The sequence below is a fragment of the Pseudomonas sp. KnCO4 genome (genome assembly GCF_045344305.1).
GTDB lineage: Bacteria > Pseudomonadota > Gammaproteobacteria > Pseudomonadales > Pseudomonadaceae > Aquipseudomonas > Aquipseudomonas anuradhapurensis.
Genome location: NZ_CP174199.1, coordinates 4,296,796 through 4,520,694, shown reverse-complemented (window position 1 = coordinate 4,520,694; position 223,899 = coordinate 4,296,796). Strand labels below are relative to the sequence as shown.

Sequence of the window (223,899 nt, the reverse complement as noted above, 5' to 3'; positions counted from 1 at the left end):
CTCAAGGCTGGATGGTTCAGGCCTTGAAGGTCTTGCCTTCGAACTGTTCGGCAACGAAGGCCCAGTTGACCAGGTTCCAGAACGCCTCGACGTACTTCGGACGCAGGTTGCGGTAGTCGATGTAGTAGGCGTGTTCCCAGACGTCGCAGGTCAGCAGCGGGGTGTCGCCGCTGGTCAGCGGGCAGCCGGCGCCGATGGTGCTGGCCAGGGCCAGGGAACCGTCAGCCTTCTTCACCAGCCAGCCCCAGCCGGAACCGAAGGTGCCAACCGAAGTCTTGGTGAACTCTTCCTTGAACTTGTCGAAGGAACCGAAAGCGGCGTTGATGGCGTCAGCCAGGGCACCGGTCGGCTGGCCACCGCCGTTTGGCGACAGGCAGTTCCAGTAGAAGGTGTGGTTCCAGACTTGAGCGGCGTTGTTGAAGATGCCGCCCGAAGAGCTCTTGACGATCTCTTCCAGGGTCTTGCCTTCGAATTCGGTGCCTGGGACCAGGTTGTTCAGGTTCACGACATAGGTGTTGTGGTGCTTGTCGTGGTGATACTCCAGGGTTTCCTTGGAGATGTGCGGCTGCAGGGCATCGTGGGCGTACGGCAGCGGCGGCAATTCAAAAGCCATGGTGGATCTCCTGATTCAGGTCTGTTTGCGGTTTGCGCAAGGCCGATCACGGGCGGCCCGATCAGCGTCAGCGAGATTGTACTCTTTGCGACGCAAGGGCTGGATCATAGCACCGGGCCCGGCGCATAACCACGCAACAAAGATAGGGAATAGAGGTTCCAGAGCGGTTGGCGGGTGGCGATCAGTGGTGGTCGTTTCCAGGCAGGCGAATGTGCCAATGCCCCTGTAGGAGCGGCCTTGCGTGGCCCCAGGGCCGCAGCGCGGCCCGTCTAAGAGAGGTGATGAAACCCTGTGGTCAGTTGAAGACCAGTTGCGCCGCCACCGCGAACATCATGACCGCGACCATCAGGTCGAGCATGCGCCAGGTCGCTGGCCGTGCCAGCCACGGCGCCAGCCAGGCCGCGCCGATCGCCAGGGTCGAGAACCACACCAGCGAGGCGCTGGCAGCCCCGGCCACGTAGGCCCCGGGCGCGGTCTGCTGGGCCCCCAGCGAGCCGATCAGCAACACCGTGTCGAGGTACACGTGCGGGTTCAGCAGGGTCACTGCCAGGGCGCTGAGCAGCACCGCGCGGCGTGACCGCGCGCCCTGGCCTTGCTGGTGCTGCAGGCTCTGCCTGGAACAGGCGCTGCGCAACGCCTTGGCGCCGTACCAGATCAGGAATACCGCGCCACCCCAGCGGGCAACCGCCAGCAAGGTCGGGTTGTGCGCCAGCACGGTGGCCAGGCCGAACACCCCGGCCGCCACCAGGATGGCATCACACAGGATGCACAGCGCCGCCACCGGCAGGTGATGCTCGCGGCGCAGGCTCTGGGCGAGGACGAAGGCGTTCTGGGCGCCGATGGCCATGATCAGGCCGAAGGCCACCAGCATGCCGTTGAGATAGCTTTGCCACATGGCCCGCTCTCCATGAATGTCGAGAAAAGATGCTGGCTATTGTGGGGAAACGGGTTGTATAAGAAAAACAAATAGCGCTGATCCGTCATTAGGAAAATCGATGTTCGACTACAAACTGCTGGCCGCCCTCGCGGCGGTGATCGAACAGGGTGGTTTCGAGCGCGCAGCGCAGGTGCTGGGCCTGTCGCAGTCGGCCATATCGCAGCGCATCAAGCTGCTCGAGGCTCGGGTCGGGCAACCGGTGCTGGTGCGGGCCACGCCGCCGAGCCCGACCGAGGTCGGCCGTCAGTTGCTCAACCATGTGCAACAGGTACGCCTGCTCGAGCGCGACCTGCAACGCCAGGTGCCGGCGCTGGACGAGGAGGGCATGCCGGAGCGCCTGCGCATCGCCCTCAACGCCGACAGCCTGGCCACCTGGTGGGCCGCAGCGGTGGGCAACTTTTGTGCGCAGCACAAGCTGCTGACCGACCTCGTCGTGGAGGACCAGGAAGTCGGCCTCAAACGCATGCGCGCTGGTGAGGTGGCGGCCTGCCTGTGCAGTAGCGAGCGGCCGGTGGCCGGCGCACGTAGCCTGCCGCTGGGGGCCATGCGTTACCGGGCGCTGGCCAGCCCCGGGTTCATGGCGCAGCATTTCCCGCAGGGTTTTGCTGCCAGCCGCCTGCCCCGTACCCCGGCGATCGTCTACGGCCCGGACGATTTCCTGCAGCATCGCTACCTGGCCTCGCTGGGTATCGAGGACGGTTTCCTGCACCACCTGTGCCCGTCCTCGGAAGGCTTCCTGCGCATGACCGAAGCCGGACTGGGTTGGGGCCTGGTACCCGAACTGCAAGCCCGTGAGCAGCTGGCCAGCGGCCGGTTGGTGGAAATTTGCCGCGATACGCCCATCGATGTGCCGTTGTACTGGCATCATTGGCGCAACGGCGGGCAACTGCTGACGCAACTGACCGAACACCTGCGGCACTGCGCAAGGCACTGGCTGGTGCCCTTGTAGCCACGGCTGGCGTCAGTTGCATCTGAAATCTGGCAAGACGGAGTGTTACATGCGAATTCTGGTCACCGGCGCGAGCGGCTTCATTGGCGGGCGCTTTGCGCGCTTTGCCCTTGAGCAGGGCCTGGACGTGCGGGTCAGCGGCCGCCGCGCAGAGGGGGTCGAGCACCTGGTCAAGCGCGGCGCCCAGTTCATTCCCGGCGACCTCGGCGATGCCGAGCTGGCCCGCCGCCTGTGCCAGGGCGTCGAGGCCGTGGTGCACTGTGCCGGCGCGGTGGGTAGCTGGGGGCGCTACCAGGATTTCTATCAAGGCAACGTGGTGGTCACCGAGAACGTCGTCGAGGGCTGCTTGAAGGAACATGTACGGCGCCTGGTGCACTTGTCGTCGCCATCTATCTATTTCACTGGCCGCTCGTGCCTGGATATCCGTGAAGACCAGGTGCCCCGTCGCTTCCACGACCATTACGGGCAGACCAAGTACCTGGCCGAGCAGAAGGTGTTCGGCGCCCAGGAGTTCGGCCTCGAGGTGTTGGCATTGCGTCCTCGTTTCGTCACCGGGGCTGGCGACGCCAGTATCTTCCCGCGGTTGCTGCAGATGCAGCGCAAGGGCCGCATGGCGATCATCGGCAACGGCCTGAACAAAGTGGATTTCACCAGCGTGCACAACCTCAACGAGGCGCTGCTCAGCGCCCTGTTCGCTGACCACCGGGCGCTGGGCCAGGCCTACAACATCAGCAATGGCCAGCCATTGCCGCTGTGGGACGTGGTCAACTATGTGATGCGCAAGATGCAACTGCCACAGGTCACTCGCTACCGGTCCTACGGCCTGGCCTACAGCCTGGCCGCGCTGAACGAGGCGGCCTGCCTGCTGTGGCCGGGGCGCCCGCAACCGACCCTGTCGCGCCTGGGGATGCAGGTGATGAGCCGCGATTTCACCCTGGATATCAGCCGCGCCCGGCAGTACCTGGACTACCAGCCCAAGGTCAGCCTGTGGACGGCGCTGGACGAATTCTGTGCCTGGTGGCAGCACCAGCCGCCAGGGCAATGAAACCGCTGGGCAGAATGACGATGATCAACGCGCCGCGCTGGCGGTTTATACTCGTGCCTCTTGCGACTACCGCGGTTGAATGTATCCATGCGTAACCATGCTCACGATGACTACGATGACGTGCCTAGCCTGCGCGCCGGCACCCATGACGACGACGAACTGATGCCGGCGCACGTGGTGCGCAGCCGTCAGAAAGCTGCCCGCGGGGCCAGTACGGCGCCGCTGTGGGCATTGCTCGGAGCCTCGTTCATCGCCTTGGCGGGCCTCGGCTGGTGGAGCTTCCAGCAGATTTCCCTGATGGAGCAGCAGCTGGTGGCGACCCAGGAGAGCTTTGCCCGCATCAGCGAAGAAGCGGCCGGGCGCCTGCAGGCCATCAGCGGCAAGGTGGCGGCCAGCGAGTCAGGTGCCATGACCAACAGCGAGGCGCTGAAGCTGCAGCTGCGCCAGTTGCAGCAGGGGATGGCCGGGCAGACCGGTGACCTGGGCAAGCGCCTGGAGCAGGTACTGGCGGATACCCGTGAACAGCAAAAGGCCGTGACCGAGTTGCAAGGCCAGCTGCAGGCGCAATTGAAGCAGGTGAACGGCGAGCTGGCCGCATTGCGTTCGGGCCAGGTCGATGGTGGCAAGCTGGATGCCCAGCTCAAGGGCCTGAACGAGCAGGTTGCGGCACTGAAGGCCGCGCAGGCCGACGGCGGCAAGCTTGATGGCCAGCTCAAGAGCCTGAGCAGCGAGGTGGCGGCGCTGAAGAAGCAAGGTAACCCGAGCGCGGCTATCCAGGACCTGGAGCAGGACATCCTGGTGCTCAAGAGCCAGATCGACAATCGCCCGGCTGCGGCGGCCTCCGCTGGGGCGTCGGTGCAGGAATTCGATGCCTTCCGGGCGCAGACGACCCGCAACCTGAATACCTTGCAGAGCCAGGTGCAGAACCTGCAGCAGCAGATCAACGCCCGGCCGTGACATTGTAGGGGAGGGCTTTGCCCTCCTATCGCGACACAAGGCCGCTCCTACAGGAAATTGCGTTCCCTTGTAGGGGCGGCCTTGGCGCTCCCGGTTACAACCGCGGATAGTCGATATACCCCACCGGCCCCTTGCCATAGAAGGTCTCCGGCCGCGCCTCGTTCAGCGGTGCATCTGCCGCCAGCCGCGCCGGCAGGTCGGGGTTGGCGATGAACGGTACGCCAAACGCCACCGCATCCGCCTTGCCACTGGCCAGGGCCGCATTGGCACTGGCCTTGTCGAACCGCTCGTTGACGATGTACGGGCCGCCGAACGCTTGCTTGATCAACGGGCCGATGCTGTCATCGGCTTCCCGTTCCCGTGAGCAGATGAAGGCAATGCCCCGCTTGCCCAGCTCCCGGGCCACGTAGGTAAAGGTTTCGGCGCGGTCGGCATCGCCCATGTCATGGGCATCGGCACGTGGCGCCAGGTGCACGCCAACACGGCTCGCCCCCCACACCTCGATGGCCGCATCGGTTACCTCCAGCAGCAGGCGCGCACGGTTTTCCAGCGAGCCGCCGTAACGGTCGGTGCGCTGGTTGGTGCTGCTTTGCAGGAACTGGTCGAGCAGGTAACCGTTGGCGCCATGGATCTCCACGCCATCGAAGCCGGCGGCCTTGGCATTCTCGGCGCCGCTGCGGTAGGCCTCGACGATATCGGCGATTTCTTCGGTTTCCAGCGCGCGCGGGGTGGGGTAGTCACTCAGCGGGCGTACCAGGCTCACATGGCCCTTGGGCTGGATTGCGCTGGGGGCAACCGGCAGTTCGCCATTCAGGTAGCTGGGGTGGGAAATGCGGCCAACGTGCCACAGTTGCAGGAAGATGCGCCCGCCCGCAGCATGCACGGCCTTGGTCACATTGTTCCAGCCACGTACCTGCTCGTCGTTCCAGATGCCCGGGGTATCCGGGTAGCCGACGCCCATGGGGCTGACCGAGGTCGCCTCGCTGAGGATCAGCCCGGCACTGGCGCGCTGTACGTAGTATTCGGCCATCAGTGCATTGGGCACGCGGCCTTCGTCGGCACGGCAGCGGGTGAGCGGGGCCATGATGATGCGGTTGGGCAACTGCAGGTCGCCCAGGGTGATCGGATCGAAAAGCGTGGTCATGACGGTTACCTGCCTGTTCAGAGTGCTTGGCGCAATTGTTCGAGAAACGCCTGGATGGTGGTTTCGTTGCGTTTGAAGAAGTGCCACTGGCCGATCTTCTGGCTACTGACCAACCCGGCGCGTTGCAGCGTGGCCAGGTGGGCGGAGACGGTCGATTGCGACAAGCCGCAGCGTTGGTCGATCTGCCCGGCGCAGACCCCGTTCTCGGTGCTGTGGTACTGGTCCGGGAACTGCGTTGCCGGGTCTTTCAGCCAACCGAGGATTTCTCGCCTGACCGGGTGGGCCAGCGCCTTTATGATTTCGTCGAGATCGAGAGGCATGGGTGGAGGCTCGTGGTAGCGGTATATCGCGATAGGGCGAAATGTAGATCGTGAAATGCCGATATACAAATACCAAGAGATTCTGAGCTGAGTTCGAATCGCTATATCGCGTTATAACGATATGGATTCGGACGGTGCTAGACTGCGCCCATGAACTACCTCGCACACCTGCACCTGGGCGGCCCGGCGCCGCAACAACTGCTTGGCAGCCTGTATGGCGATTTCGTCAAAGGCTCGCTGCAAGGGCGCTTTCCGCCAACGCTGGAGGCGGCCATCCGGCTGCATCGGCGTATCGACAGCTATACCGACCAGCATCCGCTGGTACTGGCCGCACTGGCCCGCTTTCCACGCGAGCGGCGGCGCTTTGCCGGTATCGTTGTGGATGTGTTCTTCGATCATTGCCTGGCCCGGCATTGGCGGGATTATGCCGAGCAGCCGCTGGAGCAGTTCACTGGCGAATTCTATCGGGTGCTGCTGGCGGAGCCGGAGCTTCCCGGGCGCCTGGCGCGCATCGCGCCGTTCATGGCGGCCGATGACTGGCTGGGCGCATACGGTGATTTCGCCACGCTGGAACAGGTGTTCAACGGCATTGCCCGAAGGCTGTCGCGGCCACAGGGGATGGTCGGGGTGATGGATGAGCTGGAGCGGCTGTATGAGCCGCTGATGGCGGATTTTCGCGAGTTCTATCCACAGTTGCAGGCATTCGCGGCCGTGGGGCGGATGTCAGACAGCTAGGCCTGGGCTGGCCTCTTCGCGGGCAAGCAGGCGAAGAGGCCGGCCAGGCACAAACTCAGGCAGCCCGCGCCTGCCGCCGAGTCACCCGTTCACCTTCTTCAGCGCCGAACAACGCCAGCTGGATCGCCTGCTGCGCCTGCAACGCCAGCACTGCGCGTTCCTTGCCGACGCTGCCGATCGGCTGCAACAGCTGGATGCTCACCTCACCCCGCGGCTGGGCGAACAGGCGCAGCAGGTGCGACACCAGGTCATCCTCGCCGATGAAGGGCGCAAGCGGGTCGATCTGGCCGTTGCGCAAGTACTGGATGGCCACCGGTTGTACTGCCACCCCACGGTCGATGGCGCCCGCCAGCAGGCGGCCATGGAAGGTGCGCAGGGTACGCCCACTGGTGGTAGTGCCTTCGGGGAAGATCAGCAGCGGGCGGGCCAGGCCCAGTTGCCCGGCAATCTGTTCGCGCAGGCGCTGGCTGTCACCGCCACCCCGGCGGATGAACAGCGTGCCGGCCTTTTCCGCCAGCCAGCCGGCCACCGGCCAGTGGCGCACTTCGGCCTTGGACAGGAACGACAACGGCAGCAGCATGCCGAGCAAGGGGATGTCGGTCCAGGACACGTGGTTGCTGACCCACAGCATTGGCCGTTGCGGTAGCTCACCGCTCACGCGCACGTCGAACGGCAGCGCCGCGACCAGGCGTTTCATGAACAGGCAAGTCCAGCGCTGGCGGCGCGCTATCGATGGCTTGAAGCCCAGGCGTTCGCCCAGGGTGATCGCACTGGCCAGCAGCATGCCCAGCAGCAGTACCAGCAGCAGTCGTGTCAGGCGGGCCATTACCCGCAGCTTCGGCATCAGACCGCGGCCTTGAAGTGGCGAGCATAGCGCGGGCACAGCTCGTCGCGCTTGAGCAGGATGAACACGTCGGCCACCTGGAAGTCTTCGTCCCAGCACGGCTCGCCGCAAATCTTCGCGCCCAGGCGCATGTAGGCCTTGAGCAGGGGCGGCATTTCGGCAATGACGTTGTTCGGCAAAGCCAGCTTGGGCAGCGGGTTTTTCGGTTCGGCGCGCAGGTGCTCGGTGCACAGGTAGCGGTCGCGCAGGCGCTGCATCACCGCATGGGCCTGGATTCCGCCATCCTGCATGGGGATGCTGGCGCAGCCCATCAGGTAGCTGTAGCGGCCTTCATTGAGGACTTCCGCCAGTTCGCTCCAGAGTACGGCGATGGTGCCACCATTGCGGTAATCGGGCGCCACGCAGGTGCGCCCCAGCTCCAGGATCGGCCCCTGCAATTGCAACAGGCCATGCAGGCTGAATTCTTCTTCGCTGTAGAAGCGGCCCAGGCTGCTGGCGGCCTGGTGGTCGAGCAGGCGCGTGGTGGCAACCAGTTCGCCGGTACTCAGGTCACGTACGCCAATGTGCTGGCAGTGCTCGTCGTAGTCATCCATGTCCAGGCCGTACTCGGCACCTTTGAGGCGGGCCTGGAATTCGGCGCTGAACACCTTGTAGCGCAGGGCCTGGGCCTCTTGCAGGGCCGCGGCGCCAACCAGGCGTTCGGCTTGCAGACGGCGTTCGGTGCTGTTGTCGCCAGCGTGAGCGATCCGAGTCATTACGAGTCTCCATGAGCCAGCCATGAAAGGTTGCGGCCGGTCGGCTTTGTTGTGCAAAGTCAGCCTAGGTAGACGCGGTGTCACCCCTGTGAAGCTTTGGTGATGCTTGCGTGACATCCCACGGCGTTACTTGAAAGCCCCCAGCAAGGAGCCGCCCCATGGCCTGGTTGCAACGACTCAACGACCCGCTTCGCCAAGCGCCGGCGGGCACCCTTGGTGAAACCTACGCCGCGCTGCTCGAGCGCCTTGGCCCGGTTGCCCCGTTCGAACTGGCAGTACTCGGCGGGCGGGCGATGGCCACGCCGGGGCTGGCGTTCCTGGTCGGCTACCAGGCCGCGTTGCGTGTGCTGTGGCCCAGTGCGCCAGCCAGCCTTGGTGCCCTGTGCGCCAGTGAGCGGCGTAGCGTGCGGCCGGCGGACATGCGCACGCGCCTGGACAGCTTGCGCTTGACCGGCAGCAAGGATTTCGTCACTGCCGGCCTGGAGGCGGAGTGGCTGCTGGTGGCGGCGCGCAGCGAGGCGACGGGCGCGCCAGCGCAGTTGAAGCTGGCGGTGGTCTACCCCGGCGAACCAGGGGTAACGCTGGAAGCGTTGCCGACCCTGCCGTTGATGCCAGAGGTGGGCCATGGGCGGCTGCTGCTGGAACACGCGGCGTGCGAGCTGCTGGCGGGGGATGGCTGGGATGCCTATGTAAAACCGTTCCGTTCGCTGGAGGACTTGTATGTGCTCACGGCGCTGACGGCCTGGCTGTATGGCGTGGGCCAGGCGTGTGCCTGGCCGCAGGCCCTGCGCCTGCAGCTGCTCGGGCTGCTGGCCGGGTGTGCCGAGGGCAGCCGGCAATGTGCCGATACTGTCGGTTGCCATTTGTTGCTGGGTGGGTTGTTTGCCCAGTTCCAGGCGCTACGGGGGCAAATCGATGCGGCGTTGGCCGCCGGGCCGGCGCATTGGGCAGAGAGCTGGCGGCGCGATCAGGGCGTGATGGCACTGGCGGCGGCCGCGCGGGAGAAGCGCTTGAACAAGGCGTGGGCGGCTGCGGGATTGTCATGAATGCCGGTTAGGCTTGTGTGATTGCATGAATCCTGGGGCCGCACAGTGGCCCCCTCAAAAGGCAATCCCGATGAAGGCATTGTTCGTCATTCTGGCGCTGGTTACGGGGTGTGCCTGGGCCGAGGACTGGCCCCAACCCGACTGGCCGATCGATGACTCCAGCCTCGACTGGCAGGCTGTCGACGCCTATGCCTTCCCCACCCGCACCACCCCGGAACGCGGCGGCATTCGCACTGACGCCCTGCTGATCATCCGCGACGGCCGTATCGTTCATGAACGCTACACGGCACCCACTCGCGCAACCACTGCCCACCTGACCTGGTCGATCAGCAAAAGCGTGCTGGCCACGGTACTGGGCGTGGCCCAGGGCCAGGGGCGCTTCCAGCTGCAAGACCCGGTCAGCCGGTTTTATCCACCCATGCGCAGCCACCCTGGCGTGCGCATGGTCGACCTGCTGCACTGGGCCAGCGGCCTGGAGTGGCAGGAAGACTACGAATACGCCCCGCTGAAATCTTCGGTGGTGGCCATGCTCTATACCCGCGGCCACGGGGACATGGCGGCGTACACGGCGGCGCGGGGCATGGCAGCCGAACCAGGCCGGCGCTTTCTCTATTCCAGTGGCGACAGCAACCTGCTGGCCGCCGCGCTGCGCGGCATGCTCGGCGCCGACCAGTACCCGGAGTACCCCTGGCACGCGCTGTTCACCCCGTTGGGCATCACCAGCGCAGTATGGGAACGTGACCGGGCCGGCACCTATGTCGGCTCTTCCTACCTGTACCTCACGGCGCGCGACCTGGCACGCATTGGCCTGTTGCTGCAGCGCGACGGGCGCTGGCAAGGGCGGCAACTGCTGCCAGAGGCCTGGGTGGCGTTCAACCGCACGCCGTTTGCCCATGCCGACAGCGTAGCCGGCGAGGCCAACCCCGGCGGCCACTGGTGGCTCAACCAGCCGTTGGCCGGGGCGGCACGGCCCTGGCCGCATGCGCCCGCAGACACCTATGCCGCGCTTGGTCACTGGGGCCAGGCGCTATACGTGCTGCCCAGGCAAAAGCTGGTGATCGTGCGCTATGCCGACGACCGCGACGGCAGCTACCGGCACGATGAACTGCTCAGGCGGGTGCTGGCGGTGCTGGCCGGGGAGGGCGCATGAAGCGGGTAGTGCTGCTGGTATTGCTGGGCCTGTCGTACTGGGCCTGGCACGAGCGCCAGGCCCTGGCAGACTTCCCCGGCATCCTTGCGGCGTACTCGGCCAAGGAGTATTGCTCGTGCCGCTTCGTCATGGGGTTCGAGCCGGGCTACTGCCAAGGCTATGTGAAACAGTGGCTGGCGCTGAGCCTGCTGGAGGAAGACAGCCAGCAGCGGCTGGTGACCGCCGAAGGCCTGGGGCAGCGCCACCAGGCCGCCTGGCAAAGCCCGCGCGAGGGCTGCCGCTTGCTGCCGTGAAGGCGGGCGGGTAAGGTTGGCGGCCTGGTTTCACGAGATCCGTCATGTTCAAGCTGCCCCGTCTGCTACCCGCCTTGTTGCTGGCTTTGTGCCTACCTGCCCACGCCAACTGGCACCTCGATGGCGAGTCGTCGCGCCTGTCGTTCATAACCGGCAAGAACGGTGACGCTGCCGAAGTGCATCGTTTTCTGGTACTGCATGGCACCGTCGACCGCAAGGGTGCGGCCGGGCTCAGCATCGAGATGGATTCGGTAAGCAGCGGCATTCCCCAACGTGACGAACGCATGCGTGAGGACCTGTTCGAGGTCGAGCGTTTCGCCGAAGCCAAGGTGCAGGCTCAACTGGACCTGCGGCCGATAAACGACCTGGCCAATGGTGCCCAGGTCGAGCTGCGCCTGCCGTTGACCGTGACCTTGCACGGCCAGTCCCACAGTTATAACGCCCTGCTGTTGGCCACCCGCCTGGACGAGCGACGCTTCCAGGTGGTGACCCTCGAACCGCTGGTGCTGCGCGCCGAGGATTTCGGCCTGCTGCCCGGGCTGCAACGCCTGCGCAAGTTCGCTGGGCTCAAGTCCATCAACCCGTCGGTACCGGTGAGTGCGGTGCTGATCTTCACTGCCCGCTGACATGGCCGGGCCAGTCTTCCCCTGGCGGGATGGCAACCACTTCGAACTGCTGATCGACGGGCCCGAGTTCTTTCCGCGCATGCTCCTGGCGATCATGCGCGCCGAATTCCAGATCGACCTGGAACTGTACCTGGTCGAGGCCGGCGAGTGCGCCGATGCGGTGGTCGAAGCGCTTGAGCGGGCGGCGCTTCGCGGCGTGCGGGTACGCTGCCTGTTCGACGACTATGGCTCGTTGGCCTTCACCAGTACATTGCGCCAGCGCCTGCTGGATGCCGGCGTGTACCTGCGCTGGTACAACCGCCTGCGCTGGAAGCGCGGCCTGCGCAACCTGTACCGCGATCACCGCAAGCTGCTGCTGGTGGACCAGCGCTGGGCAGTGGTGGGTGGCACCGGTGTCACCGATGAGTTCTGGACGCCGGGCGAGGCGACCAGTGAATGGCACGAGGTGATGGTGCAGATGCAGGGCCCGGTGGTGAACGACTGGCAGTTGCTGTTCGACCGCCAGTGGCACGCCAACAATCGCCGCACCGCCTGGCGCCCTGCCGAGGGCTTCGGCCTGCCGCGCCTGCCCAGGCTACCGGCGCAGGGGCAGGGCATGGGGCGGGTGGCCTATGCCGACGCCCGCCAGCACCAGGACATCCTGCATTCGCTGGTACGCGCAATCAACAGCGGCAAGCGCCGGGTGTGGCTGGCCACGCCCTACTTCCTGCCGACCTGGAGCGTGCGCCGCTCGCTACGCCGGGCTGCCGGCAAGGGCGTCGATGTGCGCTTGCTGCTGACCGGCCCGCGTACCGACCACCCTTCGGTGCGTTATGCAGGGCACCGCTATTATCCCCGGCTGCTGCGCGCCGGGGTGCGCATCTACGAATACCAGCCGTGTTTCCTGCACTTGAAAATGGTGCTGATCGACGATTGGGTGAGTATCGGTTCGTGCAACTTCGACCACTGGAACCTGCGCTTCAACCTCGAAGCCAACATCGAGGCCCTCGACCCGCCGTTGACAGCTGCCGTGCAAGCCAGCTTCGAGCGTGACTTCGCCTTGAGCGAGGTGGTCGACCTGGGCCACTGGCATGCCCGGCCGCTATGGCGCCGGGTGAAGCAACGGCTGTGGGGCTGGCTGGACCGCCTGGTGGTCAACTTGCTCGACCGCCGCGACTGATACCGGCTATCGTGCAGTGACTGTCTCTAGGCGATCGAAGGAGTGGGTGCGATGACGGCGAAGAAGATTCTCATGTTGGTCGGCGACTTCGTTGAAGATTACGAGGTCATGGTGCCGTTCCAGGCCTTGAGCATGGTGGGGCATACGGTGCATGCAGTTTGCCCGGAAAAGGTCGCGGGGCAGACCGTGCGCACGGCCATTCATGACTTCGAGGGTGACCAGACCTACAGCGAAAAGCCCGGGCACAACTTTGCCCTGAACTACGATTTCGTGCGGGTGCGGGCCGAGGGTTATGACGCGCTGCTGATTCCCGGTGGGCGTGCGCCGGAGTACCTGCGCCTGGATGAGCGGGTGCTGGAGCTGGTGCGGGCATTCGACCAGGCTGGCAAACCGATTGCGGCGGTGTGCCACGGGGCCCAGCTGCTGGCGGCGGCCGGCGTGCTGGAAGGGCGTGAATGCAGCGCTTATCCGGCGTGTGCGCCGGAGGTGCGGCTGGCCGGCGGCACCTTCATCGATATTGCCGTGGACCAGGCGCATGTCGACCGCAACCTGGTGACCGCACCCGCCTGGCCGGCGCACCCGGCGTGGCTGGCGGCGTTCCTCAAGGTGCTCGGTACCCGCATCGCCTGACCGGGCCCGGTTTCCTGGCACCTGCCAGGCAGTGCTCTGGTAGGAGCGGCCTTGTGTCGCGATGGGGTGCGTAGCAGCCCCAGATGCTCGGCCTGGGGCTGCTGCGCAGCCCATCGCGACGCAAGGCCGCTCCTACACACACACATGCACACCGTTCTCAGGCCATTGCTGTTGGCCCCGTGCCCCCTCAACCGACCTGCTCAACCCAGTCGTTGAGGTTGTAGTAGTTGGTCACCCGGGCAATCTTGCCGCAGTGGATATAGAAAAACGCCCCCGCCGGCAGCACGTAGGTCTGCCCGTTGGCCGGCGGCAGGCCTTCGTCATCGGCCAGGTATTCGCCATGCACGGTGAACTCCGCCGCTGCCCGGCTGCCATCTGCGTTCTGCATCACCACGATGTCGGCCAGGCGTTCGCGGTAGCAGCGGTTCATCTTGTCCATGAACGCGGCAAACCGTGCCTTGCCCATCTGCCGCTCACCCTGATTGATGTCGTGGATCACGTCCTCGCTGAGCAGGGCGAGGAAGGCTGGCATGTCGCCGGCGTTGAAAGCCGCGTAGTACGCATTTACCAGTTCGGTAGCGGTCATGGAACAATACCTGTCGTAGAGGGAAAAGGCGGGTCGTGGCTTCGGATGATAGGGTTTCCCCTCAAGCCCGGCTTAGCCGAGCGCGTCATCCACATCGACAAAACGACCGCCAAGCATGGAAATACGCCTGTTGCACGGCGCCGCTATCGCGCCTTACATCGATGACCTCGCTCGCCTGCGCCTGACCGTGTTTCGCGAGTTTCCCTACCTTTACGACGGCACCCCGGAGTACGAGGCCGACTACCTGGCCACCTATGCCCGCTCCGGGCGCAGCCTGGTGGTGCTGGCGCTGGACGACGGCAAGGTGGTGGGCGCCTCCACCGGCCTGCCGCTGGTGGATGTCGGCGCCGAATTCCAGCAGCCATTCCTGGCCCAGGGGCGCGACCCGGCCAGCGTCTACTACTTCGGTGAATCGGTGGTGCTGCCGGAGTACCGTGGCAGGGGCCTGGGCGTGCGCTTTTTCATCGAGCGCGAGTCCTATGCGCACAAACTGGCCGAGTTCGATTACTGCGCGTTCTGCGCGGTGGAGCGGCCCGGCGTGCACCCGCGGCGGCCTGCAGACTACAAACCCTTGCATGGCTTCTGGCGTAATCGTGGCTTCCTGCACGACCCATCGCTGCGCACCCGCTACGCCTGGCGTGACCTGGACGAAGCGGAAAGCTCCGACAAACTGATGTCGTTCTGGCTCAAGGAACTGCCGATATGATCCGCCTGGCGGCTTGCCAGTATGCGATCGAGCTGCATGAAACCTGGGAGGCCTACGCCGCGCACCTGCAAGGCCTGTGCGCCGAGGCTGCGGCGGCGGGGGCGCGCCTGCTGCTGTTGCCGGAGTACGCCGGGCTGGTGCTCAGCGGGCAATTGCCGGCCGAGCAGCGTGGCGACCTGAAGGCCTCGATTGCCGGCATCCAGCCGCTGGTCGCGCCGTGGCTGGCGCTGTGCGAAGGCATTGCCCGGCGCTGGGGGATCTATCTGCAGCCCGGCAGCCTGCCGGTGCAGGACGGCGACGGGCAGTACCGCAACCGTGCCTGGCTATTCGGCCCCGACGGCGTGCTGGGCTTCCAGGACAAATTGCTGATGACCCGTTTCGAACGCGAGCAGTGGGGCATCGCCGCGGGCCAGGGGCTGCAGGTGTTCGACACCGAACTGGGGCGCCTGGGGATCCTGATCTGCTACGACAATGAATTCCCGATGCTGGCCCGGCACCTGGCCGAGCAAGGCGCCGACCTGATCCTGGCGCCGAGCTGTACCGACACCGAGGCGGGCTATCACCGGGTGCGCATTGGCGCGCAGGCGCGGGCACTGGAGAACCAGATTGCGGTATTGCAGAGCCCCACGGTCGGGCTGGCCGCCTGGTCACCGGCGCTGGACGAGAATATCGGGCGGGCAGGCTTGTTCGTGCCACCGGATCATGGCATGCCGGGGGACGGCGTGATGGCATTGAGTGAGCAACTGAGCCCGGTGCATAGCCAGTGGCTGCTGTGCGAGGTGGACCTGGAGGAAGTGCGGCGGGTGAGGCGGGAAGGGCAGGTGTTTACCCGCAGGGACTGGCCGGAGCAGTTTGACAGAATCCTGTGAAAACAGTGGCGGCCGCTTCGCGGGCTGGCCCGCTCCCACCGGTACAGCGCAAGCCTGAGGGCTACGCGTTACCTGTGGGAGCGGGCCAGCCCGCGAAGAAGCCGCCGCAGTTACATCAGGCTTACTTCACTTCGACTGCCAGGCTCTGGGCAATCTTGCTCTGCCACAGGGCAGGGCCAGTGATGTGCACCGACTCACCGTTGCTGTCCACGGCGACGGTCACCGGCATGTCCTTGACCTCGAACTCGTAGATCGCTTCCATGCCCAGCTCGGCGAAGGCCAGGACCTTCGACTTGCGGATGGCCTGGGCCACCAGGTAGGCGGCGCCGCCAACGGCCATCAGGTACACGGCCTTGTTGTCCTTGATCGCTTCGATGGCGGCAGGGCCGCGCTCGGACTTGCCGATCATGCCCAGCAGGCCAGTCTGCTCGAGGATCTGGCGGGTGAACTTGTCCATGCGGGTGGCGGTGGTCGGGCCGGCTGGGCCTACCACTTCGTCACCTACCGGGTCGACCGGGCCGACGTAGTAGATGAAGCGGCCTTTCAGGTCCACCGGCAGCTCTTCGCCACGGTTGAGCATCTCGACCATGCGCTTGTGCGCGGCATCGCGGCCGGTGAGCATCTTGCCGTTGAGCAGGATGGTCTCGCCCGGCTTCCAGCTGGCGACTTCTTCCGGGGTGATGGCGTCGAGGTTGACGCGACGGGCGCTTGGGCCGGCTTCCCAGACGATTTCCGGGTAGGCGTCCAGCGACGGCGCTTCCAGCTCGGCCGGGCCGGAACCATCGAGCACAAAGTGGGCGTGGCGGGTGGCAGCGCAGTTGGGGATCATGCACACCGGCAGCGAAGCGGCGTGGGTCGGGTAATCCATGATCTTGACGTCAAGCACGGTGGTCAGGCCACCCAGGCCCTGGGCGCCGATGCCCAGCTGGTTGACCTTCTCGAACAGCTCCAGACGGATTTCTTCCAGACGGTTCTGCGGGCCACGGGCTTTCAGCTCGTGGATGTCGATGGACTCCATCAACACTTCCTTGGCCATCACTGCAGCCTTCTCGGCGGTACCGCCGATGCCGATGCCGAGCATGCCCGGCGGGCACCAGCCAGCGCCCATGGTCGGCACGGTCTTGAGCACCCAGTCGACGATCGAGTCGGACGGGTTGAGCATGGCCATCTTCGACTTGTTCTCCGAGCCGCCGCCCTTGGCTGCGACATCGACCTCGACCTTGTCGCCGGGGACGATGGAGTAGTGGATCACTGCCGGAGTGTTGTCCTTGGTGTTCTTGCGGGCACCGGCCGGGTCGGCCAGGATCGATGCGCGCAGCACGTTTTCAGGCAGGTTGTAGGCGCGACGCACACCTTCGTTGATCATGTCGTCGACGCTCATGGTGGCGCCGTCCCAGCGCACGTCCATGCCCACGCGGATGAACACGGTGACGATACCGGTGTCCTGGCAGATCGGGCGGTGGCCGGTGGCGCACATGCGCGAGTTGATCAGGATCTGGGCGATGGAATCGCGCGCGGCAGGCGATTCTTCACGCAGATAGGCCTCGTGCATGGCCTGGATGAAATCGACGGGGTGGTAGTACGAAATGAATTGCAGGGCGTCGGCGACGCTCTGAATCAGGTCGTCTTGCTTGATCACGGTCATGCAGCGCGCTCCTCTTAAAGACGGGAACATTCATAGAGACGCTCGACGGTGCCGACCAGCATGTCGAAACGCCTTGCAAAGGCGCGCCGGCGGCATGGCCGACGCAAAAAGGCGCGGCAGTATAGCGCGGCTGTGGCGGCGAAACACCTGGACAGCCGCTAGACCTTGGTAAGTGAGGGGATCCAAGGTGTTTTCTGCGTTTTTCTACCAACCTTGGACCATTGGCGATGTAACGAGGCGAGGTGATCTGATTGAAAAGGGACGGCCACGTATGGCGTGGTCGTCCCTTCCACAAGGGGCACAAACTCAACTGTCTGTCATGCAACGGAGCAAGAAGCCTTGGCGCGGTGAGCCAGTTTCCAAGTCGCTGCCCACGATGACAGTTTTGCCGTCCTCTTCGAGGCTGGAACTCATGGCCAAATCGATACTGTCACCCAAAGCTATCCGCCCCCAACCTTGATGCTCGCCGAATGTGGTATCAGGTGCCCCATCGAGTGTAAAGCGCCCCACCACCACATCTGCTTCGTCACCCCCTAACGTCGAGCCGATGGCGATGATCTTCCCCGTTAAAGTACAAACATGCCCTCCCGACCACTGTCCGTCGTCATCGCCAAAACGGGTGATACTCTCTTTGAAACCCGATAGTTTTTCGCCGGTGGGGGTGAACGCTGTGATGAACCCTTCGTCCGTACTCACGGAACCGATGCAAACGAAGTTGCCGTTGTTGTCCAATCGCGCCAGGTCAGAAAACAACAAGTTACTTGTCAGTTCAGTTAGCAAATAGCCTCCTTTACCGAACGTTTGCGCCTCCTGGCCATCGTCTTTCAAGCAAGCGATGTAGGGGCCGGAGAGGCCATTGATAGTGGTATTGCCGGTAAGATAAATTCTGCCATCAACGATCAATCTCACACGGCCTGAGCTTGCGGTAGACTCCGGTGGTTTCAGAAACTTATAGCCCGTCCCATTGAAACCCTCGTCATATTCGCCATTGACGTCGAGTTTCATGATGACGCTATGTGACCACGGGTATTGATAGTCGAGGAAAATTCCTCCTTCACCTGGCGTACTGCTGGTGACTACTTCGTTGGCTGACCGGAGCGCTGTAGAGGGTAGCTGCTTTTCCGGTAACTCAATGATTTTATTACCGTTTTCTCCAAAACTGAGGTCAGGTTTACCATCCAGGCCGAAGCGCGCCAGTGCGGGCAGGTTGCTCAACGTCGCCTCGTCATAATAACTCCCTGTGATAATAATGTGCTGGTCATAAATATGGACGTTACCGGCTGTAGAATTAAAACCCGCCTTGAAACGCCCAATGGTCACACCTCCGTCGCCAAACCCGGTATCCAGATTACCCGCGTTATCGACGCGTAATACCACATAGCCCCAGCCATCATCAATTGTGGCTTGGCCCACAGCTATTCGACCTTCACCGCTTCTTATCGAAGCATTGATTGAAAGAAGGCGTTTATCGGGGCGGGAAACTCCTTGCTGGCCATAAGAGGGATCCAGTAATGTTGAATGCTTCATGCGTGCGTGCTCCTCTGTTCAGAAGCTAAATCATCGCTCTGGATCATTGCTTGTAAACTGTCAGTAATGCCAGTTGACTTGTAAGTCATTGAAAAAGCCGCCAGGGACGTTGCCATTCGTGCAGCACATGAGCGCTTGGCTTAAAGTGTGCGCCTACCCCGGAGATCTGTGACCATGCCCGAACTTTGTGTGGGCGAGCACCGCTGGACGGTGCCCACCGGCAGTAACCTGCTCGATGCCCTGAACGATGCAGGCTTGAATGTACCCTACAGCTGCCGCGCAGGCAGTTGCCATGCGTGCCTGGTGCATTGCCTGGCCGGGCAACCGCTGGATGCCCGGCCCGAGGCCCTGGCGCTGGACAAGCAGGCCCAGGGTTGGCGCCTGGCGTGCCAGTGCCAGGTGGTCGAGGACCTGCGTGTGGCGCTGTTCGACCCGCAGCACGATGGCGTAGCGGCCGAGGTCTGTGCGCTGGATTGGTACGGCGATGTGTTGCGCTTGCGCTTGCGGCCCGAGCGGGCGTTGCGTTACCAGGCCGGGCAGCATGTAGTGCTATGGCATGCTGCGGTCGCGCGGCCCTATTCGCTGGCCAGCCTGCCGGGTGAGGACGATTTTCTTGAGTTCCATATCGACTGCCGGCGCCCTGGTGCCTTTTGTGACCAGGCGCGCGGCTTGCAGCTGGGTGATGTGTTGCGCCTGGGAGAATTCCGGGGCGGCGCCTTGCACTACGACCCGGACTGGCAGGACCGGCCGCTGTGGTTGCTGGCGGCGGGCACCGGGCTGGCGCCGTTGTGGGGCATCCTGCGCGAAGCGTTGCGGCAGGGGCATCGGGGCGAGATCCGGCTGCTGCATGTGGCGCGGGAGCGGTCAGGGCACTATTTGGCGGAGCCGCTGCTGAAGTTGCCAGGGGTTGAGGTCGAGCTGGTGCTGGCGGAGCAACTGGAGGATGTTCTGGCCGGCTTGCGGCCATCATCGCGGCAGACGCTGGCGCTGTTGTGCGGGGCGCCGGCGAGTGTCGAGCGGTTTGCCCGGCGGCTGTTCATTGCCGGGGTGCCGCGGGGGCAGGTGTTTGCTGATGTGTTCGTCGAGCATGCCTGAGGCATTTTTGTGGATTATGCCGGCCCTTTCGCGGGCACGCCCGCTCCCACAGGTACAGCGCTAGCCTCAAGCTTGGCGCGCATCCTGTGGGAGCGGGCGTGCCCCGCGAAAGGGCCGCAAAGCGGCCCCTTGCAGCGGATCAACCGACCAGCGGATCACCCACGTGCAGGATCTTCATGCCGTTGGTGCCACCGATGGTGTGGTAGCTGTCACCCTTGGTCAGGATCACCCAGTCACCTTGTTCCACCAGGCCACGCTTGAGCAGTTCGTCGACCGCCGCCTGGCTCACCTTGTCGGCCGGCAGCGAAGCCGGGTCGAAGGCGATCGGGTACACGCCGCGGAACATCGAGGCGCGAGCCTGGGTGGCGCGGTGCGGCGACAGGGCGAAGATCGGTACGTGCGAACGCAGGCGCGACATGATCAGCGGGGTGTAGCCACTCTCGGTCAGGGCGATGATCGCCTTCACGCCCGGGAAGTGGTTGGCGGTGTACATGGCCGCCAGGGCGATGCTTTCGTCGCAGCGCTCGAAGGTGGTGTGCAGGCGGTGGCTGGACTTCTGGCTGGTCGGGTGCTTTTCGGCACCCAGGCAGATGCGGGCCATGGCCTGGACGGCTTCGATCGGGTAGGCACCGGCGGCACTTTCCGCCGACAGCATGACCGCGTCGGTGTTGTCCAGCACGGCGTTGGCCACGTCGGACACTTCGGCTCGGGTCGGCATTGGGTTCTGGATCATCGACTCCATCATCTGGGTCGCCACGATCACCGCCTTGTTGTTGCGGCGGGCGTGCTGGATGATCTTTTTCTGGATGGCGATCAGCTCGGCGTCGCCGATTTCTACGCCCAGGTCACCACGGGCAACCATCACGGCGTCGGAGGCAGCGATCAGCTTGTCGAGGGTGTCGTCGTCGGCAACGGCTTCGGCGCGTTCGATCTTGGCTACCAGCCAGGCGCTGCCGCCGGCCTCGTCACGCAGCTTGCGCGCATATTCCATGTCGCTGGCATCACGCGGGAAGGACACGGCCAGGTAGTCCAGGTCCATTTCCGCGGCCAGCTTGATGTCGGCCTTGTCTTTTTCGGTCAGGGCCGGTGCGGTGAGGCCGCCACCTTTACGGTTGATACCCTTGTGGTCCGACAGCGGGCCGCCGATGATCACTACGCAGTGCAGGGCGTCTGCGGTGGCCGTTTCGACGCGCATGACCACGCGGCCATCGTCGAGCAGCAGTTCGTCGCCGACGCCGCAGTCCTTGACCAGGTCGGGGTAGTCGATACCAACGATGTCCTGGTTGCCTTCGGTCAGCGGGTGGGCGGTGGAGAAGGTGAACTTGTCACCGATCTTCAATTCGATGCGCTTGTTGGCAAACTTGGCGATGCGGATCTTCGGACCCTGCAGGTCACCCAGCAGCGCGACATGGCGGCCATTCTTGGCGGCGATGTCACGGATCAGGCGGGCGCGGGCCTTGTGCTCGTCCGGGGTGCCGTGGGAGAAGTTCAGGCGTGCCACGTCCAGGCCGGCGAGGATCAGCTGTTCGATCACTTCCGGCGAATTGCTGGCGGGGCCAAGGGTGGCGACGATTTTGGTACGGCGGATGGTCATGCACAGACTCCTATAGTGAAGCGCAGCGAAAGGCTACTCCTGAATCTCGCTGTAGTCATTGTTCCGTTGCACTACCTGCGACTTCCTGGGTAGGGCAGCTGCAAGCTGACAGCAACAGGTTACAAGTTGGGGCGTGGGCCCAATGCGTGCTGATTTTGCTGGCGCTGAAGAAAACCCGGCCGCAGCCGATATACTGGCCATCAAAGGAGATCCCCATGCGCGCCCTGATCGTTTTTGCCCTGGCTGCCAGCGCCGTCGGCTGCACCCGCTGGTCGATGGACCATCACCTGAACAACGCCTACCGCGCCTATGACCGTGGCGACTGCCAGCGGGTCATGCTCGAGTTGTCGCAAGTCGACCGCACCAGCCGTGCGCGGCCGTTCATCCACCCCGAGGTGTCGCTGCTGCGTGGCCAGTGCCTGGAGCGCCAGGCGCTGTACGTGGACGCTGCGCAGACCTACCAGTACCTGATCCAGCAGTATCCGGGCAACGAGTATGCCTATCGCGCCCAGGCGCGCCTGCAGACCCTGGAAAAACTCGGCCACCTGCGCGGCGAAGCGGCTGTAGCCAGCCCGGTGCAGAGCGCACCTTGGCGTTAACACCAAGGTGTGATTTATTTCACGGGATTTGCTGCGTGCGCTGCGCTAATCTGTAAATCAGCTGTTACAACAACCGCCAGTTCATCGTATTCCTGGCCCCTGGGTACGGACTGCACTGCGATCATGTTCAACAAGCGCTACATAGAACGACACCAGCTGCCCTGTGTTCTCAAGGTGTTCAACCGCTTTACCGGCCAGCTCATCGGCCAGTTGGGTAACGCCTCCGAAGACGGGCTGATGCTGATCAGCCAACTGCCGGTGCTGGTAGGGCCCGACTACGAATTGCAATTGCGCTTGCCGTTGGTCGGCGGCGGGCATCAGTTCGTCAACCTGACTGCCAGTTGCCTGTGGTGCCGCGAAGATCAGACGCCCGGCCATTACGATTCCGGTTTCATGCTGCTGCAAACGCCCCGCGAGTACGATGAATTCGTCGCTTCGTTGCGCGACTATTTCAGTTTTCTTCCCGCCGACGCTTCGGTCTGAGGCTGCGTTAGAATCGGTCGACCTCGATACAGGACGACCCCGTGACCTCCAGCATTTTCTGGCACGACTACGAAACCACCGGCATCAACCCGCGCTGCGACCGGCCGTTGCAGGTGGCCGGCGTGCGCACCGACTTCGACCTCAATGAAATCGACGAGCCGATCAGCCTTTATTGCCGGCCCTCCGACGATATCCTGCCGCACCCGGCTGCCTGCCTGGTAACCGGCATCACCCCGCAGCAGCTGGCTGAACAAGGGCTATGCGAAGCCGAGTTCATGACCCGGGTGCATGAACAACTGGCCCTGCCAGGCACCTGTGGTGCTGGCTACAACACCCTGCGCTTCGACGACGAAGTGACCCGCTACAGCCTGTACCGCAACTTCTTCGACCCCTATGGCCGTGAATGGCAGGGCGGCAACAGCCGCTGGGACCTCATCGACATCGTGCGCACGGCGTACGCCTTGCGCCCTGACGGGATCGAATGGCCGCAGCAGGACGGGCGTGTCAGCCTGCGCCTGGAACTGCTGAGCAAGGCCAATGGCATCGACCATGGGCATGCCCACGAAGCACTTTCCGACGTGCGGGCCACCATTGCCCTGGCCCGTCTGATACGGCAGAAACAGCCGAAGTTGTATGAATGGATGTTCCAGTTGCGCAGCAAGCATAAAGTCATGGAACAGGTCCGTTTGCTGCAACCGCTGGTACATATATCCGGGCGCTTTTCGGCGGCCCGCAACTACCTGGGTGTCGTTTTGCCACTGGCGTGGCACCCGCGTAATCGCAATGCGCTGGTTGTCTGCGACTTGCATCAGGAAACCCTACCTTTAATACGGGAAAGTGCTGAAGTTCTACGCCAGCGCTTGTATACCCGCCATGAACAACTGGCCGAGGGTGAACTCCCCGTGCCGTTGAAACTGGTGCAGATCAACCGCTGCCCGGTACTCGCGCCACTTTCCGTACTGCGCCCGGCCGATCAACAACGGCTGGGCCTGGACTTGACCGCGCTACAAATGCGCGGCGAACAACTGGCCCAGCAACAGTTGCAATGGCAAGACAAACTGCAACACATCTACGGCGAGGAAGACTTCGCCGCGAACGACGACCCGGAACAACAGTTGTATGACGGTTTTCTTGGCGACCGTGACCGCCGCTTATGCGAGCAAGTTCGTGCGCTGGAGCCGGCGCAGTTGGGCCATGGCCACTGGATGTTCGACGACCCGCGCTTGCCGGAATTGTTGTTCCGCTACCGGGCGCGCAACTTCCCCGACACCTTGAGCAGTGAAGAGCGGCAACGCTGGTTCAGCTTCTGCCAGCAGCGCCTTAGTGACCCTAAATGGGGCGCGCCGAATACCCTGGGCGACTTCGAGCAGGCGCGCCAGCAGGCCTGGGCGGGCGCTGACGAGGCGGGGCGACGTGTGCTGGAGGCCTGGCGTGAGCACGCCCGGCAGTTGCAGGCCAGGTTTGCCATTGGCTGAGTGCCAGGGAAAACGCAGGCAAACAAAAACGCCGGCAGGGTGCCGGCGTTGTTGCTGCGATAAGCAACAGGCGTAGATGGACAATCAGTCCAGCAGGGTCGCCCAGCTTTCAACCACATCGCCACCCCATTTGGCTTTCCACTCTTTCAGGGTCTTGTGGTTGCCGCCTTTGGTTTCAATCACTTCATTGTTGTGTGGGTTCTTGTATTGCTTGACCTTGCGCGCACGCTTGGTGGCGGTAGTCTTGACGGCACCGCGAGGCGCTTTGCTCAGTTTCGAATCGGGGTCGAGCAGGGCAATCACGTCGCGCAGCGACTTGGAGTATTCGCCCATCAGGTTGCGCAGTTTGCCTTCGAACTCCAGTTCTTTCTTCAGCTTGTCATCCTGCGACAGATTGGCCAGGCGAGCTTGAAGTTCCTTGATGGCTTCTTCGGTGGCGCGGTATTCGTTGATCAGGGACATGGAGTGTTCCTTAATGCGTGTTCAGAAATGTGTGGGCCAATAATAGACAGGCGATCCGCTCAAGTAAATATATTATTGGGCGGTTAACTGTTAATTAAGCTGTGACAACATTTCTCTAGGTGAACAAAAATTTACATTTAACCCCTGCATTTGTCCTGTCTGTCAGATGCTCTGCACAGCGCGCAGGGTAAGGCTCACAATCCCGGGCGGCTGCGATCAATACTGCGTTTTTGCTGGCGGGCCGCTAGAATGGGCGCCTTTGCGAAGTTCTGGAGTCTCATTCATGCGCACCTATCGTCTGGTGATCGCCTGCCCCGACCGTGTTGGCATCGTGGCGAAAGTCAGTAATTTCCTGGCCTTGTACAATGGCTGGATCAACGAAGCCAGCCATCACTCCGATGAGCAGAGTGGCTGGTTCTTCATGCGTCATGAAATTCGCGCCGAATCGCTGCCGTTCGGTATCGAAGCCTTCCGCGAAGCGTTTGCGCCGATCGCCGAAGAGTTCTCCATGACCTGGCGGATTACCGACTCGGCGCAGAAAAAGCGCGTGGTGCTGATGGCCAGCCGCGAATCGCACTGCCTGGCCGACCTGCTGCACCGCTGGCACACCGATGAACTGGACTGCGAGATCCCCTGTGTAATCTCCAACCATAACGACCTGCGCAGCATGGTCGAGTGGCATGGCATTCCGTTTTTCCATGTACCGGTCGACCCCAAGGACAAGGCCCCGGCATTCGCCGAAGTGTCGCGCCTGGTGCAGGAGCACGCTGCCGATGTGGTGGTGCTGGCTCGCTACATGCAGATCCTGCCGCCGCAACTGTGCCAGGACTATGCCGAGAAGGTGATCAACATCCACCACAGCTTCCTGCCGTCGTTCGTCGGCGCCAAGCCTTACCACCAGGCTGCGCTGCGCGGCGTCAAGCTGATCGGCGCGACCTGCCACTACGTCACCGAGGAGCTCGATGCCGGCCCGATCATCGAGCAGGACGTGGTGCGCGTCAGCCATGCCGACAGCATTGATGACATGGTTCGCTTTGGCCGTGACGTGGAAAAGATGGTGTTGGCCCGTGGCCTGCGCTATCACCTGGAAGACCGCGTGCTGGTGCATGGCAACAAGACCGTGGTATTCGACTGAGACAACTGGGTTGTCGGGATATCGTTGGGGCTGCTTTGCAGCCCATCGCGACACAAAGCCGCTCCTACAAAGGATTCGCGACACAAGGCCGCTCCAACAAGGGATTCGCGACGCAATGGCGGAACGCGATTTCTGGTAGGAGCGGCCTTGTGTCGCGATGGGGCGCAACGCGCCCCCGGCAATCCTGAAGGGAACATCAATGACCAAGCAGCGCAACCAACCCACCGCCGCCCCCCCACCAACCCTCGGCGAAGGCTGCCTGGCCCGCTATGACCCAGAAGCCCTGGCCGACACCGACGGCACCGAGTTCCCCGGCGCCGCCGAACTCTGGCAGCAGCTCAACCAAGCTGACGCCGCCGCCAGCGCTCCAGCAACGGCCGCGCCAGCAGAAACACGAATACCGGCCCACCCGCCAACAGGTAGAAGTAGTAGGTAACCGCCCGCCATATCACGATCGCCGCCGCCGCGGTCGAGCTGCCCACCAAGGGTGTCAGCAGGCTCGCCGAGGTCAGCTCGGCGGCACCGGCACCGCCCGGCAGCAGGCTGAACTGGCCAGCGCTGAGCGACAGCATCTGCACCAGGAAGCTGGGTATCCACGCCAGGTTCACCCCCAGCCCCTGCAACACCAGGTACAACACGCTGTAGCGCAACCCCCAGTGCACGCAGGTAAGGGTGAAAACCAGGATCAGCGTGCGTTTCGGCAGGCGCCAGGTTTGCGCCAGGGCAGCGATGAAGTGCAGCAGTTTGCGCGCCCAGCGGCGTTTGCGCCGCGGGCTCATGCCCAGGCGGCGCAACAGGCGGCCATTCAGGCGCATCACCGTGCGCCGGTAACGCAACAGCCCAAGCACCCCGGCCAGGGCCGTACACAAGAGCAACGCGCTGCCCAGTAGCATGCCTTGCTGGCTACGCCCCAGGCTGTGGAACAAGGCGTAGCCGGCAATCGCCAGCATGGCGCAGAAAAAGAATACCAGGTCGTTCAACTGGTCCATGGCGAACACCGCGCCGCTGCGCGCCGGGCCGATACGGTCGCGGGCCAGCAGGGCCATCAGGGCCAACGGACCGCCGCTGCCGCCGGGGGTGGTGCAGATGGCGAACTCGGTGGCCATCACCACGCCCAGGCTGCGCAGGCGCCCGAGCTTGGCACCTTGCTGGCCGAGCAGCAGGCGCAGGCGAAGGGTATTGATCACCCAGCACAGCAGGATCATGCCAAACAGGGTCAGCAGCAAGCTCGGATCGAAGCGTTGCAGCCTTGGCAGCAGCCCGCTGCCACCGAGCAAGGCCGGCACCAGCACCGCGCCGAGCAGGGCCAGGCCCAGCCATGCCAGGCGGTTCATGCGCCAACCTTGCGGTCCAGCCAGGCCGACTTGGTCAGAGGTTCGCGGCCCTGGGCCAGGAGGTCGCGCAAGGTGTTCAACCAATAGTCGCGGGAGCTGCGATGACGCATGTCCACCGGGTGCAGGCCCAGGCGCAGGGTTTCGGCCCCGCGCCAACGCCGGCATTGCCAGTCGCAGACCAACCGTGACAGGCCGCGGCGCCAGGCGCTGCGGGCGCTCCACACCAGGCCCGGGGCTTCGATTGCAGTGAACTCCGGCAAGCGATACAGGTGCTGCGGCGTGCTGGTGTAGCGCAACGGCAGTTGACGCAACGCCTGGCGGGTACCTTCGCTCATCAGCCAGGCGGGTGCGACGAACCCGGCCACTGGCCAGCCCTGCCGGCCGAACAGGTCCAGGCCATGCTGCAGTCGCTGCAGTGCCTGCTGCTGGTCGAGGGCATGGAACTCGCCTTCATGGGTATAGATACGGCGCATGAAGTACTCACCGGGCGTACGCGGGGGAGGGCCGTCATCGGCATGGTAATAGCCGTGCAGGGCCAGCTCGTCGCCCTGTGCCAGGCGTCGTTCGAGCAGACGGCAGAAGGCGGGCGAACGCAGCAGTGGGTTGCGCTGGTGAAAGTCCGGTACCACCAGCCAGGTCATGGGCACGCCGCCGATGGCGTCGACTGCCTGGACGAAAGGTTGGTAGTCCGGCCAGGTCTCGGGGGCCACATCGTGCAACACCAGCATCAGGCTGCGCGCACCCGGCAACGGCTCAAGCATGGGCGCGTGCCTGCGGCTGGTGGCCGAGCACGGCCTGGTAGTGCTGCAGCAGGCCGGCAACCACGTTGTCCCAGGAATAATGCTGCTCGACATGGCGGCGGGCCTGTGCCCCCAGTTTGCGTACGCCGGCCTCGAACGCCTCGCGCACGGCGTCCGCCATGGCCTGGCCATCGTTCGGTCGGCACAGGCGCCCGCAGTGTTCGTTGACGATCTCGCCGAATGCACCGGCGCGCACGGCCACCACCGGGGTGGCGCTGGCCATGGCTTCGAGAATGACCAGGCCGAAGGTCTCCTGGTCGCCGGCATGCACCAGCAGGTCAGCGCTGGCCATCAGCCTGGCGACTTCCGGGGCAGGGCAGAAGTGGTCGATCACGCTGACGTTCTGCGGCACGTTGGCCGGCATGTTCGAGCCCACCAGCAACAGGTGGTAGGGCCGGCCAAGGTGCTGCATGCAGTCGAGCAGTACTGGCAGGTTCTTTTCCCGCGAGCCGCGGCCGGCATAGATCAGCAGCCGGCTGGTGTCGGCAATGCCCAGTTCGGCACGCAGCTGTGGGTCTCGCCGGCTGGGGTGGAAGGTGCCCAGGTCGACGCCCAGGCGCTGCACGTGCACGTCCCGCACGCCCAGGCGGCGGAGTTTGTCGGCCATGACCTGGCTGGGCGCCAGGACCCGGTCGAAATTGCCATACAACCTGCTGACGTAAGCTTCGACATTGGGCGTGAACCAGTTGCCCATGCGGTTGCTCACCAGCAACGGCAAGTCGGAATGGTAGAAGCCGATCACCGGCACATCCAACTGGCGCCTTGCTTCCAGCGCAGCCCAGGCGGTCAGGTACGGGTCGCCGACTTCGATCAGGTCAGGTTTGAGCTTGCGCAGTACGTTGCACCAGGGGGCCAGGCGTACCGGGAAGCGGTAGCCGTTGCCGAACGGCAGCGGCGGTGCAGGCACCTGGTAGATGCCATCGGCGTGTTGTGCGCTGGCGCCGGGTATCAGCAGGCTGTGGCGCACGCCATGGATGGCGTCGAGGCGGTGGTGTTTGGCATCAAGATAGGTACGTACGCCGCCGCTGGCGGGGGCGTAGAACATGGTGATGTCGGCGATGTGCACGATCAGCATCCCTCCGGGATCGTCTTCGGGTCTGTCATCCGGCGGTAAAGGGCCGGCGATGACGCGCCTTAAAGTTGACCTTTCAGAAGGATAGTTTGTTCGATCGGGGTTGGGCGGGGGTAAAGCGGGGGAGCGCTGTCGGCTCCTTCACGGGCGTGCCCGCGAAGAAGCCGACGCGTTCCTGGATCAGATGCGGAAGCTGCCCACCAGCTGCTTCAGGCGGCTGGCCTGCTGCTCCAGGTCGGAGCAGGCGCGCAGGGTGGCCTGCAGGTTCTCCACGCCCTCCTGGTTGAGCATGTTGATTTCGTTGATGTCCATGTTGATCGCCTCGACCACGGCGGTCTGCTCTTCGGTGGCGGTGGCCACCGACTGGTTCATCCCGTCGATTTCGCCGATGCGCACGGTAACGCTGTCCAGGCGTTCGCCGGCCTGGTTGGCGATCTGCATGCTGTCCTGGCTGTGGCGCTGGCTCTGGTCCATGGTCTCGACCGACTCGCGGGCGCCGACCTGCAGCTCTTCGATCATGGTCTGCACCTGCTGCGCCGATTCCTGGGTGCGGTGGGCCAGGTTGCGTACCTCATCGGCGACCACGGCAAAGCCGCGCCCGGCCTCACCGGCACGGGCCGCTTCGATGGCCGCGTTGAGGGCCAGCAGGTTGGTCTGCTGGGAAATGCTGGTGATCACTTCGAGGATCTGGCCGATGTTGACGGTCTTGCTGTTCAGCGTCTCGATGTGGGCGCTGGAGGTGACGATCAGGTCGGACAGGCGGTTCATCGCGGCAATGTTGCGCTCGACCACCTGTTGCCCTTCTTCGGCCAGCAGGCGCGCCGAGCTGGCGTGCTGCGAAGCCTGGGCGGCGTTGCCGGCAATTTCCTGGGCCGCGGCGCCCAGTTCGTTGATGGCCGCGGCCACGCTGTTGGTGCGGTTGGCCTGCTCGTCGGAGTTGGTCATGGACGAGTTGGAGGCGCTGATCACCCGCAGCGCCACTTCGTTGACCTGCTCGGTGGCCGACGATACTTCGCGGATCGAACTGTGGATACGCTCGACGAAACGGTTGAAGGCGCTGCCCAGGATGCCGAATTCGTCGTGGTTGTGGATACGCAGGCGCTTGGTCAGGTCGCCTTCACCTTCGGCGATGTCCTCCATGGCGCGGGTCATGGTGTGCAGCGGCTGCATCAGCACACGGATCAGCAGGCCGAGCAGGCCGATGATGATCACCACCGCCACCAGCGTGGCGATCACTGCCGAGGTGCGGAAGGTGCTGAGCATCGAGAAGGCCTTGTCCTTGTCTACCGACAGGCCGATGTACCAGTTGGCCGACGGCAGCCCGGTGATCGGGGTGAAGGTCAGCAGGCGGGTCTGGCCATCGCTCTGCACTTCGGTCAGCTCACCGGTCAGTTTCGGCGTGTGTTGCGGGAACAGGTCCGACAGCGACTTCATCACCAGGTCTTTGTCCGGGTGCACCAGGATCTTGCCCTGGTCGTTGACCAGGAAGGCGTAGCCCATGCCGCCGAAGTTCAGCGAGTTGATGATCTGCACCAGGCCGTCGAGGGCCAGGTCGCCACCGACCACCCCGACATTGCCGGCGATTTTGCTGATGATGCCGATGACCATCTTGTTGGTGGCCATGTCGATATACGGCTCGGTCAGGATGGTGCCGGCGGCATTCATGCCGTCTTTGTACCAAGGGCGGGTGCGCGGGTCATAACCGTCCGGCATCTTCGTATCGGGGCGCACGCTGAAGCCGCCATCGACCTTGCCCGCGTAGACCGTGAGGAAGCTGGAAATCAGGGCGTTCTGACCCAGCAGGGTGTCGGAGCTGGCCGGTTCCTGGGCAATGTTCTGTGCCAGGTTTTCCACCAGCTTGATACGGCCGTCGAACAGGTTGCGGATATTGGTCGAAGTGGAATCGCCCATTTCAGCCAGGTAGTTTTCCAGGTCTGCGCGGATCGCATTACGCTGGAGGTAATCGTTGTAGAGCGTGAAAAGGCTGAAGGCGAGGATCACGATCAGTGATGCGGCCAAAAGGATCTTGTGGCTGAAACGAAGGCTTTTGTTCATGGCGTAATCGGTTCCGCTAAGGTGTTGTATCAGGCGTTTGCACGCGTGGCGTCGCAGCCGTGCAAGATCCCGAAAAGTCCCTTTTCGGTTGTCCCTCTCTATTAAGGCGAATATCACCCACTGGTATCGGCCGAACTAAGGCAAAGCTTGAGAAGAGGATTAAAGAGATGTCGGAAATTTCGACCATCGTTGTAGGCGCTGACCCGGATGGCCAACCAGTCGGGCAGGCGATGAGGCTGGCCAACCGCCATGGCCTGGTAGCGGGCGCTACAGGCACTGGCAAGACTGTCACCCTGCAGCACCTGGCGGAGGCGTTCAGTGATGCGGGGGTGGCGGTGTTCGCCGCCGATGTCAAAGGCGACCTGTGCGGCCTCGGCGCTGCCGGCGCGCCGCAGGGCAAGGTGGCCGAACGCATCGCCGGTATGCCCTGGCTGGGGCACCGGGCGCAGGCCTACCCGGTAAGCCTGTGGGACATCGCCGGGCAGTCCGGGCACCCGCTACGCACCACCCTCAGCGAGATGGGGCCGCTGCTGCTGGGCAATTTGCTGGAGCTGACCGACAGCCAGCAGGCGGCGCTGTATGCCGCGTTCAAGGTGGCCGACCGTGAAGGCCTGTTGCTGCTGGACCTCAAGGACCTGAAAGCGCTGCTGGCGCACCTGAAGGACAACCCGCAACTGCTCGGTGAAGACAGTGCACTGATGACCACGGCTTCCACCCAGGCCCTGTTGCGCAGGCTGGCTACCCTGGAACAGCAGGGGGCCGAGGCGCTGTTCGGTGAGCCGGCATTGCAGCTCGAGGACTTGCTGCGAGCAGACCCGGATGGCCGTGGGCGCATCCACTTGCTGGACGCCAGCCGCCTGGTGCACGAGGCGCCCAAGGTGTATGCGACCTTCCTGTTGTGGCTGCTGGCCGAGCTGTTCGAGCAGTTGCCGGAGCGCGGCGATGCCGACAAGCCGGTACTGGCGCTGTTCTTCGATGAAGCGCACCTGCTGTTCAACGATACGCCCAAGGCCTTGCAGGACCGTCTGGAGCAGGTGGTACGGCTGATCCGCTCCAAGGGGGTTGGGGTGTACTTCGTCACCCAGTCGCCAGGGGACTTGCCGGATGCAGTGCTGGCGCAGTTGGGCTTGCGTATCCAGCATGGCTTGCGGGCATTCACCGCCAAGGAGCAGAAATCGTTGCGAGCGGTGGCAGATGGCTTCCGCCCCAATCCGGCGTTCGACACCTTGGCGGTGCTGACCGAGCTGGGCATTGGCGAGGCGTTGGTGGGGACGCTGGAAGAAAAGGGCACGCCGGCGATGGTGCAGCGCGTGTTGATTGCACCGCCGCAGTCGCGTATCGGGCCGCTGAGCGCCGTCGAGCGTAGTGCGCTGGTTGCGGCTTCCCCGTTGGCCGGGCGTTATGACAAGCCGGTGGACCGTGAATCGGCGTATGAAATGCTCAGCCAGCGCAAGGGCGAGCCGGTTGAGCCGGCACCACAGCCCCAGGCGGACGAGGAAAGTTTTGCCGACAAGGCCGGCGAGTTTCTGCAGAGTGCGGCCGGGCAGGCGATCAAGTCGGCGGTGCGTCAGGCGGCCAACCAGTTGGGGCGGCAGCTGGTGCGGGGGCTGATGGGGTCGTTGCTGGGGGGCAAGAAAAGGTAGGTTGCCTGTACCGGGGCCTTGGCGGCCTGCGCTGTACCTGTAGGAGCGGCCTTGTGTCGCGAATGGGCTGCGCAGCAGCCCCATCGATTGCAAACCAATCGGTTGAACCAGACGTTTCCCGCTCACCATCCTGGGGCTGCTGCGCAGCCCATTCGCGACACAAGGCCGCTCCTACAACAGGTGTGCGTGCTGGCGGATATGAAAAAGGCGCCCTCATCTCAGGCGCCTTTTTCATTGCGGGTTGTCACTCAGCCAATGGCTTTGGACGCCAGCCAGAACAGGCCAGCCGCCAGGCCCATCGACGCCGGCAGGGTCAGGACCCAGGCCAGCAGGATGGTCTTCACGGTGCCGCCTTGCAGGCCGCTCTTGTTGGCGACCATGGTGCCAGCCACGCCGGACGACAGCACGTGAGTGGTCGATACCGGCAGGGCGAACACGTTGGCCATGCCGATGGCGCAAGCCGCAGTAATCTGCGCCGACATGCCCTGGGCATAGGTCATGCCCTGCTTGCCGATCTTCTCGCCAACGGTCAGCACCACGCGCTTCCAGCCAACCATGGTGCCCAGGCCCAGTGCCAGGGCGACGGCCACGATTACCCAGAACGGTGCGTATTCGGTGGTGGCGGTCAGGTCCTTGCGTAGTTTTTCCAGGTCGGCCTTTTCACGGGCCTCCAGGCCTGGCAGCTTGCCGACCTTTTTCGCGGTGTCGTCCAGGCACAGCAGGTAGCGGCGCACTTCAACGCGTTTTTCAGCATCGAGGCTGTGGTAATCGGTTACGCCCTGCAGCGAAGACTGCAGCGCGGCGATGGTCGGCTCGGTCTGTTGCGGGTTGCAGCTGAACTGCTCCGGCAGGTCGCTGGCATTGGCCTTGCCCAGCGCCAGGAACTCGCCCAGGGTGGCGGCATTGCGCTGGTAGAACTGGCTCATGTGCAGGGTGGCGTCGCGGGTACGCTCGATCTGGTAGGTGGTGCTGTTCAGGTCGAGGACGAATTTGGCCGGGACGATACCGATCAGAACCAGCATGATCAGGCCGATGCCTTTCTGGCCATCGTTGGAGCCGTGCACGAAGCTCACGCCCATGGCCGAAACCACCAGTACCAGGCGGTTCCAGAACGGCGGGTGCTTCTTGTCGTCGAGCTTGCGGCGCTGCTCGGGAGTCTTGTGCATCTTCGACAGCGGGCGCCACCACTTCAGGCCGATCAGCACCAGGGCTGCAACGGCGAAGCCGGCCATTGGCGAGACCACCAGCGACATGGCGATGTCGATTGCCTTTTGCCAGTTGACGCCATCACCAAGCGGGATGTCGTTGATCAGCGCGTTGGCCAGGCCGACGCCAAGGATGGAGCCGATCAGCGTGTGTGAACTGGAGGCCGGGATGCCGAAGTACCAGGTGCCCAGGTTCCAGGTGATGGCCGCAGCCAGCAACGAGAAAACCATGGCCAGGCCGTGTCCGGTGTTCACGTTGATCAGCAGCTCTACCGGCAGCAGGTGGACGATGGCATAGGCCACCCCGACACCGCCGAGCAGAACGCCAAGGAAGTTGAACACGCCGGAGAAGAACACGGCGAGGTGCGGCGGCATGGCTTTGGTATAGATGACGGTGGCTACCGCGTTGGCGGTGTCATGAAAGCCATTGATGAACTCGAAGGCGAGTACGAAGGTCAGGGCGAGCAGCAAGCTCACCAGTACCCAGGCATCCAGTCCGCTGAATAATTCGATCATGAAGGTTGTCTGGCGGTCATAGGGGGGCGGGATTATGCCAGAAAACCGCGGCAATCGATGCACCTGCTACAGACCGATGGCAGCCTTCCGGCGGTGAACTGAATCTGCGCGGGGGGCCGGGTGCCCAGGGATATCTCGGCCAAAACGCTTGAAATAGGGCAAAAAACGGCAAAAACATGAGGAAATAGCCGCTTTTGGATCATTCAAACGGCTGTATGAAATTTGTGTGATTCCATTTCACTCATCGGCTTGGCGGTAAAGATCGAGCGTGCCCGGGCTGGCCGGGCGACGACCCGCTGCTGGCGAGGCCGTGCTCAGGGATTATCGCTGCGCAGTTCCTTTTCCATGCGTTCCAGTTCCTGGCTGAAGGCCTGGTCACGCACGCTGGCACGTTTGCGCCAAGGTTTGCGTTCCGGATCCGGTTGTGCGGCGTAAGTCGTGACTTCACCACCGTAGACGTCCTTGTAACGTTCAGCCTGGCGCTCGAGTTCTGCGCGCAGTTCATCTTTCGTCACATGCAGTACCTGATATTAAGTTTGATGACTGTTTGTCATGCGCAGTGCAGTGTGCGCATGCCTGCTGGCCACGCTTGCGTGATACAGCGGAAGGTTCATTGCCGCGGCAGCGCCATGGCCTGCGCAAGCGATTATAGCAATCGCCATTTCGCCGGACATCGTTATTTACCCAACCGTGACATATCTGACATTAACTAATGAACGCTACCCGACAATAGCCTGCACTCTTCGTACAAGTTCGAAAGGCAAGGCGGATAAAAGTTCGTTCCAGCACAGGCGTGCGAGGCTGGCGGGCATGCAATGAAAAACGGCCTCGCCTGGAAGGCGAGGCCGTTGCCTGGGACTTCTACGGTGGGTACCTGACCAGTCTCTCCAAAGAAGCCACAAGTGGCCTGAGAAAGGTATAAGCAAAAGTGTCAGCGGTCAATTGCGATTATCGGCCGTTTGTTCGATAATCGCACGAGCTGGCGATTTTTTGAGGTATGCAATGAGCGACGAAACCCTGGCCAACGATTCCGTCAATCCAGAGTCGGCCACTCCAGAGCAGGCACGATCTGTCTCGACAGCCCTGGCTCCGCCGATCGTGGCTTCCCCGGCCAAGCGCATCCAGGCCTTTACCGGTGACCCGGACTTCATGACCTCCCTGGCCCGTGGCCTGGCTGTGATCCAGGCCTTCCAGGAGCGCAAGCGCCACCTGACCATCGCCCAGATCAGCCACCGCACCGAAATTCCCCGGGCTGCGGTGCGCCGTTGCCTGCATACGCTGATCAAGCTGGGTTATGCCACCACCGACGGGCGTACCTATTCGCTGTTACCCAAGGTGTTGACGCTGGGGCATGCATACCTGTCATCGACGCCGCTGGCGATTTCTGCCCAGCCTTATCTGGACCGCATCAGCGACCAATTGCACGAGGCGGCCAACATGGCCACCCTCGAAGGTGACGATATTCTTTATATAGCCCGCTCAGCCACGGTGGAGCGGCTGATTTCGGTCGATCTGTCGGTGGGTGGGCGCTTGCCGGCCTACTGCACCTCGATGGGGCGCATCCTGCTGGCGGCGATGGACGATACCAGCCTGCGCGAGTACCTCGAGCGCGCCGACCTGAAGGCGCGCACCAGCCGTACCTTGCACGACCCTGAGTCGCTGTTCGCTTGTATCCAGCAGGTACGCGCCCAGGGCTGGTGCGTGGTCGACCAGGAGCTGGAGCAGGGCCTGCGCTCGATAGCGGTACCGGTGTATGACGCTTCGGGGCAAGTGTTGGCGGCGTTGAACGTGAGCACGCATGTGGGGCGGGTGACGCGCAGCGAGCTGGAGCAGCGCTTCCTGCCGATTCTGCTGGCGGCCAGCCGCGACCTTTGCCACCAATTGTTTGGTTGAGCCCGCTGCGGGCGCTTTGCGCCCGGCCCGCCGGCAAGTCGGGCTCCGACAGGTCAGTGCCAGCCCGGTATCGCGCGACAACCTGTGGGAGCCGCGCGATTGCGACGCAAAACGGCCGCTTTCAAATTTAGAACAGGCAAAACCCTTTCCTGTGCGATAAACGCACAGTGTCGTTCGCGGCGAATTGCTTCACCTCCGCCCGCTGATTAATGTCTCTCGCAGCGGTCGGCCGTGCTGACCGAACAAGAAAAATACAAGAGGCACTTAGCAATGAATACTGTCCCTTCGCTGGCGCGGCCGCACCCGCGCGCAGTCCCGTTGTATCCAGGCTGACGCAAGCCGCTTTCTCGCATTGATTGCCTTCTGTGCCGGTTTACCGTGTGCAGTGGCGTGGCTGTGCCCTCATTCTGGATAACAATAATGAACCAAGTGCAATCCAACGTCGGCAAAAGCCTCGACGTCCAGTCGTTCATCAACCAGCAGCCGCTGTCCCGCTATCAATGGCGGGTGGTGCTGCTGTGCTTCCTGATCGTCTTCCTCGATGGCCTGGACACCGCGGCCATGGGCTTCATCGCCCCGGCCCTGTCGCAGGAATGGGGGATCGACCGGGCCAGCCTCGGCCCGGTCATGAGTGCCGCATTGATCGGCATGGTGTTCGGCGCCCTGGGCTCCGGCCCGCTGGCCGATCGGTTTGGCCGCAAGGGCGTACTGGTCGGGGCGGTGCTGGTGTTTGGCGGCTTCAGCCTGGCATCGGCCTACGCCACCAATGTCGACCAGTTGCTGGTGCTGCGTTTCCTCACCGGCCTGGGCCTTGGCGCAGGCATGCCCAACGCCACCACGCTGCTTTCCGAATACACGCCCGAGCGTCTCAAGTCGCTGCTGGTAACCAGCATGTTCTGCGGCTTCAACCTCGGCATGGCCGGTGGTGGCTTCATTTCCGCCAAGATGATCCCGGCCTACGGTTGGCATAGCCTGCTGGTGATCGGTGGTGTGCTGCCGTTGCTGCTGGCGCTGGTGCTCATGGCCTGGCTGCCGGAGTCGGCGCGGTTCCTGGTGGTGCGCAACCGCGGCACCGACAAGGTGCGCAAGACCTTGTCGCCGATCGCCCCGCAGGTGGTGGCCGAGGCGGGCAGCTTCAGCGTGCCGGAACAAAAGGCGGTGGCCGCACGCAACGTGTTTGCGGTGATCTTCTCCGGCACCTATGGCCTGGGCACGCTGCTGTTGTGGCTGACCTACTTCATGGGCCTGGTCATCGTCTATCTGCTGACCAGCTGGTTGCCGACGCTGATGCGCGACAGCGGCGCGAGCATGGAGCAGGCTGCTTTCATCGGCGCGCTGTTCCAGTTCGGTGGCGTGCTTAGCGCGGTCGGTGTGGGTTGGGCCATGGACCGCTTCAACCCGCACAAGGTGATCGGCATTTTCTATCTGCTGGCTGGGGTGTTCGCCTACGCCGTGGGGCAGAGCCTGGGCAACATCACCCTATTGGCTACCCTGGTGCTGGTTGCCGGCATGTGTGTGAACGGGGCGCAGTCGGCCATGCCGTCGCTGGCGGCGCGCTTCTACCCGACGCAGGGCCGGGCCACGGGGGTTTCGTGGATGCTGGGCATCGGCCGTTTCGGGGCGATTCTCGGGGCCTGGAGTGGCGCGACGCTGCTGGGCCTGGGCTGGAGTTTCGAGCAGGTGCTGACGGCACTGCTGGTACCGGCAGGGCTGGCGACCATTGGTGTGGTCGTGAAAGGGTTGGTGAGCCACGCTGACGCGACCTGATGTGACGGCCTTGTCGCCGGCAAACCGGCTCCCACACGAGTGCGCCGACCGCCGTACCTGTGGCAGTTGGCTTGCCGGCGATGGGGCCGCTACTGGTAACGAAAGGAGATAGGTAGGGATGCAATAATTGGTTCGATAATCGCACAAATAGTCGATTATCGGATTGTCAGCCCCCCGCGAGCCTCCTTAACCTGAGCTTACCGAAGCATCCTGACCAGGAGTCTCCAAATGGCCGCAATTCTCTCGCTTCACGAAGCCGTGAAGCAGTTCATCCAGGATGGCGATACCGTCGCCCTGGAAGGTTTCACCCACCTGATCCCGACTGCCGCAGGCCACGAAATCATCCGCCAGGGCAAGCGCGACCTGACCCTGGTGCGCATGACCCCCGACCTGATCTACGACCAGCTGATCGGTGCCGGTTGCGCCAGCAAGCTGATCTTCTCCTGGGGCGGCAACCCGGGTGTCGGCTCGCTGCACCGCCTGCGGGATGCCGTCGAAAAGCAATGGCCGCACGCTATCGAGATCGAAGAGCATAGCCATGCCGACCTGGCCAACGCCTACGTTGCGGGGGCCTCGGGCCTGCCATTCGCGGTGCTGCGTGCCTACGCCGGTTCCGACCTGCCGAAAGTCAACCCGCTGATCAAGAGCGTGACCTGCCCGTTCACCGGTGAAGTGCTGGCTGCGGTGCCGTCGGTGCGCCCGGACGTGACCGTGATCCACGCGCAGAAGGCGGACCGCAAGGGCAACGTGCTGCTGTGGGGGATTCTCGGTGTGCAGAAGGAGGCTGCCTTGGCCGCCAAGCGTTGCATCGTCACCGTCGAGGAAATCGTCGACGACCTGCAGGCACCGATGAACGCCTGCGTGCTACCGACCTGGGCCTTGAGCGCGGTGTGCCTGGTGCCGGGTGGCGCACACCCGTCCTACGCTCACGGCTACTACGAACGTGACAACCGTTTCTACCAGGCCTGGGACCCGATCGCGCGCAACCGCGAAACGTTCACCGCCTGGATCGACACCTACATCCGCGGCACTGCCGATTTCAACGAATTCAAGGCCAGGCTGGCCAGCACTGCGGAGGCCGCACAATGAGCTACTCCACTTCCGAAATGATGACCGTCGCCGCAGCCCGGCGCCTGCGCAATGGTGCAGTGTGCTTCGTTGGCATCGGCCTGCCGTCCAAGGCCGCCAACCTGGCGCGCCTGACCTCGTCGCCTGACGTGGTGCTGATCTACGAGTCCGGCCCGATCGGCGCCAAGCCAAGCGTGCTGCCGCTGTCGATCGGCGACGGCGAGCTGGCCGAGACCGCCGATACCGTGGTGCCGACCGGCGAGATCTTCCGCTACTGGCTGCAAGGCGGCCGCATCGATGTCGGTTTCTTGGGCGCCGCGCAGGTCGACCGCTTCGGCAACATCAATACCACCGTGGTCGGTGACTACCACACCCCGAAAACCCGCCTGCCGGGTGCCGGCGGCGCACCGGAGATCGCCGGTTCCGCCAAGCAGGTGCTGATCATCCTCAAGCAATCTCCGCGTGCCTTCGTCGACAAGCTGGATTTCATCACCTCGGTCGGCCACGGTGAAGGCGGCGACTCGCGCAAGCGTCTGGGCCTGCCAGGCGACGGCCCGGTCGGCATCATCACCGACCTGTGCATCATGGAGCCGGAAGCCGGCACCAACGAATTCGTGGTCACCGCCATCCACCCAGGTGTGAGCCGTGAGCAGATCATCGCTGCCACTGGCTGGGCGATCCGCTTTGCCGACGCTGTGCAGACCACCGCCGAACCCACCGAAGTCGAGCTGTCCGCCCTGCGCGACCTCGAAGCCCGTACCGCCGCGGCGCATGGCCAGGCGGCAGGAGAAGCCTGATGCGCGACGTATTCATCTGTGATGCCATTCGTACCCCTATCGGCCGCTTCGGTGGCGCGCTGGCTGGCGTGCGTGCCGATGACCTGGCCGCCGTGCCGCTGAAGGCGCTGATCGAGCGCAACCCGAGCGTGCAATGGGAACAGCTCGACGAAGTGTTCTTCGGCTGCGCCAACCAGGCCGGTGAAGACAACCGCAACGTGGCACGCATGGCCCTGTTGCTGGCCGGCCTGCCGCCGAGCATCCCCGGCGTCACCCTGAACCGCCTGTGCGCGTCGGGCATGGATGCCATCGGCACCGCCTTCCGCGCCATCGCCAGCGGTGAAATGGAGCTGGCGATTGCCGGCGGTGTCGAGTCGATGTCGCGTGCCCCGTTCGTCATGGGCAAGGCCGAGAGCGGCTACTCGCGCAACATGAAGCTTGAAGACACCACCATTGGCTGGCGTTTCGTCAACCCGCTGATGAAGAGCCAGTACGGTGTGGATTCGATGCCGGAAACCGCCGACAACGTGGCTGACGATTACCAGGTCTCGCGCGCCGACCAGGACGCCTTCGCCCTGCGCAGCCAGCACAAGGCTGCCGCTGCCCAGGCCGCCGGGTTCTTTGCCGAAGAGATCGTGCCGGTGCGTATCGCCCACAAGAAAGGCGAAACCGTCGTCGAGCATGATGAGCACCTGCGCCCGGAGACGACCCTGGAAGCCCTGGCCCGGCTCAAACCGGTCAACGGCCCGGACAAGACCGTCACCGCCGGCAACGCTTCGGGCGTGAATGACGGCGCTGCGGCGCTGATCCTGGCCTCGGCCGAAGCGGTGCAGAAGCACGGCCTGACCCCACGTGCCCGGGTCCTGGGCATGGCCAGCGCCGGGGTCGCGCCGCGGGTGATGGGCATTGGCCCGGTGCCCGCGGTGCGCAAGCTGACCGAGCGCCTGGGGCTGGCAGTGCAGGATTTCGATGTGATCGAGCTTAACGAAGCCTTTGCCAGCCAGGGTCTGGCAGTGCTGCGTGAACTGGGCGTGGCCGACGATGCGCCACAAGTGAACCCCAACGGTGGCGCGATCGCCCTGGGCCACCCGCTGGGCATGAGCGGTGCGCGCCTGGTGCTGACGGCGCTGCACCAGCTGGAGAAGAGCGGTGGGCGCAAAGGCCTGGCGACCATGTGTGTGGGCGTTGGGCAAGGGTTGGCGTTGGCCATCGAACGGTTTTGACCTGTACCGGCTTCTTCGCGGACATGCCCGCCCTCACAGGGGACCACGCCTCCTGCTGTGGGGGCGGGCCTGTTGGCGAGGAGGCCGAACCTTAGACACAAGGCCAAGGCGGAACGAGCGTGTTACCAGGTGTGTCTAGAATTACCTGCGACCCTCCAGGAGTGAACTCACCATGACTTCAACCTATTACACCGGCGAAGAACGCAGCAAACGCATCTTCGCTATCGTTGGTGCCTCGTCAGGCAACCTGGTGGAATGGTTCGACTTCTACGTCTACGCCTTCTGCGCCATCTACTTTGCCCCGGCTTTCTTTCCCTCCGACGACCCTACCGTGCAGTTGCTGAACACGGCGGGCGTGTTTGCCGCAGGCTTTCTGATGCGCCCCATTGGTGGCTGGATCTTCGGCCGCCTCGCTGACCGTCATGGGCGCAAGAATTCGCTGATGATCTCGGTGCTGATGATGTGCTTCGGCTCGCTGATGATCGCCTGCCTGCCCACCTATGCCAGCATCGGCACCTGGGCCCCGGCATTGCTGTTGCTGGCGCGCCTGATCCAGGGCCTGTCGGTAGGCGGCGAATATGGCACCACCGCCACCTACATGAGCGAAGTGGCCCTGCGCGGCCAGCGCGGTTTCTTCGCCTCGTTCCAGTACGTCACCCTGATCGGCGGCCAGTTGCTGGCGGTGCTGGTGGTGGTGATCCTGCAGCAGTTGCTCACCGAGGACGAGCTGCGCGCCTGGGGCTGGCGCATCCCGTTCGTGGTGGGTGCCATCGCCGCGCTGATCTCGCTGATGCTGCGTCGCTCGCTGCACGAGACCAGCAGCGCCGAAGTCCGTCAGAGCAAGGAGGCCGGCACCATCAAGGGCCTGTTCAGCAACCACGCGGCAGCCTTCATCACCGTGCTTGGCTATACCGCCGGTGGCTCGCTGATCTTCTACACCTTCACCACCTACATGCAGAAATACCTGGTCAACACCGCCGGCATGACGGCGAAGAACGCCAGCTACGTGATGACCGGTGCGCTGTTCCTGTTCATGGTGCTGCAGCCGTTCTTCGGCATGCTCTCCGACCGTATCGGCCGGCGCAATTCGATGCTGCTGTTCGGCGCCCTGGGCACATTGTTCACGGTGCCGCTGCTGATGGCGTTGAAAACCGTGACTAGCCCGTTCATGGCCTTCGTGCTGATTACCCTGGCGCTGTGTATCGTCAGTTTCTACACCTCGATCAGCGGCCTGGTGAAGGCCGAGATGTTCCCGCCGCAGGTGCGCGCGTTGGGTGTGGGCCTGGCCTATGCGGTGGCCAACGCGGCGTTCGGCGGTTCGGCCGAATACGTGGCCCTGGGCCTGAAGTCCCTGGGCATGGAAAACACTTTCTACTGGTACGTGACGGCGATGATGGCGATAGCCTTCCTGTTCAGCCTGCGCCTGCCGAGGCAGGCGGCGTACCTGCACCACGATGATTAAGGACGTGGCATGACCAACCAACTGTTCGACGCCTACTTCACCGCGCCGGCCATGCGCGAGATATTCTCCGACCGCGGCCGGCTGCAAGGCATGCTCGATTTCGAAGCGGCGCTGGCCCGTGCCGAGGCTGCGGCCGGGCTGGTCCCGCACAGCGCCGTCGCCGCCATCGAGGCGGCCTGCCACGCCGAACGCTATGACGTGCGCGCGCTGGCCGACGCGATTGCCAGCGCTGGCAACTCGGCCATCCCGCTGGTGAAGGCGTTGGGCAAGGTGATCGCCAGTGGCGTGCCCGAGGCCGAGCGCTACGTACACCTTGGTGCCACCAGCCAGGATGCGATGGATACCGGCCTGGTCCTGCAGCTGCGCGCAGCCCTCGAGCTGATCGAGGCCGATCTGGCCAGGCTGGCCGATACCCTGTCGCGCCAGGCCTTGCAGCACGCCGATACGCCGCTGGTGGGGCGCACCTGGCTGCAGCACGCCACCCCGGTGACCCTGGGTATGAAACTGGCGGGTGTGCTGGGCGCCTTGACCCGCCACCGACAACGCCTGCAGGAACTGCGCCCGCGCCTGCTGGTGCTGCAGTTCGGTGGCGCCTCGGGTAGCCTGGCAGCCCTCGGCAGCAAGGCAATGCCGGTGGCCGAAGCCTTGGCCGCTCAGCTCAAGCTGACCTTGCCCGAGCAACCCTGGCATACCCAGCGCGACCGCCTGGTGGAGTTCGCCTCGGTGCTGGGCCTGGTTGCCGGCAGCCTGGGCAAGTTTGGCCGCGATGTCAGCCTGCTGATGCAGACCGAGGCGGGGGAGCTGTTCGAGCCTTCCGCGCCAGGCAAGGGCGGTTCCTCGACCATGCCGCACAAGCGCAACCCGGTGGGTGCCGCTGTGCTGATCGGTGCCGCGACGCGCGTGCCGGGCCTGGTCTCGACGCTGTTTGCCGCCATGCCTCAGGAGCACGAGCGCAGCCTTGGCCTGTGGCATGCCGAGTGGGAAACCCTGCCGGATATCTGCTGCCTGGTCTCCGGTGCATTGCGCCAGGCCCAGGTGATTGCCGAGGGCATGCAAGTGGATGCCGCACGCATGCGCGCCAACCTCGACCTGACCCAGGGGCTGGTACTGGCCGAGGCCGTGAGCATCGTCCTCGCCCAGCGGGTAGGCCGCGACCGCGCCCACCACCTGCTGGAGCAATGCTGCCAGCGCGCCGTGGCCGAGCGGCGTCACTTGCGTGCGGTGCTGGGCGACGAACCACAGGTCAGTGCCGAACTGTCTGGCGAAGAACTCGATCGCCTGCTCGACCCTGCCCATTATTTGGGCCAGGCCCGCGTCTGGGTGGCCCGCGCCGTATCTGAACATCAACGTTTTACTGCCTGAAGGAGACCGCTGTGGCGCACTTGCAACTGGCCGATGGCGTTTTGAATTACCAGCTCGATGGCCCGGAAAACGCCCCGGTGCTGGTCCTGTCCAACTCGTTGGGCACCGACCTGGGCATGTGGGACACGCAGATCCCGCTGTGGAGCCAGCACCTGCGGGTGCTGCGCTATGACACCCGTGGCCACGGCGCATCGTTGGTCACGCAAGGCCCCTACACCATCGCACAGCTGGGCCGAGACGTATTGGCCCTGCTCGACGGCCTGGACATCGCCAAGGCGCACTTCGTCGGCCTGTCGATGGGCGGCCTGATCGGCCAGTGGCTGGGCATCCATGCCGGCCAGCGCCTGCGCAGCCTGACGCTGTGCAACACCGCCGCCAAGATTGCCAACGACGAGGTGTGGAACAGCCGGATCGACACCGTGCTCAAGGGTGGCCAGCAGGCCATGGTCGACCTGCGCGACGCCTCCATCGCCCGCTGGTTCACCCCGCGGTTTGCCCAGGCCCAACCAGCCCAGGCCCAGCGCATCTGCCAGATGCTCGCGCAGACCAGCCCGCAAGGGTATGCCAGCAACTGCGCGGCGGTGCGCGATGCCGACTACCGCGAGCAACTGGGCCGTATCCAGGTACCGACGCTGATCGTGGCCGGTACCGAAGATGTGGTGACCACGCCGGAACATGGCCGCTTCATGCAGGCCGCGATCAACGGTGCCGAGTACATCGACTTCCCGGCTGCGCACCTGTCCAATGTCGAGGTTGGCGAGCCGTTCAGCCGCCGCGTGCTCGACTTCCTGCTGGCTCATTGAGGATATCGGCATGGACGAGAAACAACGTTACGATGCCGGCATGCAGGTACGCCGGGCAGTGCTTGGCGATGCCCATGTGGACCGCAGCCTGGACAAGCTCAACGAGTTCAACGGCGAGTTCCAGGAAATGATCACCCGCCACGCCTGGGGTGACATCTGGACCCGCCCGGGCCTGCCGCGCCACACGCGCAGCCTGATCACCATCGCCATGCTGATCGGCATGAATCGCAACGACGAGTTGAAGCTGCACTTGCGTGCGGCAGCCAACAACGGCGTGACCCGCGATGAAATCAAGGAAGTGCTGATGCAGAGCGCGATCTATTGCGGCATTCCGGCGGCCAATGCCACCTTCCACCTGGCCGAGTCGGTGTGGGATGAGCTAGGGGTGGAATCACGCAGTTGACTCCGGCGCGGTTGAGCTGCGCCCCTGATATTGGGTACCTGTTCATCATCTGCGGCGCAGCTCAGGGATCTGTAGGAGCGGCCTTGCGTCGCGATGGGCCGCGAAGCGGCCCCGGCAGTATTGGCTGCGAAACTGGGATGCGGTTGCGAAGCTGAAATCCGGGGGCCGCTTCGCGGCCCATCGCGACGCAAGGCCGCTCCTACAACGGGCGCGCCACAACCGGGCCGGCGTTTCGCTCGACGGCCTGCTTCAGGGCCGGGCACAGGCCCAGCATGAACGCTGCTTCCGCCACCACGAACAGCGGCCCGATGATCAGGCCGCTGATGTCGTCGACAAATGCCGGTTTGCGGCCTTCGTAGTAGTGCCCGACGAACTGGATGATCCAGCCCACCACGAACGCCGCCAGACCACTGCCAAGCCAGAGTGCCGTGGACTGTACCGCCAGCACCTGGCCGACCCACAGGCAAAGCCCCAGCAACACGCCCATTACCAGCCCGAAGCGCAGGTCCAGGCGCAGGTAGAACCATACCGAAGCCGCCGCTGCCAGCAGTGCCGGGGAGAGCCACATGCCGGCCACGTCCCAGCCTGGGCGTGACAGCAGGATGGTAACTGCCAGTACGATCAAGGGAATGCCCACGAAGTGGGTGGCGATGTTGCGTGGGTCGCGATGGTAGCTGGCGTATTGGCTCAGGTGGTCGACGAGGTTCTTCATGTTGTGCCTCCCTGGTTTGCCGGATCGGGGTGAATTGCCGGCACCGGCCTGTTGTCACAAGGTTCGCTGGCAACCTCGTGGGAGCAGGGTTAGCCGCGAAGCGGCCGGTGCAGCAACCGATATAGCTCAGGATAGACTGCCGCCACTACCATCATCAGCCAGGCGAATGGCAGTGGCCCGCACTGCCGTATCCAGCCTGTTCAAAGCAGGTTCAGCGGGTAACTCACGATCAACCGGTTCTCATCGAACGCGTTGCTGCTGAAGTCCCGGCGCATGGTGGAGTTGCGCCACTTCAGCGACAGGTCCTTGAAACTGCCCGATTGCACCACATAGGCCAGTTCGGTCTCCCGTGCCCATTCCTTGCCGTCGTCCACGGCGCCTGCGCTGACGTTGTCACCCTTGATGTAGCGGTTCATCAGGGTCAGGCCGGGCACGCCGACGGTGGCGAAGTTGAAGTCGTAGCGTAGCTGCCAGGAGCGCTCCTTGGCATTGTCGAAGCTGGAGTTGTAACTGTCGTTGGCCAAGGTGCCGCCACTGGTGCCGTTGACCCGCATCCAGGCGTTGTCGCCGCTGACCTTCTGCAGGCCGACATAGAATGTGTGGCCCTGGTAGCGTGCCGAAAGCAGCGCCGAGGCGGTGCGGTTGTCCAGTTCGCCGGCGCGTTCGGCACCGTCTTCCTTGCCGGTGAAGTAGCCCAGGTTGGCGCCCAGGGTCCAGTCGCCCAGCGGCTGGCTGTGCACCAGGTTGAGGTACTGCTGGCGGTAGATGTCCTTGAGCTGCGCATCCCACAGGCCAATCATGGTGCGCTTGTCGTTGAAGGTGTACTCGCCACCGGCAAAGTTGAAGCGGTCGGAGGTGAACGCCGCCTTGCCGTTCAGCGACATGTCTTCCATGCTGGCGTCGTTGCGCGGGCTGTTGCCGCGGAACTGGCCGGCGTACAGGGTCAGGCCGGCGATTTCCTTCGAGGTCAGCTGGCCACCGCGGAAGGTCTGTGGCAACGAGCGGCCGTCGTCCGAGCGCAGGATCGGCAGTACCGGCATCCATTCGCCGACCTTCAGCTCGGTTTCGGACAGCCTGGCTTTCAGCGCCACGCCCAGGCGGCCGAAGTCATCGGCAGGGCGGCCATCGTCGTGCACTGGCAACAGGTGGGTGTTGGTGGTGCCTTTGCCGCCGTCGAGCTTGACCGAGTACAGGCCCAATACGTCCACGCCGAAACCGACGGTACCCTGGGTGAAACCGGAGCGGGCGTCGAGGATGAAGCTTTGCGTCCATTCCTCGGCCTTGGCCTGCGGGTGGGCCGGGTCGACGAAGTTGCGGTTGATATAGAAGTTGCGCAGGTTGAGGGTGGCCTTGGCGTCTTCCATGAAGCCACCCTCGGCGGCCAACAGCGGGAAGGCGCAGGACATGGCCAACAGGCCTGGCAGTAGCTGGCGTGCGGGTTGCAAAGTGCTCATCTGTCGTCGATCTCTTGTTTTTATGGGCGAGCCGCTGTGCTGCAGGATGCGGCCTGCAGGTGCGGGTCTGTGGGATGAACCGGGGCAACGTTGCGTGGCGAGGATGGTGCGGGGTGGGGCGGGGGGGAGGCAATTCGCCGCAAACGGAAGCGGGCGATAATCGAACGCAATGTTCCGGTTGGTTAATTGTTTTTCCTGTGCAGGCCTCTTCGCGGGCCCGCCCGCTCCCCCAGAATCACCACCGTTTCACAGGCTGTGGTAATCCTGTGGGAGCGGGCGAGCCCGCGAAGAGGCCTGAACAGGCAACAGAAACAAAAAGCCCACCGCGAGGGTGGGCTTGATGCTGTTGCTGTCTCAATCAGCCTTGCGGTGCTTGCACCGAGGCTTGCTGATTGGCCTGCCCGGACTGCTCGTACCAGCCACCGCCAAGCGCCTTGTACAGGTTGACCTCGCTGGTCAGCTGCGAAAGGCGGTCGCCGATCAGGGCCTGCTGGGCGCTGAACAGGTTGCGCTGCGCATCGAGGAAGGTCAGGTTGCTGTCGATACCGATACGGTAGCGGCGTTCGGCCAGGCGATAGTAATCCTGGTTCGCCTGCACCAGGTCGCGTTGCGCCTGCAGCTGCTCTTCGAAGGTCTTGCGCGCCGCCAGGCCATCGGAGACTTCCTGGAAGGCCGTCTGGATGGTTTTCTCGTACTTGGCGACGTTGATGTCCTTCTGGATCTTCGAGTAGTCCAGGCTGGCCTTCAGGCTGCCGGCGTTGAAGATCGGCAGGTTGATCTGCGGCTGGAACAGCCAGGTGCCTTGGCCACCCGAGAACAGGTGACCCATGTCCGGGCTCAGGCTGCCGGCATTGGCGGTCAGGCTGATGCTCGGGAAGAACGCTGCACGGGCGGCGCCGATGTTGGCGTTGGCGGCCTTGAGCAGGTGTTCGGCCTCCTGGATGTCCGGGCGCCGCTGGAGGATGTCCGACGGCAGGCCGGCCGGTACTTCGGCCAGCTGGTCGGCATTGAGCTCCAGTGGCTTGGGCAGGTCGGCGGGGATGCCGGTGCCCAGCAGCACGGTCAGGCTGTTGACGTCCTGGGCGACCAGGCGCTGGTACTGCGAGTACTTGACCCGGGCGCCTTCCACGGCAGTGCGGGCCTGGCTGACATCGAGTGCCGAGGCGACGCCGACTTCATTGCTGCGACGGGTGAGGTTGTAGCTTTCCTCGTAGGTCTTCAGCGTTTCTTCGGTCAGCTTGAACAGCGCCTGGTCGGCCTGCCAGGTGTAGTAGGCATTGGCCACGCTGGCCACCAGGCTGATCTGCGTGGAGCGCCGCGCCTGCTCGCTGGACAGGTAGGTTTCCAGGGCCTGCTCGGTCAGGCTGCGTACGCGGCCGAACAGGTCCAGCTCGTAGGCACTTACGCCGAGGGTGGCCGAGTACTGGCTGCTGATGCCGGCTTCACCGGTTTGCGACATGTTCGCCGGCACCCGTTGGCGGCTGCCACTGCCGTTGGCCGAAACCGCCGGGAACAGGTCGGCCCGCTGGATGCGGTACTGCGCGCGATAGGCGTCGATGTTCAGTGCCGCCACGCGCAGGTCGCGGTTGTTCACCAGCGCGGTCTGGATCAGCTGCTGCAGCGCCGGGTCGTGGAAGAACTGGCGCCAGCCCTGCTCGGCAGCGGCAACGTCCGCCGACTGGGTCGGCGAGTAGGCAGGGCCTTGCGGCCACTGCGCAGCCACCGGCGATTCCGGGGTCTGGTAGTCAGGGATCAGCGAGCAGCCGCCGAGAATGAAAGCGGTTACCGCCAGGGACAACAAAGACTTGGTCATTGCCCAGCCTCATAACGTGGAGTTTCAGGGGTGGCGTCCTGTTCCGGCTGTTTGCTGCCGAACAGCGACGACACTGCGACGAAGAACAGCGGTACCCAGAAGATAGCCAGTACGGTCGCACTGATCATGCCGCCGATCACACCGGTGCCGATGGCGTGCTGGCTGCCGGCGCCGGCGCCACTGGCGATGGTCAACGGTACCACGCCGAGGATGAACGCCAGCGAGGTCATGATGATCGGGCGCAGACGCATGCGGCATGCCTCGATCGCAGCGTCGTACAGGCTGCGGCCTTGTTCGTGCAATTCCTTGGCGAATTCGACGATCAGAATGGCGTTTTTCGCCGCCAGGCCGATGGTGGTCAACAGGCCGACCAGGAAGTACACGTCGTTGGACAACCCGCGCAGGCTGGTGGCGATCAGTGCACCGATGATGCCCAACGGCACGACCAGCACCACGGCGATCGGGATCGACCAGCTTTCATACAGGGCTGCCAGGCACAGGAACACGAACAGAACCGAAAGGGCGAACAGCGCCGGCATCTGCGAACCGGAGAGCTTTTCCTCGTAGGACATGCCGGTCCACGAGTAGCCGATACCGCTAGGCAGTTCGCCGGCGATGCGCTCGACTTCGGCCATGGCTTCACCGGTACTGTAGCCAGGTGCCGGTGCACCCAGGATTTCCATCGCTTCGACGCCGTTGTAACGCGACAGCTTGGGCGAGCCGTAGGTCCATTCACCCTTGGCGAAGGAGGAGAACGGCACCATTTCGCCGGCGCCATTGCGCACGTACCACTTCTGCAGGTCTTCCGGGCTCATCCGCGCGTTCGGTTCGCCCTGGATGTACACCTTCTTGACCCGGCCACGGTCGATGAAGTCGTTGACGTAGCTGGCACCCAGGGCAATCGACAGGGTGTTGTTGATGTCGGCGATGGTCACGCCCAGGGCGCTGGCACGTTCGTCATCAATGGTCAGCTGGTACTGCGGCTCGTCGTTCAGGCCGTTCGGGCGCACGGCGCTGAGGATCTTGCTCTGCGCGGCCTTGGCCAGGAACTGGTTGCGTGCTTCCATCAGCTTGGCATGGCCGACACCGCCACGGTCCTGCAGGAACACGTCGAAACCGGTGGCGTTACCCAGTTCCAGCACCGCAGGCGGGGCGAAGGCGAACACCATCGCATCGCGGAAGGTGAAGAAATGCTGCTGGGCACGTTGGGCCAGGGCGAACACGCTGTTTTCCTTGGAGCGTTCATCCCACGGCTTGAGCATGATGAATGCCATGCCCGAGCTCTGGCCGCGGCCAGCGAAGTTGAAGCCGTTGACGGTGAACACCGACGCCACGGTGTCGGCTTCGTCCTTCAGCAGGTACTCACGCATCTGGTCGACCACCACCTGGGTGCGTTCGGCACTGGAGCCAGCCGGGGTCTGTACCTGGGCGAACAGCACGCCCTGGTCTTCTTCCGGCAGGAACGCGGTAGGGATGCGGGCGAACAGCCAGATCATGCCGACCACGATCAGGGCGTAGGCCAGCAGGAACGGCGCCTTGTTGCGCAGGATGGTACCCACGCTGCGCTCGTAGCCGGTAACGCTGCGGTCGAAATTGCGGTTGAACCAGCCGAAGAAGCCGCGCTTGGCCACATGGTGCTCGCCCTTCTTCAGCGGCTTGAGCATGGTGGCGCACAGGGCCGGGGTGAAAATCAGCGCTACCAGCACCGACAGGCCCATGGCCGAGACGATGGTGATCGAGAACTGCCGGTAGATCACGCCGGTGGAACCGCCGAAGAACGCCATGGGCAGCAGTACTGCCGACAGCACCAGGGCGATACCCACCAGGGCACCTTGGATCTGCTGCATCGAGCGCTTGGTCGCTTCCTTGGGCGGCAAGCCTTCCTCGGACATCACCCGCTCGACGTTTTCCACCACGACGATGGCATCGTCGACCAGCAAGCCGATGGCCAGCACCATCGCGAACATGGTCAGCGTGTTGATGCTGAAGCCTGCTGCGGCAAGGATGCCGAAGGTACCCAGCAATACCACCGGGACGGTCATGGTGGTGATGATGGTGGCGCGGAAGTTCTGCAGGAACAGGTACATCACCAGGAACACCAGGACCACGGCTTCGATCAGGGTGTGGATCACGCCGCTGATCGACTCGGTGACCACCGGGGTGGTGTCATACGGGAATACCGCTTTCACCCCCGGCGGGAAGAACGGTTCCAGGTCGGCGATGGTCTTGCGCAGGGCCTTGGCGGTGTCCAGGGCGTTGGCACCGGTGGCCAGCTTTACCGCAAGGCCGGAGGCCGGCTTGCCGTTGAACTGGGCGCTGACCGCGTAGTTTTCGCCGCCCAGGCCAACCTGGGCGACATCACCCAGGCGCACCTGCGAGCCGTCGCTGTTGACTTTGAGCAGGATCTTCTCGAACTGCTCGGCAGTCTGCAGGCGGGTCTTGCCGATGATGGTGGCGTTCAGCTGGGTACCCGGCATGGCAGGCAGGCCGCCGAGCTGGCCGGAGGACACCTGCACGTTCTGCGCGGCCACTGCGGTCTTGACGTCGACCGGGGTCAGCTGGAACTTGTTCAGCTTGGCCGGATCGAGCCAGATACGCATGGCGTACTGCGCACCGAACACCTGGAAGTCACCCACACCCGCAGTACGCGAAATCGGGTCCTGCATGTTGGAGACGATGTAGTTGGCCAGGTCGTCCTTGGACATGCTGCCGTCTTCGGACACCAGGCCGATCACCAGCAGGAAGTTCTTCACTGCCTTGGTGACGCGGATACCTTGCTGCTGCACTTCCTGCGGCAGCAGCGGGGTGGCCAGGTTGAGCTTGTTCTGTACCTGCACCTGCGCGGTGTCGGGGTTGGTGCCCTGCTCGAAGGTAGCGGTAATGGTCATGCTGCCGTCGGAGTTGCTTTCCGACGACACATAACGTAGGTGGTCGATACCGTTGAGCTGCTGCTCGATCACCTGTACCACGGTGTCCTGCACGGTTTGCGCCGAGGCGCCCGGGTAGGTCACGGCGATGGCGATGGCCGGCGGCGCGATGCTGGGGTACTGGTTGATCGGCAGCTTCAGGATCGACAAGGCGCCGACCAGCATGATCACCAAGGCGATCACCCAGGCGAAGATCGGGCGATCGATAAAGAACTTCGACATGGTTTACTCCGCTTTGGCGTCTGCTTTCGCCGCGTTGGCCTGATCGGGGCCTGCGGGTTTCTTGACGTTGGTGGCTTCGCTGACCTTGACCTCGACGCCCGGGCGTACGTACTGCAGCCCTTCGGTGATCAGGCGGTCACCGGGGTTCAGGCCTTCCTCGATCAGCCAGTCGCTGCCCAGGGTACGGTTGGCCTTGAGCTGGCGCAGTTCGACCTTGTTCTGCTGGTTGACCACCAGCGCGGTCGGCGCGCCTTTCAGGTCGCGGGTCACGCCCTGTTGCGGCGCCAGGATGGCGTTGGCATTGACCCCGGCCTTGAGCCGCGCATGCACGAACATGCCAGGCAGCAGGGTGTGGTCAGGGTTGGGGAACAGCGCACGCAGGGTGACCGAGCCGGTGGTCTCGTCGACCGCCACTTCGGAGAATTCCAGGCGGCCTTCCTGCTTGAACAGGCTGCCGTCTTCCAGCACCAGCTGCACCGAGGCGGCGTTGTCACCGGCCTTTTGCAACTGGCCGCTTTCCAGGTCACGGCGCAGCTTGAGCAGCTCGGCGGTGGACTGGGTGACGTCGACGTAGATCGGGTCGAGTTGCTGGATGGTCGCCATGGCGTTGGCCTGGCCATTGCTTACCAGCGCACCCTCGGTGACCGCGGAGCGGCCGATACGGCCACTGATCGGTGCCAGCACCTTGGTGTAGCGCAGGTCGATCTGCGCGCTCTTCAGCGAAGCCTCGGCCTGCAATCGTTTGGCATTGGCATCGTCGTATTCCTGTTTGGACACCGCCTGTTCGTCGATCAGCTGCTTGTAGCGTTCGGCCAGCGAGCGGGTGGCCTGCAGGTTGGCCTGGGCATTGGCCAGGTTGGCTTCGTACACGGCAGGGTCGATCTGGTACAGCTGCTGGCCTTCCTTGACTTCGCTGCCTTCCTTGAACAGGCGCTTGAGAATGATGCCATTGACCTGCGGGCGCACTTCGGCGACGCGGTAGGCACTGGTGCGCCCCGGCAGTTCCGAGGTCAGGGTGAAAGCTTGGGGCTGGATGGTCACGACGCCGACCAGAGGAGCCTGCGCCACAGGCGCTGCTTCTTCTTTCTTGCAGCCACTGAGCAGGGATGCCAGGGCGACGGCGGAAACCAGAGCGGTAACGGCTGGCTTGAATTGCATGAGGATCCTCGGGTCGCTGGAGCAGGGAGACGCTCAAGAGTAATGGAAGAATCTTGATCTGGAAAAATTGCTATCCGGTGGATAAATAGCTTGCTAAGGAATATACTTACATTCATGGTTGTTTGTAAATACCGCTGGGTTGTACTTGGGTACTGCCACAGCTCCTGATTAGCTCATCCGCGAGGCGCCCTGCAGAGGTGCTCCGGAGCCTTTCCCGTGCGCACCAAGCGTCCGGGCCAGACGAGGTTGGTACTGCCATGGTCCGTCGAACCAAAGAAGAAGCCCAGGAAACCCGCGCGCAGATCATCGAGGCGGCGGAAAGGGCCTTCTACAAGCGCGGGGTTGCGCGAACCACCCTGGCCGATATCGCCGAACAGGCGGGTGTGACGCGCGGGGCCATCTACTGGCACTTCAATAACAAGGCCGAGCTGGTGCAGGCCTTGCTCGACAGCGTGCACGAAACCCATGACCACCTGGCGCGAGCGAGCGAAAGCGAGGACGAAGTGGACCCGCTTGGCTGCATGCGCAAGCTGTTGCTGCAAGTGTTCAACGAGCTGGTGCTCGATGCCCGAACCCGGCGTATCAATGAAATCCTGCATCACAAGTGCGAGTTCACCGATGACATGTGTGAAATTCGCCAGCAGCGCCAGGCTGCGGTGCTGGATTGCCACCAGGGCATCACCCTGGCGTTGGCCAATGCCGTGCGCCGCGGGCAGTTGCCAGGCGAGCTGGATGTCGAGCGCGCGGCGGTGGCCATGTTTGCCTATGCCGATGGCCTGATCGGGCGCTGGCTGTTGCTGCCTGACAGTTTCGACCTGTTGCAAGATGTCGAAAAATGGGTCGACACCGGGCTGGATATGCTGCGCTTGAGCCCGGCGCTGCGCAAATGACACTTTGTTAAGGATTGTTAGGGAGTGTTTCCTGTTTGTATTAAGAGGGGATTAATGCGGCGGCCTTCAACGGCCGCGCAACTGCCGGTCTGGCAATGCCAATGCGGCAAACAGCCCCAGCACCGCCACCCCGGCACTCCCTATCAACAGCTGGCGGAACGTTTCCAGCAAGCGCGCCTGCGTCACCAGGTCCACCTCACCGGCCTTGAGGCTGCCCAGCAAGGGATTGCCCAGCGACTCGAACCCGCCTTGCTGCAGCAGGGCCAGCAACAGGCTGGACATGCATGCCACGCCCATGGCTCCGCCCAGCGAGCGGAACAGGTTGGTGGTGCTGGTGGCGACACCGATGTCCTGGCTGGCCACCGCGCTTTGCGTGCCCACCAGCGAGGTCGGAAACTGCAGCCCGCAGGCAATACCGGTCAGCAGCATGAACAGCGCGCTGAGCCCGCCCGCCTGTGGCGGGGTCAGGGCCATGGCCAAAATGGCCACTGGCATCAGCAGCGCACCGGCCAGGATCTGTGGCTTGTAGCGCCCGGTCCGGCTGGTCAGGCGGCCGCCAGAAAAGGCACCCACGGGCAGGCCCATCACCAGCGGTAGCAGATGCAGGGCAGCGCTGTCGGCGCCGGCGCCGGTGATGCCCTGGAAGCGCAACGGCATCAGCATGGTCAGCGAGATCGACTGGAAGCTGGCGAAGAAAATGACGCCCCAGCACAGCACTGCCACGCGGTTGCCGAACAGGCTGAGCGGTAGCAGCGGCTCCGGGTAGCGGCGCTCGTGGGCAATGAACAGCAGCAGGCCCAGCCCGGCACAGGCAAACAGGGCCAGTACGGCCGGGTCGGCCCAGGCGTGGCCTTGGCCGACCAAGGTGATGCCCAGCAACAGGCTGCCCAGGCCGAGGATCAATAGGACCGCGCCGAGATAGTCCACCTGCGCCTCGCGGCGTTGCGCCGGCATGCCGCCGAGCGCGCGGCGGATCGCCCACAGCGCGAGCAGCCCCAGGGGCAGGTTGATCCAGAACACCCAGCGCCACGACAAATACGCAGTCAGCCAGCCACCCAGCACCGGCCCGGCGACGCTCGCCACCGCGTACATGCTGCTGAAGTAGCCCTGGTAACGGCCACGCTCGCGCGGTGGTACGAAGTCACCGATGATCGCCTGGCTCACCGAAACCATGCCGCCCGCACCGATGCCCTGCAGCACCCGGGCCAGCACCAGTTGCGGCATGTCCTGGGCCAGGGCGCAGGCGATCGAGGCCAGGGTGAACAGGCTGATGCCGGTAAGGATCATCCGTCGTCGCCCATACAGGTCGCCCAGTTTGCCGTAGATCGGCACGGCCACGGTCATCGCCACCATATACCCGGAGATGACCCAGGCCAGCAGGCCGACATCGTTGAACTGTGCCGAGATCGCAGGCAGCGATACGGCGACGATGCTCTGGTCCAGTGCGCCGAGAAAGATCGCCAGCATCAGGGCGGTGAGCACGTTGCGCAGGGTGGTGGGGGGCAGGGCGGCGGTCACGAGAATACCTTGTCTGTGTGTGGCGGCCTGTTCGCGGATATCGTTGGGCCCGGGGCCAGCGCCGTATGGGTGGGCGCGGCTCTACGCGTGAAAAAGCCCTCGGATTGTAACCTGAGTTAGGTAGCTTCCTATGTACTATCTGCATCCCCTATGCAAGATCGGCATTGGCGCATTCATCCAGTGCTGCATGGCTGCGTGATATCGTTGGTATGCCACAAAGGCTGAAAACCGCGGCTTGCACCAGCTTGGTGCAACATTTTGCCGCAGCTGTTTGGTGCCTTTGTCTCCCACACCTTTTATTCCTCTGCCTGCATGTCGAGCATGACCGCCCAGATGGCGACGGTTGGAACAGGTCAGGTAGACCCGATTACAGGGGTCGGTAGTTACCGTTCGAATTTCAACTCATTTTGCGGAGTGATCATGCCCAAGGCTTCCCATCAAGATCTGCGTTTTGCCTTCCGCGAGCTGCTCGCTTCAGGTGCCTGTTACCACACTGCATCGGTGTTCGACCCGATGTCGGCACGCATTGCCGCAGACCTGGGCTTCGAGGTCGGCATTCTCGGCGGCTCCGTCGCTTCGTTGCAGGTACTGGCCGCGCCGGACTTCGCCCTGATCACCCTCAGCGAGTTCGTCGAGCAGGCCACCCGTATCGGCCGGGTGGCGCAACTGCCGGTGCTGGCTGATGCCGACCACGGCTACGGTAACGCGCTGAATGTCATGCGTACGGTCATCGAACTGGAGCGTGCCGGCGTGGCCGCACTGACCATCGAGGACACCCTGCTGCCAGCACAATTCGGGCGCAAGTCCACCGACCTGATATCGGTCGAAGAGGGCGTCGGCAAGATCCGTGCGGCACTGGAGGCACGGGTCGATTCCTCGTTGTCGATCATTGCCCGGACCAACGCTGGCGTGCTGCCCACCGAAGAGATCATCGTGCGTACCCAGAGCTACCAGAAGGCCGGTGCCGACGGTATCTGCATGGTCGGCGTGAAGGACTTCGAGCAGCTCGAGCAGATTGCCGAGCACCTGACGGTACCGTTGATGCTGGTCACCTATGGCAACCCGAACCTGCGCGACGACGAGCGCCTGGCGCGCCTTGGGGTACGCATCGTGGTCGATGGCCACGCCGCCTACTTTGCCGCGATCAAGGCTACCTACGACTGCCTGCGGCTGCAGCGCGGCCAGCAGAACAAGTCGGAAAACCTCAGCGCCACCGAGCTGTCGCACACCTACACCCAGCCTGAGGACTACATCCGCTGGGCCAAGGAGTACATGAGCGTCGAGGAGTGACAGCGCGACCTCTGTAGGGAGGGCGGCCTTGGGGCGCGAAAGGCTGTACGGCAGCCCCGGTATTTTTATGGTTTTGAACAAGATCCTGGGACCGCTTTGCGGTCCTTTCGCGACACGAGGCCGCTCCTACACCGGCGTCACAGGTCCCTGTCCCATTCCGGTTCGTCGCTGAACCGCTGCACCAGGAAGTCCAGCATGCTGCGCAAGGTCGCCGGCATGTGCTTGCGCGAGGTGTACACCGCATTCAGGTTCAGCTCGCGCGGCTTTGCCTCGGGCAGCAGGCGCACCAGCTCGCCCCGGCGCAAGGCCTCGGCGGCCTGATAGGTCGGCAGCATGGCGATGCCGGCGCCGGCCAGCGCCGCCTTTTGCAGGGTCATCGCCTCGTTGGCGCTGATATTCCCTGCCACGGGCACGGCGACCGGCTGCCCGGCCACCTCGAAATGCCACAAGCTGTGGCCGAAATAGGCATGAGTGAGGCAATTATGCCGGCTCAGGTCCTCGACCCGTTGCGGCGTACCGTGTTCGCGCAGGTAGGCTGGTGCCGCGCAGACTGCCGAGCGGCACACGCTCAGGCGCCGGGCGATCAGGTTGGGGTCCAGGTCGTTGCTGGTGCGGATCGCCAGGTCGATGCGTTCGTCCACCAGGTTGACCGTGCGATCGAGCATTTGCAGCTCCACCTTCACTCCCGGGTAGCGCCGAACGTAGGCCGCGACCGCATCCACCAGCTGGGCCTGGCCGAATGAGGTGCTTACGCTGATGCGCAGCGCGCCTCTGGGGGCGTCATCCGGTTGCTGCACCGCGGCTTGCAGGTCGCCAGCCAGTTCCAGCAGTTGCCGGCAACGGGGCAGGGTTTCCTGGCCGGCGGCGGTGAGGCTGAGCCTGCGCGTGGTGCGCTGCATCAACCGCGCGCCAACCCAGTCTTCCAGCTCCGCCAGGTAGCGCGACACCACTGGCCGGGAAAGCTGCAGATGATCCGCCGCCGCCGACTGGCTGCCGAGGTCGACGACGGTGACGAAAACACGCATGGCGTTGAGGCGGTCCATGATCTGCCCGATTTCAGAAACAAACTATGTGCGAGGATCGCATTTTTTGGCATGGATCGGGCAACTAAGCTGTTGGGCATTGTTCACCTGACGAGCGTTCCCAATGCCTCTTTCCACCACCTTGCGTGGCCTGCTACTGGCCTGCGTTACCCTGGCCGGCCCGGCGCTGGCTGCCGAGCCCTTGCAGCTGGAGGTCTACAACCCAGGCCATGCAGCGATCTTCCCGGTCAGCTCGGTGATCATCAGCGGCGAACATGACGCCGTGCTGGTCGATGCCCAGTTCGGCAAGGCCCAGGCCGAGCAGCTGGTGCAGCGTTTGCGGGCTGGCGGCAAGCACCTGACCAGCATCTACATCAGCCATGGTGACCCGGACTACTACTTTGGCCTGGATACCCTGACCCAGGCCTTCCCCGACGCCAAGGTACTGGCTTCGGCCGCCACGATTGCCCATATCCGCCAGACCATGGCGGCCAAGCTGGCCTACTGGGGGCCGCAGATGGGCGCGGACAAGCCGGCGCGGCTGGTGCTGCCGCAGGTGCTCGACGGCGACCGGCTGATGCTGGAGGGCCAGGCCCTCGAGGTGGTTGGCCTGGACGGCCCGCAGCCCGACCGCAGTTTCGTATGGATCCCGTCGATCAAGGCGGTGGTCGGTGGCGTGGTGGTGTCCGAGCACATCCATGTGTGGATGGCCGATACCGCATCGGCCAAATCGCAGGCAGACTGGCTCGCCACCCTGGCGCATATCGAAGCGCTGGCGCCGCGCACGGTCATTCCCGGGCACTACCTGGGGGACAGCAGCCGGTCGCTGCAGGCCGTGCAGTTTACGGCGAACTACATTGGTGATTTCGCTGCCGAGACCGCCAAGGCGAAAGATGCCGGGGCGTTGATCGAGGCGATGAAGCAACGTTACCCAGGCCTGGCCGATGAGAGTTCGCTGGTGTTGGGGGCCAAGGTCGCCAAGGGTGAGATGAAGTGGTAGTTCCTTACTGGATGGAGAGTATCCCATGAAGATCGCGATCATTGGTGCCACTGGCCGTGCTGGCAGCCAGTTGCTGGAAGAAGCCCTGCGCCGTGGCCACAGTGTGCTGGCCATCGCCCGTGACCCTTCGCGCTTGCAGGGGCGTGACGGGGTGACCGTCAAGGCGCTTGACGTCAAGGACAGCGCAGCCTTGCAAGCGGCGGTAGCCGGGATGGATGCCGTATTGAGCGCGGCGCACTTCGCGACCATCGAGCCGCACGCCATCATCGAGCCGGTCAAGCGGGCCGGGGTCCGGCGCCTGCTGGTGGTGGGCGGGGCCGGCAGCCTGTTGCTGCCCTCGGGGCACCGGGTGATCGACAGCCCGGACTTCCCGGAGGCGTACAAGGCCGAGGCGGCGGCCGGGGCGCATTTTCTGCAGGTGTTGCAACGGGAGCAGAACCTCGACTGGACCTTCCTGTCGCCGTCGGCGGAGTTCGTCGAGGGTGAGCGCAGCGGGCATTACACGCAGGGCAAGGACCACCTGCTGATCGGTGCCGACGGCAGGAGTTGGATCAGCTTTGCCGATTACGCGATAGCCATGCTCGACGAGCTGGAAAAGCCGCAGCATTCGCGGCAGCGCTTCACAGTCGGTTATTGAGCGGCCCCATGCACGGGTAAACCCGCGCATGGGCCGTCACAGAGCGGCCTGGCGTTCCAGCCAATTCAGCAGTTCCACCAACCCCGGTGGCAAGCCCTTGGCCTGGCTCACCAGGTAATACCCCTTGCCGGTCATTACCTTGAGCGCAAACGGCATGCACAGGCGCCCCCCGCGCAAGTCATCGCCGATCAGCGACCAGTCGCCAATGGCCACGCCGGTGCCCTGCGCGGCCGTGGCCATCGCCATGTCCAGGGTCTCGAAATGCTGTTTCGGCCCCTGACTGGCCAACGCCACCCCGGCCGCCTGCAACCACAGCCGCCAGTCGTGCTCATCCCGCGACGGGTGCAGCAGCATGTGCCGGGCCAGGTCTTCAACCTGCTGCAGCGGCAGCGGCCCGTGGCGCAGCGAGGGCGCACAGACCGGCGTCAGTTGCTCGTCGAACAGCTTGCGCACGCGCAGCCCGTGGTTCGGTGCATCGCCATAGACCACCGCCGCGTCGAAGCCCTCGCGACGCAAGTCCACCCCATGCTGCACCGTGGTGGTCAGTTCCACCGGTACATCCGGGCGTAGCGCCTGCCATTCCATCAGGCGCGGTAGCAGCCAGCGCATCACGCAGGTTGGCGCCTTGAGCTGCAAGGTGGCGCTGCGCCCACCCACCTCCCGCACCCCTTGTTCGATCAGCGCGAATACCTGCTGCACCCGTGGCAACCAGTCCTGGCCCTCGCGCGTCAGGCTCAGCCCGCGCGCCTGGCGCTGGAACAGGGCATAACCCAGGTGCTCCTCGAGGGCTGCAATCTGCCGGCTGACGGCACCTTGGGTAATGTGCAACTGCTGCCCGGCGCGGGTGAAATTGCAGTGCTGGGCGGTGACCAGAAAGGTGTGCAGCGCAGGCAGCGGCGGAAGGCGTTTCATTGTGCTCAGCCATGATCCCAGGACATGGCTAGTATGCGTTTTTTTGCATTGTGAGAGTAGCCGCAGGTTGGGTCCAATAACGCCCATAACCCAACAAGATTCACGGTGGACCCAATGGCAACCTGCGGCGAAGTTTTGGTCAAACTCCTTGAAGGCTATGGCGTGGACCATGTCTTCGGCATCCCTGGCGTACATACCGTGGAGCTGTACCGCGGCCTGGCGGGGTCGTCCATCCGCCATATCACCCCGCGCCATGAACAGGGTGCCGGGTTCATGGCTGACGGCTATGCGCGCACCCGTGGCAAGCCCGGGGTGTGCTTCATCATCACCGGCCCGGGCATGACCAACATCACTACCGCCATGGGCCAGGCCTATGCCGACTCGATTCCGATGCTGGTCATTTCCAGCGTGCAGTCCCGCAACCAACTGGGCGGTGGCCGCGGCAAGCTGCACGAGCTGCCGAACCAGGCGGCGCTGGTGGCGGGGGTAGCGGCGTTTTCCCACACCTTGATGAGTGCCGACGACCTGCCACAGGTGCTGGCGCGGGCCTTCGCCGTGTTCGACGGGGCCCGGCCGCGGCCGGTGCATATCGAGATCCCGCTCGATGTGCTGATCGAGCCGGCCGAGCACTTGCTGCCTGGGCGTCCAGTGCGTGGCAGCCGGGCCGGGGCAGCGCCGCAGGCGGTGGCACAGATGGCCGAGCGCCTGGCCAATGCACGGCGGCCACTGATCCTCGCCGGGGGCGGCGCGCTGGCTGCGGGTGCTGCGCTGGCGCGCCTGGCCGAACACTTGCAGGCCCCGGTGGCACTGACCATCAATGCCAAGGGCTTGCTGCCGTCCCGCCATCCGCTGCTGATCGGCTCGACCCAGTCACTGCCAGCCACGCGGGCACTGGTGGCCGAGGCTGATGTGGTATTGGCTATTGGCACCGAGCTGGCCGAAACCGATTACGACGTGACCTTCAAGGGTGGCTTCGCGATCCCGGGCAGCCTGCTGCGCATCGACATCGACCCGGACCAGACCGTGCGTAACTACCTGCCCGAGCTGGCGCTGGTGGCTGATGCCGAACTGGCGGCCGAGGCGTTGCTCGGCGCCTTGCAGGCGCAACCGCAGCCCGTGCGCGAAAGCACCTGGGGGGCTGCCCGCGTGGCCAACCTGCGCCAGGCGCTGGCGGCCGGTTGGGACCAGCCAACCTTGAGCCAGACGCGCCTGTTGCAAGCGATCCTCGAATGTTTGCCGAATGCCGTTCTGGTGGGCGATTCGACCCAACCGGTCTACACCGGCAACCTGACCTTGGACATGGACCAGCCCCGCCGCTGGTTCAATGCTTCGACCGGCTACGGCACCTTGGGTTATGCCTTGCCGGCGGCCATGGGCGCCTGGTTGGGCAGCGCCGAGCAGCTTGGCGAGCGTGCGCCTGCGGTGTGCCTGATCGGCGACGGTGGTTTGCAGTTCACCTTGCCAGAGTTGGCCAGCGCAGTGGAAGCGCAGGTTCCGCTGGTCGTCCTGCTGTGGAATAACCAGGGGTACGAGGAGATCAAGAAGTACATGGTCAACCGTGCCATCGAGCCGGTCGGGGTGGATATCCATACCCCGGATTTCCTTGGCGTGGCGCGGGCACTGGGGGCCGCGGCGGAACATGTGGCCGATGTGGCACAGCTGCAGGCGGCGCTGATGCTGGCGGTGGAGCGCAACGGGCCGACCCTGATCCAGGTCGACCAGAACCAGTGGCAGGCGGCCGTGTTGGCTTGAGCAAGCATTGTTGCCTGTATCGGCCTTTTAACGGTGAAACCGCACTCAGCCGGCCGTGGCTCGCAATCGCGCCACATCGCGAATCGGTGGCGCACCATACAGCCGGCTGTATTCCCGGCTGAATTGCGACGGGCTTTCATAGCCGACCCGATAGGCTGCCACCGCCGCCTCGAGCCCGTCGTTCAGCATCAACCGCCGCGCCTCCTGCAAGCGCAGCTGCTTCTGGTACTGCAACGGGCTCATCGAGGTCACGGCCTTGAACCGGTGATGCAAGGTCGAGGTACTGAGGTTGACCACCCGTGCCAGGTCCTCGATGCGCAACGGCAACTGGTAGTTCTGGTTGAGCCAGGTGATGGCCTGGCAAACCCGGTGGGTCTGGCTGTTGGCCAGGGCGATTTCATACAACCGGTAGCCCTGCGGGCCCCGCAACAGGCGATAGAGAATCTCTCGGCGAAACAGCGGCGCCAGCATGGCGATGTCGCGCGGCGTGTCCAGCAGGCGAATCAGTCGCAGCAGGGCGTCGAGCAAGGCGGCGTCGGTTCGTTCCACGTACAGGCCACGCCCCGAGGGCCGGTTGGGCACCAGCATCGGCCCGCTTTCGGCAATCAGCTGGCTGATCTCGGCTGGGTCCAGGTCCAGGCGCAGGCCCAGGCTGGGGTGCTCGGGGCTGGCATCGAGCCGCACGCCGCTCAGTGGCAAGGTCACTGAAACCACCATGTAGTGCAGCGGGTCGTAGGCGTACTGTTCATCGCCGAGGAACAGGCTCTTGCTGCCTTGGGCAAGGATGCACAGGGCGGGTTGCGCGAGGGTCGGCACCGAGCGGACATTCTCGGTATAGCGCACCAGGTACAGGTCATCGATGGCCGAGGCTGGGCCATGGGGCTCACCGGCGTGGCGGCTGATCAGCTCGGCCAGCTCCTGGCGTTGCAGTTCCAGGGTGGGGTCGATGGACGTGGCGATGGTCATGATGGCTTTCCTCTGCTGACCGACGCAGCATAGGTTTGGGCAATGGCCGGCGCTAGTCGAAAGCTGCACGCCGATTGCCTGATCCTGCCGCGCTGCAGGATCAGGCAATCGCCAGGCAGTATTGGCCTAACGCGTCGCGTGGGGCAGCGCCTAACCTTGGCAGCCTGGCTTTTCCGTCCGCCTGCTTCAAGGAGATTGTGCAATGACCCCGACACGACCGGTCACCCACCTTGCTTTCATCCGTGCCAGCAGCGGGCGCTCGGCAGAACTGGGCGCACGCCTGCGTGACCTGCTCGAACCCTCGCTGCGGGCACCGGGATGCCTGAATTTCACCGTCCAGCGGTCGCAGGCCGATAGCGACCTGTGGCTGCTCAGTGGTAGCTGGCAGGACCAGCAGGCAATGAGCGGGTACTTTGCTTCGCCGACGCTGGAGGTGTTTGGTGAGCTGGTGCAGGCTCAGGTAGTCAGCAGCCTGGACCTGCATACCTTTGATTGAGGTAATGCCTGTACCGGCCCTGTCGCCGGCACGCCGGCTGCCACAGGGGCATCACCGCACTGCAGAGCGGTGTACCGGTACGAGCTGGTTTGCCGGCGATGGGGCCGGTACAGCCGAATAAGGTAAAATGCCGGCCCTCGATCAACCAGGTGTACAGCGACAATGGCACGTAGAGAATTCCCGCATTTCGAAGCAGTTTCGGCGATGGTCCCGGTGGAAGGTGGCGGTTACAACGCTGCGATTGCGGTCAAGGCCCTGGGCATGGGCGGCGCGCCGCGCTTTCACAAGGTGCTCGAAGGCCAGGTGTTCAAGGGCGCCGTGGCCGCCGACGAGGCGGCCACGGCCGAGCTGCAACGCCTGCAGGGCGTCAGCGATGAAGGTGAACTGATCTGGTGATCAGGCCGGTGGCCGGGCCATCTTGAACAGGTTGCCCAGTTCGAAATAGTCCGCCGGGCCACCGCCACGCAGGATTGGTTCGGCGGCAGCGGTATCGTAGATGCCGTTGTTCAACAGGTGCTCGGCAATGTGCACCGCCACCACTTCACCGAGGATCAACCAGCTGGGCACCAGTTCCTGGTCGGCCCGCTTGAGCTGGACGATCTGGCTGACCTTGCACTCGAAGGCCACCGGCGTTTCGCCGACGCGCGGCACGCTGACGATGCGCGACGGCGTGGCGGTGAGGCCGCTCAGTTCGAATTCGTTGACCTCGGCGGCAACCGGCGCACAGCTCTGGTTCATTTGCGCGGCCAACGGGCGGGTGGCCAGGTTCCAGACGAATTCGCCGGTCTGCTCGATGTTATTCAGGCTGTCTTTGCGCCCGACGCTGCAGAAGCCGATGATCGGTGGAATGTAGTTGAAGGCGTTGAAGAAGCTATAGGGCGCCAAGTTCAGGCGGCCTTCGCGGTCCTGTGAAGAGATCCAGCCGATAGGGCGGGGGCCGACGATGGCGTTGAACGGGTCGTGGGGCAGGCCGTGGCCTTTGGCAGGTTCGTAGTAGTACATCTGTGCTGGGCTTGCAGGCCCTACCTCCTGGTGGACAAGACGCCTAGTGTGCCAAGCCTGTGTCCGCCTGCAAATGATCAAGCCCGGCCGAAGCCGGGCTGGTAGCGCGCAACAGTGGTTCAGCTGATGCGGTGGGCGTCGGTGCGGTCGAAGCCATCTTCGGCGAAGCGCTGGCCACCGGTGCGGTCGAAGCCATCTTCGGCGAAGCGCTGGCCACCGGTGCGGTCGAAGCCATCTTCGGCGAAGCGCTGGCCACCGGTGCGGTCGAAGCCATCTTCGGCGAAGCGCTGGCCACCGGTGCGATCGAAGCCATCTTCGGCGAAACGCTGGCTACCGGTGCGGTCGTAGCCATCTTCGGCGAAACGCTGGCTGCCGGTGCGGTCGTAGCCATCTTCGGCGAAGCGTTGGCTGCCAGTGCGGTCGAAACCATCTTCAGCGTAGGTAGCGGCTTGGCTCTGTACCGCTGTGAAGGTGTTGGCCTTGGTGCGGCTGTAGCCATCTTCAGCGAAAGCACCAGCAGTGAAAACCGAGAGGGCCAGGGTAAGGATCAGTTTGTTTTTCATGGTCGTTGCTCCAGTGGGTTTGAAGGTTGTTTGTTTCTATGGGTTTGATGCTACGCCTATTAATTAGATTAAAAAGCGCAAAAAATAGTGCTTAAGAATCTAGTTTTTCGATGTGTCTGTGTGCGTCTATCGCTGATCCGTAGCGTGGTGCCGCCCGGCATCCGCTATTTCATACAGGCACTCGATTACCAGCCGTTGCAGCTTGGAGGGGAGGGATTAATCGGATGTTAAAAATGAAAAATAAGTCATGAATGACCGATGAACGCATTTTTCATTTATCACCAACCGATTTTTCAGACGCCGCTCATCACCATCGCCGCATTTCATAAGGAGCGGCACAATAATGAACAAACTTCCGCAAATCACTTTGGCCTTCTGGGTCATGAAGATCTGCGCTACCACACTTGGGGAAACCGCGGGCGATTTGCTGTCGATGACGCTGAACATCGGCTATGCATTGAGCTCGCTGTTGCTGATCAGCGTGTTCCTGCTGACCTTGCTTGGCCAGCTGTATTCGCGCCGCTACCACCCATTGCTGTACTGGCTGGTTATCCTCTCCACCAGCACCGCCGGTACTACCATGTCCGACTTCATGGACCGCACGCTCGGCCTGGGCTATGCCGCGGGTTCGGCGCTGCTCATCGGTATTTTGCTGCTGACCTTCCTGGCCTGGCGCCTGAGTGGCAACCCACTGGACGTCACCCGCATCAAGAACCGTGCGGGCGAGCTGTTCTACTGGGTGGCGATACTGTTTTCCAACACCTTGGGCACTGCCTTGGGCGATTACCTGGCAGACGACTCGGGGCTTGGTTTTGCCGGCGGCGCCTTGCTGATCGGCAGCGCTATCGCCCTGGTGGTAGTGGCCCGCTACTGGACGCGCATCCCTGCTGTAGTGCTGTTCTGGGTGGCGTTCGTGCTGACTCGCCCGTTCGGTGCAACGCTGGGTGACTTCCTCACCAAATCGCACGCAAAGGGCGGCCTCGGCTTCGGCACGGTCGGTTCTTCGGCGGTGTTGGGCGGGGTGTTGCTGATACTGGTGCTGATGGCCACCTGGTTCCAGCGCCGTGAACCGCGTCCGGCATTGGAGATGTCCTGACCGATTGGGGCTAGGCTCTGTACGAAAAGCCTTGATACTTGTTCATGCTGCGTTGAAAACAGCCTCGGAATGCTCATGTACTCCAGTACACTCCGCTTCCTCGGCTGTTTTCGCCTTGCCTGACCTGCGTCTCAAGACTTTTCATACAGAGCCTAGAGCTGGGTATTGAATGAACCAATGAAAAGGGCGCCCCGAAAACGGTGCGCCCTTGTTCATTTCGGTACCCTCACACGGTTACTCGGTAGTAATCCGCGAGTGCTGCTTGGTGTCCTTCATGGTTGCGTATACCAGCAGCGAGCAGGCGATGCAGGCGGTGACATACCAGTAGAAGCCGCTTTCCATGCCAATGCTCTTGAACCACAGGGCCACGTACTCGGCAGTGCCGCCGAAGATCGACACGGTCAGGGCGTACGGCAGGCCCACGCCCAGGGCGCGGATTTCGGTAGGGAACAGCTCGGCCTTGACCACGGCGTTGATCGAGGTGTAGCCGCTGACGATGATCAGCGCGGCCATGATCAGGAAGAACGCGCCCCACCAGGTCTGGATGGTGTGCAGGGTGCTGAGGATCGGTACGGTGAACAGGGTACCGAGTACCCCGAAGGCGATCAGGATCGGACGACGGCCGATCTTGTCGGACAGGCCCCCGATTACCGGCTGCAGGCACATGAACAGGAACAGCGTGGCGGCCGAGATGGTGGTCGAGTCGCTGATGCTCATGCCCACGGTGTTGACCAGGTACTTCTGCATGTAGGTGGTGTAGGTGTAGAACGCCAGGGTGCCGCCCATGGTCAGGCCGACCACGGTCAGCAGTTCCTTGGGATGGCGCAGCAGGGTGCGCATCAGGCTTTCCTTGGCCTTTTCCTTCTTGGTGAAGGAGGCGGTTTCTTCCATGCCGCGACGCAGGTACAGGGCCACCACGGCGCACAGCGCACCGATCACGAAGGGTACGCGCCAGCCCCAGGCATACAGCTGCTCGGTGGTCAGGGTCTGTTGCAGGACGATCAGTACCGCCAGGGCAATCAGCTGGCCGGAGATCAGCGTCACATACTGGAAGCTGGAGAAGAAGCCACGGCGGTCCTTGCTGGCCATTTCGCTGAGGTAGGTGGCCGAAGTGCCGTATTCACCGCCCACCGACAGGCCCTGCATCAGACGGGCGATGACCAGCAGGATTGGCGCGGCGACACCGATGGTTTCGTAGCCCGGGGTCAGGGCGATGACCAGGGAGCCAGCACACATCAGCAGCACCGAGGCCATCAGCGCGGCCTTGCGGCCTTTGCGGTCGGCGTACAGGCCCATCAGCCAGCCACCGATCGGGCGCATGAGGAAGCCCACGGCGAAGATCGCAGCGGTGTTGAGCAGTTGTGCGGTGGCGTCGCCGGCCGGGAAGAAGGCTTTGGCGAAGTACAGCGAGAATGCTGCGTAGACGTACCAGTCGTACCATTCGACCATGTTGCCGATGGACCCGCTGAAGATCGACTTCAGGCGGCTGGCGGTGGTTTTTTCCGCGGCGGGCGCAGTGGCCGCCCCGGCGGGCAGGGTGGTGGCGTTATCCATCAGGGATACCTTCTCGTTGTTTTTGTGGAGCGCGCCGAGGCGCAGCTTGCACAGGCAATTGCAGAAGGTGTGCCAGATGGGGGCGGGGTGCTCCGGAACGGGGCGCTGTGCGCCCTTGGCGACCACCGCCGTGGCCACAGGGACCGCGTGAGGCCTGGGTTGTCAGCAGCACCTTGTGGGCCCGGGCGTGCCCGCCAAGGGCTGCAACGCAGCCTGCAAAAAAACGGCCTATGAGCGGTTTTTTGCTTACTTGCTAAACCTGATAGGCGGATTTCCGCTCATTCGCGCCCGATAAAGTCTTCGCGGACCAACCCGTGCCGCTGCATCTTCTCGTTGAGTGTACGCCGAGGCAGTTGCAAGGCTTCCATCACCGCCTTGATTTCACCCCCATGCTGGCGCAGCGCCGCGCGCAGGCATTGCGCCTCGAACGCCTCCATCTGCCCGCTCAGCGACTGCCCGGCCGGTGCCACCTCGAGGTCCGGCGAGCCCAGCCCCAGGGCGTGGCGTTCCGCCGCGTTGGCCAGTTCGCGCACGTTGCCCGGCCAATCATGCACCAGCAGCTGTGCCAGCTGGCTAGCCGACAGGGGCGGTGCCGCACGGCCGAGCTTTTCCGCGGCGGCGCGGGCAAAGTGCTCGAACAGCAGTGGAATATCCTCGCGCCGTTCACGCAGCGGCGCCAGGCGCAGCTCGGCCACGTTCAGGCGGTAGGCGAGGTCTTCACGAAAACGCCCGGCGCGGGCTTCTTCGAGCAGGTCGGGCTTGGTCGCGGCAATGATGCGCAGGTCGACGGCAATGCTCTGGTTGGCCCCCAGCCGCTCCAGCTTCTGTTCCTGGATCACCCGTAACAGCTTGGCCTGTTGTGCCAGTGGCATGCTCTCGATTTCGTCGAGGAACACCGTGCCACCATTGGCATATTCCAGCTTGCCGATGCGTTTGCCCTGGGCGCCGGTGAAGGCGCCGCTCTCATGGCCGAACAGCTCGGCCTCGAACAGCGATTCGGGGATCGCCGCGCAGTTGAGGGCGACGAACGGTTTGCCCGCGCGCGGGCCAAAATCGTGCAGGCAGCGGGCCACACGCTCCTTGCCGCTGCCGGTTTCGCCACGGATCAGCACATTCACTGGCAGGCTGGCCAGCTCCAGCACTTGCCGACGCAGCTGTTGCAGGCCGTGGGACATCCCAAGCAGCGTGCCTTCCAGGCGAGACTTGAGGTCGGCCTGCTGGTGCAGCTTGCGGTTTTCCAGCACCAGCTGGCGCTTTTCCAGGGCCCGGCGCAGGCTGCCCAGCAGGTGCTGCGGGGTAAAGGGTTTTTCCAGGAAGTCGTAGGCGCCGCTGCGCATGGCTTCCACCGCCATGGGCACGTCGCCGTGCCCGGTCAGGAGGATCACCGGCAGGTCGGGGTCATCCGTTTGCACACGTTCGAGCAGTTGCAGGCCATCCATGCCAGGCATGCGCACGTCGCTGATGATCACCCCGGGGAAATGCCGGGGCAGCTGGGCCAGGCATTCTTCGGCGCGGGCGAACAGCTGCACGCTGAAGCCGGACAGGCTCAGCCATTGCTCGACCGCCGTACGGATACTGGCTTCATCATCGACAACGATCACCGAATTCAACATACAGGCTCCAGGTCACGGGGCAGGGTAAGGCTGAGGCGCGCGCCGCCGGGCAGGTTTTCGGCCTGCAGCTGGCCACCGGCCTCGTGGACGATGCCATAGGAAATGGCCAGGCCCAGCCCCAGGCCTTCGCCGACCGGCTTGGTGGTGAAGAACGGGTCGAACACCTTGGCCAGGTTGGCCTGGTCAATGCCGCCTCCCGAATCCAGCACGCTCAGGCGCCATAGCTCGCCGTCGGGCTCGATGCGGATCTCCAGGCGTTTGTAGCGCTTGTCGGCCATGGCGTCGAGCGCATTGCGCAGCAGGTTGATCAGCACCTGCTCCAGGCGAATGGCATCACCGCGTACCCAGGCCGGGCGCGCCAGGTACAGCGCCACTTCCACCGCTTCGCTGCGTATGCGCGCTTCCAGCAGGTGCAGGGCCTGGTCGACCACGGTGGCCAGGTCGAGGCGCTCGCGCAGGCCGACCGGGCTGTTGCGGGCGAAGGTTTTCAGGTGGCCGGTGAGCGCAGCCATGCGCGTGAGCATCTGCTCCAATGGCTCCAGGGCCTGGCGCGCTTCGTCGCAGCGGCCCTGATCAAGCAGCAGGCGCAGGGTTTCCAGTTGCATGCGCTGGGTGGTCAGCGGCTGGTTGATCTCGTGGGCCATGGCCGCCGACATCTGCCCCAGCGCGGCCAGCTTGGCCGACTGTACCAGGCCCTCCTGGGCCGTACGCAGTTCGCGGGTGCGTTCCTCGACCTGGCGCTTGAGCTCTTCGCGGCTGCGCTGGCGCAGGCGGGCCAGGCGCAGGCGCTGGCTGAGGAACAGTGCGGCGAACACCAGGCTCAGCCACACGGCGGCGGCGGCCAGGGCCGCATTACGGCCGTCGGCCACGACCTGCGGCTTGCGCAGCAGGTGCAGGGTCCAGGCTTCACTGCCCAGCGGCAGGCTTTCCCACAGGTATTCGCCAGTGCCGGCCGGGCCGTGCACACGGCTGAGCGTGCTGTTTTCGGCAAAGCGGGTCAGCACTTCGTGCTGTAGCGGCACCAGCGGGTGCTTGTCGTATTGACGGGTTTCCGCCAGTTCGGCGCGGTCGGCGCCACTGAGCGGTTGCAGCTCGCGGTAGCGCCAGCCGTCCTGGTTGGCGATGAAGGTGATGCCGCGGGCGTCGCTGACCAGCAGGATGTCGCTGCCCTGGCGCCACTCGCGTTCCAGTTCGGGAAACTCCAGCTTCACCACCATCGCGCCGAGAAACTGGCCATGCTCGTCGTTCACGGCGCTGGCGAGGAAATAGCCTGGTACCCCGCTGGTTACCCCGACGGCATAGAAGCGGCCACTGCCTTGGCTGCGGGCCTGCTTGAAATAGGGCCGGAAGCCGTAGTTGGAGCCTACGTAGCTGCTGGGCAGGCGCCAGTTGCTGGCAGCGATGGCCAGGCCGTTGCGGTCGAGCAGCTCGAGGGTGGAGGAATTGGCTGCGCCGTTGATGCGCTCGAGCTTGCGGTTCAGGGCGTGTTGCAGCGGTTCGCTGACCGGGCCCTGCAGGGCGGCGATCAGCTCCGGGTCCAGCGCCAGCACGGCGGGCAAGGCGCGGTAACGGTCAATCAGGGTGTGCAGCGTGTTGGCGTACAGGCCCAGCTGCTGGCTGGCGCGCCGCGCATCGTCTGCCATGGCCTGGCGCTTGGCCTGGTGCATGGCCCAACCGGCGCTGAGGGCGGTGCCCAGCACGATAAGCAGGGTGATCAGCCCCAAACGCAGGGCGCGAAAGGAAAACGGCATGGGACGCGGATCCGGTTGATTGGGATATCGGGGCCGGCCTCTACGCGGGTGAAGCCGCTCCCACTGGAACTGCACAGCCTGTCAGTTTGCAGTGAACCCGTGGGAGCGTTTTACCCGCTGGAAGGCTGGCACAGGCAGCCTTCAGTTACAGCAGTTCAAAACTCTGCTGCTGTACCGCCTGGGAGTCCAGGCCCACCTGGACATTGAACTCGCCCGGTTCGGCCACCCGCTGCAGCTGGCCATTGTAGAACTTCAGGTCTTCCTCGCTGATGCGGAAGCTCAAGGTGCGCGACTCACCCGGCTTGAGCATGAGTTTCTGGAAGTTCTTCAGCTCCTTGACCGGCCGGCTCATCGACGCCGACACATCCTGCAGGTACAGCTGCACCACGGTCTCGCCGGCCACTTTGCCGGTGTTCTTCACCGTCACCTGGGCCTGCAGCGTGTCGCCACGCTTGAGGTCCTTGCTCGACAGCTTCAGGCCCGACAGCTCGAAGCTGCTGTAGCTCAGGCCGTAACCGAACGGATACAGCGGGCCGTTGGGTTCCTCGAAGTACTGCGAGGTGTAGTTGCCTGGTTTGCCCGGGGTGAAGGGGCGACCGATGCGGGTGTGGTTGTAGTACATCGGGATCTGCCCGACCGAGCGCGGGAAGGTGATGGCCAGCTTGCCGGACGGGTTGTAGTCGCCGAACAGCACGTCGGCAATCGCATTGCCACCTTCGGTACCGGCGAACCAGGTTTCGAGAATGGCATCGGCCTGCTCGCGCTCCCAGCTGATCGACAGCGGGCGGCCGTTCATCAGCACTAGCACCAGCGGCTTGCCGGTGGCCTTCAGGGCCTTGATCAGCTCACGCTGGCTGGCCGGGATTTCCAGGGTGGTGCGGCTCGACGACTCGTGGGACATGCCACGCGATTCGCCAACCACCGCCACCACCACATCGGCCTGCTTCGCCGCCTTCACCGCCTCGTCGATCAGCACCGCAGGCGGGCGCGGGTCGTCGACGATCTCGGGCGCATCGAAGTTGAGGAAGTTCAGGTAATCGAACATCGCCTTGTTGCCGGTGACGTTGGAACCCTTGGCGTAGACCAGTTTGGCCTTGCCCTCGACGGCGCGGTGCAGGCCTTCGCGTACGGTCACCGAATGCTTGGGTTGGCCGTCGGCTGCCCAGCTGCCCATCATGTCGATCGGCGCATCGGCCAGTGGGCCGACCAGGGCAATGGTGCCGGCCTTTTTCAGCGGCAGGGTCTGGTTGCGGTTTTCCAGCAATACCAGGCTGCGACGTGCCACGTCACGCGCGGCTTCGCGGTGCAGGCGATCGTTGCCGTAATAGTCCTTGAGGTCGCTTTCGGCCTTGCCGATACGCACGTACGGGTCCTTGAACAGGCCCATGTCGTACTTGGCGCCCAGCACTTCGCGCACCGCCTGGTCCAGTTCGCGCTGGGTCACTTCGCCGGACTTCAGCAAGCCTGGCAGCTCTTCGCCGTACAGGGTGTCGTTCATGCTCATGTCGATGCCGGCCTTGATCGCCAGCTTGGCGGCTTCGCGACCGTCGCGGGCGACGCCGTGGCGGATCAGTTCCTGGATGGCGCCGTGGTCGCTGATGGTCACGCCCTTGAAGCCCCACTCCTTGCGCAGCAGGTCATTCATCAGCCAGGTGTTGGAGGTGGCGGGTACACCGTTGATCGAGTTCAGCGCCACCATCACCCCGCCGGCCCCGGCGTCCAGCGCGGCGCGGTAGGGCGGCAGGTAATCGTTGTACATCTTCGGCAGGCTCATATCGACCGTGTTGTAGTCGCGCCCGCCTTCCACCGCGCCGTACAGGGCGAAGTGCTTGACGATGGCCATGATGCTGTCGGGGTTGGCCGGGCTGCTGCCCTGGAACGAGCGGACCATCACCTGGCCGATCTTCGAGGTCAGGTAGGTGTCTTCGCCAAAGCCTTCACTGGTGCGGCCCCAGCGCGGGTCGCGGGCGATGTCGACCATCGGTGCGAAGGTCATGTCCAGGGCGTCGGCCGCCGCTTCGATGGCGGCAGTACGACCGACCTTGGCCACGGCGTCCATGTCCCAGGTCGCGGCCATGCCCAGGCCGATCGGGAAAATCGTGCGTTCGCCATGCACGGTGTCGTAGGCGAAGAACATCGGGATCTTCAGCCGGCTGCGCATCGCCGCGTCCTGCATCGGGCGGTTCTCGGGTGCGGTGCGCGAGTTGAAGGTACCACCGATGCGGCCGGCGGCAATTTCCTCGCGGATCTTGTCCTTGGGCATCTCCGGGCCGATGCTGATCAGGCGCAGCTGGCCGATTTTCTCGGCTTCGGTCATCTGGCTGATCAGATGGTCGATGAACGCCTGCTTGTCCTGCAGGGGCGGAGCAGAGGGGGCGGCGAGGGCCGCCTGGCTGGCCAGGCCCATGGCCAGGCCCAGCAAAGACAGTTTCATCATCAATTCCATTTTGGGGGCCTCAGCCGTATCGACGGTGATACGCGCGCGGCCGAAGTTTTCAGGCGGCTATTGTTGTACGATTTGCGGGCTTTTCTTCCTGCGGCGGATTATGCCTGAATCTGTCGCCAGCGGACGAAGCCCCGAATGCCGGGAAAACAACTATAAGAACGCTAAAGAGACCGACGGCATGACCCCCCTCGACGAATACCACCAGCGCCAGGTTGCCGAAGCCATTGCCCGCGCCGAGCGGCGCACCGATGCCGAGCTGGTCACGGTGCTGGCCCGGCGTGCCGACGACTACGCCTACTGGCCGTTGTTCTGCGCTGCGCTGCTGGCACTGCTGGTGCCGGGCCTGTTGCACTGGCTGCTGGGCTGGCCCGGTGGGCGCGGCTTGCTGGTGGCCAATGTGTTGCTGTTTGTCGGCTTGTGCCTGCTGCTGCGCCAGCCGCGCCTGGCGGCCTGGCTGACCCCGCGGGTGCTGCGCCGCTGGCGCGCGTCGCGCCTGGCCCGGCAGCAGTTTCGCGAACAGAACCTGCAGCGTACGGCTGGCGCCACCGGGGTGCTGATCTTCGTCTGCGAGGCGGAGCGGCATGTCGAGATCCTGGTCGACCGCGGTATCGAGCACTGCCTGGATGCCAGGGCCCGCGCGGTCATCGTCGCCCGGCTGGCCGAGCAGGTGCGCCAGGGTCGGACTTTGCAGGGCTTTGTCGAGTGCATCGAGGCATGCGGCGAGCTGCTCAGCGAGCACGTGCCGCCTACCCATGCGCGTAACGAGTTGCCCAACCGCCTGGTGATCCTCGACTGATTGGCTGTTTGCCGGCCGACCGCGTCTTCTCTGCGGGGGCGGGCGCGCCGCGAAGCAGGGAACGCGGTGCAGGGCAGCGGCTCTGCCGCTATTCGCGGGCAAGCCCGCTCCCACAGGATCGGCGCCCCCCTGTAGAATGCGCAGATTGCGCCCTGCGCTTCCCGCTATCCGAGGCACCGCTTTTCTATGTCCGCCCGTTCTTCCGCCCCCGCCGCGCCGGATGCCCGCGCCCAGTTTCTCGACCTGCTGCACACCGCCCTGCAGGGCAATACCTTGGTCAAACTGGTGCTGGCGCGGCATGTCGGTACTGACCAGACTCTGCAACGGATCATTGCCAAGCCGCTGCAGGTCAAGGGCCAGGCGTGCCTGTCGCTGGTCTATCGCCACCAGACCCGCGACATCACCCGTAACCTGCCACTGGAGCAGGCCCAGGCGCTGGTCGCCGAACTGCTGCCGGACAGTTTCCGCAACGCCCACTTGTTCGACGGCGACGGCGAAGTGCAGCTGACCTTCAGCAAGAAGGGCAAGCCCATGCTCCAGCGCCACGGCGCCCAGGCACCACGCGAGGCGGCCGACAGCAGCGGCCATGACCGTGAGAAAAAACGCTACCTGGAGCTGTCGCGACCGTTCCTGCGCGATCTGGGCGTGACCGATGCGCAAGGCGCGCTGATCCCGTCCATGTCGCGCAAGTGGAAGCAGATCAACAAGTTCATCGAGGTGTTCGACCACGCCCTGGCCGGCGCCCCGGTGACGGCGCAGCAAGCATTGCGAGTGGCCGATTTCGGTTCGGGCAAGGGTTACCTGACCTTCGCCATGCACGATTACCTGCGCAACAGCCTGGGCCGCGACGCCGAGGTTACCGGCGTCGAACTGCGCCAGGACATGGTCGACCTGTGCAATGCCGCGGCTTCGCGCCTGGAACATCCGGGCCTGGTATTCCAGTGTGGTGATGTACGCAGCGTGGTGCCGGCGGCCATCGAAGTGATGATCGCCCTGCATGCCTGCGACATAGCCACCGACTACGCCATCCACACCGGCATCCGCTGCAACGCCGCGATCATCATGTGCTCACCGTGCTGCCACAAGCAGATCCGCCCGCAGCTGCACAGCCCAGGTTTGCTGCAACCGATGTTGCAGTATGGCCTGCACCTGGGCCAGCAGGCCGAAATGCTCACCGACAGCCTGCGCGCGCTGTACCTGGAAGCCTGTGGCTACGAAACCAAGGTGTTCGAGTTCATCTCGCTGGAGCACACCAACAAGAACAAGATGATTCTTGCGGTGAAACGGCGGCAGGTGGCGGACAACAGCGCATTACTGGAAAAGATCGCGCAGCTCAAGGCGTTCTATGGGGTGCAGGAGCATTGCCTGGAGACATTGTTGCGGGCGGACGGTTTGCTGCCCGGGGCATGATCCATCAGCGGTTCTTGTGAAACGCCGCACTGGTCGGCAAGGCGTTTTCCAGTACGCGCGCCAGTGCGTTCTGCAACGGATCGGCTTCGCTGACCACGCCGCCGAGCTGGCTGGCCTGGCGATACTCGCTGGGGGTGCAGTTGGTGAACTGCTTGAAGGCGCGGGCGAAGTAGGATGGGTCCTTGAAACCGGCCTCATAGCCGATGCTGGTGATGGGCATCTGGCTGTTGGCAAGCAGGTCCATGGCCAGGTTCATGCGCTTGCTCAGGATGTACTCGACAAAACCAAGCCCATTGACCTCCTTGAACAGCCGACTGAAGCGAGCCGTGGTCATGCCGCAGCGCTGGGCGAGGTCCTTCTGGTCGATGCATTCGCGAAAATGCTGGTCGATGTAGGGCATGACCTTGCCGAGCGCCTTGTGCTTGTGGTGTTCGTTGGTCAGGCGAATGCTGTCTGGCAGGGACGGCAGATGGTCGATCTGCTGCGCATTGCCTTGGCGGTTGGCGACACGACGGACTTCGCAAAGCTGTTTCAGCACATCCAGGTAACGATTCATCTCGCTGCCGGTCAGCGGCAGCACCAGGTACTCCCAGACGCGTGAACGCATGGCCCAGACCGCCAGCTCTTCGGAGTGCTGCACGGTGAACATGGTGATCGGCACGGAAGGGGAGTTGCGCTTCACTTCCAGCAGCAGGTTGAGGTTGAGCGTGTCGGGGCGATCGAAATGCATGCAGATCATGTCTGCCTGCTGGCGCTCGGCAGCCGTGACCGTTTTTGCCAGCTTGCAATCGCAGACATGGCTGAATTGCGCCATCAATGCTTCGGTGGATCGATCGCGGGTCAGATCGAACCACAGCAACAGCGGCTTTCTGCCCAAGTTAGACATCATGCTTAACCTGCTCCTGGCGGGTTTCCCTACGTGCTGAAGTATCGACAATAGACGATTGGCCTGCCGAACGATTGGTTATCAGGCTAGTTCAATTTTTTTTATTGAGTTCTATGTGTGGGTTAAGGCACTGATTCCAGACACTCTCCGCTAGATACCTGGGGTTTGCAGCGGGTTACCGTTTGTCGGCACTGGAGGAAATTGCCGATGCATGTCCGGAATCGTCAGCAAATGCATTTGTAAACGCGTCTCGCATAGCATTTTCCCGCTTGTTTTCACCGGCGTTGTGATGCTTTCAGGTGATGGCAAAAAGCCGCAAAAAAGTCCTAGCGAATCGCAAAAAACTCCTAACGACTATGCCCAGCCCCTGACTAGGATTCTCCACAGGTAGTGCAAACCGCCACTGCCCGGGAAGAACAACATTGTCCTTAGCGAGGTGAGCGAAAATGACTCTGCAAACAATCAAGGCTTCGGTCACGAAGTTTGTCAAAGACGAAGACGGCCTGACCGTTGTGGAATATGCAGTAGCCGGTGGGTTGATCGCCCTCGTTCTGGTGACGGCTTTCACCAACTTGGGTACCGCAGTAAAGACCAAGATCAACGCACTGATTACTGCCCTCGGCGGTACCCCTGCTCCTTGAATCAATTCTTCACCAGGCCCCAAGGGGGATGCAGCAATGTCAGCAGAGTCTCTGTCCGCCATTGTCGTGCTGCTAGGGCTGTTGGGCATTGCGGTGGTTGGCGATCTTCGCAGCCACCGCATTCCCAACCTGTTGATCTTGTTGGGGCTGGGGTTGGGGTTGGCAGGCCAGGTTCACGCGGCGGGATTTGCCGGGCTGGGTGATGGCGTGCTGGGCATGTCGCTAGGTTTTACCGTGTTTATTCCGATGTACGCGCTGGGGGGCATGGCCGCCGGCGACGTTAAGTTGATGGCCATGGTCGGTACCTTTCTTACACCACATGAAGCACTTTCGGCTGCACTTCTTAGCCTGATTGCGGGTGGTGTATGCGGGATGTCGATAGTGTTCATACGCGGACAGTTGAAACAGACTTTGCAACGCTATTGGTTGGTGTTGACGGCTCAGGCCTATTTTGCACCGACGGCCGATGAAGTTGCAGGCAAGCCTTTTCCTTATTCAGTCGCAATCCTGTCCGGAACCCTTGTCAGCCTTTTCTGGCAACCGCTTGGCCAATAGCCTGGGAGGCTAACGATGTATGCACTCAGAGACAGTGGTGCCTGCGCCTTCGCCAAGGAAGCAGTGCAAAGCCTGGCACCTCAGCCACGTACGGTTCGCGAGACTGGCCTGGCCGAAAGCTTTCTCGGTGATTTGCTGTGCAAGCACCTGCACGACGCCGGTACCCTGGACCTGTCGCGCCTGGTGGAGCGCCTGGCGCTGACCGGCGCGGTGGTAGAAGAAGTATTGGCCTTCCTGCGCAAGGAAGGCCGCGTCGAGGTGCTGGGCCAGGTCGGTGTGCAATCGGGAGGGCAGGCGCTGCGCTTCGGCCTGACCGAGCGCGGCCGCAGTACTGCCCGTGATGCACTGGCGCGCAGTGGTTACATCGGTGCGGCGCCTTTTCCGGTAAATGCCTACCGTGACCTGCTCAAGCTGCAGACCATCCACCATGGCTGCATCACTACCCAGGACATGCAAAGCGCCTTCGCGGGCGTGGTGCTTGCGGAGGGTATGCTCGATCAACTGGGGGTAGCGCTGAACTCCGGGCGCGCCATCATGATTTACGGCCCTGCTGGCACTGGCAAGACCTACATCAGCAGCCGCCTGATTCGCCTGTTCGGGGAAGCCATCTGGGTCCCCCGCGCCATCGAGATCAACGAATCGGTCATCGAGGTCTTCGACCCCCAGGTGCATCAGCCGCTGGAGGAGGACGGCCAACACAACAGCCTGCTGCTCAACGAAGGTATCGATCGGCGGCTGGTCCGCTGCAAGCGCCCGGTCGTCATCACCGGCGGCGAACTGGGCATGGAGCAACTGGATATCCGCTTCGACGCCGCGAGCCGCCAATACCAGGCTTCCCTGCAGCTCAAGGCCAGCAATGGCCTGTTCATCATCGACGACATGGGCCGCCAGCGCATGGCCCCGGCCGAGCTGCTCAATCGCTGGATCGTGCCGATGGAAGAAAAGCGCGACTTCCTCAACCTGGGGGGCGGGCGCCATTGCGAACTGCCGTTCGACCTGGTGCTGGTGTTCTCCACCAATCTCAATCCGCTGGAGTTGGCCGACGAGGCCTTTTTGCGGCGCATTGGCTACAAGCTGCAGTTCAGCTACCTGAAGGTCGATGAGTACGAGCGCATCTGGCGCCAGGAGTGCGAGCGCCTGGGCCTGGCTTACGAGCCGGCGCTGTTGCGCTACGCGCTGCAGGCCCTCTACGAGGCCGAGGGCGTGCCGCTGGTGCCGTGCCACCCGCGCGACCTGCTGAGCATGGCGCTCGACCGCCAGCGTTACCTGGGCGGCGAGGGGCCGTTGTCGGCGCAGGAACTGAAATGGGCCTGGCAAAACTACTTCGTCCAGATCGACTTCCTTGGATAAGGAGATGCACACATGAGTGCCCGCACGCTGATCCTGGTTGCCGTTTCCCTGACCCTGGGGCTTGGCGCCGCCTTGATGGCCAACAACTGGCTGAACGGGCGGCTCAAGGCCTCCCCGGATGACAACATGAAGAACGTGGTGATCGCCACGGTGGAGATCCCGTTCGGGCAGATGATCGAGGCCCAGCAGGTCACCTTGGTGCGCATGCCCAAGGATACCGTGCCCGACGATGCCTTCGACAGTACCGAGAAGGTGCAAGGCAAGATCGCCACCTTCGCCCTGCTGCGCGGCGATGTGCTGCGCAGCGCACGCGTCGCCGAGCACTTGGGCGGCAGTACCCTGGCGTCGCTGATTGCCCCGGAAAAACGGGCCATTTCGGTGCGTGTCGACGATGTGGTCGGGGTGGGCGGGTTCCTCCTGCCGGGTAACCGGGTCGACGTACTGGCGACCAGGCAGAGCGATGGCAGCAGTAACCAGGCCGAGTCCACGACCATTCTGCAAAACCTGCGGGTACTGGCCGTGGACCAGACGGCGGGGACCGACAAGACGCAACCGGTGGTGGTGCGTGCCGTGACCCTGGAAATGACGGCCAAAGAGGCAGAGGTGCTGGTCAAGGCGCAATCCGAAGGGAAACTGCAACTGGCCCTGCGTAACCCGCTGGACGCGCAGAAACCTGCTCCAGTCATTGCCGCCGCCGAGCCACCCAAGGCTGCGCCGCCAGTGATCAGAGCGCAACCGAAAGCGGTGGTGAACCGCGGCAGTGGCGGTGGCGCGGTCACCATCATTCGCGGGACAGAAGTCGAAATAGCGAAAACAAGGTTTTGAAGCAGTTGCGCGTGCAGTGGCTAACCTTCGGTGGGAACAAGATCACTTCGCAAGGAGTCGTGAATGAATACTTGGCAGAGAGTAGGGCTGTACCTGTTGTGCGGGCTGGGTATGCAGTTGCTGATCGCTGGCGCTACCCAGGCGGAAGGCTCTGGGTCTGAATTCAGCTCCCTGCCGGCGGCCAGTGGCAATGCAGTCCAGGTACCGATCTTCAAGTCGCGTACGATCAGCAGCCGTACCGCGGTCAGGAAGATCTCGGTCGGCAACCCGGAAATTGCCGACATCCTCATTACCAGCCCGACCCAGCTCTACCTGCTCGGGCGCTCGCTGGGCACTACCAATGTGCTGTTGTGGGACGCCAACAACCGCTTGATCGAAACCTTCGATGTGGAAGTGGTGCATGACCTTACCGGGCTCAAGACCAAACTGCACCAGCTGCTGCCAGCAGAGAACATCGAGGTGTTCAGCGCCCAGGGCGCGCTGGTGCTGCGCGGCCAGGTGAGCAGCGCTGCGGCCATGGACACGGCGATGAAGATTGCCAAGACCTATGCCGCACAAACCTCGAGCGTGGTGCAAGGCAAGGGCGAGGCTGCCGCAGCGGCACCGGCCCAGTCGCTGGAGGTGATCAACCTGCTCAGCGTCGGTGGTGGCCAGCAGGTGATGCTGGAGGTCAAGGTGGCCGAGATGCAGCGCAGCCTGATCAAGAACCTCAACGTGCGCTTCAATGCCCTTGGCTTTGGCGGCAACTGGAGCGGTGGTGGCTTCAACAATGGTCAGGGGCTGGGCCTGTCACCCAGTGGCGGCACGGTGCTTTCGCCCGGTTCGCTGATTGGGGGTGGCAAGGGCCTGTTCGCCCAGTTCCTGTCCGACGACTTTCTGTTCAACGTGGTACTGGAGGCGTCCAAGGACAATGGTTCTGCCAAGGTGCTGGCCGAACCCACCCTCACTACCCTGAGCGGCCAGCAGGCAGAGTTCATTTCCGGTGGCGAATTCCCGGTACCGATCACCGAGGACGATGGCATTACCATCGAGTACAAGGAATTCGGGGTCGGAGTGAAGTTCATGCCGGTGGTGCTCGATTCCGGCCGCATCAACCTCAACCTGAATGTCTCGGTGAGCGAGCTTTCCAACGCCAACTCGCTGGTGCTCGACACCGGCCTCGGCAGCATCCTGGGCGACAGTGTGGCCCAGTTGATTCCGTCGCTGACCAAGCGCAGCGCCGAGTCCACGGTCGAACTGGGCAATGGCCAGACCATCGCCATCGCCGGCCTGATCAGCGAAAACACCCGTGACTTCGTCAGCCGGTTCCCGGGGCTGGGGGATTTGCCGGTGCTCGGCCACCTGTTCCGCAGCCAGTCGTTCATCAACGGTGAAACCGAACTGGTGATCCTGGTGACACCGCACCTGGCCAAGCCCGTGGATGCCAAGGCGGTACGCCTGCCCACCGAGAAATTCGTCGAACCCAGTGACCTGGACTTCTACCTGCTTGGCAAGACCAAGGGCAGCGAGCCCGGTCGCGCGGTCCCCGTCAGCCTTGGGGTCAGCGGTGGCAATTTTGGCCATGATCTGAACTGATCGGAGAAACCAGCATGAGAACCGTGATCGTGTGTTGCGCGCTTGTATCGGGGTTGTCCGGTTGCATTACCTACGACCCAGGCCGGGTGGGCCCGCTGGGCTACAGCGTCTACCAGACCAACTACCAGCAGATTGCCGACAAGGAGGTTGCCGCCCACCCGGGCACCGAGCTGCCGGCCGCAGGCGTCGATGGCCCGTTGCTGGAGAAGGTGGTCAATGGCTATCGGGGCGCGACCGGCGAAGCGCAGCAGATTGGCCAGCCGATCCAGATCAAGTTCAGCAACGATTGAGGGCGTGATCATGACTCCTCGAGCTCAACGTGCGTTCACCGCCTGGCCAGGCCAGCAGCGGGGGGCAGTGACTGTCATTATCGTGATCGCCCTGGTCGCGATACTGATGATGGCGGCGTTGGTGCTCGATGGCGGCCATATGCTGTTGAACAAGACCCGCCTGCAGAATGCCGTGGATGCCGCCGCCCTGAGTGGCGCGAAGACCTTGAGCCAGGTGATGGGTGCAGGCAACGCCGCCAGTGCCACACGGGATGCCGCGCTGTTTACCCTGAACGAGAATGCCAAGGCAGCGGGCAACCAGGAACTGCTGACGGCCATCGGGGGCAACCTTGGGGCATTCGCCGTGGTGGAGCTGGCCGACAACGTCTATGGGCCGTTCTCCTTCCCCGGGCCAGCCAATGCCAGCTACGTGCGGGTCAAGGTCGCGAACTACTCGCTGGCGGGCTATTTCTGGAGCATTGCCCAGTCGATCGGTACCGGCACCGTCGGTGCCAAGAGCCTGACCGCGATCGCCACAGCCGGGCCGAGCCCGACCAGCCCCTGCAACCTTGCGCCACTGCTGGTGTGTGGCGACCCGGCAAAATACAACCCGGATGCCGGCATGTTCTGGGGCTACCGCTTCGGTGACCTGGAGGTGTTGAAGTCTGCCGCCAAGAACAGCGACCCGATTGGCCCCGGCAACTTCCAGCTGCTCGACTTTGGCGCGGGCGGCAAGGAGGTGGGCGAACTCATGGCCGGCGGCGGCTCGGTTTGCCGTAACGTCGGTGACAGCGTCGATACCAAGCCTGGCAACACCGTCGGCCCTTCCGTCCAGGGCCTGAATACGCGCTTCGGCGATTACACGGGGCCATACCGGGGCAGCGACTATCCGCCTGACCTGGTGACCACCTACAGCAATCCACTGATGACCTACAACGACGCTGTCGCACCAGGGCGGGTGGAGTACGGCGGCAAGCCTGTTGCTTCGAGCAATGGCAACCTCTCGGCCGGTGGCACCCAGTTGTTCGACTACAACGACTATGCCGCACGTGCTGCGGCGTGTGTTGCGGGTGGTGGAGCGGGGTGCGAGTCAAACGGGGTGTTCGAGCGCAGGATACTGCGCATCGTGGTGGGTGACTGCTCAGGCAAGAATGCAGGGGCGAGCTCGATTCCGGTGCTTGGTTTCGGCTGTTTCTACGTGCTCCAGCCAGCCCAGAGCGCAGGTGGGGATTCGCAGATCTTCGGCCAGTTCGTCAAGCAGTGCGATGGCGACAATGTTCCCGGGCCCACGCCGCAGGACGATGCAGGCCCGCAGATCATCCAGCTGTACAAGACCTTCATCAATGGCAGTGGCACACCGAGCATCGACTCCTAGGAGCGTGTCATGGAACTTCACCGGCTCAAGCGCGCGCGGCGCCAGCAAGGGGTGGCAATCGTCGAGTTCACGCTGACCCTGCCATTGCTGTTGCTGACTTTGCTGGTCTTTGGCGAATTCGGCCGCATGCTCTACCAGTACAACAGCTTGTTGCAGGGCAGCCGTGATGCTGCACGTTACGTCGCCAGCCGGGCCTGGAACGCGACCCTTGGCCAGGTCGAGGTAAGCCCCGACCTCGAGTGCATGACCAAATACGTGGCGGTGTTCGGCGCTCCTTCTGCGCCGCCCTGCAGCCTGACCGGGATGCCGGCCAACACCACCGTGCAGGTGGCCAAGGTGGCGGGTACCAGCGACCACGTGCAGGTGACCATCAGCTATGTGTTTTCCCCGCTGATCGCCAGCGGCATTCCGGCCTTTGTCGGCAACAGCGTGGCGCTGAACTTCCCGCTGGTCGCCACCACCGTGATGAGGGCACTGTGATGAAGCGCAGCATGCAGGGGGTGTATGTGGTGGAGTTCGCCTTCATCAGCGTGTTGCTGTTCACCCTGTTGTTCGGGGTGCTGGAAATGGGGCGGCTGTATTACACCGTGAATGTGCTGAACGAATCCGTGCGGCGCGGCGCACGCCTGGCGGCGGTATGCAATATCAGCGACCCGGTCGTGCTGCGCCGGGCGATCTTCAACAGCGCCGGTGACAGTGGCGTCAGCAGCCTGTTGGCCGACCTGGACACCGGTGACCTGACCCTGCGCTACCTGGACCAGAACGGCGCGCCGGTGGCCAGCCCCGGTGACCTGGTGAATGCCAGCGGATTTGCCGCTGTGCGCTATGTCCAGCTGACCCTGCAGAACTTCCAGTTCAGCCTGTTCATTCCAGGTTTCGGGGTACCCATCACCTTGCCCGTATTCAAGGCGACCCTGCCTCGCGAAAGCCTTGGCCGTCATCCCAGGGCGGACGTCGCACCGGAGATCACACCATGCTGAATCTGAGTGAAGCCTCTGTATCCGCTACTTCCAGCAAGTCCAGGAAGCGCCTGTTGATCAGCAGCTCGGACGCGTTGGCCTTGCGCCAGTTGCAGGAAATCTGCCAGCGCATTCCGGCACTCGAGGTCAATGTTCGGCAGGTGGGCAATGGTCATAACGACCCGCTGTTCGGCCTGGACCGGATGCCCGACTTCCTGCTGTTGCGCGTCGGCCAGCTGTGGCGCGAGGAACTGGCAGCCCTGTTGCAACGCCCGGCCCACGAACGCCCGCCGCTGTTGCTGTGTGGCCTGCTGGATGATCGGGAAGGCATGCGCCTGGCGATGCAGGCCGGTGCGCGCGATTTTCTGCCGGAGCCGATCGTGGCCACGGAGCTTATCGCTGCCTTGGGCCGTATGGTCACGGAGACCCAGACCAGCAGCGAGTCGACCGGCAAGCTGGTCGCGGTGATGAATGCCAAGGGTGGCTCAGGCGGCACGGTACTGGCCTGCAACCTGGCACATCAGTTGAGCCTCAAGGGCAACGCCCTGTTGCTTGACCTCGACCTGCAGTTCGGCAGCGTGTCGCATCACTTGGATGTTGCCCAGTCGCACAGCCAGCTGGATGTGCTGCAGCAGATAAAAGAAATGGATGGTGTCGCCCTGCGCGGCTTCTGCAGCCATTTCAGCCCCTCGCTGCATGTGCTTGGCAGCCGCGCCAATGAGCTGTGCCTGCCGCAGGATGTCCAGGCCGAACAGCTCGACAAACTGTTGCAGCTGGCACGCGCCAACTATGACTGGGTGGTGGCGGACCTGCCACGGCAGATCGACCACATCACCGCTTCGGTGCTGGAACAGGCTGACCGGGTTTACGTCGTCATGCAGCAAAGTGTCAATCACCTGCGTGACGCCAGCGCCCTGGCGCGCATCCTGCGGGATGACCTGGGCGTACGGGGCAACCAGCTCGAGGTGGTGGTCAACCGCTACGACAAGGCGGCCCCGGTCAGCCTCAAGGACATCGGCGAGGCGCTGCGCTGTACCAATATCGTGAAACTGCCCAACGACTTCAGCGTCATCAACCAGAGCCAGAACACCGGTGTGCCGTTGGCTTTGCAAGCGCCTCGGTCTGCGATCGCCCAGGCGCTGCGTGGCCTGGCCGAGGCGCTGGCTGGCGAAGCGGTGGCCGCTGACAACGGTTTGTTCAAGCGCGCCTTCAAGCGTGTCTTCCGGGGGTGAACCATGCTTAACGATTTCCGTAACCGTTTACGCAAACAGACTGGCACCCCGGAGGCAGCCTCGCCGCCCATGCCAAGTGGCGGCAGCAAGGATGCGGCGGAGGCGCTGATGGCCTGGGAGCAATCAGCCCCGGATGTGCTTTTCGAAACCAGAAGCCAGGTCACCCAGGTGGAAGCCGAATGGCGCGAGAAGACCTATCAGCAATTGCTGAAGGTCATGGACCTGTCCTTGCTCGACTCGCTCGGGCAGGCCGAGGCCGTGCGCCAGATCCGCGACATCTGCCAACGCCTGCTCGACGAGCATTCGGCGCCGGTGAGCTCTGCCAGCCGCCAGTTGATCATCAAGCAGATCACCGACGAAGTGCTCGGCCTCGGCCCTTTGGAGCCGCTGCTGGCCGACCACACGGTGTCCGACATCCTGGTGAATGGCCATGACTCGGTGTACGTCGAACGGTTCGGCAAGTTGCAGCGCACCGACGTGCGTTTCCGCGATGACCAGCACCTGCTCAACATCATCGATCGCATCGTCTCCAGCCTGGGGCGGCGTATCGACGAGTCTTCGCCGTTGGTCGATGCCCGGCTCAAGGACGGCTCGCGGGTCAATGCGATCATTCCGCCACTGGCCATCGATGGGCCCAGTATCTCGATCCGCCGCTTTGCCGTGGACCTGCTCAACACCGACAGCCTGATCCAGACCGGCGCGCTGACGCCAGCCATTGCCTTGCTGCTCAAGGCGATCGTGCGGGGGCGGTTGAACGTGCTGATTTCTGGCGGCACCGGCTGTGGCAAGACCACCATGCTCAATGTGCTGTCCAGTTTCATTCCGCACAACGAACGGATTGTCACCATCGAGGACTCCGCCGAGCTGCAGCTGCAGCAGCCGCACGTGGTGCGCCTGGAAACCCGGCCAGCGAACATCGAGGGGCGCGGCGAGGTCGGCCAGCGCGAGCTGGTGCGCAACAGCCTGCGGATGCGCCCCGACCGTATCGTGATCGGCGAGGTGCGTGGCGCCGAGGCGCTGGACATGCTGACGGCGATGAACACCGGCCACGACGGCTCACTGACCACCATCCACGCCAACACCGCGCGCGACGCCTTGGGCCGGATCGAGAACATGGTGCTGATGTCGGGCGCCACGTTCCCGATCAAGGCCATGCGCCAGCAGATCGCATCGGCGATCGATGTGGTGATCCAGCTGGAGCGGCAGGAAGACGGCAAGCGGCGCCTGGTCAGTGTGCAGGAAATCAACGGCATGGAAGGCGAAATCATCACCATGACCGAGATCTTCTCTTTCGTGCGCAACGGTGTAGGCGAGCAGGGCCAGGTCCTTGGCGACTTCCGCCCGAGTGGCATGGTGCCGGCGTTTCGCGATGCCCTGGCCAAGCGCGGCATCGAATTGCCGCTGTCGATGTTCCGGCCTGAATGGATGGAGGCTCGTCAGCCATGAACCAGATACCCGGCGAATACATCCTGGTGTTTCTCGGCATGGTGTTCATTGCCGTGTTCCTGCTCAGCCAGGGGCTGGTGGTCCCCGTGTTCGGCGAGGCGGGCAAGGTGCGCAAGCGTATCCGCGGGCGCCTGGTGATCCTGGAGCGGGCAAGCCATCTGCCGAACATGCAGACCGTGTTGCGGCAGAAATACCTGACACGCCTGTCGCCGCTGGAGGCGCGGCTCGAGCAACTGCCGTTCATGGCCACGCTGACGCAGATGATCGAGCAGGCCGGGCATGAGTACCGGGCCTATCGGGTCCTGTTGACCGGGCTCGTGCTGGCAGCGGCGAGCGGCATGCTGGTCTGGTTGTTCCTACCCTACTGGTGGCTGGCGCTGGCGGCTGCGTTCGTGGCGTTCTGGTTGCCATTGCTGAAGATCATCCGTGACCGTGGCAAGCGTTTCGCCAAGTTCGAGGAAGGTTTGCCGGATGCCCTGGAGGCCATGTGCCGGGCCTTGCGTGCCGGGCACCCGTTCAATGAAACCCTGCGCCTGGTAGCGGATGAGCACAAGGGGCCGGTGGCACAGGAATTCGGCCTGACCTTCGCCGACATCAACTACGGCAATGACGTGCGCCGGGCCATGCTCGGCCTGCTGGAGCGCATGCCCAGCATGACAGTGATGATGCTGGTGACCTCGATCCTGATTCATCGCGAGACCGGCGGCAACCTGACCGAAGTGCTGGAGCGCCTGAGCAACCTGATCCGTGGGCGTTTCCGCTTTCAGCGCAAGGTCAAGACCATGTCGGCCGAAGGGCGGATGTCGGCCTGGATATTGGTGGCCATACCCTTCCTGCTGGCGGCAGCGATCATTGTCACAAGCCCGGACTACCTGACGTTGCTGATCAAGGATCCTACCGGGCAGATGTTCGTCATGGGGGCTTTCGGCTCCATGTTGGTAGGGATCTTCTGGATTCGTCGAATTATCCGTATCCAGATCTAGGCAGTTCTCGCAGGGGGAGCGTCAGTCATGGACTATTTGCTCGGTTTGTTGAGTGGGGTGACGGACAGTGAGGCGTTGGCACGCCTGCTGATCGTCGGTGCGATCGGGGTGAGCACAGTCATCGCGGTCATTACCGTGACGCTGCTGGTGTTGGGCTTGCAGAGCCCGTTGCAGCGCCGCCTTGCCTTGATCAAGCGTGATCATTCCAGTGCTGCGACCGGGCGGGAGGCGCCCGGCAACCTGCAGCTGCTGCTGGAGCGGGTAGGGCGGCGCATTACGCCGTCTGCAGCCGGCAAAGTGTCGGCCACCCGAACCCTGTTGACCCATGCCGGCTACGGCTCGGCGTCGTCGCTACAAGTGTACTGGGCCGTGCGTCTGCTGTTGCCGCTGACGCTGTCGGGCGTGTCGCTGCTGATATTGCCCATGGTGCCGAACCTGTCCCCGCTGACCGGCCTGGGCGTGGTGGTCATGGGCGCTGCCGTTGGCTGGTTGCTACCGGCGATGTATGTGGACAAACGCCGCACCGCGCGCCAGGGGCGCTTGCGGGCGGCCTTTCCTGATGCCCTGGACTTGATGGTGGTGTGCGTGGAGTCGGGCCTGGCATTGCCCCAGGCTATCGAGCGGGTGGCCGAAGAAATGGCGGTCAGCCAGGCCGAACTGGCCGAGGAACTGGCCTTGGTCAATGCGCAGATCCGCGCGGGTATCTCCAGTACCGAAGCACTCAGGCAACTGGCGGATCGCACCGGCCTGGAGGACATTCAAGGCCTGGTCAGCCTGCTGGCGCAAAGTATCCGCTTTGGTACCAGTGTCGCGGCGACCTTGCGCATCTATGCCGAGGAGTTTCGCGACCGGCGCATGCAGGCCGCTGAAGAAATGGGCGCAAAAATCGGAACGAAGCTGGTTTTTCCGCTAATTTTCTGTCTGTGGCCAAGCTTTTTTCTGGTAGCCATCGGCCCGGTGATCATCGGGATAATAAAAACGTTCGGGAAGCCATGACATGAACAGGATCGGTTTGCTGTTGACCATGATAGCCGTGCTGTCGGGGTGCCAGAGCATGGGGCCGGAGCTGAACGGGGTGCGTTCGGTGTATTCGACTGGGAACTCGGTGCTTTACCAGGTGCAGACGCAGAGTAACTCGCCCGACCAGGCGATGCAGGTTGCGGCGATGGCCTACCAGGCGGGGGACCTTGACCAGGCACTGTACCAGTACCTGCGGGTACTCGAACTGGCCCCGGAACGCTATGAGGCGCTGGTGTGGGTGGGGCGCATTCACCGTGAGCGCGGCAATAACCAGCTTGCCGAGATGGCCTTCAACGAAGTGCTGGCCAAGGCACCTGACAACCCCGACGCGCTGACCGAACTGGGCCTGATGAACCTGTCCATGCGTAAATATGAGCAAGCCAAGGCACTGTTGTCCAAGGCCGTGGCGGTGGATCAGAAACGTTTCGTCAAGGACCCCGCTAACACCCAGACTGGGACGGCGGCGCTCAGGGTCGACAACAAGTCCCCGCTGAAGGCGTACAACGGCCTGGGCGTGCTTGCCGACCTGGGCGACAACTTCGCCGAGGCGCAGATGTACTACCGCCTGGCCGAGCTCATCGAGCCACGTTCCGCGTTCGTGCAGAACAGCCTGGGCTATTCCTACTACATGGCCGGGCAGTGGGGCGAAGCCGAACAGCACTACAAACGCGGGGTGAGCTACGACGGCACCTACAAGCCGCTGTGGCGCAACTATGGCTTGCTGCTGGCACGCATGGCGCGCTATGAGGAGGCCGTGTCTGCCTTCGAGCAGGTCGAAAAACGTGCCGAAGCCAGCAATGATGTCGGTTATGTCTGCCTGGTAGAAGGCAAGCTGGACATTGCCGAGCAGTTTTTCCGCAGTGCGATCGAACAGTCGCCCGGGCACTACCCCGTTGCCTGGGAAAACCTGAACAGGGTCCAGCAGGTACGGCAGATTCGCCAGTTGGGCGGCAATGCACCGGTGGCCGAGCCGGTTGCGGTGGGCCCAGCGGGCCCGGTGGTGCAGGTGACGACCGCGTCGGCGCCTTGATCGGGCGAGTGGTCAGCGGGTTGGCGGCAATGCTGTCGCCAATTCCGCGCTACCGAGTGGATGGGTACTCGCATCGAAGAAATACAATGCCGTTTCTGGCAAATCCCCCAACCGATCGACGAAATGCTGCTTCTGGTTGATCACCGAAGCCTCGCTCAACGGCCGTATTGCCACCGCCAGATGCTTCGGCCGAGCCTGCCGAATGGCTTCGAGCAGGTGCTGGTCAGTGCTGTCCAGGTGCTGCCCGAACAGGCATAGCCCCTGACTTTCCCGGGCCAGTTGGCCCAGGCACCAGCTCAGGTAGTCCGAGTTGCGGATGGCGCGCAGTTTCTCGTCGCTGCGGTCTTCGTTGACGAACAGCGGCACTTCGCCGGGGATGTTCACGGCAAAACCATCGAGCAGTTCGGCACTGTCGGCGCTGCGCTGGCGGGTGCTGCCGTCGGGCAGCTTGAGCAGGTGCAGGCCGCCGTGCAGGTGCAACAGCCGGGTACCTTCAGCGTGGGTGCGACGCACGTCGAAGAAGCCTTGCTCGTCGAACAGTTCGGCGAAGCCGTGTGGTGCGTGTTGCACGGCCCATGGCAGCAGCAGATCGTAGTTGCTGGTATAGACGCTGCGGTAGCTGCGCAGGGCCTGGTTGAGCGCTGCCAGGGTGGCGACCGGCATGCGTGGCCACGGCAGGTGCACGGTGCGAACGGCGTGGATCAGCGCTTCCTTGATTGAATAGTAGCGGTTCAGCGGCGCGGTGGAATTGATCGCCAGCGCGGCGTTGGCCCGTACGGTCGTGTTGAGGGTGCTGAGCACGGGCTCGAACAGTTCCGTGCCCAACGACTTGAACAGGGCCTGGTCGCTGACCGCCAGGCCTTTCTTGCGGCCGGCGCGCTGCGCTTCCTCGAACAGCGAGAAGTAGCCGAACGGCTTCCACAGTGCCCGGCTGAGGCCATTGCCGAGCAGCAGGGCGTCACAGGGATGGCGGGCGGCGAGTGCTGGCCAGGGAATCAGGGCGGCGTCGAGTGCGGGCATGCTGGGGTCCGTTGGGTGGAGCGGGAACGGGGGCGACTTTAGCACGCCAGGCAAGCTGTGTAGCTTGTACTGGTGCTTTCAACCTTGCGCAGCCTCCTGCACACGGCGATTGCGGTTACGCCACAGCCGATACGCGCGGATGCCCGCCCGCACCGAACCGAACAGCAGCTTGTCTTCCATCTGCCGTGCCATCCCCGAGCGCACCAGCATGCGCAGGAAAGTGCCGCGGGCGCGGGCGATGGCGAAGAGGATGCCCTGGGCGGCCAAGGTGTCACGCACTTCGCGCAGGGCGGCGATGCCGCTGACGTCGATGCTGGTGACGGCTTCGGCATCGAACAGCACGGCCTTGGGCTGCGCCTGGCTCTGCACGGCTTCAAGCAGGCGCATCTTGAAGTAGTCGGCGTTGAAGAACAGGATCGCGTCGTCGAAACGGTACACCACCAGGCCGGGCACGGTGCGGGCGTCCTTGTGCTTGCGAATGTCCACCTGGCCTTCGGTGCCCGGCAGCCAGCCCAGCACTGCGTCGGTAGGCTGGTAGATGCTGTACAGCAGGCGCAGGATCGCCAGGGTCACGGCAAACACGATGCCGGGCAGCACGCCCAGGCCCAGCACGCCGACCGTGGTCAGCAGGCACAGGCAGAATTCGAAGCGGCTCAGGCGGCGGATCTGCCCCAGCGACTTGATGTCGATCAGCCCCCAGCCGGCCATCAGCAGCACGGCACCCAGCGCGGCCTGCGGGATCCACGCCATCGGTGCGGTGAACAGCAGCAGGATCAGGGCGATGACCAACGCGGCGATAATACCCACCAGCTGGCTTTTGCCACCGACCATGTCGTTGACGGCGGTACGCGAGTCGGCGCCGCTGATGGCGAAGCCCTGGGACACTCCGGCGGCCAGGTTGCTGACGCCCAGGGCGACGAATTCGTGGTTGGCATTGATGGCGTAGCCGTGCCGGGCGGCAAAGCTGCGGGCGGTGAGCATGGCGCTGCAGAAACTGACGGTGGCGATACCCAGGGCGTCGCGCAGCAGGCTTTTCATTTCTGCCAGGTTACTGTGTGGCCAGGCCAGTTGCGGGATGCCGGCGGGTACCGGGCCAAGGATGGCGACACCGAAGCGGTCGAGGCCGAACAGGCCGACCAACAGCATGAACAGCGCCACCACCGTAAGTGCTGCGGGCAGACGCGGGTAGCGCCGTGGCAGCCATATCAGCAGGCCCAGTGCGCTCAGGCCGATGAATAGTGTCACCCAGTGGATTTCCCCCAGGCGCTGGAAGAAGTCGATCACGCTGAGAATGAACCCGTCGCCTTCGATCCTGAACCCCACCACCTTGGACAGTTGCCCGGCGATCAGGCTCAGGCCGATGCCGTTGAGGTAGCCGATCAGGATCGGTCGCGAGAAGAAGCTGGCGATGAACCCCGCCCGGGCCAGGCCGGCGGCGATCAGCATCACCCCGACCAGCAGGGTGACGATTACCGAGAGTTCGGCAATCCGCTGTGGGGCGCCCATGGCCAGTGGCGCCACCGCGCCAGCGATCATGGCGCAGGTGGCGGCATCCGGGCCGACCATCAACTGGCGCGAGCTGCCGATCAGGGCATAGACCATCATCGGCAGCACACAGGCGTACAGGCCGTACTGCGGCGGCAGGCCGACGATCTGCGCATAGGCGATGGCAATCGGGATCTGGATCGCCGCCACCGACAGGCCGGCCTGCAGGTCGGCGTGGAACCACTCGCGGCGGTAGTGCAGCAAGTTGGCAAGGCCCGGTAGCCAGCGGGAGAGAAACATGCGTCGTCCTTTCGAAATGTTTCACGGAACCATCTGCGCATTGAAGCGGATCAGCGGGCAAATGGCCATGGGCCAGGTCAACGTAGAGGGATCAGACACTTCGATCCGTCCAGGAACGCTACCGAGAGACGCTTCAGCTTACCAATCAGGTGTAAATATTTTAGCTATTTGTCTATTGAAAGAATGAAATATTAGCACTGAAAACCTTGCTTAGGCGGGCAAGAGGCCTATGGGGTTAGAGATTCGGCCATTTAAGTGCTAATATTCTGGCTGTTTTTTGCGGAAAGAAACGGAATATTAGCCATGGCCAAGAAGACAGCCCCACTCTTGCCGGCGACAAACAACCTTCTCATCGAATTCGGTGAGCGGCTGAAGCTTGCGCGCCTGCGTCGAAAGTTGACCGCCAAACAAGTCGCCGAACGAGCGGGCATGTCTCCAATGACTCTGCGCTCGCTAGAGGCTGGTGGGGCGGGCGTCACGATTGGCGCCTACCTGTCCGTCATGCAGGTTCTTGGATTGGCTGGCGATTTCGCAAAGCTGGCGGTTGCGGATGACCTTGGTCGACAACTTCAGGACGCTCGATTGATAAGGAACGGTGCGGTACCTAGCCGCCCAAGGGCTACCCAGAAAGCCGTTCGTAACCCTGCTCCGATAGCCGGTGTACCGCACAGTTCTTCTTCACCTAAGACAGAGAAAGCGGAAGCGAAGGGCGACAAGCCGACGGCTGAAGGCGCAAGGAAGCAGGTCCGTGACGAAAAAACGGAGTTATTCACCGATGCGGCGAGTACAGACAGTTTGGCCTCTTTGCTCCGCAAGCCGAAACGTGAAGGTAACGCACCGTCATGAGCATGATTGCCGTTTATGCCGACTGGGATGGACTGCCTGGCCCCCTACGCCTAGGCGTACTGCACAGTCGCAGGACCAGAGCGACCGAGCGATTCGAATTCGAATACGACGATATCGCGCTGGTAGATCCTCTTCTGGCTGGGCTTCAACTGGACCCTAGCATTCAACCCTTCGGGGGCCCGCAGTACCCCACACCACCCAGAGACAAGTTTGGGGTCTTCGATGACTCCAGTCCTGACCGTTGGGGACGCCTCTTGATGGATAGACGATTCGAGCGTGACAAGCGGGCAGGTCTGGTGCCCGTTGATGCACGACTCTACGAGTCGGATTATCTGCTCGGGGTGCACGATATGTATCGAGTGGGCGCGCTACGGTACCGGCTTGAAGATGCCGGCGACTTCCTCGATAACCGAATCAACGTCGCGGCTCCGCCTTTTACCGAAATCCGCGCTCTGGAACAGGCTAGTCGTGCGCTTGAACAGGACCCTGACAACGTCGCTGTCGATGGGCAGGACTGGCTGCGTATGCTCATCGCACCAGGCGGTTCGCTCGGTGGTGCCAGGCCCAAGGCAAGTGTCGCGGACGATGCGGGGCGCCTGTACATCGCCAAATTCCCAAGCACACGGGATACCTATGATGTAGGCGGATGGGAAATGGTGGTCAATGCCTTGGCCGACGGTTGCGGCCTTGACGTCGCTCCGGCGCAGGCTCGGAGGTTCGCCAGCGACCATCACTGCTTCATGGTACGCCGCTTCGATCGGACCGATGCCGGGCGTCGGCTGCATTTTGCTTCAGCGATGACCATGACTGGACACAACGACGGCGACGATGCTTCGACAGGGGTGAGCTATCTGGAACTCGCAGAGGTACTCATGAACCAAGGCTCGCAACCCAATGAGGACCTGAGAGAACTGTGGTCACGAATTGTCTTCAACATTCTGGTCTCCAATACTGACGACCACCTTCGTAACCACGGCTTCATTCTGGTGCCAGGCCGTGGCTGGAAGCTTTCCCAGGCCTATGACATGAATCCTGTCTCCCATGCAGATGGCCTGAAACTCAACATTACTGATGCGGATAACGCGCTCGATCTTGAGTTGGCTCGGGAGGTTGCCGGTTACTTCCGCCTGGACCTTCCGGAGGCAGACCAGATCATCGAGGACTTCCAAGGCATTGTAAGTCAATGGCGGACCCTGGCTCAGCGCCTAGGCCTGGCCGCACGGGAGCAGGACCGAATGGCAGATGCGTTCCGGCTTGCGCGATGACGTTCGACTGCTGAGGCATCGCGCACTATTCAAATGGCTTGCGCGGCTGTCGTTTGATGTTGGCGCAACGTCCGGTGATCGCTGGGTCGAGTCAGAAAATACCGTGCATCTTCAATGGTTCAGGATGCTCAGCGGACGATCGCGGGAAACCGTAGACAAAGGAAAGGTGGAGCGGGTAGAGGGAATCGAACCCTCAACTAAAGCTTGGGAAGCTTTCGTTTTGCCACTAAACTATACCCGCGTCTGCGCTGAGCTTTTTACCAGAACCCTCTACGAATTAGAAGCCCAAGTTATAAAAAAGCTTGTCGGCACCCCATAGCTGCGGGTATTGGCTACAGGGCGCCGAGGCGCTCAAATGGCAAATGCATGCTGCCCCTGTTGTACCGGCTGGTAGTGTTGGCGCGGTTCGCGCAGGGTCGGCTTGAGGAAGTTGAGCATGACGCTGCGGGTATCCTCGCAGGCGGCCTTGTGTTCCATATCCAGGAAATGCCCTGCGTCACGTATCACGCTGAACTGGCTCCTGCCCACATGCTTGCTGAACTGCCGGGCATCTTCGACGGTGGTGTACTCGTCGCGCTCGCCGTTGATGAACAGCACCGGGATGTCGATATTGCGCGCCCCCTTCAAGGCCCGTTCCAGGTCATGCTGCAGCACTTCGTTGATGTGGAAGTGCATCTGCGCGTACTCGTGGCTGTCCAGGCTGCTGACGTGCCGGTAGTTGAAACGCTTGAACAGCGACGGCAGGTACTTGCCGATGGTGTCGTTGACCAGGTTGCCGACCTGGTAGCGATCACAGGCCGCCAGGTACTGGCAGCCGCGCTCCAGGTAGTCGCGCATCGGTTCGTTGATCACCGGCGAGAACGAACTCACCACCGCTTTCTTGACCTGCCGCGGCTGGTGCGCCAGCGCCAGCAACGTACTTGCGCCGCCCCACGAGAACGACATCACGTGGTCCGCCTGGAAGTGCTCGATCAGCTCGAGAAGGATATGCGCTTCGGTCTCTTTGCTGATCAGGCGTTCGTGACGGTTGTGTGGCTTGGATTTGCCCGCGTAGGGCTGGTCGAACAGTACCACGTTGAACTGCGGGTGCAGGTTACGTACCGTTTGGGCGAACGAGGCGGTGGTGGCCAGCGAGCCGTTGATCAGGATGATCGTTTTTTCGGCTGCTTCCGCGCGATAGAACTCCGTGTAAACCCGATACTGACCTTGGATATCAAGTACAGCAATTTCTGGCCTCATCTCATCGACTCCTGGCGCAAAAAGGGTATTCGCGTCACCTAGGGTGCACGTTCTTTATGACAGGTAGGCATTTGCCTGAAGAGAAAGCGGGGCCCTGTGTCGATCCTTGGCACGTGTGTCGACGGGTATTGTTTTTGGCGGGCAATTTGCCGTGCCCCAAGGCATCGAGGCGTTGGGTGGCCGGCAAAAAGGTGTCTTCGACTGCGGGCGTGACTTGGTAGTCACATGCAGACTGACGATTTGGATTCAAGCAGCGGGTCGTGGATCCTGCAAGTGCCGTTCGGGGGAAAATGTGACTTTTCTCGCTGAGCGGTCGTATGGCGGTGCCGGCTGCTTCGGGGGCAACCTGCTTCCACACAAGGCCGAGGCCTGGATACTCCCGTTGGAACGGTTTCACCCGCGCAGAGGGGCCAGCTCAGGCAGACTACACCGTGGCTATTTCATCTGCTGTCAGCTCGCGAAACGCCCCTGGCGCCAATTCCGGGTCCAGTTGGATGGCGCCCATGCGCTCGCGGTGCAACCCCAGCACCTTGTTGTCGAAATGGCCGAACATGCGCTTGACCTGGTGATAACGCCCCTCGACGATCGCCAGCCGCGCCTGGCGCGGGCCCAGGATCTCCAGCTGGGCAGGTTGCGTGGTCAGATCCTCGAAGGCGAAGTAGAAGCCTTCGCGGAATTTGGCCACATAGTGCTCGCCAATCTCGCTCTCGGTTTCCACCAGGTAGTGCTTGGGCAACTTGGTCGCGGGCTGGGTAAGCCGCCGTGACCATTGGCCGTCGTTGGTCAGGATCATCAGGCCAGTTGTGTTGAAGTCCAGGCGCCCGGCTATGTGCAGGTCTTCACGCAGTGCAGCGGGTAGAAGATCGAGCACGGTGCGATGCTGCGGGTCCCGGGTGGCGCTGACGCAGCCAGCGGGCTTGTGCAGCATCAGGTAGCGCGCCGGCCGGCCTGTCTGCAGCAGCTGGTCGTCGAGTTCGACACGGCTGAATTCGCGTACTTCGGTCATGGGGTTGCTGGCCACCTGGCCGTCCACCCGCACGCGGCGTTGCGCCAACATCAGGCGGACTTGCTGGCGATTGTGGCTGGGCAGGTTGGCGAGGAAACGGTCGAGACGCATTGGGGCCCGTCAGTCGGCGGCAGAGGCGCGCAGTTGATCTTCAACCGCAGCGCAGCGCGGGCACAGGCAGGCTTGGTCGCGCAGCTCGGCAGGCAGGGCCTGAAGCACGGCCGGGTCGATGGTCACGCTATAGCACCAGCAGGCCTGGGTAGCGCGAGCCGGGTCGGCCAGGCTGCAGCGGTTGGGCGCGCCACAGGCGGGGCAGTGTCGGTTGTCAGGCATGGCTGCCGCTCAGCTGTATCAAATTGTTGCAGAAATGGCACTGCACCTCGGCGCCACGGTCTTATCACATGTCGATGATCGCATTTCGCGTCGACGCTCGCCAGCGCCGCTGTTCGGGCACTCCAGCGGTCCAGGAGGCCGCCATGTCCTATCGAATCCTGTTGATCGCCCTGCTGGGGCTGATGACTGCCGCCTGCGTCCCGTACTACGAGACCGGGGGCTACTATCGCTCGGATCACTACTACGCCGACCGTTACGTGTCGCCGGGGTATTACCGCTATGACCACTATTACGTGACGCCACAACCGCGCTATTACTACCAGCCAGCACCGCGCTACTACTACCGCCCGGCGCCAGCGCCATATTTCCGCTCGCCGCCGCCGCCGGTGATGAACCAATGGCATGGCAACCCACGCTATGACTATGGCAACCGCCAGCGCTACGACTACGGGCGCGACCGGGATCGGCATGACTATCGCGGCGACAGCCAGCGCTACCAGAATGACCGTTGGCATTCCGACAGACGGGGGGACGGTGACCGTCGTTGGGATGGACGGCGTGGGCAAGGGGGGAACTGGCAGCGGTAGGTGAATTGAGGCGGGGGGCGTCATGCGCCCCCCTCTCGAAGCTAATCCAGGTCTGCCAGCGGGTGGCGGCCTTCCCACACCTTGGCAAAATGCGCCTCGACCACCGCCGCCGGTACCTGTGCCACATCCGGCCAGTGCCAGCGCGGCTGGTTGTCCTTGTCCAGCAGGCGCGCGCGTACCCCTTCGCTGAATTCCGGGTGGCGACAGCAGTTCAGGCTCATGCCGTATTCCATCTGGAACACCTGCGCCAACGACAGGTGGCGTGCCCGACGAATCTGCTCCCACACCAGGTGTGCCGTCAGCGGGCAGCCGGCATGCAATTGTCGGCCGGCCTCGGCCAGCAGCGGGTCGTCGTGGTGCTTGAGCCCTTCCAGGGCCCGCCAGGCCGCGGCCGCATCGGCTACGTCGAGCAACTGGTCGATGACCTGCCGTCGTGGCAGCCACTGGGCTTCGGGCAGTTCGGCGCAGGCCCGGTGCTGTTCGGCCTTGAGCAGGCTGTTCAGTTGCAGCGCGGTCTGCTCCTGCCAGTTCAGCTGCAGCAGTTCCTCGATCAGCGCCTCCTGCTGGTATTCGCCCAGGAAGCGATCGGCCAGGCCCAGGTCAAGGGCGTCGTGGGCATTGATCGGCGCCCCCGTCAGGCCAAGGAACAAGCCCAGCTTGCCGGGCAAACGGGCAAGGAACCAGCTGGCGCCCACGTCCGGGTACAGGCCGATGCTGATTTCCGGCATGGCCAGCCGACTGCTGGGGGTGACGATACGCACATTGGCACCTTGCAGCAGGCCCATGCCGCCGCCCAGCACGTGCCCATGCCCCCAGCACAGCAGCGGCTTGGGGTAGGTGTGCAGGGCGAAGTCCAGGCGGTATTCGGCGGCAAAGAAGGTGGCGGCCAGCGGAGGTACGCTGCCGGGGTGGTCGCGGCAGGCATGCGCCAGCGCGCGCACATCGCCCCCTGCGCAGAATGCCTTGCTGCCGTTGCCGCGCAGTAGCACGCAGACGACCCCGGGGTCTCGGGCCCAGGCGTGCAACTGCTCGCCCAATACTTCGATCATCGGCAGGTTCAGGGCGTTGAGCGCCTTGGGCGCATCCAGGGTGGCGATGCCGATGCGGGCGCCATCGGCGCCGGTGAGTACCTCGCAATGAATGGCCATGGACTACCTCGCGCAAGTCATCGCACAAGTATGGCTTGCCTGGCCGATCATGCCGGTCGTCGGTCGGATCGTTTGACAAGCGCACAAGGCTTACCTAGTGTCGCGCCATTGTTTACGGAAGGCCCCATGACTGACGACGATCGCATCAAACTCGAACCCGGCTGGAAGGCCGCGTTGCGCGCCGAATTCGACCAGCCCTACATGCATCAGCTGCGCGAGTTCCTGCGTAGCGAATATGCCGCTGGCAAGGAGATCTACCCGCCAGGGCCGCTGATCTTCAATGCGCTCAATTCGACGCCGCTGGACCAGGTGAAGGTGGTGATCCTCGGCCAGGACCCGTATCACGGGCCGGGGCAGGCGCATGGCCTGTGTTTCTCGGTGCAACCGGGTGTGGCCACGCCACCGTCGCTGGTCAACATCTACAAGGAATTGCAGCGTGACCTGAATATCCCGATCCCCAACCATGGCTACCTGCAGAGCTGGGCCGAGCAGGGCGTGCTGCTGCTCAACACGACCATGACCGTGGAGCGTGCCAATGCAGCATCACATGCCAAGAAGGGCTGGGAATTGTTTACCGACCGGATCATCCAGGTGGTCAGCGAGCAATGCCCGAACGTGGTGTTCCTGCTGTGGGGCTCGCATGCGCAAAGCAAGCAGAAGCTGATCGACGGGACCAAGCACCTGGTGCTGAAGTCGGTGCATCCGTCGCCACTGTCGGCTTACCGCGGGTTCCTGGGCTGTGGGCATTTCAGCCGCACCAACAGCTTCCTCGAACAGCGCGGGCTGACCCCGATCAACTGGGCACTGCCGCCGCTGTGAGCAGCTGCAACAGCGCGGCGCCTTGTTCCGGGTGAACCTGCACCCACAGCGATCGCGCGCGGCACATGAGTGCCGTGCAGTCCCTGTGGCAGCGGGTTTGCCCGCGAAGCGTCCGGCGCAGTCACTGCGCCTTGGCATTCCACAGCCGGAACAGCGGCTCTGCCAGAAACAGCACCAGCAACAGCCGCATCACCTGCAGCGCCGTCACCAGCGGCACCGACAGTTGCAAGGTCTCGGCGGTCAGGCTCATCTCGGCAATTCCCCCGGGCATCATGCCCAAGGTCAGCGAGCGCAGGTCCAGCGCAGTCATCACGCTCAGCACCCAGGCGGCGCTGGCGGCGATCGCCATGCACAGCGCAGTGGCGACCAAGGTGCGCAGGAGGAAGGAAGGCGCGCGGCGGAAGAATGCCCGGTTGAAGTGACAGGCCAGGCCGCTGCCGATCAGCCACTGGCCGATCTGGCTGGCGCCGTGCGGCAGGGCGATCTGCAGGCTGCCCGCCAGGCTCAGCGTAGCCGCCACCAGCAATGGCCCGAACAACCATGGATTGGGTTGGCGCAAGCGCTGCCAGAGCAACGCAGCCGCCACTCCCAGCGGAGCGATAAGCGCCAGCCAGCCCCAGCTCACGCTGCCGGTGTGATTCAGCGGTACCCCGTCACCCAGCAGGAACTTGAACAGTGCCGGTACGCACAGCACCACCGCGAGCACGCGCAAGCTCTGCGCCGCGGCCACCTGGCTGAGCACCGCGCCATTGCGCGCGCCAAGGTTGACCATCTCCCCCGAACCGCCGGGCATGCTGGCGAAGAACGCCGTAGCGCGGTCCTCGCCGGTGCGCCGCAGCAGCCATACGCTGAGCACGCTGGACACGGTGGTGAACAGCGCGCCGAAGAAGATCAGCGCGAAATGGCTGGCCACTTGCTCGATCACCGCCGGGGTGAAGTGCAGGCCGATACCGATGCCGATGATCCATTGCCCGCATTTGCGCCCGTTGGGGATTTCCGGCAGTTGCCAGGGCGTCAGGCAGCGTACCAGGATGATCGCCAGCAGCGCGCCGACCATCCACGGCAATGGCCAGCCGACCTGGCTGGCGGCAAAACCACCAGCAAGGCCGACCAGCCCGGTCGCGACAAACAGCGGCAAGCCACGGTCAGGCATCGGCCATCGCCCGGCGTTGCAGGCTGCGTTTGCGCCAGCTGCGCAGCAGCGGCAAGGTCAGCATGCAAAGGGTCAGCACCCATACCGACATGCTGATCGTGCTAGACCAGAGGATGCCCAGCTCACCGTTGGAGATCGACAGCGCCCGGCGCAGGTTCTGCTCCATCAGCCCGCCAAGGATGAAGCCGAGCAGGATCGGCGACAGCGGGAAGTCCAGCTTGCGCAGGATGTAGCCCATGATGCCGATGCCGACCATCAGGAACAGGTCGAAGGTGGTGGCATGCACGGCGTACACACCGATCGCGGTGATGATGGCGATCACCGGCACCAGTGCCCAGTTCGGCACGGCGAGGATGCGGGTAAAGATGCGGATCATCGGAATGTTGAGGATCACCAGCATGATGTTGGCGATGAACAACGAGGCGATCAGGCCCCAGACGATGTCTGGCTGCTGTTCGAACAACAGCGGGCCGGGGGTGATGTTGTACAGGGTCAGTGCCCCGATCATCACCGCCGTGGTACCCGAGCCGGGTACGCCCAGCGTCAGCATCGGCACCAGGGCACCGCAGCAGGATGCGCCGATGGCGGTTTCCGGGGCGGCCAGGCCGCGGGCATCACCCTTGCCGAAATTGCCTTTTTCGCCCGCCAGGCGTTTCTCGGTCATGTAGGCAACGGCGCTGGCCAGGGTTGCACCGGCGCCTGGCAGCACGCCCATGACGAAGCCCAGCAGGCCGCAGCGGATGTTCACCACGAACACCGAGGCGGCTTCCTTGAGGTTGAACAGCATGCGCCCGGTGGCCTTGACCGCCTGGTGGCCGTGGTGGGTCTTTTCCAGCAGCAGGAGGATTTCGCTGATGGAGAACAAGCCCAGCACCAGCACCACGAACTGGATGCCGTCGGCCAGGTGCACGCTGTCCCCGGTGAACCGGTACACGCCACTGTTGGCGTCGATACCAACGGCCGACAGGAACAGGCCGATCAGTGCGGCGATGAAGGTTTTCAACGGCTTGTCACCGGCCATGCCGCCAAGGGCGACGATGGCAAAGACCATCAGCACGAAGTATTCCGCCGGGCCGAAGGCAATCGCCCATTTCGCCAGCAGCGGGGCGAACAGCACCATGCCGCAGGTGGCGATCAAGGCACCGATGAACGAACTCCAGGCCGACAGTGACAGCGCCACGCCAGCCAGGCCGTTGCGGGCCATCGGGTAACCATCGAGGGTGGTCATCACGGTCGAAGCTTCGCCCGGGATGTTCAACAGGATCGAGCTGATGCGGCCGCCGTACTCGCAGCCCAGGTACACCGCGGCCAGCAGGATCAGCGCCGATTCCGGCGGCAAGCCGAGGGCGAAGGCGATGGGGATCAGCAGGGCCACGCCGTTGATCGGGCCCAGGCCAGGCAGCAGGCCGACCACGGTGCCGATCAGCGTGCCGGTAAGGGCGGTGACCAGGTTGTAGGGGGACAGGGCGACGCCGAAGCCCTGGCCCAGGTAGCTCAAGGTATCCATGTGTCAGTTCTCCAGTACGCTCAGCAGGCCAAGGGGCAGGGGCACGTCCATCACCCGGTCGAACAGCCAGTAGAGGAACAGGCTCATGCCTGCCACCACGATGAAGCTGTGCAGCCAGCGACCGCCATACAGGCGGGCCATGGGCACGCCGATCAGGATGCTACTGAGGATGAAACCCAGGGCTTCGAAGGTGCTGGCGAACACGATCAGCAGGCCGACGCAGGCGCTGATCTTGGTCAGGGTCTCGCGGTCCAGTTCCGGCTCGTCGTCCTTGCGCACGATGGGCGTGGGGCGGAACACCAGGTACAACAGGCCCAGGCCCATCAGGCCGAGCATCAGCAGCGGATAGGCACGCGGGCCCACCGGCTCATAGGAAAACGCCGCCTGGTAGGGCCAGGCCATCACGGCCAGGGCGGCACATACCGCCAGCAGGACCAGGGCGAAGATGCGTTGCAGGATCATCAGGGAATCCTCTGGTTTTTCGGCAAGACGCAGATCCTTTGCAGGCGCGGCCTTGCGTCGCGAAGGGCGGCAAAGCGGCCCCGGGATTTCAGCATCGCTGCGCAAATTGCCGGGGCTGCCTTGCAGCCCTTTCGCGACACAAGGCCGCTCCTACAAAGAGCGAGCGGCGTTGGCGTTACTGGATCAGGCCGAACTCCCGGGCCAGGGTCTTGTAGTCAGCCACCTGCTTCTTCACGTAGCCGTCCAGCTCCTCGCCGGTCATGGCGAACGGGAACAGCTCGCGCTGGTCACGCAGCTTGGCGAAGTCTTCCGAGGCCAGCATCTTGTCGAACGACTGCTTCCACCAGGCGTAGTCTTCGTCGCTCACCTTTGGCCCCAGGTAGAAGCCGCGTACCACTGGCCAGACGATGTCGTAGCCCTGTTCCCGGGCGGTGGGGATGTCTTTCATCTCGGGCTCGTCCAGGCGGTTTTCCGAGAACACCGCGAGGATGCGCATGTTGCCGCTCTGAATGTGTGGCATGGAGTCGGAGATGTCGGTCGAGCCCACCTGGATGTGCCCGCCCAGCAGCGCCGTAGCGATTTCGCCACCGCCTTCGAGGGCCACGTAGCGCAGGTCACGCGGGTTGATGCCTGCCGCCTTGGCGATCAACGCGGTCTGCATCCAGTCCTGGCTGCCAACGGTACCGCCCGAGCCGATCACCACCTTGCTCGGGTCTTTTTTCAGCGCCGCTACCAGGTCATCGAGGGTCTTGTAGGGGGAGTCGCTCTTCACCGCGATGGCGCCGTAGCTGGTGCCGACGGCGGCCAGCCATTTCACCGCGTTTTCGTCAAAACGGCCGAACTTGCCCTGGGCCAGGTTCAGCAACGAGCCGCTGGACCAGGCCACCAGGGTCCCGGCATCGGCCGGCCGTTGGGCGACCACCGCGTTGTAGGCCACCGCGCCGACACCGCCTGGCATGTAGGTGACGCGCATCGGCTTGCTGAGGATCTTTTCCTGCACCAGGGCGCTTTGCACCAGCTTGCAGGTCAGGTCGAAGCCGCCACCGGGCGAGGCGGGGGCGATGCATTCAGGGCGTTTCGGTTCGCCCGCAAGGGCATTGCCGGCCAGCAGCAGGCAGCCGGTGGCGAGGACGAGGCGGCGCAGGGAAAAAGTCATCGTTCATCTCCGTAAGCGTTGTTGTTATCGGTTTTTACCGCTGTTGGGTTAGTGCGATCGGTTACCACAGCGCCACGCTGTAGCTCACCAGCAGCCTGACTTCATCGGCATCACGGGCGAAATTGGAGCGGAAGGTGGCGTTGCGCAGGCGTACGGCAACGTTTTTCAACGGGCCGCTTTGCACCACGTACTTCATTTCGGTATCGCGTTCCCATTCCTTGCCCTCGCCACCGGCGGCGCGGCTGACATTGTCGCCGCTGATGTAGCGGGTCATGAACGTCAGGCCGGGCACGCCGAGCGCGGCGAAGTTGTAGTCATAGCGCGCCTGCCAGGAACGCTCGTCGGCGTTGGCAAAGTCGTTGATCTGGACGAAGTTGACCAGGTACGGGTCGGCGCCATCGATGTAGGGGAAGGCACTGTCGCCGGACAGCTGCTGCCAGGCGGCGCTGACCTTGTGCCCGCCCAGGGCATAGCTGAGCATGCCGTTGATGGTGGTGTTGTCGATGTTGCCGGCCTTGGCAGCGCCAGCGTCGTCGCTCACGGCCAGGCGCAGGTCGGCGCCGAAGGTGCCCGGGCCCCACGGCTGGGTGGCGAGCAGGCCGATGAAGTGCTGGCGGTAGATGTCGTCCAGCTGGGCGAAGTGGTAGCTGCCGGTGATGCGATCGGTGAACTGGTAGTCGAGGCCGGCCAGGTCCAGGTTGTCGGCGCTGAACGAGCCGCCGAAGCGCCCGTTCTTGTTGTTCAGCGCCAGGTCTTCCCAGTTGGTGTCGTTGCGGTCCTTGGCCTTGTCCAGGCGGCCGCCGGTGAAGGTCAGGCCCTTGATCTCCTTCGAGGTGAGCAGGCCGCCTTCAAAGGTTTGCGGCAGGATGCGCCCGTCGTTGGGCTGCAGGGTCGGCAATTCCGGGATCAGGGTACCGATCTTGAGTTCGGTTTGTGACACCTTGACCTTGCCGGTCAGGCCCAGCTTGGAGTACTCGTCGGCGGCCTTGCCGTCATCGTGGGTCGGCAGCAGGCCGGTATCGGTGCGGTCGGGGCTGGAGTCGAGCTTGATGCCGAGCATGCCCAGTGCATCCAGGCCGAAGCCTACGGTGCCATCGGTATAGCCGGACTCGAAGTTGAGGATGAAGCCCTGGGCCCATTCGTCGCGCTTGGATTGCTGCGCGCTGGTGCCGTCGCGGAAGTCGCGGTTGAAGTACATGTTGCGGGTTTCGAAGGTGGCCGTGCTGTCTTCGAAGAAGGCGGCCTGGCTCATCGGGGCGACACCGGCAAGCGCAAGGGCGCTGGCGATGGCAGAAGGGCGTGCGGCAAAGGAACGGGTAGGCGCGAACGCCTGCGGCTGCAATGACAGCATCACTGATGGCTCCGATTATTGTTCTTATTCGTTGCACCTTGCTGGTGCTTTTTCGGCGCGAAGGGCGACCGTGGTGCGATGCTAGGTAATCAACCTTTCGCTAACCTTTCAGCGTGAAAGGTTTGTCGACGGGGGCTTCACAGGCCTGCCGACAGCGGTACACTCCGCGCCACCGCCCCACCCGAGCAGGGAGAATCCGATGCGTGTGCTGCTGGTCGAAGACCACCTGCAACTGGCCGAAAGCGTGGCCCAGGCCTTGAAGAGCCATGGCCTGACCGTGGACGTGCTGCATGATGGCGTGGCCGCCGACCTGGCCCTGGCCAGCGAGGAATACGCCGTGGCCGTGCTGGATGTCGGCTTGCCGCGCATGGACGGCTTCGAGGTGCTGGCGCGCCTGCGCGGGCGCGGCAAGACCTTGCCGGTGCTGATGCTGACGGCGCGCAGCGACGTCAAGGATCGCGTCCACGGCCTGAACCTTGGCGCAGACGACTACCTGGCCAAGCCGTTCGAACTCACCGAGCTGGAAGCCCGGGTCAAGGCCTTGTTGCGCCGCAGCGTGCTCGGTGGCGAGCGCCAGCAACGCTGTGGGCCGCTGGTATACGACCTGGACACCCGACGCTTTGCCCTGGGTAACGACAACCTCACCCTGACCTCGCGCGAACAGAGCGTGCTGGAAGCGTTGATCGCCCGCCCGGGCCGGGTAATGAGCAAGGAGCAACTGGCTGCCCAGGTGTTCGGCCTGGATGAAGAGGCCAGCCCTGACGCCATCGAGATCTATATCCACCGGCTGCGCAAGAAGCTCGACGGTCACCCGGTTGCCATCGTCACCTTCCGCGGCCTGGGCTACCTGCTCGAGCACCGCGATGCGTGACAACGGCAGCCTGCGCGGGCGCTTGCTCGGCAACCTGGCCTTGCTGCTGGTGGTGCTGATGCTGGCCAGCGGCCTGAGCGCCTACTGGAATGGCCGCGAAGCTGCCGACACGGCTTATGACCGCACCTTGCTGGCCTCTGCGCGGACCATTGCCGCAGGCCTGTCCCAGCGGGACGGTTCGCTCAGTGCGGACGTGCCGTACGTGGCCCTGGACACGTTCGCCTACGACAGTGCCGGGCGCATCTATTACCAGGTGCTGGACATCCAGCAGCGGCTGATCTCCGGCTACGAGAACCTGCCGCCACCGCCGCCGGGCACGCCGCGTACCGATGACTACCCGGCACTGGCGCGGTTCTACAACGCCAGTTACCTGGGCCAGGACGTGCGTGTGGTGAGCCTGTTGAAGGCGGTGAGCGAACCCAACATGAACGGCATGGCGGAAATCCGCGTGGCCGAGACCGAGGAAGCCCGGGTGCGCATGGCCCGTGGCTTGATGGCCGATACCCTGCTGCGCCTGGGCATGCTGGCGCTGGGTGCGCTGGTGCTGGTGTGGTTTGCCGTGAGTGCCGCGTTACGGCCACTGGAGCGCTTGCGTACGGCGGTGGAGGAGCGCCAGCCGGACGACCTGCGGGCTTTGCCGGTGGTGCAGGTGCAACATGAGCTGGGCCCGCTGGTACGGGCCTTGAACCACTTCACCGAGCGCTTGCGCGGCCAGTTCGAGCGCCAGGCGCAATTCATTGCCGACGCTGCCCACGAGTTGCGTACCCCGCTGGCTGCGCTCAAGGCCCGGGTCGAGCTGGGTTTGCGCTCGTCCGAGCCGCAGGAATGGCGGCAGACCTTGGAATCTGCCGCGCAGGGCACCGATCGCCTGACCCACCTGGCCAACCAGTTGCTGTCACTGGCGCGGGTCGAGAACGGCGCGCGGGCGATTGCCGAAGGCGGCGCACAGCGCCTCGACCTCAGCCAGCTGGCGCGCGAACTGGGCATGGCCATGGCTCCGCTGGCTCACAAACGCGGGGTGGCGCTGGCCCTGGAAGCCGAAGCACCCGTGTGGCTCAAGGGTGAACCGACGCTGCTCAACGAGCTGTTGAGCAACCTGGTGGACAACGCCCTGGCCCATACGCCAGCGGGCGGCAACGTGATCTTGCGGGTGCTGGCGCCCGCCGTGCTGGAGGTAGAGGACGACGGGCCGGGGATTCCCGAGGCCGAGCGTGAGCGGGTGTTCGAACGCTTCTATCGGTGTAGTGCGCAGGGCAGCGGGCTCGGGTTGGCCATTGTGGGCGAAATCTGCCGGGCGCACCTGGCCCAGGTGAGCCTGCATGATGGTGCCAAGGGCGGCTTGCGGGTGCGGGTGAGTTTCATCGCTGATTGATGGGTCGCCGGTACCGGCCCTTTCGCGGGCTTGGGCCGTGAAGAAGCCGGCACTGGCCGACGCCGGTCAGCGCAACATGCTCCGCGCGTCGATCAGTTCATCCACTTCCAGCTCGGTGCCGAACGGCAAGCCCAGGTGGCGGTAGGCGGGCAGCGCCGCCAATGGCCGATGGCGGCCGCGCTGGCTGATGCAGCGGGCGATCTGCACGATGTCGATATAGTCGATGCTGTCGGTCTGCCGGTCCAGGTCCTGCACCTGGCTCGGCAGGTTGACCAGTTGTTCCGGAAACTCCCATGCCTTGAGAATCTTGTCGCCCAGCACTGGCTGGATGTGCTCGATCACGTAATGCAGGCACACCGGGTCGGACAGCAGCTCGTTGTGCTCTTCGGCATAGATCAGTACCGGCAGCGCGCCAATCTGGTGAACCAGCCCGCCGAGGGTGGCCTGGTCGGGCTTGAGCTGGGTAAAGCGGCGGCAGATTTCGTAGCTGATGCCTGCCACATCCAGGCTGTTGGCCCAGATATCGCGTAGCTTTTGTTCAACCGCCGGCGCGCGGGCGTGAAAGATCTGCTCGATGACCAGGCCAATGGCCAGGTTGCAGCTGTAGTTGATACCCAGCCGCGTGATGGCGGTATGCAGATCGGTGACTTCGATCGCTGCGCGCAGCAGCGGGCTGTTGACGACCTTGATCAGGCGCGCCGAAAGCGCCGCATCGCGACCGATCACCTTGCTCAGGGCCGCTACGCTGATTTCGCTGTCTTCCGCTGCCTCGCGGATGCTCAGGGCAACCTCGGGCAGGGTCGGCAGGACCAGGTCATCCTTTTCGATGGCCTCGAGCAATTGTGCTTGAACCATCTCGGCCAGCTTGTTCATGGGCGTGTCTACCGCAGTGGTGGTGCGGCCCCGCCGCAAGAGCGGGGCAGGCTGGTCAGCGCTGGATTTCCCGGTCGCGGTCCAGTTCGTAGGGCAGGCTCAGTACCTGCAGGCGCGGGCCGCCGAGGCTGCCCAGGTGCAGGTTGTCGTCGGCCACCGCTTCGGCACTGAGTACCGCGAGCAGCTCGCAGCCGCTGCCGGTGCTGGCAGCCAGGACCACTTCACCGACCGACGAGCCATGGGTAGGCGAGAAAATTTCCTCACCCGGAGCCGGAATGGCCTGTTGGTCCAGGGCCAGGCGGTACTGGCGGCGCTTGAGCTTGCCCAGGTACTGCATGCGGGCGACGATTTCCTGCCCGGTGTAGCAGCCTTTCTTGAAGCTTACGCCGTCGACGGCCTGCAGGTTGATCATCTGCGGAATGAACAGCTCACGGGTCGGCCCCATGACCTGGCCGATGCCGGCACGCACCTGGCCCAACAGCCAGTCGTTGAGGCTGCCTTCCGGCAGGGCGGCGGCCAGGGCCTGGCGTACCTTGCCGGCGTCATCGGCGGGCGCCCACAACTCCACGCGGCCTGCCGAAACGGCGATCGCGATCAGGCCTGCATGCCGGACGGTGCTGCCGGCGGCTGCGGGCACGTCGAGCCCCAGCGCCTGCAGGGCCGTAGCGCCATCCTGCACACCGAAACGTGCCCATGCGGCGCTTTCATCGGCCAGTGTGGCCTTGGAGAACACGGCGTATTTCTTCAGATCGGCCAGCTGTGCCTCGAGCAGTTCGCTGGCCATGGCCAGCAGGTAGCCGTTGCCTTCGGGCAGGATGCGGAAGCTTGACTGCATGCGCCCCTTGACCATGCAGCGGGCACCGAGGCTGGCGTGTTCCTGGCTGAGGTAGTTGATGTTGCAGGTCAGCTGGCCCTGCAGGAACTTGCCTGCATCGGAGCCGCGGACGGCGAGGATGCCCTCGTGGGACAGGGGGCAGAAGAAAGCGGAATCGGCCATGGGTCATCGCGGTGGCTTAAAGACTGGCGGCCATCATAGAACGCCGGTAACAAAATAGGTAGGTGACTAGACCAACGCCCGGTGTCGCTTCGCTCGCCTGGCTGTATACTGGCGGGCCATTCGAGGAGGGCCCCATGGTCGAACAAACTGAACTCAACCGGCTTTTCTGGCACAGCCGCCGCGGCATGCTGGAACTGGACGTCCTGCTGGTACCTTTCACCCAGGAAGTCTACCCCACGCTCAACCAGGCTGACCGCGAACTCTACGTGCGACTGCTGAGCTGCGAAGATCAGGACATGTTCGGCTGGTTCATGGAGCGCACCGAGTCCGAAGACCCGGAGCTGCAGCGTATGGTCCGCATCATCCTGGACCGTGTCCAGCCCAAGTGAGTGCTTCGAGTGCCGCTGGCAAGGCTCGCGCCTGCTGCTGACGGCCTACCTGGTGTGCCAGGTGCTGGCGTGGCTCGCCATAGCGGCGAGCCCGCTGTCCGGCTGGCAGGCCCTTGCCGTTGCCGCCGTCTGTATCGCCCACGCTGGCTGGGCCATCCCCCGACGTATTCTGCTGACCCATGAGCATGCCGTGACTGGCCTGCGCCGTGATGCGCGCGGCTGGCACGTGTTCAGTCGTGCCCTCGGCTGGCAGCCGGTGCGCTTGTGCCGCGACAGCGTGGCGTTGCCGGCGCTGGTGGTGTTGCGTTTCGAGCGGGCGGGGCGATGGGTGGGGGAGAGCCAGTGTGTGCCGCGGGATGCGCTGGGGGCCGATGAGCACCGGCGCTTGCGGGTGCGGTTGAAGTTCAGCCGGCGCAGGTGGGCAGGGGTGAGCCGGGCATAAAGCCATACCGAGTTGGCTTCTGCGCGGGCTTGCCCGCTCCCACAGGTACTGCGCAAGGCTGCAAGGCAGCGGGATCTCTGTGGGAGCGGGCGCGCCCGCGAGGGCCGCGACGCCGATTCAAATCGGGCTGAGGATGGTGTCCCTGGCCTCGGCCAGCATTCCCGGGTAATCCAGCGTGTAATGCAGCCCACGGCTTTCCTTGCGCTGCATGGCCGAGCGGATCATCAGCTCGGCCACCTGCGCCAGGTTGCGCAGCTCGATCAGGTCGCGGCTGACCTTGTAGTTGCTGTAGAACTCATCGATTTCGTCCAGCAACAGACGAATGCGGTGCTGGGCCCGCTGCAGGCGCTTGCTGGTGCGCACGATACCAACGTAGTCCCACATGAAGCGCCGCAGTTCATCCCAGTTGTGCGCGATGATCACGTCTTCGTCCGAATCGGTGACCTGGCTGGCGTCCCAGCCGGGCAGGGCCTTGGGCATGGCCACTTCATCCAGGCAGGCCTGGATGTCAGCTGCGGCAGCGCGGCCATAGACGAAGCATTCCAGCAGCGAATTGCTGGCCATGCGGTTGGCGCCATGCAGGCCGGTAAAGCTGGTTTCGCCGATGGCATACAGCCCTGGCACATCGGTGTGGCCGCGGTCGTCCACCATCACCCCGCCACAGGTGTAGTGCGCCGCCGGTACCACCGGGATCGGCTGGCGGGTGATGTCGATGCCAAACGCCAGGCAGCGCTCATGGACGGTGGGGAAGTGGCTCTTGATGAACTCGGCCGGCTTGTGGGTGATGTCCAGGTAGACGCAATCCACACCCAGGCGCTTCATCTCATGGTCGATGGCGCGGGCCACGATGTCACGCGGGGCCAGCTCTTCGCGTGGGTCGAAGCGTGGCATGAAGCGCTCGCCATTGGGCAGGCGCAGCAGGGCGCCTTCACCACGCAGGGCTTCGGTGATCAGGAAGCTCTTGGCTTGCGGGTGGTACAGGCAGGTCGGGTGGAACTGGTTGAATTCCAGGTTCGCCACCCGGCAACCGGCGCGCCACGCCATGGCGATGCCATCGCCGCAGGCACCATCGGGGTTGCTGGTATACAGGTAGACCTTGGCTGCGCCGCCGGTGGCCAGCACGGTGAAGCGCGCGCCGAAGGTGTCCACTTCGCCAGTGTTGCGGTCAAGCACGTAGGCACCCAGGCAGCGTTCGCCAGGCAAACCCAGGCGCCGTTCGGTGATCAGGTCGACCGCCACGCGCTGCTCCAGCAACTGAATGTTCGGGCGCAGGCGGGCCTGGGCCAGCAGCGTGGTGAAGATGGCGGCACCGGTGGCGTCGGCAGCATGGATTATGCGCCGGTGGCTGTGGCCGCCTTCGCGGGTCAGGTGGAACTCGAAGCCACCATCGTCGACGCTGTAGTGCTCGTCACGGGTAAACGGCACGCCTTGCTCGATCAGCCATTCGATGGCTTCCCGGCTGTGCTCGACGGTAAAGCGCACCGCCTCTTCATGGCACAGGCCACCGCCCGCGTTGAGGGTATCCTCGACATGTGACTGCACGGTATCGCTATTGTCCAGCACCGCTGCGACACCACCCTGGGCCCAGAAGGTCGAGCCATTGGCCAGGTCGCCCTTGCTGAGCACGGCGACGCGCAGGTGGCTGGGCAGGTTCAGTGCCAGGCTGAGACCGGCGGCACCGCTGCCGATCACCAGGACATCATGTTGGAATTGTTGGCTCATGTCGGGACACTAGTATTCTTCGGAAGGGGCGCGGCACAATAGTCACGCGCCGATGGCATTGTGAAACTATCGTTAAGGCTGGCCGGGTTGCCTTTATAGCAGCCCAGGCTGGCCAATTTCCATGCCGTTTGCCTGGTCGCGACAACCTTTGTGGGAACTTTCCGATAACGCAGGAAATCCTATGAAGGCTGCCCGTACGCCACAATTTACCGCGGCGACGCAGGGCGGCAGGCCTGTCCAGGCTGTCCCTGCGTACTCGAAACCTGATTATCGACGTAGCCGGCCGTGACCGTGCAGCGTCTTTCGTGCAAGCCGACCAAGGGCTGCAGGAAACTTGCTTGGAGGGGAGAACTTTTGCGCAAAGCCCGAGTCTATGGTTGCAAGCCTGATCGATGGCTGCTGCAACGCTCCTTCGAGTTCACTGAGGAGTGTTCATGCTAACCCAGGAAGAGGATCAGCAGCTTGTCGAGCGTGTGCAACGCGGCGACAGGCGAGCGTTCGATCTGTTGGTGCTGAAGTATCAGCACAAGATTCTCGGGTTGATCGTGCGGTTCGTTCACGATACCCACGAGGCCCAGGATGTAGCACAGGAAGCCTTCATCAAGGCCTACCGTGCGCTTGGCAATTTCCGCGGCGATAGCGCGTTCTATACGTGGCTTTACCGCATCGCCATCAACACGGCGAAGAACTACCTGGTGTCCCGTGGAAGACGGCCACCAGACAGCGATGTGAGCTCCGAGGATGCGGAGTTTTACGACGGCGATCATGGTCTCAAGGATCTCGAGTCCCCAGAGCGCTCGTTGTTGCGGGATGAAATCGAAGGCACTGTCCATCGCACCATCCAGCAACTGCCGGAAGACCTGCGCACGGCCCTGACGCTGCGTGAGTTCGATGGACTGAGTTACGAAGACATTGCCAGTGTCATGCAATGTCCGGTGGGTACCGTGCGCTCTCGAATCTTCCGCGCTCGGGAGGCCATAGACAAAGCCCTGCAACCTTTGCTGCAGGAAACCTGAGACAGCGGCGACAGCCAAGAGAGGAACCGCCATGAGTCGTGAAGCTTTGCAGGAATCGCTGTCCGCGGTAATGGATAACGAAGCGGACGAGCTTGAACTGCGTCGGGTATTGAATGCCGTCGACGATACTGAAACCCGTGCCACCTGGTCGCGCTACCAGGTCGCCCGTGCAGCCATGCACAAGGAGCTGCTGCTGCCGAACCTGGATATTGCGGCGGCGGTTTCTGCGGCACTGGCTGACGAAGCCGTGCCGGCCAAGGTCAAGAAGGGCCCGTGGCGCAGCATTGGCCGCCTGGCGGTGGCTGCCTCGGTTACCGTCGCGGTGCTGGCCGGTGTGCGCATGTACAACCAGGACGAGATCACTGGCGCCGAGCTCGCAGCCCAGCAACCTGCCCAGCAAGGCGTGACCGTGCCACAAGCACAGGGCCCGGCCGTTTTGGCAGGCTATAGTGAGAGCAGTGAGCAACCGACCGGGCCGATGGCCAACGGCGTGCTGCAGAACCAGGCCGGCTGGGATCAGCGTCTGCCGGGCTATCTGCGCCAGCATGCCCAGGAATCCGCGCTCAAGGGCACTGAAACCGCATTGCCGTATGCCCGCGCCGCAAGCCTGGAAAACCGTTAAGTAAGGAGGATCATGCGCGCGCTACCTCTCCTGTCGCTGCTGATTGGCAGCTGCATGACGGTGCCAGCATTGGCGGCCAACTCATCGCCCGAGGCGGGCGAGTGGTTGAACAAGCTGGCACGGGCCGAGCAAGAGCAGAGCTATCAAGGCTCTTTTGTCTACGAACGTAACGGCAGCTTCTCCTCCCACGAGATCTGGCACAAGGTTGAGAATGGCAAGGTCAGCGAGCGGCTCCTGCAGCTCGATGGCGCGGCCCAGGAAATCGTGCGCGTGGATGGCAAGGTAGCGTGCGTCAGCGGGGCTTTGGCCAACGGTGTGACGCCACCTGCGGACGCTGCCCAGCGTGTGCTTGATCCACTGAAACTGATGGGTTGGTACGATTTGAGCGTGGCGGGCAAGTCGCGGGTCGCCGGGCGCGATGCCGTGATCGTGACGCTCAACCCGCGTGACCAGCACCGCTATGCCTTCGAAATGCATCTGGACCGCGCCACCGGGCTGCCGCTGCGCTCGTTGATGATCAACGACAAGGGGCAGTTGCTCGAACGCTTCCAGATGACCCGTCTCGATACTGCCGTGCCCAGCGATGAAGAACTGCGTGCGAGTGCTGCCTGCAAGCCCGTGCAGCGTGTTGCTGCCGCCGCCAATGACAAGGTTGCCGGCTGGCGTTCGGACTGGTTGCCGCCAGGGTTCGAGCTGGTCAACAGTTCGGTGCGCCGTGATCCGAAGCAAGGTGGTGTGGTCAGCAGCCTGATGTATGACGATGGCCTGGCGCGTTTCTCGGTGTTTCTGGAACCGGTAAGCGATGATGGCGGAACCGACATGCGCACCCAGCTTGGCCCGACCTCGGCAGTATCGCGGCGCCTGAACACGCCCAAGGGCAAGGTGATGGTGACCGTGGTCGGCGAAATTCCGCTGGGTACTGCAGAGCGCGTGGCGCTGTCCATGCGCCCTCAGGACGCCCAGGCGCGCCAGTGATTGCGCGCCTTGCCGGGCAGGCATGTCGGCTGTGCCAAGGCGAGCGGACAGGCGCCTGAAATGAAATTAAAGCATTGTCATTTGCAATCCTTCGGCAAATTTTCTATAGGTCAGGCTTCTTGGAGCCTGGCCTTTCCTGCTTTGGGCAGGGCCTTTCTAAACTACCGCTCGTTGTGACGGGAGCCGTATGTCAATACCACGCTTGAAATCCTACCTATCGATGTTCGCCGCCGTGCTGATGCTCGGCCAGGTGCTCACCGCCCAGGCCGAGGAAGCCCTGCCGGACTTCACTACCCTGGTCGAACAGGCCTCGCCAGCCGTGGTCAACATCAGCACCAAGCAGAAACTGCCGGACCGCCGCATGGCCGCCGGAGAAATGCCTGACCTGGAAGGCCTGCCGCCGATGTTCCGCGAGTTCTTCGAGCGCAACATGCCGCAGCAGCCACGCTCGCCGCGCGGTGACCGCCAGCGCGAGGCGCAGTCGCTGGGTTCGGGCTTCATCATTTCCAGCGATGGCTACGTGCTGACCAACAACCACGTGGTGGCCGATGCCGACGAGATCATCGTCCGCCTGTCGGACCGCAGCGAGCTGCAGGCCAAGCTGGTCGGCACCGACCCACGCACTGATGTGGCCCTGCTCAAGGTCGACGGCAAGAACCTGCCGACGGTGAAACTGGGTGACTCCGAGAAGCTGAAGGTGGGCGAATGGGTGCTGGCCATCGGTTCGCCGTTCGGCTTCGACCATTCGGTGACCAAAGGTATCGTCAGTGCCAAGGGCCGTACCCTGCCCAACGATACCTATGTGCCGTTCATCCAGACCGACGTGGCCATCAACCCGGGTAACTCTGGCGGCCCGCTGTTCAACATGAATGGCGAGGTGGTGGGCATCAACTCGCAGATCTTCACCCGTTCCGGTGGGTTCATGGGCTTGTCGTTCGCCATCCCGATCGACGTGGCGATCGATGTCTCCAACCAGCTGAAGAAAGACGGCAAGGTCAGCCGTGGCTGGCTGGGTGTGGTGATCCAGGAGGTCAACAAGGACCTGGCTGAGTCGTTCGGCCTGGACAAGCCGGCCGGCGCCCTGGTAGCCCAGGTGCTGGAAAACGGCCCGGCCGCCAAGGGCGGCCTGCAGGTCGGTGACGTGATCCTGAGCATGAACGGCCAGCCGATCATCATGTCGGCAGACCTGCCGCACCTGGTGGGCAGCCTCAAGGATGGCGAGAAGGCCAAGCTGGAAATCATCCGCAACGGCAAGCGCCAGACCCTCGACATCAGTGTCGGTGCGTTGCCCGACGATGATGACGAGATCGCTACCGGTGCCGAAGGCAGTGCCGAGCGCAGCAGCAACCGCCTGGGGGTATCGGTGGCCGACCTGACTGCCGAGCAGAAAAAGTCGCTTGAGCTCAAGGGTGGCGTGGTGATCAAGGAAGTCCAGGATGGCCCGGCGGCAATGATCGGCCTGCGTCCAGGTGACATCATCAGCCACCTGAACAACCAGGCCATCGGCTCGGCCAAGGAATTCACCGAAATCGCCAAGGAACTGCCGAAGAACCGTTCGGTGTCGATGCGTGTGCTGCGCCAGGGCCGCGCGAGCTTCATTACCTTCAAGCTGTCAGAATAAGCCAGCTCAGCTGACACAGAAAATCCGGCGCATTGAGCGCCGGATTTTTTTGTACGGACAGTCAGTTCTGTATCGCTGTGACCGTACCGATAACACCGATTGCGGCAGTGGCATTGTAGCCCAGCAAAGTGTTGCGCCCGTGGTACAAGCACATCACGGCTTCTTGGTTGCCAATCAGCGCCGCTGCTGGGTGGTAATCGGGATCGATCGAACCGTCCAGCAGGTAACGCCTGTAGAGGTAGGTTTCGCCGATGCCAAAGGTAATCAACCTGCCATTAGCGTCGAGTGAAGCGCTGTACCAGGCGGTCGCTTCGCCATCGACCACGGGCTTGCCCTGATTGAATGCCGGATCGATTGTTCCTTGGGCAGTGAATTGCCAATGAAAGGCACGGCGCGGGAGTTTCTCGTCGGCCGGCAAGTGGCCAGCAACGGCCAACGAGCCATTTGGCCTGCGCAGCAATGTCGTGATCCGGGTGGCTTGCCCCAGCGCTTGAAACGCAATGATGCCATCCTCGCCGAAAGCTCCATCGAGCACACCGTCATTGTCATAGCGCGCTATGAACCCCTCGCTGGAGCCAGTGGGTAAAACATGTGACCCGCTGACGAAGAAGCCGTCTTCCAGCTGCACCAGTGCCCCGATCTCGACCGGGCCTTCGTCGCGCGCGACCTGGATCTCGATGAACCTACCGTGAGGAAAGCCTGGCTCGCCGTTCAGGTCCATGCGGTAGACGCGGGGTTTTGGTGAGGGCATGCCGGAATCGCCGGATAGATTGAGCGCCGCCAGGAAGTGTGAGCCGCTTGCCGTCAGTCGTCCGCTTCCGTTTACCATGGCAGCGTCTTCCGGTAGCTCCAGTGCGAACGGCGGGTTCAAGGGCGAGCCGTCCTGGTCTAGCAACAGCAGCATCGGCTTGGGCGCGGGGGGATTCGAGACGCTAGTGAACCCCAGCATGGCAATCGTTCCGTCGGATAAAACGGCCAAGGCTTCTGGTTTTGAGTGTTCACTTTGGTTGAACCTGTCGACGACTTTGCCTCCAACGCCAAATGCGGTATCCAGGTTGCCCATTGGCGTCAGGCGGGTGATGGCATAGTGCGATCTTCCGCTGTTGTCAGAGGCCTGGGCGCTGGCCAGGATGTTGTCTCCCTGCAGCACCATGGCAGTCAATTGCCGGCTGAGTGTCGGCCCGAAAAAATCGGGAAGTTCGGCATTGCCCTCCTGCCCAAACGATCTGTCGTAATCTCCTGCCTGCTTCCTCGTACTCATCATGGTCATTTCCTCGGGGTAGGACAGCCGAGGTTAGGCAGATGGAGTATTCCTGTGTACTGGCAGAAATATCAGGTGCCTGGGCGGAAAAATGCACAAGTTTCGGTTGCTTGTGCCGATCGGTCGGCCAGTGGGCGTGGCAGCACGTTCCGGCTTGAGGTACAATTCCCGGCTATTTTTCGGCGGGCGTCCGGCTCGCAGCCTTTTCGAGTGTTGACCCGTGAGTGATTTGAGTCATATCCGCAATTTCTCCATCATCGCCCACATCGACCATGGCAAGTCGACGCTGGCCGACCGTTTCATCCAGATGTGCGGTGGCCTGTCGGCACGCGAAATGGAAGCCCAGGTGCTCGATTCCATGGACCTGGAGCGCGAGCGCGGTATCACTATCAAAGCCCACAGCGTCACGCTCAACTACAAGGCGCAGGACGGCAAGGTCTACCAGCTGAACTTCATCGATACCCCCGGCCACGTCGACTTCACCTACGAAGTCTCGCGTTCGCTGGCGGCCTGTGAAGGTGCACTGCTGGTAGTTGACGCCGGCCAGGGCGTCGAGGCCCAGTCCGTGGCCAACTGCTACACCGCCATCGAGCAGGGCCTGGAAGTCATGCCGGTGCTGAACAAGATGGACCTGCCCCAGGCCGACCCGGACCGCGTCAAGGACGAAATCGAGAAGATCATCGGCATCGACGCCACCGATGCCGTGGCCTGCAGTGCCAAGAGTGGCATGGGCGTGGACGAGGTGCTCGAGCGCCTGGTGCAGACCATCCCTGCGCCGGAAGGCGATATCGAGGCGCCGCTGCAGGCGCTGATCATCGACTCCTGGTTCGACAACTACCTGGGCGTGGTCTCGCTGGTGCGCGTGCGTCATGGCCGCGTCAAGAAAGGCGACAAGATCCTGGTCAAGTCCACCGGCAAGGTGCACCTGGTCGACAGCGTCGGCGTATTCACCCCGAAACACACCCAGACCGCCGACCTGAAGGCCGGTGAAGTGGGCTTCATCATCGCCAGCATCAAGGACATCCACGGTGCCCCGGTAGGTGACACCCTGACCCTGTCCTCCACCCCTGAAGTGGAAGTGCTGCCAGGCTTCAAGAAGATTCAGCCGCAGGTCTATGCCGGGCTGTTCCCGGTCAGCTCCGACGACTTCGAGGACTTCCGCGATGCCTTGCAGAAGCTGACCCTGAACGACTCGTCACTGCAGTACATGCCGGAAAGCTCCGATGCCCTGGGCTTCGGCTTCCGTTGCGGCTTCCTCGGCATGCTGCACATGGAGATCATCCAGGAGCGCCTGGAGCGCGAATACGACCTGGACCTGATCACCACTGCGCCAAGCGTGATCTACGAGCTCGAGCTGAAAACCGGCGAAACCATCACCGTCGACAACCCGTCGAAGCTGCCGGACGTCTCGGCAGTCGCCGATTTCCGCGAGCCGATCGTCACCGCAACCATCCTGGTGCCGCAGGAGCACCTGGGCAACGTCATCACCCTGTGCATCGAGAAGCGTGGCGTGCAGCGCGACATGCAGTTCCTCGGCAGCCAGGTGCAGGTGCGCTACGACTTGCCGATGAACGAAGTGGTGCTGGACTTCTTCGACCGCCTCAAGTCCACCAGCCGCGGCTATGCTTCGCTGGACTATCATTTCGATCGCTACCAGTCGGCCAACCTGGTCAAGCTGGACGTACTGATCAACGGCGACAAGGTCGATGCGCTGGCCCTGATCGTGCACCGCGACAACGCGGCCTACAAAGGCCGTGCGTTGACCGAAAAGATGAAAGAACTGATCCCTCGGCAGATGTTCGACGTGGCGATCCAGGCAGCTATCGGCGGCCAGATCATTGCGCGTACAACCGTCAAGGCACTCAGAAAGAACGTACTGGCCAAGTGCTACGGTGGTGACGTCAGCCGTAAGAAGAAACTGCTGGAGAAGCAGAAGGCCGGTAAGAAACGCATGAAACAGGTGGGCAACGTGGAGATTCCACAGGAAGCCTTCCTCGCCGTGCTCAGGTTGGATAGCTAGGTCCTATGTCGCTAAATTTCCCGCTGTTGCTAGTCATCGCCGTCTTCGTCTGCGGTCTGCTGGGCTTGATCGACCTGCTGTTCCTGGCCCCGCGCCGGCGTGCGGCAATCGCCAACTACCAGGGCAGCGTCAGCCAGCCCGAAATGGCGGTGGTCGAGCGCCTGGGCAAGGAGCCATTGCTGGTCGAATACGGCAAGTCGTTCTTCCCGGTGCTGTTCATCGTGCTGGTGCTGCGTTCGTTCCTGGTCGAGCCGTTCCAGATTCCTTCCGGGTCGATGAAACCGACCCTGGAAGTGGGCGACTTCATCCTGGTGAACAAGTTCTCGTACGGCATCCGCCTGCCGGTGATCGACAAGAAGGTCATCGAGGTGGGCGACCCGCAACGCGGTGATGTGATGGTGTTCCGCTACCCAAGCGACCCGAACGTCAACTACATCAAGCGTGTGGTCGGCCTGCCGGGCGACCAGATCCGCTATACCAACGACAAGCGGTTGTTCGTCAACGGCCAGCCGATTGCCGAACAGCTGGTGGGCACCGAGCCGGGCACCCTGGGCAGCGCCGAGCTGTACAAGGAAAAGCTCGGCGAGGTCGAACACCTGATCCGCAAGGAAATGAGCCGTTACCGCATGCCGCCGGACCAGCAATGGACCGTGCCGGCGGGCCATTACTTCATGATGGGCGACAACCGCGACAACTCCAACGACAGCCGTTACTGGGATGACCCGAACATTCCCAAGGAACTGCACGGCATGGTTCCGGACCGGAACATCGTCGGCAAGGCTTTCGCAGTATGGATGAGCTGGCCAGAGCCCAAACTCAGCCACCTGCCCAACCTGTCGCGGGTCGGCCTGATCCATTGATACCCATCGGCGCTGGCCAGCAGGCAGCGCCGAATGCATTTCTGACATAGGCTGTGTTCTCAAGGATCGGGAGATTCGCCGTACATCGCGGCGGGCCACAGCCAAACAGTCTTTCAGGATGTTGATTTGAACAACGCGTTGAACAACGAACGGGTGGCTGCATGAGTGCTCCCCTTGCCCGTCTGGAGCGAAAGCTCGGTTATACCTTCAAGAACCAGGACCAGATGCTCCTGGCGCTGACGCATCGCAGCTACGCCGGGCGCAACAACGAGCGCCTGGAGTTCCTCGGTGACGCCATTCTCAACTTCGTCGCTGGCGAGGCGCTGTTCGAGCGCTTCCCGCAGGCCCGCGAAGGCCAGCTGTCGCGCTTGCGCGCACGCCTGGTCAAGGGCGAGACCCTGGCCCGCCTGGCCCGTGGTTTCGACCTGGGTGACCACCTGCGCCTGGGCTCTGGCGAGCTCAAGAGCGGTGGCTTCCGCCGCGAGTCGATCCTGGCCGATGCCCTGGAGGCGCTGATTGGCGCCATCTACCTGGACGCAGACATGGAAACGGCACGGGAACGCGTACTGGCCTGGCTGGCCGACGAGTTCGAAGGCCTGACCCTGGTCGATACCAACAAGGACCCGAAAACCCGCTTGCAGGAGTTTCTGCAGTCGCGCAGCTGCGAGCTGCCGCGCTACGAAGTGGTGGATATCCAGGGCGAACCGCACTGCCGCACCTTCTTCGTCGAATGCGAAGTGGTGCTGCTGAACAACAAGAGCCGTGGCCAGGGCGTCAGCCGGCGTATTGCCGAGCAAGTCGCCGCCGCATCTGCACTGATCGCCCTGGGCGTGGAGAATGGCAATGACTGATAGCAACCCGACCCGCTGCGGCTATGTGGCCATTGTCGGCCGCCCCAACGTCGGCAAGTCGACCCTGCTCAACCACATCCTGGGGCAGAAGCTGGCGATCACCTCGCGCAAGCCGCAGACCACCCGCCACAACATGCTCGGCATCAAGACCGAGGGTGATGTGCAGGCCATCTATGTCGACACGCCCGGCATGCACAAGGCCAACGACAAGGCCCTGAACCGCTACATGAACCGTAACGCTTCGGCGGCCCTGAAGGACGTCGACGTGGTGATTTTCGTGGTCGACCGCACCCGCTGGACCGACGAAGACCAGCTGGTGCTGGAGCGCGTGCAGTACGTCACTGGCCCGGTCATCCTGGCGGTCAACAAGACCGACCGCATGGACGAGAAGGCCGAGCTGATACCGCACCTGCAGTGGTTGCAGACGCAATTGCCGAATGCCGAGATCGTGCCGATTTCCGCACAGCAGGGGCACAACCTGGAATCCCTGGAAGCACTGATCGCCAAGCACCTGCCGGAGAACGAGCACTTCTTCCCGGAAGACCAGATCACCGACCGCAGCAGCCGCTTCCTGGCCGCCGAGCTGGTACGCGAGAAGATCATGCGCCAGCTCGGTGCGGAGCTGCCGTACCAGATCACCGTGGAAATCGAGGAATTCAAGCAGCAGGGCCATGTGCTGCACATCCATGCGCTGATCCTGGTCGAGCGTGACGGCCAGAAGAAGATCATCATTGGCGACAAGGGCGAGCGCATCAAGCGCATCGGCTCTGATGCGCGCAAGGACATGGAAGTGCTGTTCGACGCCAAGGTAATGCTCAACCTGTGGGTCAAGGTGAAGGGCGGCTGGTCCGATGACGAGCGTGCCCTGCGTTCGCTGGGCTACGGCGACCTCTAAGCCTCGCGCGGTTCCCTGTAGGAGCGGCCTTGTGTCGCGATGGGCTGCATAGCAGCCCCATAATCTATACAACAGTCGGCATCTTTGGGGCCGCTGCGCGCCCCATCGCGACACAAGGCCGCTCCTACCAGGGCCAGCGCAAGCTCCGCGGCGAGTGATCTTTCATGGAACAACCTGTCGGCCAGCCAGCCTACGTACTGCACAGCCGTGCCTACAAGGAAACCAGCGCGCTGGTGGACTTCTTCACCCCGCAGGGGCGCATGCGCGCCGTATTGCGCCGGGCGCGCGGCAAGGGCGGCAGCCTGGTGCGCCCGTTCGTGCCGCTGGAGCTGGAGTTGCGCGGGCGTGGTGAGCTGAAGAATGTCGGGCGAATGGACAGCGCCGGCATTGCCGCCTGGTTGCACGGCGATGCCTTGTTCAGCGGCTTGTACCTCAACGAGCTGCTGATGCGCCTGCTACCTGCCGAAGCGCCGTTCCCGGCCCTGTTCGAGCATTACACCCTGACCCTGCAGGCCCTGGGCGCCGGGCGCCCACTGGAGCCACTGCTGCGCGCCTTCGAATGGCGACTGCTGGACGAGCTCGGCTACGCATTTTCGCTGCAGCATGATGTCAATGACCAGCCAATCGCGGCCGCCGGCCTGTATCGCTTGCGCGTGGATGCCGGCCTGGAGCGGGTTGAACTGGCGCAACCCGGGTTGTTCCGCGGTATCGAGCTGTTGGCCCTGGCCGAAGCCGACTGGGATGCCCCCGGCGCCTTGCTGGCTGCCAAGCGCCTGATGCGCCAGGCGTTGGCGGTGCACCTGGGAACAAAACCGCTGGTCAGCCGGGAACTGTTTCGCAAGCGTTGATCACGACGTATGCTGTGGGGCTCAATCTTCAGGAGAGCCTTTCGTGACTCACAGCAACCGCATGCTTCTCGGCGTAAACATCGACCACGTGGCGACCCTGCGCCAGGCCCGGGGCACGCGTTACCCTGATCCGGTCAAGGCTGCTCTGGATGCCGAAGAAGCAGGCGCCGATGGCATCACCGTGCACCTGCGTGAAGACCGCCGGCATATCCAGGAGCGTGACGTGCTGCTGCTCAAGGATGTGTTGCAGACGCGCATGAACTTCGAGATGGGCGTCACCGAAGAAATGATGGCCTTTGCCGAGAAGATTCGCCCGGCGCATATCTGCCTGGTACCGGAAACCCGTCAGGAGCTGACCACTGAAGGTGGCCTGGACGTGGCGGGCCAGGAGGCACGGATCAAGGCGGCGGTGGAGCGCCTGGCGCGTACCGGTGCCGAAGTGTCGCTGTTCATCGATGCCGACGAACGCCAGATCGAGGCCTCGCGCCGAGTGGGGGCGCCAGCCATCGAACTGCACACCGGGCGTTACGCCGACGCCCAGACCCCGACCGAAGTGGCCGAAGAGCTCAAGCGTATTGTCGATGGCGTGGCGTTTGGCGTGGGCCAGGGGCTGATCGTCAATGCCGGCCACGGGCTGCATTACCACAATGTCGAGGCGGTGGCGGCGATCAAGGGTATCAATGAACTCAACATCGGCCATGCGCTGGTGGCGCATGCCCTGTTCGTTGGGTTCAAGGCCGCGGTTGCCGAGATGAAGGCGCTGATCGTGGCCGCTTCGCGCTGAGCCCCGGGCAGCCCGTAACGGCCTCTTCGTCGGCAAGCCGGCGCAGAGGCCAGCACGGCCAGCCGATCATTCGGCAGGAAACATCAGGATAAAGCGGGTAGGCCCCATGGGGCTGCTGCTGACCTCGACCCGCCCGCCATGCAGCTGCATGATCGACTTCACGATCGCCAGCCCCAGCCCTGTTCCGCCTTCCAGCCGCGAGCGCCCCGAGCCAACCCGATAAAACCGCTCGAACAGGTGCGGCAGGTGTGCTGCGGCAATGCCAGGCCCCTGGTTCTCCACCGCCAGCCGAACTTCCCTACCCAGCCGCTCGATGCGGATTGCCACGGGCGTGCCATCGGGGCAGTGACGAATGGCATTGCTCAACAGGTTCGACAATGCCCGTTGGAACATCAGCCGATCCGTCATCGCCGTGCCCCAGCCCTGCACGCGCAGTTCAACCTCTTTCAGCTCGGCGCTGAAGGCGAACAGTTCGACTACCCGCGCTGTTTCGTCGGCCAGGGCCATGGGCTTGAGCGCGACCTGGGCCTGGGGCTGGCTGACCTGGGCGAGAAACAGCATGTCGTTGATGATGCGGTTGAGCCGGGTCAGTTCTTCAACGCTGTCTTCCAGCACTTCGCGGTAATTGGCGTTGTCCCGTTCCCGCGCCAGGGTCACTTGCGCCTTGCCCATCAGGTTGCCTATCGGGGTGCGCAGTTCATGGGCCAGGTCGTCGGAAAACTGCGACAGCTGGCTCACGCCCTGGTCGAGACGGTCGAGCATCACGTTGATGCCGGCGGCCAGTTCTGCCAGTTCCAGCGGCAGACCGCTGGCAGGCAGGCGGTGCTGCAGGTCCTGGGCCGACACTTGCCCGGCAATTCGCCGAAACTGCCGCAACGGCTTCAGGCCACGCTGCATGAGCCACCAGGCACCCGCGCCGATCAGCAACAGCAGCAGCGGCAGCACGAACAGGGTGGAATGCAGGTAGGCTTGCAGCAGGGCGTTATCGTCGGCCCGGTTGAGCGTCATCATCACCTTGACCGGGGTGTCGTCGCGCAGGCGCATCAGGCGGGTCGCGGTGAGCAACTGGTTGCCGTTGCTGTCGCGCCAGGTGTGGAAGGCCAGGCGCGTGCCGGTACGCAGCTCGCCCATGCGCGATTCCAGGGCCGGGCCGAGGCTCAGCAGGTGCGGGTGGCGGCCCTCGATGGCCAGCACGCTGAGGCTGAGGTTGTCATGCCCCATCACCAGGTCGAGCAGCGGATGGGCGCGGGTGCCCAGGTCTTGGTTGCGCAGGTCGACGCGCAAATTGTGCTCGACCTGCAGCATCTTGCGCGTCAGGTCCTTGCGCGCGCGGCTGTCCAGCTCGTGATCCAGGGCGAACACGGCCAGGCAGGCCAGCAGCAACACCAGCGCGGCGCCCATCAGCGTCACGCCCAGGCCCAGGCGCAATGACAGGCTGGCGTTGTTCAAAAGCGTGCCTCGAGTACGTAGCCGACACCCCGCAGGGTGTGGATCAGCTTGTTGTCGAACGGGTCGTCGATCTTCGCTCGCAGGCGGCGAATGGAAACCTCGACCACGTTGGTGTCGCAATCGAAGTTCATGTCCCACACCAGTGAGATGATCTGGGTGCGCGAAAGCACCTCGCCTCTGGCGCATCAGCAGGTGCAGCAGGGCGAATTCCTTGGCGGTCAGGTCGATACGCTGCCCGGCGCGGTAGGCGCGGTGGCGGCCGGGGTCCAGCTCCAGGTCGGCGACGCGCAGGGTGCTGGGCTGCAGTTGCTGGTCGTTGCGCCGTAGCAGGCTGCGAATGCGCGCCAGCAGTTCCGGGAACTCGAAGGGTTTGAGCAGGTAATCGTCAGCGCCGAGGTCCAGGCCCTTGACCCGGTCTGCCAGGCGACCGTGGGCCGTTAGCATCATGATCCGTGTGGCCGATTCGGCACGCAGCCGCTGCAATACGGTCCAGCCATCGAGTTCGGGCAGGTTGACGTCGAGGATGACCAGGTCGTAAGGCTGCTGGCGGGCCAGGTGCAGGCCGTCAGTGCCGGTGTGGGCGCAGTCGACCACGTAGCCGTTTTCGCGCAGGCCCTGTTGCAGATAGTCGGCAGTACGCAGTTCGTCCTCGATGATCAGTAAGCGCATGGGAGGCTCGATTGGTTGAAAGGGGGCGATTCTCGACCCTGTAGTGACATCAGGGTCAAGGCGCAGGATGTTACGGCATGCTCAGGGAAACGCGGCGCAGATAACGGATTTGTAATGCGCGTGTTATCTGCCTGTCTGTTTCCGCCTCCTCGCCGACAAGCCAGTGCCTACAGGTGCTGCACAGGGCTTGAGGTTGACGCGATGGGGTGGGGGAAACTGGCTTGCCCGCGGAGCAGGCAACGCAAGCCACATTGCAAGACTGTAATCTCAGCCTCACCTTGCCGTTAGCTCCCCCTCGCTACGATGGCCCTGTCTGATCGGTTATCACGAGGCAACCACGATGAACCTGACCAAGTACCTACTGTTGGCCATCCTTGCCATGGGCAGTGCGACTGTCTACGCCGAAGGCGGTGCGGAACGCTCCATGCAGTTCTGGCAAGCGTTTCGCGAGGACCAGCAGCGCTTGCATGACAAGCAGCAGGCTGTTGTCGAGCGCGAGCGCAAAGAGCAGCAGGCCCGCGAGCTGGCCAAGGACTGAAGCAACGGCACCCGCGACGTGACAGCTCCCCGCCGCAGGGTATTCAGGCGCCAACCCGGCGCCTTTTTTATTTACGCGCCAGCAGGGTGGCGCGGCGAGGGGCTGGCAGCCCTTCGATGGTCTTGCCGTGGTCGCTCGGGTCGAGGAAGTCGCTGAGGGACTGATAGCGCATCCACTCGGTGCTGCGCTGTTCCTCGACACTGGTCACGCTGACATCGACGCAGCGTACATCGTTGAAGCCGGCCCGGCGCAACCAACGCTCCAGGGCCGGTACCGACGGCAGGAACCAGACGTTGCGCATCTGTGCGTAGCGGTCTTCCGGCACCAGCACCTGGTTCTCGTCGCCCTCGATCACCAAGGTTTCCAGCACCAGTTCTCCGCCCTTGACCAGGCAATCCTTGAGCGCCAGCAGGTGCTCGATGGGCGAGCGACGGTGGTAGAACACCCCCATCGAGAACACTGTGTCGAAGCCTTCGAGGTTGGCCGGCAGGTCTTCCAGGGCGAACGGCAGGTGCCAGGCGGGCAACTCCGGCAGGTATTGCTGGACGGCCTGGAACTGGCAGAAGAACAGCCAGTTGGGGTCGACGCCAATGACCATGTCGGCGCCGGCACCGAGCATGCGCCACTGGTAGTAGCCATTGCCGCAGCCCACGTCGAGCACGCGCTTGCCCTTGAGGTCCAGGTGCGGGCCGACCCGGGACCATTTCCAGTCGGAACGCCATTCGGTATCCACATGCACGCCGAACAGGTCGAACGGCCCCTTGCGCCAGGGCGACAGCCCCATCAGCGCCTGGCGCATCTGCGCGCGGGTCGCGTCGTCGCACTCGCAGTCCAGGCGCAGCCCATTGACCAGGTCGATTTCACTTGGCTGCAAGGTGGGCAAGGCATCGAGTGCACCGCGCCAGCGGTCGAGGTCACCGTGGCCCTTCTCCAGCTTGGCTTCCAGTTGTGCTTGCAGGCCTTGCGACCAGGAAGCCAGGGGCGTGCCCGCCAGGCGGCGGACGAGGGGGGACAGATCGATCATGGCAGGGCTATCAACGAGGCGAAGTTAAGGCATTGGAACCAGGGCACCACTTTCGAGAAGCCGGCGGCGCGCAGCCGTTGTTGATGGGCTTCGAGGGTATCGGGGCGCATCACGTTCTCAATGGCGCTGCGTTTCTGGGCGATTTCCAGTTCGCTGTAGCCGTTGGCGCGCTTGAAGTCCAGGTGCAGTTCATTGAGCAGGTGCTGCTCTTGCTCATCGGCGAAGCGCAGCTTCTCCGAAAGGATCAGCGCGCCGCCAGGCAGCAGCGCCTGGCGGATGCGGCCCAGCAACGCCAGGCGCTGGTCGGGGGCGATGAACTGCAGGGTGAAGTTCATCGCCACCACCGAGGCGGGTTCGAACGGCAGGGCCAGGATATCGGCCTCCAGCACTTGCACCGGCAGCAGCTCCTGGAACATCGAGTCCTGGGCGGTGAGGTACTGGCGGCAGCGTTCGACCATGGCCGCGGAATTGTCCACGGCAATCACCCGGCAGCCGTCGCTGCGCACATGGCGCCGTAATGACTGGGTGACCGCACCCAGCGACGCACCCAGGTCGTACAGCGCGGTGTGCGGCTGGGCGAAGCGCGCGGCTAGCACGCCGAGGTTCTCGACAATGGTCGGGTAGCCCGGTACCGAGCGCTTGATCATGTCCGGGAACACCCGCACCACGTCCTCGTTGAAGACGAAGTCAGGCACTTGCTCCAGGCGCTGGGCGAAAAGGCGGTCGGGTTGTTTGCTCACGGCGGGCTCGATACAGGGTGAAACGGAGGCGCATTTTAGCCAATGGCGGCAATTCTTGCTATGGCAGCGCTTCATCGGCGGCGCCGCTCTGCCGACGTCAGTGAACTTTCCCACAGCATCAGATTATCTCGGCTAATGAGTTCGCTTCAATAAGCTCCGACACTGGCAGGGTAACTTCAAATTGCAAGTTTTAAACGAGCGTAATGAGGATCTGATGAATATCGAAACTCGGATGGAACAACCTTCCATAGATGAAATGGACCTGGTTGCCAAAGTAAAAAAGTTGCCGGAGCGCTATTTCCAGTTTCTTGAAAGCAGAGCGGGTGCCGGCCAGCAAGTCGGCAGCCTGCTGACAGCGGAAAACCTGAAGGTCATAAAACGATACGCCAATACCGTGAACCTGTTGCCGCGCACCGTGGATCAGGTCAGGGAGGAAGCGGATTACGAGACGCTGGGCCTGGATGCCTCACTGGTGCATGCCCTTTACGAGGCGTTGCACAGGCATGTGGACGAGTGGGACAAGCTGGAACGCAGCATCAAGCAACTAGGGCCTGAAATCGAGCTGTTTGCCGAGAGCCTGGTGGAGCGTGGCCATGCCTTGCTGGAGAGTCTTGAACGCAGTGAAGTGTTTTTGGCATTGCGCGATCGCAAGGACGAGCAGGGCGACGATCCCTATGCGCTTGAACTCAGCCGCGACGAGCAAGCACAGATCGCCACTATCCTGACGCCCGGTATCAGCGGCCTGGTCAGGGAAATCGAAGCTACCCAACGCCGAATTGAAGATGTCGACAGGCGTGCCCACTGGTTCAACGCTGAAATCAAGCGCGAACTCAAGCCGCGCATGGGGCGGCTGTTGAAACACTTCTCGGATAAGATTTCCGATGATGTCGTGCTGGAAAAACGCAAGCAGATCGACCTGTGGGATGAACAGATCGACCAACTGCAAGGCGAATACGACGCGTATGTAGGCTATGCATTCACCGGCTTGGTGCTAGGCCCGATCGGACTGGTCATCACCGGTGGCGTGTTTGGCAGCAAGGCGGAAACAATCCGCGCCGAAAAGAATCAACTGATCGAAAAGCGCGACGAGCTGGCATGCCTTATCGGCAAGATGGTTCCTGCGCTGGAAGACTACGAGCGTGTCTCGACCCTGGTCAGGGACCTGCAATTCAGATGCAAGGACCTGTCTTCCGCGACCAGGCGTCTGGCAGACGTCTGGTTGTTCCTGGCGTCCTATGCCAGCAGTTCGGTGAACGAAGCCAAAGAGCTGAGCTCGATCCATCAGCTTGATACGTTTGTTCATGATTTTGCCGAAGTTATCAAGCCATGGGCCAAGATAGGCAATATCTGCCATAGGCTGTCGGAGCTGTTCGATGAACTGATTGAAGAGTATGGAGAAGCCTGATATGGATGTTGTCAATGCTGATGCGCTCACCCCAGATTTTATAAAAATGCAGAATTTGCAGGATGAGATATTCCAGCTGATAGAAACCTGGGATATGAAAGTGCTCGCAGGTGCGCGTGAACAACTTGGCCAGCTTCGTACATTGATGCTGACCGTCGAACGCTCTTTCAAGGAAGTCCTGATTGGCGCGATCGTATTATTGGAGGACCGTGACTTCCTCGCGAGCCAGCAAGGCGCCAATACCCATTACAAACTTTCCGGCGTACTGAGTCGCTTGTCCCAGCTTTATACGGAATTGACCAGGCAGAACCAGCGACTGGAGCTGTTCCCGTTGTCGTCGTTCGAGGAGGCACTCCCAGAGCTGCAACGCCGAGCCGCCAGCAAACAGCAACAGGCGGTGATATTCAGCCAGCGGCTGGCGGCGCTCCGGCAACAGAAGGCAGACATCGTGCAGGCAATCGAGGTGTTCGATAAACCCGCCCTTGCCTCTGTGCTGAAAGGCCAGATACCAAGCGAAGAGGAAATCGACCAGATCCTCGGTTTGATTTCGGACCCCAAGATCGACACCGGGCTGGTGAAGCTGGTGACGCAGAAACTTGGCAAGCACGCCGACGCGTTGCAGGGGGTAAAAACCTTCAGCGACCTCAGTGCAGCGCGTGTCAGGCTCGATACGAAAATCGAAGTCGCGCTCAGTGATCAACTGCAGGCGCAGCACCTGCACCAAGCTACCCAAATGGAACTGGAGGCCATGACCGCTTTGTGCGCTATATGCCCGCTACGCAATGAGTGGCTGGCGGAACTGCGCAAAGTCGAGCAGGAATGCCATGCTCAGACTTCCAGGCTCAGCGAGAGCATGGACCTGACGGTCGCGACGGTCGCGCTACAAGAGCTCTACGCGTATTTGAAAACGGTGCACATGGCCTACGATCGCAGTTGATTCTTCAGCGGACAATGACCTTGCAATCGAAGTTCTGTATCGGGGCGACATCTGCAGCCCACGGCTGCTGGTAGACCAATACCAGTTGGGCCTCCCCGGCGCTGTTGGCCTGGTAGCGCCAGGTGGAGACGCCGGCGCTGCCGACCACATCCTCTTCTTCAGGGGCGCTGTACACCTCCGGGCCGAGGCTGCGCAGCACGTTGGCAGCGGGGTTTTCGACCCGCCAGCGATAGCCGGTGGAGGGATTGCTGGGCAGGGTCAGGGTCAGGGTCTGGCCCACCTGCAGGTGCGTCGGGCATTCGCTTTCGGCGTCCAGTGCGACGGGCTGGGTGGTCTGCTGGGCACAGGCAGAAAGCACGGCGAAGCTCAGGGGAACGAGCAGACGGGGGGCGATCATGTTGGCTCCGGAGGCTGGTGATGGACTGAGGATAACCGATGATCGAGGAGATTTGTGTTGCTGGCAGCGGCCTCTTCGCGGTAAGACCCGCAAAGAGGCCGGGGCAGTTCAGAACAGCACTTTTGCCACGTCGGCGAAGCGCTTGGCGAAATGCACCGTGAGGCCTTCACGCAAGTAGTCCGGCAGCTCTTCGAAGTCACCCCGGTTAGGCTCCGGCAGGATCAGCTCGAAGATCTTCTGCCGCCGCGCCGCAATCACCTTCTCGCGCACCCCGCCAATTGGAAGCACTTGCCCGGTCAGCGTCAGCTCGCCGGTCATGGCCACGCCTTTCTTCGGTGCCTGGTCACGGGCCAGCGACAGCAAGGCACTGGCCATGGTGATGCCGGCACTCGGGCCATCCTTGGGGGTAGCCCCTTCAGGCACGTGCAGGTGGATGAACGCTTCGTTGAAGAAGCCCGGGTCACCGCCAAACTGCTTGAGGTTGGAACTGACGTAGCTATAAGCGATTTCGGCGGACTCCTTCATCACGTCACCCAGTTTGCCGGTCAGCTTGAAACCGCGGTTGAGCGTGTGAATACGGGTGGCTTCGATCGGCAGCGTGGCCCCCCCCATGCTGGTCCAGGCCAACCCGGTGATCACGCCTTTGCCAGCCAGCACCTGCTCGCTACGGAACACTGGCATGCCGAGCGCACCTTCCAGGTCCTTGGTACCGATCTTCAGCTTGGCCTCGGGGTTTTCCAGCAGCTTGACCACTGCCTTGCGCACTAGCTTGCCCAGTTGCTTCTCCAGCTGGCGTACACCGGCCTCGCGGGCATAGCCTTCGATGACCGCGCGCAGGGCGCTGTCGCTGATGGCGAGGCTGGTCTTGGCCACACCAGCCTTGTCCAGTTGCTTGGGCCACAGGTGGCGCTTGGCTATCGCCAGCTTCTCCTCGGTGATATAGCCGGACAGGCGAATCACCTCCATGCGGTCGAGCAACGGCCCCGGAATCGAGTCGAGGGTGTTGGCGGTGCACACGAACAGCACCTTGGACAGGTCCAGGCGCAGGTCGAGATAGTGGTCGAGGAAGTCGACGTTCTGCTCCGGGTCGAGGGTTTCCAGCAGTGCCGACGCCGGGTCGCCCTGGTAGCTCTGGCCCATCTTGTCGATTTCATCGAGCATGATCACCGGGTTCATCACTTCGACGTCTTTCAGCGCCTGTACCAGCTTGCCAGGTTGTGCACCGATATAGGTGCGGCGGTGGCCCTTGATCTCGGCTTCGTCGCGCATGCCGCCCACGCTGAAACGGTAGAACGGCCGGCCGAGCGATTCGGCGATGGACTTGCCGATACTGGTCTTGCCCACCCCGGGCGGGCCCACCAGCAGCACGATCGAGCCGCTGATCTCACCTTTCCAGGCCCCCACGGCAAGAAATTCGAGGATGCGCTCCTTGATGTCGTCGAGGCCGGCGTGGTGCTGGTCAAGGACCTTGCGCGCGTGCTTGAGGTCGAGCTTGTCCTTGCCGTATACGCCCCAGGGCAAGGCGGTGGCCCAGTCCAGATAGTTGCGGGTGACGGCGTATTCGGGCGAGCCGGTTTCGAGGATGGCCAACTTGCCCATTTCTTCATCGATGCGCCGGCGAGCCTGGTCCGGCAAGGTCTTGCCCTCCAGGCGCTGTTCGAACTGTTCGAGGTCGGCGCTACGGTCGTCCTTGGTCAGGCCCAGCTCCTGCTGGATGACCTTGAGTTGCTCCTTGAGGAAGAACTCGCGCTGGTGTTCGCCGATCTGCCGGTTGACCTCGGCCGAGATCTCGTTCTGCAGGCGCGCGACCTCGACTTCCTTGCGCAGCATCGGCAGGACCTTTTCCATGCGTTTGAGCATGGGCACGCAGTCGAGCACTTCCTGCAGCTGGCTGCCGGTGGCGGAGGTGAGCGCGGCGGCGAAGTCGGTAAGCGGCGACGGATCGTTGGGGCTGAAGCGGTTGAGGTAGTTCTTCAGCTCTTCGCTGTACAGCGGGTTGAGCGGCAGCAGCTCCTTGATCGCGTTGATCAGCGCCATGCCGTAGGCCTTGACCTCGTCGGTCGGCTCGGCGGGTTGGCGCGGGTATTCGACCTCGACCAGGTAGGGCGGGCGGTGGTGCTTGAGCCAGGTGCGGATGCGTACCCGGCTCAAGCCCTGGGCGACGAACTGCAGTTTGCCGTTCTCGCGGCTGGCATGGTGCACCTTCACCAGCGTGCCGTACTCCGGCAGGGCCGAGGTGTCGAAATGGCGGTGGTCTTCTGGCGGGGTGTCCATGAAGAACAGGGCCAGGCAATGGTCTGGCGACTTGGCCACCAGGTCGAGGGTTTCGGCCCAGGGCTCTTCATTGACGATGACCGGCAATACCTGGGCCGGGAAGAACGGGCGATTGTGGATCGGAATCACGTAGACCTTGTCCGGCAGCTGCTGGCCGGGCAGGGCGAGGGCGTGGCCGGTTTCGGCCTGGTGAGTGGTGTGTTCGACTTCGCTGTGTTCGTCGGGATGTTCCGGGAAATCCTGCTGGTCGCTCATGGGGCACCTGCGTAAATGACTATGGTGCTTAGATGGGGCGGGAAAGAAGGGGTTTCAAGCTTCAAGCGTCACGCTTGCCGGGGCAAGAAAAAAGCGGGACCGTGCAGGCCCCGCTTTCGTTCGTCGCTTGCCGCTTGGAAGCTTAGTCGGCGAGTTTGTAAGCGATGATGTAATCGCCCATGCGGGTGCCCAGCGAGCCATGCCCGCCAGCGGTCACCAGCACGTACTGCTTGCCATCCTTGCCGGTGTAGGTCATCGGCGTGGCCTGGCCACCCGCTGGCAGGCGGGCTTTCCACAGCTCCTTGCCGTTGTTCACGTCATAGGCGCGCAGGTACTGGTCGAGGGTACCGCTGAGGAAGCCGACGCCACCGGCGGTGACGATCGAGCCGCCCATGCTCGGCACGCCCACCGGCAGGCCGATCGGTACCGGGGTGCTGTCGCGGGTGGTGCCGTTCTTGTGCTTCCACACCACCTTGTTGGTGAACAGGTCGATCGCGGCGACATAGCCCCAGGCCGGAGCCTGGCACGGTACGCCCAACGGCGACATGAACGGGTGCATGATCACTGCGTAAGGGGCGCCGGTGTTCGGCTGCACGCCGCTGGTCTCGCTTTCGCGCTTGCTGCCTGCGGCCACTTGCTCACGCGGGACCATCTTCGACACGAAGGCCATGTAGTTGGGCGAGGTGAACAGCAGCTGGCGTACCGGGTCGACCGACACGCTGCCCCAGTTGAACACGCCGACGTTACCGGGATAGACCAGCGACCCTTGCTCGGACGGCGGGGTGTACTGGCCTTCGTAACGCAGCTCGCGGAACTGGATGCGGCACAGCATCTGGTCGAACGGCGTGGCGCCCCACATCGCCTGCTCGGTCAGCTCAGGGCCGAGCAGGTTGAGGTCGGAGCGGGCCTGGGTCGGCGAGGTGTGGTCGCCCTTGACCGCGCCCTGCGGGGTGGGGATTTCACGGATCGGCACGATCGGCGTACCGTCGCGACGGTCGAGCACGTACAGGCTGCCTTGTTTGGTCGGCACGATGATCGCCGGTTTCACGCCGTCATCGGTCTTCAGGTGAACCAGGGTCGGCTGGCTACCGACGTCCATGTCCCACAGGTCGTGATGGGTGAACTGGTAGTTCCAGCGAGCCTTGCCGGTGGCCAGGTCCAGGGCGACCACGCCGGCGCTGTACTTCTCGGCGCCCGGGGTGCGGTTGGCGCCCCACTGGTCCGGGGTCTGGTTGCCCAGCGGCAGGTAGATCATGCCGAGGTCTTCGTCGACGCTGGCAATCGACCACATGTTCGCCGAATTGCGGCTGTACAGCTTGCCGGGGGCCAGTGGTTGGGTGTCGTCCGGGTTGTTGCTGTCCCAGTTCCACACCAGGTGGCCATCATGCACATCGTAGGCGCGGATCACGCCGGACGGCTCGTTGGTCGACTCGTTGTCGGTGACGTGGCCACCGATGATTACCAGGTCGCGGGTGACTGCGGCCGGCGAAGTGGAGTAGTAACCGCCAGCGGTGAACGGGCCGATGCCGGTGGTCAGGTCGATCGCGCCCTGGTTGGCGAAGCCTTCACAGACCTTGCCGTTGTCGGCGTTGATGGCAATCAGGCGGGCGTCGGCGGTGGGCAGGTACAGGCGGCGTGGGCAGGCCTGGGCCACGGCCTGGCCGGCGTCGGAGATCTTCGGCGCCGGGCTGCCGTCGCGGCTGACATAGCGGTTTTCGTCATAGTACGAAACGCCACGGCAGGTCATGTGGGCAAAGCCCTTGAAGGTGCCGACCGGGCTCTTCACCTGCGGGTCGTAGCGCCAGATTTCCGCGCCGGTGTCCGGGTCCAGGGCCAGCAGGCGGCTGTGCGCGGTGCAGGCGTAGAGCATGCCGTTGACCTTCAGCGGGGTGTTCTGGTTGGTCAGCTCCACCGGGTCGTTTTCGGTTGGCAGGTCACCGGTGCGAATGCGCCAGGCCTCTTCCAGGCGGTAGGCGTTCTGCGGGGTGATCTGGCGCAGCGGCGAATAACGGTCGCCATGCTCGGTACGGCCATAGGCTTGCCATTCGCCGTCGGGCATCGCTGGTGCGGCGCTGGCCATTTCGCTGCTGTCGCGGCCCAGTTCGCCGAACACCTCACCCGGGTGGGTGAACTGGCTGGCCAGGGCGCAAGCGCCGGAAGCGACCACCGCAACGCTGAGCAGCGCGGTGTTGGCCTTGCTGGCCGGGCCGATCAGCGGGCGTCGTGCCCATGGCAGCAGCAGCACTACGCCGATGGCAAACCAGATGGCCAGACGCGGCACCAATTGCCACCAGTCCAGGCCCACTTCGAGCAGGGCCCACACGGTGCTGCCCAGCAGTACCAGGCCGTACAGACCCAGGGCGATGCGGCGCTGGGCCAGCAGCAGGATGCCCGCCAGGGCAAAGCCGATACCGGCGATCAGGTAGTACAGCGATCCGCCCAGCTGGCTCAGCTTGATGCCGCCGGCCAGCAGGGCCAGGCCCATCAGCAACAGCAGCGCGCCCATCAGGCGCGGTAGCCAGCGGCTTCCAGTGTTGGCACCTTCAGTGCTCATCTCAGGTTCTCCGTCAGGTCAAAAAAGGGGTTAGAAACTGCTCTGGATCTTCAGGCCGCCGACCAGTGCGTCATCGACCTGCGACACCCCGCCCGGGTGGCGGATGTACTGCAGGTTGGGGCGTACCGTGAGCCAGTCGGCCAGGTGGATGCCGTAGTACAGTTCGGCGCTGTACTCGGTGTCCTGTACCGGCAGGAAACCGGAGTTGTCGTAGTCATCGAGGCCGGCGGCCTGGTTGGCCAGGCGGGCGTTCTTGCGGTAGCCCGGGTTGACGTGCACGCGCGCGAGGGCGAAACCGATGTCGTCCTTGGCGCGGGCGTCGAAGGGCCCTTTGAATACCAGTCCAGCCTGCACATAGTTGTCGATGGCATTGGTCTTCTTGTCGTGAACCGTGGCATTGGCGAACAGGCTCAGGCCACGCGACTGGTCGGACGCCAGCGAAGTCACCTGCTGCTGCGCACCGAGCCACACGCCGTGCTTGCTCGAGCTGCTGCGGTAGGCGGCGCCGCTGAGCGCTGCCGGCTGGCCGTTGTTGTCCTTGAGAACATCCTGTGCCTTGGCATTACTGTAGTAGTAGCCGGCGCGATATTCCCCTTTAAGGCCATTGACCCGTGGGCTCCACACCAGTTCGATCGGCATCACCGCACCCTGGGTGCCGCTACCGCTGAGCTTGAAGCCGTTGCCCGATTCGAGGTTGGAGGGGTTCTGCTCGAACACCCCGACCTGGGCATAGAGGGCGTCGCTGAGGTTGTAGCGCACGCGCAGCGCCCACTGGCTGACCGGCCAGTTGTACCAGATGCCACCGACCCAGTTGCCCACCTGCGAACCGCAGAAGGCCAGGTTCTGGAAGTCGCAGGGGAAGCTGTTGAAGTCCTCGCCTTCGCCGAAACGGCCGAATTTAACGTCCAGCGCGCCGTCGAAGTATTTCTGCTTGATCCACATCTGGGTCAGCCGCCAGGTTTCGCCACGGCCCCAGACCTCCTGGGCCGAGGTGAAACCGCCGACGCGCGGGTCGTTGATGCGGTCGTTGCTGATGTTGTCGCCGTGGCGCTCGGTAATGGTCAGCTGGAATTCGCTGTCGTGCCAGCCAAGGATCTTCTCCAGGTCCAGGTGGCTGCCGAAGGTGAACTGGTCGCTATAGCGTGCGGTGCGATCGTGGTCGTAGCCGCCGTGCAGGTTGCTGCCCATCTCGCCGGTGTAGCCGAGGGTGAAGTCGTAGCCTTTGTCCAGCAGTTCGCTGCGGGTGCCGCCCCAATCGCCGAGCATCCATGGGGAGTCGCTGGCGAACATTTGACTGGCGCCGGCGGGGGTCGCCAGGGCGCTGAGGGCAAGGCCGATGTAACAGGTTTTGGGCAGTTGCAACATGAGATAGCGCTATCTTCTGATTATTGAATAAACGGCAAGCGCATCGAAGGGCAGGGGCCCTCGATGGAAATGGCGACAGGATTGGTTCAATGAAGCGTTTCAGCTTGCGGCGCGGAGGATATAGGGGAAGTTGCAAGAAAAAAAGACAAATTGTCGCAGTGGATTATTCTCCAACAGGTAACAATTAGCTGCTCAGGCGGCTGCTCTACAGCCAAACGCTGGCTTGCTGGCGATCGGGGCGCAACGCGCCCCCGCTATTTCAGAAGCTGGTACGCAGCCCGACTTCCACGCTACGCCCAGGTGCCGGTGCGATATCGCGCAGGATCGAGCTGGCATAGCGCACGGTCTGGTCGGTCAGGTTCTCGCCGCGTACGAACGCCAGCCACTGGCTCTGGCCAATGTCGAAGCGGTAACCGACGCTCGCCCCTAACGTGGTGTAGCCATCGGTGCTGGTTTCGTTGGCCGGCTTGCGGTGCTGCGCGGCAGCGTGCTGTACATCGACCCGCGCCTGCCAGCGATCCAGTTCCCAGACCAGGCCGCTGTTCAGGCGCAGCGGGGCGATGCGTGGCAGCGGCTCGCCACTGTCGAGGTTTTTCGCCCGTGTGTAGTCGCCCGACAGTTCCAGGGCGAAGCTGCCGTAACGGTTTTCTACCAGCTGCCAGCGGTCCTGGGCTTCGATGCCATAGAAGCGTGCGCGTACGCCCTGGTACTGGTATTCCGGGAAACCGTCGTGGTCATGATCGTGGTCGTGGCCATCCTCGTCATGATCGTGGTCATGCCCGCCCTCGCGCAGGTTACCGGTGCCGATCAGGCCGATATAGTTGCGGAAGTGGCTGTAGAACACCCCGACGCTACCCTTGTGGGTACCATTGTCGAAGCGCAGTGCCAGGTCTGTGGAGATGGCCTTTTCCTTGTTCAGGCCGGCATCGCCGACTTCAAAGGCACCGGTGGCCACGTGGGCGCCATTGGCATACAGCTCGTAGAAGGTCGGGGCACGCTCGGTGTAGCCAAGGCTGGCGGCCAGCGACCAGACCGGGTCGAGCTGGTACACCGCCCCTGAAGACAGGCTGAACGCGTTGAAGCTGCTGGCGCTGTCGGCCTCGGCGAAGTTTTCGTTGCCCTTGCCGTCCGGGTCCACGCGGGTATGTTCCAGGCGTGCACCCAGGCTCAGGTTCAGGCGCTCGGTCGCTTGCCACTGCTCCAGCATGAACAGCGCCAGGCTGTCGGTGTCGGTGTGCGGGACGAAGGCCTCCTCACCCAGGGCCGAGAACTGGTTGCGGCTGAGCTGTGCGCCGATCACGCCTTCCACTGGCCCGAGCGGCTGGTGACGGGCTTCGACGCGGGCCTCATAGCCCTTGTTCCTGAAGGTGGTATGAACTTCGCCTTGTTCAATTTCCCGGTGCTCGTAATCGGTGTAGCCGGCATCGACCTTGACTGAAGTAAACGGGCCGTCCAGGTCACGCAATTCAGAAGCGAAGGCGTAATGGTCCTGCTTCATGTCCAGGCGCACGCCGGGCTCGGCCACGGAGCCATAGTTGCTGTCGTAGCGGCTGTACGACAGGCCGGTGTAACCGTGTTGCCAATGGTAGGCCCCGCCCAGCGCACCGCCCTCCTGGCGACCGTCGCTGTTTTCCAGGCGGTGCTTGCTGCCCGGCTCGTCGGCGTCGCGGACCTTGGCACTGCGGGCATAACCAGGGATTCGCAGGTCGTTGAACTGGCGGCTGTTGGCATCCAGGTGCAGGGCGAAGGCACCGTTGCCAGTCTCCAGTTTGCCGGCGCTGCTGCGGGTGGTGTCGGCGCCGCCGTAACGCAGTTCACCGGCACCATGGATGCCGTCGATGGGAGCGTCCGGAATGCGATTGTCGAACGTGTTGACCACGCCGCCGATTGCGTTACCCCCGTAGAGCAGGGCGGCCGGACCGCGAACGATCTCGACCCGGTCGACGGTGACCGGGTCCAGCGGCACGGCATGGTCGTAGGACAGCGACGAAGCATCCAGGGCGCCGACGCCATTGCGCAGGATGCGAATGCGATCGCCATCCAGGCCACGGATGATCGGGCGGCTGGCGCCTGGGCCAAACCAGGTAGAGGCGACACCGGGCTGTTTGTTCAGGGTTTCGCCGAGGCTGCCGTGCTGCTGTTGCAGCAGGTCGTCGCCTTCCAGCACGGTAGTGGGAGTCGCCAGCTGGCGGTTACCCAGTGGATTGGCGGTGATGACCTGAGGTTCGAGTTCCACGGCCTGGCTGGGCGAGGCGGTCAGCCAGAGTGCGACGGCAAGGGGCGAGAGGCGAAGCGGTGTGTACAGCATGGGGATGGGGCGTTCCTTGGCAGGTGCTCATGTAATGTTACAACATAACATATTCATTCCAGCACAAAGTTTGCCTGCCTGGCCAGCGGTTTATCTGTTGATACGGCTGATCCCACCCACCGCTACACTCGTGTAAGGTGCGCATCTTTCCTACGGAGCACTGGCATGAGCACGGCCCAACACAACGCGCTGCACGGCAAGACCCTTGAGCAGATCCTCACTGAACTGGTGGCGCACTACCAATGGCAGGGCCTGGCCGAGCGCGTCGATGTGCGTTGTTTCAAGAGCAACCCGAGCATCAAGTCGAGCCTGACCTTCCTGCGCAAGACGCCATGGGCGCGGGAAAAGGTGGAGCAGCTGTACGTGAAACTGCAGCGCAACGCCTGAGATGCCCCGCCGTCCCTGGTTGACCGGCATCGCCGTGCTGGGCTGGTTCGGCCTGACCGTGCAGGTGTACCTGGTACTGCTGGCGCGTTGGCAGGAACAGGCCAGCCTGATTGGCGGCCTGATCAACGTATTCAGCTACTTTACCGTATTGACCAATACCCTGGCGGCGACGGTGCTGAGTTATGCGGCGTTTGGTCGGGACGGGGCTGGCAAGCGCTTCTTTCTCTCGCCGTCAGTAAGTTCGGCGGTGGCCACCAGCATCGTGCTGGTGGCGCTGGCCTACAGTGTGTTACTGCGCCATCTGTGGCAACCGCAGGGCTGGCAGTGGCTGGCGGACGAGTTGCTGCACGATGTCATGCCGGTGCTGTTTGCCTTGTACTGGTGGGTCGAAACGCCCAAGGGTACGCTGCGGCTATGGCACCTGCCGGCGTGGGCGCTGTACCCGATGGTGTATTTCGCCTATGCGCTATGGCGGGGCAGCGAGATTGGTGTGTATGCCTACCCATTCATCGACGTGGCAAGCCTGGGATACGCGCAAGTGTTGCGTAATGCCCTGGGGGTGCTGGCGGGATTCTGGGGGATCGGGCTGGTGCTGCTGGGGCTGGATAGGTGGGCTACGAGACGTTTACGTGTTCAATTGTAGGAGCGGCCTCGTGTCGCGATGGGGCGCATAGCGGCCCCTGTCTCCAACTTCGCCGTTGATGTTGCCGAGGGCCGCTTTGCGACCCCTTTCGCGACACACGGCCGCTCCTACGAGTCCGCAGTCCCATCGGCACGCCAGTAGGCTGCGGCTTTCAGCGCATTTTCCGGCAGCCCCTTTTCCAGCAACAGCGCCTTGGCCTGGCGGGTGAGGGCTTTTTCCAGTGCCACCCAGCCGTACAGGCGGCCTTGCGGCAAGCTCAGGTTCTGCACCAGGGCCAGCAGGTCTTCCTGGTGCCGACGTACCCAGATCACCTCCACCTGTGCCTTGCTCGGCAGCGGCTGGCGTTCCTGTTCGTCTTCGATCTGGATGATCGCCAGCACCTGGCGGCCTGGGGGTAATTCCTCCAACCGGCGGCCAATGGCCGGGATGGCGGTTTCGTCGCCGATCAGCACGTAGCTGTCGAAGATATCCGGTACTACCATCGACGCCCGCGGCCCGGCGATGTGCAGGGTTTGCCCAGGTGTGGCCTGTGCAGCCCAGGTGGAGGCAGGGCCATCGCCGTGCAATACGAAATCGATGTCCAGTTCGTTGGCCACCAGGTCGACGCGCCGTGGCGTGTACTCGCGCATGGTCGGCCGTGCGCCCCCGTCTTTGCCCAGGTTGCCGGTCTCGAGGGTCTGCTGCTGCTCGGGCGTTTCAGCGAATAACAGCTTGATATGGTCGTCGCTGCCCACACTGGTGAAACCTTGCAGCTCGGCCCCGCCCAAGGTGATGCGGCGCATGCGCGGGGTCAGCTCGGTGACCCGCACCACCTGCAGGCGGCGTTGGCGGATCTCATGGTTGACGCGGTGAATGGTGTCATTCATGGGGTGTCTCCCTGACGGGCTCGGTCGGCCCGGAAGCGATGGCCTTGGCGGCATGATTGAGCAGATCGCGGACCCGCTCGATTTCTTCCGGGGTCCAGCGGCCACTGTGCATGTGCAGTGCGTGGCGCAAGTTGCCGACCGCTTCATGGATTTCTGGCGGGCGGTCGTGGCCGCGCAGGGCCCGTTTGCTGACCTCGATGCGCATGCGCACGCCGTCCAGGGCGACGGCCTGTTCGGCCAGGGCGGTGCGGCCGGCATCGGTGATGACATAGAGGCGTTTGCTGCCCTGCGCCTGGCCGCTGATCAGTTCAGCCTCTTCGAGGAAATTCAGCGTGGGGTAGATAACCCCGGGGCTGGGGCTGTAGCTGCCGTCGAACAGGTTCTCGATCTGGCGGATCAGGTCGTAGCCATGGCCGGGTTGTTCGGCGAGCAAAGCCAGCATCAGCAGCTTGAGGTCGCCGGGGGCGAATACGCGTGGGCCGCGTTCGCCACGGCCAGGGCGCCGCTCGAAGGGGTCGTGGGGGGGATGTTCGCGCATGGGGACAAGTCTCCGTCGTTTGCGATATATCGTAAGATATTACTCAAGATATATCTAAAGACAAGTCCACAATTGCAGGTGATTATCATCTAGTTTTTTGATGGGTCCTCTATCGATTTACCGGCCTGCGCCGCCATCTGTGGCGGTTTGCACTCATTCGGATTGCCCGGTTGCAGGTAGGGCATGAGGATCGGGGCCATGCCCTTGAGCACTTGCACCGGTAGCGCCGAGGTGAAGGTGAAGGCTTCCGCCGAGCGCCCAGGTACGAACGCGGTCAAGGTGCCGAAGTGGTTGTCACCCAGGAAGAACACGAAGGTAGCGGTACGGTTCAACGAGCGTGAGCCGATCAGGCGGCCACCGGCGCCGAAGCTTTCGATGCGGTTGTCGCCGGTACCGGTCTTGCCGCCCATGACCAGTGGCGTGCCATCCTGCAGCTTGAAACTGCCGGAAATACGCCGCGCAGTGCCCGCATCCACCACTTGCGACATGGCGCCCTTGAGTGCACGTGCCACCTCGACCGGCAGAATCCGCACGCCGCGGTCCGGGTCGCTGACCAGTTTGGTCTCGTACGGCGTGTTGGCGGCGAAATGCAGGGTGTCGATGCGCAAGGTCGGCAGGCGCACGCCGTCGTTCTGGATGATCCCAACCAGTTCCGAGAGGGCGGCGGGGCGGTCGCCCGAGCTACCGATGGCGGTGGCCAGCGAGGGCACCAGGTGGTCGAATGGATAGCCCACACGCTTCCAACGCTGGTGAATGTCGAGGAACGCTTCGATCTCGACCATGGTACGAATGCGGCTGTCCCGCGCGCCCTGGTGGCGGCTCTTGAACAACCAGCCGTATACCTCCTGGCGTTCGAAGCGGCTGGCGTTGACCATTTCGCTCAAGGTCGAGCTGGGGTTCTTCAGCAGGTAACCGAGCAGCCACAGGTCCAGCGGGTGGACCTTGGCGATGTAGCCCTGGTCCGGCAGGTCGTACTTGCCGGGCCCGTAGGCGTCGTACATCTCCGACAGCCGGCCGTCGGTCAGTTTGCCCAGGGCAACCTTGTCACCCTTGAGGTGGGCGCGGACGAAGGCGTTGAAGGTTTCCTGCCCGGCCTCGGGGAACAGGTAGCGGTGCACCGCCGCCAGCCGTTGCGGGGTCACGCGCATGCTGTCAAGGAAGGTGTCCAGGCGCTGCTGCGAGGTCTTGCGCTGGTATTTCTTCCAGAAGCGCATCAGGTAGTTGGTGCCTTCCTTGTCGGCGAAGCGGGCCAGGTATTCCTGGCGGCGCGGGTCGCTGTCGTCCTTGAGCAACGGCAGGCGGTTGTACGGCTGCTGGTAGGTGACGTAGCGCACCAGGTCGCGCATCAGGCGGATGAACGGCAGGTTGATCGACTCTCGCAAGGCGTCCTTGAGGGTTGGGTTGCGGTTGTTGTCCTCCTTGCGGAAGTTGTTGAACACATGCATGCCGCCGCCGGTGAAGAAGGCCTCGCCGGTGTTGGCCGAATACTTGCGCTCCAGCGCGGCATCGAGCATGGCGTCAAGGCTCTGGTTCTTGCTGTTCTGCGCAAGCCATTCCAGCGACCATTGGGTGATGCGGTCGAGTTCGGCGACTTCGACTTTCTTCAGCTCGGCGGCAGGCTTGCCGGCATATTTGTCGTGCAGCTCGGCGATGATTTCCAGGTAGGTGGTGAGCACCCGCAGTTTGGCGGTGGAGCCCAGCTCCAGCTTGCTGCCTTCGTTGATGTCGAAGGGCTGGTCGGTGCTGTCGGTTTGCACGCGTACCCGCGAGCCATCGGCGGTGCGCTCGAACAAGGTAAAGCTGTAGCTCACCTGGTCGGTGGTCTTGGCCGTCAGCAAGCGCTCGCCGATCAGGCCCATTTGCGCAGCGAACGCCGGGTCGGCAAGGTTTTTCAGGTACTGGCTGACTTGCACCTGGAGGTCGGCCTGCAGGGTGCTGGTGGCCGACAGGTCGAGGCGGTCGAGGTCGTACAGCGGGCGGTTGAGCATCGCCGCCAGGCGGTTGCGCGCCAGGCTGATGCCCTTGTTGGTGACGATCGGCACGATGGTCGGTTGCGCCACCCAGTCGCGGTACACCGCCTTGCTGGCCAGCGCGGCGTTGGCCAGCGGCTGCTCGATGACCTTGTTGGCGGCCAGCACGCGAATGTGCGCATCGGTCAGCTCCGCCAGTTCGACCCGCCCCTTGGACAGGTAGTGCGAGGGGCGACGCTGGGCAATCATCAGTGACAGCACCTGGCGCAGGGCCAGGCCGCGCGTGGCCATGCTTTCGGGGTCGCTGGCGGTGGCGGTCAGGGCCTGGTTGACCTGGTCGAAATCGGCGCCGTACCAAACCCGCAGGCCTTCGGCCATGCCGTGCACCTCGCCATGCCCGGGCACGGCCGACAGCGGCACGCTGTTGAGGTAGTCACGCACGATACGCTGGCGTGCCTCGGTGGTGTCGGGGCCGCCCTGGTAGGCGCGCACGCTGGCAGAAATCATCTGGCGGATCTTTTCGGCGCCCGACACCGTCAGGCCATCCGGTGAATGCCGGTACTTTTCCAGCTGCGTGGCCAGGGTACTGCCGCCCGCAGACTGGCCGGGCAGGGCCAGGTACTTGGCCACCTGGCTGTAGGCCGCCTTGGCGAAGCGCGGCCAGTCCACGGCCGGGTTGTTGCGTGGGTCCTTGGTGTCGAGCAGGTCGCGGTTCTCGATGAACAACAGGCTGTTGACCATCACTGGCGGGATCGATGCGAAGTCCGGATACAGGTGTTGCGGGTACTTGTACTGGTACAGCATGTCGCCGCGGCAGTCGGTAATCGACAGCCCCGCCTGGATTTTCTCGATGTAGGGGGCAAACAGCCCATGCTCGACATAATTCATCAGCGCCGGCGAGAAGCGCACCTGCTCGCTGATCAGGTAGTCGCGCTTGAGCAGGCGCGGCAGGAATTCACCCAGGGCGCTGTAGCCCAGGCGTTTGTCGAACGGCCCCTCACCGGGGTAGATGATGGCATCGCTGGGGCCTGGCTGCAGCGAGTAGGTGAGGGTGGTGGCCAGCTTGCTGAATTCCCGCGATTGCAGGTTGGAGGTGCGGAACTCGTCATACGCAGCGAAGCCGATGGCCACCAGCGCCACCAGCAGGATGAGGATGATCAGCCGCCACCACAGCCGACGTTGACGGGGTGATTCGGGTTGTGGCGTCTCGGCCGGAGGTAGGTCGGGTGCTTCCGTTCTGGTTGGTTCCGATTGCCACAGTGCGCCCATAGTCTTCTATCCGGCCAAGTATTTTCGTCTTGCTTGTCTGAAGCTTAGACGTTGAGCGGGGCAGGTGAAAAATTTGTAGGGAGCCGAGAAAAGTGCCGCGGGGCTATGCGGCTTTGGTGTGGGTTTCTTCGTCCGGCGATGTTGCTATGGTGCCGCTGCGGTTTTCACGGCCGCTGCGTAGGCCCGGAAAACTCGCTGATTATTCCGCTATATACAGCGACAATCCCTGCAACGGTGTTCCTATACTGCTTGCCCCTTCGCCCAGCCGGACGCTCTATTCCGGCGCTCGGACCGGCCCACGAGGCCAGTTCGGCAAGCCGACGCCAGGTCTATCGGCCTGGCCGATGCTGCACGAAGGTCAAATCCAATAACAAAACGAGGTTGTATTGCTATGCCAGTCGGCAACCATCCTGCCCACGGCCAGGCCATTGAAGGCGGCCCGCTCAAGCGTGAACTGGGCGAACGACATATCCGCCTGATGGCGCTGGGCGCCTGTATCGGTGTCGGTCTTTTCCTCGGTTCGGCCAAGGCCATCGAAATGGCCGGCCCGGCCATCATGCTGTCCTACATCATCGGTGGCCTGGCCATCCTGGTGATCATGCGCGCCCTTGGCGAAATGGCCGTGCACAATCCTGTCGCTGGCTCGTTCAGCCGCTACGCCCAAGACTACCTCGGCCCGCTGGCGGGCTTCCTGACCGGCTGGAACTACTGGTTCCTGTGGCTGGTGACCTGTGTTGCGGAGATTACCGCGGTAGCCATCTACATGGGCATCTGGTTCCCCGACGTACCGCGCTGGATCTGGGCCCTGGCGGCACTGGGCAGCATGGGCGCGGTCAACCTGGTGGCGGTGAAGGCGTTCGGTGAGTTCGAGTTCTGGTTCGCCCTGATCAAGATCGTCACCATCATCGCCATGGTCCTTGGTGGCATTGGCATCATTGCCTTCGGCCTGGGCAATGACGGCGTAGCGGTGGGTATCTCCAACCTGTGGAGCAACGGCGGCTTCATGCCCAACGGCGTCACTGGCGTGCTGATGTCGCTGCAGATGGTAATGTTCGCCTACCTGGGCGTGGAAATGATCGGCTTGACCGCGGGTGAAGCACGCAACCCGCAGAAGACTATTCCGCACGCCATCGGCTCGGTGTTCTGGCGCATCCTGCTGTTCTACGTCGGTGCGCTGTTCGTGATCCTGTCGATCTACCCCTGGAACGAAATCGGCAGCCAGGGCAGCCCGTTCGTAATGACCTTCGAGCGCCTCGGTATCAAGACCGCCGCCGGCATCATCAACTTCGTGGTGATTACCGCCGCGCTGTCCTCGTGCAACGGCGGCATCTTCAGCACCGGGCGCATGCTCTACAGCCTGGCACAGAACGGCCAGGCCCCGGCAGCCTTCGCCCGCACCTCGAAGAACGGCGTGCCGCGCAATGCGCTGCTGCTGTCGATCGGCGCGCTGCTGCTGGGCGTGCTGGCCAACTATCTGGTGCCGGAGAAGGTCTTTGTCTGGGTCACTTCGATCGCCACCTTCGGCGCAATCTGGACCTGGGTGATGATCCTCCTCGCGCAACTGAAGTTCCGCGCCGGCCTCAGCAGCGCCGAACGCAAGGCACTGAAGTACCGCATGTGGCTGTGGCCGCTGAGCTCCTACCTGGCGCTGGCCTTCCTGGTGCTGGTGGTCGGCCTGATGGCGTACTTCGAAGATACCCGCGTGGCGCTGTATATCGGCCCGGCGTTCCTGGTCCTGCTGACGGTGCTGTATTACACGTTCCGCCTGGCTCCGCGTGACAAGCAAGCAGCAGCCACTGCTGCCTGACAACGACGTCCCGCTCACACGACAACGCCTGGCACGAGGGGTTGCCCGCGTGCCAGGCACGTTGGTCACCAGCTTGCCAGGCGACGTCAGCGTGCGTTGACTCGCTGCGTCAACTGGCATTTTTGTCAGTAGTGCGCCGTTCTGGCTTCATCTAAGTTGGCCTTCAGTCCAAACGTGAAGGCCTGAGCCATGGCTGCGTTTTTCAAGTACCTGCTGGTGGGCGTGTGCAACACCGCTATCCATGCAGCAGTGTTCATCAGCATGCTGGCGCTTGGCGGCGATCAGGCCGTGAGCAACCTGGTCGCCTTCACCGTGGCGCTGTCATTTTCGTTTCTGGCCAATGCCAGGTTCACCTTCCGGGTACCCCTGTCACTGTCGCGCTACCTGTGGTTCGTGGCAGGGATGGGCAGCCTCAGCGTGTCGTTGGGCTATCTCGGCGATCGTCTCGGCTGGCAGCCAATGGTTACGGTCATGCTGTTCTCTTTGCTCAGCCTGGTGCTGGGCTTCCTGTTCTCGCGATGGGTCTTCAGGGAAAAGCGCGGATGGATATTTCGCTGATCGTGCCGGTATTCAATGAAGAAAAGGCGATCAGGCCGTTCTATGACGCCGTTCGCCAGGCGCTGGCCAATGAAGCCGATCAGGTCGAACTGGTTTTCATCAATGATGGCAGCCAGGACGGGACCGAACGGCAGATTCGCCAACTGATCGCGGGTGACCCTGATGTTTCACTGATCGACTTGTCACGCAACTTCGGCAAGGAAGCCGCGCTGTTCGCCGGGCTGGATCAAGCCAATGGCGATGCCGTCATTCCAATCGACGTCGACTTGCAGGATCCGATCGAAGTCATTCCACAGCTGATCGAACAATGGCGGGCAGGCTTCGATGTGGTACTTGCCAAACGCCGTGACCGCTCGTGCGACAGCTACTTGAAGCGTTTTACCGCAGCGATTTTCCACTTCCTGCTGAACCGCATATCGCAGATTCGCATCGAGGAAAATGTCGGTGACTTTCGCTTGCTCGACCGTAAAGTCGTGGACGTGATCAGGTCGATGCCCGAGCAGCAACTATTCATGAAAGGCGTGTTGTCCTGGCCTGGGTTCAGCACCGCAGTGGTCGAGTACGAACGTTGTTCGCGAACGGAAGGGAAAAGCCGTTTCAATGGTTGGAAACTGTGGAATCTGGCGCTGGACGGGATTACCTCGTTCAGTACCGTGCCATTGCGACTGTGGACTTATGTCGGGGGGATGGTTGCATTGCTTGCGCTGGCTTCGGCGGCATACCAGGTGCTGGAAAACTGGCTGTTTGGCAGCCCCGTGCCGGGATACCCATCATCGATGACTGCCATTCTTTTCCTCGGCGGCGTACAACTGATCGGCATCGGCGTGTTGGGTGAGTACATCGGGCGCATCTACATGGAGTCCAAGCATCGGCCGCGCTACGTTATCCGCGCCGTGGCGGGTCGCCGTAGAACGCAACAGGAGCGGCCGGTATGCAAGGGGAATTGATATACCAAGCCTGCCGTTGCCGTGCGCCCGCGGCGCCATGAGTCTGCCTTCGCCGCTTCGGCGCGGCACACTCGATTGCATTACTGGCCGGTGCCAGGTTGGCGTCAGACCCCTTCACAGCAGAGCGTTGACCATGACCAAAACTACTCGCAGCAGCTGGCTGCTGGCGTGTCTGGGCGTCGTCAGCCTGGCATGCATCGCGCGTCTTTATCAGGTAACACAACCTGTACTGTGGTTGGACGAGGCCTATTCCGTGACCTTGGCGGCCATGCCGCTCGAACAGATCATCTGGCATACCGCCCGGGACGTGCATCCGCCGTTGTATTACCTCTTGCTGCATTACTGGATGCAGGCGTTCGGCGACAGTGTGCTGGCTGTCCGTGGGATGAGCGTGCTTTTCGGCTGCCTCAGTGTAATCGTCGCAATCCGAATGGCGTCTCTGCTGGCCGATCGCAAGGTTGCGCTGATTTCAGGCCTTTTACTGGCTCTGCTTCCGGTTGCGGTGCGTTACAGCCAGGAAGCACGCATGTACGCGCTCACCGGTTTCTTGCTGCTCGCCGCAACGCTGATGCTGATGCGTTGGGCCATGCGTCCGGACCGTCACCGCTTTCTGGTTGGGTATGGCTTGTTGGTGACGGCAGCCTTGTATAGCCACTATTTTTCGATATTCGCAGTGGCTTCGCACTGGTTGTATGTGCTGTCTTGCGCTCGCTCGCAGGGCCTGCAACTGATTCGCTCACGTGCATGGTGGCTGTGCAACGTGTCGATCGCCCTGGGTTTCCTGCCTTGGTTGCCGAGCCTCTGGGGGCAATTCGGGCACACCAATGCCTACTGGGTCGTCTGGATACCTGAGGTCACGTTGCAGACACTGCCCTCGACACTTTGGCTGTTTTTTGCATTGGGCGCGGGGCAGGACTTTGTGCGTGGGATGTTCTGGCTTGTTCCTCTGTTGATACTGGCCGCGTCACTTTTCGCTGTGACACGCGACCCCTATCCGATGAAACCTGCTGCATTGATCTTCGCCGTGAGTTACGTACCGCTGCTGTTGGTATGGCTGGGCTCGTTCAATGTCTCGGTATACGTGATTCGCTATTTGTCCTTCGCCGGTAATGGAATGCCGGTTCTGTTGGCCCTGACGATTGGGCGGCTACTTGCGCAGACACGTTTGTGGGTGCTGGCGCTTCTGGTCTGCTTGATCTGGCAAGGGGCAGGTTTGCATCGCCTGTACACCGAACAGAACAACCTCAACGGAACCCCGGACTGGCGTGGTATTCGGCTGGATGCAGTGCTCGAACAACTTCAGCGACAGTGGCAAGCCGGTGACGTCATTGTGGTGGGTAACTCGTTCTGGTACCTGACTGTCCATTACTACAACAAGACTGCAAGCGAGGTGCTCATTTTTGATGAAGGAAAGCGCGGCGACAACTCGGGGACGCACGCGTCCAGCTTTGGCTGGAAATCATTGTTCTATCCCCAATCAGAGCAGATCTTGGTTCCTGACTTGAGCAAGCTGGTTTCCAGTTCCGGGAGAATCTGGTGGATAGATGTCAAGACAGCCCAAGGGGCCGAGCAGCGCTTGCCTGACACGTGGGTGCTGAAAGAACAGTTCACGAGGGGCAAAGCCCGCGCCACATTGTTCGCCCAGGCTACCCCGCAGGCTGCGGTCTCGCCCATGTGCTGGCTTGCCAGCGATAAGGGCAATGCAACAAACGGCGCTCACGGTGTGTCGCGCAGCAATTTCTGCCGCCAGCCTTGCTGCTCCTGGGCCGGCGCTTCGACCAGGAACGAATAGCGTCCGGCCACCCGCACCGCCACCGCTACCCCATCGCGATACAACAGGCGGTTGCCAGTGACCGCCGGCACCTTCGCTCCCGGCAGCAACGACCCGATCAGGTTCAATGGGTCACTGGCACTCACTGCCACCAGCGCGCCGTCTCGCTCACGCCGCCGTACTTGCCGCAGCAGGCCCACCGCTTCCGGCAAGGCGAATTGTTCACCCGCCAGCCCGGCAATGAAGCGCCCGCCACGAATCTCGCCGCGCGCCTCCAGCTGGTGGTAGCAGCGCAGCAGCTCGCGCCACGGCGGCAGCACGTCACTTTCGCGCTCAAGCAGCCGCCAGCAGACCACGCCATAGCGTCTCAGCAGGGCCCGGGCGATGTGCTCCAGGCGCTGGCTGTCGTCCACCGCACCCCGGCGCAACAGGGCCCAGCGCCCGGCATGGGCCATGCTGCTGGCCAGCGGCGGGTGGCCACGTCGGCTGTTGCGGGAGGTACGTTTCGCCGCCGGGGTGATCAGGCTGCGCAGGCCGGCGAAACTGTCGGCCCCCACAAGGCCGGCGCCCACCAATTCTTGCAAGGCCGTTTCCAGTTCGCTGGGCAGCAGGTGGGCGTGGGTCAGTTCGTCGAAGAACAGCGCGCCCTGTGCCTGCAGCACCTCGTGCACGCGCTGTGCCCGCGGGCCGAGGCTGTCCAGCGCGGGCACCGGGGCAAGGCTGCGCCACACATGCAGGTGTTCGCGCGGTAGCAGCACCAGCGGTGTGCTGGACAAGGTACTGCTCGACACCGTGGTGGCCAGGCGGCTCCAGGCAAACTGCCCGCTGCGACAGGCATCGTCGAGCCAGTGCGGGCTGTAGTCCTTGATGCGTGCCGGCAGCAGCTCGGCTTCCCAGGCGCCGGCAGCACTCGGAAAGCCTTGCAACTGGCCCAGTACCTCGGCCACGGCTTGCGGCCCGCGCAGGCGCTGCTCAGCGGCCAGGTGCTGCCAGTCGAACAGGAAACGCATGAAGTCCTGCAGGCTGACCGGCTCGATTTCCCGGCGCAGGCGTTTGACCGTGTAGCGGTGGATGCGCGCCAGCAAGTGGCGCTCGCACCATTGCAGCTCGCTCGCGCCGGGGCTGAAATGCCCACGCAGTACATAGCCTTCGGCTTCCAGGCGGGCCAGCGCCTGTTCGATCGCCGCTAACGGCTTGCCCAGCGGTGCGGCTATCTGTGCCTGGGTCAGCGGGCCATGGCCACTGAGGCGGGCGCGCAGCAGCTCGACCAGCGCAGTATCCGCCTCGCCGGCCTGATCGAAGCCTGGCAAGACCGGCAGCGCAGGGTGCAGACGGGCGCCGGGGTACAGCACCTGAAACAGGCTCAAGCGCTCACGCGCCAGCCACAGCCCTTCCTCCACCAGGCACATCGCCCGCCCGGCGTCGGCCAACTGGCGCAGCAGCATGTCCCAGCAGGCATTGCCCTGTACTTCCGCCTGGCTGATGGCCCCCAGCCCCATCAACGCTTCATGCATTTCGTCGGCATTACCTGGCTGCGGCCAGGCTTCAGCAGCGACAGCAGCAATGGCATCGGCATCCAGCGCGCCCAGGTCGTCGCCGCTGTGCACGTCGTTCCAGCGCCGGTTGAGTACCGCCTGGGTGCGCCGTTCTTCCAGTGGCGCGTCATCCAGGAAGGCATACGGGCGGGCGTTGAGAATGGCGGCCGCCAGCGGTGAAGGGGCTGGCAGGTCACGGCACAGCAGGCGCACCGCACCGCTTTCCATGCGCCGCAGCAGCGCCAGCCAGCCTTCGCTGTCCATCGCTTCGTGCAGGCAGTCGTCCAGGGTTTGTTCGACCAGTGGGTGATCGGGAATCTGCCGCTCGCCGACGAGGTTTTCCAGGCAGGCGATCTGGTCGGGGAACACCGCCGCCACCAGGTCTTCGCTTTTTATCCGCTGCACCTGTGGCGCCACCTTGCGCCCGCCGATGAAGCGCGGCAAGGCCATGGCCACGCTGGCGTTCCAGCGCCAGCGCACGCCGAACAACGGCGCATCGAGCAACGCCTGGACGAGGATCGGCTCGGCGCTGCGGCTGTTCAGGTAACGCCATACCTCGTCCAGTTCGAAACTGTGGCTGGTGGACAGCGACAGCACGATGGCGTCCTCGCTGGCCGCTGCCTGCAACTCGAAATTGAAGGTGCGGCAGAAGCGCTTGCGCAGGGCCAGGCCCCAGGCGCGGTTGATGCGGCTGCCGTAGGGGGAATGGATGATCAGCTGGGTGCCGCCGGACTCATCGAAGAAGCGCTCCATCACCAGGGTTTCCTGCGAGGGCAGGGCGCCGAGCACTTCACGGGTGCGGGCCAGGTAGTCCAGCAATTGGCTGGCGCTGCCCTGGCCCAGTTCGAAGGTTTCCTGCAACCACGCCAGCACCTCGGCCAGGTTGCCGCCGGCCTGCGCCAGGTGCTGATCGATCTGCGCCTGTAGCCGCGCCACTGCGGCAGACAGCTCGTCGCTGCGCCCTGGCGCCTCGCCCAACCAGAACGGAATGGTCGGCGGCAGGCCATGTGCATCTTCCACCCGCACCCGGCCCGGTTCCACGCGCAGGATGCGATAGGAGGCGTTACCCAGCTGGAAGATATCGCCGGCGATGCTTTCCACGGCGAAGTCTTCGTTGACGCTGCCGATGTTCAGCGCCTGTGGCTCGAGCAACACGGCGTAGTCGGCATTGTCGGGGATGGTGCCGCCACTGGTCAGCGCGGTCAGCTGGCTACCACGACGGCCACGCAGGGTACCGCTGACTGCATCGCGATGCAGGTAGGCACTGCGCACGCCCTGGCGGCCGTTGTAGCCTTCGGCAAGCATGCGCAACAGGGCCTGGTAGTGTTGCAGGTCGAGTTCGGCATAGGGTGTGGCCTGGCGCAGGCAGTCGTACAGGGCCAGTTCATGCCACGCCTGGTTGCTGGCCTCGGCAACGATCTGCTGGGCCAGTACGTCCAGTGGCGCGCGGGGAATGTGCAATTCATCCAGCTCGCCGCGGCGGACGCAGTCGAGCAGGGCTACGCATTCGATCAGGTCGTCGCGCGAGGTCGGGAACAGGCGCCCCTTGGGCACGCCGTCGACCTGGTGGCCGGCGCGGCCAACCCGCTGCAGAAAGGCGGCGATCGAACCTGGCGAGGCTATCTGGCAGACCAGGTCGATATCGCCGATGTCGATGCCCAGCTCCAGTGACGCGGTGGCTACCAGCACCTGCAACTGGCCGTTTTTCAGGCGTTGCTCGGCATCCAGGCGCAGTTCCTTGGCCAGGCTGCCATGGTGCGCGGCCACCGCCTCCTTGCCCAGCCGATCACCGAGGTGGCGAGTGATGCGCTCGGCCAGGCGCCGGGTATTGACGAACACCAGGGTGGTACGGTGTGCCCTTGCCAACTCGGCCAGGCGGTCGTAGACCAGGCCCCAGACATCGGTGGCCATCACTGCGCCAAGCGGTACCGGTGGCACTTCGATGGCCAGGTCGCGCTGCCGTGCATGGCCGACGTCGACGATCGCGCAGGGGCGCCCGGTGCCGACCAGGAATTGCGCCACCCGCTCTACCGGGCGCTGTGTGGCCGACAGGCCGATTCGCCGCAGCGGCTGGTTGCACAGCGCCTGCAGGCGTTCCAGGGTCAATGCCAGGTGGGCGCCGCGCTTGTTGCCGGCCAGGGCATGGATTTCATCGACGATCACCGTGTGTACACTGGCCAGGCCTTCACGGCCCGAAGCCGAACCCATCAGCACATAGAGCGATTCGGGGGTGGTCACCAGGATGTGCGGTGCCAGCTTGCGCATGGCGGCGCGTTCCTTTTGTGGTGTGTCGCCGGTGCGCACGGCCGTGGTGATGCGTGGCGCGCTCAGGCCCTGTTCGGTCAACGCCTGGCTGATGCCTTCAAGCGGCGCCTGCAGGTTCAGGCGAATATCGTTGGACAGCGCCTTGAGCGGCGAAACATAGATCACCTGGGTTTGCGCAGGCAGCTCGCCCTGCTGCTCCAGGCCTTGGCGGAACAGTTCGTCGAGTACGGCCAGAAAGGCGCTGAGGGTCTTGCCCGAGCCGGTCGGTGCCGCCAGCAGCAGCGACTGGCCTGCGTGTACCAGCGGCCAGGCACTGGCCTGGGCGTCGGTTACCGTGGCGAAATGGCGACGGAACCAGGTACGCACGGCGGGGTGGAACAGCTCGAGCACCGGGTGCTGTTTGGCGGGCAGGTTCATGGGATGGTTATGGCGGGTGTGGGGCGGGTTGGCAAGGGGCCGTTCGTCTGGCTGGGCGTCTGTCACCTGTGCCGGCCCTTTCGCGGCTGCCGCAAGGGCTGGCCTTGTCAGGCCAATGAGCCCATGGGATCCTGCCCGGCTGTTGATTCAAGTGAGCCGAACCCATGCCCAACACTATCCGCATCGCCGCGGCCCTGCTGATCGACCCCCAGGGCCGTACCCTGCTGGTGCGCAAGCGTGGTACCCAGGCGTTCATGCAGCCCGGTGGCAAGATCGATGCTGGCGAAACCCCGGTCGAGGCGTTGGTGCGCGAGCTGGATGAGGAGCTCGGCCTGCGTGTCGACCCGGCCCAGGCAGTGCACCTGGGCCAATTCAGCGCCCCGGCCGCCAATGAGCCGGGCTTTCAGGTGCAGGCCGAACTGTTCCGTGTCGACTGCGTTGCAGCCGTGGCCCCGGCTGCGGAAATCGAGGAGGTGGTATGGCTGAGCGCCGAGCAGACGCCCGCCATGCACTTGGCACCCTTGACCCGCGACCTGATCCTGCCGTTGTACTACCAGGCGCTCAGCGCACCGCGCTGACCCCATCGAGGGTGGCGAACGAGGTGTCCTTGGCCGTCAACAGGAAGTCGCGCATGTACGGCGCATCCAGCATATCGGTGCGCACTGCGGCATAAAGCGTGGCGAACAGGCCTTTCTCGCCCAGGCGCTTGCCCTTGACGTAGCCGCGCGAGCTGTATTCATGCAGCGCCCAGTGTGGCATGCCGCACACACCACGGCCGCTGGCCACCAGTTGCATCATCATCACCGTCAGTTCCGAAGTGCGTACGGCGGCCGGCTCGATGTCGGCGGGCTCCAGGAAACGGGTAAAGATATCCAGGCGGTCACGTTCTACCGGGTAGGTGATCAATGTCTGGTCGAGCAGGTCCTGCGGCACGATGTAGGGCTTGCTGGCCAACGGGTGCTGGTTGGCCACCGCCAGCATCGCCTCGTAGGTGAACAGCGGCACGTAGGTGATGCCCGCCAGGTCCACCGGATCGGAGGTCACCACCAGGTCGAGGTCACCACGGGCCAAGGCTGGCAGCGGGGCAAAGGCAAAGCCGGAGGCGAGGTCCAGTTCCACTTCCGGCCAGGCATCCCGGAACTGGTCGATGGTCGGCATCAGCCACTGGAAGCAGCTGTGGCATTCGATGGCCATGTGCAGGCGCCCGGCGGTGCCACCGGCCAGGCGGGCGATGTCACGTTCGGCGCTGCGCAGCAGCGGCAGGGTGGCATCGGCCAGTTGCAGCAGGCGTAGCCCGGCGCTGGTGAAGCGAATCGGCTTGGTCTTGCGCACGAACAGCGGCATGCCCAGGCGCTCTTCCAGTTCCTTGAACTGGTGCGAAAGAGCGGACTGCGTCAGATGCAGGCGTTCGGCGGCCTCCACCAGGCTGTCGGCCTCGCGCAGGGCATGAAGGGTTTTCAGGTGGCGGATCTCCAGCACAGCGACTCCGGGGGTTCAATCTGGGGGAAACAGGGAATGAGTTGAGTTTCCCTCATGTTGCAACCGCTGTCGACTGGGCGTTTGGTCACACCGCCTGGCGGGCGTCATCAAACTGTAACCGGACTGTGGCAGCGCGCCCGAACAGAATTCATCAGAATCGCGCTCTACTGGGGATCTGCATTCTGGTGTTTCTTTCATGCGGGCATTTTGGCTTTTTGTTTTCTTCGTACTCAGCGTACCTGCGGGATTCGCCGAGCAGCGCTGTGACGCCCAGGCGCCGGTACAGCGCGCCGAACTGGGGGCGGTGAGCCTGGTCTACCAGAGCGTCGGCGCGCCGCGCGACCCGGTCCTGTTGCTGGTCATGGGCCTGGGCGGGCAGCTTATCCATTGGCCGGACGACGTGGTCGAGGCGCTATGCCGCCAGGGCTTTCGGGTGATTCGCTACGACAACCGCGATGTCGGCCTGTCGCGCTGGAACCAACTGCCACCGTCGGCCAACCTGACGGTCGAACTGCTGCGCTACAAGTTGGGGCTGCCGGTGGCTGCGCCCTATACCCTGACCGACATGGCGGGCGACGGCTTGCGCCTGATGGACGCGCTGGGGGTGCGCCAGTTCCATGTGCTGGGGGTGAGCATGGGCGGCATGATCGCCCAGCACCTGGCGGCCATGGCGCCAGGGCGTGTGCGCAGCCTGACGCTGGTCATGTCCAGTTCAGGGGCGGCGGGTTTGCCGGCGCCGGCCCCGGCGCTGGTGCAGCTATTGGCCCGGCGCAGCGCAGCGAACCGCGAGGTGGCCATCGAGCAACAGGCCGACCTGCTGGCCGCGCTGGGCAGCCCCGAGGTACCGGACGACCGTGCCGCCTTGCTGCAGCAGGCGGCGGTGGCCTACGACCGCGCGTTCAACCCTGACGGGGCCAAGCGCCAGATCATGGCGATACTGGCCGAGCCGAGCCGGGTCGAGTTGCTTGACCAGTTGCGGGTGCCGGCCCTGGTGGTGCATGGCACGGCCGACCCGTTGCTGCCGGTGATGCACGGCGTGCACCTGGCGGCGCATATCCAGGGCAGCCAGCTGCGCTTGATACCGGGGTTGGCGCATCGCTTCCAGGAGCCGTTCAAGGCGCCGCTGCTGGGGGCGGTGTTGCCGTACCTGGAGGCGCACCGGCAGGACATCACGCATATCGCCGGGCTGTGAACTTCCATCCCTCAAGGCTGTGCGATCCCTGTAGGAGCGGCCTTGTGTCGCGAAAGGGCCGCAAAGCGGCCCCGGCAATATTCGCGGCGAAGCTGAAACCGGGGGCCGCTACGCGCCCCCATCGCGACACAAGGCCGCTCCTACAAGGGCCGCGTCAGCCGACCTGCCTCGGTGCGCAGCACTACCACACCCGCACCGAGGGCGGCTTTGAAGAGCAGATCCACGTTGTCTTTCCAATTGCGGGTCGAGGTCAGCCGAGGCCGTATTTCTTTACCTTGTCGAACAGCGTGGTCTTGGCCATGCCCAGCTCCTGGCTGGCCTGGCTGAGGTTGCCGCCCGTACGTTGCAGCGCATCGCTGAGCAGGTTGCGCTCGAATGCTTCCACCGCCTCGGCAAAGCCCAAGCCCTGGCTGGCACCGCCGCTGGGGCCTTTCTTGAAAGCGGGCAGGCCAAGGGCGTAGCGTTCGGCCACGTTGCGCAACTCGCGCACGTTGCCCGGCCAGTCATGTGCCATCAAGCGTGACAGGGTCTGGCTGTCCAGCGTTGGTGTTTCACGGTCGAAGCGCAGGGCCGACTGCTGCAGGAAGTGTTCGAACAGTTGCAGGATGTCTTCGCGGCGCTCGCGCAACGGCGGCAATTCCAGGGTGACCACGTTCAGCCGGTAGTACAGGTCGCTGCGGAACTGGCCGCTCTGGCCCATGGCATCCAGGTCGGACTTGGTTGCAGCGATCACCCGGCAATCCACCGGAATGCTCTGGTTCGAGCCCAGCCGTTCCAGGGTGCGCTCCTGCAGTACGCGCAACAGCTTGATCTGCAGGTTGATCGGCATGCTTTCCACTTCGTCGAGGAACAGCGTGCCACCGTTGGCATGTTCGATCTTGCCGATGCGGCGTTTGCCAGCACCGGTGAAGGCATTGGCCTCATGGCCGAAAATCTCGCTTTCGAACAGGTTTTCCGGCAGGCCGCCACAGTTCAGGGCCACGAACGGCTGGCCGTGGCGGCGACTGAAGTCGTGCAGGCAACGGGCGACCAGCTCCTTGCCGGTACCGGTCTCGCCTTCGATCAGGACGTTGGCCGAGGTATCGGCCACGTTGGCAATCAGCTCACGCAACTGCTCCATCGCCGACGAGCGGCCAATGATGCGACCCTCCAGGCTGCTTTGCTCTGCCAGCTGGCGGCGCAGGGCGACCACTTCGCGCGATAACCCGCGCTGTTCCAGGGCGCGGCGCACCACGTCGACCAGGCGTTCGGGGGAGAACGGTTTCTCCATGAAGTCGTAGGCGCCATTGCGCATGGCGCCGACCGCCATGTCGATATCGCCATGGCCGGTGATCAGTACCACCGGCAGGCTGCGATCGCGGGCCTTGAGGCGGTTGAGCAGCTCCAGGCCATCGATGCCCGGCAGGCGGATATCACTGACGACGATGCCGGCGAAGTCGTCGCCGATGCGTTCCAGTGCCTGCTCGGCGCTGCCCACGCCTTCACAGGCGATGTCTTCCAGGGCCAGTGCCTGTTGGCAGCCGAGCAGCACATGCGGGTCGTCTTCGACGATCAGGACGGTAAGAGGCGCTTGGTTCATGGATGCTCTGCCGATTCGCTAGGGGGGGAGACCAGCGGCAGGGCCAGGACGAAGGCCGTGCCGCCGCTGGCGGGATGCTCGACGTTGAGGCTGCCCTTGGCGGCGGCGGCAAGGCTCGCCGACAGGGTCAGGCCCAGGCCCAGGCCGTGTTCGCCCGGTTTGGTGGTGAAGAAGGGTTCGAACAGGTGCTTGCGCGCCTCGCTGTCGATGCCGTGGCCATTGTCGCGCACCTGCAAACGGTACTTGTCACCCTGCAGTTCGCCTTCGAGCCACAGTTGCGGCAGTGGCTGCGCCGCCATGGCATCCAGGGCGTTGCCGATCAGGTTGACCAGGATCTGCTCCAGGCGGGTCTGGTCGATGGCCAGCTGCTGGTCATCGAATTGGCTGTGCACCTGCAGGTGGCAGGCACTGATGCGGTTGGCCAGCACCTGCAGGGTGGCCTCGACCGCCTTGGCCAGCGAGGCCTGGCCGCTGTCGTCGCCGCGCCGGGCGAACGAGCGCAGGCTGGCGGTAATGCGGCCCATGCGGTCGATCAGGTCGTTCATGGTGCGCAGGTTGGTGCTGGCGGTTTCCAGCGCCCCGCGTTCGAGAAAGCGCACGGTGTTGCCGGACAAGGTGCGCAGCGCCGCCAGTGGCTGGTTCAGTTCATGGGCAATGCTGGTGGACATCTGCCCGATGGCGGCCAGCTTGCCGGCCTGCACCAGCTCATCCTGGGCGTGGCGCAGGGTCTGCTCGGCATGCCGGCGCTCGCGAATCTGGCCCTTGAGGCGTTCGTTGCTGGCACGCAGGTCGGCAGTGCGCTCGGCAATCCGTCGCTCCAGCTGGCTGTTGGCTTCCTGCAGCGCCTCGCGGGCTGCCAGGCGCGTGGCGATCACCTTGCGCCGCTCGTTCCAGGCAATGCCCAGGATCGCCAGCAAGGCGAAGGCCACGCCCACCAGGATACCCTGCACCATGGACTCGCGGCGCAGGTCCTGCAGTGGCGTCAGCAGGGTGAAGTGCCAGGGCGTATCGGCCAGGCGCCGGGTCTGGGCCAGGTAGGTCATTTCGCGGGCCTTGCCCTGGGCGGTTTCGCTGTTGGCCGGGAAGGTCAGTTTTTCCACGCCGTCTGCCAGGATTTCCCGGGCCAGCGGCTGCAGCTCGTTCAGTGGCCACCAGTAGTATTGCAGGCTGCGCGCCAGGCGCTCCTTGATCTGTGGTGTCAGCGGGCGTACCGACTTCAGGCGCCGAGCCGGGTCGCTGGAAAGGATGATGATGCCGTTTTCATCGCTGACGAACGCCTCCAGGCGGGCCCGTTGCCAACGCTCCTCGAGGGTGTCCAGGCGCACCTTGATCACCGCCACGCCGATGATCTTGCCGTGCTCCTCAAGGCCATGGGCGAGGTAGTAGCCGGCCTCCCCGGTGGTGCTGCCGATGCCATAGAAGCGCCCGGGCTCGCCGCGCACGGCAGTCTGGAAGTAGGCGCGGAACGACAGGTCTTCGCCGAGGAACGAGTCGGCATCGCGCCAGTTGCTGGTGGCCTGCACCCGACCATTGGTATCGAGCACGAAAATGGCCCGGCTGCGGCTGCGCCGGTTCAGGCCTTCGAGGTATTCGTTGACGGTCTGACGCGAACCGCCATCAGGGTCGGTGAGCAGCTGCGAGACGCTGTCTTCCAGCTCAAGCAGGCTCGGCAGGTAGGTGTACTTGCTGATTTCGCTTTCCACCGTGCGCGCGTGCAGCTCCAGCTGGCGTTCGCCGTTTTCGCTGAGAATGCGGATGCCGTTGCTTTCGCTGACCAGGTAGCCAGCCAGCCCGAGCCCGACCATCAGCAGGATGATCAAGGGCGGCAGCAGCAATTGGCGGAGCAGGCGGGATTTCACGGCAGGCTTGGCAGGGAGAAGAAGCGAAGGATCGCATTTCATCACAGTGGCCTTGTCACGACCAGCGCTGCGGCCCGACAGGGCAGCAGCGCCGACCGGTTCAGTGAGGCAACATCAGTGTTGCAGGATCTTGCTGAGGAAGTGCTGGGTGCGCTCGTGGCGGGCGCCCGGGTTGCCGAAGAAGTCTTCCTTCTGGCAGTCCTCGATGATGTGGCCCTTGTCCATGAAGATCACGCGGTTGGCCACTTTGCGGGCGAAGCCCATTTCGTGGGTCACGCACATCATGGTCATGCCTTCATTGGCCAGCTCGACCATCACGTCCAGTACTTCGTTGACCATTTCCGGGTCCAGTGCCGAGGTTGGCTCGTCGAACAGCATGACGATCGGGTCCATCGACAGGGCGCGGGCGATCGCCACGCGCTGCTGCTGGCCGCCGGACAACTGGCCGGGGTGCTTCTTGGCGTGGGCACCGAGGCCGACGCGGTCGAGCAGGGCCAGGCCTTTCTTGGTCGCTTCCGCTTCGCTGCGGCCAAGCACCTTGCGCTGGGCGATGGTCAGGTTCTCGGTGATGGACAGGTGCGGGAACAGCTCGAAGTGCTGGAACACCATGCCAACGCGCGAGCGCAGCTTGGGCAGGTTGGTCTTGGGGTCGGCGATCGAAGTGCCATCGACCACGATGTCACCTTTCTGGAACGGCTCCAGGGCGTTGACGCATTTGATCAGGGTAGATTTGCCCGAGCCCGACGGGCCACAGACCACCACCACTTCACCCTTCTTGACCTCGGTGCTGCAATCGGTCAGTACCTGGAAGTCCCCGTACCACTTGTTGACGTTCTTGATGGAAATCATACGGCGATCCTTTTTTGCAGGCGCTTGACCAGCCACGAAGCGGAGAAGCTGATGAGGAAATACACGACACCGGCGAAGATCAGGAACTCATGGGAGCGCCCGATGATGTCGCCGTTGGAGCGTGCCGAGTTGAGGAAGTCCACCAGGCCCACGGTATACACCAGCGAGGTGTCCTGGAACAGGATGATGCTCTGCTGCAGCAGCAGCGGGGTCATCTTGCGGAAGGCCTGGGGCAGGATGATCAGGCGCATGGTCTGGCCGTAGGTCATGCCCAGCGCCTGGGCGGCGCCCATCTGGCCCTTGGAGATCGACTGCACACCGGCGCGGACGATTTCGCAGAAGTACGCGGCCTCGAACATCATGAACGCCACCACGCACGAGGTGAAGGCGCCGACCGGGGTGTCCTCGCCGGTGATCCAGCGCAGCACGAACGGTACCGCCAGGTAGAACCAGGTGATCACCAGCAGCAACGGGATCGAGCGGAAGTAGTTGACGTAGGCACCGGCCAGGTTCGACAGCAGCTTGCTCGACGACAGGCGCATCAGGGCCAGGATGGTACCCAGCACGATGCCGCCAACCACGCCCATGATCATCAACTGCAGGGTCATGACCATGCCTTCCCACAGGGCTGGCAGGGCCGGGATGATTTCGCTGAAATCCATGTCCATTTATTTGCCCCCTACGGAAATCAGGCCGGGCACCGAGACTTTCTTCTCGACCATGCGCATCAGCAGCATCAGGCCCATGTTCAGGGTGAAGTAGATCAGCGTGGCCAGGGTGAAGGCCTCGAACAGGTTGGCCGAGAACTCGGCGGTCTGCTTGGTCTGCGCCAGCAGCTCCATCAGGCCGATCAGGGACGCCACCGAGGAGTTCTTGAACACGTTCAGGAATTCCGAGGTCAGCGGCGGGATGATGATCCGGTAGGCTTGCGGCAGCAGCACGTTGGTGTAGATCTGCGACAGGCTGAAGCCCATGGCACGGGCAGCGGCTTCCTGGCCGCGGGGCAGCGCCTGGATACCGGTACGCACCTGCTCGCAGACACGCGCGGCGGTGAACAGGCCCAGGCAGATGACCACGCTGATCAAGGCCGAGGTGGTCGGGTTGAGGTCCTGCTTGAACCATTCCTGCAGGCCCTCGGGCAGCAGGTCGGGTACCAGGAAGTACCAGATGAACAGCTGCACCAGCAGCGGCACGTTGCGGAACAGCTCCACGTAGACGGTGGCGATGCCGGACACCAGACGGTTCGGCACGGTACGCATGACGCCGAGGACCGACCCCAGCAGCAAGGCGATGATCCAGGCGGAGATGGCGATGGCGATGGTCCAGCCCAGACCGGTGATGTACCAGTCCAGATAGGTCTCGCTGCCCACGCCGGTGGACTTGAAGAACACGCCCCAGTCCCAGTTGTAATTCATCGGGATTTCCCCTCAGACGGTTGTTTCACGGGCACCTTCCAACATCCGAGGGCACACCGCCCTCGGATGAAAGGTTAGACACTAACGGGTGGCCTGCCGGTTTAATTGGCGCTTTGCAGCGCAACAGGCCACGGGCTGGGGGTCAGGACTTCTTCTCGTCGGCGGCCTTGTCGGTCGGCTCGGCGATCAGTTTCTTCAGCTCCTCGCTCATCGGGAACTGCAGGTTCAGGCCCTTTGGCGGGATCGGCTGCTGGAACCACTTGTCGTAGCTCTTGTTGACTTCGCCCGACTTGAAGTAGGCGATGATGGCGTCATCCACCGCTTTCTTGAAGGCAGCGTCATCCTTGCGCACCATGCAGCCATAGATTTCGTACGACTGTGGGGTACCGGTGATGACCCAGTCCGACGGCTTGCGGGCCTTGGCCATTTCGCCGGCGAGCAGGGCGTCGTCCATCATGAAGGCCACGGCGCGGCCGCTTTCGAGCATGTTGAAGGCTTCACCGTGGTCCTTGGCGGAAATCACGTTCATCTTCATCTGCTTGTCGGCGTTCATCGCCTTGAGGATGCGCTCGGAAGTTGTACCGGCGGTGGTCACCACGTTCTTGCCAGCCAGGTCCGGGAAGTCCTTGTAGGCCGGTTGACCGTCCTTGACCTTGGTCAGCAGGCGGGTGCCGACTTCGAAGATACCGACCGTGAAGCCGACCTGCTGCTGGCGTTCGACGTTGTTGGTGGTGGAGCCGCACTCCAGGTCGACGGTGCCGTTCTGCACCAGCGGGATGCGGGTCTGGGAGGTGACGAGGTTGTAGCGGACCTTGATGTCCGTGCCCAGCTGCTTCTTCAGGGCATCGACGACAGCCAGCTGGATGTCATGCGAATAGCCGACGGGTTCGGGCTTGCCGGCCAGGTAGGAAAACGGAATGGAGGAGTCGCGGTGCCCCAGGGTGATGGTGCCCGAGTCCTTGATCTTCTTCAGGGTGCCGGTCAGCTCCTCGGCCATGGCTGGCGAAGCGATCACAGCGGCCGCGATGGCGGCGCCCAGCAATTGACGAACGATGCGCATCAAATTTTCCTCGACGTGTTTGTTTTTTTTATGGAGCCGTTGGCGGACTCTTCGTTCAACGAATACAGCAAGAAGCGAGTGCATTCGGCTACCAAGTGTAGAGCATGAGTCGTGCCAAGCCCTGACGGCGATCATAACGCCGCGAAATTACAGGGCTTCGGTGGTTCTTCAACATTTCTATGTAACTGAAAATTTCCGGGTTTCCGAATGAATGGATTGTTTTCGTTCGGAAACCCGAACAGATGGCCAAGCCCAGCCGCGCTGCGATAAATACCACCGTGGCCATGGCTGTGCATGATGTCCTGCGGCTTTTCCAGCCAGGAGTCACCGTCATGCCATCCGCCAATCTTTTCCCATCCGCGTCGATCGATCATCTGATTGCTCGTCAGCTGCCCACCTGGCTGAGCGAGGCCGAATCGCAACATATCGAGCCCTATCGAAAGGCATTGAATGCGCAGCAGCAGGTTGCCGACGAACTGCAGCATCTGTTGAGCCGCATACCGAGCGTCGAGGATTTTGGCGCGCCGTTGCTGGAAGCGGCCTTGGCCAAGGCAGGGCTTGCTCATGTCGAGCCACGGCAGGCATTCACCATGGTCACTGAAGAGTTCCCGCTGCCCTCGGCCGCGGAAAAGCTTCACCGTCCGACCATTACCTACACCACTCGCCAGTCGCTGCTTGCATCGGCGATGCACAACTTCGAAGCGCATGAGGCCGAACCCTGGCTATTGCGCAAGGCGCATCTGGCCGGCGCCAAAAGGGCGCGCCTGAGCATGACCTTCGAGCGTTTTGTCGGCCTGTGCCGCAGCCTGGATATCGGCGGGCGCTATCAGGCGCTACTCAAGAGTGTGCTGCAACCCAAGGCAGGCCGCGGTCAACCGCAAGATCAGGCACGCAAGGCAATCGACCAGCTGTTTCGGGACAGCCTGCGCACGCAGATGAAGACCGCATTGTATGAGGGGCGGCTCAAAGGTCAGCTGGATGAGCGCGACTTGCAGCGTTTGCTGCCCGTACTGGAACAACCGCCGCTACCCGCCTACCAGGGAGGCACGCTGACGCCGCGCCAGTTGTATCTGCTGGGCTGTTGCATGGTCGGGATCATCACCCTGGAATGGCGACCTGCAGCGGATGCGGCCGTCGACGAGGTGATCGCCTGGATACCTGGCGACCCCGAGAAAAGCCTGCGGCACTACGACTCCTGGGACGAGCTGTATGGCGATCTGGCGATACGCCTGAAAAGCAAGCCCTACTTGGCCTTCATCCGCCGCTTTGTCAAGGCCCGGGATCGACAGCGCTTCGAGGCGGCCCTGGCGCGAGCGCAGGCGCGTGCCGGTGCGAGCGAGCCGATGGAACTGGATGGGCGCAACCTGCCAGTTGAAGGCGAGGTGTTCAGCCACGCACAGGCTCAGGTGCAGGCCAGGATCTACGATGATGCCCGTTTCATCGCAGTGCCTACCGATGAAGAAGACCGCCTGAGCAGGCACAAGCGCTTGCAGGCGATGCAATCCGCAGGGCTGGAACTGCTGGGCTTGGCGGCGTTCGTCGTACCGCTACTGGGTGAGCTGTTGCTGGTGGTGAGTGCTGTGCAATTGCTCGACGAAGTGTACGAAGGCTACCAGGACTGGCGACTGGGAGATCGCCAGGGAGCATTGGACCATGTATTCAACGTTGCCCAGGGCGTGTTCCTGGCAGGTGCGACCGCGGCTGCGTTTCACGGCATCAAGCGCTTGTCATGGGTGGACGGGCTGGAGCCGAAGGTGCTGCCGGGAGGTGGGGTAAGGCTGAGGCGCAACCCCAATTATCTGCCGTCCGAAGACAATCCGCTGGTGCTGCTCCAGGGCTTGCCGGGCGGCCATTTCGACCAGCTGCTTTCGTCCAGGGCCCGTGTGCTGTTGGACGTGACCGGCCTGCATGCCGACCAGTTGCGGCGCTTGAACCTTGAGCGCGGCGCAGTGCCAGCCCGGTTGCTGGATATGCACGAGCGCCTGGAACTGCATGCAACCCAACCCGACCTGCGCGGCCAGGCGCTGGAGCAGGCGCTGCAGCAGACGCGTGAACCAACGGAGCCTGGGCAGGCGAAATTGATGGCGGCGTTCAGTGGCCTGACACCCAGGGGCGCACAGGAAATCATCGACCACAGCAGCTCGGCCGTGCAGCAGCAACTGCTTGCCGGAACGAAGGTACCGCTTGGGATGGCAGAGCGCGCGCGCTGGTATCTCCGTGACAGCCGGGTTGACCGGGCCTGCCTGGGGATCCGGCTGCCGACAATGCTCAATGCCGATGGCGAGCAACTGATACTGGGGCTGATCGAGCGCAAGGCGCCCTGGCCTGATTCGGTTCGCGTCGAATTGCGTGAGGGCAGTCGCCAAGGCCTGCTGCTGTTCGCCAGCCAGGGCGAGGCGGCAAGCGAGACAAGGGTGATTACCAAGCATGAGCAGGCCTATGCACTGGATGGCAATCCGACAGGCAACAACCCCGGCTCCTTGCTGCAGGTGGTGTTGCAGTGCCTGGAACCTGAGCAGAAGGTTGCTCTGGGTAACGCCGATCTGCAAGTGACGCAGCTACGGGATGCGCTGCTCGAAAGTGCAGCGAAGGAGCGCGAGCAAGCCGCCAGGCTGATCGGCCTCGTCCCGGAGGGCGCTGGCATACGGCCACCGCAGCGCTTTGCCGATGGGCGCCTGGCGTATCGCCTCAGCGGTGGAGGTGAAAGCAGTCGCCAGGCGATACGGCGAGGTATTCACCAGATTTTTCCGACCCTGAGCGAACTGCAGCTTGACGCCTACATCGATGCAGTGCGCCAGCGCGGTGAAAATTTGTGGGACCACTACCAGATGCTGCAACGCCAGCTCACCCAATTGCGCGACACGCTGCGCCAGTGGCAAACCGATTGGCAAACGCCGATCGACGCCATCCGCCGCCGCCGTGTCGCTGATACGCTGCGCCGTAGCTGGCGGCGCAAGTTGGTGGACGCCAATGACCAATATGAACTGACCATAGACGGCGAGCATATCGACGCGTTGCCCAGCCTGCCCGAAGGGGTCGACTACGTGCATGTGCGCAGGTTGGCGCTGCGCAACATGCAATTGCAACACATTGACGCATCGTTCCTCAGGCTTTTCCCCAATGTTGTCGATCTTGACCTCAGCGGCAACCGGCTGAGCCGCGTGCCGGAAGGTATCGAAGGGCTTACTCAGCTGAGAAGGGTTGACCTGGGCAACAACCAGATCAGCCTGGATGAGGCGGGAAGCCGTCGCCTGGCTAGGCTGCAACTGCTGGACACGTTGATCCTCAACTACAACCCGCTCAACGGCATGCCTGACCTCTCGGCCTTGCCGCATGTACGGGATGTGCGCCTGCGTGCCACCGGGCAAGCTGACATGGGCCAGATTCACCAGCGTGTCGCCTTGCGTGCGCACATCGATCTCCGTGATAACCGGATCAGCGAGCTGCAACGGGAAATGCGCGGTTTGCGTCTGCGCCTGCAAAGGCTCAACCTGCATGAAAACCCGCTGAGCGAGAGCAGCGCGCAATTCCTCGACGAGGCCCGTGGCGCCAGCGAGTCCTCGGCCAGGAGCGGTGCCGCCTATGCCCATGAGGTGGTGGACGCCGAAACGCGCGCCGAATGGGTGGCCAGCCGCAACGAAAGCGTGCGCGTGCGCCGCGAAGCCACCTGGGACCGTTTACAGGAAGAACCGGGTTCGGCAGGGTTGTTCCGTTTTCTTGCAGATTTCGCGGTCAGCGAGGATTTTGAAACCCATCCGCGTCATTATCGCCGGCGGGTCTGGCATATCCTCGACGCCTGCGAGCACAACGAAGCCTTGCGCGAGCAGCTGTTCCGCGAGGCAGACGCTCCCCGTAGTTGCGATGACCGCTTGCTGCTGATGCTCAACCAGATGGAAGTGGGCATCCTGGCTTACCAAGGGATCGAAGGCGTCCCTGTGGCGGTGCGGGAGGCCCGCTTCCTGCGCCTGGGGCGGCAATTGCACCGCCTGGACCTGCTGGACCAGATCGCTGCCCGCCATGTGCAACGCATGCGCGCGGAGGGGCTGGTCGAGGTCGACGAAATCGAAACGCGGCTCTACTACCGCTCACGCTTGGCTGCTGCCCTGGATCTGCCGGCCTCTGCCGACCAGATGCATTTCGCCTCGTTTGCCCACGTGAGCCACGCCGACCTGAGCCATGCGGAACTGGAGGTCCTGAGGGCCAACACACCAGTGGCCATGCTCGATGCGCTGGTAGAACGTCCCTACTGGCAGAACTACCTGCGGGAAACTTATCCAGAGCGTTTCCAGGCACTGGCAGCACCGTTCCATGAGCGCCTGGAAGCACTTGAGATGCAGGCTACAGCTGGTCAGGAAAGCGACTATGCCCGGCGTGCCCAGGCGTTGATGCGCGAGCATGAAGCAGACGAGCTGGCGCTGATGCGCAACCTGACTACCGAAGCTTGGGCGCGTCAACGGCAGCCTGGCCGCTGACGCGCCACGACGCACGCAGGGTCAGGCTGCCTGGACGCGAGCCTGCTTCTGCGCGCGCTGGTGCAGGTAATCCTTGAGCAATTGCTGTTCACTGGCGCTGGTGAACAGCCCCAGCTTGGTACGGCGCCAGAGGATATCGTCGGCGTCGCAGGCCCATTCCTGATCGCACAGGTATTCCACCTCGCGGCCGAACAGCCCGCCGCCGAGTGGCTGGCCCAGGTCTTCCGGCCCGTGCACGCCGTCGAGCAACTGCCATACGCGGTAGCCATAGGTGAGCGCCCAGCGTTTGGCAATGTCCACCGGCAACCAGCCGCAGCGCGCCAGTACGCCATCCACCAGGGCTTGTACGGTGGTCATGTTTTCGCCACCCGGCAGCGGCGCACTGGCCGTCCAGCTACCGCGCATCTGTGGGAAGTGCGGCTTGAGCTCGGCCATGGCCGATTCGGCCAGCTTGCGGTAGGTGGTCAGCTTGCCGCCGAACACCGACAGCAGCGGTGCCTGGCCTTCGCTGGCGGACAAGGCCAGGGTGTAGTCACGGGTCACCGCCGAAGGGTTGTCCGATTCGTCATTGCACAGCGGGCGCACCCCGGAGTAGGTGTGCACGATATCGTTGCGATCGAGCTGGTGGTTGAAGTGCTCGTTGACCACCTTCAGTAGGTAGTCGGTCTCTTGTTCGGTGATTGCCACCTTGGCCGGGTCGCCGCTGTATTCGCGGTCGGTGGTGCCGATCAGGGTGAAGCGCTCCAGGTATGGAATGCAGAACACGATTCGCTGGTCTTCGTTCTGCAGGATATAGGCGTGTTCGCCTTCGTACAGGCGCGGCACGATGATGTGGCTGCCCTGGATCAGGCGGATGCCGTAAGGGGCATCGAGCTTCAGGTCGTCCTTGATGAAGCTGGCGACCCATGGGCCGGCGGCGTTGACCAGGGCGCGGGCGCGGATGCTCTGCAGGCTGCCATCGGCATGTTGCAGTTGCACCTGCCACAGGCCGTCCACGCGTTCGGCGCGCAGGCAGCGGGTGCGGGTGTGGATATGCGCGCCGTGTTCGCGCGCAGCCATGGCGTTGAGCACTACCAGGCGGGCGTCGTCGACGGCGCAATCGGCATATTCGAAGCCGCGGGTGATGGCCGGCTTGAGCGGATAGCCCGGGCCGAAGCGCAGGCTGCGCGAGGCACCCAGGCGCTTGCGCTTGCCCAGGTGGTCGTAGAGGAACAGGCCGGCGCGGATCATCCAGGCTGGGCGCAGGTGAGGGCGGTGCGGTAGCACGAAGCGCATCGGCTTGACGATGTGCGGGGCTTTGGCCAGCAGTACTTCGCGCTCGGCCAGGGCTTCACGCACCAGGCGGAATTCGTAGTGTTCCAGGTAGCGCAGGCCGCCGTGGATCAATTTACTGCTGGCCGACGAGGTGTGCCGGGCCAGGTCGTCCTTTTCGCAGAGAAATACCTTGAGGCCGCGCCCGGCGGCGTCGGCAGCGATGCCCACGCCATTGATGCCGCCACCGATCACGGCGAGGTCATAGCAGTCGGCAAGGGGGAGCTGAGACGAAACGGGCTGGGACACGGGCAAGGCCTCCTGGGCGCTGTTCACATCGAATATGAACATTGATGTTCGTTTTCGAAAATACTAGCGCAATAGAAAGCCGGTCGCCAGTCAGTCTTTATAGAAAAAACTGATCAGATGACAACAAAGTGAACATTTACGAATATTGGGTGATCGGTTTGGGTTCTCTAGCGCCTGTGGGATCGAGCGCCGCCCGCGCGGCGCTCGATTTCACAGGCGGCATAAGGCTCACGGCATGCGCCCAGTGGCCTTCACACCACCTCGAGACGAATCTTGTACTGGTTCAGCAGTTGCGTGAGGGCAGGCGTCGGCGCCTGGTCGGTCACCAGGCAATCGACCAGGCTGATCGAACCCAGGCGTACCATGGCGTTGCGCCCGAACTTGCTGGAGTCGGCGGCGAGGATCACCTGGCGGGCATTGGCGATGATTGCCTGGGAGACCCGCACCTCCTGGTAGTCGAAGTCGAGCAGGCTGCCATCTTCGTCGATGCCGCTGATGCCCACCAGGGCAAAATCAACCTTGAACTGGTTGATGAAGTCGACACTGGCCTGGCCGACCACGCCACCGTCGCGACGTACCGTGCCCCCGGCCACCAGCACTTCGAAATCGTCCTTGGCGGCAAGGATGGCAGCGACATGCAGGTTGTTGGTGATGACTTTCAGGTGGTTGTGGTTGAGCAGCGCCCGGGCGATGGATTCGGTGGTGGTGCCGATGTTGATGAACAGCGAGGCATGGTCGGGGATCTGCCGGGCCACGGCTTCGGCGATGCGTTGCTTCTCGTCGCGCATCTGGTCGGCACGCATCGCGTAGGCGGTGTTCTCGATGCTCGAATCATAGGCCGCGCCGCCATGGTAACGGCGTAGCAGGTTGAGCTCGGCAAGCTGATTGATATCACGGCGGATAGTCTGCGGAGTAACGACGAACAGCTGCGCCATTTCTTCGATACTGACGTAACCACGCTCGCGCACCAGTTCGAGAATTTGTTGTTGGCGGGGGGGCAGATTCATGGGCGGTCCTTTGGGGCTGCCGGACAAATGCTGCAATGATGCCGTAGGACGCGAACTACGGCCAGTGGCCTATCGGGCTTGCTGGCGAGCCCAGCCGCCTGGCATCGACTTTCTGGCCTGCGCGGTTTTTGTAGGAGCGGCCTTGTGTCGCGACAGGGCCGCGAAGCGGCCCCGTCCTTTTCAGCTTCGCCGTCGATACTGCAGGGGCCGCTTTGCGGCCCTGTCGCGACACAAGGCCGCTCCTACACAGACCGCGTACGCGTCAGCATCTTGATGTGTAATCAAGCCTCGTGGTCTTCCCAGTCGCGAGTGCGCTCGACCGCCTTTTTCCAGCCGGCATACAGCTTCTCTTTGTGCACTTCATCCAGTTGCGGGCTGAACTCGCGTTCGATGATCGCCTTGTCGCGCAACTCGTCCAGGCCACTCCAGAAACCACACGCCAGGCCCGCCAGGTAGGCGGCGCCCAGCGCAGTGGTTTCGCGCATTTTCGGGCGTTCCACGCAAGTGCCAAGGATGTCCGCCTGGAACTGCATGAGGAAGTTGTTGGCCACCGCGCCACCGTCCACGCGCAGTTCGGAAAGGCGCTGGCCGCAGTCCTGCTGCATGGCATCAAGCACGTCGCGGGTCTGATAGGCGATCGACTCCAGCGCGGCGCGGATGATGTGGTCCACCTTCACGCCACGGGTCAGGCCGAACAGCGCGCCCCGCGCGTACGGGTCCCAGTACGGTGCGCCCAGGCCGGTGAAGGCTGGCACCAGATACACGCCGTTGCTGTCCTTGACCTTGCTGGCGAAGTACTCGGTATCCAGTGCGTCGTTGACGATTTTCAGCTCGTCACGCAGCCACTGCACGGTGGAACCACCGTTGAACACCGCGCCCTCCAGGGCATAGGCCACTTCGCCGCGCGGGCCGCAGGCGATGGTGGTGAGCAAGCCATGGGACGACTTCACTGCCTGGCTGCCGGTATTCATCAGCAGGAAACAGCCGGTGCCATAGGTATTCTTGGCCTGGCCCGGCTCCACGCACATCTGGCCAAACAGTGCCGATTGCTGGTCGCCGGCGATACCGGCAATCGCGATGCCGCTCTTGGTGTGGCCGTACACTTCGGAAGACGGGCGTACCTCGGGCAGCATCTGCCGCGGGATACCGAGGATCTCCAGCAGGCGGTCGTCCCATTGCAGGCTGTGGATGTTGAACATCAGCGTGCGCGAGGCGTTGGTGTAGTCGGTGACATGCACCTTGCCGCCCGAGAACTTCCAGATCAGCCAGGTATCGACGGTGCCGAACAGCAGCTCGCCGCGCTCGGCGCGTTCGCGGGCACCCTCGACATTGTCGAGGATCCATTTCAGCTTGGTGCCGGAGAAATACGGGTCGGTGACCAGGCCTGTGGTCTGGCGGATGTAGTCTTCATGGCCGTCGCGCTTGAGCTGGGCGCAGATCTCGGTGCTGCGGCGGCACTGCCAGACGATGGCGTTGTACACCGGGCGGCCGGTTTCCTTGTCCCATACGACAGTGGTTTCGCGCTGGTTGGTGATGCCCAGCGCAGCCACCTGGGCATGGCTGATGCCGGCCTGGGCCAGCGCCTCGACCATGGTCGCGCTTTGCGTGGCGAAGATTTCCATCGGGTCGTGTTCGACCCAGCCTGCCTGTGGGTAGTGCTGGGCGAACTCGCGTTGGGAGGTGCCCACAACGTTGGCATCACGGTCGAAAATGATGGCCCGCGAGCTGGTGGTACCCTGGTCCAGGGCGATGATGTAGTTCTTATCCTGGGTGTCTGTCATGGTCGTAGGCCTTGCGCAATTAGGGGTTCAGGGCGGGGCGTGATGCCGCCATCAATTGACTTGAGTATCGCCCTGGCGATTGTCGTTTGTCTCAGGGTTCACGGCGGCTGCCGTTGGCAGGTTGCGGGCGATCAGGCCACGGTAGGCCGCGGCACCCGCGCAGGCGCCAAGTACTGGGGCGAACACTGGAACCAGGAAATAAGGCATGTCCCGACCGCCAGTGAAGGCGATTTCGCCCCAACCGGCCAGGAAGGTCATGAGTTTTGGCCCGAAATCGCGCGCCGGGTTCATCGCAAAGCCGGTCAGCGGGCCCATGGCACTGCCGATCACGGCGATCAGCAGGCCGATCAGCAGCGGGGCCATGGCGCCACGTGGGAGGCCGTTGTTGTCGTCGGTCAGGGCCATGATCACGCTCATCAGGATGGCGGTGATGATCACTTCGACGAGGAACGCCTGGCCGATGGACAGCGACGGGTGCGGGTAGGTGGAGAACACTGCGGCCAGTTCGAGGCTGGCTTCGCTGCCGCGCAACATGGCGTGGGCCTGTTCGAAATCGAAGAACAGGTTGCTGTACAGGCTATAGACCAGCGCCGCGCCACAGAATGCGCCACACACCTGGGCCAGCATGTAGAAGGGCAGTTTGCGCTTGTCGAACCCGGCGAACAGGGTGAGGGCGATGCTCACTGCCGGGTTCAGGTGCGCGCCGGAAATGCCGGCGGTGAGGTAGATCGCCATGCTGACGCCTACGCCCCAGATGATACTGATTTCCCACAGGCCGAAGCTGGCACCCGCGACCTTGAGGGCGGCGACGCAGCCGGTACCGAAGAAGATGAGCAGGGCGGTGCCGAGGAATTCGGCCAGGCATTGGCTGGACAGCGTGGGATGGCGTAGAGCAGTCGTCATGTATGACCTCGTTTTTGTTTTGTTGTGAGGCGCTTGGCGCTCGACAGCAAAGCCTGGAATCGATCCCCATTGATCCCGGGCTGATGTAGGAAACGCACCTTAAAAGTGCATCATTTATTCAGAAACGAAAAAATATAGACAAGAAACGCTGATGTCAAAGGTCGAAAGTGAACGGTCAGTCACGATTTGAGCGCTCGTTTGCGGTGCGACTACCGTACTAGAGGGGCGCGTTGGCTCTGCGCTGGCTGCGATGCGGGAATTGCCCTAAAGTAGCCGCCGAGAGCCGTCTTGACCGGAGCCCCTGCATGACCCCCGCCCTAGACCTGTTGAAGAAACACCGCGCGGAACACCGTGTGCACAGCTACGAACATGACCCCAAGTCTGCGTCCTACGGCCTGGAAGCAGCGGAAAAGCTCGGGCTCGACCCGCAGCAGGTGTTCAAGACCTTGCTGGCGAGCAGCGAGAAGGGCGAGTTGCTGGTGGCGGTGGTGCCCGTGGTCGGCACGCTGGACCTCAAGGCCCTGGCCCATGCCGCCGGGGTGAAGAAGTGCGAGATGGCCGACCCGGCGGTGGCACAGCGTGCCACCGGGTACCTGGTGGGCGGCATCAGCCCGCTGGGGCAGAAGAAGCGCCTGCGCACCTTTATCGACGACTCGGCGCAGCAGTTCGCGACCATCCATGTCAGTGCTGGACGGCGTGGATTGGAGGTGGAATTGGCGGCGGCGGTATTGGCCGAACATACCCAGGGCAAGTTTGCCGGTATTGGTCGGGGCTGAACGTCCTGGGGCTGCTGCGCAGCCCATCGCGACGCAAGCCCGCTCCTGCAGCGTAAGCTGAGCGGACGCGATCGCCTGTAGCAGCGGCCTCGCGTCGCGATGGGCCGCAAGGCGGCCCCAAACGCTGTATCAGGTCGCTGAACTGTAGCGACGAACACCATTCTCCTGCTGTGGCAACTGCGCCGCCACACTGCCCGGCACCGGGAACAGCACCAGGTGGTCGGCTTTCACCGCGATCCCCACATCGTCACCGACCTGATGGTCACTGTGGCTGGGGAATATCGCTTCCAGTTGGCTGCCGGTGGGCAGTTGCAGGCGGTAGAGCGTCGATGCCCCGAGGAAACTCTTGCCGACGATATTGGCCTGCAGCGGGCTGCCCGGTGCATGCACGATGTCGTCAGGGCGCAGCAGAACATCCACCGAACTGCCTGGGGCCATGATGTAGGCACGGTTGCCGCGCAGCTCACCCAGTTCGGTGTTGACCGCCTCGTGGCTGCTCATCTGCCCACGGATGAAATACCCCTGGCCGATGAAGCTGGCGACGAACGGCGTCTGCGGCTCGTGGTAAAGGTTGTAGGGGGTATCCCATTGCTCCAGGCGGCCTTCCTTGAACACGCCGACCTGGTCGCTGACGGCAAAGGCTTCCTCCTGGTCATGGGTCACCAGGATGGCGCTGGTGCCACGGCTCTTGAGGATGTCGCGAACTTCATGGCTCAGGCGCCGGCGCAATTCCACATCGAGGTTGGAGAACGGCTCGTCGAGCAGTAGCAACTGTGGCTCGGGCGCCAACGCACGGGCCAGTGCGACCCGTTGTTGTTGCCCACCGGACAGTTCATGCGGATAGCGCCCGCCCAGGCCGCCCAGCTTGACCAGTTCGAGCATCTCTTCGATGACTTCGGCCTGGCGCGGGTGCTTGGCGATGCCGAAGGCAATGTTCTGCGCCACGGTCAGGTGCGGGAACAGCGCGTAGTCCTGGAACACCATGCCGATGCGGCGTTTTTCCGGGGCCAGGGTGAACCCGGCCCGCGAAATGACCTCGCCGGCCAGCTGGATCTCGCCTTCGTGCACCGGCTCGAAACCGGCGATCGCGCGCAGGGTGGTGGTCTTGCCACAACCGGAGGAACCCAGCAGGCAACCGATGTCGCCTGCATTGAGGTGCAGGTTGAGGTTCTGGACGATGCGCTGGTCGCCATAGCCGCAGGCGAGGTTGCGCAGGTTGAGCAGTAAGGGTTGACTCATGCGTGGTGGTAAGCCGGTTCGACAAGGAATTCGAGAAGGGCCTTCTGTGCATGCAGGCGGTTTTCAGCCTGGTCCCAGGCGACCGAACGTGGGTCGTCGAGCAGGTCATGGCTGATTTCCTCACCACGGTGGGCTGGCAGGCAGTGCATGAACAGGGCGTCTGGTGCCGCCAGGTCGAGCAGTTCGCGGGTGACCTGGTAAGGCGCGAAATGCGCCAGGCGCCGTGCAGTTTCCTCCTCCTGGCCCATCGAAGTCCAGACATCCGTGGTCACCAGGTGGGCGCCGCGCACGGCTTCCTTCGGGTCGCGGACGATTTGCACGCGGTCGCCGCCGATGGCCATGAAGCGTGGGTCCGGTTCGTAACCTTGCGGGCAGGCGATACGCAGCTGGAAGTCGAACTGCCTGGCTGCCTCGATATACGAGTTGCACATGTTGAAGCCGTCGCCGATCCAGGCCACGGTCTTGCCCTGGATCGACCCGCGCTGTTCGAGGAACGTCTGCATGTCGGCCAGCAGTTGGCACGGGTGCGATTCGTCGGACAGCGCATTGATCACCGGCACCCGCGAATTGGCGGCGAATTCGGTGAGGGTGCTGTGGGCATGGGTACGGATCATCACCACGTCGAGCATGCTCGACAGCACGATGGCGCTGTCGGCGATCGGCTCGCCCCGGCCCAGCTGGGTGTCACGTGGGGACAGGAAGATGGCCTGGCCGCCGAGCTGGATCATGCCGGCCTCGAACGACACCCGGGTACGCGTCGAGGATTTCTCGAAGATCATGCCCAATACGCGGTTCTTCAGGGGCTCGAACAGCACGCCTCGCTTGCGCAGGTCCTTCAGCTCGATGCCGCGGCGGATCACACCGAGCAATTCGTCGGTGGTGAAGTCCAGCAGGGAGAGAAAGTGCCTAGCGCTCATGATTGACTACCTTATCTGCAACGGTATGCAGGTCGACCGTATGGTTTTTTTTGACAACGGGAGTGACCTGCGGCGTAAGCCGCACGGAGGCGGACGAAATAGGGAAAGGCGCAATACTATAAGTAAATGTCGCCTGAAGCCAAGAGGGGAAACAGCTGCTCGGTGCCAAAGGGTGTTGCAAGGGGTGTATCGAGCGACCGGCAGTGCTGTTTTTTATTTGCTACAGAGGGTTGTACACGGCTTGCTGGCAAGTTGGCAAATGGCTGTCGCAAATCGTGTGCCTGATGTCGGTGGATTCATGCCGCGAAGTGCGCTGGTCGAGGGCTGCGCCCAGGCGCATAGTCGCGGTTGGTCCATTACAGCGAGGCAGAGGCGGCCATGACCAAGACCCTGCACCATCGAGCCTGTCACCTGTGCGAGGCGATTTGCGGGCTGAACATCGAAGTCAGCCACGAGCAAGGCGGACGGGCGCTGATCCATTCGATCAAGGGCGACCCGCAGGACCCGTTCAGCCGTGGCCATGTCTGCCCCAAGGCCGTTGCCCTGCAGGATATCCAGAACGACCCCGACCGCCTGCGCCAGCCGCACAAGCGGGTAGGTGACCGTTGGCAGGCCATTGGTTGGGATGAAGCCTTCGCCCTGGCCGCCGACCGCCTGTGGGCGATCCAGCAGGCCCATGGGCGCAATGCCGTTGCGGTCTACCAGGGCAACCCCAGCGTGCACAACTACGGTTTGATGACCCACAGCAATTACTTCCTCGGCTTGCTGAAAACCCGCAACCGCTTTTCTGCCACTTCGGTTGACCAGTTGCCGCAACACCTGGTCAGCCATCTGCTGTATGGCCATGGCCTGCTGTTGCCGATCCCGGACATCGACCACACCGGCTTCATGCTGATCCTCGGCGGCAACCCGCTGGCCTCGAATGGCAGCATCATGACGGTGCCGGACGTGGAAAAGCGCCTGAAGGCGCTACGGGCCCGGGGCGGGCGCCTGGTGGTGGTGGACCCGCGCCGCAGCGAAACAGCGGCAATCGCCGACCGCCACTTGTTCATCCGCCCTGGCACCGATGCGGCGCTGTTGTGCGGCTTGCTCAACACCCTGTTCGAAGAAGGCCTGGCGCGCGGCTCGCATTTGCCGGTCGCAGGCCTGCAGCAGGTGCGCGAAGCGATCGCGCCGTTCAATGCCGAGGCGATGAGTGCCCACTGTGGCATTGGCGCAGCAGACATTCGCCAGCTGGCGCGGGATTTCGCGGCGGCCGACAAAGCCGTGTGCTACGGCCGTATGGGCGTCTCGACCCAGGCGTTCGGCACCCTCTGCCATTGGCTGGTGCAACTGATCAACCTGGTGACTGGCAACCTCGACCGGGAAGGCGGCGCGTTGTGCACCGTACCTGCCGTCGACCTGGTGGCGACCACCTCCGGTGGCCATTTCAATGCCTGGCAAAGCCGCGTGTCGGGCTTGCCCGAATATGCGGGCGAGCTGCCTGTGGCGGCCCTGGCCGAAGAGATACTGACCCCCGGCGACGGGCAGGTACGGGCACTGGTGACGGTAGCCGGCAACCCGGTGCTGTCCACGCCTAACGGCCGCCAGCTGGACGCCGCGCTTGAAGGGCTGGAATTCATGCTCTGCATCGACTTGTACATCAACGAGACGACCCGCCATGCCGACCTGATCCTGCCCTCCACCTCGGCGCTGGAAAACGACCATTACGACACCACGTTCAATCTGCTGGCAGTGCGCAACGTGACCCGTTTCAACCGGGCGATCCTGGCCAAACCGCAGGGGGCGCTGCACGACTGGGAGATCTTCGTCGGCCTGGCCCAGGCGTTTGCCAGGCGCGCCGCGCTTGAATTGAAACCGACCCTGGCGCCGGCACAGATGATTGACCTGGCGTTGCGCAAGGGGCCCTATGGCGAAGCGACGCCCTGGCAGCTTTCGCTGGCAACGCTTGAGCAACACCCGCATGGCCTTGACCTCGGGCCGTTGCGTGCCAACCTCGCCGCGCGCCTGGCGACCCCCAGCAAGGCGGTCGAGGCCGCGCCGCCGGTGCTGCTGGATGACCTGCGTCGGCTGGCGCATCAGCCTGCACCAGCAGCGGGCGAACTGTTGCTCATCGGCCGCCGCCACGTGCGCAGCAACAACTCGTGGATGCACAACTTCCACCGCCTGGTAAAGGGCAAGCCGCGCCATCAGTTGCTGATGCACCCACAAGACCTGCAGCAGCGGCAACTGCAGGATGGCCAGCGCGTGCGCATACGTTCGCGCACCGGCACGCTGGAGGTCGAAGTGCAGGCGTGTGACGACATCATGCCGGGTGTAGTCAGCCTGCCCCATGGCTTTGGCCATGCGCGGCATGGTGTACAACTGCAGGTAGCCGGGGCGCAACCAGGCGTGAGTGCCAATGATCTTACCGACGAGCGCCTGCGTGACCCTGTTTCCGGCAATGCAGCGCTCAATGGCGTACCCGTGCAGATCGAGGCCGCGTAGGGAACGGTAAGGCCGAGCATGCTGCTCGGCTTTCCGTTACAATGCCTCACCGTGCCGACGATCGCGTCGGAAAGTTCAGCCGAGGTGCTACATGGATATCATCGAAACGATCAAAGAGCAGATTGCCAACAACACCATTCTGCTTTACATGAAAGGCTCGCCGAATGCCCCGCAGTGTGGCTTCTCTGCGCGTGCATCGCAGGCCGTGATGGGTTGTGGCGAGAAGTTCGCCTACGTCGACATCCTGCAGAACCCGGAAATTCGCGCCAACCTGCCAAAATATGCCAACTGGCCGACTTTCCCGCAGCTGTGGGTAGCTGGTGAGCTGGTAGGCGGTAGCGACATCATGCTGGAAATGTTCGAGAAGGGTGAGCTGCAGACCCTGATCAAGGAAGCGGCTGCCAAGGCCAAGGCTTCCGAAGCCTGATTTTCCGGCAAGCATGAAAAAACCCGCTGAGTGCGGGTTTTTTCATGCTTGCCGGATAGTTACTCTTCGCCCATCTGCGACTGCAGGTAGTTCTCGATACCGACCTTGTCGATGAGCCCCAGCTGGGTTTCCAGCCAGTCGATGTGTTCTTCCTCGGCTTCGAGGATGTCTTCGAGGATGTCCCGCGAGCCGAAGTCGCCAGCGGTTTCGCAGTGGGCGATGGCTGCCTTGAGGTCGACCAGGCCTTTCTGTTCGATCTTCAGGTCGCATTCGAGCATTTCTTTGGTGTGCTCGCCGATCAGCAGCTTGCCCAGGTCCTGCACGTTGGGGATGCCTTCGAGGAACAGAATACGCTTGATCAGTTTGTCAGCGTGCTTCATCTCATCGATGGATTCCTTGTACTCGTGCTTGCCGAGTTTATTCAGGCCCCAATCTTCGTACATGCGCGCGTGCAGGAAGTACTGGTTGATTGCGACCAGCTCGTTTCCGAGGATCTTGTTGAGATGCTGGATGACGCTTACGTCGCCTTTCATGTCGGGTTCCTGCCCTGTAGAAGTGTGCCAATACCCAGAAGTTTGAGCCCGATACCTAGGTGTGTCAAACCTAAGTTATTGAATAATAAATGAAAATTAATAGGAATAAGAATGTTTGTGAACCGCGTTGGAGCGCTAACTTATTGAATTTCGGGCATAAAAAAACCGGACGCATGGTCCGGTTCTTGGAATTCTGGCTTTCAGGCGGCGGTAAATTCCACCGGGTAGGGCAGGGCTGCCTGGCTGACCTGAAGCTCGGTCAGGGTCTCGCGGACCACCTGCTTGGCCACGCAGGCGCATTTGCCACACTGGCTGGCGACGTTGGTCGCGGCGCGCACTTCCTTGTAACTGCAGCATCCTTCATAGATCGCATCGCGGATCTGTCCGTCGGTAACGCCGACACAAAGACACACATACATAGAGGCTGACCATCGTTGCTAGGCTCGATGGGGTGGAGCTTAATGTTAATGAGAATGCTTGTCAAAGGACTTTCTGGAAGGGCCGTGCCTGAGCGACCGGCGGTTGCTTCGTCGTTGGAGTCGGCCTGTCGCCAGAAGCCGTGTATGATGGTTGGCCTTTGTTGGATGTCGGGCAGACTGTCTGGCCCGGCAAACGGTTTTTCACCCTCATCAGGAGATTACAATGAGCGTACTCGTTGGTAAGAAAGCCCCCGATTTCACCGTTCCAGCCGTGCTGGGCAATGGCGAGATCGTCGACAGCTTCAACCTGGCTTCGGCCATCAAGGGCAAGTACGGCCTGGTGTTCTTCTACCCGCTGGACTTCACCTTCGTCTGCCCGTCCGAGCTGATCGCCCTGGACAACCGCATCCCTGACTTCCAGGCCCGCAACGTTGAAGTGATCGGTGTGTCGATCGACTCGCACTTCACCCACAACGCCTGGCGTAACACCCCGGTCAACAACGGCGGTATCGGCCAGGTCAAGTACACCCTGGCTGCCGACATGACCCACGAAATCTGCAAGGCCTACGACGTCGAGTCCGAAGGCGGCGTGGCTTTCCGTGGCGCCTTCCTGATCGACACCAACGGTGTGGTGCGTTCGCAGATCGTCAACGACCTGCCACTGGGCCGTAACATGGACGAGCTGCTGCGCCTGGTCGACGCCCTGCAGTTCCACGAAGAGCACGGCGAAGTCTGCCCTGCCAACTGGAAGAAAGGCGACAAAGGCATGAACGCTTCGCCAGAAGGCGTTGCCGCCTACCTGAGCGAGAACGCTGGCAAGCTGTAATTGCCGCGCGCATGAAAAAACCGGCCCTGGTGGCCGGTTTTTTGTGTCTGGCTTCTACGAGCGCTTTACGCGCCTATCGCGACACAGGGCCGCTCCCAAGTTGGTGGACAGGTGTCCGACATCGTGGGCGCAGCTCAAACTCCTGTAGGAGCGGCCTTGCGTCGCGATGGGCCGCAAAGCGGCCCAGGATTTCAGATCAATCGTTGAAATCGCGCCAGCCGCCCATCTCTTTCCAGCGGTTGACGATGCCGCAGAACAGCTCGGCAGTCTTCTCGGTGTCGTAACGGGCCGAGTGCGCTTCCCGCCCGTCAAAGTCGATGTCGGCGCTCTGGCAGGCCCGTGCCAGTACGGTCTGGCCATAGGCCAGGCCCGCCAGGGTAGCGGTGTCGAAGCTGGAGAACGGGTGGAACGGGTTGCGCTTGAGATCGTTGCGCATCACCGCTGCATTGAGGAAGCCAAGGTCGAAGCTGCTGTTGTGGCCTACCAGAATCGCCCGCTTGCAGCCATTGGCCTTGAGCGCCTTGCGTACACCTCGGAAGATGTCGGTCAGCGCGCTTTCCTCACTCACCGCCATGCGCAGCGGGTGATCCAGCTTGATGCCGGTGAACTCCAGGGCGGCCGGCTCGATGTTGGCGCCTTCGAAGGGCTCAACCCGGTGGAAGTAGGTGTGCTCGGGAAACAGGAAACCCTTTTCGTCCATGCCGATGGTGACGGCGGCAATTTCCAGCAGGGCGTCGGTGGCGCTGTTGAAACCACCGGTTTCAACGTCCACCACGACTGGCAGGTAGCCACGGAAGCGTTCGGCCATCGGGTGACGCGAACCGCTGCTGCCCTGGGTGTCGAGGTCGTCTTCGTAGAGGTCTTCGCTCACGCGTTTTCCTCCAGCAGGCGCCAGCGCAGTTTTTCACCGGCGCGCAGCGGGACTACGGTCTGCTCGCCAAACGGCAGGCTGTCCGGGGCGGTCCATTCTTCGCGAACCAGGGTAATGGTGTCGGTGTTCGCCGGCAGGCCATAGAAGGCCGGGCCGTGCAGGCTGGCGAAGCCTTCCAGCTTGTCCAGCGCGTTACGCTGCTCGAACGCTTCGGCGTACATTTCGATGGCTGCGTAGGCGGTGTAGCACCCGGCGCAGCCGCAGGCAGCTTCCTTGGCGTGGCGGGCGTGCGGGGCCGAGTCGGTACCCAGGAAGAACTTCGGGTTGCCGCTGGTGGCGGCGTCCAGCAGTGCTACCTGGTGGGTGTTGCGCTTGAGGATCGGCAGGCAGTAGAAGTGCGGGCGAATGCCGCCGACCAGCATGTGGTTGCGGTTGTACAGCAAATGCTGGGCAGTGATGGTCGCGCCGACGTTGGCCGGGGCCTCGCTGACGAACTGGGCGGCATCGCTGGTGGTGATGTGCTCGAACACCACTTTCAACGTCGGGAAGCGCTCGACCACACGGCGCATGTGCTCATCGATGAACCGCTTCTCGCGGTCGAACACGTCGATCTCGCTGCGTGTCACTTCGCCGTGCACCAACAGTGGCATGCCGACTTCTGCCAGCGCCTCGATGGCCGGGAAGATATTGTCGATGCTGGTCACGCCCGAGTCGGAGTTGGTGGTGGCTCCGGCCGGGTACAGCTTGGCGGCATGCACGAAGCCGCTGGCCTTGGCCGCGCGGATGTCCTCGGGGCTGGTGCGGTCGGTGAGGTACAGCACCATCAGCGGCTCGAAGCGGCTGCCGGCTGGCCGGGCGGCGAGGATGCGCTCACGGTAGGCGCCGGCCTCGGCGGCATTGCGAACCGGTGGAACCAGGTTGGGCATGATGATGGCACGGGCGAAGGTACGCGCCACGTCGCCAACGGTGTGGGGCAGGACGGCACCATCGCGCAGATGGATGTGCCAGTCGTCGGGACGCAGGAGGGTCAGGCGATCGGACATTGGGGATTCCAGGCGGGTCGAACTCAAGCCCCAATGCTACCGGAAAACCCTGGGGGGAGCACGGCTATCAAGTTTTCCGCCTGGCGTCCGATAGCCTGCAGGTAAGCCGTCAGAATTTGTGGAGCCGCCCGTGCGCCAGCGTTACCTAGCCCTATTGACCCTGTTCGCCAGTCTGCCGGCCGGCGCCCTGACCTTCCAGACGCGCATGGAGAACATTGCCTGGAAGGTCGAGGGTGACCAGTTCGAATGCCGGCTGGTGCAGCCGATCGACGGCTTTGGCAGTGGTGAGTTCGTGCGCCGTGCGGGCGAACAGCCGGTGTTCCAGCTGCGTTCGGACAGCAACGCGCTGGGTGCCGGCACCGCGACCTTGCTGGCTGCCGCTGCGCCGTGGCAGCCCGGGCGCAGCGACATCAACCTGGGCAGCGTGCGCATGGCCCGCACTGGCCTGTTGTTCAGCTCGTCGCAGGGCCAGGCCAGCCGGCTGATCAATGGCCTGCTCGACGGCCGCAGCACCGTAGTGCGCAATTATGCCGGTGAGGCGGGCAGGCCGATGGAAGTGCGTGTGTTGCCGGTCAGCTTTGCCAAGGCCTACAGCGACTACCAGGCCTGTGCCGGCAAGTTGCTGCCGATGAACTATGACCAGGTGCGCCAGACCCAGGTAGGCTTCCCTGGCGGCGGTTTCGAGCTGGATCAGTCGGCCAAGGCGCGGCTGGATGTCATCCTCGACTACATGAAGGCCGACCCGACAGTGAACCATGTCGAGCTCAACGGCCACTCGGACAACAGCGGCAACCGCCTGACCAACCGCGATATGTCGCGCCGTCGCGCATTGGCCGTGGCTGACTACCTGAAGGCTCATGGCGTGCCGGAAGAGCAGATCGAGGTGCGTTTCCATGGCGAGCGCTACCCGCTGGCGAAGAACAACAGCGCAGCAAACCGGGCGCGCAATCGGCGGGTGAATATCGAGCTGGACCGGGTGGCGGTGGTTGAGAAGGCGGTCGAGAAACCGGTGGAAAAGCCGGCTGAACCGGCACCGCCATCCGTGACTCCGGGCACGGCACCAGCCAGCCCGGCCGCGGCGGGTCCAAAGGCACCCTGACATTTCCTGTCGCATATTCCGTCGCTCTTCCGACAGTTCCTGTCGCTTTGTCGTCAGAAGCTGTCGCCCCACTGTAAATTTACCTGCAAGGTCGTTAGAATCGACGCCTTTCCGTACAACCCCGTGGAGTGATGGCATGGCGGACGTAAAAAAGGTCGTACTGGCGTATTCCGGCGGCCTTGATACTTCGGTGATTCTCAAGTGGCTGCAGGATACCTACAACTGCGAAGTGGTGACCTTCACCGCTGACCTGGGGCAGGGCGAAGAGGTCGAGCCGGCCCGCGCCAAGGCCCAGGCAATGGGCGTTAAAGAGATCTACATCGACGACCTGCGCGAAGAGTTCGTGCGTGATTTCGTGTTCCCGATGTTCCGCGCCAACACCGTCTACGAAGGCGAGTACCTGCTGGGTACTTCCATCGCACGCCCGCTGATCGCCAAGCGCCTGATCGAAATCGCCAACGAAACCGGCGCTGACGCCATTTCCCACGGCGCCACCGGCAAGGGTAACGACCAGGTGCGTTTCGAGCTGGGTGCCTATGCCCTGAAACCAGGCGTCAAGGTCATCGCTCCCTGGCGTGAGTGGGACCTGCTGTCCCGCGAAAAGCTGATGGACTATGCCGAGAAGCATGGTATTCCGATCGAGCGTCACGGCAAGAAGAAGTCGCCGTACTCGATGGACGCCAACCTGCTGCACATCTCCTACGAAGGCGGTGTCCTGGAAGACACCTGGACCGAGCACGAAGAAGACATGTGGCGCTGGAGCGTCTCGCCCGAGAACGCCCCAGACCAGGCCACCTACATCGAGCTGACCTACCGCAACGGTGACATCGTTGCCATCGACGGCGTCGAGAAGACCCCGGCCACCGTGCTGGCCGACCTGAACCGTATCGGTGGTGCCAATGGCATCGGCCGTCTCGACATCGTCGAGAACCGTTACGTCGGCATGAAGTCGCGTGGTTGCTACGAAACCCCTGGCGGCACCATCATGCTCAAGGCTCACCGTGCCATTGAGTCGATCACCCTGGACCGCGAAGTCGCTCACCTCAAGGATGAGCTGATGCCGAAGTACGCCAGCCTGATCTACACCGGCTACTGGTGGAGCCCGGAGCGTCTGATGCTGCAACAGATGATCGACGCGTCGCAGGTCAACGTGAACGGTGTGGTGCGCCTGAAGCTGTACAAGGGCAATGTCACCGTGGTCGGCCGCAAGTCGGACGATTCGCTGTTCGACGCCAACATCGCCACCTTCGAGGAAGATGGCGGCGCCTACAACCAGGCGGACGCTGCCGGCTTCATCAAGCTCAACGCACTGCGTATGCGCATTGCCGCCAACAAGGGCCGTTCGCTGCTCTGATAGCTGGCGCATGTCATGGAAACCCCGGCCCGGCCGGGGTTTTTTTTGCCTGCTGCAACCTCCAGCGCTCATCCACCTCGGGGCGCGGCATCTTCCTCCAGCGGGCTGACCGACAATTGTGCGCACTGGCGCTTATCCAGGTTACAAAAGCGCCATGTCCTGGGTGTTTGCAGCGGTTGGGCCAATGCCAGCAGGAGTTGCTGTTCCATCAACTGACAAGCATCGGGCCCGGAAAACATGATCGTGACAGGTTCGCCATGTACGGCCTCGCTGGGCTTGTGGGGCGCGCTTGGCGTGCTCCTGCTACTTGGGGTGGGGGAGGTGTCGCTTGCCGTGTTATCCGCTGACGGGTTGTAGAACGACTTGTAATTGAAGTTGAGTGTCAGAAAAAACAATGCTGTCAGAAAGAACGGAAATCCCACCAGGAACCAGGTATAGAGATTCTGGCTGGCTTCGCTGAGAAACGGCAAGGTAGCAAGTGCGGAGGATTCGATGATGCCCGCGAAGATGGCAATGATCGTCAGCGGGGCGACAGGTTGTCTTTCGGGCATGAGGGCTGTCTCCGGCGTTTTCACCCATTGTTGCCTTACTGTGCCGCTTAACTGAACACTGGATTGTTTCCCCGGCGACGAATCATCGCTGTGCGCCGCGGCGGCGAGTTTTTTTCAATGGCGCGGGTTGGACTTATCAACGGGAAGAGTGGCCTTGAATGGGGGCGTTGAAAGATGGGGAATAGTATTACCTCCTTTTTCAGGAAGTTTGTTGTTACAGGCGTAGTAGTTGTGTGTAGGAAATTTCTGTAAGTCTTGTAGGTTTCATCTGTACATCTATTTCTTCGGCAAATCGTCGCGCCATCCCGCGTTCTGTCGGTTATCGTGGCGTGCCAAAGCAGAACAATGAATGGATATCGCATGAATAGAGTGCTTATCGTGGATGATCATCCGGTCATACGCCTGGCCGTGCGCATGCTGATGGAGCGGCATGGTTATGACGTCGTGGCAGAGGCCGACAACGGCGTGGCTGCGCTGCAGCTGACACGCCAGCACCTGCCGGATATCGTGGTGCTGGATATCGGCATCCCGAAGCTGGACGGCCTGGAGGTCATTGCCCGCATGACCACCTTCAGCCCCGGCAGCAAAGTGCTGGTACTGACGTCGCAGGCGCCTGGCAATTTCTCGATGCGTTGCATGCAGGCCGGGGCGGCAGGCTATGTGTGCAAGCAGCAGGAGCTTACCGAACTGCTGAGCGCCATCAAGGCCGTGTTGTCGGGCTACAGCTACTTCCCCAACCAGGCGCTGCATGCGTCACGTGGCAAGGGAGGAGGAAGTGAGGCGGACATGGTCAACCGCCTTTCGGCGCGCGAGATGACCGTGTTGCAACAGCTGGCGAGAGGGCGTTCGAACAAGGAGATTGCCGACAGCATGTTCCTCAGCAACAAGACGGTCAGTACCTACAAGTCACGCTTGTTGCTCAAGCTCAATGCGCGATCGCTGGTTGACCTGATCGAGCTGGCGCAACGTCACGGGCTGAACTGAGCGCCAGGGCGTAAAGCCTCCAGTCTGGAGGCTTTGCCAACGTTGCAGGCCTCGCGCCTACAGGTCGTAGTCGAAATCGGCCAGCTGTTTCTGCAGGCGCCGTTCTTCCAGCATGTTGTCAATGGTGCGGCGCTTGCTGAGGTTGGTCTTCGCGATTTCCACCGGGGGCTCCGCGTCATCCTCTGCGGCAACAAAATCATCTTCGATCGACAGGTCGTCTTTATCGCTACTCATGAGTCGCTCCAAGCCAAGGGGCCATTGGCCGTCCTTATAACCAGAAAGCAGGCGCTGGTAAAAAAGATTTTTTCAATCGCTACAGGTGGTTTTTGCCTATTGACTCAATCGTTTGAAGTCTTGTGCTTGTACTCGCACAAGTCTTCGATCCGGCAGCTACCGCACCGCGGCTTACGGGCCTGGCACACATAGCGCCCGTGCAGGATCAGCCAATGGTGGGCGTCGAGCAGGTAGTCCTTGGGGACGAACTTGATCAGTTTTTTTTCCACTTCCAGCACGGTCTTGCCCGGCGCGATGCCGGTGCGGTTGCTGACCCGGAAGATATGGGTGTCGACTGCCATGGTCGGTTGCCGGAAGGCGGTGTTCAGCACCACGTTGGCGGTCTTGCGGCCCACGCCGGGCAGCGCCTCCAGTGCTTCGCGGGTCTGCGGCACCTGGCCGCCATGGCGCTCGATCAACAATCGGCAGGTCTCGATGACGTTTTTTGCCTTGCTGTTATACAGACCGATGGTCTTGATGTACTCGCTCAGGCCTTCGACGCCCAGGGCATGGATGGCTTCGGGGGTATTGGCGACCGGGAACAGGCGGGCCGTGGCCTTGTTGACGCCCACGTCGGTGGCTTGCGCGGACAGGGTCACGGCGACCAGCAGTTCGAACGGGGTGGTGTAGGCCAGTTCGGTCTTCGGCTCGGGGTTGTCTTCGTGCAGCCTGCGAAAGATCTCCAGGCGTTTGGCGGCATTCATGAAATCAGGGCGTTCCTTGACGACGTGGGTGGGCAGGGCCCGTACGCAGGCGATTGTACAAGGCCCACAGCAGTCCGAGCAGTATCAGCGCGCCGGGGGCCAGGCTGGCCAGGTGCAGGCCGGCGATCTCGGCCAGCCATTGCCGGCTGGCGCCGAGCAACAGGCAGCTGGCAAGCAGTGCGGCCAGGTAGCCGACAAGCAGGCGCCAACGCCCTTGGGTTGGCAGCAGGTGGTCAGTGGCCAGGCATTGCAGGCACAGCAGCGCGGGATAGTGGCCGAGGGCGAGTGCCATGGGCAGCAGCCAGGCACGCAGCGCCAGTTGCATGCAACTGGCCAGCGCTGCCAGCAGCAGCAGGCTGGCCAGCGTCAACGCCCAGCTGGCGAGCCTGGGGCGCAGTGGCACCAGCAACAATTGGTGTAGGCCGCTCATCAGCACCGCGCACACGCCGATGGCAGCGCCTTCGCTGAGTGTTCGGGTAGCACCCAGCAGCGGCACCAGGCTTGTGCCAAGCAGATGGAACCTATTCATGCAGGGGGCCCTCCAGCAGCACGTTGCGCTGCTCGTCGAAGTACTCGAGCGCATCTTGCAGTGCGCTGATCACCGCTCGCGAGGTCACGGTGGCGCCGGCCAGCTGGTCGAAGTCGCCCTGGTCACGTTTCAGCGCCCAGTGGTCGCCGAGCTGTCGGTCGGCAAATTGCCCCAACCAGTTCACCTGTGGATCACCCAGGCGTGCCCCCAGCCCAGGGCTTTCCTGTTGTTCGATGACCTGACTGCCGATCAGCCGACCGTCTGTGGCAATGGCGACGCTCAGCACGATCGGGCCGGCATAGCCCTGGGCCCGGGTAACCAGAATGATCGCGGCCGGTTTCCCTGCCCGCGTCGCCCGGTAAGCGGCCACGATGCGACTGTTCGGCCGCTGTGCGGCCGGCCTGGGCAGCGGCTGTGCCAGTGGCTGGTTGTCGTAGCTGCCAGCAGGCAGCACCGCCAGCCGCTGGCGGCTTTGCAGCTGCTTCGCGGCCTCGGCGACGGCCGGGCGGGTCCAGTGCCGCCAGGCCAGCGTAGCCGACACAGCCAGTGCTGCAACGACCAGCAACAGCGTTGTATCGCGAGCCAGGCGATTCATCGGGCAACCTGCCGGCGCTGCGCTGCCAGGCGCTCGAGGCTCGGCGCCACGAGGTTCATCAGCAGGATGGCGAACGCCGTGCCATCCGGGTAGCTGCCCCAGGTGCGGATCAGGTAGATCAGCAAACCCGCACCCACGCCGAACAGCAGCCTGGCCCGCTCATGGCGGGGGCCGGACACCGGCTCGGTGGCAATGAAGAAGGCGGCCATCATGGTCGAGCCGGAAAACAGGTGCAGCAAGGGCGAGCCGTTGGAGTCCGAGCCCGATCCGTTCCAGCCCAGCAGGCTGAACAGCAGCAGGCCTGCCAGCAAGCCAGCCGGCGCGTGCCAGCTGATCACCTTGCGTTGCAGCAGGAACAGGCCGCCGAACAGGAACGCCAGGTTCACCCATTCGCTACCACGCCCGCCGATGCTGCCAAAGCCCGGGTGGCTGGCGAACAGTTCATCGATGGTCAGGCTGCGATTGTGGCGCAGGCCATCGAGCAGTGTCGGCCGGGCCCAGGCATCGACCTGGTCGCCGCCGGCGAAGACTTGTTGCAGGGTGTCAAGCAGACCGGGTGTTGGCCCGGGCCACTGGTTCATCTGCAAGGGGAAGCTCAGCAGCACGAAGGCATAACCGACCATGGCCGGGTTGAACAGGTTGCGCCCGACCCCGCCGAAGGCCTGCTTGCCGATACCGATGGCAACGCTGGCGGCGGTCACCGCTAGCCACCACGGCGCCAGGGAGGGCAGGGCGGCGGCCAGCAGTACACTGGTCACCAGCGCGCTGCCGTCATTCAGCGCGGTGCGCGGCGGCTGCCCGCGCACCAGCAGCAAGAGTGCTTCGCACAGCATGGCGGCGCTGCTGCACAGCAACAGGTTCAGCAGCAGCCCCCAGCCGTGCAGCCAGAACAACACCAGCAAGCCGGGTATGCAGGCCAGCAGCACCAGGCCCATGCTGGTGCGCAGCCGCGGGTCAGGCTTGGCGTTCATTGGCTGAACAACCCGTTGAAGCCGGAAAATGCCGTGGCCATCACCCCGGCGCCGAGCAATTCGATCGGCAGGCCGCGCAGAACGCCAGGGATGTCTGCGTGGCTGCAGCGCTGGCGCAGGTCGGCGAACAAGACCAGCGCCAGCCAGAAGCTGGCGCCGGTCAGTAGCCCTTGCAACAAGGTGGCGAACCCGTTGTCTTCGTCGCTTGCCTGTTGCACGGCCAACCCGAGCACCGCCGCGTTGCTCAGTAGCAGCGCGGGCAGTTGCGCCACTGGCCAGGCGGGTTGCCAGCGGGCCAGCAGCCACGGCACACCCCAGGCGAGCAGTGCCAGCCAGGGCAACAGCAGGAACAGCTCAAGGCCTTCGGCCAGCAGGGGCATCGCGAGCCTTGTGCCGACCACTCCCAGTGCGATGCACAGCGCGCAGGCGAGGCCATGCACATGCAAATGCAGCCTGGAGCCCAGCGGTGGTGACAAGCACAGGTGATTGACCAGCGCGGCACTGATCAGGACCAGAAGGTAATCGCTCATGACATGACGATAGCCGGGAATCGTGGCGATTGTCCGGGTTTGGAGCGAGTGGGGCCGCCTTGCGGCCCATCGCGACACAAGGCCGCTGCTACACGGAGACGTAATCTCCTGGAGGGGCGGCCCTGGGTCACGATGGGCTGCGCGGCAGCCCCCCGGCAAGCCCGGTTACTTGATGCGCTGGCCTGGCTTGGCGCCGCTGTCCGGGCTCAGCAGGTAGATCTCTTCACCGCCAGGGCCTGCCGCCATGACCATGCCCTCGGAGACGCCGAAGCGCATCTTCCGCGGCTTGAGGTTGGCCACCATCATGGTCAGGCGACCTTCCAGCTTGGACGGGTCAGGGTAGGCCGACTTGATGCCCGAGAACACGTTGCGGCGCTCGTCGCCGATGTCCAGGGTAAGTTGCAGCAGCTTGTCGGCACCCGGAACGGCTTCGGCCTTGACGATAAGGGCTACGCGCAGGTCGACGGCTGCGAAGGTATCGAATTCGATCTCCGCCGACAGTGGGTCCTTGGCCAGCTCGCCGTTGCCGACCGGGGCCTTGGCTTCGGCGGCCAACAGGTCTTCCTTGCTGGCGGCGACCATGGCTTCGACCTTGGCTGGCTCGATGCGGCTCATCAGCGCTTTGAACGGGTTCAGCTGGTGGTTTTCCAGGCGCGACTGGTGGTCGTTCCAGGTCAACGGGGCCACGTTGAGGAAGGCTTCGGCGTCGGCAGCCAGCACCGGCAGCACCGGCTTGAGGAAGATCACCAGCTGGCGGAACAGGTTGATGCCCTGGGCGCAGATGGCCTGCACTTCATCCTGCTTGCCTTCCTGTTTGGCCAGCGACCACGGCGCCTTGTCGGCGATCCAGGCGTTGGCACGGTCGGCCAGCGCCATGATCTCGCGCATGGCACGGCCGAAGTCGCGGCCTTCATAGGCGTCGGCGATCGACGGGGCGGCCGCCAGGAAGGCTTCGCTCAGCTCGGGTGCGGCATCGCCAGCGACCATCACGCCTGCATTGCCCTTGTGAATGAAACCGGCGCAGCGGCTGGCGATGTTGACCACCTTGCCGACCAGGTCGGAGTTTACCTTCTGCACGAAGTCTTCCAGGTTCAGGTCCAGGTCATCGACGCCACGGCCCAGTTTGGCTGCATAGTAGTAACGCAGGTATTCAGGCTGCAGGTGGTCGAGGTAAGTGCGGGCCTTGATGAAGGTGCCACGCGACTTGGACATCTTGGCGCCGTTCACGGTCAGGTAGCCGTGGACATTGACCGCAGTCGGCTTGCGGAAGCCGGCGCCTTCGAGCATGGCCGGCCAGAACAGGGCGTGGAAGTTGACGATGTCCTTGCCGATGAAGTGGTACAGCTCGGCCTTGGAGCCCTCGTTCCAGAAGGCATCGAAGTCCAGCTCCGGGCGGCGTGCGCAGAGGTTCTTGAAGCTGGCCATGTAGCCGATCGGTGCATCCAGCCATACGTAGAAGTACTTGCCTGGCTCGCCCGGAATCTCGAAGCCGAAATACGGCGCATCGCGGGAGATGTCCCACTCCTGCAGGCCCGAGTCCAGCCATTCAGCCAGCTTGTTGGCCACGGCGTCCTGCAGCGTGCCGCTGCGGGTCCACTGCTGCAGCATGGCCTGGAAGTCCGGCAGCTTGAAGAAGAAGTGCTGGGAATCACGCAGTACCGGGGTGGCGCCGGAGATGGCCGACTTGGGGTTCTTCAGTTCGGTGGGCGCATAGGTGGCGCCGCATTTTTCGCAGTTGTCGCCGTACTGGTCTTCGGCGGCGCACTTGGGGCAGGTGCCCTTGATGAACCGGTCGGCGAGGAACATGCCCTTTTCCGGGTCGAAGTACTGGGTTACCGAACGGGTGGCGATGTGCCCGGCTTCACGCAGGCGCGTGTAGATCAGGCTCGACAGCTCACGGTTCTCTTCACTGTGGGTGGAGTGGAAGTTGTCGAAGTCCACCAGGAAGTCGGCAAAGTCGCTGCTGTGCTCGGCCTGGACGTTGGCGATCAGCTGCTCCGGGGTGATGCCTTCCTTCTCGGCGCGCAGCATGATGGCCGAACCGTGGGCGTCGTCGGCGCAGACATAGATGCACTGGTTGCCGCGCAGCTTCTGGAAGCGGACCCACATGTCTGTCTGGATGTACTCGAGCATATGGCCAAGGTGGATCGATCCGTTGGCATAGGGCAAGGCGCTGGTGACGAGAATCTGACGTGGCTCGGACATGGTGGCTCGGCTACTTATCTGGCGACGGGGTAAAAATGAGGTTGATCGGCCACTATAAAGGGCTGGCGAAGATATTTCACCCCGCATGCACATCTGCTGACGATTGACGGGTTAGGATAGGCGCCTGTTTTACATTCAGTTTGCCAATGGGAGTCTCCATGAGTGCCGTCACCCGTGCCGCCGTCGAAGGCGTGCTTCGCCAGTACACCGACCCCTATCTGAACCAGGACCCGGTCAGCGCCGGCTGCGTGCGCGCCATCGATATCCAGGGCGGGCAGGTCAGCGTGCAGTTGCAGTTGGGCTATGCCGCAGGGCTGTTCAAGAATGGCTGGGCCCAGGTGCTGCAGACCGCCATCGGCAACCTCGAGGGTGTCAGCAGTGCCCAGGTGTCGATCGACTGCGTGGTCGCCGCACACAAGGCCCAGGCCCAGGTGCCGGCCATGGCCAACGTCAAGAACATCATTGCCGTGGCCTCGGGCAAGGGCGGGGTGGGCAAGTCGACCACCGCGGCCAACCTGGCCCTGGCGCTGGCCCGCGAAGGTGCGCGGGTGGGTATTCTCGATGCCGACATCTACGGCCCCAGCCAAGGCGTGATGTTCGGTATCGCCGAAGGCACCCGCCCGCAGATCCGTGACCAGAAGTGGTTCGTGCCGATCAAGGCGCATGGCGTGGAAGTGATGTCCATGGCGTTTCTCACCGACGACAACACGCCGATGGTCTGGCGCGGGCCGATGGTTTCCGGTGCGCTGCTGCAACTGGTGACCCAGACTGCCTGGGACGACCTGGATTACCTGGTGATCGACATGCCGCCGGGCACTGGTGACATCCAGCTGACCCTGGCGCAGAAGGTGCCGGTGGCAGGCTCGGTCATCGTCACTACGCCGCAGGACCTGGCCTTGCTGGATGCCAGGAAGGGCGTGGAGATGTTCCGCAAGGTCAACATCCCGGTACTGGGCGTGGTGGAAAACATGGCCGTGCACATCTGCTCGAACTGCGGCCATGCCGAGCACCTGTTCGGTGAAGGCGGTGGCGAAAAGCTGGCGAGCCAGTATGGTGTCGACCTGCTGGCCTCGTTGCCGCTGTCGATGCTGATCCGCGAGCAGGCCGACAATGGCAAGCCGACCGCCATCGCCGAACCGGAAAGCCAGATCGCCATGGTCTACCAGGAGCTGGCGCGCCAGGTAGGGGCGCGGATCGTGCTGCAGGAAGCCGCTGCACCGGCGATGCCGAGCATTACCATCAGCGAGGATTGATGTTGGCTTGAGCCTGGTGGGGCCTGGGAGAGCGCGCGCCGCCCGCTCTCCCAGGCGCTACGAGGCTCAACTCATCAGGCATAAAAAAACCCGCCGGAAGGCGGGTTTTTTTGAAAGCTAAAAAGCTCGATCGACTTAGGCGATCTGAACTTCTTCAGCCTGCATGCCTTTCTGGCCGCGGGTAGCGACGAAAGTAACAGCCTGGCCTTCTTTCAGGGTTTTGAAGCCGTCAGCTTGGATGGCTTTGAAGTGCACGAACAGGTCATCGCCCGACTGAGGGGTGATGAAGCCGTAGCCTTTCTCATCGTTGAACCACTTAACAACACCGGATTGACGGTTGGACATTTTTCTGTCTCCTTGGACAATTTGATAACGGTCAGGAAAAACCCTGCCCGGGACTGAGCGCAAAGAGAGCAGAAAATTCAGCGATGGGCCGATCAGGATCGTGCATCAAACTAGAGATTCTCGGTGTCACGTGCAGCACAGTGGCGTCACCTTACCCCACTTTCCGCAACCTGCCAATGGTCAGAAGGCGCTTTAGGCGAATTCGGATCGACGGCGGCGCAACCCCCCGCCCGGCGCGGGATGAGGCATGGAACTTTAACCTGGGCGCGGGGACCGGTAAGATGCGCGTCTGGTTTTTCCCCTCGCAACTCTTCTAGGACATCCCGCCATGAGCATCAAATCGGACAAGTGGATTCGCCGCATGGCGCAGGAACACGGCATGATCGAACCGTTCGTCGAGCGCCAGGTGCGCGGCGAGCAGGACAACCGGGTGATTTCCTTCGGCGTCTCCAGCTACGGCTACGACGTGCGCTGCGCCGACGAATTCAAGGTGTTCACCAACATCAACTCGGCCACCGTCGACCCGAAGAACTTCGATGCCGGTAGTTTCGTCGACATCAAGAGCGACGTCTGCATCATCCCGCCGAACTCCTTCGCCCTGGCGCGCACCGTCGAGTACTTCCGCATTCCGCGTGATGTGCTGACCATCTGCCTGGGCAAGAGCACCTACGCCCGTTGCGGCATCATCGTCAACGTCACCCCGCTCGAACCCGAGTGGGAAGGCCACGTGACGCTGGAGTTCTCCAACACCACCACGCTGCCGGCCAAGATCTACGCCAACGAAGGCGTGGCGCAGATGCTGTTCCTGCAGTCCGACGAAGAATGTGAAGTGTCGTACAAGGACCGCGGCGGCAAGTACCAGGGCCAGCGCGGCGTCACCCTGCCGCGTACCTGAGCCGACAAGCGCGGGGAATTACCCGCGCCTTTGGCACTCCAACGGGATAATGCCGGTGCGCATGATGCGCAACGGCCTTGTCAGGAGCAGCCAATGAAACTCCATCCCGCAATCAGTGCCAAGCTGGCAGTCCTGCAGCCCAACCATGTGGGGTTGTTGTCCTGGTCACTGCTGGCGCACCCGCTGCCGATGCAGGCCGGGGGCGTGCCCCACCAGCCTGATCCCGATACGCCACAGCCGCCGGAGCCGGGCGAAACACAACCCATGGAACCAGGCGAGCCGACCCTGCCTGACGAACCGCCTCCGGGGCCTGTCGCCTGAACGTCGCTAAAGCGCCCAGACGCGCCCTGCACCGGCCAGGTAGACGCGGCTGGTAGCCGTCGGCGCAATTTCCCAGCCCCCGGTGAACTCGCCGAACGCCGGCAGCAGGCTGACCTGGCCATCGACCAGGAAGCACGGCAGGCGCAAGCGCTGCCGCGCCTTGCCGCGCAGGACGAAGACCGGGTGGACATGGCCTGCCAGCACCGGGTGGGTCGGATGAGGTCGCGGTTCGTGCTGTAGCGCGAAGGGTTCCAGCAGCCACGGTTCGTCCATCACTTCGATGCCGAGCGAAGCGGGTGGATCGCCGGCGTTGTGGTCATGGTTGCCGCGTATCAGCACGATCTTCACCGTCCTGTGTTGCTCGCGCCAGGCCTGCAACCTGGCCAGCGTCGCTGGCGCTCGTGCGGCGCGCGCATGCAGGAAATCGCCGAGGACGATCAGTTGCTCGCAGTCATGCGCGGCCAACAACGCATCCAGGCGGGCCAGCGTCGCTGCGGTGGTGCCGCGCGGTACCGGCTGGTGCAGGGCACGATAGCTTGCTGCCTTGCCAATGTGCACGTCGGCCACCAGCAGGGCACGGCGTGCCGGCCAGTAGATGGCCTTGTCGGGAAGCAGCCAGAGCTGCTGGCCACAGTGTTCGATGGGCAGTAGACCGGTCATCCACCGGTACCCGCTGCACGTTCCAGTTCGGCGACCATCCGTGCAATCCGGTCCGCCAGTTTCTCGGTGCTCAGGGTTTCGCGCATGCCCTCCACCAGCAAGGCAAACGCCAACGGCCCCGGGCGCTTCAGCACCTGCAGGTCGAGCCGCAAACGCCCCATTTTCAGCAATTGCCGATGCAGGCGCTCGATTTCCAGTTCTTCATTCAACACTTCGTCTCGCGCCTGGCCCAGCAGCAAGTTGCCGGCGTCATGCTTGCGGAAAACCTCGTAGAACAGGCCACTGGAGGCCTGGATCTGGCGCAGGCTTTTCTGTGCCGCCGGATAACCGCCAAACACCAGCCCGGCAATCTGGGCGATCTCGCGAAAACGCCGCAGTGCCATTTCCCCTGCGTTGAGGCTGGCCAGCACATCGTCCAGCAGGTGCTCGGTAGCCAGTGCCTGTGGCAGGTGGCTCGCCCAATCCACGTTGCTGGGGCTGAGCAGTTCGAACCCATAGTCGTTGACAGCGATCGAGACCGACAGCGGCTGCACGCGGCTCACCCGCCAGGCAATCAGGTTGGCCAGGCCAAGGTTGGCCATGCGCCCGGCGAACGGGTACAGGAACAGATGCCAGCCCTGGCGGGATTTGAAGGTTTCGGCCAGCAATGTGGTGGTAGACGGCAGCGCCGACCATTGCGCCTGCAAGGCCAGCAGCGGGCGCGCCACGCGCATTTCCGGGCCCTCGAAACGCCCTTGTGCTGCTGCATCCAGCTGGCCGACCAGGGCATCGGCCAGTTCGCTGGAGAGCGGCATGCGGCCGCCGTTCCAGCGGGCAACCGCGGCCTTGCGGGCGCTGCTGCGGCGCACGTAGGCGGTCATGTTTTCCACGCGTACCAGTTCCAGCACGCGCCCGGCGAACAGCAAGGTATCGCCAGGCCGCAGGCGGGCGATGAAGGCTTCTTCGACGCTGCCCAGGGTTTTGCCCCCACCGCCCTTGCTCCAGTACTTGAGTTGCAGGCTGGCGTCGCTGACGATGGTGCCGATGCTCATGCGGTGGCGACGTGCCAGGCGTTCGCTGGCGACCCGGTAAATGCCGTCGGCCTGGCGCTCGACCCGCTGGTAGTCGGGGTAGGCACTGAGCGAGCTGCCGCCATGGCAGACGAAGTCCAGCGCCCATTGCCACTGGCTGTCGCGCAACTGGCGAAAGGCCCAGGTGCTGCGCACTTCGTCAAGCAACAGTTCGGCGTGGAAACCACTGCCCAGGGCCATGCTGACCAGGTGCTGCACCAGCACGTCCATGCACAGGCGTGGCGAATACCGCGCCTCGATGTGCCCGGCGGCCAGGGCCTGCCTGGCGGCAGCTGCCTCGACCAGCTCCAGGCTGTGGGTGGGCACCAACGTAACCCGCGAGCGCCGCCCTGGCGCGTGGCCGGAGCGCCCGGCCCGCTGCATCAGCCGGGCAATGCCCTTGGCCGAGCCGATCTGCAGTACGCGCTCCACTGGCAGAAAGTCCACGCCCAGGTCCAGGCTGGAGGTGCAGACCACCGCTTTCAGGCCGCCCTGCTTGAGGCTGCGCTCCACCCAGTCACGGGTCGCGCGGGCCAGTGAAGCGTGGTGCAGGGCGATCAACCCGGCCCAGTCGGGGCGTGCGTCGAGCAGCGCCTGGTACCACAGTTCGGCCTGTGCCCGGGTGTTGGTGAACACCAGGCAGCTGCTACTGGCGTCGATCTCCTGGCACACCTGCTCAAGCATCTTCAGGCCCATGTGCCCGGCCCAGGGGAAGCGCTCGATGGCTGCCGGCAGCAGGGTATCGACCAGCAGCGGCTTGTCTTGCCTGCCTTGCACCAGCAGGCCACCCTGCGGCAGCAACACATCCAGCGCGTGCTGAAGGTTGCCGAGGGTGGCGGACAGGCCCCAGGTGGGCAGGCCAGGGTGCCAGCGGCGCAGGCGGGCCAGGGCCAGTTGCAGTTGTACGCCGCGCTTGTTGCCCAGCAGTTCGTGCCATTCGTCCACCACCACCAGGCGCAGCGTGGCGAAATCGTCGCGGGCCTGTGCGCGGGTCAGCAGCAGGGTCAGGCTTTCAGGGGTGGTGACCAGCACACTGGGCAGGCGTCGCGCTTGGCGGGCACGTTCGGCACTGCCGGTATCGCCGCTGCGCACGCCCACGCTCCAAGGCAGGCCGAGCTCGTCCAGCGGCGCCTGCAAGGCGCGGGCGGTGTCAGCGGCCAGGGCACGCATCGGCGTAACCCACAGTACCTGCAACGGCGCAGCCTGTCGCCCCTGGGCTTCGGCCTTGAAGGCGCGCAGCGCGGCGAGCCATACCGCGTAGGTTTTGCCGGCGCCGGTACTGGCATGCAGCAGGCCGGATTCGCCGCGTGCCACGGCGGCCCAGACACGGCGCTGGAAGGCGAACGGCTTCCAGCCACGCTTGGCGAACCAGGCACTGGCGAGGTCGGTGGCGGCGGGCATCGGGCATGGCGTCCTTGGCGGGCTGTGTTTCTACAGACAACCCGCCAGATGCAATGGTTTTACCTGATCAGTTGGCCAGCAGGTAGCCGCTGCGGCATACCTGCTCACCGGCCACATGGGCGATGACCATGCCGGCGGTGGCCATGCGCCGTACACTGCGCGCATACAACAGGCCGGGCTGATCGTTGCGCACGGCAGTCACGCGGTCGCTGAGCGGGTCGATCACTTCGGCAATCAGCTGGCCAGCCTCGAGGGTTTGCCCTGGCTTGGCGTGGTACACCAGCAGCCCGCCCAACGGCGCGACCACAGGCTCGACCGCGGCCAGTGGGGTCGCGGGGCTGCGCAATGCGGGCAGGGCGGCATGGGCGCCTGCGATGACCCCGCTGTAGGTCAGGAAGTCGAGGATCGCCTGGCAGTCCTTGCTGGCCAGGTCATGGCTGACATCGGCCTGGCCGCGCAACTCGACAGTCACCGAGCAGCAGCCCAACGGAATCGGGAAGCGCTTGCCGAAGCGCTGCTGCAACTGCCACCAGACCAGGCTGAAGCACTCATCGAACGACTGCCCGCCCGAGTCGGTGGCCAGCAGGCTGGCCTGCGCGCCGAGATAGCGGGCCAGGGGCTCGATCTGCACCCAGGCGTCCGGGGTGGTGTACAGGTGCTCCACAGCTTCGAAATCGCAATGCAGGTCCAGCACCATGTCGGCATCGCAGGCCAGGCGCTGCAGGATCAGGCGCTGGGCTTGCAGCGGTGTGCGCGCAGGGTGCGCATCCAGGCCACGGCGCAGGTACTCGCGGATCAAGGCGAGATTATGCGCCGGGTCCTGGGTCAGGTGTTCTTCGATCTGGTCGCCGATGCTGTCCGACAGGTCGACGAAGTTGCGGTTGAAGTTCTCACCGCTTTGCAGTTCGAAACGCCCCAGCGGTGCGTCCAGCAGCACCTGTTCCAGGCCGACCGGGTTGGCCACGGGTACCAGGATGATCTCGCGCTGCAGGCGGCCTTGCTGTTCCAGTTCAGCCAGGCGGCGCTTGAGGTGCCAGGCCACCAGCATGCCCGGCAACTCGTCGGCATGCAGCGAGGCCTGGATATACACCTTGCCGCCACCGCGGGGGCCGAAGTGGAAGCTATGCAGCTGGCGGGTGATGCCCGGAACGGGGGACAGCAGGTCGTGGGTTGAATGGTGCATGGTCGTCCTGATGGCGTGGCGAAAACGGTCTGCGACACGGGTCGGCACACAGATAGAAGCATAGATTGCGTGACTGCGCCTCATCCGCTATCTGTTGGGTGAGCGCGCGGGCTGGTTCGCGGTGCGAATTGTCTCAAGCCAGCAGGGCCTGCAGGGTCGCCAGGTCGTCCGCCTCTTCGACCGGCTTGTCCAGCCGCCAGCGCAGCATCCGCGGGAAGCGCACGGCAATGCCGCTCTTGTGCCTCCGGGACAGGGCGATGCCCTCGAAACCCAACTCGAATACCAGCGTCGGTGTCACGCTGCGTACCGGGCCGAAGGTTTCGACCGTGGTCTTGCGGATGATGGCGTCGACCTTGCGCATCTCTTCGTCACTCAGCCCTGAATAGGCCTTGGCAAAAGGAACCAGCGCCCGCCCCGGGGTGCCGGCCGGCGCGTCCCACACGGCGAAGGTGTAGTCGCTGTACAGGCTGGCCCGCCGGCCATGGCCGCGCTGGGCATAGATCAGCACGGCATCTACGCTGAACGGGTCGATCTTCCACTTCCACCAGGTGCCCATGTCCTTGGTCCGCCCTACGCCATACAAGGCCTCGCGCTGCTTCAGCATCAAGCCTTCCACGCCCAGGCTGCGTGACTGTTCGCGCTGGCGGGCAAGGTCGGCCCAGTCCGGGCCTTCGAGCAGCGGCGAGAGCAGCACCGGGGCCAATGGCTGTGCCTCGAGCACCCGTTCCAGCTGCCGACGGCGCGCGTGCTGCGGCCGGCTGCGCCAGTCCTCGCCCTGCCATTCCAGCAGGTCGTAGGCCTGCAGGACCACCGGCGCATCGCTCAGCAGCTTCTTGCCCAAGGTCTTGCGGCCCAGGCGCTGCTGCAACAGGGCAAAAGGCTGTACCGCCAGCTGTTCCGCCGAGCTGCCCGGTTTCCATACCAGGATTTCGCCATCGAGCACGACCCCGTCGGGCAGGGTCTGCGCCAGGCTGTGCAGCTCGGGAAAGCGCTCGGTGACCAGTTCCTCGCCGCGCGACCAGACCCACAGCTGGCCGTCGCGTTTGACCACCTGGGCGCGGATACCGTCCCACTTCCATTCGATCTGCCAGTCGCTCGGTGGGCCGAGCACTGCATCAAACTGTTCGCTCGGCACTTGCAGAGGGTGGGCCAGAAAGAACGGGTAGGGCTGGCCGCCACGCTGGCCATGCTCATCGTCTGACGGCGGGGCGACCAGGGACTGGTAGCTGGCGGCGGTGGGGCGGTGGCTGGTGTCGGTGTAGCCGACCAGGCGCTGGGCCACGCGTTTGGCATCCAGCCCGGCCAGTTGCGCCAGGGCACGGGTGACCAGCAGCTTTGATACGCCAACGCGAAAGCTGCCAGTGATGAGCTTCAGGCACAGCATCAGGCTGGGGCGGTCCAGCTGGGCCCACAATGGCGCCAGGCGTTGCTGCAGCTGATCGACGGGCAGGCCGCGCAATGGCAGCAGATGGTGTTCGACCCAGTGGGCCAAGCCATCGTCGCTCGCGTGATGGCTTTCCGGCACCAGCAGGGAAATGGTTTCGGCCAGGTCGCCAACGGCCTGGTAGCTTTCCTCGAACAGCCAGTCCGGCAGCCCGGCCAACGCAGTGGCCAGTTCGCGCAGCACCCGGGTCGGCACCAGTTGGCGCGGCCGACCACCGGCCAGGAAGTACACGGCCCAGGCGGCATCCGCAGCTGGGGCGGTGCTGAAGTAGTCACGCAAGGCCTGCAGCTTGGCAACGCTGGAGGTGGTCGCATCCAGCCTCAGGTACAGGTCGGCGAACGCTTTCATGCGTTTGGCTCCGTGGCGACAGCGTCGTCTTCCTCGCCGTATTCGGTCGCGAAGGCGCGGGCATCGAGGCCTTGTTCGTTCAGGTAGCGCACCAGCACATTGACTGACCCGTGGGTGACCATCACCCGTTCCGCGCCGGTCTGGCCGATGGCCCAGAGCAACCCCGGCCAATCGGCATGGTCCGAGAGCACGAAGCCACGGTCCACCCCGCGCCGTCGGCGGGTGCCACGCAACAGCATCCAGCCACTGGCGAAGGCATCGCTGTAGTCGCCGAAACGGCGCATCCAGCTGCTGCCACTGGCCGAGGGTGGGGCCAGGACCAACGCCTGTCGCAGCAGCGGGTCGTTGCGCGGGATATCACCGGCGTAGCGGGTCTCTGGCAAGTACACGCCAGCTTCCCGATATACCCGGTTGAGCGGCTCGACGGCGCCATGCACGAGGATCGGGCCAATGCTGGCGTCCAGCCCGTGGAGGATCCGCTGGGCCTTGCCGAAGGCGTAGCAGAACAGCACGCTGGCTTTGCCCTGTGCACAGTTGGCGCGCCACCAGGCATTGATCCCGGAGAGAATTTCGCCTTGGCTGGGCCAGCGGTAGATGGGCAGGCCGAAGGTCGATTCGGTGATGAAGGTGTGGCAGGGCACCGGTTCGAATGGTGCGCAGGTGGCGTCCGGCTCCACCTTGTAGTCACCGGAGGCGACCCAGACCTCGCCCTGGTACTCCAGGCGCACCTGCGCCGAGCCCAGGACGTGCCCGGCCGGGTGCAGGCTCAGGCTAACGCCATGGTGCAGCAGGCGTTCGCCGTAGGGCAGGGTCTGCAAATTGATGTCCTGGCCGAGGCGGCTGCGCAGGATGCCGGCGCCAGGGCTGGCGGCCAGGTAATGGCGATTGCCGATGCGGGCGTGGTCGCCGTGGCCATGGGTGATCACAGCTCGGTCCACGGGCCGCCACGGGTCGATATAGAAATCACCGGGCGGGCAGTACAGGCCTTCGGGGCGGGCGATGACGAGGTCCATGGCTCTACGTCTGGGATAGGGCTTGCTAGCTCAGAGTGTCGAGGGCCGCGGCAAGTTCGATGTGTGAGGGCAACCCTCTCGAGGGCTGCCCGGACCGCGTCAGGAAATAGCGATCTTCCAGCCCGACTTTCTGGCGTCTTCGATACTGATCTTGGCAACGCGGGAGATGTTCAGGCGTTTGCCGTCATGCATCAGGTAGGGAGCGGTACGGAAGTGATCCCATACAGTGTCGGCGCTGCCTGGCCGCAGGTCCTCGGTGTCATAGGTGATTTCCAGCTTGGCTGGCGAAGTGACAGCAGGGGCGCTGGCATCTCCGTCGCTGAGCATGCGGTAGTCGGCGATGGCGGTACCTACCCAAAGTTGTGCATTGACGGTAGCGCCAGCTGGAACTTTGAGCGTATCCGGCCAGGAAATTTCAATTTTCAGGGTTTCTGTAGCCATGTTCATCATCCTCTTGATGGAAGTGTGCCGCAGCTGTCGGGGAACAGTGCGGCACCGAGGATGCTAGGTAGCTGGCCGGCTGCGGATCAGCAGGAAACGGTCCACTAGCGGCCAGGCACCAACGTCAGACGCTGATTGCCATACGCCCGCCCAAAGTTCTGCTGCTGCAGCGGCAGGCTCATGAAGCGCCCCTTGAACCAGGCATCCAGCCCGTCGCTGTAGTGTGTGCTGGCTGGGTTGCCGGACTGTCCACTGCTGGTCAGCACCTGCAACGGCTCGGCCTGGCCGAAGTCGACGATCATCCGTGCCGAGGCCGGCAGGCGGGTATCGAAGTCGCTGCCCCAGGCGTAGGGCGTCAAAGCCAGGGTGGTGAAATCACCACCGGCAGCCTGCGGCGAGCGGCTGATGGCATCGCCCAGGCCGTGGTAGGCCGGTGCCGGCCAGCGGTACTGGTGCAGCTTGCCCCACTGCCAGGCGCGGCGGTCGGCCCCCAGTTGCGTGGTGCCCGCGTCGATGGCGCCAGCCAGGCTGCGCGCCAGGATGGCCGGCTTGTCTTCTTTCTGCGGGGTGTTGCGGTCATCCCAGAACGGGCTGTCGTCGCGCCCCAGCAGGTGGTCGGCCTGCGCCGAGAACGACAACCGCGCATTGCTGACGAAGGCCTGCCAGGCCGGGCTGGATTCCGGCCCGAGGTCGTCGAGGAAGGTCTGTCGCGCCACTTCCTGGAGGAACAGTTGATACAGGGCGGCATCGGCCGACACCGGGCTCAGGCGGCCATCGAAGGCCTTGAGCCGGGCCAGCGCGTCGCGGGCCTTGTCACGCTGGGCGGCGGGCAGGGCGTCGATTGCCTGCTGCAGCGGCTGGGCCATGCCCGGGGCATCGAACACCTGCTTGAGCTTGTCGGCCAGCAGGGTGACCTGGTCGTTCTGCAGGGCCATCAGGCTGCGGCTGTCGTGGCGCCCATTGCCGGCCAGCTGAGCCAGGCGTTCGGCCCGCTCGGGGTAGTACCAGGTGCTGGACAGTTGCATGCCATAGCCGCGCGGCAGGCTGCGCTGGTTGGCGTGGCCGATCCAGCCGGCTGGCGGGTCCTGGTCGTAAGGGTGCAGCATCGGGTCGGCAAAGCCGTCCCAGTCGTAGCGGCCGTCCCAGCCCGGCGATGGCAGCAGCCCCTGGCCTTCGCGGCGGTTGGGGTAGCGACCGCTGACTTGCCAGCCGATGTGCTCGGGCTCGGCAAAGACGAAGTTGAGGGCGGCGGCAGTCACTTCACGGGTACTGTCGAAGGCGCGCTCCACGCTCTGGGCGCGGGTCAGGTCGAACAGCGCGTCGAGGCTGCGATCTTCCTTGAACTGCGGCAGGTTCAGCGCCAGGCCCAGGCTGGCATTGCCCGGTTGCGCCAGCAGGGTGCCGTGGCGAGTGTCGTACATCACTTCGCGCAGCGGGCGCTGGCCGCGGACGAAGAAGGTTTCGCTACGGGCGCGGGCCGGCAGCCATTTGCCGTCGGCCAGGTAGCTCACCTGGCTGCCCTGATGACGCAGTTGTTCCAGGTACAGGTCCTGGTTGTCGGCCATGACCGCGCTGCTGCTCCAGGCCAGCTTGCCGTTGTAACCGGCCAGCACGATGGGCAGGCCGGGCAATGACAGCCCGGCCACCTGGTACTTGCCGGTATGGATCTGCACCGGGCTCAGGGCCCAGGCGGCGCGGCTGTCGCTGGCCAGCAGGCTCTTGCCGCTGCGGCTGCGCTGTGGCGCCAGGGCCAGGTTGGCTGAACCGGGGCTGCCCAGCAGGTCAAGGTCGGCGAGCTTCTGGCTGGCGGCGGCCAGGGCTGGCAGGCCAGGCAACTGGCTGGCCAGGTTCAGGCCCTTGAGCTTGTCTACTTCTGCTTCGGCCAATGGCTCGTCCGGGGCGCCGGGCAACAGCCAGGCCAGCTTGTCGCTGCCGGCTTTCTGCGCCAGGACCAGGGCACTCAGTTCTTCCTGCAGGTTCACTGACTGGCTGAAGGCGTACAGGCTGAAGATCAGCGCCGAATCCTCGGGCTTCCAGTATTCGGGGCGATAACCACTGCTGGCCAGGCCGGCCGGCAGCCTGTCGCGATAGCGGAACAGGTAAGCGTTGACCCCGCGTGCATACACCTCGAAAAAGCGCTTGAGCCGTGGCGATGCTTCGGCGTACTGCTGGGCGGCGCTCTGCTTGAGGTTGGCGGCGCGCATCAGCCGGTCGATGTCCAGCGCGTCGCTGCCGGCCAGTTCGGCCAGGCGGCCCTGCGCCAGAAGGCGCATGGCCACCATCTGTTCGATACGGTCGCCGGCATGCACGTAGCCCAGGCTGAACAGGGCGTCGTGGAAGCTGCTGCTTTCGATCAGTGGCGCACCCATCGCATTGCGCCGTACCGAGACGTTCTGCGCCAGGCCCTTGAGCGGCTGCACGCCACTGGCCGGTGGCACGCTGCCCTGGTAGCCGCCCGTCTGGCAGCCGGCCAGCCCGAGCATGCCGAGCAGCGTGGCGGCGGTTACGAACCGCGGGCGGAAGGGGGGGAAGGCGGGGGCGGCCATGACAAGGGCTCCTGCAAGGCGTGGCGGTTTTGGAAAGGCGCTAAGGTAGTAAGCGCGCAGGCGCCATGCAAGGTCCTTGGGCGCTTTATTTGCCTGCGCCGGTACAAACCTTGAAGTGCATGGCCAAGGCATCGGAAAAATGCGTGCAATTGATGCGTGCATGGCCTTGATAGTCCCGGCTCACGGCAAAGGCCGAGCCCGGCATCAGGAGTACCTTGTGCTGCTCCAGGCGCTGCATGAACGGCTGCAGGTCGGCCAGCTCAGGGTGATAGACCCACAGGAACATACCGCCTTGCGGCGTTACGTCGAACTGCCAGCCACGCGCCCGCAACAATTGCTGGGTTTGCGCCTGCTGGCGGATCATGCGCTGTTGCAGGTCTTTCATGTGCCGGGCATAGGTGCCATCGGACAAGATGGTGTTGACGAAACGTTCGCAAAACGCCGGCACGGCAACGCAGGTCAGCAGTTTCAGGCGCGTCAGCGGTTCGATCAGCGCCGCCGAACAAGCGATATAGCCCACGCGCAGGGACGCGGACAGGCACTTGGAGAAACTGCCGATGTAGATGACCCGCTCGAGGTTGTCCAGTTCGGCGAGGGTCTGGCGCATGCCCGGGCTGAAGTCGCCATACACGTCGTCCTCGACCACGAAGAAGTCGTGCTCCGTCGCCAGGCGCAGGATGCCGAAGGCGATGTGCGGGCTGATGTTGCCGCCGGTCGGGTTATGGAAGTTGCTGTTGCAGAAGAACGCCTTGACCTTGTGCCTGGCCAGTTGGGCTTTCATGTCTTCCACGTCCGGCCCGTCCTGGGTACGCCGCACGCCAAGTACCTGGCCACCGGCCAGCTGGATCAGCTTGATCAGGTTGCCATTGCCGGGCTCGTCGACCAACACGTGATCGCCGGGCTTGATCAGCAACCGCGCGACCAGGTCCAGTGCCTGCGTGGCGCCCAGGGTGGTCAGCAACTGGCTGGGGCGGGCTTCGATCCGGGTCAGGCGCTGCAGGTGCATGCACAGTTGTCTGCGCATCGGCAGGTAGCCCTGGATGTCGCCATATTCCGCCAGTGAGCTCTGCTCCAGCCGCGCGGTGCGGCGTATCGCCTTGGCCAGCAGCTCGGTGTCCCGCCAGGCCGGTGGCAGCCAGCCGCTGCCGAGCTTGGTGTAGTGCCGGCCACTTTGCAGCAGCGTGAACAATGGGTCGTCGGCCATGCCTGCCGGGGGCTCGGCAGGGCCGGTATCTGATGTACCTGGCTGCCGGCTGCTACAGGCGACAAAGTAGCCGCGGCCTGGGATGGCGGTCAGCACACCTTCGCTGACCAGCCGGGCATAGCTGGAGACGACATCGTGATAACTGCAGTCAGCCGCCGCGGTCAGCTTGCGGATGGACGGCATGCGCTGGCCAGGCAGCCATTCGCCGGCTTCGAGGCGCTGTTTCAATTGGTCATGCAGGCTGTTCGGGCGCATGGCGGGTCCGCCGACTGTTAGAAAAAGCAGCCTAACAGTTAACCGGAAAGTGCGTCGACTGTTTGCGTTTCAGGGCGCGGCAGGTGCCACCATGTACCCGTCGGTGCCGTTGCAGGGTGCCGGATACGCGACTGTCCACCCACCTGAGCACATGCCATGTCGAGCACACTTCCGCGGCGCACTTACCTGTATTTCACGGCGCAATCGATCAACCTGACGACAGCGGTCATGTCGGTGACCATGGCTGCCACTGTCGGGGCGGCGCTGGCGCCTGCCAGCACCTGGTCCACTGTGCCTTACGGCTTTCAGTTCCTGTGCATGATGCTGGCCACCTACCCGGTCTCCAGGCTGATGGGCCGTATTGGCCGCAAGCGGGCATTCATGCTGGGCTCGATACCTTTGGCCGTGTCCGGCATTACCGGCTACCTGGCGGTGCAGCAACAGCACTTCGCGACCCTGGTGATCAGCCACTCGGCGTTGGGTATCTACATTGCGTTCGCCAACTTCAACCGCTTTGCCGCTACCGACAACCTGGCACAGAGCCTGAAGCCCAAAGCGCTTTCCCTGGTTGTGGCCGGCGGTGTGATGGCTGCCGTAGTTGGGCAAGCACTCACCGAGTGGCTTCGCGACGTTGGCGGCTACCCGCTGTTTTCGCTGTGTTACGCCGCTTTTGTCGGCCTGGCGGCGATGTCCTTGCTGATTGCCGCCTGCCTGCCCGGCGAGGCCACAGGGGCGATCCAGGAGCCAGCAAAAAAACCATCTGCTGCAACCAGCGAACCGCTCAGCCCGGTGCTGGTCGTGGCCATGGCCGTGGCCGCGCTGGGCTATGGGGTCATGAACTTGCTGATGATCCAGGCTTCCATGCATATGAAACACCTGCATGAGGATTTCTCCGACGTGCGCCTGGCGATTCAATGGCATGTGATTGCCATGTTCGCCCCGTCGTTCTTCACCGGCGCCATCATCCACAAGCTCGGGATCAGGGCCACCCTCTGCGCCGGCCTGGGCCTGTTGATCGGTTGCACGGCCATGAACCTGTGGTCACACAGTTACGCGATGATGACCTTGTCGTTGATAGCCCTTGGCCTTGGCTGGAACCTGACCTACGTGGGCGGCGGGGCGTTGCTGGCGCAAACGCTGCAGCACAGCCCGTCGGCCATGCGCATGCAAGGGAAGAACGACCTGGCCATCGCCCTGTTCGCCACCGTTGGCGCATTCACCCCGTCGCTGTTGCTGGGCTCGGTCGGCTGGAAGGGTACCAATGCCATCTGCATGGCACTGTGCATCGTGCTGCTTCTGGCCTGTGGCCATGCACTGCGCGGCCCGCTGGCGGGGCGCGCACGTGCTGTTCAGGTCAGGCGCCGTGGCACTTCTTGAACTTTTTCTGGCTACCGCACGGGCATGGGTCGTTACGGCCAACGTCCTTCAGGGCGTTGCGCACCGGCTCCTGGTGGCCGTGGTTGCAGTGCGGGCCGTGAACGTGGCCATGATCGTGGTGGTGATCATGGTCGTGGTTGCAGTCAGGGCCATGAACATGGGGTTGCTGGGACATTGCAAGGTTACTCCGGGTGGTAATCGCCGGGGATTATCTCACCACTGCGCGACAAGTGCAGGTCCCGATGCATGAGCAAGCCGGTCGCCAGTTCGCCCTGCAGGCTGTAGTGCAGCGGCTGATCGCTCTTGAGCAGCTTGGCCAGTGCTTTCAGGTGCTGCCACAGGTTGGTTCGCGCGGTGATCTTGAAGGTACGCCGGGCATGCCCGCCGACACTGCGCCACAGGCTGGTTTCGTCCTGCACCAGCAGCAGGTCGTTGAGGCGTATGGCATAGGACAGGTTGCGGATGAACAGGCGGCTGTCATTCGGGTTGACCACCTGCAGGTGCAATACGAATTCCTGTTCCAGCAACCTGGCCTTGACCGTCTCGACCTCGACCAGGTGCACCTCGGGTTCGCGCCAGTCATCGCCGCCCCAGCTGCTGCAGCCCGCCAGCAGGGCCAGGCAGGCGAGCAGCGGAGCGAGCAGCAGGCGGGCGGGGGCGATCATCTTCAGCTACCTACGTAGCTGGCGCAGCATTTCTTGAACTTCTGGCCGCTGGCGCAGGGGCAGGGATCGTTGCGCCCGGCCTTGAGCCCGACCGTCGGGTCGATGAAGTACCAGCGCCCGGCATGCTGGACGAAGGCCGAACGTTCGCGGTGCTGGTGATCGCCCTCCTGGTCGTGCCAGCGTGCGGTGAAGGTCACAAAGGCATGTTCAGGCTGGCCGCCCAGCACTTCTGCCGCTTCGACCTCCAGGCCGAGCCAGGTGCTCTGGGCACTCCAGGCGGCCATGGCGGCACGGTCCAGGCCGGCTTGCTGGGCCGGCAGGGTGGTGGCCACCAGGTAGTCGACCAGGCCCAGCACATAGGCACTGTAGCGCGAGCGCATCAGCGCCTGGGCATCCGGCGCCGGGGTGCCGGCATGGTAGTGCCCGCAGCAGGCGTCGAGCAGGTTGCCACTGCCGCAAGGGCAGACCGAGACACTCATCATCACCACCAGTACTTGCCAAAGTTTTCCGGGTTGGCCCAGAACTTGGCATTCAGCCAGTCCGGTACCTGCTTGTAGTCATGTAGATCATAGGTGAACAGGCTCAGGACCTGCTCGTCCCGGCAGAATTTCTCGCTGGCCGACAGGGCCAGGGCGAAGAAATCGGTGTCCTGCCAGCCACAGGCGGCCAGGTCGGCCAGCACTGCAACCCGGCTGGCATTGAGATTGCGCACTCCGCCGAGCAGTTCCAGGCCGGTGCGCTTGGGCAGATGCTCCAGGCAGTCCACCAGCAGTGCCAGGTCAAAGCGCTGCGCCGCCAGTTCAGCCGGCAGCGGGCCAGGGGCAGCTGTGGCGATGGTCACCTGCGGGTGCGCCTGGGCGAAGGCGTCCAGTGCCGGAAAGCGCGTGCCCACCAGCAGCAGGCGTTGCGGGGTGAAGCGCTCGAGCAGGGCGGCCAGGGCCTGCTGCGGGGTGCGCTGGGAAAAGCGGTCGTTCATTGCAAGTCCTCTTCAAGTCGTCCAAGACTAGCGGGCCACAGCGTGTGGGCAAAGAGGCATGTGACCGCGTCGTGGCTTATTGCTGGCAGGGATGGCATGCGCGGTCTTTACTCCGAGAGATCGGCCTTATGCCGATTCCCCCTAGGAGAAGCAGAGAAATGAGCATAGTACGCACAGCGATACCCCTGGTTCTGCTCACCAGTGTGTTGACTGGTTGTGCAGGTTTGCAAAAGACCGACTGGCCGAAATGTGCTGCCGTCGGGGGTGTAGGCGGCGCTGCCTTGGGCGCCATCGAGAGTTCCAGCTGGGCTGGCTGGGGTGCCTTGGTGGGCGGCAGCCTGGCGGCAGGCTACTGCTGGGTGCATGGCGATGGCGACGAGGACGGCGACGGCGTGCCGGACAGCCGTGACAAGTGCCCCGGCACGCCGCGCGGCGTGCAGGTGGATGCCAATGGTTGCCCGCCTGAGCCGGCACCGGTGGTCGAGGAAGTGGTGGTGCAGAAGGAAGAGGTCATCGTCATCCGCGATGTGCACTTCGAATTCGATTCTGCGCGCCTGACCGCCAGCGACAAGGAGCGCCTCAACACTGTTGCCACCCGGCTCAAGCAGGAAGCACCGTCCGCCCGTCTGAGCGTCAGCGGTCACACCGACAGCGTCGGCTCCGACCAATACAACCAGAAGCTGTCCGAGCGGCGTGCCCACGCGGTGACCGATTATCTGGTCCAGAGCGGTGTGCCGCGCAGCAGCTTCGTGTCGGTGGTCGGCGCCGGTGAAACCCAGCCGGTGGCAGACAACGCCACGGCCGAGGGGCGTGCCATGAACCGCCGTACCGAGATCAAGATCCAGCGCTAGAGCGCCTGCGCCCGTGCCTTGAGCGGTGGCACGGGCGTGTCTGGCGGCGACAGCCGCTCGTGGCCAGCGGCACTGTCGGTGGCATGCCTGCAGGCGACGGATGGCGCGGCCTCTCCATCAAACGGCGCTGGCGCCTGCCTTGGCATTGCAGTTAATGTGGTTCGCACGGCCCGCTCGATCGGGCGTCTCGACATAACAACAAACCATGGGAGCGGGATATGAAGTTCATCCTGGGCCTGGGCAAGGTCCTGACGGTCGCATTCTGGGGCGTGGTGTTTTTCAATCAGTTGATGCCGCAACCCTTGCCGTTCAATTTGCTGATCAATGCTGCGGGAATTGCCTTGCTGGGCCTGCACTTGCTCGAAGTGCTGTTCTTCAATGGCAGCCTGCGCGGGCGCAGCCATCGCTGGTTCGATCGGTTGCAGATCCTGTTGACGGGCATCTTCCATGTCATGTCCATCCCCCGTGCGCAGGAGGCGCCGCGAAATGCGTAATCTGATGTTGCTGGCCATGCTGGCCGTTCCGCTGGCACAGGCCGAGAGCCTGGAGGTGGCAGCAAACTCCATGCTGCGCCTGCCAAACAAGTCGGCCACTGTGCACCTTGCGCAGTTGCACGTGGCCGATGCCGCCACCCTGTTGTTGCCGGCCACGCTGGCGGAATTGAAGGTCGACCAGCTGCTGTTGGGGCGGGACGCGCGTATCGCCATTGCGCCGTCCGACAGCCCGTTGCTGATCGAGGCGCGCAGTGCACGGCTGGCCGAGGGCAGCGAATTCAGTGCGCCAGGCGCGGCGGGCACGTACCAGCGGGCCGCGCGCTCAGGGCGTAGCCTGGACCTCAAACTGGCTGAACTGGATGCCGAGCGGCTGGCGATCGATGCCCGTGGTGGCGCGGGTGCTCCCGGGTACGTGGGGCTCGATGGCGCCAACGGCCAGGCCGGCGGCTGCACCTGGGGCCAGGCCAGCCGTGGTGCCAATGGCGACGACGGCGGCAACGGCCATGATGGCGCACCGGGTGGGCGCATTCGCCTGAGCGTGCCGCAGGGCTTCCCGCAGGAGCGCATCGTGGTGCGCCTGGACGGCGGCGCAGCGGGCAAGGCCGGGGCGCCAGGCAAGGCCGGTAAGGGCGGGGCCAGCAAGGGCTGCCTGGTGTACAGCACCGAGGCCGGGGCCAATGGCCGCCCGGGGCAGCCGGGTCAGCCAGGGGCGGCGGGGGCAACCGGTGAATTGATCCTGCAACACCTGTAGAAGCCATACGGCACCCCCTGGTAGGAGCGGCCTTGTGTCGCGATGGGCTGCGCAGCAGCCCCACAAATCAATGCGAAAAGGCTGAAATCGGGGGCTGCTGCGCAGCCCATCGCGACACAAGGCCGCTCCTACAGGGGGCGCAGCCTGTCAGGCCATCAGGCGCGAACTGGCCACGGCAACCACCGCCAGGCCCAGCAGCAGGTTGATCCCCACCAGCCGCCGAATCCGCCCGAGTACCGCTGCACCCGCCGGCCAGTCCTCGGCCTTAACGGCTGCTTTCAGTTCCGGCAGCAGCAGCGCCTGGACGCGCATGAACAGGGCGAACATGGCGATGCCGCCACCTATCATCACCTGCACGTACTTGGGTGCGGTCTCGAAGCCGCTGAAGCGCATGTGCAACATGCCGATACCACTTATCGCCAAAATCGCCACGGCCAGCCAGACCCAGCCGAAGAAGCGTCGGAACACTTCCACCCACAAACGCAGGCGCGCAGGCCCTTCCAGGGCTGCAACCGTTGCCGGGCGCAGTACCAGCCAGGCGAAGAACATGCCGCCAACCCACACCAGGGCGGCCAAAACATGCAGTGTGTAGGGCAGGGCAAAGGCAAGCATCCGGATCTCCATGCGGCAGAAAGGGCGAGAGCGGGGTATGATAGCCGCCCCATGCGAAACACTGAAAATATATCCAGCCCACCGGGCGCCTGCAGACCATGATCAGCAACGAACTCAAAGCCACCATCCAGGGCGCCTATACGCGTTTTCTCGAAGCCAAGGGCCTCAAGCCGCGCTATGGCCAGCGTCTGATGATCGCCGAAGTGGCCAAGGTGCTCGGCGACATCGCCTGCGACGACGAAGGCCGTCGTGCCGGCGAACCGGCCGTGGTGGCGGTGGAGGCAGGCACCGGTACTGGCAAGACGGTGGCCTACAGCCTGGCCGCCATTCCGGCTGCCAAGGCCGCCGGCAAACGCCTGGTGATCGCCACGGCGACCGTGGCGTTGCAGGAGCAGATCGTGTTCAAGGACCTGCCCGACCTGATGCGCAGCAGCGGGCTCAACTTCAGCTTTGCCCTGGCCAAGGGCCGCGGCCGCTACCTGTGCCTGTCCAAGCTCGACATCCTGCTGCAGGAAGGGCACGCCCAGTCGGCCACCGCCCAGCTGTTCGAGGAAGAAGGCTTCCGCATCGAGGTCGACGAGCGCAGCCAGAAGCTGTTCAACAGCATGATCGAGAAGCTTGCCGGCAACCGCTGGGACGGCGACCGCGACAGCTGGCCGGAAGCCCTGGAAGACCAGGACTGGGCCCGCCTGACCACCGACCACAGCCAGTGCACCGGCCGCCATTGCCCGAATTTCCAGCAGTGCGTGTTCTACAAGGCGCGCGAAGGCATGGGCAAGGTCGATGTGATCGTCACCAACCATGACATGGTCCTGGCCGACCTGGCCCTGGGCGGCGGTGCGGTATTGCCCGACCCGCGCGATACCATGTACGTGTTCGACGAAGGCCATCACCTGCCGGACAAGGCCATTGGCCATTTCGCCCATTACTCGCGCCTGCGTTCCACCGCCGACTGGCTGGAGCAGACTGCCAAGAACCTGACCAAGCTGTTGGCCCAGCACCCGCTGCCCGGCGACCTGGGCAAGTACATCGAGCAGGTGCCCGAACTGGCGCGGGAGGTGCGCACCCAGCAGCAGTTCATGTTCACCCTGTGCGAGCAGGTTGCCGATTTCCGTCCCGGCGAAGACAACGAAGGCCGTGAGCGCCCACGCTACCGTTTCGAAGGCGGCGTGGTGCCCGAGCAGATTCGCGAAGTGGGCATCGAGCTGAAAAAGGGCTTCGCCCGCCTCAACGACCTGTTCACCCGGCTGGCCGACCTGCTCAAGGAGGGCATGGACGGCGAGGTCAACATCGGTATCGCCAGCCACCAGGCCGAGGAGTGGTACCCGCTGTTCGGCAGCCTGGTCACCCGTGCCCAGGGCAACTGGGAACTGTGGACGGCGTTTACCGCCGAAGACCCCGAAGACAGCCCGCCCATGGCCCGCTGGCTGACCTTGGCCGAAAGTGGCGCGCTGTTCGACATCGAGGTCAACGCCAGCCCCATCCTCGCCGCCGATATGCTTCGCCGCAGCCTGTGGAATGTCGCCCACGGCGCGCTAGTGACATCCGCGACGCTGACCGCATTGGGCAAGTTCGACCGCTTCCGCATGCGCTCGGGCCTGCCGCGTGATGCGGTCACCTGCGTGGTACCGAGCCCGTTCGTGCATGGCGATGCCGGTTTGCTGCGGGTCCCCGACCTCAAGGCCGACCCGCGCGATGCCACGGCGCACACCGCCGCGATCATCCGCGAGTTGCCCGGCATCGTCGAGGATGCCCGTGGTGCGCTGGTGCTGTTCTCTTCACGCAAGCAGATGCAGGATGTGTTCGACGGCCTGGACCGGGACTGGCGCAAACTGGTGCTGATCCAGGGCAACCTGTCCAAGCAGGAAACCCTGAACAAGCACAAGGCGCGGGTCGACGATGGCCAGCACAGCGTGCTGTTCGGCCTCGCCAGCTTTGCCGAGGGGGTCGATCTGCCGGGTGCCTACTGCGAACACGTGGTGATTGCCAAGATTCCCTTCGCCGTACCCGACGACCCGGTCGAAGCGGCATTGGCGGAGTGGATCGAGGCGCGCGGTGGCAACCCGTTCATGGAAATTGCCGTGCCCGATGCCTCGCTGCGGCTGATCCAGGCCTGTGGTCGCCTGCTGCGAACCGAACAGGATCGCGGCGTTATCACCTTGCTTGATCGGCGGCTGGTCACCCAGCGCTATGGCAAGGCTATTCTCAATGCGCTGCCGCCGTTCCGGCGGGAGATTGCCTGACTGCCGGAGTACTTGCTCCGGCGCGTTGTCCATTACTCAGTCGTGGGCCATGAAGGCCCTGAAGGAGAGCCTCAGCCTTATGGTCCGCCGCACCTTGCCCGCCGTTCTCGCCTTGTTGTTCAGCTCGCCCTTGCTGGCGGGGCAGCAGACGCTCTTCAGCTTCGTGCGCCCAGCCTCGGTGGTCAATGTGCTGACCGAGGATGCCGGCATGCCCCAATACAATGCGGAGCAGACGGCTGAAGGCGAAGTGTTGCGACGTGTGGTGTTCAACCCGGCGCAGCGGCCAACCCTGCGCCTGAGCCCGCAAAGCGGGGTATGGGACTGGTCGGCGGGGCAGTTCCTGACCTTGCGTCTGCAAAGCGCAATGGACTGGGCGCTGACCGTGGATGTCACGGTGCAGGGCAGCGATGGCAGCGCGCTGACCAGTCGCATCGACTTGCCGGCCGGCCCCGCCCAGACCGTGATGGTACCGCTGACGGCGCGCTCGCCGCTCAGCCAAGGCATGCGCGCTGGCCCACCGATGCCCTGGACCCATGAGGGCCAGCGCTTGTTGCTGGCCAGCAGCGCCGGTGCGGTAGACCTCAAGCAGGTGGCCTCGGTCAGCCTGAGCATCCCCAGTCCCAAGGTGGCACAGAGCTTGTTGATCGAGCGGGTTGGCATCCAGGATGACGACCAGGCTTACCAGGCGGCCTATCGTGAGCTGATCGATGCCTATGGCCAGTCCACGCGGGGCCATTGGCCAGAGAAAGTGGTTAACGACGAACAACTCAAGGCAGCCGATACGCGTGAGCAGCAACAGCTCAAGAGCTGGCTCGCAGAACGTGGCAAACAGCAACTGGATGCCTACGGGGGCTTGCTGGCCGGGCCGGCGTTCGAGGCCAAAGGCTTCTTCCGTACGGAAAAGCGCGATGGCCGCTGGTACCTGGTGACACCGGCGGGGCATCCGTTCTACTCGTTGGGGGTGAATGCCGTGGCCGCGGATGGCGGGCGCACCTACGTCACTGGCCGCGAGAGCATGTTCAAGGCCTTGCCGGGCGAAGGTGATGCACTGGCCGCCTTCTATGGCGAAGGCAACAACGACGACGGCAACGCCTCATCACAAGGGCGCCATTTCAAGCAGGGGCGCTGGTTCGACTTCTATGCCGCCAACCTGCAGCGCACCTATGGCAAACCCTGCCCGCCGGCAGCAGACGGGCAGCCGGCCAACTGCCCACCGCCAGCGCTGGATGCCGCCCGCTGGCAGGCGCACGCGCTTGACCGGCTGCAGGCCTGGGGGTTCAACACGCTCGGCAACTGGAGCGAGCCGGCCCTGGGCCAGGCCCGGCGCATGCCGTACACCTTGCCGCTGTCGATCGTGGGCGATTACGCCAGCATCAGCACCGGCATGGACTGGTGGGGCAGCATGCCCGACCCGTTCGACCCACGTTTTGCCATGGCCACCGAGCGCGCCGTGGCCATTGCCGCCCGCGATCACCGTGACGACCCCTGGCTGATCGGCTATTTCGCCGACAATGAACTGGCCTGGGCCGCCCCGGGCAGTGATCCCAAGGCACGCTACGGCCTGGCCTACGGCACGTTGCGCCTGACCACCGATGTGCCGGCCAAGCGCGCCTTCCTCAAGCAGTTGCGCGACAAGTACCGCAACCAGGAGGGGCTGTCCAAGGCCTGGGGCATCGAACTGAGCGCCTGGGAACTGATGGAGGATCCGGGCTTCGAAGCGCCGCTGCCCAACCCGGAGCACCCGGAAATCGAGCGTGACTACCAGTATTTCCAGCAGGTGTTTGCCGAAACCTACTTCAAGACGATTGCCGACTCGTTGAAGTGGCATGCGCCGAATCACCTGTTGCTGGGGGGGCGGTATGCGGTCAGCACGCCCGAGGCGGTCAAGGCCTGCGCCGAATTCTGCGATGTGCTCAGCTTCAACTTCTATACGCTCAAGCCGCAGGATGGCTACGACTTCGCCAGCCTGGCCGAGCTGGACAAGCCGGTGCTGGTATCCGAGTTCCAGTTCGGCTCGCGTGACCGTGGGCCGTTCTGGCCGGGGCCGCTGGAGCTGGCGCGGGAAGAGGAGCGTGGCCCGGCCTACGGCAATTTCCTCAAGGCGGCGCTGGCACAACCGATGATCGTCGGCGCGCACTGGTTCCAGTATCTCGATCAGCCGGCCAGCGGGCGGTTGCTCGATGGCGAGAACGGCCATCTCGGGCTGGTAGCGATCACCGACATGCCTTATCCAGGGTTTGTCGAGGCCGTGCGCAAGAGCAACCTGCAGGCCATGGGCCAGCTGCGCGCCGAGCTGGAAAAGCCTGCCCCATAACCCAAACAGGCCTGCGTAGGAGCGGCGTTGTGTCGCGAAAGGGCCGCAAGGCGGCCCCGGCAATCTCGGCACCACGCGACACCCATGGCTGCTGCGCAGCCCATCGCGACACCAGGCCGCTGCTCCTGGAGGGGACGTGGTGCGTCTGTGGCACCATTCGTCGCGACCACCCAGCCCAAGCCAGTTTGCAAAACGCCAAACTACTGAAACAATGCACACCATTTTTCGGAAATGGTCGTACGGAGAACAGCGGGTGCAGATCCAGGGTCACTATGAGCTGAAATTCGAAGCCGTGCGCGAGGCGTTCGCCGCGCTGTTCGATGATCCCCAGGAGCGTGGCGCCGCGCTGTGTATCCAGGTCGGTGGCGAAACCGTCGTCGACCTATGGGCCGGCAGTGCCGACAAGGATGGCCAGCAGGCCTGGCACAGCGACACCATCGCCAACCTGTTCTCCTGTACCAAGACCTTCACCGCGGTTACCGCCCTGCAGCTGGTCAGCGAGGGCAAGCTGGCCCTGGATGCTCCGGTGGCCAACTACTGGCCGGAGTTCGCCCAGGCCGGCAAACAGGCTATCACTCTGCGCCAGCTGCTCAGCCATCGTGCCGGCTTGCCGGCCATCCGCGAGTTGCTGCCGGCCGAAGCCCTGTATGACTGGCAGGCCATGGTCGCTGCCCTGGCCGCCGAGACGCCCTGGTGGGCACCTGGCACCGAGCACGGCTATGCCGCCATCACCTACGGCTGGCTGATCGGCGAGCTGATCCGCCGCGCCGATGGTCGTGGCCCTGGCGACTCGATCGTGGCCCGTACTGCACGCCCGCTGGGGCTGGATTTCCATGTCGGCCTGGCCGACGAAGAATTCTACCGTGTGGCGCATATCGCCCGTGGCAAAGGCAACCCCGGGGATGCCGCAGCGCAGCGCCTGCTGCAGGTGACCATGCGCGAGCCCGAGGCGCTTTCGACCCGTGCCTTTACCAATCCGCCAGCCATCCTGACCAGCACCAACAAGCCAGAGTGGCGGCGCATGCAGCAGCCGGCGGCCAACGGCCATGGCAACGCGCGTAGCCTGGCGGGCTTTTACGCCGAGCTGTTGGATGGCAGCCTGCTCGAATCCGAACTGCTCGATGAACTGACCCGTGAGCACAGCCTCGGCCAGGACCGTACCTTGCTCACCCAGACCCGTTTCGGCTTGGGTTGCATGCTCGACCAGCCCGAGGTGGCCAATGCCACCTTCGGCCTCGGCGCGCGCGCCTTCGGCCACCCCGGTGCCGGCGGTTCGGTCGGTTTTGCCGACCCGGAGTACGATGTCGCCTTCGGCTTCGTGGTCAATACCCTTGGCCCATACGTGCTCATGGACCCACGGGCCCAGAAGCTGGTGCGCGTGCTCGCAGGCTGCCTTTGATCGGGTAATGCGGGTATTGCCGCATCCCTTTGACTATCCTCAATGCCAATGCCTGAAGTGTGTGGGCAAAATCTCTTTCTATTTCATGGTGTATCGCTGATGTCTTCACATAAAACCTTAGCACTCGCCCTGTGCCTGACCGCCGTTACCGGCTGCGCCAGTCACCCCCAGGACGCCTCGAAGGACAGCGGCTCGAGCTGGTGGCCCTTCGGTTCGGACAAGGTTGCCGAGCAGGAAGTGAAGCAAGCCGTTACTGAAAACGTGGCCAAGGCCGACGCCAAGTCCGAGAGCGCCAGCCGTTGGTGGTGGCCATTCGGTGGTGAACAGAAGCAGGCCAAGGGGCCGGTGGTGCCCAAGATCGACGAGAAGGCCACCCAGGCCTGGCTGGACGAATACGAGCCCAAGCTGCGTGAAGCCATCAAGGGCAGCAAGCTGGAGCTTGAGCGCCGCGATAACGTGCTGGCCGTGACCCTCCCAGTGGACAGCTCGTACAACCCTGACCGCCCGAGCATGCTGTTGCCGATGTCCCTGGGCCCGATTACCCGCGTGGCCAAGACCGTCGAAGGCGATACCAAGACCGCCGTGCTGGTGCTCGGCCATGCTGACAGCAGCGGTGCCGCTGCGGCGAACCAGAAGCTCAGCCTGGAGCGCGCCGCTTCGGTGTCGGCCATCTTCCGCCTCAGCGGCCTGCAGCGTGACCGCCTGAACCTCAAGGGCATGGGCTCGGTCATGCCGCGCGCGGCCAATGACAGTGCCGAGGGCCGCGCCTTGAACCGTCGCGTGGAAATGCTGCTGACTCCGCAGAACACCATGGTTGCGCTGTTGGCGAAGTACCAGCAAGCCGCCCCGGCCCCGGCGCCAGCCTCGATGGTGGCGGTGCAGGACACCAAGGCCCCAGCCGCCAAGGCTGCCGACAGCAAGCCGGCGGCCAAGGCTGCGGCGAAGAAGCCTGCCGCCAAGGCCAAGGCCAAGGCGCCAGCCAAGACTGCGGCCAAGAAAAAAACCGCCCCGGCCAAGCCCGTGGCCAAGAAAGCTACCGCTGACAAGAAAGTAGCTGCCAACAGCCCTGCGAAGACCAACTGATCGTCAAGGAACGCAGCAATGACCCAATCCCTGGCTGATATGCGCCGCGACTACACCCGAGATGGCCTGGCCGAGACCCAGGCCCCGGGGGAGCCGTTCGCCCTGTTCCACCAGTGGTTCGCCGATGCGGTGAAAACCGAGCAGGTACCGGTGGAAGCCAATGCCATGACCCTGGCCACCGTCGATGCCGACGGACGCCCCCATTGCCGCGTTTTGCTGCTCAAGGGGCTCGATGAGCGTGGTTTCACCTTCTTCACCAACTACGACAGCGCCAAGGGCCAGCAACTGCTGGCCAACCCCTACGCCGCCATGACCTTCTTCTGGCCGGCGCTGGAGCGTCAGGTGCGCATCGAAGGGTGGGTGGAAAAGGTCACGGCCGAGGAATCGGATGCCTACTACCAGGTGCGTCCATTGGGCAGCCGCCTGGGGGCCTGGGCCTCGCCGCAGAGCCGGGTGATTGCCGGCCGTGAGGAGCTGGAAAGCCTGGTCAAGGCCACCGAGGCACGCTTCTCCGATACCCAGCCGCATTGCCCGGAGCACTGGGGCGGGTACCGGTTGCTGCCGGAGCGGGTCGAATTCTGGCAGGGCCGGGCCAGCCGCTTGCATGACCGGCTGAACTACCGCCTGGTCGATGGGCAATGGCTGCGGGAGCGCCTGGCGCCCTGACATGCCGGGGCCGCTTTGCGGCCCTTGCACGCCACAGGCCGGGGTCGCCCCCCTGCAACGGACGCATTTGAGCTGCGCCCTAGATGATGGACAGTCGTCCAATATCTGCGGCGCAGCTCAGTTCCCTGTAGGAGCGGCCTTGTGTTGCGATGGGCTGCGCAGCAGCCCCGACAATCGCCCAGACTACCCCGGATACCCCGCCGCCTCGCGCTCCAGCCACCCCGCCAACTGTTTGCGCCGCACCTTCTCCAGCCGCGCCTGTTCCAGCTTTTGCAACATGTACGCCCGCTTGCCAGGGTCCGCCCCGGCCAGCGACAGCGCCAGGTCACGGTCCATCCAGCGGCGCATGCGCACATACAACCACCCGTGGAAATACAGCCCCGCAACGGTGGCAACCACGACGATGAAGTAATCCATGGCTATCCTTGGTCTCACTTGAAATGGCCTGATACAGCCAGGCAGGCTGTACCTCGGCTGAATGAAAACAACTTTATTGCGTTTGTACCGTGACAGTCGTCAACGTGCAGCGTCTAATGAGCACCTGACTTATGGAGACTTTACCCATGCGTAAATCCGCTTTGCTGGTGGCGACCTTCACCACCATGTCGTTGTTGCTGGGTGGCTGTGCCTCGAGCCTGACCGGTGACAGCTACTCCCGTGATGAGGCCCGCCGCGTGCAGACCGTGCGCATGGGCACCATCGAATCCCTGCGCCCGGTCAAGATCGAGGGTACCAAGACCCCGATCGGCGGCGGCGCCGGTGCCATCGTCGGTGGCGTGGCCGGCAGTGCCGTGGGTGGCGGCCGGGGCAGCATCGTGGCTGCCGTGATTGGCGCCGTTGCCGGCGGTCTGGCCGGCTCCGCGGCCGAAGAAGGCCTGACCCGCACCCAGGGCGTGGAAATCACCGTGCGCGAGGACGATGGCAGCATGCGCGCCTATGTGCAGGCGGTGCAGGAGAACGAGATCTTCCGCGTTGGCGACCGCGTACGCATCATGACCGTCGACGGTACCAGCCGCGTCTCGCACTGATCGTAGCGCAACAAGAAAAACCCCGACATGGCTGCACGCCAGTCGGGGTTTTTTCATGCTGTGGTCAGCTCAACCGGCGCTGGGCTTGCGGCTGGCCATGGCGGTTACGGCGTAGCCGAGCACGGCGGCAAGGAACGAGCCGGTGAGAATACCCATGCGGTCCATTCCGGCGAACTCGCTGCTGCCTGGCACAAAGGCAAGTGAGCCAACGAACAGGCTCATGGTGAAGCCGATGCCACAGAGGATCGCCACGCCCAGCAATTGGCCCCAGCTGGCCCCCGCAGGCAAAGCGGCCAGGCGCAGTTTGACCGCGACCCAGGTCAAGCCAAAGACACCCACGGTCTTGCCCAGCAGCAGCCCGACGGCAATGCCCAGTGGCACTGGGTGGGTAAAACTGTCCACGCTCATGCCGGCCAGCGATACACCGGCATTGGCGAAGGCGAACAACGGCAGGATGGCGTAGGCGACCCACGGGTGCAGGGCGTGTTCCAAGGCGTGCGATGGCGAGCGTTCGCCATGGCCAGTGCGCAGCGGGATGCACAGCGCCAGGGCAACGCCAGCCAACGTGGCGTGCACGCCGCTCTTGAGCACGCAGACCCACAGCACCAGGCCCACGATCATGTAAGGCCCCAGCTTGACCACGCCAAGCCGGTTCATCGCCACCAGGACCACCAGGCAGGCGGCGGCCAGCAGCAGCGACACGCTCGACAGGGCGCCCGAATAGAACAGGGCAATGACGATGATCGCACCCAGGTCGTCGATGATCGCCAGGGTCATCAGGAACAGTTTCAGCGACACCGGCACGCGCTTGCCCAGCAGGGCCAGCACACCGAGGGCAAAGGCGATATCGGTGGCGGTGGGGATGGCCCAGCCAGCGACGGCGGCGGGGTTGTCGCGGTTGATGAACCAGTAGATCAATGCCGGTACCACCATGCCGCCCACGGCAGCGGTGGCAGGCAAGATCACCTGCGACGGTCTGGACAGGTGGCCGTCGACCACCTCGCGCTTGACCTCCAGGCCGATCAGCAGGAAGAACAGTGCCATCAGGCCGTCGTTGATCCATAACAGCAGTGGCTTGGCAATGTGCAGCGCGCCGACCTGTACGGCGACGGGCACGTCGAGCAGGCCGCCATACAGGTATGACAGCGGCGAATTGTTGATGACCAGCGCCAGTATGGCCGCTGCGATCAGCAACAGGCCGCTGGCGGCTTCCAGCTGCAGGAAACGGGTTAACAGGCTACGCACGGGCTTCAGGCTCTCCATGGGCAGTTTACGGGTGGAAATGGCGTACACCCTAGCCTGTGAAGATATGCTTTAAAACAAAAACTATATTCTTTTTTGTTATATGTTGTTGCTGGGCTGGGCTGGAGGAAGCCTAGATGCAGAATGGGAAATAGGGGGGTAAGGGACGTCTGATGTTTTCTCGGATTTTTCTTGCGCCTATAGGGCGGCTTTCGCGGTTCTGCCCGCGAAAGCGCCCTCACAGGCCATGAACCGTCAGAGGCCGAGCATATCCCGCGCCACCGCCTCGGCAATGCGGATACCGTCGACACCTGCCGACAGAATCCCGCCCGCGTACCCAGCCCCTTCACCCGCCGGGAACAGCCCCTTGAGGTTCAGGCTCTGGAAGTCCTCACCGCGGGTGATGCGCAATGGCGACGAGGTACGTGTCTCGATCCCGGTCAACACTGCATCGTGCAGG

At 63.6% G+C, this 223,899-nt stretch carries 205 protein-coding genes, 1 tRNA gene and 2 pseudogenes (1 of these 208 only partly in view); 102 read left to right on the top strand and 106 right to left on the bottom strand.

Annotation, left to right across the window (positions count from 1 at the left end):
- Window positions 1-16: 16 nt before the first annotated feature.
- Window positions 17-613: a superoxide dismutase gene (locus tag ACJA3S_RS20955; protein WP_003255187.1), complete on the bottom strand. Its 597-nt coding sequence runs from the start codon at window positions 611-613 to the stop codon at window positions 17-19.
- Window positions 614-908: 295 nt separating this feature from the next.
- The gene (locus ACJA3S_RS20950; RefSeq protein ID WP_170032329.1) at window positions 909-1,508 is read right to left on the bottom strand and encodes a LysE/ArgO family amino acid transporter; all 600 of its coding nucleotides are present in this window, start codon (window positions 1,506-1,508) and stop codon (window positions 909-911) included.
- Window positions 1,509-1,608: 100 nt separating this feature from the next.
- Between ACJA3S_RS20950 and ACJA3S_RS20945 the strand changes: the two genes are divergently transcribed.
- From ACJA3S_RS20945 to ACJA3S_RS20935, 3 genes are all read left to right on the top strand, one after another.
- Window positions 1,609-2,499 carry a LysR family transcriptional regulator ArgP gene (locus tag ACJA3S_RS20945; protein WP_170032326.1) on the top strand — a complete coding sequence of 297 codons (891 nt, stop codon included), beginning with the start codon at window positions 1,609-1,611 and terminating at the stop codon, window positions 2,497-2,499.
- 49 nt (window positions 2,500-2,548) lie between these two features.
- Window positions 2,549-3,544 (top strand): NAD-dependent epimerase/dehydratase family protein, encoded by a 996-nt coding sequence (locus ACJA3S_RS20940; RefSeq protein WP_406819860.1) that lies wholly within the window; start codon window positions 2,549-2,551, stop codon window positions 3,542-3,544.
- 87 nt (window positions 3,545-3,631) lie between these two features.
- Complete coding sequence (locus tag ACJA3S_RS20935; RefSeq protein WP_170032320.1) at window positions 3,632-4,501, top strand: ATPase; 870 nt, start codon at window positions 3,632-3,634, stop codon at window positions 4,499-4,501.
- 94 nt (window positions 4,502-4,595) lie between these two features.
- Here ACJA3S_RS20935 and ACJA3S_RS20930 read toward each other — a convergent pair whose 3' ends face one another.
- Window positions 4,596-5,645 carry an alkene reductase gene (locus ACJA3S_RS20930; protein WP_186685286.1) on the bottom strand — a complete coding sequence of 350 codons (1,050 nt, stop codon included), beginning with the start codon at window positions 5,643-5,645 and terminating at the stop codon, window positions 4,596-4,598.
- Window positions 5,646-5,662: 17 nt separating this feature from the next.
- Window positions 5,663-5,965, bottom strand: a complete 303-nt coding sequence (locus tag ACJA3S_RS20925) for a helix-turn-helix transcriptional regulator (protein ID WP_170032314.1) — start codon at window positions 5,963-5,965, stop codon at window positions 5,663-5,665.
- 150 nt (window positions 5,966-6,115) lie between these two features.
- Between ACJA3S_RS20925 and ACJA3S_RS20920 the strand changes: the two genes are divergently transcribed.
- Complete coding sequence (locus tag ACJA3S_RS20920; protein ID WP_406819859.1) at window positions 6,116-6,700, top strand: ACP phosphodiesterase; 585 nt, start codon at window positions 6,116-6,118, stop codon at window positions 6,698-6,700.
- A 55-nt stretch (window positions 6,701-6,755) separates the two neighbouring features.
- Here ACJA3S_RS20920 and ACJA3S_RS20915 read toward each other — a convergent pair whose 3' ends face one another.
- Both ACJA3S_RS20915 and olsB read right to left on the bottom strand, forming a co-directional pair.
- Window positions 6,756-7,544, bottom strand: a complete 789-nt coding sequence (locus tag ACJA3S_RS20915; protein WP_406819858.1) for a lysophospholipid acyltransferase family protein — start codon at window positions 7,542-7,544, stop codon at window positions 6,756-6,758.
- Window positions 7,544-8,299, bottom strand: a complete 756-nt coding sequence (olsB, locus tag ACJA3S_RS20910) for an L-ornithine N(alpha)-acyltransferase (protein ID WP_406819857.1) — start codon at window positions 8,297-8,299, stop codon at window positions 7,544-7,546. The genes ACJA3S_RS20915 and olsB overlap by 1 nt, the downstream gene beginning before the upstream one ends.
- A 158-nt stretch (window positions 8,300-8,457) precedes the next feature.
- Here olsB and ACJA3S_RS20905 point away from each other — a divergent pair, with 158 nt between their 5' ends.
- The 6 genes from ACJA3S_RS20905 (at window position 8,458) to ACJA3S_RS20880 (ending at window position 13,203) form a co-directional block, all read left to right on the top strand.
- Complete coding sequence (locus ACJA3S_RS20905) at window positions 8,458-9,345, top strand: acyl-CoA dehydrogenase (protein ID WP_406819856.1); 888 nt, start codon at window positions 8,458-8,460, stop codon at window positions 9,343-9,345.
- A gap of 70 nt (window positions 9,346-9,415) precedes the next feature.
- Window positions 9,416-10,495 carry a serine hydrolase domain-containing protein gene (locus ACJA3S_RS20900; protein WP_406819855.1) on the top strand — a complete coding sequence of 360 codons (1,080 nt, stop codon included), beginning with the start codon at window positions 9,416-9,418 and terminating at the stop codon, window positions 10,493-10,495.
- Window positions 10,492-10,788 (top strand): amidase, encoded by a 297-nt coding sequence (locus ACJA3S_RS20895; protein ID WP_406819854.1) that lies wholly within the window; start codon window positions 10,492-10,494, stop codon window positions 10,786-10,788. Before ACJA3S_RS20900 ends, ACJA3S_RS20895 begins: the two co-directional genes overlap by 4 nt.
- Window positions 10,789-10,832: 44 nt before the next feature.
- The gene (locus ACJA3S_RS20890; RefSeq protein WP_406819853.1) at window positions 10,833-11,414 is read left to right on the top strand and encodes a YceI family protein; all 582 of its coding nucleotides are present in this window, start codon (window positions 10,833-10,835) and stop codon (window positions 11,412-11,414) included.
- A 1-nt stretch (window position 11,415) separates the two neighbouring features.
- Window positions 11,416-12,573, top strand: coding sequence for a phospholipase D-like domain-containing protein (locus tag ACJA3S_RS20885; protein WP_406819852.1), 1,158 nt, complete (start codon window positions 11,416-11,418; stop codon window positions 12,571-12,573).
- Between the two features lie 51 nt (window positions 12,574-12,624).
- Window positions 12,625-13,203 (top strand): DJ-1/PfpI family protein, encoded by a 579-nt coding sequence (locus ACJA3S_RS20880; RefSeq protein ID WP_170032292.1) that lies wholly within the window; start codon window positions 12,625-12,627, stop codon window positions 13,201-13,203.
- A 187-nt stretch (window positions 13,204-13,390) separates the two neighbouring features.
- On the opposite strand, the gene ACJA3S_RS20875 is transcribed toward ACJA3S_RS20880, so the two are convergent.
- A complete protein-coding gene (locus tag ACJA3S_RS20875) occupies window positions 13,391-13,789 on the bottom strand; it encodes a nuclear transport factor 2 family protein (protein WP_170032290.1) in 399 nt (132 codons plus the stop codon).
- Between the two features lie 115 nt (window positions 13,790-13,904).
- Between ACJA3S_RS20875 and ACJA3S_RS20870 the strand changes: the two genes are divergently transcribed.
- The gene (locus ACJA3S_RS20870) at window positions 13,905-14,495 is read left to right on the top strand and encodes a GNAT family N-acetyltransferase (RefSeq protein WP_170032288.1); all 591 of its coding nucleotides are present in this window, start codon (window positions 13,905-13,907) and stop codon (window positions 14,493-14,495) included.
- Window positions 14,492-15,364, top strand: coding sequence for a carbon-nitrogen hydrolase family protein (locus tag ACJA3S_RS20865; RefSeq protein ID WP_406819851.1), 873 nt, complete (start codon window positions 14,492-14,494; stop codon window positions 15,362-15,364). Before ACJA3S_RS20870 ends, ACJA3S_RS20865 begins: the two co-directional genes overlap by 4 nt.
- A gap of 121 nt (window positions 15,365-15,485) precedes the next feature.
- Here the strand turns inward: ACJA3S_RS20865 and ACJA3S_RS20860 are convergent, their stop codons facing one another.
- The gene (locus ACJA3S_RS20860) at window positions 15,486-17,009 is read right to left on the bottom strand and encodes a fumarate hydratase (RefSeq protein ID WP_013974059.1); all 1,524 of its coding nucleotides are present in this window, start codon (window positions 17,007-17,009) and stop codon (window positions 15,486-15,488) included.
- A 306-nt stretch (window positions 17,010-17,315) separates the two neighbouring features.
- A complete protein-coding gene (locus ACJA3S_RS20855) occupies window positions 17,316-18,536 on the bottom strand; it encodes a hypothetical protein (RefSeq protein WP_406819850.1) in 1,221 nt (406 codons plus the stop codon).
- 174 nt (window positions 18,537-18,710) lie between these two features.
- Here ACJA3S_RS20855 and ACJA3S_RS20850 point away from each other — a divergent pair, with 174 nt between their 5' ends.
- Window positions 18,711-19,631, top strand: a complete 921-nt coding sequence (locus ACJA3S_RS20850; protein ID WP_406819848.1) for an iron-sulfur-binding ferredoxin reductase — start codon at window positions 18,711-18,713, stop codon at window positions 19,629-19,631.
- Between the two features lie 139 nt (window positions 19,632-19,770).
- Here ACJA3S_RS20850 and pyk read toward each other — a convergent pair whose 3' ends face one another.
- Window positions 19,771-21,225 carry a pyruvate kinase gene (gene pyk, locus ACJA3S_RS20845; protein WP_170032278.1) on the bottom strand — a complete coding sequence of 485 codons (1,455 nt, stop codon included), beginning with the start codon at window positions 21,223-21,225 and terminating at the stop codon, window positions 19,771-19,773.
- 215 nt (window positions 21,226-21,440) lie between these two features.
- Between pyk and ACJA3S_RS20840 the strand changes: the two genes are divergently transcribed.
- The 3 genes from ACJA3S_RS20840 (at window position 21,441) to sbcB (ending at window position 23,782) form a co-directional block, all read left to right on the top strand.
- Window positions 21,441-21,824, top strand: a complete 384-nt coding sequence (locus tag ACJA3S_RS20840; RefSeq protein ID WP_170032275.1) for a tol-pal system YbgF family protein — start codon at window positions 21,441-21,443, stop codon at window positions 21,822-21,824.
- Between the two features lie 123 nt (window positions 21,825-21,947).
- Window positions 21,948-22,307 (top strand): PilZ domain-containing protein, encoded by a 360-nt coding sequence (locus ACJA3S_RS20835; RefSeq protein ID WP_170032271.1) that lies wholly within the window; start codon window positions 21,948-21,950, stop codon window positions 22,305-22,307.
- Between the two features lie 41 nt (window positions 22,308-22,348).
- Window positions 22,349-23,782 carry an exodeoxyribonuclease I gene (sbcB, locus tag ACJA3S_RS20830; RefSeq protein WP_406819847.1) on the top strand — a complete coding sequence of 478 codons (1,434 nt, stop codon included), beginning with the start codon at window positions 22,349-22,351 and terminating at the stop codon, window positions 23,780-23,782.
- Between the two features lie 84 nt (window positions 23,783-23,866).
- On the opposite strand, the gene mvaT is transcribed toward sbcB, so the two are convergent.
- Window positions 23,867-24,244, bottom strand: a complete 378-nt coding sequence (mvaT, locus tag ACJA3S_RS20825; RefSeq protein WP_170032265.1) for a histone-like nucleoid-structuring protein MvaT — start codon at window positions 24,242-24,244, stop codon at window positions 23,867-23,869.
- Between the two features lie 283 nt (window positions 24,245-24,527).
- Between mvaT and purU the strand changes: the two genes are divergently transcribed.
- Window positions 24,528-25,379, top strand: a complete 852-nt coding sequence (gene purU, locus ACJA3S_RS20820; RefSeq protein ID WP_023662871.1) for a formyltetrahydrofolate deformylase — start codon at window positions 24,528-24,530, stop codon at window positions 25,377-25,379.
- Window positions 25,380-25,717: 338 nt separating this feature from the next.
- Here purU and ACJA3S_RS20815 read toward each other — a convergent pair whose 3' ends face one another.
- The 5 genes and pseudogenes from ACJA3S_RS20815 to ACJA3S_RS20795 form a co-directional block, all read right to left on the bottom strand.
- Window positions 25,718-26,713 carry a lysylphosphatidylglycerol synthase transmembrane domain-containing protein gene (locus tag ACJA3S_RS20815; protein ID WP_406819846.1) on the bottom strand — a complete coding sequence of 332 codons (996 nt, stop codon included), beginning with the start codon at window positions 26,711-26,713 and terminating at the stop codon, window positions 25,718-25,720.
- Window positions 26,710-27,474, bottom strand: coding sequence for a DUF2334 domain-containing protein (locus tag ACJA3S_RS20810; protein WP_406819845.1), 765 nt, complete (start codon window positions 27,472-27,474; stop codon window positions 26,710-26,712). The genes ACJA3S_RS20815 and ACJA3S_RS20810 overlap by 4 nt, the downstream gene beginning before the upstream one ends.
- A complete protein-coding gene (locus ACJA3S_RS20805) occupies window positions 27,467-28,588 on the bottom strand; it encodes a glycosyltransferase family 4 protein (RefSeq protein ID WP_406819844.1) in 1,122 nt (373 codons plus the stop codon). The genes ACJA3S_RS20810 and ACJA3S_RS20805 overlap by 8 nt, the downstream gene beginning before the upstream one ends.
- Before the next feature lie 177 nt (window positions 28,589-28,765).
- Window positions 28,766-29,530, bottom strand: a complete 765-nt coding sequence (locus ACJA3S_RS20800; protein ID WP_406822286.1) for a methyl-accepting chemotaxis protein — start codon at window positions 29,528-29,530, stop codon at window positions 28,766-28,768.
- Between the two features lie 141 nt (window positions 29,531-29,671).
- Window positions 29,672-30,496 (bottom strand): annotated as a pseudogene (locus tag ACJA3S_RS20795) (cache domain-containing protein); the annotation flags it as partial.
- Between the two features lie 311 nt (window positions 30,497-30,807).
- On the opposite strand from ACJA3S_RS20795, the gene ACJA3S_RS20790 reads away from it, so the two are divergent.
- Entirely contained in the window at window positions 30,808-32,283 is a 1,476-nt protein-coding gene (locus ACJA3S_RS20790; protein WP_406819843.1) for a helicase HerA-like domain-containing protein, read from the top strand.
- 248 nt (window positions 32,284-32,531) lie between these two features.
- Here ACJA3S_RS20790 and ACJA3S_RS20785 read toward each other — a convergent pair whose 3' ends face one another.
- A complete protein-coding gene (locus ACJA3S_RS20785; protein ID WP_170032247.1) occupies window positions 32,532-34,004 on the bottom strand; it encodes an inorganic phosphate transporter in 1,473 nt (490 codons plus the stop codon).
- 314 nt (window positions 34,005-34,318) lie between these two features.
- Complete coding sequence (locus ACJA3S_RS20780) at window positions 34,319-34,519, bottom strand: hypothetical protein (protein WP_063913241.1); 201 nt, start codon at window positions 34,517-34,519, stop codon at window positions 34,319-34,321.
- Window positions 34,520-35,006: 487 nt separating this feature from the next.
- Here ACJA3S_RS20780 and pcaR point away from each other — a divergent pair, with 487 nt between their 5' ends.
- The 9 genes from pcaR (at window position 35,007) to pcaC (ending at window position 44,761) form a co-directional block, all read left to right on the top strand.
- Window positions 35,007-35,897 (top strand): pca regulon transcriptional regulator PcaR, encoded by an 891-nt coding sequence (pcaR, locus tag ACJA3S_RS20775; protein WP_225931900.1) that lies wholly within the window; start codon window positions 35,007-35,009, stop codon window positions 35,895-35,897.
- Window positions 35,898-36,317: 420 nt separating this feature from the next.
- Entirely contained in the window at window positions 36,318-37,664 is a 1,347-nt protein-coding gene (locus tag ACJA3S_RS20770) for an MFS transporter (protein WP_406819842.1), read from the top strand.
- Between the two features lie 228 nt (window positions 37,665-37,892).
- Window positions 37,893-38,753 carry a CoA transferase subunit A gene (locus ACJA3S_RS20765; protein ID WP_296234066.1) on the top strand — a complete coding sequence of 287 codons (861 nt, stop codon included), beginning with the start codon at window positions 37,893-37,895 and terminating at the stop codon, window positions 38,751-38,753.
- On the top strand, window positions 38,750-39,529 hold the full coding sequence (locus ACJA3S_RS20760) for a CoA-transferase subunit beta (protein ID WP_406819841.1): 780 nt from the start codon (window positions 38,750-38,752) through the stop codon (window positions 39,527-39,529). Before ACJA3S_RS20765 ends, ACJA3S_RS20760 begins: the two co-directional genes overlap by 4 nt.
- Complete coding sequence (gene pcaF / locus ACJA3S_RS20755; RefSeq protein ID WP_406822285.1) at window positions 39,526-40,731, top strand: 3-oxoadipyl-CoA thiolase; 1,206 nt, start codon at window positions 39,526-39,528, stop codon at window positions 40,729-40,731. Before ACJA3S_RS20760 ends, pcaF begins: the two co-directional genes overlap by 4 nt.
- Window positions 40,732-40,903: 172 nt before the next feature.
- A complete protein-coding gene (locus ACJA3S_RS20750) occupies window positions 40,904-42,193 on the top strand; it encodes an MFS family transporter (RefSeq protein ID WP_406819840.1) in 1,290 nt (429 codons plus the stop codon).
- Between the two features lie 9 nt (window positions 42,194-42,202).
- A complete protein-coding gene (locus ACJA3S_RS20745) occupies window positions 42,203-43,555 on the top strand; it encodes a 3-carboxy-cis,cis-muconate cycloisomerase (protein WP_406819839.1) in 1,353 nt (450 codons plus the stop codon).
- Between the two features lie 11 nt (window positions 43,556-43,566).
- Complete coding sequence (pcaD, locus tag ACJA3S_RS20740; protein ID WP_406819838.1) at window positions 43,567-44,358, top strand: 3-oxoadipate enol-lactonase; 792 nt, start codon at window positions 43,567-43,569, stop codon at window positions 44,356-44,358.
- A gap of 10 nt (window positions 44,359-44,368) precedes the next feature.
- Window positions 44,369-44,761 carry a 4-carboxymuconolactone decarboxylase gene (pcaC, locus tag ACJA3S_RS20735; protein ID WP_406819837.1) on the top strand — a complete coding sequence of 131 codons (393 nt, stop codon included), beginning with the start codon at window positions 44,369-44,371 and terminating at the stop codon, window positions 44,759-44,761.
- 199 nt (window positions 44,762-44,960) lie between these two features.
- Here the strand turns inward: pcaC and ACJA3S_RS20730 are convergent, their stop codons facing one another.
- From ACJA3S_RS20730 to ttgA, 5 genes are all read right to left on the bottom strand, one after another.
- Window positions 44,961-45,473 carry a DUF962 domain-containing protein gene (locus tag ACJA3S_RS20730; protein ID WP_406819836.1) on the bottom strand — a complete coding sequence of 171 codons (513 nt, stop codon included), beginning with the start codon at window positions 45,471-45,473 and terminating at the stop codon, window positions 44,961-44,963.
- Window positions 45,474-45,673: 200 nt separating this feature from the next.
- Window positions 45,674-46,879, bottom strand: a complete 1,206-nt coding sequence (locus ACJA3S_RS20725; protein WP_406822284.1) for an OprD family porin — start codon at window positions 46,877-46,879, stop codon at window positions 45,674-45,676.
- A gap of 406 nt (window positions 46,880-47,285) precedes the next feature.
- The gene (locus tag ACJA3S_RS20720; RefSeq protein ID WP_406819835.1) at window positions 47,286-48,740 is read right to left on the bottom strand and encodes an AdeC/AdeK/OprM family multidrug efflux complex outer membrane factor; all 1,455 of its coding nucleotides are present in this window, start codon (window positions 48,738-48,740) and stop codon (window positions 47,286-47,288) included.
- The gene (gene ttgB, locus ACJA3S_RS20715) at window positions 48,737-51,889 is read right to left on the bottom strand and encodes a multidrug efflux RND transporter permease subunit TtgB (RefSeq protein ID WP_406819834.1); all 3,153 of its coding nucleotides are present in this window, start codon (window positions 51,887-51,889) and stop codon (window positions 48,737-48,739) included. The genes ACJA3S_RS20720 and ttgB overlap by 4 nt, the downstream gene beginning before the upstream one ends.
- Window positions 51,890-51,892: 3 nt before the next feature.
- The gene (gene ttgA / locus ACJA3S_RS20710) at window positions 51,893-53,047 is read right to left on the bottom strand and encodes a toluene efflux RND transporter periplasmic adaptor subunit TtgA (RefSeq protein ID WP_406819833.1); all 1,155 of its coding nucleotides are present in this window, start codon (window positions 53,045-53,047) and stop codon (window positions 51,893-51,895) included.
- A gap of 257 nt (window positions 53,048-53,304) precedes the next feature.
- Between ttgA and ttgR the strand changes: the two genes are divergently transcribed.
- The gene (gene ttgR, locus ACJA3S_RS20705) at window positions 53,305-53,937 is read left to right on the top strand and encodes an efflux transport transcriptional regulator TtgR (protein ID WP_170032208.1); all 633 of its coding nucleotides are present in this window, start codon (window positions 53,305-53,307) and stop codon (window positions 53,935-53,937) included.
- 66 nt (window positions 53,938-54,003) lie between these two features.
- Here ttgR and ACJA3S_RS20700 read toward each other — a convergent pair whose 3' ends face one another.
- Window positions 54,004-55,455, bottom strand: coding sequence for an MDR family MFS transporter (locus ACJA3S_RS20700; RefSeq protein WP_406819832.1), 1,452 nt, complete (start codon window positions 55,453-55,455; stop codon window positions 54,004-54,006).
- Between the two features lie 420 nt (window positions 55,456-55,875).
- On the opposite strand from ACJA3S_RS20700, the gene ACJA3S_RS20695 reads away from it, so the two are divergent.
- Window positions 55,876-56,745, top strand: coding sequence for an oxaloacetate decarboxylase (locus ACJA3S_RS20695; protein WP_406819831.1), 870 nt, complete (start codon window positions 55,876-55,878; stop codon window positions 56,743-56,745).
- Between the two features lie 137 nt (window positions 56,746-56,882).
- Here ACJA3S_RS20695 and ACJA3S_RS20690 read toward each other — a convergent pair whose 3' ends face one another.
- Window positions 56,883-57,788: a LysR family transcriptional regulator gene (locus ACJA3S_RS20690; protein WP_170032199.1), complete on the bottom strand. Its 906-nt coding sequence runs from the start codon at window positions 57,786-57,788 to the stop codon at window positions 56,883-56,885.
- A gap of 103 nt (window positions 57,789-57,891) precedes the next feature.
- Here ACJA3S_RS20690 and ACJA3S_RS20685 point away from each other — a divergent pair, with 103 nt between their 5' ends.
- On the top strand, window positions 57,892-58,767 hold the full coding sequence (locus ACJA3S_RS20685; protein WP_406819830.1) for an MBL fold metallo-hydrolase: 876 nt from the start codon (window positions 57,892-57,894) through the stop codon (window positions 58,765-58,767).
- Between the two features lie 25 nt (window positions 58,768-58,792).
- Window positions 58,793-59,404, top strand: coding sequence for an NAD(P)-dependent oxidoreductase (locus tag ACJA3S_RS20680; RefSeq protein ID WP_406819829.1), 612 nt, complete (start codon window positions 58,793-58,795; stop codon window positions 59,402-59,404).
- Between the two features lie 36 nt (window positions 59,405-59,440).
- Here the strand turns inward: ACJA3S_RS20680 and ACJA3S_RS20675 are convergent, their stop codons facing one another.
- The gene (locus tag ACJA3S_RS20675) at window positions 59,441-60,316 is read right to left on the bottom strand and encodes a LysR substrate-binding domain-containing protein (protein ID WP_406819828.1); all 876 of its coding nucleotides are present in this window, start codon (window positions 60,314-60,316) and stop codon (window positions 59,441-59,443) included.
- A 114-nt stretch (window positions 60,317-60,430) separates the two neighbouring features.
- Between ACJA3S_RS20675 and ACJA3S_RS20670 the strand changes: the two genes are divergently transcribed.
- Window positions 60,431-62,068, top strand: a complete 1,638-nt coding sequence (locus ACJA3S_RS20670; protein WP_406819827.1) for a 5-guanidino-2-oxopentanoate decarboxylase — start codon at window positions 60,431-60,433, stop codon at window positions 62,066-62,068.
- A 45-nt stretch (window positions 62,069-62,113) separates the two neighbouring features.
- Here ACJA3S_RS20670 and ACJA3S_RS20665 read toward each other — a convergent pair whose 3' ends face one another.
- Window positions 62,114-63,034 (bottom strand): AraC family transcriptional regulator N-terminal domain-containing protein, encoded by a 921-nt coding sequence (locus ACJA3S_RS20665; protein ID WP_406819826.1) that lies wholly within the window; start codon window positions 63,032-63,034, stop codon window positions 62,114-62,116.
- A 202-nt stretch (window positions 63,035-63,236) separates the two neighbouring features.
- On the opposite strand from ACJA3S_RS20665, the gene ACJA3S_RS20660 reads away from it, so the two are divergent.
- On the top strand, window positions 63,237-63,530 hold the full coding sequence (locus ACJA3S_RS20660; protein WP_406819825.1) for a putative quinol monooxygenase: 294 nt from the start codon (window positions 63,237-63,239) through the stop codon (window positions 63,528-63,530).
- Window positions 63,531-63,692: 162 nt separating this feature from the next.
- The gene (locus ACJA3S_RS20655; RefSeq protein ID WP_170032178.1) at window positions 63,693-63,926 is read left to right on the top strand and encodes a hypothetical protein; all 234 of its coding nucleotides are present in this window, start codon (window positions 63,693-63,695) and stop codon (window positions 63,924-63,926) included.
- Here ACJA3S_RS20655 and ACJA3S_RS20650 read toward each other — a convergent pair whose 3' ends face one another.
- Complete coding sequence (locus tag ACJA3S_RS20650) at window positions 63,927-64,532, bottom strand: flavin reductase family protein (RefSeq protein ID WP_289130548.1); 606 nt, start codon at window positions 64,530-64,532, stop codon at window positions 63,927-63,929. It abuts the gene before it with no gap.
- A 119-nt stretch (window positions 64,533-64,651) separates the two neighbouring features.
- Window positions 64,652-65,095 carry a heme utilization protein gene (locus ACJA3S_RS20645; protein WP_406819824.1) on the bottom strand — a complete coding sequence of 148 codons (444 nt, stop codon included), beginning with the start codon at window positions 65,093-65,095 and terminating at the stop codon, window positions 64,652-64,654.
- A gap of 343 nt (window positions 65,096-65,438) precedes the next feature.
- On the opposite strand from ACJA3S_RS20645, the gene ACJA3S_RS20640 reads away from it, so the two are divergent.
- The gene (locus ACJA3S_RS20640) at window positions 65,439-66,191 is read left to right on the top strand and encodes a hypothetical protein (RefSeq protein WP_406819823.1); all 753 of its coding nucleotides are present in this window, start codon (window positions 65,439-65,441) and stop codon (window positions 66,189-66,191) included.
- A gap of 234 nt (window positions 66,192-66,425) precedes the next feature.
- On the opposite strand, the gene ACJA3S_RS20635 is transcribed toward ACJA3S_RS20640, so the two are convergent.
- The 4 genes from ACJA3S_RS20635 to bglX all read right to left on the bottom strand — a co-directional run bounded on the left by ACJA3S_RS20635 (window position 66,426) and on the right by bglX (window position 73,546).
- Window positions 66,426-67,745, bottom strand: coding sequence for an MFS transporter (locus ACJA3S_RS20635; protein WP_406819822.1), 1,320 nt, complete (start codon window positions 67,743-67,745; stop codon window positions 66,426-66,428).
- A 278-nt stretch (window positions 67,746-68,023) separates the two neighbouring features.
- Complete coding sequence (locus ACJA3S_RS20630) at window positions 68,024-69,358, bottom strand: sigma-54-dependent transcriptional regulator (RefSeq protein ID WP_406819821.1); 1,335 nt, start codon at window positions 69,356-69,358, stop codon at window positions 68,024-68,026.
- Window positions 69,352-71,109 (bottom strand): ATP-binding protein, encoded by a 1,758-nt coding sequence (locus ACJA3S_RS20625; RefSeq protein WP_406819820.1) that lies wholly within the window; start codon window positions 71,107-71,109, stop codon window positions 69,352-69,354. The genes ACJA3S_RS20630 and ACJA3S_RS20625 overlap by 7 nt, the downstream gene beginning before the upstream one ends.
- 145 nt (window positions 71,110-71,254) lie before the next feature.
- Window positions 71,255-73,546: a beta-glucosidase BglX gene (gene bglX / locus ACJA3S_RS20620; RefSeq protein ID WP_406819819.1), complete on the bottom strand. Its 2,292-nt coding sequence runs from the start codon at window positions 73,544-73,546 to the stop codon at window positions 71,255-71,257.
- A gap of 187 nt (window positions 73,547-73,733) precedes the next feature.
- On the opposite strand from bglX, the gene ACJA3S_RS20615 reads away from it, so the two are divergent.
- On the top strand, window positions 73,734-74,351 hold the full coding sequence (locus ACJA3S_RS20615) for a TPM domain-containing protein (RefSeq protein ID WP_406819818.1): 618 nt from the start codon (window positions 73,734-73,736) through the stop codon (window positions 74,349-74,351).
- A 186-nt stretch (window positions 74,352-74,537) separates the two neighbouring features.
- Window positions 74,538-75,761, top strand: a complete 1,224-nt coding sequence (locus tag ACJA3S_RS20610) for a class I SAM-dependent methyltransferase (protein ID WP_406819817.1) — start codon at window positions 74,538-74,540, stop codon at window positions 75,759-75,761.
- A gap of 4 nt (window positions 75,762-75,765) precedes the next feature.
- Here the strand turns inward: ACJA3S_RS20610 and ACJA3S_RS20605 are convergent, their stop codons facing one another.
- Entirely contained in the window at window positions 75,766-76,650 is an 885-nt protein-coding gene (locus ACJA3S_RS20605; RefSeq protein ID WP_406819816.1) for a helix-turn-helix domain-containing protein, read from the bottom strand.
- A 443-nt stretch (window positions 76,651-77,093) separates the two neighbouring features.
- Between ACJA3S_RS20605 and ACJA3S_RS20600 the strand changes: the two genes are divergently transcribed.
- From ACJA3S_RS20600 to ACJA3S_RS20535, 14 genes are all read left to right on the top strand, one after another.
- Window positions 77,094-77,288, top strand: coding sequence for a Flp family type IVb pilin (locus ACJA3S_RS20600; protein WP_170032152.1), 195 nt, complete (start codon window positions 77,094-77,096; stop codon window positions 77,286-77,288).
- A 36-nt stretch (window positions 77,289-77,324) separates the two neighbouring features.
- Window positions 77,325-77,843 carry a prepilin peptidase gene (locus ACJA3S_RS20595; protein ID WP_406819815.1) on the top strand — a complete coding sequence of 173 codons (519 nt, stop codon included), beginning with the start codon at window positions 77,325-77,327 and terminating at the stop codon, window positions 77,841-77,843.
- 15 nt (window positions 77,844-77,858) lie between these two features.
- Complete coding sequence (locus ACJA3S_RS20590) at window positions 77,859-79,193, top strand: AAA family ATPase (protein ID WP_406819814.1); 1,335 nt, start codon at window positions 77,859-77,861, stop codon at window positions 79,191-79,193.
- A 12-nt stretch (window positions 79,194-79,205) separates the two neighbouring features.
- Window positions 79,206-80,018: a Flp pilus assembly protein CpaB gene (gene cpaB, locus ACJA3S_RS20585; RefSeq protein WP_406819813.1), complete on the top strand. Its 813-nt coding sequence runs from the start codon at window positions 79,206-79,208 to the stop codon at window positions 80,016-80,018.
- A gap of 63 nt (window positions 80,019-80,081) precedes the next feature.
- Window positions 80,082-81,593: a type II and III secretion system protein family protein gene (locus tag ACJA3S_RS20580; protein WP_406819812.1), complete on the top strand. Its 1,512-nt coding sequence runs from the start codon at window positions 80,082-80,084 to the stop codon at window positions 81,591-81,593.
- 14 nt (window positions 81,594-81,607) lie between these two features.
- Entirely contained in the window at window positions 81,608-81,883 is a 276-nt protein-coding gene (locus ACJA3S_RS20575; protein ID WP_186685210.1) for a hypothetical protein, read from the top strand.
- Window positions 81,884-81,890: 7 nt separating this feature from the next.
- Window positions 81,891-83,237, top strand: a complete 1,347-nt coding sequence (locus tag ACJA3S_RS20570) for a TadE/TadG family type IV pilus assembly protein (RefSeq protein WP_406822283.1) — start codon at window positions 81,891-81,893, stop codon at window positions 83,235-83,237.
- Between the two features lie 9 nt (window positions 83,238-83,246).
- Window positions 83,247-83,717, top strand: coding sequence for a TadE/TadG family type IV pilus assembly protein (locus tag ACJA3S_RS20565; protein ID WP_170032137.1), 471 nt, complete (start codon window positions 83,247-83,249; stop codon window positions 83,715-83,717).
- Complete coding sequence (locus ACJA3S_RS20560) at window positions 83,714-84,217, top strand: TadE/TadG family type IV pilus assembly protein (RefSeq protein ID WP_170032134.1); 504 nt, start codon at window positions 83,714-83,716, stop codon at window positions 84,215-84,217. The genes ACJA3S_RS20565 and ACJA3S_RS20560 overlap by 4 nt, the downstream gene beginning before the upstream one ends.
- Window positions 84,211-85,428 (top strand): AAA family ATPase, encoded by a 1,218-nt coding sequence (locus tag ACJA3S_RS20555; protein ID WP_406819811.1) that lies wholly within the window; start codon window positions 84,211-84,213, stop codon window positions 85,426-85,428. The genes ACJA3S_RS20560 and ACJA3S_RS20555 overlap by 7 nt, the downstream gene beginning before the upstream one ends.
- Window positions 85,429-85,431: 3 nt before the next feature.
- Window positions 85,432-86,874: a CpaF family protein gene (locus ACJA3S_RS20550; protein WP_406819810.1), complete on the top strand. Its 1,443-nt coding sequence runs from the start codon at window positions 85,432-85,434 to the stop codon at window positions 86,872-86,874.
- A complete protein-coding gene (locus ACJA3S_RS20545) occupies window positions 86,871-87,857 on the top strand; it encodes a type II secretion system F family protein (protein ID WP_406819809.1) in 987 nt (328 codons plus the stop codon). Before ACJA3S_RS20550 ends, ACJA3S_RS20545 begins: the two co-directional genes overlap by 4 nt.
- 27 nt (window positions 87,858-87,884) lie before the next feature.
- Window positions 87,885-88,853, top strand: a complete 969-nt coding sequence (locus tag ACJA3S_RS20540; RefSeq protein WP_170032124.1) for a type II secretion system F family protein — start codon at window positions 87,885-87,887, stop codon at window positions 88,851-88,853.
- A 1-nt stretch (window position 88,854) separates the two neighbouring features.
- The gene (locus tag ACJA3S_RS20535) at window positions 88,855-89,907 is read left to right on the top strand and encodes a lipopolysaccharide assembly protein LapB (RefSeq protein ID WP_170032122.1); all 1,053 of its coding nucleotides are present in this window, start codon (window positions 88,855-88,857) and stop codon (window positions 89,905-89,907) included.
- Window positions 89,908-89,919: 12 nt separating this feature from the next.
- Here the strand turns inward: ACJA3S_RS20535 and ACJA3S_RS20530 are convergent, their stop codons facing one another.
- Entirely contained in the window at window positions 89,920-90,927 is a 1,008-nt protein-coding gene (locus ACJA3S_RS20530; RefSeq protein ID WP_406819808.1) for a DUF4917 family protein, read from the bottom strand.
- 78 nt (window positions 90,928-91,005) lie between these two features.
- Window positions 91,006-92,712, bottom strand: a complete 1,707-nt coding sequence (locus ACJA3S_RS20525; protein ID WP_406819807.1) for a SulP family inorganic anion transporter — start codon at window positions 92,710-92,712, stop codon at window positions 91,006-91,008.
- On the opposite strand from ACJA3S_RS20525, the gene ACJA3S_RS20520 reads away from it, so the two are divergent.
- The 3 genes from ACJA3S_RS20520 (at window position 92,711) to ACJA3S_RS20510 (ending at window position 94,823) form a co-directional block, all read left to right on the top strand.
- Window positions 92,711-92,899 (top strand): hypothetical protein, encoded by a 189-nt coding sequence (locus ACJA3S_RS20520; protein ID WP_406819806.1) that lies wholly within the window; start codon window positions 92,711-92,713, stop codon window positions 92,897-92,899. The two genes, ACJA3S_RS20525 and ACJA3S_RS20520, sit on opposite strands and share 2 nt — an antisense overlap.
- Before the next feature lie 116 nt (window positions 92,900-93,015).
- Window positions 93,016-93,558 carry a helix-turn-helix domain-containing protein gene (locus tag ACJA3S_RS20515; RefSeq protein WP_406819805.1) on the top strand — a complete coding sequence of 181 codons (543 nt, stop codon included), beginning with the start codon at window positions 93,016-93,018 and terminating at the stop codon, window positions 93,556-93,558.
- Window positions 93,555-94,823, top strand: a complete 1,269-nt coding sequence (locus tag ACJA3S_RS20510; protein ID WP_406819804.1) for a type II toxin-antitoxin system HipA family toxin — start codon at window positions 93,555-93,557, stop codon at window positions 94,821-94,823. Before ACJA3S_RS20515 ends, ACJA3S_RS20510 begins: the two co-directional genes overlap by 4 nt.
- Before the next feature lie 167 nt (window positions 94,824-94,990).
- Here ACJA3S_RS20510 and ACJA3S_RS20505 read toward each other — a convergent pair.
- The 4 genes from ACJA3S_RS20505 to ACJA3S_RS20490 form a co-directional block, all read right to left on the bottom strand.
- Window positions 94,991-95,064 (bottom strand) — tRNA-Gly (locus ACJA3S_RS20505).
- 110 nt (window positions 95,065-95,174) lie between these two features.
- On the bottom strand, window positions 95,175-96,062 hold the full coding sequence (locus ACJA3S_RS20500; protein ID WP_406819803.1) for an alpha/beta fold hydrolase: 888 nt from the start codon (window positions 96,060-96,062) through the stop codon (window positions 95,175-95,177).
- A gap of 424 nt (window positions 96,063-96,486) precedes the next feature.
- Window positions 96,487-97,179, bottom strand: coding sequence for a pseudouridine synthase (locus ACJA3S_RS20495; protein ID WP_406819802.1), 693 nt, complete (start codon window positions 97,177-97,179; stop codon window positions 96,487-96,489).
- A gap of 9 nt (window positions 97,180-97,188) precedes the next feature.
- On the bottom strand, window positions 97,189-97,401 hold the full coding sequence (locus ACJA3S_RS20490; protein ID WP_406819801.1) for a cysteine-rich CWC family protein: 213 nt from the start codon (window positions 97,399-97,401) through the stop codon (window positions 97,189-97,191).
- Between the two features lie 143 nt (window positions 97,402-97,544).
- Here ACJA3S_RS20490 and ACJA3S_RS20485 point away from each other — a divergent pair, with 143 nt between their 5' ends.
- Complete coding sequence (locus ACJA3S_RS20485; RefSeq protein ID WP_406819800.1) at window positions 97,545-97,988, top strand: hypothetical protein; 444 nt, start codon at window positions 97,545-97,547, stop codon at window positions 97,986-97,988.
- A gap of 41 nt (window positions 97,989-98,029) precedes the next feature.
- Here the strand turns inward: ACJA3S_RS20485 and ACJA3S_RS20480 are convergent, their stop codons facing one another.
- On the bottom strand, window positions 98,030-99,136 hold the full coding sequence (locus tag ACJA3S_RS20480) for an enoyl-CoA hydratase/isomerase family protein (protein ID WP_406819799.1): 1,107 nt from the start codon (window positions 99,134-99,136) through the stop codon (window positions 98,030-98,032).
- Window positions 99,137-99,262: 126 nt separating this feature from the next.
- Between ACJA3S_RS20480 and ung the strand changes: the two genes are divergently transcribed.
- The gene (ung, locus tag ACJA3S_RS20475; RefSeq protein ID WP_170032101.1) at window positions 99,263-99,955 is read left to right on the top strand and encodes a uracil-DNA glycosylase; all 693 of its coding nucleotides are present in this window, start codon (window positions 99,263-99,265) and stop codon (window positions 99,953-99,955) included.
- Between the two features lie 121 nt (window positions 99,956-100,076).
- On the opposite strand, the gene ACJA3S_RS20470 is transcribed toward ung, so the two are convergent.
- The 5 genes from ACJA3S_RS20470 to ACJA3S_RS20450 all read right to left on the bottom strand — a co-directional run bounded on the left by ACJA3S_RS20470 (window position 100,077) and on the right by ACJA3S_RS20450 (window position 105,584).
- A complete protein-coding gene (locus tag ACJA3S_RS20470) occupies window positions 100,077-101,108 on the bottom strand; it encodes an AbrB family transcriptional regulator (RefSeq protein WP_406819798.1) in 1,032 nt (343 codons plus the stop codon).
- Window positions 101,101-102,615: a tripartite tricarboxylate transporter permease gene (locus ACJA3S_RS20465; protein WP_406819797.1), complete on the bottom strand. Its 1,515-nt coding sequence runs from the start codon at window positions 102,613-102,615 to the stop codon at window positions 101,101-101,103. Before ACJA3S_RS20465 ends, ACJA3S_RS20470 begins: the two co-directional genes overlap by 8 nt.
- 3 nt (window positions 102,616-102,618) lie before the next feature.
- Complete coding sequence (locus tag ACJA3S_RS20460) at window positions 102,619-103,077, bottom strand: tripartite tricarboxylate transporter TctB family protein (RefSeq protein WP_406819796.1); 459 nt, start codon at window positions 103,075-103,077, stop codon at window positions 102,619-102,621.
- A 175-nt stretch (window positions 103,078-103,252) separates the two neighbouring features.
- Window positions 103,253-104,233, bottom strand: coding sequence for a tripartite tricarboxylate transporter substrate binding protein (locus tag ACJA3S_RS20455; protein ID WP_170032089.1), 981 nt, complete (start codon window positions 104,231-104,233; stop codon window positions 103,253-103,255).
- 61 nt (window positions 104,234-104,294) lie between these two features.
- Complete coding sequence (locus ACJA3S_RS20450) at window positions 104,295-105,584, bottom strand: OprD family porin (RefSeq protein ID WP_406819795.1); 1,290 nt, start codon at window positions 105,582-105,584, stop codon at window positions 104,295-104,297.
- Between the two features lie 199 nt (window positions 105,585-105,783).
- Between ACJA3S_RS20450 and ACJA3S_RS20445 the strand changes: the two genes are divergently transcribed.
- Together ACJA3S_RS20445 and ACJA3S_RS20440 are read left to right on the top strand one after the other, a co-directional pair.
- On the top strand, window positions 105,784-106,455 hold the full coding sequence (locus ACJA3S_RS20445; RefSeq protein WP_186677597.1) for a response regulator: 672 nt from the start codon (window positions 105,784-105,786) through the stop codon (window positions 106,453-106,455).
- The gene (locus ACJA3S_RS20440) at window positions 106,448-107,827 is read left to right on the top strand and encodes a sensor histidine kinase (protein WP_406819794.1); all 1,380 of its coding nucleotides are present in this window, start codon (window positions 106,448-106,450) and stop codon (window positions 107,825-107,827) included. The genes ACJA3S_RS20445 and ACJA3S_RS20440 overlap by 8 nt, the downstream gene beginning before the upstream one ends.
- A 66-nt stretch (window positions 107,828-107,893) precedes the next feature.
- Here the strand turns inward: ACJA3S_RS20440 and ACJA3S_RS20435 are convergent, their stop codons facing one another.
- Window positions 107,894-108,700, bottom strand: coding sequence for an HDOD domain-containing protein (locus ACJA3S_RS20435; protein WP_170032077.1), 807 nt, complete (start codon window positions 108,698-108,700; stop codon window positions 107,894-107,896).
- 55 nt (window positions 108,701-108,755) lie between these two features.
- On the bottom strand, window positions 108,756-109,697 hold the full coding sequence (locus ACJA3S_RS20430) for a YgfZ/GcvT domain-containing protein (RefSeq protein ID WP_406819793.1): 942 nt from the start codon (window positions 109,695-109,697) through the stop codon (window positions 108,756-108,758).
- A gap of 134 nt (window positions 109,698-109,831) precedes the next feature.
- Here ACJA3S_RS20430 and ACJA3S_RS20425 point away from each other — a divergent pair, with 134 nt between their 5' ends.
- Together ACJA3S_RS20425 and ACJA3S_RS20420 are read left to right on the top strand one after the other, a co-directional pair.
- A complete protein-coding gene (locus tag ACJA3S_RS20425) occupies window positions 109,832-110,086 on the top strand; it encodes a succinate dehydrogenase assembly factor 2 (protein ID WP_170032071.1) in 255 nt (84 codons plus the stop codon).
- On the top strand, window positions 110,070-110,528 hold the full coding sequence (locus tag ACJA3S_RS20420; RefSeq protein WP_406819792.1) for a protein YgfX: 459 nt from the start codon (window positions 110,070-110,072) through the stop codon (window positions 110,526-110,528). Before ACJA3S_RS20425 ends, ACJA3S_RS20420 begins: the two co-directional genes overlap by 17 nt.
- A gap of 117 nt (window positions 110,529-110,645) precedes the next feature.
- On the opposite strand, the gene nadB is transcribed toward ACJA3S_RS20420, so the two are convergent.
- On the bottom strand, window positions 110,646-112,250 hold the full coding sequence (gene nadB, locus ACJA3S_RS20415; RefSeq protein ID WP_406819791.1) for an L-aspartate oxidase: 1,605 nt from the start codon (window positions 112,248-112,250) through the stop codon (window positions 110,646-110,648).
- Window positions 112,251-112,684: 434 nt separating this feature from the next.
- Here nadB and rpoE point away from each other — a divergent pair, with 434 nt between their 5' ends.
- The 4 genes from rpoE to ACJA3S_RS20395 all read left to right on the top strand — a co-directional run bounded on the left by rpoE (window position 112,685) and on the right by ACJA3S_RS20395 (window position 116,484).
- Complete coding sequence (gene rpoE, locus ACJA3S_RS20410; protein WP_003252049.1) at window positions 112,685-113,266, top strand: RNA polymerase sigma factor RpoE; 582 nt, start codon at window positions 112,685-112,687, stop codon at window positions 113,264-113,266.
- A gap of 31 nt (window positions 113,267-113,297) precedes the next feature.
- Entirely contained in the window at window positions 113,298-113,888 is a 591-nt protein-coding gene (locus ACJA3S_RS20405) for a sigma-E factor negative regulatory protein (protein ID WP_186685180.1), read from the top strand.
- Between the two features lie 12 nt (window positions 113,889-113,900).
- Window positions 113,901-114,863: a MucB/RseB C-terminal domain-containing protein gene (locus ACJA3S_RS20400; RefSeq protein WP_406819790.1), complete on the top strand. Its 963-nt coding sequence runs from the start codon at window positions 113,901-113,903 to the stop codon at window positions 114,861-114,863.
- Between the two features lie 220 nt (window positions 114,864-115,083).
- On the top strand, window positions 115,084-116,484 hold the full coding sequence (locus ACJA3S_RS20395) for a DegQ family serine endoprotease (protein ID WP_406822282.1): 1,401 nt from the start codon (window positions 115,084-115,086) through the stop codon (window positions 116,482-116,484).
- Between the two features lie 61 nt (window positions 116,485-116,545).
- Here the strand turns inward: ACJA3S_RS20395 and ACJA3S_RS20390 are convergent, their stop codons facing one another.
- Window positions 116,546-117,748: a hypothetical protein gene (locus ACJA3S_RS20390; protein WP_406819789.1), complete on the bottom strand. Its 1,203-nt coding sequence runs from the start codon at window positions 117,746-117,748 to the stop codon at window positions 116,546-116,548.
- 217 nt (window positions 117,749-117,965) lie between these two features.
- Between ACJA3S_RS20390 and lepA the strand changes: the two genes are divergently transcribed.
- From lepA to pdxJ, 6 genes are all read left to right on the top strand, one after another.
- Window positions 117,966-119,765 (top strand): translation elongation factor 4, encoded by a 1,800-nt coding sequence (lepA, locus tag ACJA3S_RS20385; RefSeq protein ID WP_025340425.1) that lies wholly within the window; start codon window positions 117,966-117,968, stop codon window positions 119,763-119,765.
- A 5-nt stretch (window positions 119,766-119,770) separates the two neighbouring features.
- Window positions 119,771-120,625 carry a signal peptidase I gene (lepB, locus tag ACJA3S_RS20380; protein WP_170032050.1) on the top strand — a complete coding sequence of 285 codons (855 nt, stop codon included), beginning with the start codon at window positions 119,771-119,773 and terminating at the stop codon, window positions 120,623-120,625.
- A 161-nt stretch (window positions 120,626-120,786) separates the two neighbouring features.
- Window positions 120,787-121,476: a ribonuclease III gene (gene rnc, locus ACJA3S_RS20375; RefSeq protein WP_003258487.1), complete on the top strand. Its 690-nt coding sequence runs from the start codon at window positions 120,787-120,789 to the stop codon at window positions 121,474-121,476.
- Window positions 121,469-122,371, top strand: a complete 903-nt coding sequence (gene era / locus ACJA3S_RS20370; protein WP_170032047.1) for a GTPase Era — start codon at window positions 121,469-121,471, stop codon at window positions 122,369-122,371. Before rnc ends, era begins: the two co-directional genes overlap by 8 nt.
- 164 nt (window positions 122,372-122,535) lie before the next feature.
- On the top strand, window positions 122,536-123,219 hold the full coding sequence (gene recO / locus ACJA3S_RS20365; protein WP_170032044.1) for a DNA repair protein RecO: 684 nt from the start codon (window positions 122,536-122,538) through the stop codon (window positions 123,217-123,219).
- A 61-nt stretch (window positions 123,220-123,280) separates the two neighbouring features.
- Entirely contained in the window at window positions 123,281-124,003 is a 723-nt protein-coding gene (gene pdxJ / locus ACJA3S_RS20360; protein WP_189665547.1) for a pyridoxine 5'-phosphate synthase, read from the top strand.
- A 66-nt stretch (window positions 124,004-124,069) separates the two neighbouring features.
- On the opposite strand, the gene ACJA3S_RS20355 is transcribed toward pdxJ, so the two are convergent.
- Both ACJA3S_RS20355 and ACJA3S_RS20350 read right to left on the bottom strand, forming a co-directional pair.
- The gene (locus ACJA3S_RS20355) at window positions 124,070-125,452 is read right to left on the bottom strand and encodes a heavy metal sensor histidine kinase (protein ID WP_406819788.1); all 1,383 of its coding nucleotides are present in this window, start codon (window positions 125,450-125,452) and stop codon (window positions 124,070-124,072) included.
- Window positions 125,449-126,121 (bottom strand): annotated as a pseudogene (locus ACJA3S_RS20350) (heavy metal response regulator transcription factor). The gene ACJA3S_RS20355 and the pseudogene ACJA3S_RS20350 overlap by 4 nt, the downstream one beginning before the upstream one ends.
- Window positions 126,122-126,461: 340 nt before the next feature.
- Between ACJA3S_RS20350 and ACJA3S_RS20345 the strand changes: the two are divergent.
- Complete coding sequence (locus tag ACJA3S_RS20345; RefSeq protein ID WP_406819787.1) at window positions 126,462-126,659, top strand: hypothetical protein; 198 nt, start codon at window positions 126,462-126,464, stop codon at window positions 126,657-126,659.
- A gap of 67 nt (window positions 126,660-126,726) precedes the next feature.
- Here ACJA3S_RS20345 and cmoB read toward each other — a convergent pair whose 3' ends face one another.
- The gene (gene cmoB, locus ACJA3S_RS20340; RefSeq protein ID WP_170032030.1) at window positions 126,727-127,683 is read right to left on the bottom strand and encodes a tRNA 5-methoxyuridine(34)/uridine 5-oxyacetic acid(34) synthase CmoB; all 957 of its coding nucleotides are present in this window, start codon (window positions 127,681-127,683) and stop codon (window positions 126,727-126,729) included.
- Window positions 127,680-128,423, bottom strand: coding sequence for a carboxy-S-adenosyl-L-methionine synthase CmoA (gene cmoA / locus ACJA3S_RS20335; protein WP_406819786.1), 744 nt, complete (start codon window positions 128,421-128,423; stop codon window positions 127,680-127,682). Before cmoA ends, cmoB begins: the two co-directional genes overlap by 4 nt.
- A 214-nt stretch (window positions 128,424-128,637) precedes the next feature.
- Between cmoA and ACJA3S_RS20330 the strand changes: the two genes are divergently transcribed.
- Entirely contained in the window at window positions 128,638-129,828 is a 1,191-nt protein-coding gene (locus ACJA3S_RS20330; RefSeq protein ID WP_406819785.1) for an alpha-xenorhabdolysin family binary toxin subunit A, read from the top strand.
- Window position 129,829: 1 nt separating this feature from the next.
- Window positions 129,830-130,765: an alpha-xenorhabdolysin family binary toxin subunit B gene (locus ACJA3S_RS20325; protein WP_406819784.1), complete on the top strand. Its 936-nt coding sequence runs from the start codon at window positions 129,830-129,832 to the stop codon at window positions 130,763-130,765.
- 4 nt (window positions 130,766-130,769) lie between these two features.
- On the opposite strand, the gene ACJA3S_RS20320 is transcribed toward ACJA3S_RS20325, so the two are convergent.
- The 5 genes from ACJA3S_RS20320 to ACJA3S_RS20300 form a co-directional block, all read right to left on the bottom strand.
- Window positions 130,770-131,162, bottom strand: a complete 393-nt coding sequence (locus tag ACJA3S_RS20320) for a protease inhibitor I42 family protein (RefSeq protein WP_406819783.1) — start codon at window positions 131,160-131,162, stop codon at window positions 130,770-130,772.
- A gap of 108 nt (window positions 131,163-131,270) precedes the next feature.
- Window positions 131,271-133,691: an endopeptidase La gene (gene lon, locus ACJA3S_RS20315; RefSeq protein WP_406819782.1), complete on the bottom strand. Its 2,421-nt coding sequence runs from the start codon at window positions 133,689-133,691 to the stop codon at window positions 131,271-131,273.
- Between the two features lie 142 nt (window positions 133,692-133,833).
- Complete coding sequence (locus tag ACJA3S_RS20310; protein WP_406819781.1) at window positions 133,834-136,245, bottom strand: glucose/quinate/shikimate family membrane-bound PQQ-dependent dehydrogenase; 2,412 nt, start codon at window positions 136,243-136,245, stop codon at window positions 133,834-133,836.
- A gap of 30 nt (window positions 136,246-136,275) precedes the next feature.
- Window positions 136,276-137,610, bottom strand: coding sequence for a carbohydrate porin (locus ACJA3S_RS20305; protein ID WP_406819780.1), 1,335 nt, complete (start codon window positions 137,608-137,610; stop codon window positions 136,276-136,278).
- 259 nt (window positions 137,611-137,869) lie between these two features.
- A complete protein-coding gene (locus ACJA3S_RS20300; RefSeq protein ID WP_406819779.1) occupies window positions 137,870-139,918 on the bottom strand; it encodes a TonB-dependent receptor in 2,049 nt (682 codons plus the stop codon).
- A gap of 165 nt (window positions 139,919-140,083) precedes the next feature.
- Between ACJA3S_RS20300 and ACJA3S_RS20295 the strand changes: the two genes are divergently transcribed.
- Window positions 140,084-140,305 carry a VF530 family DNA-binding protein gene (locus ACJA3S_RS20295; protein ID WP_133332077.1) on the top strand — a complete coding sequence of 74 codons (222 nt, stop codon included), beginning with the start codon at window positions 140,084-140,086 and terminating at the stop codon, window positions 140,303-140,305.
- A gap of 1 nt (window position 140,306) precedes the next feature.
- Complete coding sequence (locus tag ACJA3S_RS20290; protein ID WP_406819778.1) at window positions 140,307-140,948, top strand: Pr6Pr family membrane protein; 642 nt, start codon at window positions 140,307-140,309, stop codon at window positions 140,946-140,948.
- Between the two features lie 107 nt (window positions 140,949-141,055).
- Here the strand turns inward: ACJA3S_RS20290 and ACJA3S_RS20285 are convergent, their stop codons facing one another.
- The 3 genes from ACJA3S_RS20285 to ACJA3S_RS20275 all read right to left on the bottom strand — a co-directional run bounded on the left by ACJA3S_RS20285 (window position 141,056) and on the right by ACJA3S_RS20275 (window position 145,591).
- Window positions 141,056-141,814 (bottom strand): siderophore-interacting protein, encoded by a 759-nt coding sequence (locus tag ACJA3S_RS20285; RefSeq protein WP_406819777.1) that lies wholly within the window; start codon window positions 141,812-141,814, stop codon window positions 141,056-141,058.
- Window positions 141,807-142,352: a PadR family transcriptional regulator gene (locus ACJA3S_RS20280; RefSeq protein WP_406819776.1), complete on the bottom strand. Its 546-nt coding sequence runs from the start codon at window positions 142,350-142,352 to the stop codon at window positions 141,807-141,809. The genes ACJA3S_RS20285 and ACJA3S_RS20280 overlap by 8 nt, the downstream gene beginning before the upstream one ends.
- An 89-nt stretch (window positions 142,353-142,441) precedes the next feature.
- A complete protein-coding gene (locus ACJA3S_RS20275; protein ID WP_406819774.1) occupies window positions 142,442-145,591 on the bottom strand; it encodes a transglycosylase domain-containing protein in 3,150 nt (1,049 codons plus the stop codon).
- A gap of 391 nt (window positions 145,592-145,982) precedes the next feature.
- Between ACJA3S_RS20275 and ACJA3S_RS20270 the strand changes: the two genes are divergently transcribed.
- The 4 genes from ACJA3S_RS20270 (at window position 145,983) to ACJA3S_RS20255 (ending at window position 150,695) form a co-directional block, all read left to right on the top strand.
- On the top strand, window positions 145,983-147,398 hold the full coding sequence (locus ACJA3S_RS20270; protein ID WP_406819773.1) for an amino acid permease: 1,416 nt from the start codon (window positions 145,983-145,985) through the stop codon (window positions 147,396-147,398).
- Between the two features lie 189 nt (window positions 147,399-147,587).
- Entirely contained in the window at window positions 147,588-147,956 is a 369-nt protein-coding gene (locus ACJA3S_RS20265; RefSeq protein ID WP_406819772.1) for a GtrA family protein, read from the top strand.
- A complete protein-coding gene (locus tag ACJA3S_RS20260; RefSeq protein WP_406819771.1) occupies window positions 147,941-148,903 on the top strand; it encodes a glycosyltransferase family 2 protein in 963 nt (320 codons plus the stop codon). The genes ACJA3S_RS20265 and ACJA3S_RS20260 overlap by 16 nt, the downstream gene beginning before the upstream one ends.
- Before the next feature lie 133 nt (window positions 148,904-149,036).
- Window positions 149,037-150,695 (top strand): glycosyltransferase family 39 protein, encoded by a 1,659-nt coding sequence (locus tag ACJA3S_RS20255; RefSeq protein ID WP_406819770.1) that lies wholly within the window; start codon window positions 149,037-149,039, stop codon window positions 150,693-150,695.
- Here ACJA3S_RS20255 and ACJA3S_RS20250 read toward each other — a convergent pair.
- Window positions 150,620-154,891 carry a DEAD/DEAH box helicase gene (locus ACJA3S_RS20250; RefSeq protein WP_406819769.1) on the bottom strand — a complete coding sequence of 1,424 codons (4,272 nt, stop codon included), beginning with the start codon at window positions 154,889-154,891 and terminating at the stop codon, window positions 150,620-150,622. The genes ACJA3S_RS20255 and ACJA3S_RS20250 overlap by 76 nt on opposite strands.
- A 164-nt stretch (window positions 154,892-155,055) precedes the next feature.
- On the opposite strand from ACJA3S_RS20250, the gene ACJA3S_RS20245 reads away from it, so the two are divergent.
- Window positions 155,056-155,469 (top strand): NUDIX domain-containing protein, encoded by a 414-nt coding sequence (locus ACJA3S_RS20245; RefSeq protein ID WP_406819768.1) that lies wholly within the window; start codon window positions 155,056-155,058, stop codon window positions 155,467-155,469.
- On the opposite strand, the gene metR is transcribed toward ACJA3S_RS20245, so the two are convergent.
- On the bottom strand, window positions 155,453-156,370 hold the full coding sequence (metR, locus tag ACJA3S_RS20240; protein WP_170031974.1) for a transcriptional regulator MetR: 918 nt from the start codon (window positions 156,368-156,370) through the stop codon (window positions 155,453-155,455). The two genes, ACJA3S_RS20245 and metR, sit on opposite strands and share 17 nt — an antisense overlap.
- Before the next feature lie 196 nt (window positions 156,371-156,566).
- On the opposite strand from metR, the gene ACJA3S_RS20235 reads away from it, so the two are divergent.
- A complete protein-coding gene (locus tag ACJA3S_RS20235) occupies window positions 156,567-157,562 on the top strand; it encodes an alpha/beta fold hydrolase (RefSeq protein ID WP_406819767.1) in 996 nt (331 codons plus the stop codon).
- Between the two features lie 250 nt (window positions 157,563-157,812).
- Here the strand turns inward: ACJA3S_RS20235 and ACJA3S_RS20230 are convergent, their stop codons facing one another.
- The 7 genes from ACJA3S_RS20230 to ACJA3S_RS20200 form a co-directional block, all read right to left on the bottom strand.
- Window positions 157,813-159,141 carry a sigma-54-dependent transcriptional regulator gene (locus ACJA3S_RS20230; RefSeq protein ID WP_406819766.1) on the bottom strand — a complete coding sequence of 443 codons (1,329 nt, stop codon included), beginning with the start codon at window positions 159,139-159,141 and terminating at the stop codon, window positions 157,813-157,815.
- A complete protein-coding gene (locus ACJA3S_RS20225) occupies window positions 159,138-161,042 on the bottom strand; it encodes an ATP-binding protein (protein ID WP_406819765.1) in 1,905 nt (634 codons plus the stop codon). The genes ACJA3S_RS20230 and ACJA3S_RS20225 overlap by 4 nt, the downstream gene beginning before the upstream one ends.
- A gap of 72 nt (window positions 161,043-161,114) precedes the next feature.
- A complete protein-coding gene (locus ACJA3S_RS20220) occupies window positions 161,115-161,849 on the bottom strand; it encodes an amino acid ABC transporter ATP-binding protein (RefSeq protein WP_170031962.1) in 735 nt (244 codons plus the stop codon).
- Complete coding sequence (locus ACJA3S_RS20215; RefSeq protein WP_170031959.1) at window positions 161,846-162,517, bottom strand: amino acid ABC transporter permease; 672 nt, start codon at window positions 162,515-162,517, stop codon at window positions 161,846-161,848. The genes ACJA3S_RS20220 and ACJA3S_RS20215 overlap by 4 nt, the downstream gene beginning before the upstream one ends.
- Window positions 162,518-163,264, bottom strand: a complete 747-nt coding sequence (locus ACJA3S_RS20210) for an amino acid ABC transporter permease (protein ID WP_170031956.1) — start codon at window positions 163,262-163,264, stop codon at window positions 162,518-162,520. It abuts the gene before it with no gap.
- 142 nt (window positions 163,265-163,406) lie between these two features.
- Window positions 163,407-164,324, bottom strand: coding sequence for a glutamate/aspartate ABC transporter substrate-binding protein (locus ACJA3S_RS20205; protein WP_186685131.1), 918 nt, complete (start codon window positions 164,322-164,324; stop codon window positions 163,407-163,409).
- A 131-nt stretch (window positions 164,325-164,455) separates the two neighbouring features.
- Window positions 164,456-164,809, bottom strand: coding sequence for a hypothetical protein (locus tag ACJA3S_RS20200; protein ID WP_406819764.1), 354 nt, complete (start codon window positions 164,807-164,809; stop codon window positions 164,456-164,458).
- A 3-nt stretch (window positions 164,810-164,812) separates the two neighbouring features.
- Between ACJA3S_RS20200 and ACJA3S_RS20195 the strand changes: the two genes are divergently transcribed.
- Complete coding sequence (locus tag ACJA3S_RS20195; protein WP_406819763.1) at window positions 164,813-168,796, top strand: NEL-type E3 ubiquitin ligase domain-containing protein; 3,984 nt, start codon at window positions 164,813-164,815, stop codon at window positions 168,794-168,796.
- 21 nt (window positions 168,797-168,817) lie between these two features.
- Here the strand turns inward: ACJA3S_RS20195 and glpD are convergent, their stop codons facing one another.
- From glpD to ACJA3S_RS20175, 4 genes are all read right to left on the bottom strand, one after another.
- The gene (glpD, locus tag ACJA3S_RS20190) at window positions 168,818-170,356 is read right to left on the bottom strand and encodes a glycerol-3-phosphate dehydrogenase (protein WP_406819762.1); all 1,539 of its coding nucleotides are present in this window, start codon (window positions 170,354-170,356) and stop codon (window positions 168,818-168,820) included.
- 251 nt (window positions 170,357-170,607) lie between these two features.
- On the bottom strand, window positions 170,608-171,363 hold the full coding sequence (glpR, locus tag ACJA3S_RS20185; RefSeq protein ID WP_186685127.1) for a DNA-binding transcriptional repressor GlpR: 756 nt from the start codon (window positions 171,361-171,363) through the stop codon (window positions 170,608-170,610).
- Between the two features lie 281 nt (window positions 171,364-171,644).
- Entirely contained in the window at window positions 171,645-173,144 is a 1,500-nt protein-coding gene (gene glpK / locus ACJA3S_RS20180) for a glycerol kinase GlpK (protein WP_406819761.1), read from the bottom strand.
- Between the two features lie 51 nt (window positions 173,145-173,195).
- Complete coding sequence (locus ACJA3S_RS20175) at window positions 173,196-174,047, bottom strand: MIP/aquaporin family protein (protein ID WP_406819760.1); 852 nt, start codon at window positions 174,045-174,047, stop codon at window positions 173,196-173,198.
- 305 nt (window positions 174,048-174,352) lie between these two features.
- On the opposite strand from ACJA3S_RS20175, the gene ybaK reads away from it, so the two are divergent.
- Complete coding sequence (gene ybaK, locus ACJA3S_RS20170; RefSeq protein ID WP_225778999.1) at window positions 174,353-174,823, top strand: Cys-tRNA(Pro) deacylase; 471 nt, start codon at window positions 174,353-174,355, stop codon at window positions 174,821-174,823.
- 129 nt (window positions 174,824-174,952) lie between these two features.
- Here the strand turns inward: ybaK and ACJA3S_RS20165 are convergent, their stop codons facing one another.
- Both ACJA3S_RS20165 and argF read right to left on the bottom strand, forming a co-directional pair.
- Complete coding sequence (locus ACJA3S_RS20165; protein ID WP_406819759.1) at window positions 174,953-176,062, bottom strand: ABC transporter ATP-binding protein; 1,110 nt, start codon at window positions 176,060-176,062, stop codon at window positions 174,953-174,955.
- Window positions 176,059-176,979 (bottom strand): ornithine carbamoyltransferase, encoded by a 921-nt coding sequence (gene argF, locus ACJA3S_RS20160; RefSeq protein WP_170031932.1) that lies wholly within the window; start codon window positions 176,977-176,979, stop codon window positions 176,059-176,061. The genes ACJA3S_RS20165 and argF overlap by 4 nt, the downstream gene beginning before the upstream one ends.
- A 378-nt stretch (window positions 176,980-177,357) precedes the next feature.
- Here argF and ACJA3S_RS20155 point away from each other — a divergent pair, with 378 nt between their 5' ends.
- Window positions 177,358-179,466, top strand: a complete 2,109-nt coding sequence (locus tag ACJA3S_RS20155) for a molybdopterin-dependent oxidoreductase (RefSeq protein WP_406819758.1) — start codon at window positions 177,358-177,360, stop codon at window positions 179,464-179,466.
- A 91-nt stretch (window positions 179,467-179,557) separates the two neighbouring features.
- Entirely contained in the window at window positions 179,558-179,893 is a 336-nt protein-coding gene (gene grxD / locus ACJA3S_RS20150) for a Grx4 family monothiol glutaredoxin (RefSeq protein WP_003254949.1), read from the top strand.
- Window positions 179,894-179,952: 59 nt separating this feature from the next.
- Here the strand turns inward: grxD and bfr are convergent, their stop codons facing one another.
- Complete coding sequence (bfr, locus tag ACJA3S_RS20145) at window positions 179,953-180,426, bottom strand: bacterioferritin (RefSeq protein WP_170031926.1); 474 nt, start codon at window positions 180,424-180,426, stop codon at window positions 179,953-179,955.
- Between the two features lie 200 nt (window positions 180,427-180,626).
- Complete coding sequence (locus ACJA3S_RS20140) at window positions 180,627-180,845, bottom strand: bacterioferritin-associated ferredoxin (protein WP_003254947.1); 219 nt, start codon at window positions 180,843-180,845, stop codon at window positions 180,627-180,629.
- A gap of 223 nt (window positions 180,846-181,068) precedes the next feature.
- Between ACJA3S_RS20140 and ACJA3S_RS20135 the strand changes: the two genes are divergently transcribed.
- Window positions 181,069-181,671, top strand: a complete 603-nt coding sequence (locus ACJA3S_RS20135; RefSeq protein WP_003254945.1) for a peroxiredoxin — start codon at window positions 181,069-181,071, stop codon at window positions 181,669-181,671.
- 196 nt (window positions 181,672-181,867) lie between these two features.
- Here ACJA3S_RS20135 and rnt read toward each other — a convergent pair whose 3' ends face one another.
- Window positions 181,868-182,479 (bottom strand): ribonuclease T, encoded by a 612-nt coding sequence (gene rnt / locus ACJA3S_RS20130; protein WP_225932836.1) that lies wholly within the window; start codon window positions 182,477-182,479, stop codon window positions 181,868-181,870.
- 59 nt (window positions 182,480-182,538) lie between these two features.
- Complete coding sequence (pyrC, locus tag ACJA3S_RS20125; RefSeq protein ID WP_186685117.1) at window positions 182,539-183,585, bottom strand: dihydroorotase; 1,047 nt, start codon at window positions 183,583-183,585, stop codon at window positions 182,539-182,541.
- Window positions 183,586-183,715: 130 nt separating this feature from the next.
- Here pyrC and ACJA3S_RS20120 point away from each other — a divergent pair, with 130 nt between their 5' ends.
- Both ACJA3S_RS20120 and ACJA3S_RS20115 read left to right on the top strand, forming a co-directional pair.
- The gene (locus tag ACJA3S_RS20120; RefSeq protein WP_406819757.1) at window positions 183,716-184,684 is read left to right on the top strand and encodes a flagellar protein MotY; all 969 of its coding nucleotides are present in this window, start codon (window positions 183,716-183,718) and stop codon (window positions 184,682-184,684) included.
- A gap of 136 nt (window positions 184,685-184,820) precedes the next feature.
- Window positions 184,821-186,038, top strand: coding sequence for an argininosuccinate synthase (locus tag ACJA3S_RS20115; protein ID WP_013973956.1), 1,218 nt, complete (start codon window positions 184,821-184,823; stop codon window positions 186,036-186,038).
- Between the two features lie 68 nt (window positions 186,039-186,106).
- Here ACJA3S_RS20115 and ACJA3S_RS20110 read toward each other — a convergent pair whose 3' ends face one another.
- Window positions 186,107-186,589: a hypothetical protein gene (locus ACJA3S_RS20110; protein WP_406819756.1), complete on the bottom strand. Its 483-nt coding sequence runs from the start codon at window positions 186,587-186,589 to the stop codon at window positions 186,107-186,109.
- Window positions 186,590-186,949: 360 nt separating this feature from the next.
- On the opposite strand from ACJA3S_RS20110, the gene ACJA3S_RS20105 reads away from it, so the two are divergent.
- On the top strand, window positions 186,950-187,573 hold the full coding sequence (locus ACJA3S_RS20105) for a response regulator (protein ID WP_406819755.1): 624 nt from the start codon (window positions 186,950-186,952) through the stop codon (window positions 187,571-187,573).
- A 57-nt stretch (window positions 187,574-187,630) separates the two neighbouring features.
- Here ACJA3S_RS20105 and ACJA3S_RS20100 read toward each other — a convergent pair whose 3' ends face one another.
- From ACJA3S_RS20100 to metG, 7 genes are all read right to left on the bottom strand, one after another.
- A complete protein-coding gene (locus ACJA3S_RS20100) occupies window positions 187,631-187,807 on the bottom strand; it encodes a PA3496 family putative envelope integrity protein (RefSeq protein ID WP_406819754.1) in 177 nt (58 codons plus the stop codon).
- A gap of 104 nt (window positions 187,808-187,911) precedes the next feature.
- Window positions 187,912-188,550, bottom strand: coding sequence for an endonuclease III (gene nth / locus ACJA3S_RS20095; RefSeq protein WP_406819753.1), 639 nt, complete (start codon window positions 188,548-188,550; stop codon window positions 187,912-187,914).
- A gap of 4 nt (window positions 188,551-188,554) precedes the next feature.
- A complete protein-coding gene (locus ACJA3S_RS20090; protein ID WP_406819752.1) occupies window positions 188,555-189,079 on the bottom strand; it encodes an NADH:quinone oxidoreductase in 525 nt (174 codons plus the stop codon).
- Window positions 189,072-189,674 (bottom strand): RnfABCDGE type electron transport complex subunit G, encoded by a 603-nt coding sequence (locus tag ACJA3S_RS20085; protein WP_406819751.1) that lies wholly within the window; start codon window positions 189,672-189,674, stop codon window positions 189,072-189,074. Before ACJA3S_RS20085 ends, ACJA3S_RS20090 begins: the two co-directional genes overlap by 8 nt.
- Window positions 189,671-190,645 carry an RnfABCDGE type electron transport complex subunit D gene (locus tag ACJA3S_RS20080; protein WP_406819750.1) on the bottom strand — a complete coding sequence of 325 codons (975 nt, stop codon included), beginning with the start codon at window positions 190,643-190,645 and terminating at the stop codon, window positions 189,671-189,673. The genes ACJA3S_RS20085 and ACJA3S_RS20080 overlap by 4 nt, the downstream gene beginning before the upstream one ends.
- The gene (locus tag ACJA3S_RS20075; RefSeq protein WP_406819749.1) at window positions 190,642-191,175 is read right to left on the bottom strand and encodes an Rnf-Nqr domain containing protein; all 534 of its coding nucleotides are present in this window, start codon (window positions 191,173-191,175) and stop codon (window positions 190,642-190,644) included. The genes ACJA3S_RS20080 and ACJA3S_RS20075 overlap by 4 nt, the downstream gene beginning before the upstream one ends.
- Window positions 191,176-191,340: 165 nt before the next feature.
- The gene (metG, locus tag ACJA3S_RS20070) at window positions 191,341-193,380 is read right to left on the bottom strand and encodes a methionine--tRNA ligase (protein ID WP_406819748.1); all 2,040 of its coding nucleotides are present in this window, start codon (window positions 193,378-193,380) and stop codon (window positions 191,341-191,343) included.
- A 158-nt stretch (window positions 193,381-193,538) separates the two neighbouring features.
- On the opposite strand from metG, the gene apbC reads away from it, so the two are divergent.
- Complete coding sequence (apbC, locus tag ACJA3S_RS20065; RefSeq protein WP_225778983.1) at window positions 193,539-194,633, top strand: iron-sulfur cluster carrier protein ApbC; 1,095 nt, start codon at window positions 193,539-193,541, stop codon at window positions 194,631-194,633.
- 135 nt (window positions 194,634-194,768) lie between these two features.
- Here apbC and ACJA3S_RS20060 read toward each other — a convergent pair whose 3' ends face one another.
- Entirely contained in the window at window positions 194,769-194,978 is a 210-nt protein-coding gene (locus tag ACJA3S_RS20060) for a cold-shock protein (RefSeq protein WP_003254922.1), read from the bottom strand.
- A gap of 328 nt (window positions 194,979-195,306) precedes the next feature.
- Between ACJA3S_RS20060 and dcd the strand changes: the two genes are divergently transcribed.
- On the top strand, window positions 195,307-195,873 hold the full coding sequence (dcd, locus tag ACJA3S_RS20055; protein WP_003254920.1) for a dCTP deaminase: 567 nt from the start codon (window positions 195,307-195,309) through the stop codon (window positions 195,871-195,873).
- A gap of 93 nt (window positions 195,874-195,966) precedes the next feature.
- Window positions 195,967-196,194, top strand: coding sequence for a hypothetical protein (locus tag ACJA3S_RS20050; protein WP_289130315.1), 228 nt, complete (start codon window positions 195,967-195,969; stop codon window positions 196,192-196,194).
- Window positions 196,195-196,200: 6 nt separating this feature from the next.
- Here the strand turns inward: ACJA3S_RS20050 and pdeM are convergent, their stop codons facing one another.
- The 8 genes from pdeM to ACJA3S_RS20010 all read right to left on the bottom strand — a co-directional run bounded on the left by pdeM (window position 196,201) and on the right by ACJA3S_RS20010 (window position 207,738).
- Window positions 196,201-196,854, bottom strand: a complete 654-nt coding sequence (gene pdeM, locus ACJA3S_RS20045) for a ligase-associated DNA damage response endonuclease PdeM (RefSeq protein WP_406819747.1) — start codon at window positions 196,852-196,854, stop codon at window positions 196,201-196,203.
- Window positions 196,851-199,304: a ligase-associated DNA damage response DEXH box helicase gene (locus ACJA3S_RS20040; protein WP_406819746.1), complete on the bottom strand. Its 2,454-nt coding sequence runs from the start codon at window positions 199,302-199,304 to the stop codon at window positions 196,851-196,853. Before ACJA3S_RS20040 ends, pdeM begins: the two co-directional genes overlap by 4 nt.
- A gap of 67 nt (window positions 199,305-199,371) precedes the next feature.
- The gene (locus ACJA3S_RS20035) at window positions 199,372-200,487 is read right to left on the bottom strand and encodes a succinylglutamate desuccinylase/aspartoacylase family protein (RefSeq protein WP_406819745.1); all 1,116 of its coding nucleotides are present in this window, start codon (window positions 200,485-200,487) and stop codon (window positions 199,372-199,374) included.
- A gap of 133 nt (window positions 200,488-200,620) precedes the next feature.
- Window positions 200,621-202,279: an ATP-dependent DNA ligase gene (locus tag ACJA3S_RS20030; protein WP_406819744.1), complete on the bottom strand. Its 1,659-nt coding sequence runs from the start codon at window positions 202,277-202,279 to the stop codon at window positions 200,621-200,623.
- The gene (locus ACJA3S_RS20025; protein ID WP_406819743.1) at window positions 202,276-203,292 is read right to left on the bottom strand and encodes a ligase-associated DNA damage response exonuclease; all 1,017 of its coding nucleotides are present in this window, start codon (window positions 203,290-203,292) and stop codon (window positions 202,276-202,278) included. The genes ACJA3S_RS20030 and ACJA3S_RS20025 overlap by 4 nt, the downstream gene beginning before the upstream one ends.
- 99 nt (window positions 203,293-203,391) lie before the next feature.
- Entirely contained in the window at window positions 203,392-203,733 is a 342-nt protein-coding gene (locus ACJA3S_RS20020; RefSeq protein ID WP_406819742.1) for a hypothetical protein, read from the bottom strand.
- A gap of 104 nt (window positions 203,734-203,837) precedes the next feature.
- Window positions 203,838-206,279 (bottom strand): penicillin acylase family protein, encoded by a 2,442-nt coding sequence (locus tag ACJA3S_RS20015; protein WP_406819741.1) that lies wholly within the window; start codon window positions 206,277-206,279, stop codon window positions 203,838-203,840.
- Between the two features lie 85 nt (window positions 206,280-206,364).
- Complete coding sequence (locus ACJA3S_RS20010) at window positions 206,365-207,738, bottom strand: PLP-dependent aminotransferase family protein (protein WP_406819740.1); 1,374 nt, start codon at window positions 207,736-207,738, stop codon at window positions 206,365-206,367.
- Between the two features lie 156 nt (window positions 207,739-207,894).
- Here ACJA3S_RS20010 and ACJA3S_RS20005 point away from each other — a divergent pair, with 156 nt between their 5' ends.
- The gene (locus ACJA3S_RS20005; RefSeq protein WP_406819739.1) at window positions 207,895-209,115 is read left to right on the top strand and encodes an MFS transporter; all 1,221 of its coding nucleotides are present in this window, start codon (window positions 207,895-207,897) and stop codon (window positions 209,113-209,115) included.
- Here the strand turns inward: ACJA3S_RS20005 and ACJA3S_RS20000 are convergent.
- Genes ACJA3S_RS20000 through ACJA3S_RS19985 form a run of 4 tightly spaced genes read right to left on the bottom strand, consistent with a single transcriptional unit; the run spans window position 209,093 to window position 210,756 of the window.
- Window positions 209,093-209,290 carry an SEC-C metal-binding domain-containing protein gene (locus tag ACJA3S_RS20000; protein WP_003258907.1) on the bottom strand — a complete coding sequence of 66 codons (198 nt, stop codon included), beginning with the start codon at window positions 209,288-209,290 and terminating at the stop codon, window positions 209,093-209,095. The genes ACJA3S_RS20005 and ACJA3S_RS20000 overlap by 23 nt on opposite strands.
- A gap of 7 nt (window positions 209,291-209,297) precedes the next feature.
- Entirely contained in the window at window positions 209,298-209,780 is a 483-nt protein-coding gene (locus ACJA3S_RS19995; protein WP_406819738.1) for an LEA type 2 family protein, read from the bottom strand.
- Window positions 209,781-209,782: 2 nt separating this feature from the next.
- The gene (locus ACJA3S_RS19990) at window positions 209,783-210,259 is read right to left on the bottom strand and encodes a YchJ family protein (protein WP_225778972.1); all 477 of its coding nucleotides are present in this window, start codon (window positions 210,257-210,259) and stop codon (window positions 209,783-209,785) included.
- 2 nt (window positions 210,260-210,261) lie between these two features.
- Window positions 210,262-210,756 (bottom strand): DUF6231 family protein, encoded by a 495-nt coding sequence (locus ACJA3S_RS19985; protein ID WP_170031857.1) that lies wholly within the window; start codon window positions 210,754-210,756, stop codon window positions 210,262-210,264.
- Window positions 210,757-210,914: 158 nt separating this feature from the next.
- On the opposite strand from ACJA3S_RS19985, the gene ACJA3S_RS19980 reads away from it, so the two are divergent.
- The 3 genes from ACJA3S_RS19980 to ACJA3S_RS19970 all read left to right on the top strand — a co-directional run bounded on the left by ACJA3S_RS19980 (window position 210,915) and on the right by ACJA3S_RS19970 (window position 212,852).
- Window positions 210,915-211,607, top strand: a complete 693-nt coding sequence (locus ACJA3S_RS19980; protein WP_406819737.1) for an OmpA family protein — start codon at window positions 210,915-210,917, stop codon at window positions 211,605-211,607.
- 218 nt (window positions 211,608-211,825) lie between these two features.
- A complete protein-coding gene (locus ACJA3S_RS19975; RefSeq protein WP_406819736.1) occupies window positions 211,826-212,101 on the top strand; it encodes a DUF1145 domain-containing protein in 276 nt (91 codons plus the stop codon).
- Window positions 212,094-212,852: a collagen-like protein gene (locus ACJA3S_RS19970; protein WP_406819735.1), complete on the top strand. Its 759-nt coding sequence runs from the start codon at window positions 212,094-212,096 to the stop codon at window positions 212,850-212,852. Before ACJA3S_RS19975 ends, ACJA3S_RS19970 begins: the two co-directional genes overlap by 8 nt.
- 147 nt (window positions 212,853-212,999) lie before the next feature.
- Here the strand turns inward: ACJA3S_RS19970 and ACJA3S_RS19965 are convergent, their stop codons facing one another.
- Complete coding sequence (locus tag ACJA3S_RS19965; RefSeq protein WP_406819734.1) at window positions 213,000-213,464, bottom strand: CopD family protein; 465 nt, start codon at window positions 213,462-213,464, stop codon at window positions 213,000-213,002.
- A 98-nt stretch (window positions 213,465-213,562) separates the two neighbouring features.
- Between ACJA3S_RS19965 and dinG the strand changes: the two genes are divergently transcribed.
- The 5 genes from dinG (at window position 213,563) to pdxH (ending at window position 221,169) form a co-directional block, all read left to right on the top strand.
- Window positions 213,563-215,707 carry an ATP-dependent DNA helicase DinG gene (gene dinG / locus ACJA3S_RS19960; RefSeq protein ID WP_406819733.1) on the top strand — a complete coding sequence of 715 codons (2,145 nt, stop codon included), beginning with the start codon at window positions 213,563-213,565 and terminating at the stop codon, window positions 215,705-215,707.
- Window positions 215,708-215,786: 79 nt separating this feature from the next.
- Window positions 215,787-218,021, top strand: coding sequence for a beta-galactosidase (locus tag ACJA3S_RS19955; protein ID WP_406819732.1), 2,235 nt, complete (start codon window positions 215,787-215,789; stop codon window positions 218,019-218,021).
- Between the two features lie 253 nt (window positions 218,022-218,274).
- Window positions 218,275-219,420 (top strand): serine hydrolase domain-containing protein, encoded by a 1,146-nt coding sequence (locus ACJA3S_RS19950; protein WP_406819731.1) that lies wholly within the window; start codon window positions 218,275-218,277, stop codon window positions 219,418-219,420.
- Window positions 219,421-219,519: 99 nt separating this feature from the next.
- Window positions 219,520-220,503 carry an OmpA family protein gene (locus ACJA3S_RS19945; RefSeq protein ID WP_406819730.1) on the top strand — a complete coding sequence of 328 codons (984 nt, stop codon included), beginning with the start codon at window positions 219,520-219,522 and terminating at the stop codon, window positions 220,501-220,503.
- A gap of 18 nt (window positions 220,504-220,521) precedes the next feature.
- Entirely contained in the window at window positions 220,522-221,169 is a 648-nt protein-coding gene (pdxH, locus tag ACJA3S_RS19940; protein WP_406819729.1) for a pyridoxamine 5'-phosphate oxidase, read from the top strand.
- Window positions 221,170-221,352: 183 nt separating this feature from the next.
- Here the strand turns inward: pdxH and ACJA3S_RS19935 are convergent, their stop codons facing one another.
- Entirely contained in the window at window positions 221,353-221,586 is a 234-nt protein-coding gene (locus ACJA3S_RS19935) for a hypothetical protein (RefSeq protein WP_170031831.1), read from the bottom strand.
- Between the two features lie 146 nt (window positions 221,587-221,732).
- On the opposite strand from ACJA3S_RS19935, the gene ACJA3S_RS19930 reads away from it, so the two are divergent.
- On the top strand, window positions 221,733-222,197 hold the full coding sequence (locus ACJA3S_RS19930) for a glycine zipper 2TM domain-containing protein (RefSeq protein ID WP_009684613.1): 465 nt from the start codon (window positions 221,733-221,735) through the stop codon (window positions 222,195-222,197).
- A gap of 69 nt (window positions 222,198-222,266) precedes the next feature.
- Here ACJA3S_RS19930 and nhaA read toward each other — a convergent pair whose 3' ends face one another.
- On the bottom strand, window positions 222,267-223,460 hold the full coding sequence (gene nhaA, locus ACJA3S_RS19925) for a Na+/H+ antiporter NhaA (RefSeq protein ID WP_406819728.1): 1,194 nt from the start codon (window positions 223,458-223,460) through the stop codon (window positions 222,267-222,269).
- 234 nt (window positions 223,461-223,694) lie between these two features.
- Window positions 223,695-223,899, bottom strand: partial view of an NAD(P)/FAD-dependent oxidoreductase gene (locus ACJA3S_RS19920; protein WP_406819727.1) — the 3' end only. The gene runs 1,403 nt beyond the window's last position; 205 of the gene's 1,608 nt are visible here — the last part of the coding sequence; its start codon lies beyond the right edge, outside the window; it ends in the stop codon at window positions 223,695-223,697.

Bases quoted from the DNA above. Each gene is read 5' to 3' on its own strand.
- ACJA3S_RS20955 (WP_003255187.1), bottom strand. From the start codon at position 613: ATGGCTTTTGAATTGCCGCCGCTGCCGTACGCCCACGATGCCCTGCAG.
- ACJA3S_RS20950 (WP_170032329.1), bottom strand. From the start codon at position 1,508: ATGTGGCAAAGCTATCTCAACGGCATGCTGGTGGCCTTCGGCCTGATC.
- ACJA3S_RS20945 (WP_170032326.1), top strand. From the start codon at position 1,609: ATGTTCGACTACAAACTGCTGGCCGCCCTCGCGGCGGTGATCGAACAG.
- ACJA3S_RS20940 (WP_406819860.1), top strand. From the start codon at position 2,549: ATGCGAATTCTGGTCACCGGCGCGAGCGGCTTCATTGGCGGGCGCTTT.
- ACJA3S_RS20935 (WP_170032320.1), top strand. From the start codon at position 3,632: ATGCGTAACCATGCTCACGATGACTACGATGACGTGCCTAGCCTGCGC.
- ACJA3S_RS20930 (WP_186685286.1), bottom strand. From the start codon at position 5,645: ATGACCACGCTTTTCGATCCGATCACCCTGGGCGACCTGCAGTTGCCC.
- ACJA3S_RS20925 (WP_170032314.1), bottom strand. From the start codon at position 5,965: ATGCCTCTCGATCTCGACGAAATCATAAAGGCGCTGGCCCACCCGGTC.
- ACJA3S_RS20920 (WP_406819859.1), top strand. From the start codon at position 6,116: ATGAACTACCTCGCACACCTGCACCTGGGCGGCCCGGCGCCGCAACAA.
- ACJA3S_RS20915 (WP_406819858.1), bottom strand. From the start codon at position 7,544: ATGCCGAAGCTGCGGGTAATGGCCCGCCTGACACGACTGCTGCTGGTA.
- olsB (WP_406819857.1), bottom strand. From the start codon at position 8,299: ATGACTCGGATCGCTCACGCTGGCGACAACAGCACCGAACGCCGTCTG.
- ACJA3S_RS20905 (WP_406819856.1), top strand. From the start codon at position 8,458: ATGGCCTGGTTGCAACGACTCAACGACCCGCTTCGCCAAGCGCCGGCG.
- ACJA3S_RS20900 (WP_406819855.1), top strand. From the start codon at position 9,416: ATGAAGGCATTGTTCGTCATTCTGGCGCTGGTTACGGGGTGTGCCTGG.
- ACJA3S_RS20895 (WP_406819854.1), top strand. From the start codon at position 10,492: ATGAAGCGGGTAGTGCTGCTGGTATTGCTGGGCCTGTCGTACTGGGCC.
- ACJA3S_RS20890 (WP_406819853.1), top strand. From the start codon at position 10,833: ATGTTCAAGCTGCCCCGTCTGCTACCCGCCTTGTTGCTGGCTTTGTGC.
- ACJA3S_RS20885 (WP_406819852.1), top strand. From the start codon at position 11,416: ATGGCCGGGCCAGTCTTCCCCTGGCGGGATGGCAACCACTTCGAACTG.
- ACJA3S_RS20880 (WP_170032292.1), top strand. From the start codon at position 12,625: ATGACGGCGAAGAAGATTCTCATGTTGGTCGGCGACTTCGTTGAAGAT.
- ACJA3S_RS20875 (WP_170032290.1), bottom strand. From the start codon at position 13,789: ATGACCGCTACCGAACTGGTAAATGCGTACTACGCGGCTTTCAACGCC.
- ACJA3S_RS20870 (WP_170032288.1), top strand. From the start codon at position 13,905: ATGGAAATACGCCTGTTGCACGGCGCCGCTATCGCGCCTTACATCGAT.
- ACJA3S_RS20865 (WP_406819851.1), top strand. From the start codon at position 14,492: ATGATCCGCCTGGCGGCTTGCCAGTATGCGATCGAGCTGCATGAAACC.
- ACJA3S_RS20860 (WP_013974059.1), bottom strand. From the start codon at position 17,009: ATGACCGTGATCAAGCAAGACGACCTGATTCAGAGCGTCGCCGACGCC.
- ACJA3S_RS20855 (WP_406819850.1), bottom strand. From the start codon at position 18,536: ATGAAGCATTCAACATTACTGGATCCCTCTTATGGCCAGCAAGGAGTT.
- ACJA3S_RS20850 (WP_406819848.1), top strand. From the start codon at position 18,711: ATGCCCGAACTTTGTGTGGGCGAGCACCGCTGGACGGTGCCCACCGGC.
- pyk (WP_170032278.1), bottom strand. From the start codon at position 21,225: ATGACCATCCGCCGTACCAAAATCGTCGCCACCCTTGGCCCCGCCAGC.
- ACJA3S_RS20840 (WP_170032275.1), top strand. From the start codon at position 21,441: ATGCGCGCCCTGATCGTTTTTGCCCTGGCTGCCAGCGCCGTCGGCTGC.
- ACJA3S_RS20835 (WP_170032271.1), top strand. From the start codon at position 21,948: ATGTTCAACAAGCGCTACATAGAACGACACCAGCTGCCCTGTGTTCTC.
- mvaT (WP_170032265.1), bottom strand. From the start codon at position 24,244: ATGTCCCTGATCAACGAATACCGCGCCACCGAAGAAGCCATCAAGGAA.
- purU (WP_023662871.1), top strand. From the start codon at position 24,528: ATGCGCACCTATCGTCTGGTGATCGCCTGCCCCGACCGTGTTGGCATC.
- ACJA3S_RS20815 (WP_406819846.1), bottom strand. From the start codon at position 26,713: ATGAACCGCCTGGCATGGCTGGGCCTGGCCCTGCTCGGCGCGGTGCTG.
- ACJA3S_RS20810 (WP_406819845.1), bottom strand. From the start codon at position 27,474: ATGCTTGAGCCGTTGCCGGGTGCGCGCAGCCTGATGCTGGTGTTGCAC.
- ACJA3S_RS20805 (WP_406819844.1), bottom strand. From the start codon at position 28,588: ATGCTGATCGTGCACATCGCCGACATCACCATGTTCTACGCCCCCGCC.
- ACJA3S_RS20800 (WP_406822286.1), bottom strand. From the start codon at position 29,530: ATGACCAACTCCGACGAGCAGGCCAACCGCACCAACAGCGTGGCCGCG.
- ACJA3S_RS20790 (WP_406819843.1), top strand. From the start codon at position 30,808: ATGTCGGAAATTTCGACCATCGTTGTAGGCGCTGACCCGGATGGCCAA.
- ACJA3S_RS20785 (WP_170032247.1), bottom strand. From the start codon at position 34,004: ATGATCGAATTATTCAGCGGACTGGATGCCTGGGTACTGGTGAGCTTG.
- pcaR (WP_225931900.1), top strand. From the start codon at position 35,007: ATGAGCGACGAAACCCTGGCCAACGATTCCGTCAATCCAGAGTCGGCC.
- ACJA3S_RS20770 (WP_406819842.1), top strand. From the start codon at position 36,318: ATGAACCAAGTGCAATCCAACGTCGGCAAAAGCCTCGACGTCCAGTCG.
- ACJA3S_RS20765 (WP_296234066.1), top strand. From the start codon at position 37,893: ATGGCCGCAATTCTCTCGCTTCACGAAGCCGTGAAGCAGTTCATCCAG.
- ACJA3S_RS20760 (WP_406819841.1), top strand. From the start codon at position 38,750: ATGAGCTACTCCACTTCCGAAATGATGACCGTCGCCGCAGCCCGGCGC.
- ACJA3S_RS20750 (WP_406819840.1), top strand. From the start codon at position 40,904: ATGACTTCAACCTATTACACCGGCGAAGAACGCAGCAAACGCATCTTC.
- ACJA3S_RS20745 (WP_406819839.1), top strand. From the start codon at position 42,203: ATGACCAACCAACTGTTCGACGCCTACTTCACCGCGCCGGCCATGCGC.
- pcaC (WP_406819837.1), top strand. From the start codon at position 44,369: ATGGACGAGAAACAACGTTACGATGCCGGCATGCAGGTACGCCGGGCA.
- ACJA3S_RS20730 (WP_406819836.1), bottom strand. From the start codon at position 45,473: ATGAAGAACCTCGTCGACCACCTGAGCCAATACGCCAGCTACCATCGC.
- ACJA3S_RS20725 (WP_406822284.1), bottom strand. From the start codon at position 46,879: ATGTCCTGCGCCTTCCCGCTGTTGGCCGCCGAGGGTGGCTTCATGGAA.
- ACJA3S_RS20720 (WP_406819835.1), bottom strand. From the start codon at position 48,740: ATGACCAAGTCTTTGTTGTCCCTGGCGGTAACCGCTTTCATTCTCGGC.
- ttgB (WP_406819834.1), bottom strand. From the start codon at position 51,889: ATGTCGAAGTTCTTTATCGATCGCCCGATCTTCGCCTGGGTGATCGCC.
- ttgA (WP_406819833.1), bottom strand. From the start codon at position 53,047: ATGCAATTCAAGCCAGCCGTTACCGCTCTGGTTTCCGCCGTCGCCCTG.
- ttgR (WP_170032208.1), top strand. From the start codon at position 53,305: ATGGTCCGTCGAACCAAAGAAGAAGCCCAGGAAACCCGCGCGCAGATC.
- ACJA3S_RS20695 (WP_406819831.1), top strand. From the start codon at position 55,876: ATGCCCAAGGCTTCCCATCAAGATCTGCGTTTTGCCTTCCGCGAGCTG.
- ACJA3S_RS20690 (WP_170032199.1), bottom strand. From the start codon at position 57,788: ATGGACCGCCTCAACGCCATGCGTGTTTTCGTCACCGTCGTCGACCTC.
- ACJA3S_RS20685 (WP_406819830.1), top strand. From the start codon at position 57,892: ATGCCTCTTTCCACCACCTTGCGTGGCCTGCTACTGGCCTGCGTTACC.
- ACJA3S_RS20680 (WP_406819829.1), top strand. From the start codon at position 58,793: ATGAAGATCGCGATCATTGGTGCCACTGGCCGTGCTGGCAGCCAGTTG.
- ACJA3S_RS20675 (WP_406819828.1), bottom strand. From the start codon at position 60,316: ATGAAACGCCTTCCGCCGCTGCCTGCGCTGCACACCTTTCTGGTCACC.
- ACJA3S_RS20670 (WP_406819827.1), top strand. From the start codon at position 60,431: ATGGCAACCTGCGGCGAAGTTTTGGTCAAACTCCTTGAAGGCTATGGC.
- ACJA3S_RS20665 (WP_406819826.1), bottom strand. From the start codon at position 63,034: ATGACCATCGCCACGTCCATCGACCCCACCCTGGAACTGCAACGCCAG.
- ACJA3S_RS20660 (WP_406819825.1), top strand. From the start codon at position 63,237: ATGACCCCGACACGACCGGTCACCCACCTTGCTTTCATCCGTGCCAGC.
- ACJA3S_RS20655 (WP_170032178.1), top strand. From the start codon at position 63,693: ATGGCACGTAGAGAATTCCCGCATTTCGAAGCAGTTTCGGCGATGGTC.
- ACJA3S_RS20650 (WP_289130548.1), bottom strand. From the start codon at position 64,532: ATGTACTACTACGAACCTGCCAAAGGCCACGGCCTGCCCCACGACCCG.
- ACJA3S_RS20645 (WP_406819824.1), bottom strand. From the start codon at position 65,095: ATGAAAAACAAACTGATCCTTACCCTGGCCCTCTCGGTTTTCACTGCT.
- ACJA3S_RS20640 (WP_406819823.1), top strand. From the start codon at position 65,439: ATGAACAAACTTCCGCAAATCACTTTGGCCTTCTGGGTCATGAAGATC.
- ACJA3S_RS20635 (WP_406819822.1), bottom strand. From the start codon at position 67,745: ATGGATAACGCCACCACCCTGCCCGCCGGGGCGGCCACTGCGCCCGCC.
- ACJA3S_RS20630 (WP_406819821.1), bottom strand. From the start codon at position 69,358: ATGTTGAATTCGGTGATCGTTGTCGATGATGAAGCCAGTATCCGTACG.
- ACJA3S_RS20625 (WP_406819820.1), bottom strand. From the start codon at position 71,109: ATGCCGTTTTCCTTTCGCGCCCTGCGTTTGGGGCTGATCACCCTGCTT.
- bglX (WP_406819819.1), bottom strand. From the start codon at position 73,546: ATGATGAAACTGTCTTTGCTGGGCCTGGCCATGGGCCTGGCCAGCCAG.
- ACJA3S_RS20615 (WP_406819818.1), top strand. From the start codon at position 73,734: ATGACCCCCCTCGACGAATACCACCAGCGCCAGGTTGCCGAAGCCATT.
- ACJA3S_RS20610 (WP_406819817.1), top strand. From the start codon at position 74,538: ATGTCCGCCCGTTCTTCCGCCCCCGCCGCGCCGGATGCCCGCGCCCAG.
- ACJA3S_RS20605 (WP_406819816.1), bottom strand. From the start codon at position 76,650: ATGATGTCTAACTTGGGCAGAAAGCCGCTGTTGCTGTGGTTCGATCTG.
- ACJA3S_RS20600 (WP_170032152.1), top strand. From the start codon at position 77,094: ATGACTCTGCAAACAATCAAGGCTTCGGTCACGAAGTTTGTCAAAGAC.
- ACJA3S_RS20595 (WP_406819815.1), top strand. From the start codon at position 77,325: ATGTCAGCAGAGTCTCTGTCCGCCATTGTCGTGCTGCTAGGGCTGTTG.
- ACJA3S_RS20590 (WP_406819814.1), top strand. From the start codon at position 77,859: ATGTATGCACTCAGAGACAGTGGTGCCTGCGCCTTCGCCAAGGAAGCA.
- cpaB (WP_406819813.1), top strand. From the start codon at position 79,206: ATGAGTGCCCGCACGCTGATCCTGGTTGCCGTTTCCCTGACCCTGGGG.
- ACJA3S_RS20580 (WP_406819812.1), top strand. From the start codon at position 80,082: ATGAATACTTGGCAGAGAGTAGGGCTGTACCTGTTGTGCGGGCTGGGT.
- ACJA3S_RS20575 (WP_186685210.1), top strand. From the start codon at position 81,608: ATGAGAACCGTGATCGTGTGTTGCGCGCTTGTATCGGGGTTGTCCGGT.
- ACJA3S_RS20565 (WP_170032137.1), top strand. From the start codon at position 83,247: ATGGAACTTCACCGGCTCAAGCGCGCGCGGCGCCAGCAAGGGGTGGCA.
- ACJA3S_RS20555 (WP_406819811.1), top strand. From the start codon at position 84,211: ATGCTGAATCTGAGTGAAGCCTCTGTATCCGCTACTTCCAGCAAGTCC.
- ACJA3S_RS20550 (WP_406819810.1), top strand. From the start codon at position 85,432: ATGCTTAACGATTTCCGTAACCGTTTACGCAAACAGACTGGCACCCCG.
- ACJA3S_RS20545 (WP_406819809.1), top strand. From the start codon at position 86,871: ATGAACCAGATACCCGGCGAATACATCCTGGTGTTTCTCGGCATGGTG.
- ACJA3S_RS20540 (WP_170032124.1), top strand. From the start codon at position 87,885: ATGGACTATTTGCTCGGTTTGTTGAGTGGGGTGACGGACAGTGAGGCG.
- ACJA3S_RS20535 (WP_170032122.1), top strand. From the start codon at position 88,855: ATGAACAGGATCGGTTTGCTGTTGACCATGATAGCCGTGCTGTCGGGG.
- ACJA3S_RS20530 (WP_406819808.1), bottom strand. From the start codon at position 90,927: ATGCCCGCACTCGACGCCGCCCTGATTCCCTGGCCAGCACTCGCCGCC.
- ACJA3S_RS20520 (WP_406819806.1), top strand. From the start codon at position 92,711: ATGCGTCGTCCTTTCGAAATGTTTCACGGAACCATCTGCGCATTGAAG.
- ACJA3S_RS20525 (WP_406819807.1), bottom strand. From the start codon at position 92,712: ATGTTTCTCTCCCGCTGGCTACCGGGCCTTGCCAACTTGCTGCACTAC.
- ACJA3S_RS20515 (WP_406819805.1), top strand. From the start codon at position 93,016: ATGGCCAAGAAGACAGCCCCACTCTTGCCGGCGACAAACAACCTTCTC.
- ACJA3S_RS20510 (WP_406819804.1), top strand. From the start codon at position 93,555: ATGAGCATGATTGCCGTTTATGCCGACTGGGATGGACTGCCTGGCCCC.
- ACJA3S_RS20500 (WP_406819803.1), bottom strand. From the start codon at position 96,062: ATGAGGCCAGAAATTGCTGTACTTGATATCCAAGGTCAGTATCGGGTT.
- ACJA3S_RS20495 (WP_406819802.1), bottom strand. From the start codon at position 97,179: ATGCGTCTCGACCGTTTCCTCGCCAACCTGCCCAGCCACAATCGCCAG.
- ACJA3S_RS20490 (WP_406819801.1), bottom strand. From the start codon at position 97,401: ATGCCTGACAACCGACACTGCCCCGCCTGTGGCGCGCCCAACCGCTGC.
- ACJA3S_RS20485 (WP_406819800.1), top strand. From the start codon at position 97,545: ATGTCCTATCGAATCCTGTTGATCGCCCTGCTGGGGCTGATGACTGCC.
- ACJA3S_RS20480 (WP_406819799.1), bottom strand. From the start codon at position 99,136: ATGGCCATTCATTGCGAGGTACTCACCGGCGCCGATGGCGCCCGCATC.
- ung (WP_170032101.1), top strand. From the start codon at position 99,263: ATGACTGACGACGATCGCATCAAACTCGAACCCGGCTGGAAGGCCGCG.
- ACJA3S_RS20470 (WP_406819798.1), bottom strand. From the start codon at position 101,108: ATGCCTGACCGTGGCTTGCCGCTGTTTGTCGCGACCGGGCTGGTCGGC.
- ACJA3S_RS20465 (WP_406819797.1), bottom strand. From the start codon at position 102,615: ATGGATACCTTGAGCTACCTGGGCCAGGGCTTCGGCGTCGCCCTGTCC.
- ACJA3S_RS20460 (WP_406819796.1), bottom strand. From the start codon at position 103,077: ATGATCCTGCAACGCATCTTCGCCCTGGTCCTGCTGGCGGTATGTGCC.
- ACJA3S_RS20455 (WP_170032089.1), bottom strand. From the start codon at position 104,233: ATGACTTTTTCCCTGCGCCGCCTCGTCCTCGCCACCGGCTGCCTGCTG.
- ACJA3S_RS20450 (WP_406819795.1), bottom strand. From the start codon at position 105,584: ATGCTGTCATTGCAGCCGCAGGCGTTCGCGCCTACCCGTTCCTTTGCC.
- ACJA3S_RS20445 (WP_186677597.1), top strand. From the start codon at position 105,784: ATGCGTGTGCTGCTGGTCGAAGACCACCTGCAACTGGCCGAAAGCGTG.
- ACJA3S_RS20440 (WP_406819794.1), top strand. From the start codon at position 106,448: ATGCGTGACAACGGCAGCCTGCGCGGGCGCTTGCTCGGCAACCTGGCC.
- ACJA3S_RS20435 (WP_170032077.1), bottom strand. From the start codon at position 108,700: ATGAACAAGCTGGCCGAGATGGTTCAAGCACAATTGCTCGAGGCCATC.
- ACJA3S_RS20430 (WP_406819793.1), bottom strand. From the start codon at position 109,697: ATGGCCGATTCCGCTTTCTTCTGCCCCCTGTCCCACGAGGGCATCCTC.
- ACJA3S_RS20425 (WP_170032071.1), top strand. From the start codon at position 109,832: ATGGTCGAACAAACTGAACTCAACCGGCTTTTCTGGCACAGCCGCCGC.
- nadB (WP_406819791.1), bottom strand. From the start codon at position 112,250: ATGAGCCAACAATTCCAACATGATGTCCTGGTGATCGGCAGCGGTGCC.
- rpoE (WP_003252049.1), top strand. From the start codon at position 112,685: ATGCTAACCCAGGAAGAGGATCAGCAGCTTGTCGAGCGTGTGCAACGC.
- ACJA3S_RS20405 (WP_186685180.1), top strand. From the start codon at position 113,298: ATGAGTCGTGAAGCTTTGCAGGAATCGCTGTCCGCGGTAATGGATAAC.
- ACJA3S_RS20400 (WP_406819790.1), top strand. From the start codon at position 113,901: ATGCGCGCGCTACCTCTCCTGTCGCTGCTGATTGGCAGCTGCATGACG.
- ACJA3S_RS20395 (WP_406822282.1), top strand. From the start codon at position 115,084: ATGTTCGCCGCCGTGCTGATGCTCGGCCAGGTGCTCACCGCCCAGGCC.
- ACJA3S_RS20390 (WP_406819789.1), bottom strand. From the start codon at position 117,748: ATGATGAGTACGAGGAAGCAGGCAGGAGATTACGACAGATCGTTTGGG.
- lepB (WP_170032050.1), top strand. From the start codon at position 119,771: ATGTCGCTAAATTTCCCGCTGTTGCTAGTCATCGCCGTCTTCGTCTGC.
- rnc (WP_003258487.1), top strand. From the start codon at position 120,787: ATGAGTGCTCCCCTTGCCCGTCTGGAGCGAAAGCTCGGTTATACCTTC.
- era (WP_170032047.1), top strand. From the start codon at position 121,469: ATGACTGATAGCAACCCGACCCGCTGCGGCTATGTGGCCATTGTCGGC.
- recO (WP_170032044.1), top strand. From the start codon at position 122,536: ATGGAACAACCTGTCGGCCAGCCAGCCTACGTACTGCACAGCCGTGCC.
- pdxJ (WP_189665547.1), top strand. From the start codon at position 123,281: ATGCTTCTCGGCGTAAACATCGACCACGTGGCGACCCTGCGCCAGGCC.
- ACJA3S_RS20345 (WP_406819787.1), top strand. From the start codon at position 126,462: ATGAACCTGACCAAGTACCTACTGTTGGCCATCCTTGCCATGGGCAGT.
- cmoB (WP_170032030.1), bottom strand. From the start codon at position 127,683: ATGATCGATCTGTCCCCCCTCGTCCGCCGCCTGGCGGGCACGCCCCTG.
- ACJA3S_RS20330 (WP_406819785.1), top strand. From the start codon at position 128,638: ATGAATATCGAAACTCGGATGGAACAACCTTCCATAGATGAAATGGAC.
- ACJA3S_RS20325 (WP_406819784.1), top strand. From the start codon at position 129,830: ATGGATGTTGTCAATGCTGATGCGCTCACCCCAGATTTTATAAAAATG.
- ACJA3S_RS20320 (WP_406819783.1), bottom strand. From the start codon at position 131,162: ATGATCGCCCCCCGTCTGCTCGTTCCCCTGAGCTTCGCCGTGCTTTCT.
- lon (WP_406819782.1), bottom strand. From the start codon at position 133,691: ATGAGCGACCAGCAGGATTTCCCGGAACATCCCGACGAACACAGCGAA.
- ACJA3S_RS20310 (WP_406819781.1), bottom strand. From the start codon at position 136,245: ATGAGCACTGAAGGTGCCAACACTGGAAGCCGCTGGCTACCGCGCCTG.
- ACJA3S_RS20305 (WP_406819780.1), bottom strand. From the start codon at position 137,610: ATGTTGCAACTGCCCAAAACCTGTTACATCGGCCTTGCCCTCAGCGCC.
- ACJA3S_RS20300 (WP_406819779.1), bottom strand. From the start codon at position 139,918: ATGCTGTACACACCGCTTCGCCTCTCGCCCCTTGCCGTCGCACTCTGG.
- ACJA3S_RS20295 (WP_133332077.1), top strand. From the start codon at position 140,084: ATGAGCACGGCCCAACACAACGCGCTGCACGGCAAGACCCTTGAGCAG.
- ACJA3S_RS20290 (WP_406819778.1), top strand. From the start codon at position 140,307: ATGCCCCGCCGTCCCTGGTTGACCGGCATCGCCGTGCTGGGCTGGTTC.
- ACJA3S_RS20285 (WP_406819777.1), bottom strand. From the start codon at position 141,814: ATGAATGACACCATTCACCGCGTCAACCATGAGATCCGCCAACGCCGC.
- ACJA3S_RS20280 (WP_406819776.1), bottom strand. From the start codon at position 142,352: ATGCGCGAACATCCCCCCCACGACCCCTTCGAGCGGCGCCCTGGCCGT.
- ACJA3S_RS20275 (WP_406819774.1), bottom strand. From the start codon at position 145,591: ATGGGCGCACTGTGGCAATCGGAACCAACCAGAACGGAAGCACCCGAC.
- ACJA3S_RS20270 (WP_406819773.1), top strand. From the start codon at position 145,983: ATGCCAGTCGGCAACCATCCTGCCCACGGCCAGGCCATTGAAGGCGGC.
- ACJA3S_RS20265 (WP_406819772.1), top strand. From the start codon at position 147,588: ATGGCTGCGTTTTTCAAGTACCTGCTGGTGGGCGTGTGCAACACCGCT.
- ACJA3S_RS20260 (WP_406819771.1), top strand. From the start codon at position 147,941: ATGGATATTTCGCTGATCGTGCCGGTATTCAATGAAGAAAAGGCGATC.
- ACJA3S_RS20255 (WP_406819770.1), top strand. From the start codon at position 149,037: ATGACCAAAACTACTCGCAGCAGCTGGCTGCTGGCGTGTCTGGGCGTC.
- ACJA3S_RS20250 (WP_406819769.1), bottom strand. From the start codon at position 154,891: ATGAACCTGCCCGCCAAACAGCACCCGGTGCTCGAGCTGTTCCACCCC.
- ACJA3S_RS20245 (WP_406819768.1), top strand. From the start codon at position 155,056: ATGCCCAACACTATCCGCATCGCCGCGGCCCTGCTGATCGACCCCCAG.
- ACJA3S_RS20235 (WP_406819767.1), top strand. From the start codon at position 156,567: ATGCGGGCATTTTGGCTTTTTGTTTTCTTCGTACTCAGCGTACCTGCG.
- ACJA3S_RS20230 (WP_406819766.1), bottom strand. From the start codon at position 159,141: ATGAACCAAGCGCCTCTTACCGTCCTGATCGTCGAAGACGACCCGCAT.
- ACJA3S_RS20225 (WP_406819765.1), bottom strand. From the start codon at position 161,042: ATGAAATGCGATCCTTCGCTTCTTCTCCCTGCCAAGCCTGCCGTGAAA.
- ACJA3S_RS20220 (WP_170031962.1), bottom strand. From the start codon at position 161,849: ATGATTTCCATCAAGAACGTCAACAAGTGGTACGGGGACTTCCAGGTA.
- ACJA3S_RS20215 (WP_170031959.1), bottom strand. From the start codon at position 162,517: ATGGACATGGATTTCAGCGAAATCATCCCGGCCCTGCCAGCCCTGTGG.
- ACJA3S_RS20210 (WP_170031956.1), bottom strand. From the start codon at position 163,264: ATGAATTACAACTGGGACTGGGGCGTGTTCTTCAAGTCCACCGGCGTG.
- ACJA3S_RS20205 (WP_186685131.1), bottom strand. From the start codon at position 164,324: ATGCGCATCGTTCGTCAATTGCTGGGCGCCGCCATCGCGGCCGCTGTG.
- ACJA3S_RS20200 (WP_406819764.1), bottom strand. From the start codon at position 164,809: ATGCTGCAGTTCGTCGGCAACCTGCTGCTGCGCATTCAATGCCTTTCG.
- glpR (WP_186685127.1), bottom strand. From the start codon at position 171,363: ATGAATCTGCCCCCCCGCCAACAACAAATTCTCGAACTGGTGCGCGAG.
- glpK (WP_406819761.1), bottom strand. From the start codon at position 173,144: ATGACAGACACCCAGGATAAGAACTACATCATCGCCCTGGACCAGGGT.
- ACJA3S_RS20175 (WP_406819760.1), bottom strand. From the start codon at position 174,047: ATGACGACTGCTCTACGCCATCCCACGCTGTCCAGCCAATGCCTGGCC.
- ybaK (WP_225778999.1), top strand. From the start codon at position 174,353: ATGACCCCCGCCCTAGACCTGTTGAAGAAACACCGCGCGGAACACCGT.
- ACJA3S_RS20165 (WP_406819759.1), bottom strand. From the start codon at position 176,062: ATGAGTCAACCCTTACTGCTCAACCTGCGCAACCTCGCCTGCGGCTAT.
- argF (WP_170031932.1), bottom strand. From the start codon at position 176,979: ATGAGCGCTAGGCACTTTCTCTCCCTGCTGGACTTCACCACCGACGAA.
- ACJA3S_RS20155 (WP_406819758.1), top strand. From the start codon at position 177,358: ATGACCAAGACCCTGCACCATCGAGCCTGTCACCTGTGCGAGGCGATT.
- grxD (WP_003254949.1), top strand. From the start codon at position 179,558: ATGGATATCATCGAAACGATCAAAGAGCAGATTGCCAACAACACCATT.
- bfr (WP_170031926.1), bottom strand. From the start codon at position 180,426: ATGAAAGGCGACGTAAGCGTCATCCAGCATCTCAACAAGATCCTCGGA.
- ACJA3S_RS20140 (WP_003254947.1), bottom strand. From the start codon at position 180,845: ATGTATGTGTGTCTTTGTGTCGGCGTTACCGACGGACAGATCCGCGAT.
- ACJA3S_RS20135 (WP_003254945.1), top strand. From the start codon at position 181,069: ATGAGCGTACTCGTTGGTAAGAAAGCCCCCGATTTCACCGTTCCAGCC.
- rnt (WP_225932836.1), bottom strand. From the start codon at position 182,479: ATGGCCGAACGCTTCCGTGGCTACCTGCCAGTCGTGGTGGACGTTGAA.
- pyrC (WP_186685117.1), bottom strand. From the start codon at position 183,585: ATGTCCGATCGCCTGACCCTCCTGCGTCCCGACGACTGGCACATCCAT.
- ACJA3S_RS20115 (WP_013973956.1), top strand. From the start codon at position 184,821: ATGGCGGACGTAAAAAAGGTCGTACTGGCGTATTCCGGCGGCCTTGAT.
- ACJA3S_RS20110 (WP_406819756.1), bottom strand. From the start codon at position 186,589: ATGCCCGAAAGACAACCTGTCGCCCCGCTGACGATCATTGCCATCTTC.
- ACJA3S_RS20105 (WP_406819755.1), top strand. From the start codon at position 186,950: ATGAATAGAGTGCTTATCGTGGATGATCATCCGGTCATACGCCTGGCC.
- ACJA3S_RS20100 (WP_406819754.1), bottom strand. From the start codon at position 187,807: ATGAGTAGCGATAAAGACGACCTGTCGATCGAAGATGATTTTGTTGCC.
- nth (WP_406819753.1), bottom strand. From the start codon at position 188,550: ATGAATGCCGCCAAACGCCTGGAGATCTTTCGCAGGCTGCACGAAGAC.
- ACJA3S_RS20090 (WP_406819752.1), bottom strand. From the start codon at position 189,079: ATGAATAGGTTCCATCTGCTTGGCACAAGCCTGGTGCCGCTGCTGGGT.
- ACJA3S_RS20085 (WP_406819751.1), bottom strand. From the start codon at position 189,674: ATGAATCGCCTGGCTCGCGATACAACGCTGTTGCTGGTCGTTGCAGCA.
- ACJA3S_RS20080 (WP_406819750.1), bottom strand. From the start codon at position 190,645: ATGAACGCCAAGCCTGACCCGCGGCTGCGCACCAGCATGGGCCTGGTG.
- ACJA3S_RS20075 (WP_406819749.1), bottom strand. From the start codon at position 191,175: ATGAGCGATTACCTTCTGGTCCTGATCAGTGCCGCGCTGGTCAATCAC.
- metG (WP_406819748.1), bottom strand. From the start codon at position 193,380: ATGTCCGAGCCACGTCAGATTCTCGTCACCAGCGCCTTGCCCTATGCC.
- apbC (WP_225778983.1), top strand. From the start codon at position 193,539: ATGAGTGCCGTCACCCGTGCCGCCGTCGAAGGCGTGCTTCGCCAGTAC.
- ACJA3S_RS20060 (WP_003254922.1), bottom strand. From the start codon at position 194,978: ATGTCCAACCGTCAATCCGGTGTTGTTAAGTGGTTCAACGATGAGAAA.
- dcd (WP_003254920.1), top strand. From the start codon at position 195,307: ATGAGCATCAAATCGGACAAGTGGATTCGCCGCATGGCGCAGGAACAC.
- ACJA3S_RS20050 (WP_289130315.1), top strand. From the start codon at position 195,967: ATGAAACTCCATCCCGCAATCAGTGCCAAGCTGGCAGTCCTGCAGCCC.
- pdeM (WP_406819747.1), bottom strand. From the start codon at position 196,854: ATGACCGGTCTACTGCCCATCGAACACTGTGGCCAGCAGCTCTGGCTG.
- ACJA3S_RS20040 (WP_406819746.1), bottom strand. From the start codon at position 199,304: ATGCCCGCCGCCACCGACCTCGCCAGTGCCTGGTTCGCCAAGCGTGGC.
- ACJA3S_RS20035 (WP_406819745.1), bottom strand. From the start codon at position 200,487: ATGCACCATTCAACCCACGACCTGCTGTCCCCCGTTCCGGGCATCACC.
- ACJA3S_RS20030 (WP_406819744.1), bottom strand. From the start codon at position 202,279: ATGAAAGCGTTCGCCGACCTGTACCTGAGGCTGGATGCGACCACCTCC.
- ACJA3S_RS20025 (WP_406819743.1), bottom strand. From the start codon at position 203,292: ATGGACCTCGTCATCGCCCGCCCCGAAGGCCTGTACTGCCCGCCCGGT.
- ACJA3S_RS20020 (WP_406819742.1), bottom strand. From the start codon at position 203,733: ATGGCTACAGAAACCCTGAAAATTGAAATTTCCTGGCCGGATACGCTC.
- ACJA3S_RS20015 (WP_406819741.1), bottom strand. From the start codon at position 206,279: ATGGCCGCCCCCGCCTTCCCCCCCTTCCGCCCGCGGTTCGTAACCGCC.
- ACJA3S_RS20010 (WP_406819740.1), bottom strand. From the start codon at position 207,738: ATGCGCCCGAACAGCCTGCATGACCAATTGAAACAGCGCCTCGAAGCC.
- ACJA3S_RS20005 (WP_406819739.1), top strand. From the start codon at position 207,895: ATGTCGAGCACACTTCCGCGGCGCACTTACCTGTATTTCACGGCGCAA.
- ACJA3S_RS20000 (WP_003258907.1), bottom strand. From the start codon at position 209,290: ATGTCCCAGCAACCCCATGTTCATGGCCCTGACTGCAACCACGACCAT.
- ACJA3S_RS19995 (WP_406819738.1), bottom strand. From the start codon at position 209,780: ATGATCGCCCCCGCCCGCCTGCTGCTCGCTCCGCTGCTCGCCTGCCTG.
- ACJA3S_RS19990 (WP_225778972.1), bottom strand. From the start codon at position 210,259: ATGAGTGTCTCGGTCTGCCCTTGCGGCAGTGGCAACCTGCTCGACGCC.
- ACJA3S_RS19985 (WP_170031857.1), bottom strand. From the start codon at position 210,756: ATGAACGACCGCTTTTCCCAGCGCACCCCGCAGCAGGCCCTGGCCGCC.
- ACJA3S_RS19980 (WP_406819737.1), top strand. From the start codon at position 210,915: ATGAGCATAGTACGCACAGCGATACCCCTGGTTCTGCTCACCAGTGTG.
- ACJA3S_RS19975 (WP_406819736.1), top strand. From the start codon at position 211,826: ATGAAGTTCATCCTGGGCCTGGGCAAGGTCCTGACGGTCGCATTCTGG.
- ACJA3S_RS19970 (WP_406819735.1), top strand. From the start codon at position 212,094: ATGCGTAATCTGATGTTGCTGGCCATGCTGGCCGTTCCGCTGGCACAG.
- ACJA3S_RS19965 (WP_406819734.1), bottom strand. From the start codon at position 213,464: ATGCTTGCCTTTGCCCTGCCCTACACACTGCATGTTTTGGCCGCCCTG.
- dinG (WP_406819733.1), top strand. From the start codon at position 213,563: ATGATCAGCAACGAACTCAAAGCCACCATCCAGGGCGCCTATACGCGT.
- ACJA3S_RS19955 (WP_406819732.1), top strand. From the start codon at position 215,787: ATGGTCCGCCGCACCTTGCCCGCCGTTCTCGCCTTGTTGTTCAGCTCG.
- ACJA3S_RS19945 (WP_406819730.1), top strand. From the start codon at position 219,520: ATGTCTTCACATAAAACCTTAGCACTCGCCCTGTGCCTGACCGCCGTT.
- pdxH (WP_406819729.1), top strand. From the start codon at position 220,522: ATGACCCAATCCCTGGCTGATATGCGCCGCGACTACACCCGAGATGGC.
- ACJA3S_RS19935 (WP_170031831.1), bottom strand. From the start codon at position 221,586: ATGGATTACTTCATCGTCGTGGTTGCCACCGTTGCGGGGCTGTATTTC.
- ACJA3S_RS19930 (WP_009684613.1), top strand. From the start codon at position 221,733: ATGCGTAAATCCGCTTTGCTGGTGGCGACCTTCACCACCATGTCGTTG.
- nhaA (WP_406819728.1), bottom strand. From the start codon at position 223,460: ATGGAGAGCCTGAAGCCCGTGCGTAGCCTGTTAACCCGTTTCCTGCAG.